Genomic DNA, 224,779 nt, shown 5'->3' on the forward strand with positions numbered 1-224,779 from the left:
GTGATCAGGCCCTGGATGATGAACGGGGCGGTGCCGCCAAAGATCGCCACGGCAAAGTTGTAGGAGATCCCCATACCGCCGTATCGGCTGGACGTCGGGAACAACGCCGGCAGTGCCGAGGCCAAGTTTGCCACGTAGAACGTGACGGGGAAGGCGATCAGGGCCAGGCCCAGCAGGGTGGTCCAAACAGGACCAACGCCAATTAGGAGGAAGGCGGGGACGGCGAGCACCACTGTGCTGATCGCCCCGACCCACAGAACGGGGCGGCGGCCCACCCTGTCGGAAAGACGCCCCGTAAGCGGAATGCACAGGGCCATGGCGACCAGAATGGGAATGGTCAGCAGGGTTCCGTGGACGGGGTCATAACCCTTTGAATCCGTCAGGTACGTGGGCATGTAGGAGGTCAGCGCGTAACCTACGGTATTGGCAGCGGCCACCAGCACCATGGCCAGCACCACCTGACGCCAGTAAACCTTGACCAAGCGGACGGGGCCGCTTGACGTGGCTTCGTCGCTGGCGGCGGCGGATTTGGCGTTCTCCTCGTTGGCGTCCAAAGTTGCCTGGAACTGGGGAGACTCCTCGATCTTCATGCGGAAGTACACGGCGATGAGCCCGAGGGGGCCCGCAATCAAGAAGGGCAGGCGCCAGCCCCACTGCTCCATGGCTTCTTGGCCGAGCGTTAGCTGCAGCACCGAGACCAGCGCGGCACCGATGGCGAATCCCATGTAGCTGCCGAGGTCCAAAATGCTGGCAAAGAATCCGCGCCGGTTGTCCGGCGCATACTCGCTGACAAAGGTGGTTGCACCGGCGTACTCACCGCCGGTGGAGAAGCCCTGAACAAGCTTCAGCAGGACCAACAGCACGGCGGCCCAGATGCCGATCTGGGCATATCCGGGCAGCAGCCCAACGGCGAACGTTGAGGCAGCCATGACGATGAGTGTGGCGGCGAGTACTTTCTGCCGCCCAATCTTGTCACCGAGCCAGCCAAACACGACTCCGCCGAGTGGGCGGGCCAGGAAGGTGGCGGCAAATGTACCGAGCAGGAAGAGCGTTTGTACCGAGGGGTCTGAATCCGGCAAAAATACCGGTCCCATGGTGCCGATCAGGTATCCGAAGACACCTACGTCGTACCATTCCATGGTGTTTCCGACGACGGTTCCGCCGAGGGCTTTTTTGAGCATGGGTGCATCAACAACATTTACGTCGTCAACGCCCAGGCGGCGTTTCTTAAGTTTGGGCAGCCGGGGCTTTTTGAGCTTAGGCTGCGATCGATCTGCGGTGTCCTTAACACCTGAATCCGGTTGAGTCATGCTTCGGTCTGTGGGCATTTGTTCATCTCCTTAAGGAGGTCATTTGCTTGCGACTTTCTGCTGCATCGCTACGGGCAGACCTTAAATTCTAGCAGATGGGTCATTGTGGACCCTGGGGAGGGTTTCTGTCAACCATGCAAAAACCCCGTGTTGAAAGCTCTAAACGGGCTTCTACACGGGGTTTCTGAGGGGGCGAAATTAGGCGTCGTGGTTTGTCTCCAAGATGCGAACCAAGGCCTCAAGACCTTCGGTGGCAGAGTCATCCTCGGTGCGCAAAACAACGGCTTCGCCGAACTCGATGCCCAGGCTCATCAGGGCCAGCATGCTGTCCGCGTCGACGGCCTCATCGAGGACTTCGCCAACGCGTGCGATGGTCACTTCCACACCAAGATCGCCTGCGGCCTCGGCGAAGATGGCGGCGGGGCGGGCGTGCAGCCCAACGGTGCTGGCAATGGTGGCGGTGCGTTCAATCATGAAATGCTCCAGATCTTTGTTTGATAGTCAGGGGTTTGGTGGTCGAACTTGGTGAAATCTTGGACTCGCCAACCGTGACCACCGCGGGTTTGTTCGCCCGCAGGGGCAGGAACTACAGGCCGAGTTCGGCCAAGGCAGGCAGCCCGGCGCGCACAAGCTCGCGGGCTTCGGAAGCGGAGGCTGCACCAACCGCGAGGTACGCCAACTGGCGGGACTGCTCCATGGTGACGGTGCGCAGGACCGCTGCAACGGCCGGAAGCGCCCGCGGTGTCATGGACAGCGAGGACACACCCAGACCGGCAAGCACCACGGCGAGAGCCGGGTCAGCGGCCGCCTCACCGCACACACCCACCGGCTTGGGCGGGGAATCCTCAAGGCCCCGCGACACCGAATGCTTGGCTTGTGCAACAGCACCCTCAACGGTGGCCAAAATCAGGGCCAGCACGGCAGGCTGCCAGGGATCGTTGAGCGCAGCAAGCGTGCCAAGCTGTCTGTCGGCAGCCATGGCGTACTGGGTCAGGTCGTTGGTCCCCAAACTGGCGAATTCCACACGGTCCAGCAAATGTCGGGACGTCAGCGCGGCCGAGGGCACCTCCACCATGACACCGGGAGTGTTCAGGCCCGCGGTGGCGCACAGGGCGGCAAAATCGGCGGCTTCGGCTGGCGTGGAAATCATGGGTGCCATGACCCAGACATGGGCTTGCGACTGTGCCGCGGCATCGGCAATGGCAGCTAGCTGGCGGGCCAGCACACCCGGAGTTGAGGTGTCGGTGCGGTAGCCTCGAACGCCCAGTGCCGGGTTTGGTTCGGTGCTGTCGGTCAAAAATGGCAGGGGCTTGTCCGCCCCGGCGTCGAGGGTGCGAACAACAACTTTCTTCCCGCCGAAAGCATCGAAGACGCCCTTGTAGGCGGCCACCTGATCCTCGTGGCTGGGTTCGGTGCTGTGGCCGAGGAAGCAGAATTCGGTGCGCAGTAGTCCAACACCTTCGGCGTTTGCCGCGGCAGCCTCCTGCGCATCCTTGGCTCCGCCGACATTGGCCAACAGGGCCAATCCGGTGCCGTCTGCCAGCTGTCCCTGACCATCAAAGACATCCAGCAGTGAGGCCTTCTCCAGCCACACGGCCACTGCCGCACGCTCGGCGTCACCCGGGTCCGTGCTGACAATTCCGGCTGACCCGTCAACGAACACGTCCGCGCCTTCTTCAAGTGCAGCTACTCCGGCGGCCGCAACCACGGCCGGGAGCCCCAAACTTCGGGCAATGATGGCGGTGTGCGACTGCGGTCCGCCACCCGCCGTGACTAGAGCAACAACCTTTGTCGGGTCAAGCGTCGCCGTGTCTGCGGGAGCAAGGTCGTCGGCAACCAGGATGAAAGGAACGGGGGAGTCCGGGATTTCCGGTGCCGGGACCCCGCGCAAAGCCGCCACGATGCGTGAACGCACATCAAGGACGTCGTGGGAGCGTTCAGCCATGTAACCGCCCAAGCTAATGAGCATGGCCGCCACGGTGTCGCCGGCATCCCAAATGGCCCGTTCTGCGGAGCTGCCCTTGTTGATGAGCTTGATGGCGGCCTTGATGAGCATCGGGTCGGTGGCCATCAAGGCTGTCGCCTCAAGGACTGCCTTGCCATCGCCCGTGGCGCGGGAGGCCCGCTCCGTCAGGGCGGCCTTAACCGTTGCCCCGGCTTCCTTGAGGCTGGCAGCGGCCGTCTCGGCCGACGTCGAACTATCCAATGCTTCACCCGCCGGTGGCGCAGTCAATGCGGCGGGCATGTGCCTGACGGGGCCAATGACACGGCCACGGAAGACGCCGACTCCAACAAAGCTTTGCACGGTTGCTCCTTCGAAAAACATGTCAGGTACTAGTTGGCCGCGGTTACAGGCTGTGCTGCTGCAAGAGTATCAACGGGCTTGCGAACAGCCCAGCGTTTCAGAGCCACAACTGCCAATCCGGCCACGATCGTGCCAACCACGATGGACAGGGCGAACATGCCCAGGTTGCCGATCGCGAAGAACACGAAGAACCCGCCGTGGGGTGCCTGTGAGGTGACATGGAATGCCATGGTCATGGCGCCGGTGACGGCACCGCCAAGCATGGAGGCGGGGATGACGCGCAGGGGATCGGCCGCGGCGAACGGGATGGCACCCTCAGAGATGAAGGAGGCGCCGAGCAGCCAAGCGGCCTTGCCGTTCTCACGCTCTGCAAGTGAGAAGCGCTTCTTGTCCAGCACGGTGGCAAGAGCCATTGCCAGTGGCGGAACCATGCCCGCTGCCATGACCGTGGCCATGATTTCCCACGGTGCCTGGTTGGCGAGGCTGCCTGCGCCCAGACCTGCAACAGCAAATGCGTAAGCAACCTTGTTGACCGGGCCACCCAAATCGAAGCACATCATGAGTCCCAAGATGATGCCCAGGACCACGGCGGAGGCGCCGGACATGCCCGTCAGCCAGTTGTTCAAGGCAACGGTAAGCGCCGCGATAGGTGCACCAAGGAACAGCAACATGGCGCCGGAGGCGATGATTGAACCAAGTAGCGGGATGATGACCACGGGCATGAGGCCCCGCAGCCAGCGAGGGACACTCCACGTGCCGATCCAGTACGCGGCAAGACCGGCCAAAATACCGCCCACCAGACCACCAAGGAAGCCCGCATCCATGAACACGGCAAGGGCGCCGGCCGTGAAGCCGGGTGCAATACCAGGTCGGTCAGCAATACCGAAAGCAATGTAGCCAGCAAGCGCCGGGACCAGGAAGCCCATTGAGAGGCCACCGATCTTGAACGCGACGGCACCCAGATATGCTCCCAGCGGTCCCAAGGCCTGGGCAGGGTAGTCCGTGGGCAGGTTGGCAAGGCTGTTGGAGGTGAGGATCTTGTCCGCAAAGTCGGGAATCTGGAAGCCGCCCAGTAGGAAGCCCAGCGCAATCAAGAGACCTCCACCGGCCACGAACGGGATCATGTAGCTGACACCGGTCAGCAAGACCTTCTTAATCTTGGAGCCCAGGCTTTCGCCAGAGGCGGCGGCCTTCTGCTCGGCAGTCTCTTCTGCGCCGAAGTGAGGCACGCGGCGCGCATTCGGGTTGTCAGAGGCAGCCACGGCCTCCTGGATCATCTTGGCCGGCTCGTCAATGCCGCGCTTGACCGGAGAGCTCACCAGCGGCTTGCCGGCAAAACGCTCCTTGCCACGAACATCCACATCCACGGCAAAGATCACGGCATCGGCAGCGGCAATCACGGCCGGGTCCAGTGGCGTCACAGCCCCTGAGCCCTGCGTCTCGACCTGTAGGTCAACGCCAGCTTCCTGTGCGGCCAGCACCAAGGAGTCCGCTGCCATGTAAGTGTGTGCAATACCTGTCGGGCATGCAGTCACAGCAACAATCCGCTTCTGGCGCGTTGTGGATGCCTGCGAGGCCGGACTGGCTTCACCGGCAATGGGCCCCCCGCCCGCTTCGCGGACGCCCGAAGCCGCTCCCGGGGCCCCATTGCCGGCTTCGCCAGCCGCGGCAGTCGCTGTTGTGACTGCCGGCTTCGGCTTGTCCTTGAGCGCCTCTGCCACGAGGGCGACGATGTCGGCAGGGGTTGCTGCTGCGCGCAGGGCTGCCGTGAAGTCCTTCTTGATGAGGGAACGGGCCAGCTTGGACAGCAACTTCAGGTGTTCGTTGTCGGCACCAGCCGGGGCTGCAATGAAGAAGACGATGTCTGCCGGGCCGTCTTTGGCGCCGAAGTCAACGGCCGGGTTCAAGCGGGCCATGGCCAGGGTGGGCTCAAGAACAGCCTCGGAACGGCAATGCGGAATGGCAATGCCACCGGGGACGCCTGTGGCGGTCTTTTGTTCGCGGGCCAGGGCGTCGGCGAACAGGCCCGCAACTTCGGAGGCCCGCCCGGTCTTAGCCACAAGCTCGGCTAGGTTGCGGATGACGCTGGTGGTGTCCGTGCCGAGATTGGCATCTAGGAGCACCAGATCGGTGTTGATAAGAGTGGTCATGAGAGTTTCTCTTCGGCTTCAGGCCAGTACCGTCACGTTGACGGCCTTGGGGTTGGTTTCTTCAACGGACGGAACCAGGGTTCCGGGGAGGGAAGCTGCGGCCGCCCCATGGGCCACTGCTTGCTGCAAGCAGGCCTGCGCGGAATCGCCGCGTAGAGTGCTCAACAGATATCCGGCCAGTGCGGAATCGCCCGCGCCGACTGTGCTTTTTGCCTCGATTGCCGGGCCATTGCCGTGCCAGCTACCATCCCTGGTGACCAGCACGGCACCCTTGGAGCCAAGCGTTGCAAGAACTGCGCCAACGCCCTGGTGAACCAAGGCGGATGCCGTGGCGGCAGCCAGGGCCGGATGTGATTCGAGGTCCTGGCCGTTGGTGGCGCCTGTCAGCTCGGCAAGTTCTTCACCATTGGGTTTGATCAGATCCGGAGCCGAACTTAGGCACTCGCGCAGAGGTGCACCGGAGGAATCCACGGCAATTTTTGGGGCCTTCGCGCCGTAGGCGCCACGCACGGAATCGATCACGTGGGCGTAAAAATCATTGGGCACGCCGGGCGGCAGGGAACCGGCCAGAACCAGCCAGGAAGCGCCGTCGGACTTCTCAACCGTTAGAGCCAACAACGCGGCAACCTGTTCCGGAGTGAGGGTGGGGCCGGGCTCATTGACCTTGGTGGTGGTGCCGTCGGGCTCGGTGATGGCAACGTTGCTGCGCAGGGCAGCGCCGATGGGCAGGCTCTGGTGCGGGATGTTCTCCACGCAGAGGGCGCGAACCAGGGCGTCATCGGCGTCGCCGGGAAGCAGCGCCAGTGACTGGATGCCGGAGGCAGACAGGGCCCGGACAATGTTTACGCCCTTGCCGCCCGGATGCTGGGAAGACGCCGTTGCGCGCTGAACCTCGCCGCGCTCAAGGACTCCTGCGAGCTCAATGGTGCGGTCAAGGCTCGGATTGGGGGTCAGTGTCAGAATCATGCCACCACCACCTCAACACCCGCGGCGGACAACGCGGCGGCAAGTTCGGTGGATGGTGCGGAGGTGGTGATCAAGGTGTCGATCTCCTCAAGGGTTGCAAAACGGACAAGAGTTTCGGTGCCGAGCTTTGATGCATCAGCGAGAACAACAACCTGACGAGCGGCGCGGACCATGGCGGTCTTTGTTGCCGCCTCAACGGGATCCGGTGTGCTCAAACCGAAATCGGGGTGGATGCCGTTGGCGCCAATGAAGGCGATGTCGGGGCGAAGGGCGCCGAGCTGCTCCGTGGCGCGGGCGCCAACAACGGCGCTGGTCAGGCCGCGGACGCGGCCGCCAACAATGTCCAACAGCAAATGTTTGTTTGTGCTTAGCGACGCCGCGGTGGGCAGTGAATTGGTGATGACGAGCAGTTCATCGCCAGAGTTTGCCGGGGTCCAACCTGCTAGGAGTTCGGCCAGTGCTGCCGTGGTGGTTCCGGAGTCGAGCAGTATCGAGGCCGTAGGGGCGTTGGGAACCAAGGCAATTGCGGCGGCGGCAATGCGCTGCTTCTCATCCAAGCGTTGGCTTTGGCGTTCGCTCAGGCTCAGCTCCGAACGGGTGAGCCGGTCTGTGCCAACTGCACCGCCGTGAACCCGGCGCAGCTGGTTGGAGTCCTCGAGGGCTGCCAGATCGCGGCGGACGGTTTCCTGGGTGACGGAGAAGAGTTCGGCCAAGTCATTGACGCTGACGCGCCCCTGGGCGTTGACGAGTTCTGCAATTCGTCGGTACCGTTCCTCGGCAAACATAGCGGTCCTTCCGCAGCGACTCTGATGCGTGACGGGTGTCACAAGATGTTGATTTGAATGACTCTATCTGTGTTTATCTTTGTTTGTCAACGCAATTCCCACATAAACACAGATTTGGCTTGCGTGGCGCTTCGTGACAGCTGCGGGAATCGCCCATTAAAACAAACAACCCACACTCACTCACCACACATCACAGGTGTTCCGTGACGTGTGGTGAGTGAGTGTGGGCGGATTGCCTGCAGCCTGCGGCCGTTAGTTTGCCTGGAAGATCTGAACCACCGAGGGGCGGGGCGCCCGCACCTTGCCGGGGGCCGGCGTCGAACCTTGGGCCACGTAGTCAGGGAAGAAGGAGCTGTGCGCGCCGTAGCTGCCGTCTTCACCCGGGTGTTGCACGGCAACAAAGGCCATGGACTCGTCATCGTGGATGAGCGGCCCACAGGTCTCGGCGTCGCGCGGCATGGAGGCGAATTGCTGGACGTTGCCGCGGTTCCGGCCCTCCAAGCCCACCTTGAACAGGCCATCGTTGTAGCCAATCACTGAAGGTGCGCCATCCGTGGAGATCCACAGGTTGCCCTGAGTGTCGAAGGCAAGGTTGTCGGGGCAGGAGATGGGGCTGACCTTGTCGGCCGGGAAACCGCTGAAGTATGTTTGCGTGTTCTTGGCAGGATCGCCACAGAGCAACAGCAGACTCCAATTGAACGTAGTTGCGGTTGAATCCCCGCGGCGTTCGGTGATCTCCACAACGTGGCCATCCCGGTTTTCGGTCCGGGGGTTCGCCTCATCGGCGGCAGCCTGGCCGGGAAGGCCCCGCTTGGTGTTGTTGGTGCAGGCCACATAAACCTTGCCGGTTTGCAGGTTTGGCTGCACATCCTCGCAACGGTCCATCTTGGTGGCCCCAGCCTTGTCGGCGGCCAGGCGGGTGTAAACCAAAACCTCCTGGACGCTCATGCCCGCAATGACACTCTTACCGTTGAGCACCAGGGGAAGCCACTGGCCGGAGCCATCAAACTTTCCATCGGCCGGAACCGTGCCGGAGCCGTCGATCTCCACGGCCGAGTTGCCGGCGAACTGGGCAACGTAAAGGTCGCCCTCGTTCAGCAGCGTCATGTTGTGGGCCCTGTTGTTCTTCTTGTACTTGTTCTTGGAGACGAACTTGTACAGGTAATCAAAACGCTCATCGTCACCTGAGTAGGCCACCACCTTGCCATTGTCGGCGACGATGACGTTGGCGCCCTCATGCTTGAAGCGGCCAAGGCTCGTGTGCTTCTTCGGAGTGGAGTTCGGGTCTTCGGGATCGATCTCCACGATGTAGCCGAAACGGTTGGGTTCGTTGCGGTAGTCCTCGCCACGGGCATCAAAACGAGGATCCTCGAGCTCCCAGCCCATGCCCGTGGCGGCGTTGCCCAGGCCATAGCGGCGGTCCTCGACGCTGGTTCCGTTCGTGCGGAAGAAGCCGTTGAAGTTTTCCTCGCCAGAGAGGATGGTTCCCCACGGTGTTGTGCCACCGGAACAGTTGCCCAGGGTGCCGAACACCTTGGTGCCGGTGGGATCGGCGGCGGTCTTGACGAAGTCGGAGCCGGCCAGGGGCCCGGTCAGCTCAAATTCGGTATCCATGGTGACGCGGCGGTTCAACCCTCCACCGCGGACATAGCTCCATGGCTGGCCCTTCTTCTTGCGCTCCAGTTCCACCACTGTCATTCCGACGGCGTTGCGGAAGATGTTGCGACGCTCGGCTTCCTCGGCGGCAGAGGCGGGGGCGGCAGGGAACATGATCTGCGGGTTCACGTATTCGTGGTTGCAGACCAACAGGCCCTTCTTGCCGTTGGGTTGGCGCAGTATCTCCAGGTAATCGTTGTTGTACCCAAACTGACCGGCCTGAGCGGCAGCATTCTGGTTTGCGAAGTCGAAGTCGGGGGCTTCGTTGAAGATGGGATCGCCCCAGCGGATGATCGGCGACCAATCAAAACCAGCGGGCACATTGAAGCTGTCCACGGACGCATCCACGGGCGCAATGGGCGTGAACCCAAACTTGCCACCCTTGCCGCTATGGCCAACGCCGTTGTTGCCCTGGGAATTTTGACCCTGGCCGTTGCCTTGAACCAGCACCGCGGCGCTCAACGCACCGGCCAAGCCAATGCCAAGAGCCGATCGGCGCGAGAATTCCGTGGAGGCAATGTCGCGAAAGTAGTTGTTGGCGGAGGTGTTACACACGGCCTTGGAGCAAGCGTTGTCACACTTGAGGCTGCAGGTCACGGCGCTGCGCTTCCCTCGCGTGTGGCCGAGCATGGGCAGGAGCTTCTTCAAATCGTTCATGGCAAACCTTCTATCGGTGGGTGCGTTGCGCCCAGAATGTCAGCCCGGAATAACGAAAAGGAGGTGTTTGGTTGAACCGCCGGTTAACGCGATGCCAATCATGTGAGTCGGGCAGGTATTTGGGTGGGTAGTCTTGGCCCATGGATACGGTTGCGTGGTCCCGGCCCGAAGGCGAGCGTGCAGGCACCCCGCTGCTCCTGATGCTTCACGGCTACGGATCAGATGAAGGCCGCATGAAAGCCCTTTTTGCTGACCTGCCGAAGGGATTCACCTGCGCGGCGCCGCGGGCGCCAAAAGACATCTCAGGTGACTACGGTTGGTTCCTGCTGGACTACTTCCTAGCCAACGACTTCGCCGAGGTGGTGGGTGCGGCGTCGGCCGTTCTTAGCTGGCTTGATACTGTCATGGCCCGGTACGCGTTCAGCAGCGTATCCGTCCTGGGTTACTCGCAGGGCATGGCCATGGCCACCACACTCATGCGGTTCCGCCCGCGGGCCTTCAGCGCAGGAGTGGGGCTGTCCGGCTTTGTCCTGCGCAATGAACTTCTTGCCACGATGGAGCCGTTGGAACACCGGATTCCGTTTTACTGGGCCCGTGACAGGGCCGATCTGGTCATCAACCCGGACGCCACCGCCTTCACGGCAGGCTGGCTCGCCACCAACACTGAACTTTCCGCTGCCAATTATGACGGCATGGGCCACAACACCCGTGCCGATGAGCTGGCCGACGTCTCATCATTTTTGACTGCACACATACCCGGCTCCTTCGTTCCCAGTAGTTAGGGTGTGCCAGATGCCGAAGCCATTGGATCGCTGCCGCCGGCACCATCCCCTTTGTTCTGGAACCGTGGCTCTAGAACCAAGTACGACGCCGTTCCTCCCTCTGCGCTCGCAGGCGGGACTGCCACTAGTCCGCCAGGCGGCTTTCGCCTCAGAGTGAACGCCGAGTTCCGTTCAGGAATGACGGCTACCCTTGAGACACAGACTCAGCAGGGAGAATCCATGGCAAGCAAAGACCTTAACCACGTAGGAATGCCGCCCGGTCCCGGCTTTGCGCGATCGGCGGGCAAGGTTAATCCGGCGGTACAGATTGCTGCTGACGCGGCATTCGATAAGCAGGGGCGACCCGCCCCCGCAATCCACAACATGCTGCTCAAGGCTGTTGAGGTTCAGCGGCCCCTGGTGCTGGCGAACTTGCGACGCCTGCGCAAACGCTACCCGCACGCAACCGCCTACGAACTCAGCCAGCGGTTGGAGCGCGACTTCCTTAACGGTGTGGGCTCCGGCGGTGCCGCCATTGGTGCCACTGCAATCATTCCGGGTGTGGGAACTGTGGTGGCGCTGTCCATTTCGGCCGCCGCAACTCTTGTGTTCTTGGAAGCGACGGCACTCTACGCGCAATCCATTGCCGAACTCCACGGGGTCCGGCTGCAGGATCCGCAGAGCGCCCAACTCACCGTCATGGCCATCATTCTCGGTGAAGAAGGTCAGGCCATGTTGACGGGGCTGACAGGCCACGCACTGGGGACCGGAAAAACGCCCATGCAGGCGTGGGGCAAGACCGTGAGCAAGAGCCTTCCGCTGACCACCGTCAAGAGCCTCGTAGGGCCCATGCAAAAAATGTTCCTCAAGAAAATGGCCGCCAAGGGCAGCGTATCCATTGTGGGCAAGGCACTGCCGTTTGGCATTGGTGCGGCCGTTGGTGGAATCGGCAACTACATGATGGGCAAGGCGGTTATCGCCTCGGCAAATCGCGCATTTGGGCCGGCCCCCATGGAAATTCCGGCGCTGCTCCTCGCAGAACTCGAGGCGACCAGCAAACAGCCCAAGCTTCCGAAGGCCCTAAAACCACCGAAGGCCGCGCGCCGCTCGAAGTGACTGCCCGCGATGGCCGGTGCGCCAGCGCGCCGGCCCCGCAGCCTGCCTAGCCGAACACCAGCGTGGCGATCGTGAAGATGGCCAGGCCGGCGAGGGAGCCCACCACGGTGCCGTTGATTCGGATGAACTGCAGGTCCTTACCCACCTGCAGTTCAATTTTCTGCGAAGTTTCCTCTGCATCCCAACGCTCAACAGTCTCGGTGATCAGCGACGTGATCTCGTGCTTGTAGGTGCCCACCAGGTAGGCGGCGGCGTTGGAGATCCATTGGTTGGCTTTCTCCGCCAGTTCGGTGTCTTCCACGAGGCGGGTGCCGAAGTCCTGCACGGCCGCGGCAAATTTGAGGCGAAGCTCGGAATTTGGGTCCTCGGCTGCATCTGTCAGGGCTGATTTGATGGTTTCCCAAGTGCGCCCGGCCAATTCTCGGACCTCGGGATCACCCAAAACCTGGGCCTTGATGGATTCCGCCTTGGCGATCATGGCCGGATCGTGCTGCAGTTCCTGGGCCAAATCCTTGAGATAGCCATCCAGCTGGAGGCGGACCTCGTGGCGGGGATCGTCCTGCACAGCGCGGGCAAACTTATAGATTTCGGTATAGATCTTGTCGCCAACCAGGCCGTCCACAAATTGCGGAACCCAACCAGGGGAGCGGTCGGAAACCAGCCCGGAAATGGTTGAGTGGTTGGTCCGGATCCACGTTGTGGACCTGTCAACCAAAAGATCCACCAAGGCGTGATGGTGACCTTCGGCGAAGATTCGCTCGGCCAGCTTGCCAATGGGCGGGCCCCACGGCGGCTCAAGCACATGTTTACGCACCATCGACTCGATAACGTCCTTGACGTCGTCGTCCTTTAACACCTCAATGGCACCGCGCAGGGCGGCGGCACCCTCGGTTGCCACACGTTGGGCGCTGGCTGGTTTGGAGAGCCAGGCCCCAACTTTTTGGGCAATCCGGGTGGTGGCCAACTTCTGCGAGACAACTTCCTCGGAGAGGAAGTTGGTTTCCACGAAATCGCCCAGAGATGCACCAATCTCATCCTTGCGATTAGGGATGATGGCCGTGTGGGGGATCTTCAAGCCCATGGGGTACTTGAACAGTGCAGTGACGGCAAACCAGTCAGCCAGCGCGCCAACCATGCCGCCTTCGGCCGCCGCACGAACATAAGTCAGCCACGGGTAGTGCTCCTGAAAGGCAAACGCAAAGCAGAACACCACCGCCATGAACACCAGCAGGCCCAGTGCGATGTTTTTCATCCGTTTCAGGGCCGCAGCCTTTTCCGCATCGGGATGTTCAGTGGGAGGCACCGGGGTGCCCTGTGGATCTAACCGAAGTGTCTGCGCCATGAAGTAAGCGTAGCGTGGAGCCATGACCGTTCAGATTTACGCCCACCGAGGATCAAGCGCCGACTTTGCCGAGCACACCCGAGCCGCCTATCTTCAGGCCCTGGGCGACGGCGCCGACGGGGTTGAATGCGATCTCCACCTCACCGCCGACGGTGAACTCGTCTTGCTCCACGACGACGACGTGGGCCGGACCTCCAACGGAACCGGTCCAGTGGCAGAGATGACCTTGGCGGAACTGCGTGAGCTGGACTTCAGTTCCTGGCACGGCGTGGAAATCCCCGCGAGCTACGGCTCCGCGGCGGCCCAATTGCTCACCCTGACGGAGCTGCTGGAAATTCTGTCGGGCGCAGGCAGGGTGCTTGGGCTGGCCATTGAGTTCAAGTACGGGGCTTCCTTTAGTCCGCAGGTGATCGAGAAGACGCTGGAGACACTTCGCAGTCACGGCTGGACACCGGAGGATTCCAAGGCCTCGAATGTGTTGGTTTCCTTCATGAGCTTCCACCCGGCGGCCGTGAAGTATTTGTCCAAACAGCTTCCTCCCGACCACATCTGCCAGCTTCTGGAAGATGTGGGCGTTGAGGACATCAAGGATGAACTGGAGGTAGGCCCCATTGCCGGCCACACTGTCGCATTCCTGATGCGGCGCGCCATGGCTGAGGGGGAGGCGCTGGTGGATGACGGCGTGGCCCACCTGGCAGGGCCGGGCGTGGACTACCTGCGAGCCAACCCGGACAATGCAGCGAACTGGGTGAAGAATGGCAGGGTGCTTCGGGTGTGGACAGTGGACACGCCCGAAGATTTGAATTTGTGTTTGGCAGCAGGGGTTACCCAGGTTACAACCAACAAGCCGCGTGAAATCAGGGCCTTGTTGGCCGGTTCGCAGCCCTCACTGCGGATGGTCGACGCGAGCGGGGCGCAGGCATAACCGAAGGCGCCATGCAGGGGCTTGACGACATGTGATTGCATGGAACCATGGCATCGCGAATTGAAGACTATGCACTGCTTTCGGATCTGCACACGGCCGCCTTGGTGGGCCGGGACGGGAGTATCGATTGGTTGTGTTTCCCCCGCTTTGACTCACCATCGGTGTTCACCGCCCTGTTGGGAACCTCTGACCACGGCCGCTGGTTGATAGCGCCGACTCACGCCGAGGCCGCCGTTGAACGCCGCGCCTACATGGGCCGAACCTTTATTTTGGAGACCGTGTGGGAAACCCCTGATGGCTCCGCAAGGGTCACCGATTTCATGCCGGTCAAGGACCGCCGGGCCTCCGTGGTGCGCCGCATCGAGGGCCTGCAGGGCAGCGTTGAATTTAGTGAACGGATTAGCGTCCGCCCGGGCTATGGCAAAGTTTTGCCATGGGTCCGCCGTATGGATGCAGCCGACGGGACAGAAGCGATTGTTGCCGTAGCCGGGCCCGACGCCTTGGTGCTGCGCGGAGATGAGCTGCCCGTGGCCGTCGAGCATGAACATGCTGGGATCTTCACGGTTCAAGCAGGGCAGCGAGTGCAGCAGGAACTTTCGTGGTATCCGTCGCACCGCCCGGTTCCGGCCGCGATCGACATTGATTTTTCCCTGGAGCAGACGGCTGACTATTGGGAAGACTGGGCGGCGAGGTACAACCAGGACGGCAAGTATGCGGCCATCGTAGAGCGCTCGCTGTTGGTGCTGCGCGCCTTGACGCATGAGGATACAGGCGGGATTGTTGCGGCACCCACCACCTCCCTGCCAGAGGACTTTGGTGGTGCGCGGAACTGGGATTACAGATTCTGCTGGCTGCGCGACGCTGCCCTGACACTTGAAGCCATGCTCACCCACGGATTCGACGACGAGGCCATGAAGTGGCGCGATTGGCTGCTGCGGGCTGTGGCTGGAGATCCTGAGGACCTGCAGATCATGTACGGCCTCTCTGGTGAGCGTGACCTGGCGGAGGGCGAATTGAGCCACTTGCCAGGCTATGAGGGTGCCCTGCCGGTACGGATCGGCAACGGTGCTGTTGGCCAGTACCAGGCCGATGTTGTGGGAGAGGTGCTTGTGGCCTTGGAGAAGCTGCGTTTGGCTGGCGGGAATGAAGACCACTTTTCGTGGCCGCTGCAACAGGCCATGTTGGGTTTTGTGGAGAAACATCTAACCGCCAAGGATCACGGCATCTGGGAAATGCGGGGGGACCTCCTGCACTTCACGCACTCACGCGTCATGATGTGGGCGGCCTTCGACTGTGGTGCCCGGGCCGTGCGAAATCACGGACTGGAGGGGCCCGTGGAACGCTGGGAAAAGCTCCGGGATCAGTTGAAGGAGGAGATCATGGAGCATGGCTTCAACAAGGAGCTGAACACCTTTACCCAGACCTATGGCGGTACAACAACTGACGCATCGCTTCTGGTTCTGCCGCAGGTGGGGTTTGTCCCCTACAGTTCCCCAGAGATGCTGGGCACCGTGGATGCATTGGAAAACGAGCTGGTGGATCGCCATGGCCTGATCCTGCGTTACCAAACGGCCTCCGGCCTGGACGGTCTGGAACCGGGCGAGTACCCATTCCTGGCCTGTTCCTTCTGGCTGGTTGAACAATATGCGCATTCTGGCCGCCACGCGGATGCCGTGGCGCTGATGGACACCTTGGTTGGACTGGCCAATGAGGTGGGGTTGCTGAGCGAGGAATATGACATGGAGCAGGGCAGGATGGCGGGAAACTTCCCCCAGGCCTTCTCGCACCTGGCCCTGGTCCGTGCGGCCGATGCCTTGCATGGCACCGAAAGCCTCAGCCTGTCCACCGAGGCCATCGACACGAACACCATGCCCATAGTGATCCTGCAGGGTTGAGCGGGTTCTTGCCATGTGGACAGACGTGAGCCTGCCTGTGCCGGCGTGAAAGCATGGGGCGATGAAGCTTAAGGATTCGCCCGCAGCCAAGATCGGCGCCTCGATCGCGATCGCCACAGGCCTTTACGGCGTTTCTTTTGGGGCGCTGTCGGTCGCCGCCGGACTTTCGTTCTGGCAGACCATGGTGCTGAGCCTGATGCTTTTCAGCGGAGGATCGCAATTCGCCTTCATCGGCGTTGTTGCTGCCGGCGGCACGGGTGTTGCGGCCATGAGCGCCTCGGCTCTGCTGGGCATACGCAACGGTGTTTACGGCATGCAACTGAACGCCTTGCTGCGCCCCACGGGCTGGCGCCGCTTTGTCGCCGCCCACGTCACGATCGATGAATCGACGGCCACCGCCACCGGCCAAAGCGATGCCGACGAGCAGGAACGCGGATTCTGGGTGGCCGGCGTTGGAATATTCCTGCTGTGGAATATTATGACAGGCGTGGGAGCCCTAATTGGTGACGCCATGGGCGATCCCAAACAGTGGGGCCTTGACGGTGCCGCCGTGGCAGCATTCCTGGGCTTGTTGTGGCCGCGAATCAAGGCGTTCCAGCCCGCCGCGATTGCCGTGGTGTGCGCCGTGGTGACACTTCTGGTGGTCCCGTTCGTTCCGCCCGGCATACCGATCCTTGTGGCGGCGCTGGTTGCCGGGCTGATCGGCTGGTTTCGCGCGGACGCTGCGCCGGACCATGCACCCGGCCACATCACCGATGGCCTGGAACCTGACATTGAACCCTATCCGCACGCAGGCCAGCCGCCGCCGCATAAGCCGTCCACTCACAGGCACGACGCCGGAAATCACCGAGGGAAGCAATCATGAGTATGTGGGTCTGGCTCTTAATAGCGGCGGTGATTGGCTACGCTACCAAGCTGTTGGGGTACCTGGTGCCCGCGAAGGTGCTGGCCAATCCAAGGATGAGCCGCGTTGCCGGAACGCTGACCATTGGTCTTTTGGCATCGCTGACGGTTGTAAATGTTGCAGCGACAGGCACGGCAGTTGTTCTCGACGCGCGGGTTGGTGCCTTGGTGGCGGCAGCCATTGCCCTGTGGTTCAAGGCCCCATTCTTGGTGGTTGTCCTGGCCGGTGCGGCTGCCGCCGCCGGACTACGGCTGCTGGGGTGGCCCTGAACCGTACGGGTACTGGTCAGGGTTTTGCTGGGCATTTGGCTGTGCCGGCGGTTGGTCAAAGGCCTGGGGCTGCCCCGGGTAGGGCTGTTGGCCGTAGGGCTGGGTGAATTGTTGCGGAGCGAATTGCTGGCCGTACTGCTGTTGGGCGTATTGCTGGGCAGATTGCTTCTGTGCCGGTGTCAGATAGGACGGGCCAAGGTAGCGGGCATCGCCGTAGGAAAGTATTGCGGCGAAGACTACCGGCAGGAAGACCAGGCCCACCGTGAAGGCAGCGTCCTTGCCAAAGGACTTGGCAATGTCGTTCAGGATCACGATCTGCATGTAGATGTTGAAGTACGGAATGAACAAGAGCCAGAAATGCGATTCCGGACGGCCCGAGATCTTGACCAGGATCCACATGCTGTAGAACGGCACATAGGCTTTCCATTTTGCGTGGCCCGCCTTGCTGAAGGCGCCCGCCCAGACCAGACCGGAGATCACAAATGCCACGGCAAATATCAATAGATACAAGAAGATCATCAGAGTGATCAGGCCCGCGACAGCGGCCGGTTCCATCGTGGTGTCACTGTAGTAAGAATCGCCGTAAGGGTCCGGGCTGGTGGTAAAAGGGCGCGCGAAGGCAGCCAGGGAAGCAAGCATGCTGCAACTCTATGCGCAATGACGGTGCGGTCCCATGGGCAGGAGTACCCATAATGGAAACAGCTTCAAGGAATGAACAAGGCAAATTGAACAAGGCAATGAGGAGACTTTTATGATTGTGGCATTTTCAGTGGCACCCAGCGGCACCCCCACCGATTCCCCGGCCGGAACGGGCGACGACGCCTCCGTCCACACCGCGGTCGCGGCAGCGGTCAAGGTGGTTCGCGAATCGGGCCTGCCCAATCAGACCAGCTCCATGTTCACCGAGATCGAGGGCGAATGGGATGAAGTCATGGATGTCATCAAGCGAGCCACAGAAGCTGTGGCTCGCTACGGAACAAGGGTTTCCTTGGTCTTGAAGGCCGATATTCGCCCCGGCCACACCGGTGAGCTCAGCGGCAAGGTAGCTCGCTTGGAAGGCGCCCTCAACGCCTTGGGCGAGTAAACGGCGTCGAGCACTCCGGCGGCGCAGCGGCTGCAGAGCGGCAATCTGCGAGGATGTGGCATGAGCTTATTGTTGCGAGCAGCCACTGTTGACGATGCCGAAGCCGTCATGCGCCTGCATCTGCGCTGCCATGAGGAAGCGTATGGCAGGCACTTGCCGCCGGAGTTCTTTGAGATGCGCCGAAACACGCTGGACGGGCGCATTGAAACTCTTCGACAGGGGATAACGGCCGGCCATATTCCAACTGTGGCATATGATGCCGCGGGGCTGGTGGGTGTTGCCGCCAGCGGCGCATCGGAAGATCCCGAGGCCCCAGCACCCGTGGAATTGCGAATGATTTACACGCTGGCCCGGGTTCATGGCAGCGGGGCGGGGCAGCTGCTCCTCGATGCGCTCATCGGTAGGGGTGCGGCCTTCCTTTGGGTCTTGGAAGACAATCCGCGCGCCCAGGCCTTCTATGCAAAGAATGGCTTCGTTGCGGACGGAACTACCGATCGCATGGATGACACATGGCACAACCTGCCAACCGTCCGGATGGTCAGGGCCGCGGCGGGCGGGAGCTCGACTACGCTTGAACGGTGACTATTTCGCCGCGGGCAGCTTTTCATTCATGTGTTGGGGACTTCTGATGGGCCGCCAACGCGCACCCAAAAACGCCGTTCCCGAAGCTGTTGTGACTCTCAACGGTCCTTTGGCCGGAACATTCGTCACCGATACGGGCAAGGCCGAGTTGATTCCCGACGGCGACAACCCCAATGGCTGGTTGCTCATGCTTAACGGTGTGCAAAGCTCACACGTTGATTTGGCGGATCCGCTGCGCCTGGATTTTGAGTACATGCGCTGGATCATGGCATTGGTCCAGGACCGGTGGGCGCCCGGGGAAAAACTGCGCAGTTTGAGCCTTGGCGGTGCGGCCTGCTCCATGCCCCGCTATCTGGTGGCTGCATACCCCAACTCCCGCAATGTGGTGGTGGAGATTGACGGAAAGCTGGCCAACTACGTCCGGGATTGGTTTGATCTGCCGCGGTCCCCACTGCTGAAGATCCGGGTCGGTGAGGCGCGTGAGGTGACAGAGACGCTGACCGAGGCCAGCCGCGACTTGATCATCCGGGACGTCTTCGCCGGGTCCAAAACCCCGCACGCCCTGACCACGGCCGAATTTACGCAGGCGGCCCGCAAGGTTCTTGTTCCAGGCGGCGTATATGTTGTCAACTGCGGAGACACTCCAGCGCTCCTCACTGCTCGCCGTGAAGCCGCAACGATCGCAGCCGCGTTCAAGCACGCCGTCATCATTGCCGATCCGCCCATGCTCAAGGGCCGGCGTTCCGGCAATGTCATCATCGCCGGAAGTGACGCCCCTCTGGGCGACGGTTCGGGCCTGCCGCGCAACCTCTTGGGCGGTGCCATGCCCGCACAACTGTGGGATGACGCCAAGGTCCGCCAGTTCGGTCGCAGCGCCGTGGTGTTGACCGACGCCGAATCGGAGTAGGTTCCGCAGTTTGCCAGCCTGGCGGTCATGTTGGCGCGGCCGCTGGCGCTGATGTTGCCGCCAAGGTCAGAACTCGTGGGGCCGTGCCGGAATAAGGCGGCCGGGATGCGGCTACTTGGCCCCGGCCGCCTCCGGTGCCAGCCTGCCCACAGGGGAAAGCGTGGTTTCGTCGAGAAGGGTGGGCCGGCGTCGTCCATCCCCACGAACCCAGAGCTTGAAGGCAAGGGTCAACAGGACCAGCCAGATCGCGCCCACGTAAAGGGCAACGCGGGTTTCGGGGTAGATGCCCAGGAGCACAATCACGCCCGCCATGAACACCGCGGTCAGGATCGAGGCCAATGGCCAGAGCGGGACGGGGAAATTGGACGGCGCAATGGCTTTGTTGGCGATCTCGCGCTTCATGGCCACGTGGGAGGCCAGAATCATGATCCATACCCACACGGTGGCAAATGTGGCGATCGAGGCGATGACAAGGAAGACATCCTCTGGAATCGTGGCATTCAAGACCACGCCAACCAACAGCACCCCGGTCATGAGAACAACAGTCATCCAGGGCACGCCTGAACGCGAAATCTTGCCAAATACCGCTGGCGCGTGACCCTGCTGGGCCAAGCCGAACAAGACTCGGCCGGAGCCAAAGATATCTGAATTGATGGCTGAAAGTGCCGCGGTAATAACAACAGCGTTCAGGATATGGGCGGCCAGCGGGATGCCGAGGGAATCGAAAATCTGCACGAACGGGCTCGTCTCACCGGTGATCTGATTCCACGGGATCAGTGTCATGAGGACACCTAGCGTCAGTACGTAGAACAGCAGGATGCGAACGGGCACCGTATTGACTGCGGCGGGGATGCTCTTGCCGGGATCCTTGGCCTCACCCGCCGTGACCCCGATGGTTTCAATGCCGCCAAAGGCAAACATGACCACGGCAAACGCGGCCAAGAGCCCTATCCAACCGTTGGGCATGAAGCCGCCGTGGTTTACAAGATTGTTCAGGCCCGGGACGGCTTCACCACCGTCCATATGGAAACCGAAAACGATGATGGCAACGCCGCCGGCGATCATGGCGATGATGGCCCCAACCTTGATGATGGAGAACCAGAACTCCAGCTCACCGAACACCTTTACGCTGAGCAGGTTGATGGCGGCAAGGAAGAAGATGATGGCGAGAACCCAGATCCAGCGTGGAACGTCGTGGAACCAGAAACCCATGTAGATGCTGAAGGCCGTGACGTCGGCGATGGCAACGATCGCCATTTCAAAAACGTAGGTCCAGCCCGTGATGAAACCGGCCAACGGGCCCAGGTAGCGGCTTGCGTACTGGCCAAAGGAGCCCGAAACAGGGTGCCGAACGGCCAGTTCACCCAAGGCACGCATCACCATAAATACCGCGGCGCCGGCAATGATGTAGGCCAGCAGCACTGCAGGTCCGGCCTTTTGAATGGCGCTGGAGGAGCCGTAGAACAGGCCGGTGCCGATCGCTGAGCCGAGTGCCATGAAACGGATGTGGCGGGCGTTCAAGCCGCGGGTCAGGACAGATCCCTTGGGGTTCATGCGTGAGCTTTCTAACAATTTGGGCCAGGTGACCCATGCCACGAGGGGCGAAAATATGGTGGCGGGCGTCACTTTAATGGCCGCAAATGGGCCAAATGAGCGCTTCCGCACCTGAAAATCTGGGATTTCAGACTGCAATATTCTATAGTGTGTGCACAGTGATGGTGTTATTGGACCTATTCTGAGGGGCTATGACAATTCCTGAACGGACTCCCGCCCAGAATGCTCCCGCGCGGCCTGCTGCCACCTTGCCATCCAAGGCCCCATCCAAGGTCCCGGCAGCTGAAAATACTCTGCGCATCTTGAAATTGTTGTCTTCAAAGCGTGGACCACTGGCTGCCTCCACTATTGCCACCACGCTGGAGCTTCCCCGCTCAAGCGTGTATCACCTGCTCGGCGTGATGGAGCAGAGCGGCTTTGTCATGCACTTGCACGAAGAGCAGCGCTACGGCTTGGGAGTTGCGGCCTTCGAGCTCAGCAGCGCCTACTCGCGACAGGAGCCGTTGTCCCGTCTGGGCCGACCCCTGCTGGCTACATTGGTGGACAAGATCGGTGAAAGCGCCCACCTGGCCGTGCTCCATGGACGAGACGTTCTGTACATTGTGGAAGAGCGCGCCAAGAACCGCCCGTCCCTGGTGACCGACGTCGGCGTGCGGCTTCCGAGCCACCTCACCGCCAGTGGCCGGGCAATTCTGGCCGCGCTGCCCAAGTCTCAGGTGCGGGCGCTGTACCCAAATACGGCCGCCTTCAGCTCACGCACCGATGTGCCGGACCCCATTGGCAAGTACTCCACGTTGTCATCGCATCTGGACCAGGTGCGAATCCGCGGCTACTCCACCGAACATGGTGAGGTCACGGACGGTTTTGGTTCGGTGGCGGCCGCAGTGACCGATCACCTGGGGTGGCCCGTTGCTGCCGTGGCCGTGACCTTTCTGGAAGAAAAAGTTCCTGCCGAGAAGTGGCCGGACCTAGCCCAGCGTGTGCAAAAAGCTGCCAAGGAGCTCTCCGTCCGCATTTACGGGCGCCGAGAAGGCTGACTTTGGATCTGGCTTTGCGCCCGGATCGGCATGTCTGAAATCCCGGACAGCCTACGTTAGAAGGGGCAGATTTCCCTGCGGTTAAGCGGGATAGTGGGAAGCAAGACCGCCGCAACAAAAGGATTCCGCCATGACCACCGCCGTTCGCTCCCACGAAGTCACCCTCTCCTTCTCAGGTGTCACGCCCGAGGACGTCATTGCCGTGGCCCGCCACGATGCCAAGGTGGTGATCAGCGCTGAGGCGCTGGCCGGCGTCGAACGCGTCAGGACGCACATCGAGGATCTGGCGCACTCCGACACTCCCGCGTACGGCATTTCCACGGGCTTCGGTGCGCTGGCCAACCGCCACATCCCCACGGACATGCGCACGCAGCTGCAGAAGTCGCTCATTCGCAGCCACGCCGCCGGAATGGGCCCGGCCGTGGAGCGCGAGGTGGTGCGCGCCCTGATGTTCCTGCGCGCCAAGACCCTCGCTTCGGGCCGCACCGGCGTGCGCCCCGTCGTCGTGCAAACCATGGTGGACGTGCTCAATGCCGGCATCACCCCTGTGGTCCGCGAGTTCGGCTCGCTGGGCTGCTCGGGTGACCTCGCGCCGCTCTCGCATTGTGCCCTGGTGCTGATGGGAGAGGGTGAAGCTGCCGGGCCCGACGGCGTCATCCGCCCCGTCCCCGAGTTGTTCGCCGAGGCCGGCATCACTCCGATCGAGCTAGCCGAGAAGGAAGGCCTGGCGCTGGTCAATGGCACGGACGGCATGCTCGGCATGCTCCTGATGGCCATCGCGGACCTTCGCCTCTTGCTCACGACGGCGGACATCACCGCCGCGCTCAGCGTCGAGGGCCTGCTGGGCACCGACCAGGTGTTCGTGCCAGAGCTCCACATGGAGCTGCGCCCGCACCCCGGCCAGGCCGCAAGCGCCAACAATATGCTGCGCGTGCTGGCCAACTCGCCCATCGTGGCCTCACACCGGGTGGGCGACTCCCGCGTTCAGGATGCCTACTCGCTGCGGTGCGCCCCACAGGTTGCCGGCGCCGCCCGCGACACCGTGGACCACGCACTCATGGTGGCCACTCGTGAGCTCGCCGCCTCCATTGACAACCCCGTGGTCTTGCCCGATGGGCGGGTCTCCTCCAACGGCAACTTCCACGGCGCCCCGGTGGCCTACGTCCTGGACTTCCTTGCGATCGTTTCCGCGGATGTTGCCTCGATTGCCGAGCGCCGCACCGACCGCATGCTCGACCCCGCCCGTTCCCACGGCCTGCCCGCTTTCTTGGCCGGCGATCCCGGCGTGGATTCGGGCCTCATGATTGCGCAGTACACCCAGGCCGGCCTGGTTTCAGATTCCAAGCGACTGGCCGTCCCGGCCTCTGTGGACTCCATCCCCAGCTCAGCCATGCAGGAAGACCACGTTTCGATGGGCTGGCATGCCGCCCGCAAGTTGCGCCGATCCGTGGAGAACCTGCGCCGCGTCCTGGCGATCGAGCTGGTTACGGCCACCCGTGCCATCGATATGCGTACGTCCATGTCCGACGGCGTACTGGTCCCCGGGCCTGCCGGCGCGGCCGTCATTGAGGTGCTTCGTAAGACGGTTCAGGGTCCCGGTTCTGACCGATTCCTCTCACCTGAGTTGGAGGAGGCTGACCGACTGGTGGGCTCCGGTGCCATCCGCGCCGCAGCCGAGAAGGCCACCGGCCCGCTGAACTGAGGTCTGCTAGTGCCGAGATCACTCTAGGCGGACCACCTCCGGTGTGCATCCACTGAAAATGCCGCCGTTCCCGCGTTTTGCCGCAAGTAGACCTGCGGCATTTTGCGGGAGCGGCGGCATTTTTGGAAAGCTAGCGCTGTGTGGGCTGTCGGGGGGACTACTCTGCTGCGAGGATGGCTTCCAGCAGCCCGGGGAAGCGAAGGTTGAGCTCATCGCGGCGGAGGCCGTTGAGAATTGATGTGCCTCGATACTGCTGGGATATCACGCCGGCTTCGCGCAGCACCCGAAAGTGGTGCGTCGATGTCGATTTGCTGACGGGTAGTGAGAAGGCGATGCAGGCCTGATCGTCATGGCCATTGGCCAGCTGCGCCACGATGGTGCGGCGGACCGGATCTGCTAAAGCCGACAGGACGGTATCCAGGCTCATCTGTTCGAGGGTGGGGTGCTCGAGGCTACGTGCTGAACCCATGCTGTGTTGCGCTCCTTTGCGAGCCGTTTGCTTGTACGAGAATCATCATACTACGATGAGTCTCGTACTAAGAAAGTGACACACCAATTTTGGGAGATCTCCGCATGACCGAGCTGTTCGAACCTTTGACCCTCCGTGGAACCACCATTCCCAACCGTGTCTGGATGTCTCCCATGTGCACCTACTCGGCTTTCTCCGAAGGTTCGGAGATTGGCGCCCCCAACGATTTCCATCTGGCCCACTATGCCTCTCGCGCGGCCGGTGGCGTTGGACTGGCCGTGGTGGAAGCCACCGGTGTCCTGCCGGAGGGTCGCATCTCTCCCTATGATTTGGGTTTGTGGGACGATTCCCAGATTCCAGCCCACCGCAGGCTGGCCGCCGCCATTGCCGAGTCGGGTGCATTGCCTGGCATCCAGCTGGCTCATGCAGGGCGCAAGGCTTCCATGGAGCGTCCATGGCTCGGTGGAGGTCCAATTGCCGAAGACGAGGGCGGCTGGCCAGTTGCCGGTCCCAGTGCCATTGCCTTCCCGGGCTACGCGGAGCCTGCAGAAATGACTCTGGCGGATATCGCCGCTGTTGTTGCTGCGTGGGCTGAATCGGCCCGTCGTGCGCTGGCCGCGGGGTACGAAGTGGTTGAAGTCCACGGCGCCCACGGCTACTTGCTTCATTCCTTCCTATCGCCGTTAAGTAACAACCGCACGGACAGCTATGGCGGGAGCCTGGAAAACAGGGCTCGCATTGTGCTTGAGGTGCTCGACGCCGTTCGTAGCGTTTGGCCCGAAGACAAGCCTGTGTTCTTGCGCATCTCCACGACCGATTGGGTTGCCGAGAATCCCGAAGACGGCCGGGACGCATGGACCCTGGCGGATTCGATCGTCCTGTCGCGCTGGGCCAGTGACCATGGCGCGGACCTGATCGACGCTTCTTCCGGCGCTTTGGTGCCAGCGAAGATTCCGCACCGCGATGACTACCAAACCCGCAACGCGGCGGAACTGAAGGCAGCCAGCGGAACGTTGGTGGCCGCCGTCGGACGCATTGGCGATCCAGCGGTGGCGCAGGAACTGCTGGCTAGCGGATCAGCCGATGCCGTCTTCATTGGCAGGGCCTTGCTTCGCGACGCCTCCTGGGCCAACAATGCTGCAGCCGCACTGGGTGCGCGCGGCCGGTTTATCCGTCAGTATGACTACGCCGTGTAGCCACTAAAAGACTCCAAAGTGAGTATGAAGTTGCCCCGAAACAGCACCTTTGTGTGCACCGTTTCGGGGCAATTTTTAACTCCTGTTCAACTGTTGCCAGACCACGGCCGGGCGTGCATAATGTTCGAAGATAGCGAATGTTCAAACATCTATTCGAATTGGATCCATCGTGAAACTCGCTCGACTGGCTTTCCGCCATGCTCGGCCATATTGGGTGTGGGTCACCGCAGTTCTGGTGCTGCAATTGATCTCGACCCTTGCCGCCCTCTACTTGCCCAGCCTGAACGCCAAGATCATCGACCAAGGTATCGCCAAGGGTGACACCGATTTCATCTGGTCCACGGGCGTCACCATGGTGGTTGTCTGCTTCGTGCAGGTAGCCTCGGCCATCGGCGGTATCTACTTCGGTGCGCGCACGGCCATGGCCATTGGACGCGATCTGCGCCGCGAGGTGTACTACCGGGTCAACGCCCTCGGCGCCCTGGATGTGAGCCGCTTTGGCACGGCCACGCTGATTACCCGCAACACCAACGATGTCCAGCAAGTGCAGATGTTGATTCTGATGGCCTTGAACTTCATGGTCTCAACGCCCATCATGTGCATTGGCGGGATCGTCATGGCCCTGCGCGAAGACGTGGGGCTGTCCTGGCTGTTGTGGGTTTCGGTGCCGCTGCTGTTCATTGTGGTGGGCTTCCTGGTGGTCAAGTTGCTGCCGTTGTTCCGCGAGATGCAAGAACGGATCGATACCGTCAACGGGGTTCTGCGTGAACAAATTGTTGGCATCCGGGTCATCCGGGCCTTCGTGCGGGAACAATTTGAAACCGAACGTTACCGTGACGCGAACCTGAAACTGACGCGCGTCTCGGTCCGCGTGGGCAATTTGTTCGTGCTCATGTTCCCGGTCATCATGATGATCCTGCACCTGGCCACGGCCGCCGTGCTGTGGTTTGGTGGCCAGCGAGTGAACTCCGGCGAGATGCAGATCGGTTCACTGACGGCCTTCTTGCAGTACCTGCTGCAGATCCTTGTGGCCGTCATGATGGGTGTCTTCATGGTCATGATGATTCCCCGGGCCGCCATTTCCGCCGAACGTCTGGACGATGTCCTCACGGCAGAGCCCAGTCTGGTTGTGCCGAAGGGGACAGCGGCTCCGCAGACTCACGCAGTGGAATTTTCCAGTGTTTCCTTTGGCTATCCCGGAGCCGAGCGGCCGGTCCTGAACAATGTGAGCTTCACGGCCCACCAAGGACAGACGACGGCGATTGTTGGCTCCACCGGTTCGGGCAAGTCCACCCTCCTGAACCTCATACCCCGGCTTTTTGACCCGCAGGGTGGCACGGTGCGCATTGGCGGGGTGGATGTGAGCGAGCTCAGCCGCTCCCAGATGGCGGAACTGGTGGGGCTCGTGCCGCAGAAGCCGTACCTGTTCTCCGGCACCGTAGCCTCAAACCTGAAGTTTGGCCGGCCCGATGCCAACGACGATGAGCTATGGGAAGCCCTCCGCGTGGCCCAGGCCAAGGACTTTGTCCAGGAAAAGCCCAAGGCGCTGGACACCCCAATCGCCCAAGGCGGCACGAATGTGTCAGGCGGACAGCGGCAACGGTTGTGTATTGCCCGGGCGCTGGCGGCCCGACCACGAATCTTCTTGTTTGACGATTCTTTTTCGGCGCTGGATGTCACCACGGATCAGCGGTTGCGTGAATCGCTGCACGCCGCCACCGAGGGTGCAACGGTGATCATTGTGGCCCAAAGGATCTCCACCATCCGGGAGGCTGACCACATTATTGTGCTGGACAACGGCGAGGTGGTGGGTGGGGGAACCCATGACGAATTGCTTGAGAGCAATGAAACCTATCGCGAAATTGTTGAATCCCAGCTGAGCATTGAAGGGGTTGCCTGATGGCGCGCAAGAGCAAGGAACAGGCCCCGGACGTGGCTGTTGACGCCATTGAAACGGATGAGGAGTTGGTGCCGGAGTACCGGCCCTCCGAGGCAGACGGTGACATGTTTGGCGGAACACCAGCCAAAAAGGCCGAACACTTCTGGCCCTCGGTCAAGCGCCTCGTAGGGCTTCTGCGGCCGGAGCGCTTCATGTTCTCCGTGGTGATTGTGCTGGTGGCGGCCTCCGTAGTCCTGACGGTTATCGCCCCGAAGATCCTCGGGGCCGCCATGGACGTGATCTTTAATGGCGTCATTGGCTCGCAGCTGCCAGCGAATGTGCCGCTCGAGGTTCTGGTGGAGACGCAACGGGCGGCCGGGAACGATCAGTTCGCCGACATGCTGGCCAAGGCCAATATTGTCCCGGGCGCGGGCATTGACTTTGTTGAACTCAGCCGGCTCATCATCATTGTGTTGGCTTTGTACATGGTTGCCTCAACGCTCATGTGGCTGCAAGGCTTCCTCCTGAACGCCCTTGTCATGCGCGTGGTGTTCAAGCTGCGTGAAGACATTGAACGCAAGCTCAACCGCCTCCCGCTGGGGTACTTTGACACCCGCCAGCGCGGTGATCTGATGTCCCGGGTGACCAACGACGTCGACAACATCCAGGCCGCACTTCAGCAAGCCTTTTCGCAACTGGTGCAGTCCGCGCTGACGGTCATCGGCATCGGGATCATGATGTTTATTGTGTCCTGGCAGCTGGCCTTGATAGCCCTTATCGCGTTGCCGCTCTCAGCCATCATTGCAGGCGTGATTGGAACGCGCTCACAAAAACTGTTCGCCGCGCAGTGGAAGTACACCGGCTCACTCAATGGTCACATTGAAGAGACTTTCTCCGGGCTGGAACTTGTTCGCGCCTATGGCCGTGACGAGGAAATGCTGGCCGAGTTCGATGACCGCAACGAACACCTTTTCAAGGCCTCCTTCGGCGCTCAGTTTGTTTCCGGCATGATCATGCCGGCCATGCAGTTTGTCTCCTATCTCTCCTACGTGCTGGTCGCCGTCGTCGGTGGTGTGCGTGTTGCTACAGGCCAGATCACCCTGGGCGATGCCACGGCATTCATTCAGTACTCACGCGAGTTCTCCCAGCCCATTGGTGAGATGGCTGGAATTGCCAACATGATCCAGTCCGGTGTGGCCTCGGCCGAGCGGACCTTTGAGATCCTCGACGCCGACGAGCAGGAAGCAGAGGAGGATTCAGCGCTGCTGCCCGAGCAGACGGACGGCCACGTGCGGTTCGAGAACGTGTCCTTCAGCTACGCACCGGAAACCCCGCTCATCCGCGACGTTTCCCTCACCGTTGAACCAGGGCAGACCGTGGCCATTGTGGGGCCCACCGGCGCGGGCAAGACGACGCTCGTCAACCTCATCATGCGCTTCTACGAGATCACCGGCGGACGGATCCTGCTCGACGGCGTGGACACCCGCGAGCTGTCCCGCGAACAGGTGCGCTCGCAGGTGGGCATGGTGCTCCAGGACGCGTGGCTGTTTGAAGGCACCATCCGCGAAAACATCCGCTACGGCCGTTTGGATGCCACTGACGAGGAAATCATTGCCGCTGCCGAGGCCACCATGGTGGACAGGTTTGTTCGCCAGCTCCCCGACGGCTATGACACCGTGATCGACGCCGACGGCGGCACCGTTTCCGCCGGTGAACGCCAGCTGCTCACGATTGCCAGGGCCTTCATCGCCAAGCCATCACTGCTGATTCTCGACGAGGCAACCTCGTCAGTGGATACACGCACCGAGCTGCTGGTCCAGCACGCCATGGCGGCACTGCGCACCGACCGGACCTCCTTCGTGATTGCCCACCGTCTCTCCACAATCCGCGACGCCCACACCATCTTGGTCATGGAAGACGGCGACATCGTCGAGCACGGCAACCACGAGGAACTTCTGGCCCGCCGCGGCGCCTACTACAAGCTCTACATGACCCAGTTCCAGGGCGGTCATGAGCTAGAAGACGAGGTCCCCGCCGAAGCTCACTAGCGGCACCGCCGCCCGCGCGAAAGCCAGCGCTGTCCCGGGCCGCCGCACCGCCCGGTCAGCGCAGGAGCGTGTCGATGAGCCTTGCTGCTACTTTGGCTGTGCGGTTGTCGATGTCGAACTCCGGGTTCAGTTCGGCTACGTCCAGGTGGAAGAGCTTCCCGCTGGCAGCAACCTGCCGGCATACGGCGGCGATCACCGGTAGCGGCACTCCATAGGCGGCGGGCGCGCTGACACCGGGTGCTGCGGCGGCCGGCAGTACGTCAAGATCGATCGTAAGGTACACAATGTCCACGGTTTCCAGGAACGCATCAACAAAGCCCGCGGTGCGCTCCGCGGAGCAGTCCTCATCCAGGAGGTACTTCACGTCGAGCTCGTGGGCGGTGTTGAAGAGTGCCCGCGTGTTGTTGGGTTCGCTGATGCCTACGACGGCGTAATTCAGTTCGCGTCCGGCAGCGGCTTCGGCCTGAGCCATTTGCAGGAACGGTGTACCGGAGCTGGGTGCCGGGGCATCCCTCAGATCAAAGTGGGCATCGAGGTTAAGCACGCCTAGCCGGGCACCATTGGCCACGGCTGCCGTTCCGGCAACACCAAGGTAGCTGGCAAACGCGATTTCGTGCCCGCCGCCCAGGGCAACGGTGAGATAGCCGGCGTCGAGCATCCCTGTGAGGGCAGCGCCTGCGCGGGCCTGGCCGTCCTCCAAGGCGTCCTCCGAAACCACAACGTCCCCCGCGTCCACAATTGACCGGGAACCGTGGAAGGCCAGCGAGCCAAGGGCCGCGCGGATCGCCGCGGGACCGCTGGCGGCGCCTGTGCGTCCGTGATTGCGGAGCACACCAGCGTCGGAGCAAAAGCCCAAGAATGCAGCCGGACCGGGCAACGCCGCATCCAGGGAAAGAGCGGCGGTGGTGGTGACGGCCTGCCACCAGCGGCGGTGGGCGAGGTCTGCGCCGTCGTTCCTGCCCGTCCAAGAGCTGGCGGGAACATCAAGTGGGAGTGTAGAAAAGTCCATGCTTCCAGAGAACAGCAGTCGGGCCGACAATGCCAGTGGAACAACAGAGGGTGGTATCTGGCAGGCCAGATACCACCCTCAAGGAAAGCTGCGCACGGGTTACTTGACCCCGAACAAGTCCTCCACAACACCAATGCCGAAGAACAACAGGAAGGCTCCCGCCACGGCCCACATGAGCGGGTGGATTTCGCGTGCGCGGCCCTGGAACAGGCGGATCAGAACGAAGGCGATGAAGCCGGCGCCCAGGCCGTTGGCGATCGAGTATGTGAATGGCATGAGCGTGAACGTCAGGAAGGCCGGGATGCCGATGCCCCAGTCGGACCAATCGATCTTGCCCACCTGGGAAACCATCATGAAACCAACCACCACAAGCGCAGGGGCCACAGCTTCAAAAGGAACCAGCTTGATCAGGGGAGTGGCGAACATGGCCGCCAGCAAGAGCAGGCCCGTCACAATCGAGGCCAGGCCTGTGCGGGCACCTTCACCGATTCCGGCGCCGGATTCCACGTAGATCTGGTTGGAGGAGGCGGACGCGCCACCACCGGCGATGGCCCCGAATGCGTCCACGAGCAGCACCTTGTCCACGTCGGGGATATTGCCATCCTTGTCGATGGTGCCAGCCTCGGAGGCCAAGCCCACCATGGTGCCCATGGCGTCAAAGAAGATGCTGAGCAGGATCACGAAGGCGAGCAACACTGCAGCAAGTGCGCCGAGCTTGCTGAACGCGCCGAAGATGTTGACCTGACCGATCAGGGACAGGTCAGGCCATGACCACGAGGACATCTGTGGGGAGACCAGGGACCAGCCCTGCGGGTTGCTGGTGGTGCCGTCGAAGGACGGGCCAATGTGCAGCGTCATTTCAAGGATGTTGGCCAGCACAGTGGAAAACAGAATGCCAATCAGGATGGCGCCCTTTACCTTGCGAACAACCAAACCGATGGTCAGCACCAGACCAATCACAAACACCAGCGTGGGCCAGCCCATGAGTTTGCCGTCGAAGCCCAGGCCCACCGGAACTGTGGTTCCGGCTACGTCGGGGATACGGCGGACAAAACCGGCGTTGACCAGGCCGATGAGGGCGATGAACATACCGATGCCCACCACAATGGCCGTCTTGAGCCCTTCGGGGACGGCCTTGAAGACTGCGGTTCTAAAGCCGGTCAGCACCAGGATCAACATGGTGACACCGGAGAGGACAACAAGGCCCATAACGTCGGGCCAGGTCAGGCCCGGGTTTGTTGCCACGGTGACGGCAATGAAGGCGTTGACGCCCAGGCCGGCCGCCATTGCGAAGGGGTGTCTGGCCCATGCACCCATGAGGATGGTCAGGATACCGGCCACGAAGGCCGTGACGGCGGCGACGCGTTCCAGACCCAGAACCTCGCCGGAGGAGTCGGCGCCACCGAGGATCAGCGGGTTCAACACCACGATGTAGCTCATCGCGAAGAACGTGGCGAAACCGCCGCGAATTTCCCGCGAGTAGTTCGATCCACGTTCTGTAACCTTGAAATATTTGTCGATCGCTGACAGGCGCGGTGCCGTCTTCGTTGCCATAAGGAGCCCTCCGGGCGAAGAAAAAAGAAAATAGTTAACCGAGGAAATCCTAGCCGCTCACATGCGGGCCGAAGATAGTGCGTCAGGCTTGGCATGTTCCGTTCAGGAGCGAACCACGGCAGAGCCGGCCCGGGTGCCTAGATGCCGCGTTCTTGAGGAATCTCCCATGTTTCTGGGTTACCGTGAGGTGCACTCACCCTAACTTTCAAAGGATTGCCTGCTGTGAAGACCCCTGCAAAACGCCAGCCCATTGAGACGAACATGACACCGCAAAAGCTGGTGCGGCGCGTTTTTGCGGCACTTCTGGCCATGATGCTGTTATTGCTGGGCTCCTCGACGGCGGCACTGGCGCATGACGCGATCACAGGAACAACGCCCGCAGACGGTTCTACCGTGGAGACCGTCCCGGACAAAATTGAGATCACCATGAGCAACACCCCGGCCGTTATTGGATCGCAAGTTCTGGTTCTGGATTCAGCCGGCACCGACTGGGCAACCGGCAGCGTGGACGTCCTGGACACGGTGGCCACGCAAAATGTGCGCCCGGGTGCGCCGGCCGGCAAGTTCACGGTGAAATGGCGTCTGGTGTCCTCCGATTCGCATCCCGTGGAAGGCGAATTCAGCTTCACCGCAAGCGCCGCAGCAACCTCAACCGCCGGTGCCGCCGTGGGGGCCGGGCCGATAGTTTCAGTTCAAGCGCAGCCGGAGGAAGAACCCGCCGCGGTGCAGGACGAAAGCGCCGTTCCGTGGAGCGTCATCGGACTCATCGCGGTGCTGCTGGGGCTGGTTGTTGCCCTGGTAGTGGTGGCCCGGCGTCGTTTGTCCAAGGACGACTAGTTAGGCCAGTGCCAGCACCGATGCGGATTCGCCGGTTGCAACCCGGGTCGCGATGGACTGGCCGGCACGTTTGGCCTGATGCAGGATTTCCTGGGTGGTGGGAATGGCCAAATCGCCAACACCCACCAGATACAGGCCCAGGGTGTGCATGGCGGTGCGCATGTCGGCGGCGGTGGTGACTCCCGCGCTGTGCAAGACCCGGCGCAGCTGGCTCAACGCACCCCGGGTGAATACAACGCTGTGGGCGCTGAGGACTCCGGTGCCCGTGTGCACGCTCCACTGGGGGCCGGCTTGCGGGTTGGCCGCCACGGTGTCGCTGGCCCGGGTCAGTTCAAGCGCCTGAGTTTCCGGGCGGATATCCAGGTCATGGCGTCTGGCGTAGTTTTCCAGCAACCGCACAACCTCACTGCGCTCACTCAAGGCGTCCAAGCTGATGCCGCCGGTGGTGGGCGGCGTGGAACTTTGCTTCACGGGACAAAAGCTGTCAACCATGATGGCTTTCACGCCCTGTCGGTTGAGCTCCGCAGCGACGGCCAACGCGGAAAAACCGGATCCAATCACAACCGTGGTTGTGGCTTCGTTTTCACCCAGTGTGGCACCAGGCGCGGAAGCAGCGGTGCGGGGTCTGGGGGTTAGGTGCCTGGCAGTTACGGGCGCAGCGGTCATGGCAAATGCCTCCTTGAACGGTAGGAGAACTATGTGGCGGCAATCCCGGGAGCGCGGAAAGCCGTTGGGCGCAGAGCAGGGGAAATTACAGTAGAACCCGGTCCAAATAGGCGTTGCTAAAAACGCGTTTGTGATCGAGAACATCTCGAACCCTACAGAACTTTTCAAGGTCTGGGTAGAGCTCGGAAAAGTCATTCGATTGGAGAAAGTGCCACTTCCCCCAGTGCGGCCGTCCGCCGTGTGAGCGGAAGATTTCCTCGGCCGCCTTGAAGTACTCAAACGGCGCAGTGTTCACGTGCTGATGAATCGCAATGTAGCCGCTTTCCCTGCCGCTGGCGGTGGATAGGGCAATGGTGTCGGCGGCCGCACTACGGACCTCCACCGGGAAGGAGATGCGCAGCTCCCGCCGTTTGATCATGGCATCCAGCTCGGCCAGAATGTCGGCAATACGATCCAACGGCACGGCATATTCCATCTCTCTAAAACGCACGGTCCGGGTTGTTGTAAAAACCTTGTGCGAGGAGTCGCCGAACTCCCGCGTTCCTGTGAGCTTGGAGGCGATCTGGTTGACGCGCGGAATGATCCGAGGAACTTTGGCTGTGACTTGGCACAGGGCGGAAAACAAGGAGTTGGAAACCAGGATGTCATCGACCCAGTGAGCCCGCGTCGACAACGGGCCCACCCCGGAAGAAAGGCCGTCCGGGGCATAGCGGGTATTGGTCTTGGTCAAGGCCACCTCGGTATGCGGGAACCAATAAAACTCAAAGTGGTCCAGGCTCGCATTGCGCTCCGCCAGGTCCGCCAAGACAGCCGCCAAAGGTTCGGCCCGCTCCACGGCGTGCAGCTTGAATGAATCCACGCACTGCAGCGTCACGGAGGTGATGATGCCCAAGGCCCCCAATCCCACGCGGGCCACGGCAAAGACCTCCGGGTGCTGCGACTCTGAGCAGTGCAGGACCTCCCCGGTTCCGGTTACGAGCGTCAAGGCCCTGACCTGGGTGGCAATGCCGCCAAATTTCAGCCCCGTCCCGTGGGTGCCCGTGGAGATGGCTCCGGAAATGGACTGTTGGTCAATGTCGCCAAGATTTTCCATGGCTAGCGAGTACGGTTCCAGCAAGTGGGGGATCTCAAAGAGGCGCGTTCCGCCGCCAAGGGTGACTTGCTTCGTGGCCCGGTCCACGGAGAGCAGCCCGCTAATTCCATCGAGGCGCAACTGGATTCCACGGGTTAAAGCTATGTCGGTAAAACTGTGGCCGGCACCCACCGCCTTCACGGTTGTCCCCGCCTCCGAGGCCTGCTCCACAAGCGTTGACACTTCCGCCACTGTCGCTGGCCGCGCCACCTGGCTTGGCGTGCACCGCTGGTCCCGCGCCCAATTACGCCACTGGCTCATACAAACGCCTTGCCTTCCCCGCGATAGGTGGGTGTTCTGCCAACCCAACGTCCGCCGTCGATCATTTCCAAAGCGTCCACGTGCTCGCAGATCTCGCCCGACTTGGCGTGCCTGAACCACACCCGGCTGCCGATCCTCAGCTGGGCCGCGGCAGCACCCTTGAGTGGTGTCTGAACCTCGCCGGCACCTTCCGTGCTGATCAGGGACAGGCCTTCCGGGTAGACGGGCACGGGAGACCGGTCCGGGCCGTGTGGACCCGAGGCAATCCAACCGCCGCCAAGCACTGTCACCATATCCGGGGCGGGCCGTCTGACAACTGGGACCGCAAATCCGACGGCGTGCGCCGGGCTGAAGCGTGAATAGCCGTCAAAAAGCGTGGGGCCAAACAGGCCGGATCCGGCCGCCAGCTCTGTCACGGAAGGATCGGCAGTAGTGCGCTCCAGGCTTCCGGTGCCGCCGCCGTTGACGAATTCCAGGTCAGTGACATTGCGAACCGCGGCAACCACCTTGCCCCGGCGCTCGGTGATCTCAGTCATGGACGTGCGTTGGAGTTGTTGCAGCACGGCGCCCCTGGCCAGATCAGCTACCTTGTTGCCCGTGTGCGGAGTGTCCTGCAGTCCGGCCACCTGGGCCTCATAGGCCATGATGCCAACAAGTGTGAACAGCTTGCTTGAGCCATGCTTGTATCCACCGATCGCCAAGGCCATGGCGATGGCGTCGGCGCCGTTGCGAAGCGGGGATCGGTGCACGCCGATGTGACCCAGGGTCCGTCCATGCACCGAGGGGCGCCATGACGCGTCCAGATCCAAGCAGAGGCGAATAGCTGCGGCGGGAGCCGTGTTTTCCAATGCAGCCGCAAGCCACTCCAACTGTTCTGTGGAGTCCACCATCAAGGTGATGCGGGCGCAGGCTACGGGATTTGCGGCGAGGGCGCGCACGGCTTGTGGGTCGGCCGTGGGGTACCCCACCACAATGTCCTTAAAGGCGTCCGAGGGGTCGGCCGCCAGCCATAATGCTTCGGGCAGGCTAAAACCAAGAACTCCCGCAAAGCCCGGCTGGGCCAGAACGGCCCGGAGCACGTGTTTGTTACGGATGGATTTGCTGGCCACCCGGATGGGTTTACCGGCGGCGCGCCGCAGAAGCGAGCTGGCATTAAAGGCCAGGGCGTGGACATCCAGAACAGCGAGTGGCGCAGTCAGCTGGGCGCACGCCGTATCAGTCTGGGCCCAGCCGGATCCGGGAGTCGGCTCGCCACTGAGGCCGGCCGCAAGTGCTGTTTCGGGCAGCTTGAGGAGTCCCTCGGGGACAGCGGATTCCTTGGCTTGATTAGTCCACGGCGTCATGAGCAACCTCTCACAGATGATTGTGAGGTCCACTCTGTCATATGGGAACCGCCCAAGGGGGTTGCTGGCGATGGCAACTTTTAGGCCCCTGAGTTACGCCACCCGGGGCAGCTTTGAAGGGGGCAGCTTGACGTGTCCAGCTGAACCCGCAATAGTCACAAGTACAGGCCACGAAGGGGAGGCGCCGTGCGCGTTTGTGCACCCTTCGGGATACAGGTATGAGGAGGCGCAGCATGAGCAACTCAGAGGAATCAACGCAGGGCACCACGCCCGAGCAGGTCCCCACACCGACCGGAATTGTGGTTGGGATTGATGGGTCGGAGCAAAGCAATTGTGCCTTGATCTGGGCCGCCGGAGAGGCTGAAACCCGCAAAGCTCCGCTACATCTGGTCACCGCCTATACAGTGCCCATTTTTGCCGCTTCCGGACTCGACGGCGGTTACGCCACCGTGGACGACGACGTCATTCGCCAGGGCGCGGAGGCTGTTCTTCGCGAAGCGGCAGCCAAGGTTTCCCATCTCGATATTCAGATGGATGCCCGCGTTGAAAACGGCGATGCCGCAGGCGTTCTGCTTGAGCTCAGCGAAACTGCCGAGTTGCTGGTCTTCGGTTCGCGTGGCAGAGGCGGCTTCATTGGCCGCCTGCTGGGCAGTGTCAGTACGGCACTGCCGGCCCACGCCAAGTGCCCCACGGTCACGATCCCGCTGCGCTGTGCGGCACGGCTGGAGGAGGGTACGCCCGAGGCGGCCAGCATTGAAAAAGTCATAGCTGTTGGTGTGGACGGTTCGGATCAGGCGCGGTATGCCGTGCTGGTTGCCGCCGAGCAAGCCGAACGCTCGGGCGGCAGCCTGCGCATCATCTGCGCCGTGCAGCCCTACACCGGAACCTTGGCTTGGATGCCGGCCCCCGTTGACCGCGAAGCGTTGTTCGCTGAAATTCAAACCCAGCTGGACGCCGGTGAAAAGTGGTTGCGAAGCCACTTCCCGAAACTGGCCATCGAGGTCCAACTCATTGAAGGCTCAGCAGTGGATGCCCTCGTGAAAGCCTCCGAAACGGCCGAACTGGTGGTCATGGGAACGCGCGGACGCGGCGGATTTGCCGGAATGATGCTTGGTTCCACCACCGACGGCGTCCGGCACCATGCCAAGGGGCCGATCATGGTTGTTCGAGACCGCGAAGATCCGCGACAGGGCGACCGCTCAGCGTTTGGTCCGCTGCTCCAGGCATAATCTGACACGGCTGCGCTAAATCAGCGCAGCCGTAGCGGGTTAGTACCGGGCGGCGTAGGGGTAAAGGCTCATGGTGGGCATGTTCACCAAGTTCGTGACGGCAATGGGGTATCCGTAATACAGAGCCTGCACCACCTGGTTGTTGCCGATGTAGATGGCAATATGACCAAATTGGCCGGATCCGTTGTCGTCGAAGACCAGTAGATCGCCGTAGCGCATCTGGGACAGCGGAACGCGTGTTGGTGCGGCCCAGAATTGGTCGGTGCCTTGGCGCGGCACGGAGATGCCGGCCGCGGCAAATGCCTGTTGGACCAATCCTGAGCAGTCAAAGGCTGTGGGTCCGTTGCCACCCCACTGGTATGGCCCGCCAATTTTTGACATGGCGTAATTGACCATGACCTGCGTATAGGAGCCCGACGGCGGCTGCACAGGGGCGGGAGTCGGCGGGGTTGGCTTCGGTGCCGGAGCAGGAGCGGGCGCGGGGGCTGGTGCGGGAGCTGGAGCCGGGGCGGGTGCTGGAGCCGGTGTGACGGGCTTCGGTGTAGACGGCTTGGGAGCTGGTGCGGCGGGCGTTACAGGCTTAGGGGCAGCCTGTGCCGCGGCCGGAGGCTGGGTGGGCGTCGGAGCATCGGCAGAGGCCGCGATCCGTTGCTTCAGCGCTTCTTCCTGTGCTTTCCTTGCCAACTCGTCTACGCGGGCGCCTTCGAGGGCAACGGTCGTATTGTGCAAGGTCGCCAACCGCTGCAACAACGTGCTGCGCTGGGCTTCGTTCTCGGCAACGACGGCCGCTTGCGCGTCCGCTGCCGCCTGCGCCTGGGTATGGGAGGTTTCTGCTGCCGCGATGGCCTCATCGGCAGCCTTGCTGGCTTCATTGGCCTGCGCCTGCAAAGCGGCGGAGGTTGCTGCGGTTGCTTCGGCGGTGTCAAAGGTGTGAGCTCGGCTGGCACTCAAGGCCATCAGGGTAGATGCCTGATACATGGCGTCATCGGCATCGGAACTGGCCAAAATTCCCTGGACACTCAGGTCCAGCCCGCCGTTCTTGTACAGACTGCCAGCCAGCTGACCCAATTGCGCCTTGGCAGTCTTATTCGCACCGGCAGCGGCTTCAGCCTTGGCCTTCGCGGTTGCTGCCGCAGCCTTTCGTTGTTCCAAAATGACCAGGGCATTGGTGTAGGCGCTGTTGGCACCCATGGCCGCGACGGTTGAGGCCGCCAGCTTGTCATTGGCAGAACCGATGATGGCGTCCAGCGCAGCGGATGCGGCCGCGGTGGCACCCTCGGATTCCTTGGCCTTGGCAATCTCATCCTCGCTGGGTATAGCGGGACTCAGCGGTCGCAGCGAAAACTGTTGTGCCGCCGTCGAACTTAAGGCAGCCGCGCTGAGTACACCTAGTCCGGGGGAGAAGGAGGGAGCCGGGGCCGCAGTGGCCGGGGCGAGGAATGCGGTTGATACCACCGCGGCACAAGCCAGTGCGGTAGTTCCGCGAACCAAAAAGCGCATAGTCATCCCTTTTGCCTTGTTACAGATGGAGGGTAAGTGGTGCGTTGCGTCCGGCCGGATCGGCGGTGTCGCGGTGCGCGGATACTTACACAGCTAGTTGTGACCCTACGGCGCACGAATGCCTTTGGCAACACCAGTAACATCAGCAACTTGAATAACACTGGTGTCATTTATCCCCAGCCGAGTTCGTGCAATCTTTCCTCGCTAATGCCAAAGTGATGGGCGATCTCGTGGACCACCGTTACGGTGATCTCATTGAGGACGTCCTCGCGGCTGGTGCAGATCTCCAGAATGGGTTCCCGGTAGATGGTAATTCGGTCCGGAAGCGATCCAGATTCCCACCAGGAGTCCCGTTCCGTCAGCGGCGTGCCTTCGTAAAGTCCCAACAGAACCGTGTCGGGGTCTTCGCCGGGACCCGGTTCGTAGTTTTCGGCTGTGAAGATCGCCACATTCGCCATCTTGGAGCTGATGTTTTTTGGGATCGAATCGATGGCTTCCTGCACTGCGGCGTCGAATTCCTGCTTGTTCATGGTGAACGGAGCGAAGGAGGGGATGCCTGCCAGTGGATTTTCATTCATGTACTCAGACTAATGTTGGCGGGCAAAAACCTTGAATTTCCGCCGTTTTCTTAGTGCCGGGACCGTGGGTGACAACTGGAGGGGAGTCTCGTTTTGCGTTCTGGTCAAAATGCCCCTATAGTTTTTGGAGTCCACTTCGGACCGAAGCGCTGGAAACAACGCCGAGGTAAGAAGGATGACTAGGCCCCCATCGTCTAGCGGCCTAGGACACCGCCCTTTCACGGCGGCGGCACGGGTTCGAATCCCGTTGGGGGTACTTGCGAGTGAGTGGTAAATCAGCCGGAAAAAAGCTGGTACGCTATTACTCGTGAAAATCACGCAAACGTGTGAGAGAAACAAAAGCAGTAAATCAGTATGGCCCTGTAGCGCAGTTGGTTAGCGCGCCGCCCTGTCACGGCGGAGGTCGCGGGTTCGAGTCCCGTCAGGGTCGCTTTGGTTGTTTTGACTAGTTCAAGATGATCTGGTGACGAGGATTTTCAGATCACCAAGGCTCTGTAGCTCAGTTGGTAGAGCGTTCGACTGAAAATCGAAAGGTCACCGGATCGACGCCGGTCGGAGCCACCAGCAAGACCCCGAGAAATCGGGGTCTTTCTTGTTTAACTGCTCTTATCTTGTTTTCTGTGTTGAAAGCCACAATTGGCAAAAACAATTCTCTAATGGATAAAAATCCAACCGGCGTTGCCCCTCAACTTTTGGGTGCATAGGCTTACCGTAAGAGAAACAGAAAGGGCCCGATCATGGACTCGCACAACCAGGAATCATCCTCGCCGGCCACTGCCAGCCCGGCAGAAACCCAAGGACGCACAGTCATTGCAGAGACTGCCGTGGCGAAGGTGGTGGGAGTTGCTGTTCGCAGCGTGGCCGGCGTCCATGCACTGGGCTCCGGGGCTTCTCGATCCCTGGGCGCCATCCGTGAAGTAGTCGGTGCAACCGATCTAACTCAGGGCGTTCGAGTTGAAGTTGGCGAGTCCCAGGTTGCCGTGGACATCATCCTGCTGGCCGAGTACGGTTACCCGTTGCAGACGCTGGCGAATACCGTCCGGCGTGCCGTCTACAAGGCGGTTGAGGAGCTTGTGGGACGCCATGTGATCGAGGTAAACATTGAAATCACCGACGTTTTCATTCCCACGCCCGACGCCGAGAAGCCGGTTCCGCGCCCCCGTCTCACCGAGCGCCTGGGTGCGGCAGTTAAGACACAACCATCCACAGATATGAACAATTCAACGGAAGCCGGGGAATAGCCGTGAATCTCAGCGTGGTTTGCGCAGCATTTGGTGCGTTTTTGGCATTTATGGCTTTTTCCTTTGGTTTCTGGGGATTTGTGGTCTCAGTGGTGTTCATTGCCGTGGGCGTTTTTGTGGGCCGCGCCGCTGGCGGGAAGCTGGATTGGCGTGGCGTCCTAGACGCCTTGACCGGACGGCGCTCGTCGTCGTGAGTGAGGATCTAACTCGTTCCACCGAGTTTGCCGGACATAATCGCATCAGCACGCAGGCACTGACTTCGCTCGCCAAAGTTGCCGCGGCCGATGTTCTGGCCGTGGCTCCCGCGCAGGTCCGGGTTACCTGGCACGACGACGCCGGCGACCTTGCGCTATCCATTTCCTCCGCTATGGGTGCGCCTTCACTGACGGAAGTTCGCCGCAATCCGGGACGGACGGCCCAAAGTGGCGGCAGTATTCTGGCTCGGGCCACGGCTGCCAAGGCTCGTATTCTTGACCAGCTGGAGTACCTCAGCGGCTCTCAGGTGAGTCGCGTGGATGTCCGCATCTCCGGTCTCATCACGCGTTCTGACGGGCGGGTGCTATGAGCGGCGCTGCGGAAGCTAAGAAATCCAACAACGATCGCGGGGATTACCTGCGGCGCATCTTGAGCCGTGAGACGCATTCGGCCAGATCGGGTGCGGCCGTTGTGGCAGCGATCTTGGTTGCCGCCGGGGCTGTTTACGCCCTACTGGAGATGACCCTGGGTGCTCTTGGCCAACCGGCCTGGCTATTGCACCCCATGGAGGCTGCCGAACGGATTGCCGGCTTGCCAGGAGCCACGCCCACTCCATTGCTGGGTACTGCGGGAGCCTTGGTTGCCTTGATCGGCCTAATCTTTCTGTGTAATGGGCTGTTGCCTGGCCGGCGTGCCCGGCACGTGATTGTGCATCCGCGCGTGGCCATCGTCGTTGACAACGAAGTTATCGCTTCGGCTCTGGCCAAGTCGGCCCGCATGGCCGCAGGGGTCACCCGAGAGCAGGTCATGGTGGTGGTTTCGGCTCGCACCGTGCAGGTCAACGTTCGCCCCACCTCCGGTATCCGGCTCTCTGAAGACAGGATCAGGGCCGCCGTGGAAGCCGAGCTCAACGCCATGGCGCTGGAACCTGCTCCTGTAGTCATCGTCAACCTGGCCGAGAGCGGGGTGATCGGAGTATGAACGGCACACCTCGAGGCCTCAACCGTTTTCTCCTGACGCTGATCGGCCTGATCTTGGTCGCCGTCGGCGGCGGAGCCGTGCTCCTGGCCACGATCCCAGCAGTGGCCACCTGGTGGCAGCGATGGGCCGGCGCGCAGGTGGCGTGGCTGGGCGACTACGCGGACCGCTCGCGGCTTCTGTTGACCTCGCACAGTTGGATCTGGCTCGCCGGCGCCGCATTCTTCTTGGTAGTGGTGATCGTCATGATTTCCTGGATTGCGAATCAGGGAAAAGGGCGGGCCAGTACCTTGCACGACTACGCGGGCAACGCGGACGACGACGGAGCCGCCGGTGCTGTCAGGCTCAGCTGCTCCGTGGCTGAACAGGCACTCAAAAGCGCTTTGCTGGAACGGACCGACATATTCGGAGTCTCCGTGACGAGTTATGACTTCCGTCGACAGACGGCTCTGAAGGTGCGTGTTTTGCCGCGGCCGGGCGTTGCCCCGCATGAGATCGCGGCCGAGATTACCGATTTGGTGTCTGCCTTGGATGAATTATTGGGGCTTGAGGTTCCTGTGCTCTTGAGCATTGGTTCCGGCGCTAGGTCACGCTTCACCAAAGCCGAACGAGTCCGCTAGTCTCGATTCATCACCACCCTTGGGTGCTATGTGCTTGGGGGCCCGCAATGGAACACTATGGAGGGCATCATGACTGAGAACAACGCTGAAAACACGGGAACCGAAGCCGTGGACAACGCCAAGGATTTCGCCGCGGACGCTGCTGAGAAGGCCAAGGATTTTGCTGGCGACGCCACGGAAAACATCAAGGAATTTGCTGGCGACGCCACAGAAAACATTAAGGAATTTGCTGGCGACGCCGGGGAGAACGTCAAGGATTTCGCCGAGGACGCGGTCGAAAACGTTAAAGAATTTGCCGGCGACGCCGCAGAAAACATCAAGGAATTCGCTGGCGAAGCTGCCGAGAAGGCCAAGGGCCTAGGCGCCAAGATCGCGGGTATTTTCAAGCACGACAAGTAATATTCGCCGCTTTGGGTTCCAGTGGGGGCCGGGTTCCCTTGGGAACCCGGCCCCCACTGGTATGGACGCTAGCTAGCGATCCAAACGGCAGAGTTCGGCGCCAGTTTCCCTTGTGAAACTGAATCCAACGTGCTGGCCAGGACAACCTCGGCTGCTGGCGGCAGATCCAGCGGCACACTGCCAGCGTTCACCAGAACGGTGATTGGGCCGTTGCTGAAAGCGACGACGCCGGCGCCAGGGTCATGCTGCGGAGCCCACGCGTGTGTCCCCACGCCCAATGCATGCGCAGCGCGCACCTCAAGGGCAGAACGGTACAGCTCCACAGTTGATCCGGCCACCCCAGCTTCGGTGTCGGCGGCATAGTGGGCGAATGATGGCGGTTGGGGTAGCCAGGGTGCAGCATGCCCGCCCTCTTTTGGTGTGCCGGAACTGAAGCCGTAGCCGGGCTCGGAAGCCTTCCACGGCAATGGGACACGGCAGCCATCACGGCCCCGTTCCACCCCGTTGGTGCGGAAGAAGGACGGATCCTGGCGGAACGCCGCCTCCAAGGTGGTGTGTTCTGGCAGTCCCAGCTCCTCACCCTGGTAGACATATGCCGAGCCTGGCAGGGCAAACATCAACAACGTTGCCGCGCGGGCCCGAGCCAACCCTAGAGCCTCGTCCGGCTGTTCGTCCTCGGCACTGATTCCCTTGGGGAATGCGGTTGGATCGAGCAGGCCAAAGCGGGAAGTGTGCCGGACAGTGTCGTGATTGGACAGCACCCACGTGGCCGGTGCGCCGACGGCCGCGTTCGCGAGCAAGGAATTATCCACCGCTGCTGCCATGCGTTGGGCATCCCAACCAGCCAACAGGAAATCAAAGTTGAAGGCCTGCTGCATCTCATCTGGCCGAACGTACAGAGCCAACCGCTCAGGCTGCTCAACCCAAGCCTCGGCAACCAGCATGCGGTCGCCGTCGTACTCCTTGAGGACACGATTCCATGCCCGATAAATCTCATGGACACCGTCTTGGTCGAAAAATGGGGAAGGCGGGTCCATGGCGGGTTTCTGTTGGTGTGCCGGAGATTGAGATGCGAGGGTGTTGGTCTCATCGCCGGAGACCATCGCTGTTTGCCCTTCCCAGTCTGGAAGCCCGGCGGCCTTGACCATCCCATGCGCGACATCAACACGGAAGCCGTCCACACCTCGGTCCAGCCAGAACCGCAAAACGGACTCCATTTCGGCATGGACTTCGGGGTTTTCCCAGTTCAAGTCCGGCTGTTTCGTATCAAATAGGTGCAGATACCACTGGCCTGGAACCCCATTCTCAGTTACCCGGGTCCAGGCCCCACCGCCAAAGATGGAGCGCCAATTGTTGGGCGGCTCAACCCCGTCAATTCCCCGACCGTCACGAAACATGTAGCGATCGCGGGCAGGTGATCCGGAAGGCGAGGCCAGCGCCTCTTGGAACCATGCATGTTCATCCGAGGTGTGGTTGGGGACCAGATCCACGATCACGCGCAGACCAAGGGAATGGGCCTTGGATAACATTTCGTCAAAATCCTGCAGGTCGCCGAACAGCGGGTCAACTCGGCGGTAATCCGCCACGTCATATCCGGCGTCAGCCTGCGGTGAAAGGTAGAACGGAGACAACCAAATGGCGTTGATACCTAACGCGGCCAGGTACTCCAATTTCCCGGATATACCTGAAAGATCACCCATGCCATCGCCGTTTGCGTCAGCAAAGGAACGTGGATAAATCTGATAGATCACGGCGCTGGCCCACCAAGGCTTGGTCGGCGTTGGCTGAAATGTTGACATGTTGATCCTCCTGAAACAAACCGGTAACGAAAAGGTGTAAGCGCTTGCACTCTAGCACTGGATCTGATTAGTGTGAGATGCACCACTCAATGCGATGCCTTGAACCATGCGTCGCATCTGAAGATTTTCACTTTAGGAGAATGAGCATGGGAACTAAGATTTCAAAGATGTACATGCCAATGGCGGCTGTTGCAGTGCTGACCCTGGCTCTTTCCGCCTGTAGCGGCGGAACTGGTGGCGGATCGTCAGGCGGCGGTGGCGCCGCTTCAGAAAACCTGGACGCCCGCGGCCCCATCACGTACGTTCAGGGCAAGGACAACTCCGAGGTGATCCGGCCCCTGGTGGATAAATGGAATGCAGCTCACCCCGACGAGAAGGTTGAGTTCAAGGAACAGTCCGACAAAGCTGACCAGCAGCACGACGACCTGGTTCAGCGCTTCCAGGCCAAGAACGGCGACTACGACGTTGCCAGTGTTGACGTGGTGTGGACGGCCGAATTTGCCGCCAAGGGCTGGCTGCAGCCGCTGAAGGACAAGATGGCCGTTGACACCACCGGCTTCCTGCCGGCAACGGTGGCGGCGGCAACCTACAAGGACACCTTGTACGCCGCGCCGCAAACTTCCGACGGCGGCATCCTGTACTACCGCAAGGATCTGGTCCCCACCCCGCCCAAGACCTGGGAGGAAATGATGGGCATGTGCTCCATCGCCAAGGAAAAGGGCATCGACTGCTACGCCGGGCAGATGGCCCAGTATGAGGGCTTGACAGTGAACGTGGCCGAGGCCATCAACACCGCTGGTGGCACCATCGTTGACAAGGATGGCAAGGCCACGGTTGACACTGCGGAGGCAAAAGCTGGTCTGAGCAACCTGGTTGACGCGTACAAGGACGGCAACATTCCCAAGCAGGCAGTGACGTACCAAGAGGAACAGGGCAGGTCCTCCTTCCAGGACGGAAAACTGATGTTCCTGCGCAACTGGCCATACGTGTACAACCTGGCCAAGACCGACGGCGCCTCACAGGTCAAGGACACCTTTGGCATCGCACCCTTGCCCGGCAAGGACGGTCCAGGTGCCTCCAGTTTGGGAGGACACAGCCTGGCCGTCAGTGTTGATTCCAAGCACAAGGCTACGGCCAAGGACTTTGTGGCGTTCATGACCAGCGAAGAAACGCAAAAGTTCTACGCAACCCAGGGATCCCTGGCACCTGTCACGGAAAGCCTCTACACCGACGCGGACCTCGTCGCAAAGCTGCCGTACCTGCCGGTGCTGCTGACCTCCATCCAGAATGCTGTGCCGCGGCCCGTCACGCCGTTTTACCCTGCAGTGACCCTGGCCATCCAGCAGAACAGTTTCGCTGCCATCAACGGGAGCAAGAGTGTTGACCAGGCCATGACGGACATGCAGGCGGCCATCGCGGCTGCCGGGGCAAAGTAACAGTCAAGAAAACTCTGCGGCGTTCCCGGTGGTGGGCAACCACGCCTGGGAACGCCGCAGAGCTTCTTCTTCGCATCACCGCTTGCGTGATGCCACACAGAGTCGTGGTGAAAGGAAAGCAGCATGTCTACACATCTTGAACCGGGGGCACTCCCCAGTCGAAAGACAGCCCACAAGGGTGGTGAGAACAAAGAAGTCGGCGCGGACCGCAAGGAAAAGACCCAGGGGCGCGCAGCAGCGCTGCTGGTTGCCCCCACCCTGATTGTGTTGGCCATTGTCATCCTGTACCCGGTGCTCAACGCCATCTACATGTCCTTCCAGCAGGACGAGGGCCTGGACCCGGTGACCGGCAGCTTTGTGGCCGGCGGCTTTGCCGGCTTCGCAAACTACATCCATTGGCTGTTGCAGCAGTGTGAGACTCCCTCGGGAGCCGCCAGCTGTCCGCCGGGAACGTTGGGCGCCCAATTCTGGAGCGCTACCGGCGTCACCTTCTTCTTCACAGTGGTCACGGTATTCTTTGAAACCGTTCTGGGTTTCTGGATGGCAATCATCATGGCACGCACCTTCCGCGGCCGCAGCGTACTGCGTGCAGCGGTGCTGGTCCCATGGGCCATCCCCACCGCCGTCACGGCCAAACTGTGGTTCTTCATTTTTGCCTTTGACGGCATTGTTAACACGTTGTTCCAAACTGACATTCTATGGACCGGCAGCCAAGGCCCCGCCCAGGCGGCCATTATCATTGCCGACATTTGGAAGACCACGCCGTTCATGGCGCTGCTGATCCTGGCAGGGCTTCAAATGATCCCCGCCGAGGTGTACGAGGCAGCCAGGGTTGACGGTGCCTCCGCGTGGCAGCGCTTCCGGCTCATCACCTTGCCGCTGGTCAAGCCGGCGCTCATGGTGGCCATCTTGTTCCGTGTTCTTGATGCCTTGCGCATGTACGACCTGCCAGCGATCATGACTGGTGGCGCCAACGGCACAACCACCTTGTCCATTCTCGTTGTCAACCAGATTCGCGTGGGCTTTAATTCCGCAGCGGCACTGTCCACCATCACATTCCTGATCATCTTCATCGTGGCGTTCATCTTTGTGCGGTTCCTCGGGGCCAACGCTGTAGAGTCCGCCAGTGGCGGGGCTAAGGGGAAGAACAAATGAGCACCTCAACTTCAACAGTGAAGTCCCACACTGCAGCCGCCAAGTCAGTGGCTCGACGCCGGGAAAGCTGGTCCAGCACCCGTACCTACGTCAGTGCCGCCATCATTGTCATCTGGTGCTTGCTGCCGTTTTACTGGATGATTGTCACCGCCTTCCGCGACGTTGGCTACACCTTTGATTCCACCCCGTTCTTTACTCACGTCACTTGGGACAATTTCAAGACGGCATTCTCATCGCAGCTGGGCAACCACTTGGACCGGGCACTGCTGAACTCCCTGTTCATCTCCGGAGTGACAACTGTTGTGGCCCTGCTGTTTGGGGTCTTCGCCGCCTATGCGCTGGCGCGGCTGAAGTTCCGCGGCAAGTTCATGGTGCTGGGTGTGGTTCTCGGAGCCTCCATGTTCCCGGGCGTTGCCATCGTCACCCCGCTGTTCCAGCTGTTTGGAAACATTGGCTGGATTGGCACCTACCAGGCAATGATTATTCCGAACATCTCGTTCGTGCTGCCGTTGACCGTGTACACGTTGACCTCCTTCTTCCGTGAAATGCCTTGGGAGCTGGAGGAGGCCGCCCGGATCGACGGGTGCACCCAGGGGCAGGCTTTCCGGAAGATCATCATGCCGCTGGCGGCACCGGCCGTGTTCACCACAGCTATTCTGGCCTTCATCGCCTCATGGAACGAGTACTTGATTGCCAGCATTCTCTCCAACGACGCCACGCAAACGGTCACCGTTGCCATCGCCCGCTTTGCGGGTTCCGAGCCCCACCAGGAACCCTATACGGCAGTCATGGCGGCCGGAACCGTCGTCACCATTCCGCTGGTGATCCTCGTGCTGATTTTCCAGCGCAAGATTGTTGCCGGGCTCACGGCAGGGGCGGTGAAGTAGGCCATGGGGCGCATTGCCGGGAAGCAATCAGAGGAGCCGAATGCCCTGCACATCCCGACGAGCAGGCAAAAGAGCGGTGAGGATTTTGACATCATCATCGGGTTTCTCGGGTTCTGGGCGGTAGTGCTCTTCGGAGTGACGCTTTGGCTTGAGCTCACGGGAGAGCCCGCGCTGATTTGGGCGCTAGGATTACTGCTGGTTTGTTTGGGGCTCTGGGGCATGATCCGGCTTCGCAGGAAACTGCCGGCCAGACGGGATCGGCGGTCTCAATAGCCCAAGGAGGGCAGCAGGCGGAGTGGTCTATCCGACGATGATTGGGGATGAGCGAAGGGACGCAAGGCATGAGAGTCAGCATCGACGATGTTGCGGCAAGGGCGCAAGTCTCCACTGCGACGGTCTCGCGTGCCTTGAGGGGCCTGCCCAAGGTCAACCCCGCCACGCGGGAACGCGTGCTGGCAGTGGCTCAGGAATTGGGCTATGTGCCGTCTCCCTCGGCCACTAGATTGGCCACGGGGCGCACTAAAACCGTCGGGGTCCTCGTTCCGTTCATTGACCGGTGGTACTTTGCGCATGCGCTGGAAGGAATCGACCAAGAGCTGCGCGAGCACGGCTACAACCTTTTGCTGTTCAGCCTTGGGGGCTACCAGCACGGCCAACAGCGCCGGTTTACCGAACAAATGGTGCGTAAACAGATCGATGCGCTCGTCGTTCTGTGTCTGGGGCTTACCGCCACGGAACTTGAGGAACTGCAGCGAACGCAGGTTCCCATGATTTCAGTTGGCGGCCCGGTCGAGGGATGCCGGGGTGTTCACGTTGATGACTCGGCGGCCGCCTCGGCAGCGACCCAACACCTTATTGACTTGGGCCATCGCAGGATCGGGCACCTGCGCGGCGGGATCAATGACGAAAAGAACTTCGTGGTTCCGGCACTGCGCTCCGAGGCATTCGATGCCACGATGCGCAGTGCCGGGCTTGAGATTCGTCCCGAGTGGAACATCGCCGGCGACTTCACGGTGGGGGAGGGCCAAGCGGCGGCTGCCCGTCTTTTCGACTTGCCGGGGGAGCGCCCCACGGCAGTTTTCTGTGGCTCCGATGAAATGGCGCTCGGGCTCATGTTTGAGGCTCGACGCCGCGGAATTCGCGTTCCCGAAGACCTGTCAGTGATCGGCATCGACGACCACGATTTCTCGGCGCCTGCGGGACTGTCCACCATCGCGCAAGAACCCGTGGAGCACGGGCGGCGGGCCGCCCGCATGCTCCTGGCCGTCCTTGACGGAGAAAGCGGTGCCATCCAGGAGCAGCTTATGCCGTTTAGCCTGGTCCAACGCGAATCAACAGCGCAGCTGCGGGGCTGAGCTGGTTTCAGCTGGCGCGGGCCAGCTGCCTGATCGGCATCCACCGGTTGGCGAGCCTGCGGTATGCGGCCGCGGCGCCGGTGAAATCTCCTTCGGCCAGGCATTGCAACCCCATGTGGACATCGGCGGGCGAGTCATCTGGATGCACCCTGTTGGCCACCGGGCCATAGTCCAGCTCAACTACGCCGACATCGTTGAACCCGGACAGCCAGTGGAGCAGGTCTGTCAGTTCGGTGAACAAATCAAGATCCGGAGCCATGGTGGCCAGCATGCGAAGCGTGCGCTCGGCCCGGCCCAGGGCGGTTGTCAAGGGAACCTGGATTCGCACCGTGAGGATTCGACCACTGGCTTCGACCACTTCCATTCGGTCATTGGCGTACACCAGGACGAACCAACTGAACGGGATGCCCCACGTGGACGATCGTGTTTGCAACGGCATTTCCAGATGATGGCTCGTTGACGCGCGCGCCACATCGAGTGTCCATTCCTCCTGGGAGAGAATCAGGCTGGCCAGCTGTTCCATGTGGCCGGTAATCAGCTCTGCCGCACTGGCGAAGGACCGGGCCACCACCTGATTGGGGGCGTATAGCTTAGGTTCGTCCGCTCCCATACTGAGCACCCGAACACGGTCCCCATCCGCCGTCGGAAGTGGATTGGGGTGTTTCCTGCTGACCCGCCCCAACGAATCGGCAAGTTCGCCGGCGTCGACACTGATGGCATTCTGCTCCGGCTCCAGCCGGCTCTGAAGGTAGGCGAACTCGGCCGGGTCGTAGGCTTCACGCGGCAAGTAAACGCGCAGGGAAGAGACAAAAGGAAGTTGCACTCCACCCAGGTACAGCCCGCCGGTCATGGGTCAGCCCAGTTCCACAATGACGGGCGCATGATCGGAGGCGCCCTTGCCCTTGCGTTCCTCACGGTCGATCTCGGCGGAGGTCACGCGTGCTGCCAAGGCTGGGGAAGCCAGAACGAAGTCAATGCGCATTCCTTCCTTCTTGGGGAAGCGCAGCTGTGTGTAGTCCCAATAGGTGTAGACGCCAGGTCCCGGGTGCAAGGGGCGCACGACGTCGGAAAAACCCGCCGCCTCAAACGCCGAGAACGCGGCGCGCTCGGGTTCGCTGACGTGAGTCAGGCCCTGGGTGCGGAAGAAGTCAATGTCCCAGACGTCGTCGTCCTGGGGTGCGATGTTCCAGTCGCCGGTCAGGGCGATCTGGGCGTTGGGGTCCTCCGCGAGCCAACCCGCGGCCTGGTTCTTGAGTTCGTCCAGCCATTGAAGTTTGTAGGGCATGTGCTCGTCATCAAGAGCGCGGCCGTTGGGAACATAGAGGCTCCAGATGCGCACGCCGTTGCAGGTTGCGGCGATGGCGCGGGCCTCCTGGACGGGATCCTTGCCGCCCTTGCCAAACGCGGGCTGGCCGGAGAAGGTGCGTTCCACGTCTTCCAAGCCAACACGCGAGGCGATGGCAACGCCATTCCACTGGCTGAAGCCGAAGTGGGCCACCTCGTAACCGTTGTTCTCAAAGAGCTCCCAAGGGAAGTTCTCGTCCTTGCACTTAGTTTCTTGGATGGCCAGCACGTCGGCATCCGTTCGGCGCAGCCATTCCTCCACGCGGTCGGCACGGGCGCGGAGGGAGTTCACATTCCAGGTAGCAATCTTCACCTTTCTAAGCTATCAACTAAACCCCTGAGGTGGGCAGGCGGAAACACCCCGCGAATGGACCAACTGTGGGAAGAGACACCACATTGAGGCCCCCAGAGTGTCCACTAAACCACCCTGAGTTACAAAATGGTAACGCTTGCTCAGCCGCCAGTACTCGAAGGGATGTGTGGACTTTGTGGCTTATGGAGGGCAAAAAAGAATGAAATTACGCTGGTAGTGAAAATGGCTTTGTTAGCGTGGAGGTGAACCAGTAGACCGACAAGCCTGCGGGCAACTGCCACGAAGACGGTGCGCGGGATGACGAATCATCCTTGCCGCCACACGAGGCAGCCAGACGAAGGCCGTCGAACTGGCGGCAGGGATAGCTTCCCGTTCCTCACCATTTGTGAGGCCGTCTTTCCTTGCTGCCCCGGCCGGGGCGTGCGGGGAAGCGAAGAGTTTGACGCGTACCAACGCCTGCAGCACGAGAACACCAATCGCGACCGTTCACGAACCCCAAGGCCACGAGCCATGGGGTTCGAACGCCCGCGTAGATGGGTACTACGTGTACGAATCAACAGAAGAAGCGCTTCAGAACGTTGCGCAAGACGACGAGATCAAGAACGTCGAAAATGGCGTGGCACTGAGCGTCAAAAACGTTTACAAGGTATTTGGCAAGCGCCCGGCCGAGGTCGTCAAGCGACTCAAGGGTGGCAAAAAGCGGGGTGACTTGACCGCACTAGGAACGGCTGCCGTCATCGACGCCTCTTTCGAGGTTAAGAAGGGCGAGATTTTTGTGGTCATGGGCCTTTCCGGTTCCGGAAAGTCCACCCTGATCCGCACGCTGAACGGACTGTGGGCCCCGACCCAAGGCTCCGTGGTGGTTGGTGGAACAGACATTTCCGCCATCAGTGACAAGGAACTGCGCCGCGTCCGCCAGGAGAAAATCTCCATGGTTTTCCAGCACTTTGCCCTGCTTCCGCACCGCACAGTGCTGGAAAACGCCGCCTACGCGCTGGAAATCCAGGGCGTCGCCAAGGCCGAACGCACTGACCGGGCAGAAAAAATGCTGACCCTTGTGGGGTTGGGTGGCTGGGGCGAAAAGTACCCCTCCGAGCTCTCCGGCGGCATGCAGCAGCGTGTGGGCCTGGCCCGCGCCCTGTGCGCAGAGACTGACATCCTGCTCATGGACGAGGCGTTCTCCGCCCTTGACCCGCTGATCCGGCGCGAAATGCAGGAACAGCTGGTGGTGTTGCAGGCCGAGCTTGGCAAGACCATTGTTTTCATCACCCACGACCTCAACGAGGCCATGTTCCTGGGTGACCGGATCGCCGTCATGCGTGACGGCGAGATCGTGCAGATTGGCACGCCGGATGAAATCCTGACCAACCCGGCCAACGACTATGTGGCCCAGTTTGTGCAGGATGTGGACAGGACACGTGTGCTGACTGCCGGCGGTGTCATGGAACCTCCATTGGCTGTTGTCACCATTTCCGGAGGTCCGCGCAACGCCCTGCGCACCATGCGCGACCTGCAGGTTTCGGCCGCCTTTGTGGTGGACCGGCGCCGCAGGTATCAGGGGATTGTTCGTGACCGCGATGTCATGGCCCAGGTGGAAAAGCGTGCCACCGATCTGGCCGCCGTTGTCCGCAACGGCATTGAACCCGTCAGCCCCGACACCGCGTTGAACGATTTGTTTGGCCGCGCCGTGGAGAGTCCCATTCCGCTGCCCGTGGTGGACGACGACGGTCGCCTGGTGGGTGCCCTGCCCCGCGTGACGCTGCTGGCGGCGTTGGGCAATGTTCCCCCTACAACGTCCGAATTCCCCGTGGTTGAGGTGGCTGTTGCGCCCCTTCCGGAACAAATGGTGACGGCTGCCTTGGCGCAGTATGAAGGAGTGGCAAAATGACCCCCGATTTTAGGATTCCCCTGGGCGACTGGGTTGAAGTTGGCCTTGACTGGCTGACAACGTCACTGGACGGCTTCTTCAAGTTTGTCCGGACAGTGTTTGTTGGCGCCTATGACGGGCTTGACTGGGTCTTGAATGCCCCTCCCTTCTGGGCGATCATCCTGATCTTCGCTGCCATCGCATGGTGGGCGAGCGGCTGGAAACTCGGCGTCGGCACGCTACTGAGCTTTGCCGTCGTCGCTGGCGTGGACCAGTGGGAAAACACCATGCACTCCATGGCGCTGGTGGTCATCGCGACCGTGGTGGCCGTGGCCATCAGTGTTCCCTTGGGCATTTGGGCGGCCAGTTCCCTGCGGGTTTCGGCGATCATCCGGCCCATCATGGACTTCATGCAGACCATGCCCGCCATGGTGTACCTGATTCCAGCGCTGGTCATGTTCCGGGTAGGTGTGGTGCCGGGCATCATCGCCACCATCATTTTCGCCATGGCACCCGGCGTCCGCTTCACCGAACTGGGCATCCGCGGCGTGGACAAGGAAGTGGTTGAAGCCGGGCATGCTTTCGGTTCAAGTCCTGGCCGGATCCTGCGCCAAATCCAGCTGCCGCTGGCCCGGCCCACCATCATGGCCGGCGTCAACCAGGTCATCATGCTTGCCCTGTCCATGGTGGTTATCGCCGGCATGGTAGGCGCCCCGGGACTCGGTTCGGACATTGTGGCGGCCCTGAGCCGCATCGATGCCGGGCTGGGCTTCGAAGCCGGGATCGCCGTCGTTATTCTGGCCATCTTCCTTGACCGGGTCACGGCCAGCTTCGGCAAGAGCAAGACGCGCTCCAGCGCCAAGTCCGCCTAGCTGCGGCCACAAAAAGTATTACAAACCAATCGCGGCTGCTCAATTCTGCGCTGCCATGGAAAGGAATGCACAATGAACAAGAAATTTATGGGGTTCGCCGCCATCGCGGCAACACTGGCCCTGGGCATGAGCGCTTGTGGAACAGGCGCCGCGGACGCCACCTTGGAGAACGGTGACAAGAAGGACGTCTCCATTGCTGTGTTCAACGGCTGGGACGAAGGCATCGCCGCCTCGGAGCTGTGGAAGGTCATTCTGGATAAGAAGGGCTACGATGTCACCTTGCAAAGCGCCGATGTCGCGCCCGTGTTCTCCGGTCTCTCCACCGGTGATTACGATCTGACACTGGACACCTGGTTGCCTGTCACCCACAAAACCCTGCTCGAGAAGTACGGCAAGGACATTTCCGAGCTGGGCCAGTGGAACGACGAGGCATCCCTCACCATTGCGGTGAACAAGGACGCCCCCATCGACTCCCTCGATGAACTTGCCGCCAACGCAGACAAATTTGGCAACAAGCTCATCGGCATTGAGCCAGGAGCGGGTCTGACCGAAGTCACAACCGATGAGGTCATCCCCGGCTACGGCCTGGACAAGATGGAATACATCACCTCGTCCACCCCGGCCATGCTGTCCGAACTGAAGACGGCCACCAGCAAGGGCGAGAACATTGCCGTGACCCTGTGGCGTCCGCACTGGGCCTACGACGCCTTCGACATCAAGGACTTGAAGGACCCCAAGGGTACCTTGGGCGAGGCCGAAGGCCTCTACGGCTACTCACGCCTGGACTTTGATGCGGACTACCCGGCCCTCAACGGCTGGTTGGAGAACTTCAAGATGGATTCGGAGACGTTGTACTCCTTGGAGAACGCCATGTTCAATGGTGTCGACACCAAGGACTACACGCCCATCATTGAGAAGTGGATCAGCGAAAACCAGGAATACGTTGACTCATTGACCGCATAGCGGTTGCTACTTCCACCAGGAATCTAGGAGAGAAACCGGCACGGTGCGCTTGTGCCGGCTCCGCAGGTACCTGTTCTCAATTAAATCGGCGGCTGCCTCAGGGATGATTTTCCCTTCGAGGTAGTCGTCGATTTCGTTGTATGTAATGCCGAGCTCGTCTTCGTCAGTGCGGCCCGGCACTCCGTCCAAGAGGTCCGCAGTAGGGACCTTCTTCCATATCTGCTCGGGGGCGCCAAGTACTTGCAGCAAGGCGCGGTTTTGGCGCTTGTTCAGTGTGAACAGTGGCAGGATGTCTGCGCCGCCGTCGCCAAATTTTGTAAAGAAACCGGTAACGGACTCTGCTGCGTGGTCCGTGCCGATGACCAACAAGTTGTCATGGCCAGCCAGCGCATATTGGGCGATCATGCGGGAGCGGGCCTTGATGTTGCCCTTGTTGAAGTCGGAAACGTCGGTGGTTGCGGTCTTGGCAAATTCAGCCTCAAAGCCGTCAACGGCAGGGGCGATGTTGAATGTGCGTTCGGTTTTGGCATTGATGAATTTCAAGGCCGCTTGGGCGTCGTCTTCATCGTGTTGGACGCCGTAGGGGAGGCGCACTGCGATGAAGTTCGCTTCGAGGCCTTCTTCCGCGAGTTCCTCAACGGCCAGTTGCGCCAGACGGCCGGCGAGTGAGGAATCCAGGCCGCCGCTGATGCCCAGCACGAAGCCCTTGGTGCCGGTGGCTTTGAGGTAGTCCTTCAAAAACGCCACGCGCCGGGCGATTTCCGCCGTCGGGTCGATCGTGGGTTGGACGCCAAGTTCTGCAATGATCTGTGCCTGTAGTTCGCGCATGTGACTAGCGTATCTTGTGTGTATTTCGGTGGTGTTGCGTGCGCCCAATTACAATGAAAACCATGACCTCAACACTTGCTGCTGACCGCGCCCGCCTACTCGAACTCGTCAAGGAGCTGGCCGTTGTTCACGGCAAGGTGATCCTGTCTTCCGGCAAGGAAGCCGATTACTACATCGATCTGCGCCGCATTACGCTCCACCACGAGGCTTCCCGCCTTGCCGGTCGCGTCATGCTGGCAATGCTGGACGACGCCGGAATTGAGTTTGAAACCGCTGGTGGACTGACCATGGGTGCCGACCCCGTCGGCACCGCACTCATGCACGCTGCTGGCGATGCCGGCCGCGCCATCGACGCTTTCGTAGTCCGCAAGGCGCAGAAGTCCTACGGCATGGGCCGCCAGGTAGAGGGCCCCAGCGTTGAAGGCCGCAACGTCGTAGTTCTGGAAGACACCTCCACTACGGGCGGCTCGGCACTAACCGCCGTCGAAGGTGTGCGCAAAGCAGGCGGCAACATCGTAGCCGTCGCTGTGATTGTTGACCGTGACACAGGCGCGAAAGAGCGCATCGAAGCCGAAGCTAACGTGCCGTACTTGTTCATCTTTGGCAAGGACGAGCTCGGCCTGGCCTAGCCCCCGCGCCCTCCCGCTACTCCGATTGCGTCCGCGCCTCCGCCGCCTAGCAGTTTGTCTCACAGCAGACTGAACCGCGATCGCACATTTTGCTTGAAAAGATCCACCTCGGACAAGCTTTACTTCCGTTACGGCGCCATGAACTCGGGCATGGCACACCTCCTTTTCGGTGATGATAACCACACATGGTTGATGCTCGTATGGCCATATGGCGGACGCTGGTGCAAGGGTGGAAGTACCGATCCGTAACTTCTGCACTAGCAATAAATAACAACCTTGCTCCGGGCAAGGAGAGGACAGTTTTGTCGAAGCTTTATTTCCGTCACGGCGCCATGAATTCAGGAAAATCAACGGGCCTGTTGCAGGCGGCCTTCAACTATGAGGAACGCGGTCAGCGCGTCCTGCTCGCCAAGCCTGGCGTGGATACCAAGGGCGAAAATTCCATTGTTTCCCGCCTGGGTGTCAGCAGAGAAGTTGACTTCGTGATCCCGCCGGGCACCGACGCACGGGCCCTCTTTGCCACGCAGGTTGCTGGCGATGATCCAGATGCGCTGCTCCAACACGTCGAGCTGGCGCCCGTGGCGTGCCTCTTGGTGGATGAAGCCCAGTTCCTTGACCCCGCACAGGTTGATGACCTTTTCCGGATCGCAGTCCTTGATGGGGTTCCGGTGCTGGCATACGGGCTCCGGACCGATTTCCGCACGCGCGCTTTCCCCGGCGCTGCCCGGCTTCTGGAAATTGCGCATTCGCTCGAAGAACTGAAAACCATCTGCCGCTGCGGTCGCAAAGCCATGTTCAATACCCGCCGAGTGGGCAACGACATCGTGTTCGACGGCGATCAGGTCGCCATTGAAGGTGCCGAGGTTTGGTACGAATCGCTGTGCGGCAATTGCTATCTGGAGGCATCCGGCGGAAAGCTGGGTTCCGGAGCCTAGGACCAGCCGCTACTGGGCTGGTTCGAGGATTCGTTGGAAGAGGATGTGGTCCTGCCACCGGCCGGCAATATTTAGATACTCGGGCGCCAGCCCGTAGCGGATGAAACCGTTCTTCTCGAGTACTTTTTGCGAGCGAACGTTGTCCAGGAGAGTTTCGGCCTGGATCCGGTGCAGACCAAGCTGCTGTCCGGCGTACTCGATTGCTTCCGCTACAGCCGCGCTGGCGAGCCCTGCGCCATTCTCTGTTTCGGACACCCAATAGCCAAGTACGGCCGATTGAAATGCGCCATGAACAATCCCGCTTATGTTCAGCCGCCCGGCAAGATCGCCGTCGGAGTTCAGGATGGCCAGCGGCACCATGGTCCCGCCTTCATAGGCGTCCAGGGCAGCGCGGACCAATTCGCCTTGCTTGGCAACCGTGAAGAATTCATCCCCGCGCACGGGATCCCAAGGACGAAGAAACTCGCGGTTGCTGGCGAACAGCGCCGTCAGCTCCTGAACATCGGAGCATTCCAGCAATCTTGTAACGGCACTCATGACGCATTTCCCGTTCCCGGTGTCAGCCATGACGGCCGCCACCGCGGTTCACCTTATTTAGAGGTGGTTGAGTAGATCGGCCACGGAATTCATCGCCTGATCAGGGCGGAACGGGTAGGCGTCAATGTCCTCCGGCTGGGTGATGCCGGTGAACACCAATACGGTGTGCAATCCGGCCTCCATGCCAGCGATGATGTCTGTGTCCATCCGGTCGCCGATCATCGCGGTTGTTTCCGAGTGTGCCTGGATCCGGTTCATGGCTGATCGGAACATCATCGGGTTGGGCTTGCCCACAATGTAGGGTTCCCGGCCGGTGGCCTTGGTAATCAACGCGGCAATGGCTCCTGTGGCGGGCAGTGGCCCTTCCATGGACGGGCCAGTGGCGTCCGGGTTCGTGGCGATGAACCGGGCGCCGTCACCGATGAGGCGGATGGCCTTCGTGATTGCCTCGAAAGAATAACTACGGGTCTCGCCCAGCACCACGTAATCGGGCTTCTGGTCGGTGAGGATGAAGCCTGCGTTGTGCAGCGCCGTCGTCAATCCAGCCTCGCCAATAACGTAGGCGCGACCGTGCGGCATCTGAGACTTCAGGAACTGGGCGGTGGCTAGGGCCGAGGTCCACAGGTTTTCCTCGGGGATCTCCAGGCCGGAAGCTTTGAGCCGGGCAGCGAGGTCGCGCGGGGTGTAGATGGAGTTGTTGGTCAGCACCAAGAATCGCTTGGACGTGTCCACCCAACGCTGGATCAGGTCTGCAGCGCCGGGGACGGCCTTGTTTTCGTGGACCAGAACGCCGTCCATATCGGTGAGCCAACATTCGATGTCTACGGGCTGGCGTGATTGCGCGTTGCTCATGATTCCTCCTGATAGGACAAAGGTGTTCAACCCCAGTCTGTCAGATGAGCCCGTGGGCACGGGAATGGCGCGGAGATGGAACGGCTAAAGTTAACCGGTGAGCAATCCCAACAACACTTTCCCCGCGCCGGACGCTGGCGCGCCCGCGGAGACGCCCGAATACCCCGAGCTGCACCATGAAGTAGGCGTTGGTCCGTGGGAAGGCGAATTGCCTGCGGGCGAGCATTGGGACCCGGAACTGCTGGCCAACGGGGACCGGCGCAACGTGCTCGATGAATACCGTTACTGGAGCATGGACGCCATCGTGGCCGAGTTGGACACCCGCCGCCACGACTTCCACGTCGCCATTGAAAACTGGCAACATGACATGAACATCGGCACCGTAGTGCGCACGGCCAATGCCTTCCTGGCCAAGGAAGTGCACATCATCGGACGACGGCGTTGGAACAAGCGCGGTGCCATGGTCACCGACCGCTACCAGCACGTCCGCCACCACCCCACAGTCGAGGACTTTGTTACTTGGGCGCGGGGTGAAGGCCTGGCGATCATCGGGATCGACATCTTCCCGGATTCTGAACAACTGGAAACGTACGAGCTGCCGCGCAACTGCGTTTTCGTCTTCGGCCAGGAAGGCCCCGGCCTGAGCGATGAGGTGCATGCCGCGGCACAGACCACGCTGTCCATTGAACAGTTTGGTTCCACCCGATCCATCAATGCAGCCTCTGCAGCCGGCATCGCCATGCACGCGTGGATTCGCCGACACGTCTTCAACCAGAGCGTCAGCTAGTCAGGCGCCCCTCTTTCGCGCATGTCCGGACGTGCGCGGAAAGCGGGAACGTACGCGGCGACCGGCGTCGGGCTTGAAAAAATGTCCACAGACTGAACCCTGGCTTCATCTTGTTCGCCACTTTGGGCGCACTCGCTAAGATGGAGCTAGCCATGCGGGGCTGACTTGTCGTCAGCCCCTTTGTACCGTTCAGCCCAGAGGAGCTTTTCATGCCCATCGCAACACCGGACAAGTATGCCGAAATGATCGACCGCGCCAAGGCTGGCGGATTCGCCTACCCCGCGGTCAACGTGACATCCTCACAGACTCTTAACGCAACCCTTCAGGGCTTTGCCGATGCCGGAACCGACGGCATCATCCAGGTTTCAACCGGTGGCGGCGCTTACTGGTCAGGCGCAAGCGTCAAGGACATGGTTGCCGGTTCTTTGGGTTTCGCAGCATTCGCCCGCGAAGTAGCCAAAAACTACCCCATCAACGTGGCTCTGCACACCGACCACTGCCCCAAGGACAAGCTGGACGGCTTTGTTCTGCCCCTGCTGGAAGCTTCCGAGCGTGAAGTTGCAGCAGGCCGCGACCCGATCTTCAACTCCCACATGTGGGATGGCTCCGCTGAAACCCTCGAAGAGAACCTGCGCATCGGCCGCGAACTGCTGGCCCGCACCTCCGCGGCAAAGATGATCCTCGAAGTTGAAATCGGCGCTGTTGGCGGCGAAGAAGACGGCGTGGAGAACGCCATCAACGACAAGCTGTACTCCACCATCGAAGATGGCCTGGCCACGGTTGAAGCACTGGGCTCCGGCGAGAACGGCCGCTACATCACGGCACTGACCTTCGGCAACGTGCACGGCGTCTACAAGGCCGGCAACGTCAAGCTGCGCCCGGAGATCCTGAAGGAAATCCAGGCAGCCGTTGGTGCCAAGATCGGCAAGGAAAACCCGTTTGACCTGGTCTTCCACGGCGGATCCGGCTCCTCCGACCAGGAAATTGCCGACGCTGTTTCCTTCGGTGTCATCAAGATGAACATCGACACCGACACCCAGTACGCCTACACGCGTCCCGTGGTTGATCACATGTTCTCCAACTACTCCGGCGTCCTGAAGGTTGACGGCGAAGTTGGCAACAAGAAGCTGTACGATCCCCGCGTCTGGGGCGCCTCGGCCGAAAAGGGCCTGGCAGCACGCGTTGTTGAGGCTGCCTCGCAGCTTGGCTCCGCAGGCAAGACGTTCAAGTAAATGTCTGACGATTTCCGTAAGAACCTCCTCGGCCCGGAGCCAACGCTGCTCCCGGCCGAGGTGGATGTTCAGGCACGGTTGGACGCTGGGGATGAGGCAGTGGATTTGGCTGCCGCCAACCCCACGTCCTCGCTCTTGTGGGCGATCCTGGCAGACGAGGCGTATGCCGAAGGCCGGACCATTGAGTCCTACGCCTACGCGCGCACCGGCTACCACCGCGGCCTGGACGCACTGCGTCGCAACGGCTGGCGCGGAACCGGCCCTGTTCCGTTCGAGCATGAGGGCAACCGCGGATTCCTGCGTGCGCTGTACGCGTTGGGCCGTGCTGCAGGTGCTATCGGCGAGTCCGATGAAGCTGCCCGCATTGCCACGTTCCTGAACGACTCCGACCCGTTGGCAACTGCCGCGATCGAAGCCGCTCTGTAGCTTGCTGCAAGAAATGCCGCCGCTCCCGCTTTATGCCACCGATATACCGGTGGCATTTTGCGGGAGCGGCGGCATTTCTGCTTGGGTGGACCTCGACGCGGGGGGAACCCACCCTGCATGATGTGGGTATGGAGAAACTAGTCTCATCGCCGGCCGCCGTTGCAGCGTTCGGCGCCCTTGCTGCGGACACCGCCGATGCGGGCGTCACTGTCGGAAAAATGTTCGGCGCCACCTCATTGATGGTTGGCACCAAGGCCGTTGGCTGCCTGCATGGCGACGGGGTGGCATTCAAGTTGGGCCGTGACAGCACCGGTCACGCGGCCGCGCTTGCGCTCCCTGGCGCGGCACTGTTTGATCCCTCGGGGATGGGCAGGCCGTTCAAGGATTGGGTTCTTGTACCCCTTGCCTCAGCAGACCAATGGGTGGTGTTGGTGGAGGCTGCACTGGCGGCCCGACCTTCCCCTTGACCCGTCACATAATGCCGTTTAGGAAAATCTAAGCGTCATTATGTGACGGGTCGACATGTGGGCTTCGTCCATGTGGTGGTGTTAATGTGCACCGTGCCGGGCATTCCGGTAAACTCAGGACGTAAGACCCCCTTGATCGTTTGCCAGCCCACAGCAATTGCTGGGAAGGCCAATGGTACCCAAGGGGTATTTTCGTGTCCGGACACCGCACGGCGGAACAACCGCCGGCCTCTGCAGCGTCCGGCTCAACTTATGAGCAAGGGGGAGGGTCCCATGCCAGCAATCGTAATCGTCGGCGCCCAGTGGGGTGACGAAGGTAAAGGCAAGGCCACAGATCTTCTAGGTGGTTTGGTCGACTATGTAGTGAAGCCCAACGGTGGAAACAATGCCGGGCACACCGTGGTTGTAGGCGGTGAGAAGTATGAGCTCAAGCTCCTTCCCGCCGGTATTCTGAGCCCCAATGCAACACCCATTATTGGCAATGGCTGCGTTGTGAACCTTGAGGCGTTGTTTGAGGAGATCGAGGGCCTGGAGGCCCGCGGCGCGGACACGTCCAAGCTGCGCATTTCCGCCAACGCCCACCTGGTGGCCCCGTACCACCAGGTGTTGGACAAGGTCACCGAGCGTTTCCTTGGCAAGCGCGCCATCGGCACCACCGGCCGCGGAATCGGCCCGGCGTACATGGACAAGGTGGCCCGGCTGGGCATCCGCGTTCAGGACCTCTTTGACGAGTCCATCCTGCGCCAGAAGGTGGAAGGATCGCTCAAGCAGAAGAACCAGCTGCTCGTGAAGGTGTACAACCGCCGCAACGTTGAGGTTGAGGAGATCGTGGAGTACTTCCTCGGTTTCGCTGAGCGTGTCCGGCCCATGGTCATTGACGCAACCTTTGTGTTGAATGAAGCTTTGGATCGCGGCGAAGTCGTGCTCATGGAAGGCGGTCAGGCTACGTTCCTGGACGTTGACCACGGCACCTACCCGTTCGTGACCTCCTCCAACCCGACAGCCGGTGGCGCCTCGGTTGGTTCAGGCATTGGTCCCACACGGATCAACCGCGCGGTGGGCATCATCAAGGCCTACACCACGCGTGTTGGCGCCGGACCGTTCCCCACGGAGCTGTTCGACGACATGGGCTTGTACCTGCAGAAGACCGGCGGTGAGTTTGGTGTGAACACCGGCCGCCCGCGTCGTTGCGGTTGGTACGACGCCGTTTTGGCCCGCCACGCCTCCCGCGTCAACGGCTTCACGGACTACTTCGTCACCAAGCTTGACGTGCTCACGGGCATCGAACAGATCCCTGTGTGCGTGGCCTATGACGTCGACGGTGTTCGCTTCGATGAGATGCCGATGACTCAGACCGACTTCCACCATGCGAAGCCGATTTTCGAGTACTTCCCCGGCTGGACCGAGGACATCACCGGTGCTCGCACCTTGGATGACCTGCCGGAAAACGCACGCAACTACGTGCTGGCCCTTGAAGGCATGTCCGGAACCCGGCTCTCCGCCATTGGTGTTGGCCCGGCCCGTGACCAGACGATCGTGCGCTACGACCTCATCAACGACTGATAGCCACGCCCTCTTAGGCGAGGACGACGCCGGAACACCAAGTTCCGGCGTCGTCCTCGCCTTTTTCTTTGGGCGTCTTGGGAGCCGGTAGGTGCGCCAGCCGAATCACGGGCTAGGCTGTTTTTACGCATTAGCCCGACGGAAGGACCCATAGCCATGAAAGTCAGTGTTGGACAGTTCAATCCGGGCGGGGACGTTACTGCGAACCTGGCCACGATGCGCAGGCTTTCCGCGGAGGCGGCACAGGAAGGCAGCAAGCTAATCCTGTTCCCGGAAGAGGCAATGTTCTCCGTGGGCCAGGTGGAGGGTGATTTTTCCGCCGCGGTTGACGCCCAGTGGACAACATTTGTGCAGGGACTCTCTCTCGTGGCTGCCGATGCCGGGATCGCCGTGATAGCCGGTGGCTACGAATCCAGCGGAGAACCCCGCCCCTACAACACCTTGGTGGCGGTGGGCGACGACGGTGAAATTTTGGGCACCTACCGCAAATTGCACCTCTACGACGCCTTCTCATATCAAGAATCCACCCGCATCAAGCCCGGCGACAAAGGCGTCACCGTGGTGGACATTGGCGGTTTCAAGGTGGGAATCATGACGTGCTACGACATCCGCTTCCCGGAACTGGCGCGTGCGCTGGCGATCTCGGGTGCGGAGTTGATCTGTGTTTCGGCCGCATGGTTCAAGGGCGAGCACAAGATTGAGCATTGGGAGACCCTGCTCAAGGCCCGTGCCATTGAGAACACGTGCTGGGTGGCAGCCGCGGGTACCTCCAGCAGTCACTGCATTGGCCACTCCGCCATTCTGGACCCCATGGGCATTCCCATCGACTTCCTCAATGAGGAGGCCGAAGGCATCGCCACAGCGGATGTCACGCACCGCCGCGTCGAGGAGGTTCGGGAGTTCCTGCCCGTTCTGAGCAACCGCCGTTTTGACAGCAATACCGTGGTGACCCCGGCCGGCTAGAAAGTCCTCGTTGACGTGGAATCAGCCGGTGGTTAGTGTCAGGATCAGGAGGAAATCATGAATGATGACAAGATCTGGGAAGTGCTGGAGCCGATGTACCCGGTTGCACTCGAGGATGTTCCGCTGGATGGCCGATGGCTCAAACCGCCCTTTGCCAACGACGCTGCAGGACGAGCGATTGTGTGCAACGACGGCGATTTCCAATTCGTTGTGGTCAACCGGAAAACGCTCGCCGTACAGTACGTCTGCGAGGACGAGGAAACGCTGATCGCCTCAAACCTTGAAACGCTGCCTGCCATCGTCGCCGCCTGGGGATCCATTGACAGGGATACCGTGGGACCCGAGGATGACGAGGATTTCTCGGCCGTCAAGAAGTCCTTTCAGGAACAACTCCAGCAATTGGACCCTGCAGCTGCGGCCGCGAACGAGTTTTGGGCCCTCTACACTGAGGAACTAACCAGCGAGGACTATGTCGATCTCGACGATGACGATGAGGAAGAAGAAGAGCCTGAGTCTGATTCCGGCGACAACGACAGGCCCAGCAGCGACTCTTCATTTATCGACGCTTGAGGCGGCGTAACAGCCCGGTGTCGAAGGGTGTTTTGGCGCGCCGTGGGATTAAGCTCGAATCATGGCACACACAAACGATCCGCAGGTCATCCGCCGCTTGCTGACCACTCCCGGGCGGTGGGCCGTTGTTGGACTTTCCGGCAACCCGCTGCGCCCTGCTGTTGGTGTCTCTGCATTCCTCCAGCAGCATCTGGGCCACGAGATCATTCCGGTGAGCCTCAAGGGCGATGACGTCCACGGCGCCAAGGGTTATAAGACCTTGGCGGAGGTCCCGGGCGAGGTTGATGTGGTGGATTGTTTTGTAAACTCCACCAAGGTGGGGGCGGTGGTCGATCAGGCCATTGCCATTGGCGCCAAGGCCGTTTGGCTGCAACTTGGGGTTGTCGATGAAGCGGCCGCGCAGAGGGCGCTTGCGGCTGGGCTCGACGTTGTCATGAATACGTGCCCCAAGATTGAATCCGCAAGACTTGGCCTTTAGGCCGGAATTCTCAATCCCTTCTTCTCACCACCTCGAATTTCACCCGCGCTCTGATCCGTGTTCATGGCGCGCATGCCAGGAAAGTATTCATGCCTCGCCATATCTCCCACTCCCGAAATGAGAGTCGCCGCATAGGGCTCGTGATCCTGGCTCTGGTGGTAGCCCTGGTTGTAGCGGGGATGTGGTGGGTGGTCTCCACGACGGCGGCCGACACCTCCGCGCCAACCCAGACGTCGGCGTCGAGCATTTCAATCGCGGCAGAAACAACTGTGCCGCCAACAACAATGCGGCCAACAACCGCGGTGACCAACTTGGCCACCGGGCGGGTGGACACCCTCGACGGGCTAGTTCCTGACTACGTTCTGCCGCCCATCGTGGACGGATTGGCACCCGTGCTGACGAAGATTCCCACGGAGCAAAAAGTTGTATTTTTGACCATTGACGATGGTGCCCTGAAGCGGGATTCGGACCTGGAGCTGCTGGAGGAGAACGGGATCAAGGCTTCCATTTTCCTGGCGCACAAATTCATCGCCGGTGATTCCCAGTTTTACAAGAAATACACCGCTGCCGGGCACCTGATCGAAAATCATACGATGACCCACAATCTGGGATTCATTCAGCTCAGCTACGAGCAGCAAAAGGCTGAGATTTGCGGCATGGCGGACTTCGCCGAGCAGCAATATGGGCGGCGTCCGGTATTCTTCCGGCCCCCGGGCGGACCGTACACGCAGGTTACTCGGCAAGCCGTGGCCGACTGTGGACTCAAGGCGATTGTCGATTGGGAAGCCAAAGCCAACGCGGGCGGCATGGACTACCAGGTGGGTGCCGGACTGCGACCCGGCGACATTGTCCTGATGCACTTCCGCCCAGAGTTTCCGGATGATCTTGGGGCTTTCTTGAAAGCGCAACAGGCCGCCGGGCTCAAGGTTGTTCTGCTGGAGGATTACCTAGCCACAAACTAGCAGGTAGCGTGGATGCCATGACGCGCATTGTTTACTACACGGCTTCAACACTCAACGGCTACCTCGCGGACCCGCACGATTCCCTGGACTGGCTCTTTGCCGTCAAAGGCGAGGACGGGCCCGACATTGCGGCGTTTATGGACGCCATGGGTGTTTTCGTGGAAGGTTCCTCCACTTATGAGTGGGTGCTCAAGCACGAGAACTTGCTGGCGGAACCGGCCAAATGGCAGCAGTACTATGGCGACAAGCCCACATATGTCTTTACCTCACGGACGCTGCCCGTGCCTGAAGGAGCCGATGTGCGCTTTATTAACGGCCCCGTGGCAGGCGTGCTCGAGGAAATCAAGGCAGCCTCCGGGGATTTGGACGTGTGGGTTGTTGGCGGCGGTGATCTTGCCGGGCAATTCCTTGACCTGAATGCGCTTGATGAACTTGTGGTCACCTTTGCCCCTGCCGCGCTTACCTCTGGTGCGCCCCTGCTGCCTCGAAACATTGGTTCAGATCGCCTGACACTGCGCAGCGCCGAACAGCGCGGCCAGTTTGCCATGCTCAGCTACGACGTTCAAAGCGCCACATGAGCATTACGGCCGCAGCCCTCAGAGCAGCTGCCCTATCGATGCCCGGAACTTATGAGGATTATCCCTTCGGCCCGGAAACAGCCGTGTTCAAGGTCAAAGCACCCAGCAGCGGCGGGTCTGAGCGGCCCGGAAAGGTGTTTGCGTTGGGCAACCTGGAATCATCCCCAATGAGCATCAGCCTCAAGTGCGACCCCGAACTGGCGCCGGCGCTGCGGTCGGCCAACCCCGGCATCACGGGCGGCTATCACTTGAACAAGCGCCATTGGAATACCGTGGACACCGCCCAGGTGGCGTCGGAGATGGTGCTGGAGATGTTGGAAGATTCGTACGACCTTGTGGTGGCCGGGCTGCCCAAGAAACAGCAGGAAGCCTTGGAGTGGAGCGCGTATGTCGCCAAGAGCTAGTCGTGGCCGCCTGGACTATCCGTATCAGGGGTTGACCCGGCAGATTGCGCAGGCGGCTGCAGATGTGGACCACTGGCCCGCAGGGTTCTCGCATGTAGACAAGACGTTGAGCGTTGGCCGCGGGTTGGAGGTCTTCAACGCTTTAGCCGAGGGCATCATGACGTGGGAAATTCAGCGCCGTGCCGGGCTTCATGTGAAGGCGCCGGCGCGGGCAGCGGTGGGTGCGCACATTGTCAGTGGCTTCGGTGTGGGCAACCTCAGGCTCCCGGTTCCCTGCGAAGTAGTGTGGGCGCTGGAGCCTACCCTGATGGATGGTCCAGGCGGACAGGAGGTGACCATGGCTGGCTTTGGCTATGGCACCTTGCCGGGGCATCCGGCCCTGGGTGAGGAGGCCTTTATTGCCATGTTGATGCCCGACGGCGGCGTCGACTTCAGGCTGTTGGCCTTCAGCAGGCCGGCCGGACTGATTTATACGCTCGGTTCACCCGTGACCAAATTGACCCAGGCCGGCGTGACGCGTTCTTACCAGCAGGCCGCACGCACTCTGGCCGGCGGATTCTAGGCGCATTTAAAACGACGACCCGTCAGATAACGCCGCTAATGCAAGAGCTTAGGGGCGTTATCTGACGGGTCGTGGAACAGTGTTCTAGCCGAAGTACTTCGGCAGGGTTCCTTCGTGTGCTTCGCGGAGTTCATCCAGCGGGGCGCTGAACAGGCCCTGCAGGTCCAAGGCGTCACCGGCTGCGTCAACAACACCAATGCGGGCTACCGGGAAACGGCGAGCGGTGCACATGTCGTTGAAGCGAACTTCTTCGCTGCGGGGAACGGACACAATGGCGCGTCCCTGCGTCTCGGAGAACAGCAGCGTGAAGGTGTCCACGCCGTCGCGGGCGGCAACCTCATCCAGGGCCACGCGGGCACCGGTGTTGAAGCGCAGTGCCGACTCCACCAGAGCCGCCGCCAAGCCACCCTCGGAGAGGTCGTGGGCGGAATCGATCATGCCGTCGCGGGAAGCGTTGATCAGGATTTCACCCAATTCGCGCTCGAGCTCCAGATCAACCTTCGGCGGCAGGCCGCCCAGGTGGCCGCGCATGTTGGCCCACTCGGAACCATCCATTTCAGCGGCCGTGGTGCCCAGCAGGTAAATTGCCTGGCCGTCTTCGGCCCAGCCCGACGGCGTCCGGCGCGCGACGTCGTCGAACTTGCCCAGGACTGCCACAACCGGGGTGGGGTGGATGGGCGTGGTGCCCGTCTGGTTGTATAGCGAGACGTTGCCGCCGGTGACCGGGATGCCCAGCACCATGCAGGCGTCGGACAGGCCGCGGATGGACTCGGCCAGCTGCCACATGACATCCGGGTCCTCGGGGGAACCGAAGTTCAGGCAGTCAGAGACGGCCATCGGGATTGCGCCCGAGGTGGCCACGTTGCGGTAGGCCTCGGCCAACGCGAGCTGTGCACCGTGGTACGGGTCAAGGAAGGTGTAGCGGCCGTTGGCGTCGGTGGCCAGGGCAACGCCCAGGCCGGTCTCTTCGTCAACACGGATCACGCCGGCATCATCCGGGAACGCCATGGCGGTGTTGCCACCCACGTAACGGTCGTACTGGTCGGTGATCCAGTTCTTTGAGCACATGTTCGGGGAAGCAACGAGCTCCAGCACGGCTGCCTTCAACTCGTCCGCGGAAGCGGGACGGCCGCCATCCTGAACGGATCCGGTGAAGGTGTCGGCCTGGAGAGCGTCCTGCCACTCGGGGCGGGCAAACGGGCGGTCGTAAACCGGACCGTCGTGCGCAACGGTGCGGGGATCGACGTCGACAATTACTTCGCCCTCCCACTTGATGATCAAGCGGCCGGTGCCGGTAACTTCGCCGAGCCAGGAGTACTCCACAGCCCACTTTTCCATGACTGCTTCAAACGCCGCCATGTTCTCCGGCGTCACAACAGCCATCATGCGTTCCTGCGACTCGGACATCAGGATTTCGCCCGGGGTCAGAGTGGGGTCGCGCAACAGCACGGACGTCAGTTCAACTTCCATGCCGCCGTCGCCGTTGGAGGCCAGCTCGCTGGTGGCGCAGGAAATACCTGCGGCGCCGAGGTCCTGGATGCCTTCAACAAGTGAGCCCTTGAACAGCTCGAGGCAGCACTCGATGAGCACCTTCTCGGCGAAGGGGTCGCCCACCTGAACGGCGGGGCGCTTGGAGGGCTTGGTGTCATCGAAGGACTCCGAGGCCAGCACCGAGGCGCCGCCAATGCCGTCGCCGCCGGTGCGCGCACCGAACAGGACAACCTTGTTGCCCTTGCCCGAGGCGTTGGCCAGGCGGATGTCCTCGTGGCGCATAACACCAACAGCCAAGGCGTTGACCAGCGGGTTGCCCTGGTAGATGGAGTCAAACACCATTTCGCCGCCGATGTTCGGCAGGCCCAGCGAGTTGCCGTAGCCGCCGATGCCGGCAACGGCACCGTGCATGACGCGGGCGGTGTCCGGGTGGTCGATTGCACCGAAGCGCAGCGGATCCATGACGGCCACGGGGCGTGCACCCATGGAGATGATGTCGCGGACAATGCCGCCAATGCCGGTTGCCGCACCCTGGTAGGGCTCAACGAACGACGGCGAGTTGTGGGACTCGATCTTGAACGTTACGGCCCAGCCGTCGCCCAAGTTGGTGACGCCGGCGTTTTCGCCGATGCCAACCAGCATGTCCTTCTTCATTTCCTCCGTGACCTTGTCGCCAAACTGGCGCAGGTGGTTCTTGGAGGACTTGTAGGAGCAGTGCTCGCTCCACATGACGGAGTACATGGCGAGTTCGGCGCCGGTGGGACGTCGTCCCAAAACCTTCACGACGTCGTCGAACTCGTTTTGCTTCAGGCCCAGCTCGGCCCAGGGCAGCTCAACATCGGGGGTCACGGCGGCGTTGGCCACGGTGTCGATGTTGAACTTCTTGGTGGTGTCAGCGGAGATCTCAGACATTTATTTGCCTCCCAGAAGCGTGTTCAAAACTGAGGTGAAGAAACCCAGTCCGTCGGTGCCGGTATGGCCGGGGCCGTAGCCGGTTTCCACTGCGTGCTCGGGGTGCGGCATGAGGCCCACCACGTTGCCGGCGGCGTTGGTGATGCCGGCAATGTCACGGCGTGAACCGTTCGGGTTGCCGCCCACGTAGCGGAATGCCACACGACCCTCAGCCTCAAGGGCGTCGAGCGTCTTCTCGTCGGCGATGTACTGGCCATCCTGGTTCTTCAACGGGATGGTGATGTCTGCACCGGCCGAGTAGGCGTTGGTCCAGGCGGTGGTGTTGTTCTCAACGCGCAAAACCTGATCGCGGCACAGGAACTTCAGGTGGTCATTCTTGATCATGGAGCCGGGCAGCAGGTGCGCCTCGGTCAAGATCTGGAAACCGTTGCAAATACCCAGAACAGGCAGCTTGGCATCGGAGTTCGCGGCGTCCACGATCTTGCCCATCAGCGGGGCAAAGCGGGAGATGGCGCCTGCGCGCAGGTAGTCGCCATAGGAGAATCCACCGGGGATGATGACGGCATCAACGGCGGCAAGTTCGGCGTCGCCGTGCCAAAGTTCGACGGCGGTGGCACCGGACAGGCGGACGGCGCGGATTGCGTCGCGGTCATCAAGCGTGCCGGGGAAGGTGACAACGCCGATGCGGGCTCCCGCCAAGCGGGAATCAACGGGAGTCGTGGTGACTCCGCCAATCAAGGGAGTTTCACTCATGGTTAGTCCGCCACAACTTCAACATTGACAACGTCTTCGATGACGGGGTTGGAGAGCATGGTCTCGGCGGCTTCGCGGGCCTGGGCCAGAATCGCGTCGGTCACCTCGCCGTCAACGGTCAATTCAAAGCGCTTGCCCTGGCGGACAGCGGAGAATGCGGTGAAGCCCAAGCGGGGAAGTGCGCCAACAATGGCTTTTCCCTGCGGGTCCAGAATTTCGGGCTTGAGCATAACGTCGACAACGATCCGAGGCATCGCGGGAACTCCTGGTTGTAAAAGGGGTTGGCCGCGGAGGTGCCGTCTTACGCCGTCTTGTAGGCCAGGTTCTGTCCCACCTGAAAACCTGTACGTAATGGCGCTCCGCGAGCTTGCCTCTCCATTCTACCGAGTGTTAGCGAACTCATGAACTCTAGTGGTTCAGGTCTCTTTCCGGGCCGAACCTGTGCCTGATGCTTGCCAAAGTCACAGTAGCCATGCGTGGTGGTTTTGTGACCCAGCGCACGCTATGGTGGTGGGATGTTCCATGTCTGATGAATCACAGCTCAGCCTGGGGCACTTCATGAAATGGCGACCGCCACGCGGCCAATGCAGGCCGCCGAAAGGACCAAATGAAATCCACCGACTTTCCACGCCGATGGAAGAACGCCCGCGCGGTAACAATCGCAGGCGTACTAACTGCCGGCCTGTTGACCAGCATGATCGCCCCTGCCGTGGCGCAGGGCGAAGCTGTTTCCGCTGGCGCAGTTGGCAGCTACGCCGAACAGGTGTTGGCCAAGAATGGCGACAACGCCATTGACCCCGTACTGGGAGCCAACTACCGCATCCCCGCCCTTGCCCACCTGGGTAACGGCATTGTCCTGGCCTCCTATGATGGTCGCCCCTATGGTGGTGACTCGCCCCAGCCAAACTCCATCCTCCAGCGCCGCAGCACGGACAACGGCAAGACGTGGGGTGCGCCCACCTATGTGGCACGCGGCCAGGTGCCCACGGCCGAGAAGCTCGTCTACGGCTTCAGCGACCCCAGCTATGTGGTCGATGAGGTCACCGGGGATGTCTTCAACTTCTTCGTGTACTCCAAGGACGTCAGCTTCCAGGCTGGTGCCTTCGGCAACAACGACGCGGACCGCAAGATCACCAGCTCCGCCGTCGCCGTTTCACGAGACAAGGGCCTGACTTGGTCAATGGACCCGGCACACATGCCCGTGTTGCCCCCGGTTGACTACGCCGCGGGCTCGGAATTTGCCGGTTTCGACGGCCCGCTGATCACCGATGTAGTCAAGCCCGTGGGTGATTCCGCCAACGTGGGCGGCATCCAGGGCGTCTTTGCAGCTTCCGGTGCGGGCATCCAGCTCAAGTACGGCGAGCACAAGGGCCGCCTGGTCCAGCAGTACACCGGCAAGGTCAAGCAGGCCAGCGGTGCCATTGAGTACCAGGCCTACAGCGTCTTCTCCGACGACCACGGCAAGACCTGGCAGCGCGGTGCGTTCGTTGGCACCGGCATGGATGAAAACAAGACCGTGGAACTCTCCAACGGCGACGTGATGCTCAACTCCCGCGCCAGCAGTGGCGGCAACGGCGGCCGCAAGATCGCCATCTCCAAGGACGGCGGCGCAACGTACGGACCCGTCACTGTGGACACCCGCCTGAGTGACCCCGTCAACAACGCCTCCATTGCACGCATGTACCCGCACGCCGCGCAGGGCTCCGACGAGGCCAAGATGCTGCTGTTCTCCAACGCCAACAGCACCTCCGGACGCCAGAACGGAACCATCCGCTACTCCTGCGACGACGGCGCCACCTGGAGCGCCGGCAAGCAATTCAAGGCGGGCGCCATGAGCTACTCCACAGTGGCCCCATTGGGTGACGGCACCTTCGGCGTCTTCTATGAAGGCGACAACAACACCATGACGTTCGGCAAGTTCAACGCCGAATGGCTCGCCATCGAGTGCGGCGTTGAGCTCACCGCCAAGGCCGTCACGGGCGCCAACGGTGAAACCGTGCAGGCTGAACTGACCCTGGTGAACGGAAGCGACAAGGCCATCACCGGAGCCAAGGCCACTTTCGCCGCGAAGAACGCCTGGACTTTCGGCACTGCCGCATTTGCCGACGTCGCCGCGGGCGCCACGGCCACCGTCACTGTCCCGGTGACCATCCCCGCCAGCGCCAAGGCCGGAAGCTACAGCGTCACGGCCAAGGCCAGCTATGGAACCAGCGAATTCAATGCAGTGGTTCCCGTGACTGTCACCGGCGGCGCTGCACCCACCATCGGCCTCGGCGTCGTGGGCTCGCGCACCGACAACGGCCGCGACCTGGCCGCCACGCCGTACGCGGTTGGCGAAAAGCTCCCGTACCAGTTCGCCGTGACCAGCCTCAGCAATGTCACCTCCAACGTTGCGCCGGTCTCAGGCAATTTCGATCCGTTCCTGCCCCCGGCCGGCGGCAACTGCCGCTGGAACAACCTGGCCATGTGGGCCAACTACACCTGTGGGACGCCCCGTCACGCGGTCACGGCTGATGAACTGGCCAATGGCTTCTTTGTCCCCTTGACCACCTGGTCCGTCACCAGTACCGGCCTTGCAAGCAAGACGTTCACCATCACGGGCAGCGAAGTTGACGTGTTGGCGCGCAACCCCGAATTGTCGGCCACCGCGGCTGCCGTGTGGAACGACACCGACGGCAACGGCCTGGCCGGAGCTGGCGATACCACCACCACCACGGTCACCGCCACCAACTCCGGCAACGTCACCCTGACCGGTGTCGCCGGGCTCGGCACCGACCACGGCACCCTGGCTGTGGGAGCCACGGCCACGTTCACTCAAACCCGTGAACTTTCGACGGCGGAACTTTCCGAAGGTGCCGTGGCGGAGCGTTCCATCGCGCTCGCCGCTGTCAACGGCGCCAAGGATGCGTCCAAGGACGTCCTGGTGCAGGCGGTTGAGCTGCCCGTGCTCCCAGCGATGCCTGGCTTTGAGCCGTCCGTGACCCGTTTGGATCTGAAGGGCCAGCCTCCCGTTGACCTGGGCCTGAGCACGGGCAAGTTCAGCATCGGCGACACCGTCACGGTCAAGAACCTTCCTGCCAATGAATGGGCCTACGTGCACCTGAACCAACACGGCGCCCGCATCGGCTGGTTCCTGGCCGATGCACAGGGCACCGTCACGTTCACCGTCCCTGAGGGCACAAAGAATGGCAAGGACACCCTGGTGGTATCGGATGGGAACGGCGGGCTGTTCTCCTTCGGCACCTTCCACGTCACGCCGAACTAACCGATCCCTCCCAACACCCGCCCCTCAGCCGAGGTGTGAGATGACGCCCGTTCGGGCCCCTGCCGGAACCCGCCGGCAGGGGCCCGAACCACTTTCGATAGGATTGCCCCATGGTTTCAGTTGCTGCCCAATGGTCCGGAATGTTTGCGATTCACGTTAATGAGGACGGTGCGCAGAGCTTCTCCAGACTGGACCCAAACGGGTATTTGCCACCCTTCACCGACAATCTGGCCAATCGGGCCGCCATGGCAGCTGGCATCCGCGCCTCTTGGCGCACCGGCGGTGGGACACTGACCATCGCAGGCCACGGCGCCGACGATTGCGCCCCTTACGATGTCCTGATCAACGGCGAACGCACGCACCGGCTGCCCGCCGTCGGCCTTCACCGCCACGAGGTTGACCTGACGAGGCTGGCACCCGACTCCCTTGTGCAGCTGTGGCTGCCCCACTATGGCGATTTCACCCTGAAGCAAGCAACGCTCGACGGCGCTTCCGTCACCAGTGCGGTGGAAGAGGGCCCGCGGTGGATCACCTACGGCAGTTCCATCACGCACTGCCAACAGGCCGACGGCCCTACCCAGGCGTGGCCCGCGCTCGTGGCCGCGGCCAATGGCTGGCAGCTCACCAGCCTGGGATTGGCGGGTGAGTGCCAACTTGATCCGGTCGTCGCGGACACGATTGCCCAAACTCCGGCCGATCTCATCTCCATGTGTGTTGGCATCAACAGCTACAACGCGTCTGTTTTCTCCGAGCGCAGCTATGGCCCTGCCCTGCAGGGTTTCATCAACACGATTCGCCGGGCCCACCCCGACGTGCCGCTGGTTGTCATCTCCCCAGTGTTGTCGCTGCCTCGCGAACACAAGATCAACGAGGTGGGCTGGACGCTAGCGCACTACCGTCAGGCCACGGCAGATGTGGTTGCTGTGTTCCAGGCCAGGGGAGACGCGAACCTGCACCTCATCGACGGAGCCACCGTGCTGACGGAGCAGGAGGCCTTGGACCGGCTTCCCGACACCCTCCACCCCGATACTGCCGGATACGCCATCATGGCAGAAAGGCTGGCGCCCCAGCTCGCAGCCGCACTCCTCTAATACAGTCCCTGTCGCAGCAATGGCCGGTTTTCCCGGAACCCTTTCGCAAAAAAGTGCGATAGCGTTCCGGAAAAACCGGCCGTATGTGATGCGGCGTCTGAGGGTGCTTGTTGTTACAAGCCCAGTTCCGCCTCGAAGGAACCGGCGGAGAGCCTTGCCGAGACCGTTTGCAGGAACCGACCGGCATCGGCGCCATCCACCAGGCGGTGGTCGTACGTCAGGCACAGGTACATCATGTTCCGGATCGCAATCACGTCCCCGCCGTCGGCGCCCGCAACAACCATGGGCCGCTTCACGATGGCGCCAACACCCAGGATGCCGACCTGCGGCTGGTTGATGATGGGCGTGTCAAAGAGCGCACCCACCGAACCAATGTTGGTGATGGAGAACGTGCCTCCGTTGAGCTCCTCGGCCTTGATGGAGCCGTTGCGCGTGCGGGATGCAACGTCGGCAATCCCTGAGGCCAGGCCGGCAAGGTTCAGTGATCCTGCATCGCGCACCACCGGAACCATGAGCCCCTTCGGGGCGTCCACAGCAAACGCGAGGTGTTCGGCCCCATGGTAGGTGATGGTGCCCGCAGCCTCGTCGAATTCAGCGTTGAGCATGGGATGGACCTTCAGCGCCTCCGCCACTGCCTGGGCAATGAACGGCAGGAACGTCAGCTTCACGCCGTGAATCGCAGCAAACTGGCCCTTGGTCCGTTCCCGCAGCCGCACGATCGCGGTCACGTCCACCTCGTGGACCTGTGTCAGCTGGGTGGAGGTGTTCAGGGATTCCCGCATGCGCGAGGCAATCACAGCCCGGATTCGAGGAGCCTTCACCACGGTCCCGCGGAGCGCGGCCGGTGCCGCGGCAGCAGCCTTGGCGGGCGCCGGAACGGGCACAACGGCCGCCGACGGCGTTGCAACAGTTGAAGCGGCTGCCTTCCTGACATCGTCTCCGCGGACTCGTCCGCCGACGCCGGTTCCTGCCACGGTGGCCAAGTCAACCTTGTGCTGGCGGGCGAGCCTGCGCACCAGGGGAGTGAAGTAGAGGCCGGGCGTCTTGACCTCGACAGGCTCGACCACCGGCGGAGCCGGGGTTTCCGTAGGCGACGTCAGGGAGGCCGAGGCCGCCCGCGGCCGATTGGCCGGAAAGTCCCCAAGAGCTCCCTCTGCTCGCAAGCTCGCAGCGGGGCCCTCGCTCTCGGGGCCCTCGCTCTCGGGGCCCCTGCCGAGGGAATCCCGGTCCGCCGGGGGTGCGACCGTCGCCGCCGGGGTCTCGACAGGCTCGACCACCGGTGTCTCCGCCGCCGATTCTGCCGCGATGGTGGCCAGAACCGAGCCGATCTCAGCGATTTGGTCCTCGGGCACCATGATGCTCGTCAGGATGCCGGCGAACGGGGAGGGGATTTCGGTGTCTACTTTGTCCGTGGACACCTCCACGAGTGGCTCGTCGATGGAGACAAGATCGCCTACGGCCTTCAGCCAGCGGGTGACGGTGCCTTCGGTGACGCTTTCACCCAGGGCTGGAAGCAGTACGGAATCAGGCATTGACCGGCCTGTCCACTGTGATCTCGCCGCGGCGCAGGAGCTTGCCTGTGGGCGTTTGGAAATCGACTTCCTGCCCGCGCAGGAAGGTGCGGCGGACCACGCCGGACAGTGCACGGCCGTCGTAGGGGGTGATCGGGTTCTTGTGCTTGAGCTTGGTGACGTCAACGACGAAGGCGTCGTCGGCGGCAAAGACGGCGAAGTCGGCGTCGTAGCCGGGGGCCAGCTTGCCCTTCTTGTGCAGGCCCACGAGCTCAGCCGGGGCGGTGGACATCCACTGGATGACCTGTTCCAGGGCGATGCCGCGGTGGCGTGCCTCGGACCAGATCAGTGACAGGCCCAGCTGAAGCGAGGAAACCCCGCCCCAGGCGACGGCGAAGTCGCCGTTTTCCAGGTCTTTCAAGTCCAGGGTGCTGGGGGAGTGGTCGGTGACGATGCAGTCGATGGTGCCGTCCTGGAGTCCCTCCCACAACTTCTCGCGGTTGGAGGCTTCGCGGATGGGCGGGCAGCACTTGTAGGCGGTGCCGCCGTCGGGGATTTCCTCGGCCATGAGCGTCAGGTAGTGCGGGCACGTTTCCACTGTCAGGCGGACACCGTCGCGGCGGGCGCTGGCAATCATGGGCAGCGCGTCGGAGGAGCTCAGGTGCAGGATGTGGGCGCGGGCGCCGGTCCAGCGGGCCCGTTCAATGACCTCGGCGATGGCCAGGTTCTCGGCACCGCGGGGGCGTGAGGCCAGGAACTTGTCGTAGTGGTCGCCGGCCGCCGTGGGGGCACGGTCGATGGCGCGGGAATCCTCGGCGTGGACAATCATGATCGAGTCGAAGGACTTCAGCTCGGCCATGTCGGCTTCCATCTCGTCCGCGTCGAGCGGCGGGAATTCATCCACGCCTGAGTGGAGCAGGAAGCACTTGAAGCCGAAGACGCCGTCGTCGTGCAGGGGGCGCAGGTCCGCCTTGTTGCCGGGGATGGCACCGCCCCAGAAGCCGACGTCGACGAAGGCCTGGTCAAGCGCCACGCTGCGCTTCAACTCAAGGGCTGCAACGTTGGTGGTGGCCGGAATGCTGTTCAGGGGCATGTCGATGACGGTGGTGACACCGCCGGCCGCGGCTGCGCGGGTGGCGGAGGCAAAGCCCTCCCAGTCCGTGCGGCCGGGCTCGTTGATGTGCACGTGGCTGTCCACGAGACCCGGGATGAGGGTTTCATCGTCAGCCAACTCAATGACCTGGTGACCCTGGAGGTTGTTGCCAAGCGGCTCAAGGGCAATGACGACGCCGTCACGGACACCCACTTCGCGCGGCACAATTCCGGCGGTGGTGAGCACTCGCTGGCCGCGGAATACGAGGTCAAAAATTCCGCCGTGGGGGGCGTTTTCTTCGGTGCTAGACATGGGAAATCTCCTTTTCTTGGCCGGCGCGGGCCAGCCCCGAGCCAATGGTGGCTCCGATCTGGGCGAGCAGGGTGCCGGCGTTCTTCATGCAAAGGTTGGTGTCGGGTTCAATATCTGTCAAGGCGTGCGTGCTGGCAAAGCCGGCGTCGGCCAGGGTGTTGGCATCCAAAGTGGTGCGGCCGCAAACGGCGACCACGGGAACACCGGAGGCCCGGGCAGCGGCGCCCACGCCCATGGGGGCCTTCCCGAAGAGGCTCTGCTCGTCGAGGCTGCCTTCACCGGTGATGACCAGGCCAGCCCCGTGGAGCCGCTCCGCCAGACCGGTCAGGCCCAACACAACGTCAATGCCTGAGCGCCGCTTGGCGCTCAGTACTGCGAGAGCCGCATAGCCGGTGCCGCCGGCGGCGCCGGCTCCGGGTGCGTCAATGGCGTCCACGGCGGCGGTGCCGAGGGCGTTGGCCATGATCCTAAAATACCGTTCAAGCGCGTTTTCCAGGTGGGCGACGTGTTCCGGGGTTGCACCCTTTTGTGGTCCAAAAATGGCGGCCGCGCCTTCGGGGCCCAGCAGCGGGTTGTCCACGTCGCTGGCCAGGGTGAAGGTGACCCCGCCCAGACGCTTGTCCAGGCCAGTGACATCGATGTTCGTCACCCTGGAGAGGGCACCGCCGCCGGGCGGCAGGTGCTTGCCGGTTGCGTCCTTGAACGTGACGCCCAGGGCTGCGAGCATTCCTGCCCCGCCGTCGGTGGACGCGCTGCCGCCCACGCCCAGCACAATGTCCGTGCAGCCGTGGTCTAGTGCGGCACTGACCAACTGGCCGGTGCCGTACGTAGATGCGGCAAGAGGAGCCAGCCGGCCGTCTGGCAGGACCGCCAGCCCGGAGGCCGACGCCATCTCAATGACGGCGACCTCCCCGCGGACGGCGAACTCGGCTAGCACAGCCTCGCCGGTGGGTCCCTGCACCGTCGCATCAACCCGCGTGAATCCTGCGGCGACGACGGCGTCAATGGTGCCCTCACCGCCGTCGGCCACTGGCATCAGCTCAATGTCCAACTTCGGGTAGGCGGAGCGCAGGCCCTCCGCCAGGTGCCGGGCTACTTCCGGGGCCGAGAGCGACCCTTTGAACTTGTCCGGTGCGAGGATGACCCGCATCTTGCTAGTCCTGGCCCTGCAGCGCCAGGATGGCGGTGGGTGCGTCGGTTGCGTACTCGGCAATGTCCTCGATCTCGGTGACGTTGTCCAGCTCGGTGCCCATGGAGATGTTCGTGACCTTCTCCAGGATGGCCTCAACAACAACCGGAACCCGGAACTCTTCCATGAGCTTCTTGGCTTCGGCGAAGGCAGCGGCCATGTCCTCGGGGCGCTCAACGCGGATGGCCTTGCAGCCCAATCCCTCCGCAACCTTGATGTGGTCAACGCCGTAGCCGTTGGTCTCGGGGAGTTGATGTTCTCGAAGGCCAGGGAAACGTGGGCTTCCATCTTGAAGCCGCGCTGCGACTGGCGGATCAGGCCCAGGTAGGAGTTGTTCACAACCACGTGAATGTACGGCAGGTTGAACTGTGCGCCAACCGCCAATTCCTCGATCATGAACTGGAAGTCGTAGTCGCCGGACAGCGCAACAACGGTCTCGCCGGGCTTGCCGCGGACAACGCCCAGGGCGGCCGGACCGGTCCAGCCCAGCGGGCCGGCCTGGCCGGCGTTGATCCAGCGGCGCGGGCCGAAGACGTGCAGCATCTGCGCGCCGGCGATCTGGGACAGGCCAATGGTGGAAACGTAGGTGGTGTCCTGGCCGAAGGCCGAGTTCATCTCCTCGTAGACGCGCTGGGGCTTCATCGGCACGTTGTCGAAGTGGGTCTTGCGCTGCAGGCTGCCCTTGCGGGTGGCGCAGTCGTCGGCCCACTGGCCGTAGTTCGGCACGGTGCCTGCGGCAACGCGCTCGCGGGCTGCTTCCAGCAGCGCATCCAGGGCTGCTCCGGCGTCGGAGACGATGCCCAGATCCGGTGCGAACACGCGGCCGATCTGGGTGGGCTCGATGTCGATGTGGACGAACTTGCGGCCCTTGCGGTAGGTGTCCAAACCACCTGTGTGGCGGTTGGCCCAGCGGTTTCCGATGCCGATGACGGCGTCGGACTCCAGGAATGTAGCATTGCCGTAGCGGTGCGAGGTCTGCAGGCCAACCATGCCGGCCATCAGGGGGTGGTCATCCGGGATGGAACCCCAGCCCATCAGGGTGGGGATGACGGGGATGGAGAGCAGTTCGGCCAGTTCCACCAGGCGGTCCGAGGCCTCAGCGCTGATGACACCGCCACCGGCAACGATCAACGGGTGCTTGCCAGCCAACAGGATGTCCAGGGCCTTCTCGGCCTGCTTGCGCGTGGCGGCAGGCTTGCTCGGGGTCATCGGCTCGTAGGCGTCGATGTCGAATTCAATCTCGGCCATCTGAACGTCGATGGGCAGGTCCAACAGAACCGGGCCCGGACGGCCGGAGCGCATCAGGTAGAAGGCCTTCTGGAAGGCGCCTGGGATCTGGCCGGGTTCCTTGATGGTCATGGCCATCTTGGTCAACGGTGCGGCAATGGTCTCGATGTCCACGGCCTGGAAATCTTCCTTGTGCAGCTTGGCAACCGGGGCCTGGCCTGTGATGCACAGGATCGGCACGGAGTCCGCCCATGCAGCGTACAAGCCGGTGATCATGTCTGTGCCTGCGGGGCCGGAGGTTCCGGTACAGATGCCGATGTTGCCCTTGGCTGCGCGGGAGTAGCCGTCGGCCATGTGCGAGGCGCCCTCAACGTGGCGGGCCAGGGTGTGGTTGATGCCTCCGTGGTCGCGCATTGCGGCGTAGAAGGGGTTGATGGCTGCGCCGGGGAGGCCGAAAACTTCTGTGGCGCCCTCCTTTTCCAGGATCAGGATGGCGGCGTCAACGCTGCGCATTTTAGTCATTGTGTGCTCCTTGAAAGTCTGTGGTGGGTGGCCCTGATGGGCCGGTGCTGCCTGGGGAATGGGTTACTTGCGCCCGGAGAGTGCCGCGGCCTGCTTGAAGAGGCCGGAGTGGTCAAGGGCGCCGTCGCCCTGGGCCACCATGGCGGAGACGAGCTGTGCCACGGCTGCGCCGAGGGGGACGGTGACGCCGGCCTCGCGTGCTGCTGCGGTGACAATGCCGAGGTCCTTGTTGTGCAGGGCCAGGCGGAATCCGGGGTCGAAGTTGCGATCGAGCATCTTCTGGCCCTTCTGGTCAAGAACCTTGGAGCCGGCCAGGCCGCCGCCGAGGACCTTCAGTGCTGCGACGGTGTCGACGCCGTAGGCCTCAAGGAAGACGATTGCCTCGGAGAGGGCCTGGATGTTCACTGCCACGATCAGCTGGTTGGCTGCCTTGACTGTTTGGCCTGAGCCGGAGGGGCCCACGTGGACGATGGTCTTGCCCACTGCGTTGAGCACTTCGCCGGCGTCGGTGAAATCTTTTGCTTCGCCGCCGACCATGATGGACAAAACGCCGTCAATGGCGCCCTGTTCGCCACCGGAAACCGGGGCGTCGAGAGGGCGGATGCCCGCTGCAACGGCGTCGGCGGAGAGGCGCTTGGCCACATCGGGGCGGATGGAGCTGGCATCGATCCAGAGGGCACCCTTGCGGGCGTTGGCGAAAACGCCGTCGGCGCCGCTGACAACTGCCTCAACGTCGGGGGAGTCCGGAACCATGGTGATGATTGCGTCGGCGTCCTTGACGGCGTCGGCGATGCTCGTGCCGCCCTGGCCGCCTGCGGCAACCAGCTTGTCAATGGCGCCCTGGCTGCGGTTGAAACCGGTCACCGTGTGGCCGGCCTTGACCAGGTTGACTGCCATGGGCAGGCCCATGATTCCGAGACCGATAACTGCAACGTTTGTCATGATGAATCCTTTGCGAGAAGTAAATGTGTTGGGACGGAAGCCGGTTAGGCGGGCTGGCGGATGGCCCAGGTGAAGGCTTCGGCAGCGGGGGCCTTGTATTCGAGACCGATCGCCCCGGTGTAGCCAAGTTCGCGGCTGCGGCTGATCCACTCGCCGAGAGGAAGTTCGCCCGTGCCGGGTGCGCCGCGGCCGGGGTTGTCGGCAATCTGGATGTGCCCGAAGTCCTTGGCGTGCTGTTCAATGACTGCCGCCACGTCGTCGCCGTTGACGGCCAAGTGGTAGAAATCTGCCAGCAGCTTGACGTTCTCCACCCCGGCCGCCTGGGTCTTGGCGATAACGGACAGTGCGTCCGCGGCCGTCTTGAGGGGGTAGGCAGGGGCTCCGGAGACCGGTTCCAGAAGGACAGTTCCTCCGATGGCTGCGATGCCGCGGGCGGCTGCAACCAGGTTCTCCACGGCCAGGGCGTCCTGGGCTGCGGGGTGCTGCCCATCCTGGCGGTTGCCATAGAGGGCGTTGAAGGCCTTGCAGCCCAGGCGCTCGCCGATTCCTGCGACAACGGCGATGTTGTCCTTGAATTCGGCTTCACGTCCAATCCAGGAGACCAGTCCGCGGTCGCCTGCCGGCATGTCGCCTGCGTTGAAGTTCAGGCCCGTCAGTTGTACGCCGGCGTCGGTGATGGAGCGCTCGAAGGCGGTGAGCTCGGCATCGCCGGGAACGGAGCTGGCGAAGGGCCACCAGAATTCGACGGCGTCAAAGCCGGCGGCCTTGGCCGCGGCCGCACGCTCCAACAGGGGCAGCTCCGTCAGGAGGATGGAGCAATTCACTGTGTACGTCATCTCAAGATCCTTCCAGGGGAACGTCTATGTTCCGTGTGCTTCATTCCACATTTTCACTTCATGGAATTTAGTTTCTGCTTTATGAAAAGTTTAGGCAAGGTCCGGTCAGTAGTCAAGGGGGATTGGCGCATGGGAGTGGTGGCCGACACAAAAGGCGCCCCGTCCGGCTTTTCGCAGCCGTGGGACGGGCACAAAAAGCGGCAACGGGCGCCGTGAGTTCAATGGCGCGGCGCTTAGCTGCCGGAGTTGGTGCTGCTGCCCAGCAGGCTTCGGGTGAGGGCAGCGCCGTCGTCCATGAGCTGATTCACGGCGACGGCCAGGTGGGAATCGCTGGGATCTTCCCCCGCCAACGACGCCGCCACCACGGCCCGCCGCATCAGTTCCTTGGCCAGAGAGGCGGTGGTGCCGGCCGTCTGCGCGGCAGCTGCCTCGAGCGCGGACGGTGAAAAGGCGAGCTCGCACGAATAGAGCTGCAATAGTTCCACGCGTTCAGGTTCAGAGGGCAGTGGGATCTCCACCGCCAAATCCACCCGGCCGGGACGCTGGGCCAGTGCCCGCTCCAGCATGTCAACGCGGTTGGTGGTCAGGACAAAAGCAACGTCGGAATCGCTGTCCAGTCCGTCCATGGCGTCGAGGACCTCAAATAGCAGTGGCTGTGGACCGTTCCCAAAGCTCCTGTCCTCGGCGATCAGGTCGCAATCCTCGAGCACCACGATGGCCGGCGCCAGGGCTCGGGCCAGTTTGGCGGCCTCTGCGATGCGGGCCAGGGAGCCCCCGGACAGGAGAACCGCTGTTGTACCTGCGCTTTGGCTGAGCAGGTAGCGGACGGTGTGTGTTTTGCCCGTTCCCGGCGGACCATAGAGCAGCAGTCCCCGTTTGAGGTGCTGGCCGTGTGCCTGCAAAAACTGTGCCTGGCGCCCGATCCCCAAGGTGTGCTCTTCGACCCGGGTGAGGACGCCGTGGGGCAGGATGATGTCCGCACGTGACAGTTCGGGGCGGCGGATGAACGTCACCCCGCCCATGCTGGGTCCGTATTCACTGACCTGGAGTGAAATGACGTGGCCCTTGAACACGCTTTCGTGCTCCATCCGACGGCGTACCTCGGCCAGGAACTTGGCGGTGTCCGCCGGTGTTGCGGCAAGGACCTCAACGGTGGCGAATTGGCGGCCAAAGTTGGGCTTGGCCTCACGCTGGAGAACGGCCATGGCGGCGCCGGCATAGCTGAAAAGCCTTAGGCCCAACGCCACCGTTTGGCGCTGCTTGTCCGGGCCCACCGGTTGGTTTGTAAAGTCCGGCTGAGCGAGCGGGAATGCCGCATGCATGTTGGCGTGCTGCACCATGTCGCTGAGGGACATGTGGTTGCGTTGATCGCCACCGCCGATGCCCACCAGGCGGGCGTTGGGGTCGCGGCTGGCGATGTTGTCCAACAGGATGTCCAAATCCGCCAACCGGTGGGCGGGGATCTCCTCCACCACCACGGAGACTTCCTTGGGCGGGACGCCAAGATGGCGGCTCAGTGTCTGCAGCAGCTCATCGCCGCCCTTGACCGGTTCAATGGTGGCCTGTGCCAAACGGACCAGCGTGCCAAAATCCTTGATGAACGTCCCCATATTTTCATCCATACGCTGACCATAACAGGGCTGTCAACGCCTTCGCGTGGCACTGGACGGGCACAAAAACGCCCGCCAGCGCTTTCCGAAACCCGATGACAAAGCGGGGTGTGGAAAGCGCCGGCGGGCGCCATATCCTTGCCGGCCCCACGCCGCAAGTAGTGGCGAGAGAGTGGGGCCGGAAAAGTTTCTAGGTGAGGCGGATCTGCCGGTTCATGTCCTTGTACAGGAGGTAGCGGAATTCGCCGGGGCCGCCGGCGTAGCAGGCCTGCGGGCAGAAGGCACGCAGCCACATGAAGTCGCCGGCTTCCACCTCAACCCAGTCGTTGTTGAGCAGGTACATGGCCTTGCCCTCCAGGACGTACAGGCCGTGCTCCATGACGTGGGTTTCGGGGAACGGGATGACACCGCCTGGCTGGAACGTGACGATGTTGACCTGCATGTCGTGCGCCAGGTCCGAGGAGTCCGTGAAGCGGGTGGTCTTCCAGGCGCCGTCGGTGTCAGGCATGGCAGTGGGCTCAACCTCGGCATCGCTGGTTACGAAGGACTTGGCCTCGTAGCCCTCGAGGCGCTCGTACGCCTTGCGGATCCACTGGAAGGAGACGATGTCGTCGGAGACGTTTTCCAGTCCCCACGTGGCGCCGGCGGCGAGGTAGGCGTAGCCGCCTTCTTCGAGTGCGTGCAATTCGCCGTCGAGGGTCAGGTTGACCTTTCCCTTGGTCACGAAGACCACGCCTTCAACGCCCGCCTCAAATTCGGCGATGGGAGCGCCGCCGCCCGGGGCGATCTCCACGATCAGCTGGGAGAACGTGGTGGCGAAACCTGAGATGGGTCGGGCCAGGATCCAAGAGCGGGACTTGGAGAAGCCCGGCAGAGTGCTGGTCACGATGTCGGTCATGACGCCCTTGGGGATGACCGTGTAGGCCTCCGTGACGATGGCGCGTTCGGTGGTGAGGTGGGTCTGCGGCGGCAGGCCGCCCTTTGGGTAGAAATACTTCTCGGTCATCTTTGACTCCTTACTTGGAAACGGTTTGTGCCAGCCGCGGGTGCGCCAAGGCGCTCAGCTGGGGAATATCGATGCCGGTCAGCGCGGCAACCTCGTCGGCGCCGACAGCGCCGCAGACCACTCCGCGCAGGACGAAGTTGGCCAGGGCCCGTGCAGTTGCGGGCTCGTCCATGACGGCTCCCGGAGTCTGCTCCACGTAGTTGCGCAGGCGGGCTGCAGATACGGGAAGGCCGTCGCGGTAGAACGCATAGGCTGCGCTGAAGCGGCTGGGCAGCTGGGCGGCGTGCATATCCCAGCCCTGGTAGTAGCCGCGCTCCAAGGAACGGCGGACCAGGCGACCGTGCAGCGCCCAAGCCGATTCAACGCCGTCGCCCATGGGGATGACGTTGGTGGAACCGTCGGAGAGGCGAATGCCCGTGCCGGCCACAGCCAATTGCATGACCTCCTTGGCGAAATCCGCCACGGGGTGTTCCATGGACTGGTATCCGGCTGAGATTTCCAGGGATGCGCTGTAGTCATAGGTGCCGTAATGCAGCCCGCTGATGCGGCCCGGGATTTCATGGGCCAGGCGTGCCACCGGCGAGGTGCCGTCGTGGCTGAGGATGAGCTGCGGAGTTTCCACCTGCACCTCAAAGCGGAGCCGGCCGGCGGGGAGCCCGTGGATCTGCTCGAGGCGACTGACGGCAAAGTCCATCGCCCGCACCTGGTCAACAGTGGCGACCTTGGGCAGGGTCAGGATCAACCCGTCCGGCAGGCCGCCGGTCTCCGCCAGGGTGGAGACAAACAGATCCAGGGTCCGGATGCCGCGGGCGCGGGTGGGCGCCTCGAAGCACTTGAAGCGGATGCCGATGAACGGCGGGGCCGTACCCTGTTCGACGGCGGTGTTCACGGCGCGTGCGGCGGTGATGGCTGCTGCGTCCTCCGCCTCGTCCCCGCGGTTTCCGTAGCCGTCCTCAAAGTCCAGGCGCAGGTCCTCGATGGGCTCGGCTGCCAACTTGGCGGCAACCCGGGGCGCCACGGCGGCCGCCAGTTCGTCATCCTGGCCCAACAGGGAACCCAGGCGTTCCAGGCCGCCATGGTCGTTGGCCAAGGCAAGTGCCTCGTTGCCCCAGTCGGCGGCGAGGGTTGGCGTGAACTTGTCCGCCGGCACGTAGACGGTGTGCACAGGCTGGCGACTGCCGTCGTCGCCCGGGTAGTTGCGTTCCAACAGCGTGTCGGTAGCGCTCAACGAATCATCAATATGTGCCAGATCGGCGGCGGAAAGCGAAAGTTTTGCGGCCATTTCTAGCCCACCAGTTCGTAGGCGGGGATGGTCAAGAAGTCCGTGTAGTCCTCCGACAGGCAGATGTCTGCGATCAGCTCGCTTGCCGGCTTGTAGTACTTGGCAAAGGCCTCCTCGCCAACTTCGCCGCGCAGCTTGGCTGTTTCCTGGTCAAGGATTGTCTCCACGAGTTCCCGTGTGACGATGTTGCCGGTGTCGGCCAGCTTGACCTGGTTGCGGATCTGCTGCCACACCTGGGAGCGGGAGATCTCTGCCGTGGCGGCATCTTCCATGAGGTTGTGGATGGCGACGGCGCCGTTGCCGGAAATCCAGACGGCCGTATAAGCGACGGCGACGTAGAGGTTCAGGTGCAGGCCTGCCTCGGTGGCATCGCCTTCGGCGGAGGCAACGTCCAGCAACTGCTCGGCCGTGACGCTGACCTCGGTGCGCTGCTTGTCGAGCTGGTTGGGGCGCTCGCCGAGAACGGCGTCGAAGACTTCCTGGCAGATCGGGACCAGGTCCGGGTGGGCAACCCAGGAACCGTCAAAACCGTCATTGGCTTCGCGGGTCTTGTCATTGCGGACCTTTTCAAAGGCGGCCGCGGTGACTTCCGGTTCCTTGCGGTTCGGGATGACTGCAGCCATGCCGCCCATGGCGAAGGCGCCGCGGTGGTGACAGGTCTTGACCAGCAGTTCGGTGTAGGCGCGCATGAACGGTGCCGTCATGGCCACCTGGGCGCGGTCCGGCAAGGTGAAGGCGCTGCCTGCGTCACGGAAGTACTTGATGATGCTGAACAGGTAGTCCCAGCGTCCCGCGTTCAGTCCCGAGGCGTGATCGCGCAGCTCGTAGAGGATCTCGTCCATTTCAAAGGCGGCCGGAATGGTTTCGATCAGCACAGTGGCGCGGATGGTTCCCTGCGGGATGGCGAGGTAGTCCTGGGCGAAGACAAAGATGTCATTCCACAGGCGGGCCTCGAGGTGGCTTTCCATCTTCGGAAGGTAGTAGTACGGGCCGTGGCCGTTGGCGAGCAGTGCCTTGGCCGTGTGGAAAAAGTGCAGTCCGAAGTCCACGAGCGCACCCGAGGTGGGTTCGCCGTCGACCACAATGTGGCGTTCCTCCAGGTGCCAGCCACGGGGGCGGGTAACCGCTACGGCCAGGGGAGCGTCAGTGCGGAGGCGGTACTCCTTCCCCTCCGGGGAGGTGTAGCTGAGGGTGCCAAGGGCGGCGTCGCGCAGGTTCAAAACGGCGTCGACAACGTTCCCCCACAGGGGAGTGCTGGCGTCTTCAAGGTCGGCAAGCCACACCTTCGCGCCGGAGTTGAGTGCGTTGATGGCCATCTTGGCTGGTGAGGCAGGCCCCGTCATTTCGACGCGGCGATCGGTCAGGGCTGCCGGAGCCGGGGCAACCTTCCAGTCGCCCTCGCGGACGCTGAAGGTTTCCGGCAGGAAGTCCAGCTTCCCGGTTTCTGCGACCTTGGTTCGCTTCACGCCGCGGGCTTCCAGCAGTTCGGTGCGGACCGGGTTGAAGCGGCGGTTAAGTTCCGCAACGAAGGCAAGCGCCTCGTCGGTGAGGATTTCCGCGGCACGGGGGATGGGGGTGGGATCGGTGACGGTGACGGATTGTGCACTCATGACTGAGTCCTTTCGGTGGTGTTGCTTGCAGCGGCGGAAGCGACTGCGGAAGCGACGTCGCCGGCCACGTGCGGGTCGAAAACGCTGGGGATGATGTAGCTGGCGTTCAGTTCGTCGTCAGAGACCCGGTTGGCAATGGCTTCGGCGGCTGCCACTAGCATATTGGGTGTGATGTCCGACACGCCCGCGTCCAGGAGTCCGCGGAAGAAGCCTGGGAAGGCCAACACGTTGTTGATCTGGTTGGGGAAGTCGCTGCGCCCGGTTGCGACGACGGCGGCGTGGCGGGCTGCGATGACCGGGTCGACCTCGGGGGTGGGGTTCGCCATGGCGAACACAATTGCCTTCTCGGCCATGGCGGCAATCTGCTCTTCACCCAAAACGTTGGGGCCGCTGACGCCGATGAAGACGTCGGCGTCGGTCATGGCCTCGTGCAGGGTTCCGTCGAAGTTGTCCGGGTTGGTGTTTTCGGCGAGCCATGCGCGGTGTTCATCGCTGTGGGTCTCGTTGCGGTGGACCGAGCCGCTGCGTCCGCAGGCCACGATGTTGGTGGCGCCCTGGGCGATGAGCAGCTGGATGATGGCGTTTCCGGCGGCACCGACGCCAGCGACGACGATCTTGACGTCTGAGATCTTCTTCTCGACAACCTTCAGGGCGTTGGCGAGGGCGGCCAGGGTCACGATGGCCGTGCCGTGTTGGTCGTCGTGGAAGACCGGGATGTCCAGTTCATCGCGAAGGCGCTTTTCAATTTCGAAGCAGCGAGGGGCGGCAATGTCTTCCAGGTTGATGCCACCGTAGACGGGGGCCATGGCCTTGGCGATCATGATGATTTCTTCCGTGTCCTGGGTGTCTAGGCAGACGGGCCAGGCGTCGACGTTGGCGAACTGCTTGAACAGTGCCGCCTTGCCTTCCATGACGGGCAGGGCCGCGGCCGGGCCAATGTTGCCCAGGCCCAGGACGGCCGAACCGTCGGTGAGCACGGCGATGGTGTTCCGCTTGACCGTGAGGTTGCGTGCGGCCTCGGGATCTTCGTAGATGGCCATGCAGACGCGGGCGACGCCGGGAGTGTAGGCACGCGACAGGTCGTCACGGTTGCGCAGGGCCACCTTGGGGACCACCTCGAGCTTGCCGCCGAGGTGCATCAGGAAGGTTCGGTCCGAAACGTGCTGGACTGTGACGCCGTCGAGCGCGTCAAGAGCAGCCTTGACACGGTCGGCGTGGTCGTCGTCAGTGGTGTTGGCGGTGATGTCAACGACTATGCGCTCGTGGTGGGACTCCGTGACGTCCAGGGCGGTGACCGAGGCTCCGGCCGCCGCGATGGCGGTTGCCAGTTCGCTGGTAACGGTGAAGCTGGAAGGTGCGCTGACGCGCAGGGTGATTGAGTTGCCGGGACTGGGATTCGCCATTGAATTTCCTTCGCTTGGGCCCTTGGGGCTATCGACATGTACGAGATGTTTTCGTATTATGGATATTATTATCTATCTAGTGGAATTTCAAGCCCACGAGGAAGTTCACTTAATTGGCGTCGTCGTGAGGTAAGTTGAGTATGTGAAATATCCGTGTCACCATGCGGATAAATACTGGCACCGTCAAATACCTAGGAGTCGGACCCATGGCAGCAAAGGCGAGCGGCGGCGTACAGTCCGTGGAACGCGTTTTCGAACTGCTTGAACTCATCACCAATGCAGGTGGAAATGTGACGCTCAGCGAGCTGTCATCCTCGACCGATCTGCCCCTGCCCACGATTCACCGTTTGCTGCGCACGCTTGTTTCGCTGGGATACATCCGCCAGCTCCCGAGTCGACGCTACGCACTGGGGCCGCGCCTGATCCGTCTCGGAGAAGGCGCCACGAAGCAGCTCGGTGCACTGGCGCAGCCGCAGCTGAAGTCGCTCGTGGACCAGTTGGGTGAAACGGCCAACATGGCTGTGCTCGATGACGACATGGTCATCTACATTGCGCAGGTACCGTCCCCGCACTCCATGCGCATGTTCACGGAGGTTGGCCGCCGGGCACACACCCATGACACCGGCGTGGGCAAGGCGCTGCTGGCACAGCTCGACGATGACGCCGTGCGCGGCATCATCGCGCGCCAAGGCATGCCCCGCCCCACCAACAAAAGCATTGGGACCATCGATGAGCTGCTGGCTGACCTGAAGCTCATCCGTGAGCGCGGCTATTCCATTGACGAGGAAGAGCAGGAATTGGGTGTGCGCTGCTTCGCCATGGCAGTGCCCAACTCACCCACACCCACAGCCATCTCCGTCTCCGGCCCCGTGCAACGCGTGGATTTGGCCTTCTCCGAGCGCGCCATTCCGGTGCTGCGTCAGGCTGCCCAGGTGATCTCAGCGGAACTCAACCGCAACTAGTCTTTCCACAGAACGAGGAAAGCCCGGCCGCATTGCGCGGCCGGGCTTTCATCTTTTTGATCGAGCTGGTTAATTCCCAGGCCACAGTGGCGTCATGATTTCCCGGCCGGGCACTCTCATTGAATAGGTGGTGTTGTTCCCGGCCCGGCCGCTTTGGCGGTTTTGGTGTTGTGGACAGCATTGCGCCGCCCAGCTCTGCCGTTATCCTCTGACGACTGCAGAGTTGGACTTCGATTGGTGCAAGAAACGTGAGACCCTTCTGGCCCCCAATCGAAGGAAGGCTGGGCCGATGCTCGATCCCCCGATGCGGCGCCGGCTCAGCCTTCAACCTTCAGCGGGATGCGAGGTGTTCGAGTTCGTCTGGGAGCACCATTGCCAAGTCACCGTCCACGACGCCGGTGATGGGCTGGACCTGACCACCGTTCCACCAGTAGACATGCGGGCTCAGGGGGTGGGGCATGCCGTCGTGTTGGACTCCGGTGACCCGGGTCATGAAGAGCAGGTCAGCAATTCCGGTTTCATCATTGATGACGTGCAGGTTCAGGGCCGTTGCGGCGGGGACTGTCATGAAGACACCAAGGGGTCCGGCTTTGAGCCCGAGGCTGTCAAGGAGTTCGGCGGGGAACGCCAACCAGGTGGCTTGGAACTCAGAATCGGACATGATGCCCAGGAACGAGCCACCTTCCTCATCGGTGGCAGGCTGCGGTGTCCCGGATCCTTCAGCCAGCAGATTGGCCCGGGCAGCATCCCAGGCGCGGTCCTCGCCGGCGCGCTGGACATGGTCGTCCCTGAGGTAGTTGATGGTTTCTTCCCCGTCATAGGCCATCAAGAGGGGGAGTCCACCCACCCATTGGGTGTAGTTGTAGTGGAGCTCGGCCTGCTCCTGGGTGACCATGGTCGGGTCGATGATCTTGGCCCGGGTCCGGGCCAGCAGGTCCTCGGCGGGCATCGCATCGATGATGGATCCGGCGGCTTTGGCGGTCATCCGTGCGAAGTAGTCCTCGAGCATGGGCTTCCACTCCCGCTCCGGGGCGTTGGGAATTGTTCGTGCCACCGTCTCAAGCCCGTACATGCGCCCGTCGGAGGTGACTACGTGGTCATCGGCAACCTCGACTCCGTACCCCATGCTGGTGAGGACATCAACGCTGATCTGACGCATCTTCACACCCTGCTGCAGGGTTAGCTGTGGGAAGGTTGCGTCGAGTTCCTTGGGTTTCCTGCTGAAAAATGCCATGTTGTTCTTTCCTTGCTTTCTCTAGTGAATTGCTGTGGTCAGCGGGTGTATGGGCTGGCGAGTTCCCGGGGGATCCAAGGCTGGGACGGATCCGGCAGCAGGGCTGCGAGCTAGTCCCGGTCTACCGGCTGCTCCGCCAGGACATGGAACAAACGGTCACCATGCATCTCACGGTGTCCGGTCAGGTGCGGGGAAACGATGCTGATCTGGTCCGGGCCGAACCACGTCCAAGACTGCGGATACGGAACAAGCCCTATCCATTCACCTCCGTCAATCGGCCACGTCTCCTTTTCCTGCCCTGGCGACCATTTGTAAGATCGGGTGCCCCATTCGTAGTTGCGCAGCACCTCCACCGAAGCAAAGAAACTCTTCGATTCCAGAGCAAAGGCGACGAAGAACCTTCGAAGCGCCTCCAGCCACCCCGGATTGGACAGGACAGCCCCGTCGAACCTCAAGGACGTCCGTCCGATAGGCCTGTTTTCCTTGGAACCAGACAGGACTCCAAAACCAACAGGATATTGGCAATCGAGATAGAGCGAATGTGTTGGGTCGCTCCGCCACATGTCGGTGAATGCTTGATCGCCGTCTCGCTCCAGCTTGCCTTGCAGAGGCTCGTAGCTGCCGAAGCGTCGGGGCAGGGCCTCGGGCAGGTACTTTCTTGCCGCGGCGATGTAACTGCCAGGCAGATCCTCCGGCATTTTGCCTGTTTCCGTGTAGAAGTTGACTGTCACCAGCTCGGTCGCCCGGGACGCTTCGCGGGGCCGGGTGACGCGGCTGCCCTTGGCCTTGGGCCAGACTTCCCCGCTCTGCTCATCCAGCATCGCACCGGCGGCGGACTTGGCCAGTTTCCGGGCAAACTTCACGGCGTGCGGAATCGAGGTTTCCTCACTGCCCTCCACCAACACCTGATAAACCGCCTTGGCACCGATCACCGATGCCGTCACCTCCTCCGGAACATCCTCGAGCTCCACCTCAAAGGGACCGTCAATCGTGAAACAGTACGCGCGGCGCGCACCCCGCATCACCATCAACGAGTCGGCATCACTGGAGGGCTCGCCGTCGACGTCGAGCCCGGCAGTGCTTCGCACCAGCGCCAGCAACTCGTCAAAGCCCAAAGGGGTCACGGCATAAACGGACAGATCGTATGACATAGGAACACCCTCGCACAGCGGTTGCTACATGCGATGGTGATTCGGCTATGTGGCAGCCAGTTTCGTGGGCGTCCGAAGGGAACAGCAACCACCCGTTAATTAGAAATGATCCGGATTCCGCCTTCGGAGGCCAGTATTCTGGGCTCGGAAAGCGGAATCGGGATCATTTGTGTGGGTGTGGGGCTTAGCCTTCGCCGCCGGCGTTGCCGGTGGTGCCTGCGTTGACGTTGAGGAGATCGTATTTCGCTGCTGCCTGGGCGGCGGCGTTGGGGTCGATCTTGCCTTGCTTGGCGAGCATCTGCAGGGTGCGGACTACCACTGAGTGGGAGTCGATCTTGAAGAAGCGGCGGGCCGCGGAGCGGGTGTCGGAGAAGCCGAAGCCGTCGGCGCCGAGAGTTGCGAAGTCATTGGGCAGGAACTGGCGTACCTGGTCCGGCACTGCCTTCATGTAGTCGGTCACGGCGATGACCGGGCCCTGGGCATCAGCCATTTTTGCGGTGATGTATGGGACGCGGGCTTCTGCTTCGGGGTGCAAGAACGCGTCCTCTTCGGCAGCAAGGCCGTCGCGACGCAGCTCGTTCCAGGAGGTTACGGACCAGACATCGGCTGCTACGCCCCATTCGGTGGCGAGGATCTGCGCAGCTTCCAGGGCCCAGGGCACGGACACGCCGGAGGCCAGCAGTTGAGTGCGGGGCCCGTCGATCTCAGCAACCTTGAGCTTGTAGATGCCCTTGGTGATGCCCTCGACGTCGATGTTCTCCGGCGCCTTGGGCTGGCTGATCGGCTCGTTGTACACGGTGATGTAGTACATGACGTTGGGATCAACTGAATCCTTGCCGTACATGCGCTCAAGACCGGACTTGATGATGACGCCGATTTCGTAGCCGTAGGCGGGGTCGTAGGTGACCACTGCCGGGTTCGTGGAGGCCAGGATCGGTGAGTGCCCGTCAGCGTGCTGCAAACCTTCACCAGTGAGGGTGGTGCGCCCTGCTGTGGCGCCGATGATGAAGCCGCGGGTCATCTGGTCACCGGCGGCCCAGAAGGAATCACCGGTGCGCTGGAAACCAAACATGGAGTAGAACACGTAGACCGGGATCAACGGTTCACCATGGGTGGCGTAGGCGGTGCCGGCGGCGGTGAACGCTGCCACGGAACCGGCCTCGTTGATGCCGGCGTGCACGATCTGCCCAGAAATGGATTCCTTGTACGCCAAGACCAGGTCGCGGTCCACGGAGAGGTAGTTCTGCCCGTTGGGGTTGTAGATCTTCGCGGTCGGGAAGAACGCATCGATGCCGAAGGTGCGGGCCTCATCAGGGATGATCGGCACAATACGCTGGCCAATCCCCTTGTCACGCATCAGATCCTTGAGCAGGCGTACGAAGGCCATGGTGGTGGCTGCCTGCTGCTTGCCGGAGCCGCGGTTGGCAACCTCGTAGGTTTTATCGCCGGGCAGTTCCAGCTCGGTGTGCTTGCTGCGACGCTCAGGGACGGAACCGCCCAGTGCGTTGCGGCGCTCCATCATGTACTGGATTTCCGGCGTATCCATCCCTGGGTGGTAGTACGGGGGACGGTACGGGTCGGCTTCGAGGACCTCATCGCTGATGGGCAGGCGCAGGTGTGTGCGGAAGTCCTTCAAGTCCTGCAAGGTGAGCTTCTTCATCTGGTGCGTGGCGTTGCGCGCCTCGAAGTGGCTGCCCAGGCCGTAGCCCTTGACGGTGTGCGCCAGGATCACTGTGGGCTTGCCCTTGAACTCGGTCGCTGCCTTGTAGGCGGCGTAAACCTTGTGGTAATCGTGGCCGCCGCGCTTGAGGTTCCAGACCTCATCGTCGCTAAGGTGTGCGGCGAGTTCCTTGGTTTGCGGGGTTTGCCCGAAGAAGTGCTCGCGGACGAACCCGCCGGATTCGGCCTTGTACGTCTGGTAGTCACCATCGCGGGTGGTGTTCATGACATCGACCAGGGATCCGTCGCTGTCGCGGTCTAGCAGGTCATCCCACTCACGGCCCCAGAGGACCTTGATGACGTTCCAGCCGGCACCGCGGAAGAACGCTTCGAGTTCCTGAACGATCTTGCCGTTGCCGCGTACCGGACCATCGAGGCGTTGGAGGTTGCAGTTGACAACGAAGGTGAGGTTGTCGAGCTTGTCGTTAGCGGCGAGTTGGAGCAGGCCGCGTGATTCGGGCTCGTCCATTTCACCGTCCCCCAGGAACGCCCAGACCTGCTGGTCGCTGGTGTCCTTGATGCCGCGGTTGTGCAGGTATCGGTTGGACTGGGCCTGGTAGATCGCGTTCATCGGGCCAATGCCCATGGACACGGTGGGGAATTCCCAGAATTCCGGCATCAGGCGCGGGTGCGGGTACGAGGAAAGCGCGTGGCCTTCCTTGGACTTTTCCTGACGGAATCCGTCCATGTCTTCTTCGGAGAGGCGGCCTTCAAGGAAGGCGCGGGCGTACATGCCGGGGGAGGCGTGGCCCTGGAAGAAGACCTGGTCCCCGCCACCGGCGTGGTCCTTGCCGCGGAAGAAGTGGTTGAAACCGACCTCGTACAGGGTTGCGGCACCTGCATAAGTGGAAATGTGTCCACCAACACCAATCTCCGGAGACTGGGCCCGGTGGACCATAATGGCGGCGTTCCAGCGCAACCAGGCACGGTACTTACGCTCGATCTCCTCGTTGCCGGGGAACACGGGTTCCTGATCAACGGGAATCGTGTTTACGTAGTCCGTGGTCGTGACCATCGGCACGCCAACGCTCTGCGCACCAGCCCGCTGAAGCAGGCTACGCATAATGTACTGGGCACGCTCTGTGCCGCGTTCCTGAATCAACGTATCCAAGGACTCAAGCCATTCGGCTGTCTCTTCTGGATCGCGATCAGGCAGCTGGTTTGTCAACCCGCTGAGGATATGGGAATTATCGTCTCGCAAGAACATCTGTCCTCTTTCAGTGGTGCATTCGCTACCTCCCTGATGGTGAGGCTGCGCGTACCCGCTGGCTGCGCGTTCGCCGTCGAACGTGGTGCGGGCGTTGGGTAATCCAGCATGAAACTCGCTGTCGCAATTTTCGCTAGATGGAAACAAAATATTGTATGACGAGATTACGTCCTTGTGCCCAAGGATGCAAAATTCTGCGCTTGTGACAGATTTTCGCCACAGAACCTTTGACACGGTGTGAGCTGGCTCATAGACTAGTTTTCATACTTCAAAAGTTTTATTCCACCATATGAAAATTCTATTTATTGCGGAGCTATCATGGACGCTACTTCCACAAAGAATATCCACACTGTTGAGGCAGGTGAGCACCCTCAAGGGAGAGGGGCTGCCCGGGCCGATCAAAGAAGAGGAATCACCTTGTCTGAACACACCGGCGGGACCACCCTGTCAGAACCTCCCTTTAAGACTCCGGAGGGTCACACCCTCAGTGCCAGCCTGTTCAACCAGGACCTGGCACCCACCAAGATGAAAGGCCGCCGCTGGTCCAGCTACAGCATCTTCACGCTGTGGGCCAATGACGTGCACAGCTTGGGCAACTACGCCTTCGCCATCGGATTGTTTGCTCTCGGCCTGGGCGGCTGGCAGATCCTGCTGGCCTTGGGCATCGGGGCAGTCCTCCTGTTTGGCTTGTTGAACTTCTCCGGGTTTATGGGCTTCAAGACGGGCGTTCCATTCCCTGTCATGAGCCGCATCAGCTTTGGCATCAAGGGTGCGCACATCGCTTCCCTCCTTCGCGGCGGCGTCGCAATCGTCTGGTTCGGCGTGCAGACCTTCCTGGCCTCCGTTGTCCTGAGGGTCATGCTTACAGCGCTCTTCCCCGCTTTGAAGGCGTGGGACACCAACTCCATTCTTGGGCTGTCAACACTTGGCTGGTTGGCTTTCATTGCACTGTGGATTGTCCAGGTCATTATTGTCAGCTTCGGCATGGATATGATCCGCAAGTACGAGGCCTTTGCCGGCCCGATCATTCTGATCACCATGGCAACCATCGCCATCTGGATGTTTATGCAGGCCGGTGGCTCCATTGCCTGGCAGACCGACCGCGGTCTGCAGGGTGCTGAAATGTGGCGCACCATCTTTGCCGGCGGCGCCCTCTGGGTTGCCATCTACGGCACCTTTGTTCTGAACTTCTGCGACTTTACCCGCTCGGCCAAGTCTGCCAAGTCCATTGTGCGCGGCAACTTCTGGGGCATCCCGATCAACATGCTCCTCTTCGGTGCCATTGTTGTTGTCATCTCAGGTGCCCAGTTCAAGATTGACGGAACCATCATTGAAAGCCCCGCGGACATTGTTCAGACCATCCCGAACACCTTCCTGCTGGTTGTTGCCTGCCTCGCCCTGCTGATCCTTACCGTTGCCGTGAATCTGATGGCCAACTTCGTGGCTCCTGTCTACGCACTGACCAACTTGTTCCCCCGCCACCTGAACTTCCGCAAGGCCGCCCTGGTCAGTGCCATCATCGGCCTGGTCATCCTGCCCTGGAACCTCTACAACAATCCTGTCGTCATCGTTTACTTCTTGGGCGGTTTGGGCGCACTATTGGGCCCGCTGTTCGGAGTCATCATGGCCGACTACTGGCTCATCCGCCGAGGCAAGGTCAACGTGCCGCACCTGTACACAACGGCTGAGGGCGCTGAGTACCACTACAAGCGAGGCGTCAACCCCCGCGCTGTGATTGCCCTGATTCCAGCCTCCGTGGTGGCCCTGGCCATTGCCTTCATCCCGGCACTGGGCGAACTTTCCTCCTTCTCCTGGTTCTTTGCCGCCGGACTCGCCGCAGTCACCTACTACTTCGTGGCTGACCGCAAGGCCAGCTACCACGACGTATCCGGTGAGGCCATCGCCGTTGACAGCGTCCACTAACCCCCGCTTCGATTGAAAGGCAAGTCATGCGCATTCTTGTAGTCAATGTGAACACCACAGCATCAATGACCGAATCAATCGCTTCACAAGCCCGCGCAGTGGCGGCACCCGGCACCGAGATTGTGGCCCTCACGCCCCGCTTTGGTGCCGAATCATGCGAAGGCAATTTTGAAAGTTACCTTGCGGCCGTTGCCGTGATGGATGCCGTGCAGTCCTACACCGAACCGTTCGACGCCGTTGTCCAGGCCGGCTACGGCGAGCATGGCCGCGAAGGCCTCCAGGAATTGCTGAATGTTCCCGTCGTGGACATTACCGAGGCGGCAGCCAGCACGGCCATGTTCCTTGGACACAAGTACTCGGTGGTCACCACCCTTGACCGGGCCGTGCCGCTCATCGAGGACCGGCTCAAGCTTGCCGGGCTGACCGACCGCTGCGCATCTGTCCGCGCCAGCGGGATGGCGGTGCTGGAGCTCGAAGAAGAGCCCGAGCGCGCTGTTGAGGCGATTGTCCGTGAGGCCGAACTGGCTGTCTCCGTGGACAAGGCCGAGGTCATTGTTCTTGGCTGCGGCGGCATGGCGGGCCTCAATGACAAGGTCCGGGAGCGCACGGGTGTTCCCGTGGTCGACGGCGTGGCGGCTGCGGTTACCATCGCCGAGTCACTGGTCCGCTTGGGTCTGTCCACCTCCAAGGTGCGCACCTACGCAACGCCCCGGCCCAAGGCATTCACGGGCTGGCCGGTTCCGGCCAATGCGCAGGAATTAATAGCGCAGTAGAACCACACGGGGCGGGGCTGGCGGAACGTTTTCCGCCGGTCCCGCTCTTTTGTGCTTGCCCGGCTAGATTCAAGAAACAATGTAAGCACCTCAATCAAGGAGTGGATGTGAACAAGGAACTTCAAAACACTGCGGCACGGGTCATGGTGGTAACGGGTGCCGGATCCGGCATTGGACGTGCCGTGGCGCAGGCGGCCCTTGCCGCCGGGTACTCCGTGGTGCTGGCGGGCCGGCGCGAAGCTGAACTTCTTGCCGTGGCCACCGGCCACCCGCTTGCCTTGGCGGTGCCGACGGATGTCACCGATGAGGACCAGGTGGCGAGGCTGTTCAGCCAAGCCGTGGAGCACTTTGGCCGGGTGGATGTCCTCTTCAACAATGCAGGAACCTTTGGCCCTGCCAAGTCCGTGGATGAAGTGACGCTGGTTGACTGGAACGCCACGGTGGCCGTCAACCTCACCGGCTCCATGCTGTGCGCCGCCGCCGCCATCCGGGTCATGAAGCAGCAGCAGCCCCAGGGCGGGAGGATCATCAACAACGGCTCCATCTCCGCCCATTCCCCGCGACCCAAGTCGGCCGCATATACCGTCACGAAGCACGCCATCAGCGGCCTGACCAAGTCCATAGAGCTGGACGGGCGGGCCTTCGGGATCAGCTGCGGCCAGATCGACATTGGCAACACCGCCACGTCCATCATGTCCACTCTGGATGTTGCCACCGGCGCCCTGCAGGCCAACGGGGAACTGCTGGTGGAGCCCACCTTCCCGGTGGCCGAGGCCGCACGGACCGTCATGTTCATGGCCGACCTCCCGGCGTCGGCAACCATTGGCCAATTGGTCATCACGGCGGCCGGCATGCCTTTCGTCGGGCGGGGCTGATCCGGCCCGGGCACCTGCCGTAAACGGTCGACGGCGGTGGGTGACCCACCGCCGTCGTGCCTTGCTTAGTGCGGGGAAGAGCCGTTGGCCGCCTGCGGGATTTCGCCCGTGACGGGCACCTCCTTGCCGTCGACGTCAATCAACTTCCCGTCCTCGCACCTGTCGCCGTCCTGCAGGTGCTCCAACAACTCGGCGGTGATGAGGCGGTCCGTGCCAGCGGCAAACACGGACGGATTCTCCGGATTGCCGCGCTTGAGGTGGTTGAAGAGCAGGTTCAGCAGGATTGCCATGATGGCTGCCGAGGAGATCCCGGAGTGGAAGATGGTGCCGACCCAGCCGGGGAACTGATCGTAAAAGGTTGGGGCGGCGATGGGCAGCATGCCAAAGCCAACTGAGGTGGAGACAATAATCAGGTTCATGTTATTGCGGTAGTCCACCTGCGCCAGTGTCCGGATGCCACTGGCCGCCACCGTGCCAAACAGGACAATGCCCGCCCCGCCCAGCACCGACAACGGAACGGCCGCAACTACACGTCCCAGGATGGGCAACAGACCCAAGACCACAAGGATCACTCCGCCCGCCGCGACCACGAATCGGCTCTTGACACCCGTGACAGCCACAAGGCCAACGTTCTGGGCAAAAGCACTCTGCGTGAAGGAGCCGAAGACCGGGGAGACAAGGCTCGATGCCATGTCGGCGCGCAACCCTGCAGCGATGCGCTTGGAGTCCACCTTGGTGTCCACAATCTGCCCCACTGCCAGGATGTCGGCCGTGGTCTCGGTCAGGATCACCAGCACCACGATCATCATGGAAATGATGGCGGCAATGTTGAAGGTGGGCAGGCCCAAGTGGAAGGGCATGGGGAGCGCAAAAATGGCGCCATGGCCCACCGCGGAAAAGTCGGCCTTGCCCATGAAGATCGCCGCAACGGTGCCAACAATCATGGCGAACAGGATCGACAGCCGGGAGATGGTGGAACTGCCCAGCTTGCTCAGGAGCAGCACCACCGCCAGGGTGAAGGCGGCGAGCATGATGTTTGAGACGCTGCCGTAGTCGGCGGCTTTCTTGTTGCCGCCCATGGACCAGTTTGCCGCCACCGGCATGAGCGTCAGGCCGATCGTGGTGATGACACTGCCAGTCACAACGGGCGGAAAGAACCGCACAATCTTGGAAAATAGCGGAGCAATGAGCAGGCCGAATGCGGCAGATACAATCACCGCGCCAAAGACCGCCTGGATTCCGCCACCGCCCACAATGGCAACCATGGTGGCCACACTGGCAAAGGACACACCCTGCACCAGCGGCAGTTGTGAACCGAAGAACGGCAGGCCAATGGTCTGCAAAAGCGTTGCTAGGCCGCCCATGAACAGTGCCGCGGCAATGAGGACACCGATGTCGGTTGGGGACAGGCCGGCGGCCTGCCCGATGATGAGGGGGACGGCGATAATCCCGCCGTACATGGTCAATACGTGTTGGAATCCATAGGCGAAACTAGCGCCAATACTGAGCTTTTCATCCTCGGGCCGGGTGGGAACTGCGGCCGTGGAACGTGAAATTTTGGTCATAGCGGACCTCCTTGTCTGCTTACCCTTGTTAAGCGAGAACCCGCTTTGGGAGTTGTCGCTGCGGGCAGGCGGGGGTTGCAGCCCCCGCCTGCCTCTTTGCCGGGCCGCACGGGCCCGGCCCTTCTAGCAGAAGCCTGCGATGCCGTCCCAGGCGTTGCCGGCGTCCGAGGCGTTTTCACGTAGAACCGTTGCCTCGATCAGTCCGTAGGGACGGTCCGCGGCATAGAAAACCTCGTTCGGGTTGTCCAGGCCAAACGGGGTCAGGTCAACCACGAAGTGGTGCTTGTTGGGCATGGAGAACTTGATCTCGTCGATCTCGGCGTGGGCCAGAAGGACCTTTTTCCCCATGTCGAAGAGGGTCTGCTGCAAGGCGGTGGAGTAATTCTCCGTGAAGCCTTCGAGCAGCAGCGCCTTGACGTCGTCGTAGGATTTGTTGAAGTCAACCTCAGCGACGGCGGCCGGGTTGAACCGCCAGCGCGCGGCCACGTCCGTGGCCAGGATGCGGTCATGCGTGGGTGCAAGCGTGGTGTACTTGTCCACCGGGTACCCTTCGAAGCCGGAGTCCGTGGACTTAAGGACGGTTAGGTCCTGCAGTCCGGAAATCAGCGCGGTGTTGGGGCCGTCCTTGACCACCACGGCGGTGCGCACCTCTTGGCCGTTGCGCACGAATGCGTGGTTGTGCGCCGTACCGTGTGACTCGATCCGATCCCATTTGTATTGTTCGGCGGCCCAGCGTCCGCCGGTCACCCAGCTGAACTCTGAGGTGAAGTGCTCACCTAGGCGCAGCAAGAATGCTTCCGGGGATCCCACGCCGTTGCGGGCGAAGGCGTACACCGTGTTTTTCTGCGTGTCTGTGGCAACGACGTGGGCGTTGTCCCCTTCCAAGTGGGCGGCCTGGAAGTCACCGCGCAGCTGGGAGGTCACATTGAGGTCCTCGATCTCGTGGCGGTCCGTGTCCCGGGTGATCTTGACGAGACGGACCTCTGCCTTGCCGTACTGGTTGGCACCCAGAACGATGCCGGTGTTTTCGTTGTTGGCGTTCATGGCTAGCTTCCTCGGTACGTTGAAAAGGCGAATGGACTCAATAGCAGCGGCACGTGGTAGTGCTCTTGTGCCGCATCGAGGGTGAAGGTCAGCGACACCTCCGGGAAAAAAGCTTCGGTGCCGATGCCGGCGAAGTATGCGCCGGTGTCGAAGCGGAGACGGTACGTCCCGCTGGGCAGCAGCTCCGGCCCGAGGTCCTTGACCCGGCCCTGCGCATCGGTGGTCCCCGATGCAAGGGGCTGCCACTCTGCGCCGCTGAGCTCCTCGAGCCCTACGGCTACGCCTGCTGCAGGCTTGCCCAGTGTTGTGTCCAAGACGTGGGTGGTGATGTGGGAAACGCTCATGGTTTCACGACCTCCTTGAGCCGCAGCAGTGCGATCTCCCGCAGCTGCCCGGCAACGATGAGTTCTTCATTCTCGGGTGGGTTGTGGAGCCGCTCGTGCAGCGCCGACAGGATCTCATCGGGCGAACGCCCCAGGGCCCGAATGAGGAAGACCCGGCCAAACTTTTCCTCGTAGGCGCGGTTTCCGTCCAGTAGTTCGGCGGCAACCGCGGCGTCGGCCGGGTCAATCCCCGACTGTTCAGCAGCGGAGAGCGCCGCCGCCTGACCGCTTCCGGGCAGCCGTTCCCCGATGCGGGGGTGGTGTGCCATGGCGGAGGCGACCTCCCCAGCGGTGAGCGGCGCGGCGGCGTCCCTTGCGGCGGCGAAAATGTCTTCCGCCGCTGCATAGGGACGGCCGTCAATGATCTGGTGGATCCACCGGTCAACGTCGAGGCAGGGTCGCAGTACCTCAACCAGGGCATTTTCTGTGGATTCGTTGAATTCGTTCAACAGCATGGCAAGTTGATCCTTGCTTTTCATCTGCTGGCATCCACGGCGTAGGCTATGCGAACTTCAAATATTTTCGCATCGTGGAACTGTTATTTCAGCGTATGAATAGTGAACCGCATCACATTTGAAATGTCAACTACGGGAGTGGCGACTTCTTTCGAGTTACAAGCCTAGCTCCGTGCGAAGATGGGCTACGTGGCCTTCGGCGCTGACGCGGTACTCTGCTGTTCGCACGGTTCCGTCAGCGTTGACCACTGCGGTGGAGCGGAGTGTGCCCATGACGGTTTTATTGTTGACCAGCTTCTCTCCCCACGCACCCCAGGCCTCCGCGACCCGGTGGTCGGCGTCGGAGAGTAGCGGGAAATTCAGCCCGTGGTCTTCGGCAAAGGTGGTCAGGGCCTCCGGGGCGTCGGTGGATATCCCCACTACATCCACGCCAGCGGCTTGCAGGGCGGCCAGGCTGTCTCGAAAGTCGCAGGCCTCCGTGGTGCAGCCCGGGGTGGCGGCCTTGGGATAGAAGTAGACGATGACCTGCCGGCCTGCGTAGTCGGAAAGTGAAACGGTGCGTCCGGAGGCGTCGGGGAGGGTGAATCCGGGGGCGGCCTGGCCGGAGGTGAGTGCGGTTGACATGGGGCTCCTCTAATTTCGCAATATGAAATCAAACTATTGATGGGTGAAATAAGAGTAGGGCTGTGCTTCGGTCTGGTCAAAGGGTGTCCGAGGACCTTGGGCATGCGTCCGCTACGAGGGGAGGGCGTCGAGAGCGGTTCGCAGCCGTTCACGCAGCACAGCGGATTCGGCACTAAAGCCGCGCTGCGCGGCCACGTAGTCGGCCTTCCCGGCGGCCGTTTCAATGCGGATTGGCGGGTAGCCCCACGCCGCCAGATCGTAGGGGGAGGCCTGCATATCCATGGCACGGATGTTCCATGAAAGTTCAAAACAGTCCATGACCAGCTCGCTGGGCAGTGCAGGTGAGAGCTTGTATGCCCACTTGTAGAGGTCCATGTTCGCATGCAGGCAGCCGGGCTGCTCCATGTCACGCTGGTTCTCCCGCGTGGGTGTCAGCTCGTTGAGTCCCGTTGCCTGCGGAGTGTAAAAACGGTATGCGTCGAAGTGCGTACAGCGGATTCGGTTTTCCTCCACCACCCGGTCAGTGCCGCCGGATCCGAGCCTGAGTTCCAGGTATTCGTGCCGCACCGCATTGGCCTCCTGCTTGTAGACCATGGCCCACTCATGCAGCCCAAAGCAGCCAAACTGCGCCGGTCGCGCCGCTGTGCGGCCCAGGATGATCCGGGCGAAATCCACCGCATCCCTGCGCAGTTCCAGGAACCTCTCCACGTCAAGAATGACGCCGGGAGCTTCCGCGGGCGCCCCGGCCTCCTCGCGCTCCGCGTTGCTGGCCTCCCGGTAGAACTTCCAGCCGAGTCGCTCGGTTGCGGATGCTCCCGTGAGTATGGCGCCGGCTCCCGGGTGCCAGCGCGAGAGCTGGCCCGGCTTCTGCGTGTAATAAGTGAAGAGGAAATCCTCAACGGGGTGCTTCTTCCCGGCCGAACGCCGGGCCAGGTAGGGCTCCGCGTAGCGGTCCACGCGGTCCCGGTGGGCCGCGGCCTTGTCCTGCCAAGCGGCTTCGGACAGAACTGAGGGGGCCGGGGATGGCAGTGCGGGGGTCATTTCCTAATTATCTTCCATGACCAGGGGAGTGGTCGCACCCGAGACTGTGCCTCTCGGTACCCCGGCGGCAGGTGACGGGACGGGCGAAGGTACGTTTCCGGCGTCGTCCGCGTGCGCCGCGGCGCCAATCAGGGCCATCATGGAGCGGTGTAGGGCCATGGCACCTTCGCGGTCAAGGCCAAGCCGGGCCATCATGGTGCCGGGCACCGAGAGAGCCTGCTGGCGCAGGGCGGCACCAGCGGCGGTGAGGTCAATGCAGAGTGCGCGCTCGTCCGTGGCGTCCTTGGTGCGGGTGATGTAACCCAGGGCTTCGAGGCGTTTGAGGAGCGGAGACAGGGTGGCGGATTCCAGGAGGAGGGCGGCTCCGATGTCCTTGACACGCCGCGGCGCCTGCTCCCACAGCGCCAACATGACCAGATATTGCGGGTGCGTCAGCTGCATGGGTTCAAGGACGGGTTTGTACGCGGCGATGACACTGCGGGAAGCCACGCTGAGTCCAAAACACAGCTGCCGTTCAAGCAGGAGATCGTTCTCGGTGGTGCTCACGGACACAGCCTCTCATTTAGTTAGTGCACTAACTAACAGGGTACTATGAATAGTGTTCCCTCGATCAACCGGGTTGGCTCAACCCCTGCGCTGCAAGGAAAATCAATCATGACCAAGACGCCCTTTGTTCACAGAATGATGCGCTTCACGGGTCGTTTGCGTTACGTTTTTGGCCCCGCCGTCAGCAGTCCACTCGATCATGAGATGACGCCGGAAAATAAGGCCTTGCTGGTTCAGCAGGAGGCGGCCACGGAGGAATTCATCACCGTCAAACGGGCCGATGGCAGCACGTATCTGGTGCCGAGGGACCCGAAGGATCAGTCGCTGCGCTAGTAATCTGGCGGAGGCTCCGGCGCCTTTGGGGTGCCCCGGGAGTAAAATTAAGTGACTCAGGGCACTTTGCTTTACTCGAAAGGAAGAGGGGTGTTGATGATGAAGAACGGCGATAAGTTCTTGAACAGATTCATGCACGCTACTGAGAAGGCGCAGAAGGTTTTTGGCCCCGCTGACCGCGGCGACATGAGTATCCCGGTGGCGCATCACCATGATGACCTCGAAGAGAGCGGGCAGGAGCAGCTCTCCCATTACGAACAGCACACGGATTCAGAAGGTCACCATTACGCCGAACGTAAATCCGAGGCGTAGCTCAGGAGCCCTCGGACCAAAAGTGCAAAAAGGTGGGTGCCGGAACAATCCGGCACCCTCCTTTTGCGTCTGAAGGGACCCGCGCCCGTGTGGGCCCACAGCCCCGAGTGACCCGCCGCCCCGGTTTGGGCCCACGCGCCCGAGGGGCCCCAAGCGAAGACGCGCCAGCGGATTCACTTGGGGAGGGCGTGGGGACTAGCGGCCCGTGCCGCCGTAAACGGTTGCCTCATCGTCGCTGTCCAGGTCAAAGGCCTGGTGGACAGCGCGCACGGCAACGTCCAACAGGTCGGCCCGCGTGACAACGGAGATGCGGATTTCGGAGGTGGAGATCAGATCGATGTTCACGCCGGCGTCGGACAAGGCCTGGAAGAAGCGGTAGGAAACGCCCGGGTTGGAGCGCATGCCGGCACCAATGAGTGAGAGCTTGCCGATCTTGTCATCGTAAATCAGGTCCTCAAAGCCAACGTCGGACTGCTTGGCGCGCAGGGCGTTTAGTGCGTCCTCGCCTTCCACCATGGGCAGGGTGAAGGAGATGTCCGTCTTGCCCGTGCCCTTTGTGGAGATGTTTTGCACGATCATGTCGATGTTGCTGTGCGCACCGGCGATGATGCCGAAAATCATGGCAGCCTTGCCGGGGATATCCGGGACTCCAACTACAGTGACTTTGGCTTCTGACCGGTCGTGGGCTACGCCGGAGATGATTGGCTGCTCCAAGGCAACTCCCTCTGAAATCTTGATTTTGTCGTCAGGGCTGGGCAGAACCCAGGTTCCCTCATTGTCGCTAAAGGATGACCGCACATGGATGGGCAGTCCAAAACGCCGTGCATATTCCACGCAGCGAAGGTGCAGGATCTTGGCGCCGGAGGCGGCCATTTCCAACATTTCTTCGCTGGAGATCTTGTTAATCTTCTGAGCGTTGGGAACCACTCGTGGGTCGGCCGTGTAAACGCCGTCAACGTCCGTGTAAATTTCGCAGACATCGGCGTTCAGGGCGGCGGCCAGGGCCACCGCAGTTGTGTCGGAGCCGCCGCGACCCATGGTGGTGATCTCGTGGGTTGTGCGGCTCATGCCCTGGAAACCGGCCACGATGGCAACCTTGCCCTTGTCCAGGGCGGTGCGGACGCGGTGCGGGTCAACATCAATGATGCGGGCCTTGCCGTGGATGCCGTCGGTGATCATGCCGGCCTGGCTGCCTGTAAAGGACTGCGCTACGCCGCCTTGGGCGCTGATACCCATGGCCAACAGGGCCATTGAAATTCGCTCGCCAGCCGTCATGAGCATGTCCAGCTCGCGGGCCGGGGGCTGGGCCGATACCTGAGCGGCCAGATCCAGCAGTTCATCGGTGGTGTCGCCCATGGCGGAAACCACCACGACCACTTCATGGCCTGCTGCCTGGGTGCTGACTACTCTGCGGGCAACCCGCAGAATGCCTTCGGCGTCAGAGACAGAGGAACCGCCGTATTTTTGAACAATCAGACTCATGAATGCACACTCATTGACTTACCTAACGCAACACTAGGAAAAGGAAATTTGCTGCCGCTCACGCCGGTGCCGCGCCGTCGCGCATGGCCAGTGCGGCATCATCAGCGCGGAAGGCAGTTGAGGAAAGTTTAGCGCGGTGCCGCGATAACAAGGAATTGATGCGTCCACATGGTGGTCAATGATGTCCATGTTCGTCACCAAAAAGCAACGAATATCAGACGTTGGGATGATGTTTTTCCTGCACAGGCGGGCCTAGGCTGATGCCATGACCGCATCGGCGGCCCGTAGGGGAGGGAACCATGACTGAGCACCAGCCAGCAGAGCAGGAGAGCGGACCAATCGTGGCGGGAGAGCCCTTCACCGGCCTTGTCGCCAAGGGACTTTCCCGCAGCTTTGGCGAGGTTCACGCCGTCGTACATATGGATCTGTACGCCCCAGCTGGGCAGGTTACGGCGCTGATTGGGCCCAACGGTGCCGGGAAGACCACGCTGTTGCTCATGCTGGCCTCGCTGCTGGCCCCAGATGACGGAACCATCAGCGTGATGGGGATCGATCCTGTGAGTGATCCTGCCGCAGCACGGGCCAAGATCGGGTGGATGCCTGACACTTTGGGCGTCTGGGAGGCCCTGACGGCGCGCGAAATCTTGACCACCATGGCCAAGTTTTATCACCTGCCTGCCGCACAGATTCCCGACCGAGTTCAGGAACTGCTGGAACTGGTCAACTTGACGCCCCTGGCGGATCAGAAGGCACGGGTGCTCTCGCGTGGGCAGCAGCAGCGGCTGAGCTTGGCGCGGGCGCTCATTCACGATCCTCAGGTTTTGTTGCTCGATGAGCCAGCCTCGGGGCTCGATCCGGGATCGCGCGTGGCCTTGCGGAGCATTTTGCGGCGGCTGGCCGGCGAGGGGAAGGCTATCGTGGTTTCCTCGCATGTGTTGGCCGAACTTGATGAAATTGCCGACGGCGCCGTGTTCGTCAATCAAGGTCGCTCCGTGCTGGCCCAGTCCGTTGACGAGGCATCCGGGCAGGGGCGCAAGTACTCAATAGCGGCCCTTGACCCGGTCGCGTTGGCCAACGCCCTCGGGACTCTGGGTTTGGCATTCGCCGAAGGAACCGGCCGCCGGGATTCAGTTTCGGTGACCGTGGGGACTGAGGCTGATGCCGCCAGATTGCTGCGCGATTTGGTGCAGGAGGGTGTGGACGTGTGCGCCTTTGCCCCGGCCACGGGAGCCTTGGAAGAGACCTACATGAGCATGAAGGTGGAGCAGCCATGACCCTGAGCCAGTACTCGTCCGGCACCATTGCCGTGGTGGCCATGGAATTGCGGCAGCGGCTGCGCTCACGTGGTTGGTACATCATGCTGGGAATTTGGTTTGCCCTGATTGCTCTGGTGACCACGTTGACATGGTTTAGCTGGCAGGCGCAGCGCCGCTATCAAAGCGAATATGGCGGCATGGGACCGGACATGGTGGTGCAGGGCCCGGGCCCGCTGATCTTTGAGGCCGTCCTGGCGTTTGTGCTGTTGTTTGGTCTGCTCGTGGCACCCGCACTTTCGGCCAACGCCATCAGCGGGGACCGCTCCGCCGGCACGCTGGCCATCATGCAGGTGACGTTGTTGCGGCCAGGACAACTCCTCTGGGGAAAGTTCCTCGCCTCATGGATTGCCGCACTGGCGTTTTTGATCGTGAGCATTCCGTTTCTGATCTTTGGGATTGCGCAGGGGGGCCTGGGCGCAGGGCACATTCTGGTTGCCCTGCTCATGTTGTCAATAGAGCTCGGCGTTGTGTGCGCCCTGGGCGTGGGGATTTCCGCACTGGCAAACCGGCCGCTGTTCTCCATTGTGGTGACGTACTTGACCGTGGCGGCGTTGACGTTTGGAACGCTCATTGCCTTCGGGTTGGGCATGATGCTCAGTAACGGCACCGTCAAGGCGAACCAAACGTATTACAAGGGCATGGAGATCTATCAAGGTGAGGGGCAAATTGATCAGCCCGAGATCTACCCGTCACCGCCGAGGCCCACAGACATTACTGACGAGAACGACGAGTACGCCTGCTACGGTCCCCTCGTGGAGCAGCCAGCGCCCCGCTCGGAGCGTGTGGCCTGGATGTTGAGCATGAATCCGTTCGTGGTGGTGGCAGATTCCATTCCGTATCCGGAGCGTAACGCCCAGGACCAGATGTATTCCTCGACGGGATTCTTCGAGTCCATCAGCCAGGGTGCACGCTACGCCCAAGCCGGCCCCGAAGGCACCTACCAATGTGCCAACGGCAAGGTGGCGGCGCAGTACCTCGACAAGCAGGCGCCGTTGTGGCCCCTCGGATTGGGGCTGCAGTTGCTGGTGACGGCCGGAATTCTGATCCTGGGTTGGCGTGCCCTGCGCACTCCAGCCCGGAAATTGGCCAAGGGGACGCGGGTGGCCTGATCCGGCCCACCGCGAAAACGGGGTCAACTCGTGAAAACGGCGACAAAATACGCCGTCCTCACGAGTTGACCCCGTTTTGGGTGAAGCCCTGTAGCCAGGCCCCGTTCTCGGCGAGACCAGCCGGAACGGAGAAACCGCTAGGAGACCGGAACTGCCGAAAGGTTGGCGCGGGTCAGCACCGTGCTCTCAGGGATCTGCCGCACGGCGCCCTTGTCGGCGCTCGTGGCCATGGAGGCGTAGGCGCGCAGGGCAGCCGAGACGGGGCGCTCACGGTTGACTGGCTGGTAGCCGATCGTGGACTCGAGGACCTCGCGGCGGGCGTCCAGCTCGGCGTTGTCCACCACGAGCTCCAGGGAGCGGTTCGGGATGTCGATGCGGATGAGGTCCCCATCCTGGACGAGGGCGATGGTGCCGCCGGCTGCAGCCTCGGGGGAGACGTGGCCGATGGAGAGGCCGGAGGTGCCGCCGGAGAAACGGCCGTCGGTGATGAGGGCGCAGACCTTGCCCAGTCCCAGACCCTTCAGGAAGGACGTGGGGTAGAGCATTTCCTGCATACCGGGGCCACCGCGCGGTCCCTCGTATCGGATCACAACCACGTCGCCGGCCTTGACGACCTTCGAGAGAATCTTTTCAACGGCTTCGTCCTGGGATTCGCAGACCACGGCCGGGCCTTCGAAGGTCCAGATGGACTCGTCCACGCCGGCCGTCTTTACAACGGCGCCGTCCACTGCGATGTTGCCCCGCAGCACGCCCAAGCCGCCGTCCTTGGAGAAGGCGTGCTCCACATCGCGCAGGCATCCTTCGGCCGCGTCGGTGTCCAAGGAGGTCCATTCGGCCGACTGTGAGAAGGCGGTGGAGGAGCGCTGGCCACCCGGGGCAGCGGTCCACAGCGCCTGAGCTTCATCGGTGGCCTTGCCTCCGCGGATGTCCCAGTCGTCCAGCCAATCCGTGAGGCCCTCGGAGTGGACTGACTTGACGTTGGTGTGCAGCAGCCCGCCGCGGTTCAGCTCGCCCAAGAGAGCGGGGATGCCGCCGGCGCGGTGCACATCCTCCATGTAGAAAGTCTTGTTGCCTGCAACGTTCGGGGCCACCTTTGCCAGGCACGGAACCTGGCGCGACTTGGCGTCAATGTCCTCGAGATCGTACTTCAGGCCGGCCTCCTGCGCTGCGGCGAGCAGGTGCAGAATCGTGTTGGTGGAGCCGCCCATGGCGATATCCAGGGCCATGGCGTTGTCGAAGGCCTCGAAGCTGGCGATCGAGCGCGGCAGGACCGATTCATCGTCGTCCTCGTAGTAGCGCTTGGCGATCTCGACGGCGGTGGCGCCGGCGCGCTCGTACAGCTCCTTGCGAGCCGTGTGCGTGGCGAGCAGCGAGCCGTTGCCGGGCAGTGACAGGCCGATTGCCTCGGTGAGGCAGTTCATCGAGTTGGCGGTGAACATGCCCGAGCAGGAGCCGCAGGTGGGGCAGGCGTTGTCTTCGATGAGCTCGATGTCTTCGTCGGAGACCGAGGAGTCCACGGCGTCGGAGATGGCGTTGACAAGGTCCAGTGAGCGGATGGAGCCGTCGGTCATGGTCACCCGGCCAGCTTCCATGGGCCCGCCCGAGACAAACACGGTGGGGATGTTCAGGCGCAGGGCGGCCATGAGCATGCCGGGGGTGATCTTGTCGCAGTTGGAGATGCAGACCAGGACGTCGGCACAGTGGGCGTTGACCATGTACTCGACGGAATCGGCGATCAAGTCGCGGGACGGCAGCGAGTAGAGCATGCCGCCGTGGCCCATGGCAATGCCGTCATCCACCGCGATGGTGTTAAATTCGCGGGCAATGGCGCCGGCCTTGTGGATGGCGTCGGAGACAATGCGGCCCACGGGGGCAAGGTGGGTGTGGCCGGGGACGAACTCGGTGAAGGAGTTGGCGACGGCGACGATCGGCTTGCCGATGTCGGACTTGGCGACACCGGAGGCCATCATGAGGGCGCGGGCGCCGGCCATGTTGCGGCCGTGGGTGACTGTGCGTGAACGTAATGGAGGCATAAGGCTAGTTAACCAGCATTCCCGGCGGACCGTGAAGACGGCGTCACTACTAGTAGTGGCAGTGCTAGTTTGGAGCAATGAATGAAGAACGACGGCGTGAGCTGGGCCAGTTTCTCCGAGACCGCCGCGCGGGGCTGGTTCGGGCCGAACAGGGGTTGCCGCCTATTGGCCGAACCCGAACCCGGGGGTTGCGCCGGGAAGAGATCGCGGCCTTCGCCGCCGTCAGCGTCACCTGGTACACCTGGCTGGAACAAGGGCGGGATATCAATGCCTCCCGCCAGGTGCTTGAATCCGTTGGTAGGGTGCTGCGCCTCAGCCCGGCCGAGCAGTCCTATGTTCTGACATTGGGTGGCCACGCCGCGGTGCCGGCGAACGGAAATACCGCGATTGAGTCCGTCCCGGCGCACCTGCAGGCGCTGCTGGACGCAGTGGATTTCCCTGCCTTCGCGGTGGCACCGGACTGGGGGATCGCCGGGTGGAACACCGCCTATGAAAGCCTCTATTCACGCATCGCCGAAGTAGCTCCGTCCGAGCGAAACTTGCTCTGGCTGGTATTCACGGATCCGCAACTGCGCCAGATGCTGCCCGATTGGGACATTACATCCCGGAATTTTGTGGCTGAGTTCCGTGCCGAGGCCGGATCGCGCCTTGGCTCCGCAGCCCACACGGCGTTGGTGCGCAAGCTGCAGGACGAGAGTGTTGAATTTGCCAGCATTTGGGCCGAGCACGTTGTGCTGAACTTTTCCTCACGGCAGCGAATTTTTATCCATCCCAACGTGGGGGAGCTGACTTTTGACCAGCACCGATTGGTGCCTTCCGACGTCCCGGACCTGCACTTTGTCATGTACGTTCCCACGGCGGGGACCCTCACGAACGAGCGGTTGGCTGAACTGAGCCGTCGGGCTTAGGTCAGCGCGTTGCGGCGGCCCTCGAAGGCGCGGCCCAGGGTGACCTCATCGGCGTACTCCAAGTCGCCGCCTACGGGCAGGCCCGAGGCCAGGCGCGTGACTGTGATGCCGAGGGTCTTGAGCATGCGTGAGAGGTAAGTGGCCGTGGCTTCGCCCTCGAGGTTGGGGTCCGTGGCGATGATGATTTCCTGGATCTGCGCGTCGTTGAGCCGGGTGAGCAGTTCGCGGATGCGCAACTGGTCGGGGCCGATGCCTGCGATGGGATTGATGGAGCCACCCAGCACGTGGTACCGGCCGTGGAAGGCGCGCGTGCGCTCAACGGCGAGGACGTCCTTGGATTCCTCGACGACGCAAATGACAGTTGGGTCGCGGCGGGTATCGCGGCAGATGTTGCACAGTTCCGCCTCGGTGACGTTGCCGCAGACGGTGCAGAACTTTACGCGTTCCTTGACCGTGACGATGGCGCGGACCAGGCGTTGCATGTCCTCGGTGTCCGCCTCCAGTATGTGGAAGGCGAGGCGCTGGGCTGACTTGGGCCCGATTCCGGGCAGGCGCCCCAACTCGTCAATGAGCTCCTGAACTGCTCCCTCGTACACAATGCCTCTTGTCTATTGCTGGTTGTTACAACTATTGGTGGTGGAGCGTGGGTCAGTTGGAGTTGTTGAGCGGGCGTTCTTCGATGAGTACTCCGCCAAGAATACGCTCGACGGCGGCCTGACCCACCACACCGGATTCCTCGATCGTGACATCGTCCGGGCTCGGCACGTCCTCAACATATGGTGCGTTGGCCACGGCAGATGGTGCGTGCGCACGGGCTGCCTGAGCCGCCGGACTATTGGCCAGACGCTGATACATGCTCAGCTTCTCGCCAGCCTGGCTGCCAGCGGCTATATCCGACTCCGACGCCGGATCCGGCTGTGCCTGCCCCGTTGCCTGAGCGGGGGCCTGCTCTGCTGCTGTCGGTTGGTCCACTGTCGTTTGGGACAGGGGAACAGAGACCGTGCGAACCGTGGGATACGTGCTGGACGCGCCCAGAGGCGAACCGGCTACCGGCAGGGACGCGTTGAACTTTGGCTCTGGCGGGGTATCCTCTGCTGCTGCCTGGGCGGGTGCCGTGGGTGTTTCGCTTGAACCGGTGTCCTGCGCCCAGTCGGGAGCGTTGGAGATGGCCCCCCAACCGGGGTCGGCAACCTTTTCCCTGCTGGACTGGCCCAGTGAAACGCCCCAGTCCTGAGTGGACGGCTGGCTTGACTGCTGGGCGATCTGTTCGGCCAGCATGGCACTGCGTCGTGGCGCTTCGGATTCAACGGGGGCAACAACAGCTGCTTCCGCAACGGGAGTGTCCCATCCTGTGGTCCACGCCGAAATGGGTGAAACCTTCGGCGGTGAATACGCAGGAACGGGTTCCGCCACCGCTTCAGGGGACTGCTGGTAAGGATCAACCGGAACGTAATCGGCAGGCGGATAAGCTTCGGGTTCATCCCAAGGGTCGCTCGGCTCCGTGGGACCGTCCCAGGGTTCCTGTTCCACGGCCGGAGCCTGCTCAGCTGTGGGCAACTTGGTAGACGCGGGTGCTGGTTCCGCGATGGGGCCCTGATCCCTGACAGCGGGCTGAACAGTCACGGGTGGTTGCGCTACAACCGGTGCCTGGGTCTCGGCTGTGCGAACCGGGGTTACCGTAGGTGCTGCGGTTGGCAGTCCCCACGAATCCCGGGGAGCCGCGTCCGGTGCCTGTACAGGTGTGGGTGCTGGAGCTGGTGCCGAAACGGGCGTCAGTTCCTGCGCAGCACTGCCGCTCCCTTCACGCTGGGGTGAAGGGTTACGAGTTTGAACTTTTGGGTTTGGCTCAGCGCTCGCCCTCGGGGATGGAGCTTCACCGTCAACGGGCAAGATCTGCACCGACAAACCGAGAACCGTGTTGATGGCCTGCTGCAGATTGGCCAGATGCCCGCCATTGCTGAACGTGCTGATGAGTCCCGTTGATGGAAGTCCAACACGGAGTTCTTGGCCGTCGAAGGTCTGTGGAACCACGTTCTGGTTGACGATCACCCATGAAGCCATGCGAATACTCCGCAGGGCTCCAAGGATTTCCGGCCATGCACGGCGAATGACCTCGATGCCGGATGAGCTGCCACCGGAATTTTCAGCTGGTGCGGCCGCCGGCACCTCGGCAGGGGCTGGGGGCTGAACCTGTTGTGCTTGCGCGGCCGGCGCCACGTTGGCTGGCGCCGCCGTGGCAGGGGCCTGCTTGGCCGGTGCAACCTCGACAGGGGCCTGCTCGGCCCGGTACGGCGACTCGAAGACAGGGGTGCCTTCAGGAGTGGGCAGGTCATCCCATGTACGGCTCGGCTGAGGCGCAACCGGCGCTGGCTCAGGATTTGCTGCCTGAGGCTGTTCCTGGGCGGGTGCGTGCCGCGCGGCAACCTCTGCTCCGGCAGCTTCCTTGGCGCGCGCAAGCTGGGCGCGTACCGCGGCCAGGCCGCCGCCGCTCGAGTCCGCGGGAGCCGAGGCTACGGGCGCGGCGGAGGTGGGTGCCGGCGTCGAACCTTGAGCGGGGAAGTCTTGGCTCCGTGCTGCTGGCGCGGCAGGGTAGGAGGCGGCAGGCGCAGCCGGGGCCCCGCCGTAATTCAACCGTCGTTCAAGCTGATCGAGCCGGGTAGCCATGCCGCGGGTCGAGGAATCGGCGCCCGGAAGAAGAAGGCGTGCGCCCAGCAATTCCAGGTGCAGGCGAGGCGAGGAAGCGCCGGTCATTTCATTGAACGCCGCGTTCGTGACATCGGCTGCACGGGAAAGCTCCGCGGCGCCAAGCTGGGCGGCTTGGGTCTGCATGCGAGCGATGAGTTCATCCGGTGTGCCGCGCAGAATTGCGTGGGCGCTTTCCGGCATGGCCTGCACAATGATGAGGTCGCGGAAGCGCTCCAGTAGATCCTCAACGAAGCGACGGGGATCATGCCCGGTCTGGATGACGCGGTCAACCGACTTGAAAACGGTGGCGGAATCGCTGGCTGCCAGTGCTTCAACCACGTCATCCAGAAGGGAAGAGTGGGTGTAACCGAGCAGGTCAACAGCGAGATCGTAGTCCAGTCCAGCCGCTCCGGCGCCGGCCATGAGCTGGTCAAGGACTGACAAGGAATCACGGACTGAACCGCCACCTGCCCGCACCACGAGGGAGAGAACTCCCGGGGCAACCGCTACGTTCTCGGCCTCGCACAAGTGTGCCAAATAAGCCATGAGCGGCTCCGGCGGCACCAGCCTGAACGGGTAGTGATGGGTGCGTGAGCGGATGGTGCCAATGACCTTGTCCGGCTCGGTGGTGGCAAAGATGAACTTGATGTGCTCCGGCGGCTCTTCAACAATTTTCAACAGGGCGTTGAAGCCTGCGGAGGTGACCATGTGGGCCTCATCAATGATGAAGATTTTGTAGCGGTCACGGATGGGGGCAAAGGTGGCGCGTTCGCGAAGGTCGCGGGCATCGTCAACGCCACCGTGGCTGGCGGCGTCAATCTCAATGACATCGAGGGAGCCGGCGCCGCCGCGGGCCAGTTCAACGCAGCTGTCGCACTCGCCGCAGGGATGTGAGGTGGGGCCCTTGGCACAGTTCAGGCAGCGGGCCAGGATTCGGGCGGAAGTGGTCTTTCCGCAACCTCGGGGGCCGGAAAAGAGGTAAGCGTGATTTACACGGTTCTTGTCCAGGGCGGCCATGAGGGGCGCCGTGACATGTTCTTGGCCAATGACGGTGGCAAATGAATCCGGGCGGTACCGGCGATACAGGGCTGTTGGTGCGCTCACAGTTGAAACCCTATCTAATCCGCCTGACAAAATGCCGCGTGGTGCTGCAAATCCGGCATATCTGGGGATAAATAAATGACCCCTCATGCACCCGCCAGAGCCCGCTTACCCTTGCTACCTTCCGGTCCTGGGGGAGTTCACAGGGTGACGCCACATGAGGGGCCGGGAATCAGCTTACCCGACTGTGGCGGCGCGGGCGAATCCGATCGCTGGCGACGGGCATTTCAATATTGATCCCGCGGTGGTACGTTCGCCACAGGGGCTTGGACCAGATTATTAAGCCGACCTAGCGCCATATGTGCCCCGGTGCGGTAGTAGGCGGGCGCAAGGAGTGAATCGACATGCTGACGTACGGATTCTTCGAATGGATCTTCTGGGTTTTGGCCATTGCTTCAGGCGTTCTTGCCATGGCCCGGGGTGAAGTCTTTTCCACTAATTCTTCCCAGCGGGTTCACCGCCACGCAGGTCAGCAAATTTTTCTGTGGATCGCAACTGTCGCCTTCGCGTTGGCAGGCTTCGTCACGGCCGTGCTCGCCATGCGTGGCGGTCACTGACGCTTACTCTGCAAGTCAAGAATTATTGACGACCTGGAAATAGCTATTTCCACGTGACGAACATCAGACGTGATGAAAGTCATGGGAGCGTGGCAAGCTCGTAGGGTTGTTTTTGCCCCGTGGATACGGCGGCAGCACCGTATTTGTGGGGCGTGGACGTGATGCGTCCGCGTCCTATATGTGGCGGCTGCTTAGGAGTCACCAGGTGGAGATATAAGGGCAATCGGGCTTGAACGGGTCCTGTTGCCCTTATTTCCTGCCCAAATTCCTCTGCCGGAACCCCCCGGAGCCTGCCGGTGCCAGGCGGGGAGAGGTGCCTTGGGTCTCGATTCGTGACTTAGGCACTTTGTCAGGTACTCTTGAACCTGCCGTGTTCTGCACGGCAAGCTGGAGGATTCGCCTAGCGGCCTATGGCGCACGCCTGGAACGCGTGTTGGGTTAACGCCCTCGGGGGTTCAAATCCCCCATCCTCCGCCAATTGAAGGTCCGGAATCATTTATGATTCCGGACCTTCTCTCGTTAAGCCCCATGACAAAGAAGGGTTTAGACTCTGGCTGTGAGCACTCAAACTTTGAACACCATTGCCCTGATCCTCAACGATGGATCCGAAACGTCGCTTCCGGAACTGGCCGACAAGGCCGTCCTGCTGGTTAATGTGGCCTCCCAGTGCGGCTTCACCAAGCAGTACGACGCACTCCAGGCGCTCCACGAAAAGTACAGCGGAGAAGGCTTGAGCGTTGTAGGCGTTCCGTGCAACCAGTTCGGTGGCCAGGAGCCGGGCACTGAAGAGGAAATTGTCGAGTTCTGCCGCAAGAACTTTGGCGTGTCCTTCCCGCTTGCAGCCAAGGCAGAGGTCAACGGGAGCGATGCCCACCCGATTTTTGCTGCGCTGACCCAGGACGGCACTGAGCCGGTCAAGTGGAACTTTGAAAAGTTCCTCATCACCTCCAGCGGTGAAGTTCTGGGCCGTTTCGCCTCTGACATCACGCCGGATGCGCCCGAACTCGTGGCAGCAGTTGAAGCCGCGCTTCGCTAGAAAAACATTCTGAGAACCGTTAACTTAGAATGTGGCGCAGCTTCAGAAGCTGCGCCACATTCGAAGTTAACGGTGCGCACAAGTTACTAGAAGCTAGCGGGCAAGACCGTCCAGCCAGAACTGCAGGAAGGCTGCGCCAGCGAAGTCGTTGACAACGTCGTCGCCCAGCTGCAGGTCAGCCGCCGTCTTTACGGGGTACGGCTTCGAGGGAACGCCCTCGGCCGGCCGAACATCAACATGCTTCACCACATGGTCCTGGTGGTGAAGCCAATCGGCCATGGCGTAGTCGGTCCGGGAATCACCCACGGTGCGCCACGCCTGCGGCACAATGCCCTGGGCAGCCAGCAGTTCCACGGCGCGACTGGCACCGAGATCCTTGCCCAGACGCACGGATTCAATATCCGTGGAGATGATCGAGGGGTCAACGCGGTAGTCGATACTGCCCGCTGAACCCGGCGCCCGGTGCTCAAGCCGGGTGGCACCCAGATCGTGCTTGGCGAGCAACGCCAAGGCATCGGCGTCGAACTTTGCTTGTTGCGCAAGGTAAGCATCGCTCTCAACTTCCACATGCTGCTCGACCGAGACCATGGCGCGCTTGGTCTCATCAAAGAACATGAAATCGGCGTAAGAGCGGGTGACGAGGTCGCGGATGTCGTCGCCGTAGGCCTTGGGCATGGCCAGCGCATTGTCGACGTGGATGGGGCCCGGGCCATCGGGTGTGAAACTGAACCAAACCGCGCCCTTCTCGCAAATCGCGTGAACCGTGGAGCCTTGCGGCAAGCCAGCGGCCAACATGGGCGTCATGAGCTGTTCGGCAATGAAGTCATCGGAACGGCCGGTATTGAACACCACCGGAATGCCCTGCCGGACAAGCTCGATCAGGCTCGTGATGATGCCGGGCGAGACGCGGCGGGTCACAGGGCTGGCGAGCGGGCCATCCACATCGAGAAGAAGGGCAAGCGGGGGATGCAAAAGAGTCATGGCCCCATGTTCCCAGCCCCGCCGGTTGAAGTGCTACTTTGTGTAACCTTTTGGCGACACACCCCACGGCTCGGCGGCGTGGCAGTTCCTTTAGCGACCTGTAGTCCCTAGTCTGAAGGAGTGATCTTCAAAGCTGTTGGCGACAAACGCCCTTACCCGGACCATGGCCACGTTACGCCCAAAGACTGGGCCGGCGTTGCGCCGCGGCAGGTCAGGCTTGCCGAACTGGTCACGACCAAGGCGCAGCTGGACCTTGAAGCGTTGCTCGCCGAGGATTCAACGTTCTTTGGTGACTTGTTCCCACACGTTGTCCAGTGGCGGGACACGCTCTACCTTGAGGACGGCTTGCACCGGGCCGTCCGAACCGCACTTCACCAGCGCACCATCTTGCATGCCCGTGTTCTGGTGATAGATGACTAGCCCTCCTGCAGGGCCGCCCTCGGGCACACCTGCAAAGAAGAACGACGGCGCGAACCCCGCCACGGAGGGTGGCGCACCCTCCACCAGCGGAACGGCCGATGCTGTTGCGCTCAGCGCCGGGCAACGGCGCCGGGCCGCCCGTGACGAGCGGCGGCAGGCCAAAGACGCCCTGTATGAACTGCGGAGGGCACGCAAGAAGGCCAAAGACGGTACGTCCTTGCGAGGCCACCACATTGTCAACGCCCAGGGGCTGGCTGAAGCATTCCCGCCTCCCGAAACCCCAGAATTTGAACCTGTCACGGTGCGCCGCAGGATCTTGCACGGCGCAATTTTGGTGTTGTTGTTGGCGATGCTTGTGGCCGCCTTGGTGCTGGCGAACATGGTTCAGCGCGGCGAGATCGAGCTAAAGTTCGGCCAGTGGAAGCCCCTTTCTGCCCCCGTCAGCTGCCCCTCCGAAACACTTGGCTATGCGCCCAATGCAAGCGTGACTGTAAACGTTTTCAACGGCGGAAGCACGGAAGGCAAAGCCGGGGTGGTGGCCGAAGAATTGAAGAAGCGCGGATTCCTGGTTAAGGACGTAGCCAATACGACCAGGGACTATTCCGCGCCCGCAGTGGTCATCTCAGGGGCCAAGGGGCACTCGGCGGCCTACACGCTCCAGAAAAACTTTCCCGACACCGATTATGTCCAGGACGATCGCCAAGATGCCACGGTGGACGTCATCATCACCGCCAATTACGGCGCCTTGGTGGCCGTGCCCAAGGTGGACACGAATCCCGGCGTGCTTTCCTGCCCAGGGCTGAGCCCGGCTCCCAGTACGCCTGCCGTGAGCGCCCCGGCTGTTCCTTAGTCCAGGGTGACGGGGTTGCCCTGTGCGTCAAAGGCTGCACCAACCCCGGCCTGAATGAACCGTACGGCGGCGGCAATGCGGTCTTCGTCGGGGGTGTCCGAATTGCGGCGGGAGGCGCTCGCGGTCAAGGAGCCGTGGATCAGTTGGACCAGCCCTTCGATGTCCGCCATGGGCAGGAATTTTTGATCCATGCCGTCGCGGAGGATATCGATCAGGATTGTATTGAGTTCTCCCACGTGGACGCCCAGCTTGGAGAAGGATTCGCTTGAGAGGACCGATCGCATGGCCGGGCCCGGTGGCAGGTGGCGGCGGGTAAGGTCTTCCAGCTGCGCCCGTACATACAGGGCCAAGCGGTCCACTGGATTCTTCAGGCCCTGCAGGCTGGACTTGAGATCGGCCACAAATTTGCCGGTTTCATCCAGCGCGTAGGCCACCAGAAGTTGTTCCAGATCGGCAAAGTAATTGTAGACGGCGGTTCTGCCCACGCCGGCGGTCCTGGCAACGTCGGTCATGGTCAGACCGGGCAAACCGTGGGTAAACAACAGTTCGCCGAAGGCGTTGAGGATCTTGCGCTGCGTTTGCTCGCGCTGCGCCGCGTTCGTGGGGGCGGCTATTCGAGGCATAGTGACAGTTTAGCGGCATTTCGTCAGCAAAAGTATTCTGCCGCGCACTACCGCTGGATGGCCGCGCGTCGAATCGCAAGAACGCGCAGTACGGCCGCGCTGACATCGCGTTCAAAGGGGAGCTCGGCCATGGTCAGGTGTGAGGCGGCAAGGGCCTTGTCGATGCATTTGGCCACGAGCCGCTCGGGAATGTGCAGGGTGCGGCCAAAACGCAGCCAATCATTGCGGTTGAGCCCTGTTCTTGCACCCGCACTGCCGCCAACCGGCAGGGCCATTCCAGGGTCTCGGGACGGATCGCCGTCGAGAAGTTCCGTCAGGATTCCACCGGGCACCCCGGCCGCAAAGCCTTGTTCAATCTCGGAGGCCAGTGTGCACTGGAGATCATAGGCAGGGGCTACGAGCCATTCGCCGCTGGGCTGTTGCACCACGGAGATGTTCTTGGCGTGGAGATTGCCGTTGCCAGTGAGCCACGCAAAAAGAAACTGCAGGAAAATGTTCCGGGCGGCCAGCGCCTGGGAGGCGCACATTTTCACGGCGGCTGCCGCCACGGCCTCACTTGGCACCGAATATTTGCGCCCGGGCACCAGGCCCATCAGCTGACCGCAATCCTCAACCGCCAGTGATCCACTGGGGGACCGGTCAAAACGTGACACCAGCAGTGCGGCGTGGCCGGCGCCGTCGTACACCAGGCGGGCCTCCGCAACCGGGATGGACAGGGCTTTTGCCTTGTTGAGCAGCAGGAATTCTGTTTCCACCTGGCGTTCGTGGCTGCCGTCGTTGAACTTGAGGATGTAGGCGCGGGTGGGGTCCTTGTCATGGCGGTAGGAGGCTGTGACCTTGTCCTGCAGGCCCGGGAGGGACGATAAATCCACGGGGCCGGGGACGGCGGCAAAATCGGCAAAGCTGATGTCGTCCATGGTCTTGGTAACCGTGAGCAGCGCCGGAATGATTTGCGGCTTCTCCCCGGCTGCCACGATCTGCACATCCCCTATGGGGTTCTCGCCCGCGGCCAACAGGAGCGAGAATTCATCCGAAATGGTGGTCTTCACGGCCCACCGGAGCTTGGCAAGGCGTTCGCCCTCGGGCAGCAAGCCGGCAAAGAAGGCCGGAACATTGCCGTGGCCAAGGGTCACGGGGACATCCAGGGCGGGCAGGGTGGACGCGATGGCGGGGCCGCCGGCATGGAGATAGCCGCTGAGGTAGGAGAACACCACGCCAAGGCCGGGGCTGCGCGTCAAAGTTGCTGCTGCTCGGCCCTTCTTGTAGATCACGGCCTGGGTGACGTTTTTGGCGTACTCCAGATTCTTCATGACCCGTTGACCTGCAACGAAAGGGTCATGCCCAGGGCCGAGGCCACGGCGGCCAGGATGTCCAGCCGGACGGTCTCGCGCCCGTTTTCCAGATCGCTGAGCACCCGGGTCGAGATGTCGGCCAGATCAGCCGTCTCACTTTGGGTCAGGTTCAAGGTCCTGCGCCGGGTTCGCAAGGCGGCACCGAGTTCGGCAACGTCCATGAATTCACGTCCTTTCCCTGCTCCTGCTGGTCTTACGGGTGCTGCATTGCCATCATCCTATGCTCTGCGGTCTCATTTTCTGCATGATCATGCAGAATATTAAGCGGCAGCGCCGTGGAGTGCCGGTGGTCCGTGCGGGTTCAGCGGTTGGCTAGGGTTATTCGGTGACTAATTTTCTGCAAAAGCGTCCTTGGACGGGCCGAATTGGAGCCCTCGTAGGCATCATGGTCATGGCCTTGAGCCTGCGCACGGCCGTCTCGGTTGTTCCACCTCTTTTAGGAGAGCTGACGGGAGAACTGGGATTCACGGCCGGAACCACGGGGTTGCTGGCCATGATGCCGCCCCTGCTCTTTGCCATTTTCGGTCTCCTGACACCCGTCCTGATCCGCAGGTTCGGCCTCGAAAAGGCGTTGATTGCCGCCGTCGTACTTGCCGTGGCGGGTCAGCTGGGGCGGGTTGCAACGCAGGAGGTGTGGCCGTTCCTGGGCCTGACCGCTGTGATTATGGCCGGCTATGGCATTGGCAATGTAGTGCTGCCGCCGCTGGTCAAAAAGTACTTCCCCGACCGCGTGGGCCTCGTGACCGCCGGCTACGTGACGCTGTTGGCGGTGGGCACGGCGATCAGCCCACAGCTGGCGGTCCCGATTGCCGGGGCGGCCAACTGGCGCGTCTCCATTGGCATGTGGGCCTCGGTTAGTTTCCTGGTGCTGCTGCCGTGGGTCACGCAGTTTGTGCGTGACAGGAGGATCCCCCTAGCCCCGCACGACGGCGCCACCTCCTTGGCGCAACCCGCGCACCTGGGTGCCGCGAGTGCAGGCGGCGCAGGATCCGTTCCGCGACTGCGCCCTTGGCGTTCCCCGGTGGCGTGGGGGCTGGCCATCTTTCTTGCGGGGAACTCGGCCCAAACCTATGTGTACTTTACGTGGCTGCCGCCCTACCTGTCCGGGCAGGGGATTGATGCGGCCACGGCCGGAAGTGCACTGGCCTACTTTGCCATTCTCGGGCTGCCGGTGAGTTTGCTGGTGCCTTTGTGGGTGCCGCGGATGAAGAATCCGATCGTGGCCATTGGCCTCTTCGCAGTGTGTTGGGCCACGGGCCACCTGGGCCTGTACCTTTCGCCGTTGGATGGAACGTGGCTCTGGGTGACGTTTGCAGGCTTGGGCCAGGGTACGTTCGCCACGGCGCTGCTCATGGTCAACCTGCGCTCGCGGACAACCCACGGTTCCTCGGTATTGTCAGGATTCAGCCAGGGCTTGGGCTATGCCGGTGCCGGTCTTGTGCCGCTCGTGTTCGGAACCATCCACGACGCCACGGGAACATGGACGGCCTCCTTCGCGATGCTCGGGTTGTGCCTCGCTGTCATGATGACAGGCGCCGTGATGATCAACGCGAAGCGCTACATCGAGGACTCAGCACAGTAACCGGTGTCGTCCTCAAGGTGCAGCCACGCTCCAGACAAACGCTCGCGCAGAAGTGGGGGCCTTTTCGCGAACGCTCGCGCCGATGTGGGGGAGATGCTCGCCCAAGCGGGGTGGGCGGCGTCGTCCTAGAAGCTGGAGGAACTGCCGGAACCGGAGAAACTTCCGCCGCTGGAGCCGTAGCCGGAACTGCTGCCACCTGAACTGGCTTGAGTCCGGGCGGTGTCCACCGCGGACTGGCCACTGGCATACCCGGTGCTGAACGCATACACCGGGTAAAACATGTACCAGTTGGAAACAGAGCCCAAGATGGTCGCGGGGCGGCTGTCGATGTTGTCGCGGCGGCTGCGATCCATGGCTTTTTGCATGGATGTCCGCTCGGAGCCGGTTTTGGCATAGATGGCGATCATGGCCGTCGAATGCTCCTGCAGAAGGTTTGTCAGTTCCACTTGAATATTCCGGAGCTCATCCAGGGCCACATCCGGTGTGATGATGCCGGCCTGGACGTCGGCGGACAGTTGCTGGAGTCCCTGCATGCGCTGGGCCTGAAAAGCGGCCAGGGCTGCGGTGCTGGGCTGGCCCTGTGCTTCGCGCTGGGTCAACAGTTCGGGAAGCCCGGCCAAGTCATCCATCAGGGATCCTGTCTGCCTGTCCCATGCGGCGCCCCAGCCCGAGTACTTGTTGAGCAGCGTGTTGGTGTCCGCGATGACGTCATCGAGGCGGTCCAGTTCTTCGGCCAAGTCGGCATACTGGGCCGTGACCTTCACGTTGCCCGCCTTGGAAAGTTCCTTCTTGCTGAAGGCATGGGCCTGATGGTTCAATCCACTGGCCTCGTTGTAAAGCGTGCTGAAGTTGCGGTATTTTTCCAGCACCAGTGAGCCGTACGTGGAGGATTGGGGGATGGTTTTTGCATTTAGCTCTGTGACGGGCAGTTCGAGGCTGACGCTCGCGAAGCCGGCATCGCCGCGCTTGAGATGTTCGGCGGCCTTGGCGCGGTTCTTGGCTCGCACGCCAGCCCGGATACCCAACCCCAGCAAGGCCAAGCCGCCGGTGATACTTGAGGTGATGATGAACCCTGCCGACAGGTACCAGGGCTGGTTGATCAGCTTGGCACCTTTCTTGACGCCCTCGATGGCGCCGTCGGTCCACTGGGCCTCGCGAAAGAGATCCTTGGTGGCGCCTTGGATGGCCTCCTGCTTTTCCAGCGAGACCTTGCGGTCCTCACCCATATAGGTGCCGACTTGGCGGCCTGCAGGATCAAAGGCAAGGATGAATAAGCCGTCCGCCCATTTCTGGCCGTCGGCGCTGATCCATTCCGGGTGGTTGGCCCGGGCGTAACGAAGCACCTCTTCGTTGAAGTTGTCGCTGGATGAGCCGTTGCGGGTGAAAACAACAACCTTGGTGGGGCTGTGGAAGCTGATCTTCTCCAGTGCGGGGAGCAACTGGGGTTGATACAACACCCCCGCGGTGTCCTCGACAATGATGTCCGTTGGTGGAGCGGCCATGGCTGAGGGCGCGATCCCCAAGATGGCCATGAGCGTCAGTGCAAGAATCCCCAGAATCTTCTTCATGGGTACAGCCCACCATTTTCTTTGGGGTGGGTGCAAGCTTGGATGTCGGACCCTCCTGTCAACTGGACGCCACCAGGTTCGAAGCTGGCCGCAGGCGAACCCTGAAAAAATCAGTCAAACGGCGGCGGGCCAACAATAACGATCCCGCCATTGTTCTTCCCGGACTCCATGATTTGATCGAAATCAACCACCCCGCTGCCCTCGCCGCCCATGGGTACGCTGGCGCCCATGTAGAAACCCTGGGCGTTGCCGGGCGTCTGGAAGCACAGCACGCTGGTGTCCTCGGCCGTGACCTTGAACGCGTGGGGTTGGCCGCGCAGCGCCATGACCAAGCCGCCTGCGCCGACCCGCTGTTCAACGCCGTCGAGGTTCATGAGGATCTCCCCGGAGAGGATGTACAGGGCCTCGTCCGTGTCCGGGTGGATGTGCATGGGCGTCACCTTGCCGGACTCCATTTCATCCCGGTAGATCAGCGAAGCGCCGTCGGTGTCCTCGGTCTTGGCCAGCCAGGTGTGGACACCGCCACCGTAGAACCACCGCTGCTCACCTTCCACTGCCTGGCGGATGAATGACTTGGCCTGCTTCTTCGTGTCCATGGGACTCGCCTCTTTATTGGGCTAATGAGTTTATGGGACTGATGTCTCATAACAAGACTGCGGTATCATAAGCTTCATGTCAACCCCTTATTTGGAACTCGGACGCAGCGGCCAGAAGCGGCGCACACTCAACGCCCTTGTGGAGGCTGCGCGTGTGATGGTCGCCGCCGGAAAGTCGCCAACTGTCGATGAGGCTGCCGCTGCGGCCGGGGTGGCAAGGAGTACGGCCTACCGTTATTTCCCGGGGCAGCGTGAACTGTTGGCTGCAGCCCATCCGGAGACGGCGCTGGAGTCCATGCTGCCTGAAAACCCGGGACAGGATCCTGCAGAGCGGCTCGACGCCGTCGTACGCCGATTCACGGGCATGATCGTTGAAACCGAGGACCAGCAACGGACCATGCTCAGGTTGTCGCTCGATCCGGTGGAATCCCGCGGAGGCCTTCCGCTGCGCCAAGGCCGGGCCATTCCCTGGATCACCGAGGCGCTGGAGCCGCTGCGGGGCAGGCTGTCCGACGCCGAAATTCACCGCTTGGTCTTGGCCGTCCGTAGCGCCACCGGCATCGAAGCCCTCGTCTGGCTGGTGGACATTGGCGGGTTGTCGCGTGAGGAAGCCTCGGCGTCAATGCGCTGGAGCGCCCAAGGCTTGCTTCGTCAGGCGCTGGAAATCGGGCCGCCAAGCTACTGAAGCCACCCCGATGAATGTTGGGGCAGGTGGTTCCCTCTAGGAGGGCTACTTCTTTGTTTCGTCGTTCGGGTGCTCTTCGTGAAGCTTGGCCTCGCGGGCATCGAGCTCCGCCTTGAGCTTGCGGAGCCGTTCAGCTTCAAGTTTCTGGGCCCGGTTGACGGCCAGATTGCGCAGGAACTCCGGATCGTCATCCGGAGCTGCGGAGCGGCTGCCGGAGGACGGGACGTGCCGGGTGGGGGCCTGGCCGGAGCGCTGGACCGATGCGGACACGGAGTACTGTGGCCGGCCAAAGAGGAACCAGAGAATGACGCCAATGACATTCAGCAGCACAATGATGAGCACCCAGGCGGCCTTGGGGAAGGTTCGGACATCCTTTGAATCGCTACGGAGGCAGTCGATGAGTCCGTACACAAAAAGGACAACAACCAAGGTCACTGGAATGATATAACGCATACCTCAGTCTACCGTTGATGAACAAAAACGAACGGGCCAAGCTACGGGGGAGACACTCAGCTTCAGCGGCTAAACTTGGCCCGTGGCTTTCTTCAAATACTCCCTGATCCGTGGCGCGCTTTTCCTGGCGTTTTTCCTCATCGCCTACATGGCGTTGCATGTCCAGCCGTTCACTGCGGCCGTTGTGGCCGCCCTGTGCGCCTTTGTGGTGAGCTTCCTCTTCCTGCGCAAGCAGCGTGACGGGGCCACCGCCGTCGTAGCCGATCGCTTTGCGCCGAACGCCACCACCACGCAGTCGGCCGGTGCCATCGACGATGCCGACGCCGAGGACGCTCTCATCGACGAAAATCCGGACATCTGGATTGATGCGGACCGCAAGTCCGGAACGCCTCAGCTCGGCACGGAGAAGCCCGAATAGCCTTTACAGTGCGGTCAACACCATGGCCGCGGCAAAGAGCACGCTGAATCCGAGGTTCAGCAGCCCCGTTTGCTGTAGAACCGGGATCAGGCTCTTACGCTTTTTCCCTTTGAGCATGAGCCAGCTGGGCATCAGCATGAACGGGATCAGCAGCAGCACCAGCAGAATCCAAGGCTTCGCCGGAGCGATGAACAGCATGAGCACCACGGACAGCACCAGCATCAACACGTAACTCAGGCGCGCATTCTTGTCGCCCAGCCGCACCGCCAGGGTCCGCTTGCCCACCTCGGTGTCCGTGGGAATGTCACGGACGTTGTTGGCCATGAGAAGTGCGACGGCGATGAGTCCCGTTGAGATTGATCCCAAGACTGCCGCCGTGCTCACCGAGCCCGCCTGGGTGAAGGTGGTGCCGAGCGTCGCCACGGGGCCGAAGAACACAAACACAAACACATCGCCAAGGCCCATGTACCCGTAGGGGTTCTTGCCGCCCGTATAACCCCATGCGGCAAGAACGGCGCCGGCTCCGACCAGGATCAACCACCATGCCTGAGACGCCAGGACCAGACCCAGTCCGGCCAGCATGGCCAGGGCAAACATGGCGAACGCGGCCATTTTGACGTGGGACGGTTTCGCAACGCCACTGCCCACCAGGCGCAGCGGGCCAACCCTGACCTCGTCGGTTCCCCGAATACCGTCCGAGTAGTCGTTGGCGTAGTTAACGCCAATCTGCAGCAGCAGGGCAACAAGTGCTGCCAAGACGGCCCGGCCCCAGTGCAGTTCACCCAGGTCGTAGGCTGCGGCAGTACCGATAATCACGGGAGCCACTGCCATGGGCAGGGTCCTCAGACGAGCCCCGGATATCCATTGCCCCACAGTGGCCACAGCGTTACTCCTTATTGTGCAAATGAAAACTGAATGCGGACCCACAAATAGGACCCACAGGGTTAATTGTGCCGCTTCGTGGCGCTATGCGGCTTGGGCGGCATCGGCCAGGGTGGCCAAAATTGCCGACCTGTCGGGCTTTCCGTTGGCCAACAGCGGCAGCTCGGAGACGAACACCACAGTCTTGGGCACAAGATGCGGCTCCAAAATCGAGGTGGCCCCGGCCATCAGCTCCGCCTCGGAACAGCTGGCCACAACCATGGCCGCAACCTGCTGGCCCCATTCGGCGGAAGGCACGGGGACCACGAACGCTTCACGGACGCCCTGCACACGGTGCAGGCCATCCGTCACGGCAGTTGCGGAAACCTTTAGCCCGCCCGTGATGATGACATCGTCCACACGGCCCAGCACCCGCAGCCGTCCCTCAGGGTCCAACTCGCCCAGATCGCCGCTCTCATACCAACGCACCATCTCGCCGTCGTGCTCTTCCTCAAAGAAGGACGCCTGGGTGAGGGCGGCATCGCCCAGATAGCCGGCAGCCACCACGGGCCCACCGAGCCAGACCCGGCCGTCACGGATGGCGAGCTCCACGCCTTCGAGCGGGACGCCGTCGTACACGGCACCGCCGCACGTCTCGCTCATGCCATAGGTGGTCACCACGTTCAGCCCGGCACCGCGCGCAGCCTCGAGCAGCACGGGGTTGATGGGACCGCCGCCGAGCAGAATCGCGTTGAAACGGCGCAGCACCGTGAGCGTCTCCGCCGTCGGATTGTTGAGCAGGCGCGTCAGCTGGGTTGGCACCAACGAGGTGAAACGCATCTTGTCGGTGAGCTCCAGCGCGCCCTCGGTGAACGCCTCGGGGGTGAACCCGCCGCTCAGGTCCATGGCCCACGGGCGGGTTCCGGCGAACAAGCTGCGCACCAAAACCTGCAGGCCCGCCACATAGTTCATCGGCAGAGCCAGCAGCCACTGTCCCTCACCCTGCAACGCCATCGCCGTGCCCACCGACGATGCCGCCAGCGACTCAACGCTGAGCATGGTCCGCTTGGGTGTGCCGGTGCTCCCGGAGGTAAGCACGACGGCGGCAATCTCGGTGTCGCTGTCGGCTGGCAGTCCCAGCTCACTTTGCGGGATGAGGGTGAAGCTGCCGTCGGGGGCAATCTGGACCGCGGGGCCCTCGCCGGAGAGGGCCTCGGAAAGTGCCTTGAGCAGGGGTTCGATGTTCATGTGCGCCTAAGTATTAGAAGTAGTACGGGAAGGAGGACCAGTCGGGGTCGCGCTTTTCCAGGAACGCTTCCTTGCCCTCCACTGCCTCGTCCGTCATGTAGGCCAGGCGGGTGGCCTCGCCGGCGAAGACCTGCTGGCCAGCCAGGCCGTCGTCGGCCAAGTTGAAGGCAAACTTGAGCATGCGGATGGCTTGCGGGGACTGGCGGGCAATGTCGGCGGCGTATTCCAGCGCCGTGTTTTCCAGGTCCGAGTGGGCCACGGCCTCGTTGACGGCACCCATGCGGACCATGTCGTCCGCGGAGTATTCGCGGGCCAGGAAGAAGATTTCGCGGGCGTTCTTCTGGCCGATTTGGCGGGCCAGCAGTGCCGAGCCATAACCGGCGTCGAAGGAGCCCACTGTGGCGTCCGTCTGCTTGAACTTGCCGTGCTCGCGGGAGGCGATGGTCAAGTCAGATACCACGTGGAGCGAGTGCCCGCCGCCGGCTGCCCAGCCGTTGACCACCGCAATGACCACCTTGGGCATGGTGCGCATGAGCCGCTGGACCTCCAGGATGTGGAGGCGTCCGGCGCGGGCGGGGTCGATGGTTTCCTTCGTCTCGCCATCTGCGTACTTGTAGCCGTCGCGGCCACGGATGCGCTGGTCTCCGCCGGAGCAGAAGGAATGGCCGCCGTCCTTGGGGGAGGGGCCGTTGCCTGTCAGCAGCACGGTTGCAACATCCGGGGTCATGCGTGCGTGGTCCATGGCGCGGTACAGCTCATCGACGGTGCCAGGGCGGAACGCATTGCGGACCTCGGGGCGGTTGAAGGCGATCCGGACCGTGGGGAGATCCCGGACGATGTTGCCTGCCGCGTCCCGCTCCACCTGGCGGTGGTATGTCATGTCGGTGAAGTCGAAGCCCTCCACCAGACGCCAACGGGTGGGGTCGAAGATGTCGGATACCTGATCTGGAAAATTCGTAGCGCTGCTCACCCTTGTGATTCTAGCTGGCGCGAGCCTGTGTACCGGGCGCTAGCTAATACAGAACTCGTTGCCTTCGGGATCGGCCATGGTGAACCATGCGTGCGGACCCTGGCTTGCCTCCCAAAGAAAGGTGGCACCGCGGGCTTCCAGCTTTTCGCGTACCGACTCCTTGGTGTCGCCGCCCAAGCGCACGTCCCAGTGAATACGGTTCTTGCCAGTCTTCTTGTCCGTGCTGCTTTGAAACAGAATCCTGGGTTGATCCGGGCTTGCCCCCACTCCCGCTGTGATGGCCTGGCCGTCTTTCCAAACCAAGACGCCCTTGTGGATGAGTGTTTGCTCGTCCGTGGCGAAGCCTTGGTCCACCATGGAGCGGATGAAGTCTTCGTCGCTTGGCTCGGTCTGCCAGCCCATGGTCTCGGCCCACCAATCGGCGAGTTCGTGCGGATTGATGCAGTCAACAACTATTTGCAATGAGTAGGCCATGGGGAAAGTCTGCCGTGGCCTGCGCGGGGCGTCCAGTGCCTAAACGCATACGCACCACTCGAGACGAGTTCGGCGCAGAAACACGTATACGCACGACTCGAGACGAGTCGTGCGTATACGTTCACATAGCGTTTAGGGCTTAGGCCAAAACGCGCAGCTTGGAGTTGCTGCGACCGAACAAAACGTTGTCCAGGGAGAACTTGCCGGGGCCAACAAGGGTCAGGGCAAGGGCTGCGGCACCCAAAAGGAGTACCAGCTCGTAGCCGCCGGCCTCAACGAAGACGCCTGCCGAGGCGTGGACCAAGAAGATGGCGCCCAGCATGTTCAGCGTCAGCAGGGCAGCGAACGGACGGGTGGCGAGGCCAAGGATCAGGGCGATGCCACCAACCAGTTCCAGCGTGGCAATGATGGGCGCAACTACGTCCGCGGCGGGGACACCCATCTGGGCAAAGGCGCCCTGGGTTCCGGTGATGGTGAATTCGTTGTACTTCTGCCAGCCGTGGGCGGCGAAAAGGAAGCCAACTACAACGCGAAGGACGGTGCGGGCAACGGTGTTCAGAGCAAGGTTATTCATTGGAATCTCAACGTTTCGTGGGGGTCATGGAAAGGCCTTCAGGAAGAAGCGCCGAGCATCAATTGATTGAAGCTTCAATCAAAGTCTCTCAGATATCAAGTTGATACGTCAACTATTGAAGGGTGTGTGACGCTTTTGGACGCGCTTACAGGCGCTGCGGGGCCGTCCGCTAGTGTTTTTCCATGACTGCAATTGCGCCCGTGACCTTGCAAGGAAAATACGTAACTCTTGAACCCCTGAGCATGGACCACCACGACGGCTTGGTCGAGGCAGCCTCCGACGGCGAACTGTGGAACCTTTGGTACACCTCGGTGCCGCGCCCGGAGGGTATCCGTGCCGAGATTGAGCGCCGGCTGACCTTGCAGGATACGGGTTCGATGATGCCTTTCACGACGCGGCTCAACGATCCTGAAACTGGCCAGCCCGGCAGGATCATTGGCATGACGACGTACTGCAATATCAGCGCAGATGTGCCGCGCCTGGAGATTGGCTACACCTGGAATGCGGCCAGCGTGCAAGGAACCGGCACCAATCCGGACAGCAAAAAGCTCCTGCTTGAGCATGCGTTTGAGGTCCTGGACTGCGTGGCGGTTGAATTCAACACGCACTGGATGAATATGCAGTCCCGAACTGCCATTGCCAGGCTCGGCGCAAAGCAGGACGGCGTTCTGCGCGCGCACCGCCGCATGCCCGACGGCTCTCTGCGCGACACCGTGGTGTTCTCCATCCTCGCTGCGGAGTGGCCCCAGGTCCGCAATGGCCTGGACCTGCGCATCAACAAGCAACGGTGACTTCTCCGCAGGCTTCTCCGCAGTGGGAAGGCGCCGTCAATGCCCGCCTCCTGGCAGGGGACATCTACCGGATGGGCCGCAGTGAATGGTTGACTGAGCGCGGCTGGGATCAGGTTTACAACGACGGCGTGCGTACCGTCATTGACCTGCGGAACCCCGCGGAGCGCAAGCGCAGGCCAAGCGACCCGGAGGTGGGTGAGCAAGCGTTGGCGCGATTCGCCCTGGTGCATTCACCAACAGAGGACCCGGAGGATCCGCGCTACCACGAACATTTTGTCCCATATATGAACCATCCCCGCCTGTATGCGGACATGGTGGCGATGTTTCCGGGGCGGATTGCGGCCGTATTTAAGCAACTGGCGACGGCCCAGGGCAAGGTGGTGTTTCACTGTTCGGCCGGGCGGGATCGGACCGGGCTCGTGGCAACCCTGATCCTTGCCTTGCTGGGCCAGGCGGAACAGGCTGCCAGGGAGGACGAGCTCGCGGCGCGGGGCATCAACGAGTGGCACTTGGTGGCGCCGGTCAAACATCCGTATGAGCGTCATCTGGACCCCCGCGAGCTGGCAGAGGTGGTCAAGGGCCGCGGAGAGGCTGTGGCGGAATTCGTCGGTGGCCTGGACGTGCGCGGTTTCTTGCTGAGCAACGGTGTTACGGCGGCCGAGATTGCGGCGGTTGTTGCGCGCTGCCGATGACCGCTGATCGAGCTTGTCGAGATCCAGGTTCCGAGGCCTCGTCTAGGCCTGGGCTCTGGCCTCACCAGCTCCAAGCGAGAATACTGATGAGCAATGGTCACCACGGCGCAGGAGGAGGGGTCCATGGCCAAGCTCATCTACACAGCCATCACATCATTGGACGGCTACATCGAGGATCGCAACGGAAATTTTGACTGGGCCATGCCCGACGAGGAGGTCCACGGCTACGTCAACAATCTGGAACGCGGCAACGGAACCTTCCTGCTCGGACGCCGGATGTACCAGACCATGGCCGTGTGGGAGGAAATCCATGTCCAGAGCGGCCATCCCGAGGTGATGCGTGACTACGCCGCCATTTGGCACGGGGGAGACAAAGTGGTCTATTCCGGGACCCTTGACCATGCCACGACGGAAAGAACCCGGATTGAGCGAGTCTTTGACCCGGAGAATGTCCGCAGAATGAAGGCCGACTCCGCTACCGATCTCTCCGTGGGCGGTGCCCAGCTGGCAGGCGTGGCGCTGCGGGCCGGACTGGTCGATGAAATCCACCTGCTCATCTCGCCCGTCCTTGTCGGCGGAGGGAAACCGGCACTGCCCGAGATCGACGCGACCCGGCTGGAACTGCTGGGACAGCGGGGCTTTGGCAACGGCGTGGTGCATCTCCACTATGCCGTGAGAAACAGCTGAAACTGCTGACCAAAATTCCGGTGTCACAAACGCTTTCCTGGCGGGCAAATCTGGAAGCATGGATGGAGCGCGGAAGCGCTTCCGCGCTACATGAATCCAGCCCAGAAAGCAGCCATGACCCAACAATTTTCCGCCGACGCCCACACACTGTGGTTCGATGCGCCCGCGCAGGAATTTACGCAAGCCCTGCCGCTGGGCAACGGCCGCCTGGGAGTCATGTGTTACGGCGGAATTGGGGGCGGGAAGATTCAGCTCAACGACGCAACGGCCTGGTCCGGTTCCCCGGGAAGTGAGGCGGCCAGCGGGCCCGCGTTACTCGATGGCCCCAAGGTGATCGACCGTGCGCGGCAGGCGTTGGCTGCCGGCGATCATGCGACGGCTGAAGCTGAGCTGGCCACGGTGACCAGAGGGCACACGCAAAGTTACCTCCCGTTTGCCGATGTGCTGCTGGGTCTTGACTTTGGCGAGCAGGACAAGCTGGGTGCCGACCCCGAAGATTACCGCCGCAGCCTGGACCTGCAACGGGCGGTGCACGAACACGGCTACACAGTGGCCGGGCGGACCATCACCGAGCGTGCCTACGTTTCCGCGGCCCACCAGGTGCTGGTGCTGGACATCCAGGTGGCGGGCGAGCCGCTGCCGAACGTCACGGTGTCGCTGGCGAGCCAGCTGCGCGTGGAGGCGACGGAGACTCAGCCCGGTTCACTGAACCTGCAGCTGAGACTCCCCACGAGCGTTGCGCCCAACTACGCCAACCCGCCCACCGGTGTCCAATACGACCAACCCGGCCGTGACTCGATGCGCGGCGCCGTAGTGTTGCGCTGAGAACATGACGGCACGGACCTTGGCACTGCCGCTGGTACGGACGACGCCGGGACGTTGGCTGCCGCTGGTGTCTCCCGGATGCGTCTTCTGGTGTCCACGGGCACCAACTTTGGCGGCTTGGGGTTGCCGCTGAACCCGGCCGAGAACGCCGCCGTGCAGGCGGCCACGACCCTTGCCGCGGCGGCCGCGGCACTGAGCCCTGAGGAACTTTTCAGTTCCCATGTTGCCGCTCACGGGGAGCTATACAACCGTGCTGAACTGGATCTTGGCGAGCCTCACGGCGATCAGGCGCAGCCACTGAATCAGCGCCTGCTCCAGAGCCCGGGGGATCCCGCGCTCGCAGCACTGCTCTTCAACTATGGGCGCTACCTGCTGATCAGCAGCTCCCGGCCGGGCACGCTCCCTGGCAACCTGCAAGGCATCTGGAATGAATCCATGCAGCCGCCGTGGAGTTCCAACTACACCATCAACATCAACACCCAAATGAACTATTGGGCGGCTGAAGGTGCAAATCTGGCCGAATGCCATGAGCCGCTCTTCGATCTGCTGGAGGCACTCGCCGTTGCCGGGCGTGCCACCGCCCGCACCGTCTACGGACTCGATGGCTGGGTGGCCCATCACAACACGGACGCCTGGGCCTTCACCTCGCCGGTGGCGGGCGATACCTCGTGGTCATTTTGGCCCATGGGCGGGGCCTGGCTGGCAACCCATCTTTGGGAACATGTGCGCCACGGCGGCGGCAGCGATTTCGCCGCTCAGCGGGCCTGGCCGGTCATCAAGGGTGCCAGCGAATTCGCCCTGGGGTGGCTGATCCCGCAGGCCGACGGCACACTCGGCACAACACCGTCCACGTCACCGGAAAACCACTTCCGCACCGCGGAGGGTGTCATTGCGGCAGCAAGCCACAGTTCGACGGCGGACCTTGCCATCATCGGACGGCTCTTCCGCGCGGCACTCGAGTTGGCGCCAGAGGGGGAACCCCTGGTGGCCCAGATCCGCAATGCCTTGGGGCGCCTGCCGGCGATTCCAGTGGCACACGATGGCACGGTTCAGGAATGGGCCGAACCCTTTGAGCAGACCGAACCAACTCACAGGCACGTCTCCCACCTGTACTTCGCCTACCCAGGGGAGACGGAGCTGAGCCCCGAACTTGGCGCCGCCGTGTCCAAAACTCTCGACGCCCGGGGCGATGATTCCACGGGATGGTCACTGGCGTGGAAGCTCGCCCTGCGTGCCCGGTTGAAGGACACCGACTCCGTTGACCGGCTGCTACCGCTGATGTTCAGGACGGCCGGTGAGCAGCACAGCCCCCATGCTGGCGGGCTGTACCCGAATATGTTTGCCGCCCATCCGCCGTTCCAGATCGACGGCAACTTTGGCTTCGTAGCCGGTGTTCTGGAGTGTCTCGTGCAAAGCCACGCAGGCCGGATTGACCTGCTGCCGGCTGTGCCCACTCTCTGGCCGGTTGGCACTGCCCGGGGACTCGTGGTGCGCCCCGGACTGGAACTGGATCTTCAATGGTCATCGGAGGGCGGGAAGCAGGCTCTGGTTTCTGCCCGTCTCCGGGCCCGCACACCGGAGACGGCAGGAGAGGTGAAGCTCACCTGGGACGGACGCACCGCCGCAGTGCACGTCAATGAAACGGCCTGGACCGAGCTTGGACCGGTGGACTTCGCCTAGAAGGCTTGGGTGAGAGGTGTCGTGGCCTCCACCCAAGCTTCAGGTGGCTAGCGTTCGACGGCGGTGACCTGCCGTCCGCTGTTGCTCACGGTGACGTCAAAAATGGCGCTGCCGCCGCCCTTGACCGGAATGCTGACTACCGAGAGCTGCCCCTCGGTAGGTTCGAACGCTACGAATTCGACCTCCCTGGACCAGTCGTACTCCGGGCGATCGGAGACAGTGCCCAGAGGGAGCACGGCTCCTTGGCGCACATAGGTGGCCGACTGGAACACCGAGAAGTTTTTGGTGTGCCAGCCCGGGCCGCTGAGCTGCTCACCGGTTTCCAGATGGGTCCAGATGCCCTCCGGTAGGTAGAACTGGACCGAGCCGCTGGGATCCATGACCGGGGCAACGAGCAAATCGGAGCCCAACATGTACTGCCTGTCCAAGCCTGCGCAGCCCGGATCCTGCGGGAATTCCAGGAACATGGGGCGCATCATGGGTGTCCCGGCGGTGTAGGCCTCCTCGGCACTTGCCAGAAGATAGGGCATGAGGCGCATTTTTTGTTCCGTGAAGTGCTTCAGGACTGCGCTGGATTCATCATCCACCAGCCACGGCACCCGGTAGGAGTTGGAACCGTGAAGGCGTGAATGCGAGGACAGGAGGCCAAACGCAATCCACCGCTTGAAGATATCCGGATCCGGGGTGCCCTCGAAGCCGCCGATGTCGTGACTCCAGAAGCCGAAGCCGGAAGAGGCCAGGGACAAACCACCGCGCAGCGACTCGGACATGGCCGCGAACGTTGACTCGCAATCGCCACCCCAGTGGACGGGCATTTTCTGCCCGCCAGCGGTAGCCGATCGGGCGAACAGCACGGCCTGGCCCTGCCCCAGTTCCTTGCTCAGCAGGTCAAAGACCACCTCGTTGTAGAGCTGGGAATAGTAGTTGTGCATGCGCTGCGGGTTGGAGCCGTCATGCCAGCGAACAGTGGTGGGGATGCGCTCACCAAAGTCCGTCTTGAAGGAATCAACGCCCTGCCCCAGCAGGGTGCGCAATTTGTCCTGGTACCAGCGGGTGGCCTCCGGATTGGTGAAGTCCACCAAGGCCATGCCAGCCTGCCACATGTCCCACTGCCACACGGAGCCGTCCTCGTTTTTGACCAGGTACCCCAGCTCCATGCCTTCCTTGAACAGGTAAGAACGTTGGGCGATGTAGGGATTGATCCAGACGCAGACCTTCAGCCCGCGATCGTGCAGCCGGGACAACATGCCTTCGGGGTCCGGGAAGGTGGCCGGATCCCAGATGAAGTCCGACCAGTGGAAGGCCCGCATCCAGTGGCAGTCAAAGTGGAACACGGACAACGGCAACCCCGCTGCTCCATGCCGTCTATGAATTCCATGACGGTTTCTTCGTTGTAGTTGGTGGTGAAGGAGGTCGAAAGCCACAGGCCGTAGGACCATGCCGGGATCCGGGAGGGACGCCCCGTCAGCTCTGTGTAGCGGGCCAAAATGTCCTTGGGGGTATCCCCGTGAATGACAAAGTACTGCATCTTTTGGCCCTCAACGCTGAATTGCGTCCGGGAAACAACCTCCGAGCCAACCTCAAAGGAGACGGCCTCCGGGTGGTTGACGAACACGCCATAGCCGCTGTTGGTGATGTAGAACGGCACGTTCTTGTAAGCGAGATCGCTCGACGTGCCGCCGTCTTCATTCCAGATATCAACGCTCTGGCCATTTTTGATGAAGGCACCAAACCGCTCGCCCAGACCGTACACATTGGTGCCAACGCCAAGTGTCAGTTGCTCGTGGACGTACTCTTTGCCGGCTGCGTCATTGATGATGCCAATGCTGCGGGGAACGGAACTTGTCAACACATGCCCGCCAGCCATGAAGTCAACGCCCCAGGCGCCGTCGGTCTTGATGCGGGCGCTCAAGGCACCGGAGGTGTAGACCGCCTCCTTCTCGCCGAGCGAGATGGCAACCTCGGGGCTCGTATCCGCGACGTCAAAGTGCGGGCCCAGATCCAAGGCGCCCTGAAAATGTTCAATGGTCACGGAAATAACGTCGGGCAGGGGCGAGTCAAAGGTGACAGTGATCTGCGGGCAATTCAGGGCATCGCCACGAGAGTTGATGCGCTGCGTTGGTGCGTAAACGGAAAGTTTGTTGCCCTCGGCCACAACATCGGAAATATCGCGGGGGTTCAGGGCCGTGATGCCAGGACGGTGCATCCAGTAGCCGTCGGTGAACTTCATGAATAAACTCGATTCGTCTTTTGTGAAAGTACTTTGACCCCAAACGGGGGAAGCGTGATGGTGGTGGTTCCGTAGCGTCCTGGCAACTCAACTGAGCAGGTGAGCGAACCGTGGTTGAGTAGGAAAAGTGTGCCGCCGCGCTCAACGGCTTCGACATCCTCGGGCAGGCCCTGCGGTACCGGAACATCAATCCCCGCAGCGCCTACGGCGGCCATGACGAGGGACTCCAGGGCCGGGCTGGGCAGATCCGCGCCCACATACCAGGCTTCGCCGGCGCCCCAGGGGTTTGCCGTCGCGGCAGGCTTCCCCGCCAACCGGCCCCAGCCAAAGTAGGCCAGCGTCCGGGTGTTGGAGCCGTGGACCTCCAGATCCTCCGACCACACCCGCGCCTGGGTGTCATTGGCTTCCAGATGCGCGGCGGGGCTGGTGAGGATCACGGGAACAGGCTCGGCCAGCGGAAGCCATTCCTCACCCGTTACCCCAAGGACATCGGCAAGGATTCCCGGGAACCGGCCCGTGGCCAGCTTGGCGTTCTCATCGGCAACGGCGCTGAACGGGCCCACAAGAATGTGGCCGCCTCCGGACACATAGTCCTTCAAGGCTGTGGCTTGCTCCTGGGCCAGTAAGAACAAGTTCGGCAGCAGGACAAGATCAAAGCGCTCCAATGCCGAACCCGGATGCACCACTTCCACGTTCAATCCGTGCCGCAGCAGGGGCCGGTAGTAGCCGAGCATTTGTTCCATGACCTTCAAGGCGGCCGAGGGCCGGGCCGCCGATTCGGCCGCCCACCAGCTGGACCAATCAAAGAGGATTGCGATCCGGGAAGGCACGCTGCTTCCGGCCAGATGGCCCAATTGTCCCATTTCTGCGCCCAGGGCGGCTGCTTCGCGGAATACGCGCGTCTTGGCTCCCGCCAGCGGAACCACGGCCGAGTGAAACCGCTCTGCACCAAACGCTGATTGCCTGAACTGGAAAAAGCACACACCGTCGGCACCGCGAGCAACGGCAGAAAGCGCGTCAATCCGCAACGCACCGGGTTCCTTGGCCACATTGTGCGGACGCCAATTCACGGCGGAAGTGGCGGACTCCATCAATAGCCAGGGGCGTCCGTCGCCCAGTCCGCGGCACAAATCATGCGTGAGGGCACCAAGTTGCCACGACGCCCTGTCGCCGGGATCGGTGTACCAGTCGTTGGCCACGAAATCCGTTTCGGCGGCCAGGTCAAAGTAGTCCATGCCGTGGAAGAAACCCATTATGTTGGTGGTGATGGGGTGCTTGGAATCATGGCGCCTGATGATGTCCCGTTCGGCCCGATACAGGGACACCAACTGGTCGGAGGTGAATCGCTTGAAGTCCAACTCCTGGCCGGGATTCCCAATGTAGGGAGCTTTTCGAGGTGGCAGAATTTCTTCCCACGTGGAGTACTGCTGTGACCAAAAAGTGGTTCCCCACGCCCGGTTGACCTCGTCAAGGGAGGTGTGGCGGTCCATGAGCCAACGCCTAAACGCGCACGCTGATTCGTCGTCGTAACTAATCTGGCCCAGCTCGTTGCCCACGTGCCACATCGCCACGGCCGGGTGATGCGCATACCGTTCGGCGATCTTTTCGGTGATCGTGGCGGCAGCCTCCCGGTACTTTGCCGAAGAAGGGTTGAATTGGTTGCGGGAACCGTACCAAAGCGTGTGACCGTCGGCATCGACGGGGAGAGTCTGAGGGTACTTTTTTCCCAGCCAGGGCGGTGGAGAAGCCGTAGGGGTGGCGAGACTAACCTTGATGCCGCCGGCGTGGAGCAGGTCCAGGACCTCATCCAGCCAAGCAAAATTCCACCGGCCCTCGGCAGGTTCCAATTGGGCCCAACTGAAAACGCCAACTGTGACCAGATTGATTCCGGCTTCCTGCATGAGTGCAACGTCGTCCGGCCAGCTCTCGCGGGGCCATTGTTCAGGGTTGTAGTCGGCTCCGAAGAGCAGCCCCTCGCGTGGCATGACCGGGGCCAACCCGAGGTGTTGCTTGTTCATGTAAATCCTTTCAGTGCCTGCCGGGGAATCGAAATATCCGCCGCCGTGTTCGATTGAGATGTAAGGTTTTGATTGAAATGCATTATGGATTCCGAAGCGATGCAGTCGAAGCGCTTCGCTAAAATGCGTAGGCTAGGACCGGATTGTGAAGGAGGGTGGCATGGCCACCATGAACGACGTCGCCCGGGTTGCCGGTGTTTCCACCAGCACCGTCTCCTATGTGCTCAGCGGTAAACGGAGCATCTCGCCAGACACCCGCAGCCAGGTGCTCGCAGCGATTGAGAAGCTTGGTTACAGCCCCCATGCCGGCGCGCGGGCCCTGGCCTCGAACAAATCCAACGTCCTGGGCCTTGTGGTTCCGCTGCCGGATGACGTCAACGTCAGTGTTGTCATGCAGTTTGTTGCCGCCGTGGTCACCACGGCACGGACGTTTGAACAGGACGTTCTGCTGCTGACCCAGGATGAGGCCGGCGGGATCGAACGGGTTCTCTCCCAGTCCATCGTGGACGGGCTGGTCATGATGGACATTGAGGCTAAAGACCCCCGCGTCCCTTTGCTGGCCAAATTTCGCAAGCCGGCCGTGCTGATCGGCGTTCCCGACGATGCCCATGGCATCAGCTGCGTTGACTTTGATTTTTCCGCGGCCTCCAAGATGTCCGTCCGCCACCTGGTGGAGTTGGGACATACGAAAATAGCCTTGATCGGTTCCCCTAAGGCGTCCCTTGACCGCCATGCAACTTATGCGGACAGGGTGTTGAAGGGATTTGAAGAGGCCAGCCGCGAGAGCGGCGTCGAATTCGCCAGCAGGGCGTGCGAATCCACACCGGAAGCGCTGCTTGACACCTTGAAGGAACTGCTCAATGGGCCCAGCGCCGCCACGGGACTCATTGTTCACAATGAGTCCCTCATGCCGATCCTGAGAGACACGCTCGCGGGTCTGGGGCTGCAGGTGCCGCAGGACGTCTCGGTGGTGGCGATTGCCCCCACCGACGTTGCCATGGCCAGCACCGCGCCGTGGACAGCCGTCAGCATTCCAGCCCAGGACATTGGCCGGGCCGCCGTCGAGATGGTGATGGAGCGGATGGATTCCGAGAAACCCGCCGAAATCCGTCTGATTGTTCCCTCCCTGGTGCCGCGAACCTCCACGGCGCGCCTGGCCTAAAGTCCTCATTAACCCTTCACTGCACCGATCATGACGCCCTTGGTGAAGTGCTTCTGCACAAAGGGATAGACAAACAAGATGGGAACCATGGCCACAACAATGACGGCCATTTGAAGTGCCAGAGAGGCCGCGACGCCCTGCCCCACAGCGATCTGCCCGGGTACGGAGACGCCCTGCAGGACATAGGAGCGAAGCACAACCTGCAACGGGTTCTTTGAGCTGTCGTTGATGTACAGAACGGCGTTGAAGAAGGCGTTCCAGTACCCCACCCCGTAAAACAGTGCGATGACGGCTGACACTGCCTTGGACATGGGCAGCACGATCTGGCCCAGTATGCGCCATTCGCTGGCCCCGTCAATCCGGGCGCTGTCAAGAATTCCCTTGTCGATCCCCATGAAGAAGCCGCGCAAGATGATGATGTTGAAGACGGAGATGCAGCTCGGCAGGATCAACGCCGCATAGCTGTCGATCATGCCCAAACCGGACACCAACAGGTAGGACGGGATCATGCCGGCCGCAAAGAACATCGTGATCAACAGGACAAACAAGAGTGGGGTGTGCGCCAGTGTGCCCGGTCGGGACAGGCCGTAGGCGCACAACACGGAGACAACCATGCTCAAGATGGTTCCGACGGCAGTGATGCCCACGCTGACCATGATGGCCCGGGTCACTACGCCACCGGTGAAGATCTGCCGGTACGCGTCCCAACTGATTTCGCCCGGGATAATGACAAGCCCGCCGGCGTTGGTGATGGTGGACTGGGAAGAAATGCTTGTCAAAACGATCGTGTAAAGAGGCAACAGAACCGCAAGAACAACAATGATCAGGAATGCGGACTTGCCGGTCTTGGCTACAACTGAGGGCTCTTCTTCCCACGCCGCGCGGCTTGGTGCTTCTTTGCGGAGCCCAGGTGCGCGCTTCTGTGATTTCGTAAAAGTCGTCATGACTTGGAGTACACCCCTGCTTCGCCGAATAGGTGGGCAATCTTGTTGGCCCCGAGAATAAGGACAAGGGAGACAACACCCTTGAGGAGTCCTGCCGCGGCGGCATAACTCCAGTCGCCGTTTTGGACGCCTGTGTAGTAGACGAAGGTATCCAGAACCTCCGAGGCGCCAGCACCAACGGCATCACGTTGCAGGATCAACTGCTCAAAGCCGACGGAGAGTGAATCACCCAGGCGCAGGATCAACAGCAAGATGATGACGGGGCGCAGACCCGGCAAGGTGATGTGCCACATGCGGCTCCACCTGTTGGCGCCATCAACCGCGGCAGCTTCGTACTGGGCCGGATCAATGGCGTTCAGTGCTGCCAGAAAAACGATCATGCCCCACCCCGCGTCCTTCCAGATGGACTGGGAAGTGATCAGGAACAAGAAGGTGTCCGGATTGGTCATGATGTCCAGGCCCTGCCAGCCGTTGGCGAGGAGCATCTGGTTGAGCAGGCCCGCCCCGCCCAGAATCTGCTGGAAGACGGCCACAACCAGAACCCAGGAGAAAAAGTGCGGGAGGTAGACAATGGCCTGGATGGTGGCGCGCAGCGAAGGACGCATCACCGAATTGAGCAGGATCGCCAGAACGATCGGGACCGGAAAAAAGAAGAACAGCTGGAATGCCGTGATCACCAGGGTGTTCTTGACGGCCAACCAGAAACTGGGGTCACTGAGAACGCGTGCGAAGTTGTCCAAGCCAACCCAGGGGCTGTTGGCGATTCCTATATACGGGGAGTAATCCTGGAAAGCAACAATGTTGCCCATGATGGGAACGTAAGCAAACACGGCCAGCAGCACTACAGCCGGCAGGGTCATGATGATCATGGATTTGTCGCGGCGGAACCTGGCCTTCAGGCCCAAGCCGGGGCGCGTCGCCTGGCTGGCGCCACCGGAAGCCTGGGCGTCCGTGGCGGCACCGGCGTCTTTCGTCAATAAAGTAGTCATGGGGTGCTGCTCGCTCACGCGCTCAGGAATCCGGTGTAGAACTCCCGGAGTTCATCGCCGCCGTTCTTCTTCCACTTGGCAATTTCCGCATCAAGATCGCTGAGCTTCTTACGGCCGCGTGCAATATCCATGGCCAGGTCCTCGAACGGCTTGCCGAGTGAACCAAACTTGCTCGGTTCCTCAATTTGAAGGCCAAAGAACTCTCCTTCTTTCACGAAGGGTGCCTGGCGGGCTTCCCATTCGCTGGCTGCTTTCACGAAGCCGGGGTACTGAACCTTGGAATTGACCACGGCAGAGTTGACCAGGAACGCGTAGGTGCTGGTTACCTCCGCGCGGCCCTTGTCCGTTGCTTGTGGGATGTTCTGGCTGTCCCTGGTGTAGTGGACGCCCTCAACTCCGTAGTTGATCAGCTGGTATTCCTCCGTTCCAAACGGGGCAGCCATGTAGTTTGCCAGGGCGAGGATCTCCTCGATCTTGGCCTTGTCGCTGTTCTTCTTAACAAAGCTGAAAATGCTGGCGGGGGAGCCGCGGTACAACGTGGGCTCACCGCCGTCGGCCGCAAAGTAGTCCATGGGGGCCATGTCATATTTGGGGTTGGTGGGCAGCATCCGGCCCAAGGATTCGTGCCAACTGCCTACGCCGTCGGTGGCCATGAGGGAGGCTCCGGATTCGAAGCGAGACTTGGCCTGCTGAAGGTTGCCTGCCACGGCGTCGGGGTGAACGGCGCCCGAGGCAAACAGCTTGGCGATCCATTCGAGGGCCGCGCGGTATTCATCCGTTTCCACCTTGTTGACCAGCGCACCGTCAACAAGCTTCCACTTCGGTACAACGCCGAACATGATCTGCGCACCGTTCCAAGCGTCTTCCGAGCCCCAGCGTTTCTTGGCCGGATCCGTCAGTTCCTTGGCGATGGCGAGGTACTCATCGGCGCTTTTTGGCGCCTCGAGGCCCAACTCCGTGAAGATGTCCTTGCGGTAGAAGAGGGCGTCGGTGATCAGGTTTGAGGGGTAGGGCAGCCCGTAGAGGCCGTCGGCAAAGGCGCTGAACTTCCAAGCCGCCGTGGGGATGTTGGCCAAGTTGGGGTACTTCTTGACCAAGTCGCCGGCCAGGTACGGTGAGAGGTCTTCAAAGATGGTGGTCACGGCCTGGCTGAAACGCGGGGGGAGGTTCCAGGACGGGATGACAACCCAGTCCGGGACATCCTTCGGGGAGGCCAGGACGGTCTGGATCTTGTCGCCGTAGCTATTGCCGTCGTTGACCTGGAAATCGATCGTGGCACCCAGCGCCTCGTTGACGGACTGGTAATAGCCGTTGTTCGCCAGTGCCGGCGGTACCGTCCACCAGGCGGGGGTCATGGCCTTGTAGCTGCCACCCTTGCCCGGGACTTCTGTGACTGACTTGACCAAGGTTGCCGGGATGCTGGTGAACCCGGGTGCGGAACCGTCGACGCTGGCGATTTCCGGAGTGACCAGGTCCATGGGGACGTAGCTGGGAACCACCTTGGCCACGGAATCTGCCAGGCCCAATGATGAGGTCACCTGTGCTTTTCCTGCGCCGTTGCCGCAGGCCGTCAAAACGCCTGCCGTGCTCAGGGCTACAGCTGAAATGCCTGCCAGACCCAAAAATGAGCGGCGGTTGATTGTCTTGGGGCCTGCTGCCTTCGGTGTTTTCGCTTCATGTTTCTTCATGATGTTTCACTCCTTTGTGATGGCCTGTGCCATGCATCCTTGGATTGCGGTGCTGCTCTGAAGTGCTGCTCTGAATCGGCGCTTTTGCCGGTTTCCCAGGCGCCCGGAGGGCGGTGAAAGTGAGGTGAACAAATTGTCGATGCGCTTCGATTGATTTGAGCGTATGGCATGTGGTGTCAGTCACGCAAGAATAACTTGTGCTGTACGTCATATGGCTTTGATGCAAGAATGTATCGAAATCCTGCGCGCAAGCGCTTAAACATTTTCCCTTGTCTCCGAAGGACTAAAGATGACACTGCCTGCATCAATGACGACGACAGAGGCCGCACCCGCATTGGAAGCAAGAAGCCCTGGGGAGTTGCTGGTGCAGTTGACCACGGCGGAAAAGATCGCCATGCTGCATCAGCATTCCCCGGGTGTGGAACGCTTGGGGATTGCCCAATTTCACACCGGTACCGAGGGCGCCCACGGGGTTGCCTGGCTGGGAAAGGCCACCGTATTTCCGCAGCCGGTGGGCCTGGCAGCCACATGGGATGAGGATCTGCTGCGCCGCGTTGGTGAAGCCGTGGCGGTGGAGGTGCGGGCCAAGAAAGCCCGGGACAGCTCCGTCAGTCTGAACGTGTGGGCGCCAGTGGTGAACCCGCTCCGCCATCCCTTGTGGGGCCGCAATGAGGAGGGCTTCTCCGAGGATCCCGTTTTGACAGGTAAATTGGCCTCAGCGTTCTGCCGGGGCTTGCGCGGAAATCATCCAGATGTGTGGCGCACCGTGGCCACCCTCAAGCACTTTTTGGGCTACAACAATGAGGTGGATCGCAACGTCTCTTCCAGCCAGCTGCGAGCCCGGGTGCTGCATGAATACGAGCTTCCCGCATACAGCACGCCCATCGTCGAGGGTGGCGTTGGCGCCGTCATGCTCTCCTACAACCTGGTCAACGGCATGCCCGCCCACGTCTCGGATCTGGTGGCGAAGCACCTGCGCCAGTGGCCGGGCGGTGCAGATTTGACGATTGTGACCGATGCAGGTGCGCCCACGAGTTTGTACGCCGCCGAAAAGTATTTCGCGGATGCGCCGGCCGCCTATGCCGCTGCATTGCTGGCTGGCGTGGACAACTTCACGGACGACGGCGCCGATTCCGCCCCGTCCATTTCCCACCTTGAAGAAGCCCTGGAGCGCGGGCTTATTTCCCTGGATGACGTCGATGCGAGCGTTTTGCGGTTGCTGCGCCTGCGCGCCGCGACCGGAGAGTTTCTCGGCGGAGCCAGGCCGTACCCGGCGGACCCCGCGGCGGGTGAAGCTCACCGACTGTTGGCCCGCGAGGCGGCGGCAAAGTCTGTGGTCTTGCTGGCAAATAGTGCTCCCGCCAGCTCGGGCGGGGCCCAGAAATCGGGTCCCCTCCTGCCGCTGCCGGAAGAACCCGGGCAGCTGGCCGTGATCGGCGCGCTGGGAACCCACGTTCTAACCGATTGGTATAGCGGGACCCCTGAATATTCCATCAGTCTGGCGGAAGGTCTCGGCGAGCTCTATCCCGGCGTATCCGCCGTTGAAGGGCACGATGTGGTGGCGCTGCGCAGTATCCGCACAGGGCTGTATGTGGGCACCGCTGGTGAAAATCATTCGCTGGCCGCAAACTCTGCAACGGCCGGCCACGAACAGCTGTTTGAGCTTCAGGATTGGGGCGGCGGAGAAGTCACGCTGCGTTCAAAAACCAACAGCCTGCTGCTGGCTGCTGGCAACGACGGCTATCTCTACCCGAGTGCCACCAGGGTTGGTGGCTGGATAGTGCAGGAAACGTTCCGCCTGCATCGAGACAGTGACGGTGGCGTGAGGCTGCAGCACGTTGGCACCGGAAAGTGGGTGCACGTGGAGGCCCACACCGGCAGTGCCCTGCTGGTGGCAGGCGCCATCGACGTGGCTGATACCTTCACCCTCAGGGTTCAGGAGAATGGCTTGGAAGCCGCGGCGAGAGCCGCCGCGGAGGCCGCGACCGCCGTCGTGGTGGTGGGAAATGATCCGCACCTGGGTGGGCGGGAAACGCTGGATCGGACCACCCTGGAACTCTCTCAACGGGACCAGGAACTGGTGCGGGTTGTCCGCGAGGCCAACCCCAATACGGTGCTGGTGATCATCTCCTCGTACCCCTACGCCTTGGGTGATTTGGCCAATGTGCCAGCGATTCTGTGGTCATCGCATGCTGGCCAAGAGCTGGGACACGGCCTCGCCGCCGTGATGTCAGGGGCGGCTGAGCCGTACGGCCGCCTGCCGCAAACATGGTTCGCCAAGGATTGCGACCTGCCCGGAATTTTGGATTATGACATCATCAGCGCCGGCGCCACCTACCAGTACTCGACCGCTGAGCCCTTGTATCCAATGGGCCACGGGCTTGGCTACGCGCCGGTTGAGTACAGCGCGATGGAAGTTTCTGATGCGGGAGAGCGTGGGATCGAGGTCTCACTCACCGTTCGCAATGCTGGCACGCGGAACACCGAGGAGCTCGTCCAGATCTACGCGGCTGCGCCGGACCACCGTTTCGAGTTCCCGCGCCGCCTTCTTGTCGGCTATGGCAGGGTTCCGGTAGCTGCGGGCGAACAGCGGCGCGTCATCGTGAGTATCGCGCGTGACCGTCTGGCGACCTTCAGTGTCACAGCCTTGCGCATGCTGACCGAGCCCGGAGAGTACTTTTTCCTGGCCGGGCGCTCCGCCGGCGACCTGCGGCTGACGGCGAGCCTGCTCGTGGACGGTGCCGGAAGCCCTGACCGCCAATCCGGAGCAGAGGTTCGCGCGGAGCATTTCGATGCCGCAGAAGGCCTTGAGCTTGTGCCCGAAACACACCTTGCCGGGACGGCGGTTGCGGTGAGCCCCGGGTGTTTGCTGGCGGTGGCCGAGTATCGGAATTGGGCGGCCGCTCCCGCAGGGCGCGGAACTGTGCGTGTTGCAAGGAGCGACGGCGGACGTGTCTCCTTTGAGCGGGCAGGCGCGGCGGGGACCTGGCTGCCGTGGGTGCAGTTGGAGGTTCCGGCGGGGTGCAACGGTGAGATTGGCTTCGAGCTGCCGTCCCGCGGCGAAACGAAGACGGATATACGCCTGGTCGTCTCCGGGAACGTGGTGGTCTCCGCCTTCCTCCTGGGCTAAATCCAAGAATGGCCAGCCGCTTAGACGGCCAACAGTCCCCACACAAAGTAAGCGGAGCACGCAGCGGAGCCGGCAATCACCACGGCGAATCCGCCCAGCCACAACCACGAGGGCACACCCGTTGACCGGGAGAGGATGTACGCATCGGAGTTGGCCAACTGATTGCGGCGGCGCGTGTGGACGGCGGCCACCTTGAAGAAATCGCGAATCGAACCGACACCCAAGGCGATGCCCAAGGCCAACACGACGTAGCCGACGGTCTCGGCAGTGGCGAACATGACTAGACACTGGGCAATGGCCGCGCTCACCAGGGCCACCATGATTCCGGTGAAATTGCGCAGGAAAATCAAGGCAAACAAAAGCACCAGTGCGCCCACGGATGCTGCGGCTCCGGCCCAGCCCGCGGAGACCGACCATACGAGTGCCAGCCCAACCACGGCCGGTGCCGGGTAACCCCAGAACCCGGACCAGGTCGCGCTGAAACCGCGCCGGCCACTGCTGACCAGTTGGCCTGAATGGTCCAGTCCGATCTTCAGGCCGTGAATAAATCTTCCAGTCATGAGTGCGGCGAACGCATGGCCGAGTTCGTGCACAAACGTCACGTAGAGCCCGAACCAGCGCCACGAAGCCCGAGGAATGCTTAAGACGACCGCGGCGGCGATGATGGCGAGCAGAAAGAGTGCCGAAACGCTCGGAACCTCGGCCTGCGTGAAACCGTTGAGAACCGCCGCCCACCATGTAGCCGCAGCGTTTCCGAGTTGTTCAGGGGCATTGGTCATACCTTGCAGGGTAAACGATGAAGCTGGATGGCCGCGTATCCGCTGAGCGTGAAACACGCTGTCCACGGCCATCTAAACAGGGTTGGCTGGTGACATGGCTAACATCTTGATTCTTGGCGGCACCGCCTGGCTTGGCCGGACGCTGGCCCAGGCGGCGACGTCCGCGGGGCACTCCGTGACCTGCCTGGCCCGCGGCGCTTCCGGCGATTTCCCGGTGGCGGCATCCGGCGTCGTGGTTGACCGAGATTCACCGGACGCCTATGCCGCGGTGGCCGGGCGGGAATGGGACCTCGTGGTGGAGTTGACTCGAATTCCCTCGCACGCCCACGGTGCCCTCGCCGCTGTATCGGAGCGGGCCAGGAACTGGGTGTTTGTTTCTTCCTGCTCCGTCTATGCCGGTCATTCCACCCCGGAGGCCGACGAGGACACCCCGCGGCTCGATCCCCTCGGACGTGACGAGAGGTACACGCCGGAGGTGTACGGTGAGGCAAAATCAGCCTGCGAGATCGCCACCCTGGCAGCCCGCGACAGTGCGGCGCTGCTGATTCGGGCCGGTTTGATTGGCGGACCAGGGGATCCCACGGGCCGAACCACCTACTGGCCGCTGCGTGCGGCGGACGTCCGCGGCCCGGTCGTGACCCCGAGCGATGATGGGCCTCACTATCCACAGCACGTGCAGATCATTGACGTCCGGGATTTGGCCTCGTTCATCTTGAACGCCGGATTGGCTGGGCGGACCGGCGCCGTCAACGCCGTGGGAGCCGCGCTGCCCTTGTGTGAAGCACTGAACACGGCGCGGGAGGCCGCCAACACCAACCCGCAGCTGGCGGAGTATCCCCTGTCCCGCATGGCGGACGACGGCGTTTCCCCCTGGAGCGGGCCGCGGTCCCTGCCGCTGGTGTTGCCTCTCGATCCGGACTACGCCGGCTTTGCGCGCCGTTCCGACGCCCGGGCACTGGCCTGGGGTTTGGTGCGCAGGCCGCTGCTGGAGACGTTCCGCGACATTATTGCCGCCGAGGAACCGTGGACCGGGCGCCAGCTGGGTGCCGGATTGAGTGCCGGTGATGAGGCGGAGCTCCTCGCCGCCTCTTGACAACCCCGCCCCGCCTCGTGCGAGACTGGAAAAGTTCGCATCCCCTCCGTGAGGAAATCCATTGAAGATTTGGTTCGCTTTCGCCTAACTAGCGTCGAAGTAGTTCTCGGCGCCTTCAAAAGCCGAGGAGAACCATGCAGAACACCCATCCCATCTTGCTGTCCCAGTTGGCCTTTTCCTGGCCGGACGGCACCCCCGTATTCACCGATCTAACGACGGTATTTGCCGCCGGGCGCACGGGCCTGGTTGGCCCCAATGGCACGGGAAAGACAGCGTTGTTGCGCCTCATTGCCGGTGAGCTGGCGCCAAACAGCGGCACCTTGGTGACGGCATCGAGCGTTGGCTACCTGCCCCAAAAGCTGACCCTGCGCACGGAACAGAGCGTCACCGAACTGCTGGGCGTCGCCGCCAAACGCCGGGCGCTCGCCGAGGTACTGGCGGGCCGTGAGAAAAACATGAGCGAAAACTTGGAGCTCATCGGTGACGACTGGGATCTCGAGGAGCGCGCCGTGGCCCTGTTGGCCGGCTACGGGCTGCCGGCCGAGGGGCCGGAATTTCTTGACCGAACGCTCGGCACGTTGTCCGGCGGCGAGGCCATGATCACCGCGCTGGCCGGGCTGGAGCTTGCCGCAAGGCCCATCACACTGCTCGATGAACCCACCAACAACCTCGACAGGGCTGCCAGGGAGCGGCTCTACCAAGCGGTCGAGCGGTGGCGCGGCACCTTGGTGGTCGCCACGCATGATCGTGCCCTGCTGGAGCGGGTTGACTCCATCGCCGAGTTGCGTCCGGTCCGCAATCGGGCGTGGGTGGGAGAGCGCGTGCAACTGATTCGGCACGGCGGCAACTGGGACAGCTTTACTGCGGAGCTCCATGCGGAACGCGCAACCGCCCAGCGCATGGTGCGAGACGCCGGTGCTCGATTGGCCGCGGAGAAGCGCCAGCGCATCGAGGCCGAAACGAAGATTGCCCGCCGCGCGAAGCAGGGTCGAAAGGCCGCCGAATCCATCCCGAAAATTCTGGCCAATGAGCTGCGCAAGCGGGCCCAGGAATCAGCCGGGAAAATGCGTGGAACCATGGGGGACCGTGAATCCGAGGCCGCGGCCGCATTGACGGATGCCCGCGATGCGATCCCTGGGGAGACCCGCATCCGCATCGACCTGCCGGACACAGCGGTTCCCGCGGGCAGGACCGTGCTCGACGTGCCGGCAACGGCTGTGGAATTGGGGGAGATGCACGACGCCGGAACCCGGCTTGCGCGCGACTCACGCCTCACGCTGCGCGGACCCGAGCGGGTCATGTTGACGGGTCCCAATGGCGTGGGCAAGACGACGCTGCTCAATGCCTTGGCGTCCACTGCCGCCGTCCCGGTGGGGTATTTGAGGCAGCGGATTGATGCGGGTTCGGATTCCTGGGAGGGCCTTGACGACTCGCTGCCTGTCATCGAGAACGTGCGCGCAGCGGCACGCGATGCCCCGCTGTCAACGGTCCGGGAGCAGCTTGCACGGTTCCACTTCCGCGGGGACCTGGTCAACCAGGCTGTGGGGGAGCTCTCGGGTGGGGAGCGCTTCCGTGTTGCGCTGGCCCGGATCCTCTTGGCCAGGCCGGCGCCCCAGTTGCTGCTTTTGGATGAGCCCACCAACAATCTGGACCTGGCTTCGACGGAACAGCTGGTCTCAGCCCTCTCCGATTACAAGGGTGCGCTCATTGTTTCCAGCCATGACGACGCATTCCTTCAGGCCCTGGCCCCGGAGCGGGAGTGGGAACTTCGCAGGAGCGGGGCCCTTGGCCAGTAACGGCTAGGGTGGAGCCTGTGATCGAGCCAACAAGCACCACCCGCCGTTTTGAACTGACCCTACGCAAACCCTGGCTGGGCTGGTTCCCCAAGCCCACCGTCGTGGTGGATGGTGTGGCCCAGCCGGCCCAGTGGGGCACCCGCAACTGGAAGGTTCCCGGCGAAGACGCTGTCACTGTCAGCATCTTCTTGTTCAACCGGGTGTGGAAGTTCGGAGAAGTGAACTTTACTGTCGAGCCGGGAGCATCCGTGCCGTTGGTCTACTCGGCGCCGTGGCTTCCGTTCCTTCCCGGAAGGCTCCGGAACGCCTCATAAGCCACTCACCACGCGGCGGCGAGGAGCTCACCTAGGAGGTCTCCGTCGTCGACCACCAGACCACGGGACGTGAACCAGGTGCACATGTTCTTGCAGTCCCGGGCCAATAGTTCCGCGCCCTGCAGATTGCCTGCCAGATCCACCAGCTGGGGAAGATCGATGATCACCAATCGATCCCCCGCGGCCAGCACGTTATACGGGGAGAGATCGCCATGGGCGAACCCCATCCGGGCGAAGGCGGACATCGCCTCAACCAGTTGCTCCCAGTAACTTTGCAGCACCTCTGGACTCGGATGCGTGGACTGCAACCGTGGTGCCGCCACGCCAGGGTTCAGGGGATCTTCGATGAACTCCATCATGATCTCGGTGCCGCAAATCTGCACCGGGTACGGCACGGGTATGCCGTTCTCATGGGCCATGCGAAGGTAGGTCCATTCGGCGTTGGCCCAGCGGGAGGCTTCCACCTCGCGGCCATAGCCGCTGCCGTTCTTGAGGGCCCGGGCATCACGGGATCTCCGGACGGTGCGTCCCTCCGTGTAGGTGCTTGAGCGGTGGAAGAGGCGTTGATCGGCGGAGCGGTACCGTTTGGCGGCCAACACGACGCTGCGTGATTCGGTGGCGCGTTCAACCAGGAAGACATCAGCTTCCTTGCCGGTTTTCAGTACGCCGAGGTCCGTGTCGATCGCGGCGGCGTCCTCAATGACGAACGCCGGGTATGGGGTTGGTCCGCGCATGAGCTTTTCCAGTTCGGGCCATGTGGACCAGCGCTGGTTGTCGGCCAGGGAATCATCAAGGACATTCCAGTCTGGCGAATTGCGGGAAGATGTTTTGTCGTGCTGTCGGTCAGCAGAATACTTCATGGGTGAATCGACTCCTGGGGAGGGCAAGGCGAATGTTTTGGGCGCGAAGAGCTGCGAAAACAATCATTGGGTCCTCCTCAGGGTCGCTTCGAATAATGCCTTTTCATCTGATCACGGCGAAATGGGCCGTGTCAACGATTATTTGTATTTGGCGGCTTCCGTTTCTGCCGGAACGGCACCCCAGCGGGCCCAGCCGAGCACGGCCAGTGCGATGGTGGCAATCGAGAGGAAGATTTTTACCGAACCGCCAGCCGTGATGACTGAGGAGTAGATATCCAGCAGCGGCGGGATCACCAACAGGAACCAGGCCCACCTCCCGCGCTGGGCAAGTCCAACGAGCCCACCTGGCAGCAGTCCGCCCAGCGTGCCGGTGACTATGATCGTGGCCAAGCTGGGCAGCGGAACTTGGTCCCAGAGGCCATATTCGGCAAAGACTGAAAGCACCGGGAGCGAGGATGCCAGGCCGAACACCAGCGCCACGGCAAGAGGCAGTACCAGCTCGGTGCCCTTGAACGTGCGGAGGGTGACGGCGCGCGTCATCGGGGCCTGCCTTGGGAACCGCTGGAAGAGCAGTAATCCGTAAATTCCGGCGCCGATGCCCAGAATCAGCGGGATCGCCACCCCAAGCAGGAACAACAGCAGGCTCAGCACAGAATCGAGCGCCCGCGGCGAAAACCCCAAAAGTGAGGACAGGCCCCACAGGACGTAGGCCCCGGCCACGAGCCACCAAGCTATTTCATTGCGCCGCCCCAGGAGGAACAAAGCGGCGCACAATGCGAGTGAGCCAAGGAGGGAGAGCGCCATGATCCCGGCATCGAGGCCCCCGCTGATCCGGCCGAACAAGAGATCAAACATTGAATCCATGTCCCAACTCTAGGCGGAAGCCAGCGGCAGGGGCGCCGGTGACTGCGGTAGTGTCCTAGCATGGTTGAAATTCCGTACCCGCTGACCACCAAACGGTTGATTCTGCGCCGTTTCAGTACCGACGATCTCGATGCTTACCACGCCTATCAATCCCTGCCAGAAACAGCGCAGTACTTGTATGGTGAGGCTCGGTCATATGCCCAGTGCATGGCCCGGATTGCGAAGTATGTTCAGGAGCCTTTCGCGGGACCAGGGGATTGGGCCACCTTCGCGATTTGCCTGAAAGGGGAACAGACACTTGTGGGTGAGCTGGCCCTGAAATGGAACGACGGCGGCAAGCTCGAGGACGGCGGCACACCGGAACGAGTGGGGGAGATCGGCTGGACGCTGGCACCTGCGGCGCAAGGCTTCGGCTATGCCACCGAAGCTGCCCAGGCTGTTCTTGACCTGGCCCTGGAACGCCTGGATTTCTATCGGGTTGAGGCTCGCTTGGACGCCCGAAACCGTGCGTCCGCGGCGATTTGCGAGCGGCTCGGTATGCAGCGCGAAGGCGTTCTGCGCAACAACATGTACCTCAAGGGTGAGTGGACGTCCGAGGCTGTGTACGCCGTCGTGCGGGACGGCGAGGACGGGGCCAAGCCGCGAAACAGCGCATAAGATACGCCGTCCTCGCGAGTTGACCCCGCCTTCGGTGAAAACGGGTCAATCAGCGCAACTTGGTTGCACCGAGCGCGTCAGCCAAGAAAGCGTAGTCCCAGGCGCGGGTCTTCCAGCCTTCATAGCGGCCGGAGGCGCCACCGTGGCCGCCGTCCATCTCGATCTTCATGACAATCGGCTCCGAGCCCGTGGACACTGCACGCAATTCCTGCACCCACTTGGCCGGTTCCACGTAAAGCACCCGGGTGTCGTTGAAGCTCGTGACGGCGGCGATCTTCGGGTACGCAACAGCCCGCACGTTCTCGTACGGCGTGTACTCCTTCATGTACTTGTAGACCTCGGGGTCGGTGATGGGGTTGCCCCACTCCTCCCACTCCAGGGCCGACAACGGCAGCTCAGGGTCCAAAATAGTGGTCAGGGCGTCCACAAACGGCACCTGCGCCACCACAGCCGCGTACTTTTCCGGGGCCAGGTTCGCCACGGCGCCCATGAGCAGCCCGCCGGCGGAACCGCCCATGGCGGCAATGCGTGCAGGATCAACCCAACCTGACTGGGCCAACCAATCGGTGGCGGCCACGAAATCGGTGAAGGTGTTCTTTTTGGTCAGTTTCTTGCCGTCCTCGTACCAAGGCCGGCCCATCTCGCCGCCACCGCGTACGTGCGCAATGACAAACACCACGCCGCGGTCCAGCAGTGACAGTCGAGGGACACCAAATCCGGGGTCCATGCTGACCTCGTACGAGCCGTAGCCGTACACGACGCCGGCATTCTTGCCGTCCTGGACGAGGTCTGCCCGGCGCAGTACGGACAACGGAACCTTCGTGCCGTCACTGGCGGTGGCCCATTCCCGGGTGGCGATGTAATCTTCGGAACGGTAACCGCCCAGCACAGGTGTTTCCTTGCGCAGGAGCAGCTCGCCGCCGGCTTCTCCGACCGGCAAGACGTAGTCGTACACGCGCGGCGGTGTGAAATCTGAGGTGTAGACGAGCCGAATCACGGGGGATTCGTACTCGCTGCCGCCCATCGAGGCCGTGTAGAGCTCCTCGTCAAAGACAGGTTCGACGGCGGCCGCCTGCGCAGCGGTTCCCAATCCTTCCAGGGCGGTCACCTGGATGCGCTCGATGGTGTCCTTGCGCAGCGAAACCACCATGTGGGTGGCCGTGACGCTGGCGCCGTTGATGCGCACCGAGGGATCATGCGCCACCACGGTGTCCCAGTGCTGCTCGGCCACCGGCTTACTGAACTCCGCGGCGTCAACCAGGGAAATCATGGAGTTGACGGCGTCGCGGTCATGAGTCAGCAAGATCTTTTCGACGCCATCCACAAGGAACGGTTCGGCGTCGTACAGGATCTCGGCGCTGCGGGGAATCAGCGTTTGAAGGCCCTTCTCCGGGGCGGCAAAGTCCAGCAGACGGGTCTCACTGAACTCGGAGCAGCCGATGCTGACCATGAGGTGGCGGCGATCGGCGGAGAGGTCGAAGCCCGTCCACATGGCGACGTCGTCCTCCTGGTAAATGACCTCATCGGAGGAAACGGGCGTACCCAGGACGTGGGTTTTCACCTGGTAAGGGCGCCAGGAATCGTCGGCCACCATGTAAAAGAGCGTTGTCCCGTCGGGGGAGAAAGTGATGCCGTAAAACACGTTTTTGATGGTGTCTTCAAGAAGCTCGCCCGTGCGCAGGTCCTTGATGTGGACGGTGAAGAGTTCATCCCCTGCGTTGTCCACGGCGTAGGCGTACAAATTGCCGTCACGGGTAACTGCGGCTCCACCGAGGGAGAAGAAGGGCTTGCCCTCGGCTTCAACATTGCCGTCCAGCAGGATTTGCTCACCCGGAACGTCCACCCGAGGCTCCACGAGTGGGGGAGTCCAATCCGCCAACGTGCCCTCGCTGCTGGCGGCGACGCGGCACTGAATTCCATAGGCCTTCCCCTCCACCATGCGGGCGTAGTACCACCAGTCATCCTTGCGACTGGGGACGGATAGGTCCGTTTCCTGCGTTCGGTTCTTGATCTCGTTGAAGATGTCTTGACGCAGCTGTTCCTGGCCGGCCGTCACGGCGTCCGTGTAGGCCTGTTCGGCGTTCAGGTGGGCCACCACCTCCGGGCTTTCCTTCTCGCGCAGCCACTCGTAGTTGTCCACAAAAGTATCCCCATGGTGGGTTCGCTCCACGGGAACTTTCTTGGCGACGGGAGGAGTTGGGGTGGACTGTTCGGCGGCGGACGGTGTGGCTGCGGCATCGGAAATCGTCATGACTCCAACTCTATCGAGGCATCAGCGGTGCGTTTCAGGTCTATGCCCACAGCGGAGAGGCGTCGCGCCGGTTGACCGTGTGCCCCATCACATGGAATATTTATAGAACGAACGGTCGGTAAATTGGCGGGCCGTTCCCGGCGGCGGCACCTGCTGCGTCGGCGATGCGCGTTCGAAGGGTGCAATCATGGCCGCAGGAACACCCCAGGCATTCCTGGTGGGCGGGGTCCGCACGCCGGTGGGACGCTACGGCGGCGCCCTCAGTTCCGTTCGGCCCGACGACCTTGCGGCACTGACCATCAAGGAGCTCATGAGCCAAACAGGCATCGACCCTGCGGACGTTGATGAGGTCATCCTGGGCAACGCAAACGGTGCCGGCGAGGAAAACCGCAACGTGGCCCGCATGGCGTGGCTGCTGGCTGGCTTCCCGGACACGGTCCCCGGCATCACGGTGAACCGCCTGTGCGCTTCCGGGATGAGCGCGATCACCCTGGCCAGCCACATGATCAAGGCCGGAGCCGCAGACATTGTGGTGGCCGGCGGGGTGGAATCCATGTCCCGTGCCCCATGGGTCATGGCCAAGCCGGAACAGGCATTCGCCAAGCCCGGGGACACCTTCGACACCTCGATCGGCTGGCGCTTCACCAATCCCGCCTTCCTCTCCGGTGAACTGTCCCGCGACGGAAAAATGAGTTACTCGATGCCGGAAACCGCCGAAGAGGTGGCCCGCCGTTTCAACGTCAGCCGAGAGGATTGCGACGCCTTTGCCGTCCGCTCCCACGAACGCGCACTCGCCGCCATCGCCGCGGGACGCTTCCGTGACGAGATTGTCCCGGTTACGGTCAACGGCCGCGGCGGCGAGAGCGTTGTTGACACCGACGAGGGCCCGCGCCCCGGAACCACCGCAGAGGTGCTGGCCGGACTGCGCCCCGTGGTCAAGGGCGGCACCGTGGTCACGGCCGGCAACGCCTCCTCCCTCAATGACGGCTCCTCTGCCATCGTCGTCGCCTCGGAACGCGCCCTGGAAAAGTATGGCTTGACCCCGCGCGGCCGCATCCTCGACGGCGCCGCGGCTGCCCTGGCACCGGAGATCATGGGCATGGGTCCGGTCACCGCCAGCCGCAAGATCTTGCAACGGCAAGGGATCGAGGTGGGCCAGCTCGGCGCCGTCGAACTCAACGAAGCATTCGCCTCCCAGTCACTGGCCAGCATGCGCCAACTCGGGCTGGACCCGGGCACCGTCAACAATGACGGCGGTGCCATAGCCCTGGGCCACCCGCTGGGCTCCTCCGGCTCGAGGATTGTCATCACGCTGCTGGGACGGTTGGAGCGCGAGGCGCCTGGCCGTATTGGTCTGGCCGCCATGTGTGTGGGAGTCGGCCAGGGCGCCGCGCTGCTCGTGGAGGGGCTGTGATGTACGACGCCGGCGGCCGCCTCAACCCCGAGGCCTTCGCCACGCTGCTGGTCAACGAGCTGGAGGATCGCGTGAGTGTGCAGCTGAACCGCCCAGAAGTGCGCAATGCGATAGATGCGCAAATGGTGGAGGAGCTGCACGAAGTCTGCGCGTATCTGGAGTCCACGCCCAAGATCCTGCTTCTCACCGGGCTCCCTGATGATGAAGCCACCGGCAGACCGGGCATCTTCGCCTCCGGCGCCGACATTGCCGAGCTGCGCGAACGCCGCCGCGAGGACGCGTTGAAAGGCATCAACTCCGGCTTGTTCGCCCGGATTGCCAAATTGCCCATGCCCGTCATCGCCGCCCTGGACGGGTACGCGCTGGGCGGCGGTGCCGAACTGGCCTATGCCGCCGACTTCCGGATCGGCACCCGTGCCCTGCGCATGGGCCAGCCCGAAACCAGCCTGGGCATCATGGCTGCAGCCGGTGCCACCTGGCGGCTGAAGGAACTGGTGGGGGAGCCCATGGCCATGGAGATCTTGCTGGCCGGGCGCATCCTCACCGGTGAAGGCTGCCTGCACGTTGGGCTGATCACCGAGCTGGTGGAGTCCGCCGAACTCATGGCCACAGCTCACGCGCTCGCCGATAAGATCGCCGAACAGGACCCGCTGGCCGTGCAAACCACCAAACGCGTCTTCCACGCGCCGCGCGCCGCCCACCCCGAGGTGGACAATCAGGCGCAGGCGGAACTGTTTGAATCACCGGCCAAATTTGAGCGCATGCAGGCGTTTTTGGACAGGAGAAAACAATGACCCCCACCCCCGACGCCGCATCACATAATGCTGTCTTTTCCCCAACGCTTCCTCACTTTGTGGGGGTCCTGGGAGGTGGGCGCATGGGGGCTGGGATCGCGCACGCTTTCCTGCTGGCCGGCTGCGACGTCCTGGTGGTGGAGCGCGATCTCGATGCGGCCGAGGCTGCGCGTGTGCGCGTGGAATCCGCGGTAGCCAAGTCCGCGGAGCGGGGGGTGGTCGGAAACCCGGATGCGTTCTTGGCACGGCTGGCCGTCTCCACCGAGTATTCGGACTTTGCCCCGTGTGAATTGGTGGTGGAGGCAGTGCCGGAGATCTGGGATTTGAAGGTGGCGTCCCTGCAGGGTGTGGAGGAACAGCTGGCGGCCAACGCCGTGCTGGCCTCCAACACCTCCTCGCTGTCCATGACGGGGCTGGCCGCAGAACTGGCCCGGCCGGCGAACTTCATCGGCCTGCATTTTTTCAACCCGGTCCCGGCGTCCACGCTGATCGAGGTGGTCATCGCGCAGCAGACCAGGCCGGAACTGGTGGCCGCCGCGCGAGGTTGGGTGGAAGCCTTGGGGAAGACCGCCGTCGTGGTCAATGACGCACCGGGCTTTGCCTCCTCCAGGCTGGGCGTGGCCATTGCGCTGGAGGCCATGCGCATGGTCGAAGAGGGAGTGGCGAGCGCGGAGGACATCGACAACGCCATGGTGCTCGGCTACAAACACCCCACCGGGCCCCTGCGGACCACCGACATTGTGGGTCTGGACGTGCGCCTGGGCATTGCCGAATACCTGGCCGAAACGCTGGGCGAACGTTTTGCCCCGCCACAGATTTTGCGTGACAAGGTGGCCCGCGGCGAATTGGGCCGCAAGACCGGCCAAGGATTTTTCGACTGGGCCTAGCAGCCCGCACCACGACCAACCCCGAAAGGACGGGTCAACGATGACCACTGCACCGTCTATTGAAACTGTTCCGAGTTACATCCAGGATGCGTGGTGGACCCCGGCCGACGGCGTCACAGCCACCGATGCCCGCGATGCCAGTACCGGTGACGTGCTGGCGCGAGTGTCCGCCGAAGGGCTGGACCTGGGGGCCGCCGTCGAGCATGCCCGCACCGTGGGACAGGCTGAGCTGGGCAAGTTGACCATCCACGAACGGGCCCTGAAACTGCGTGAACTGGCCGCCTACCTCAACGGCCGCCGTGAAGAGCTCTACACAATCTCGGCCCGGACGGGCGCCACGAAGGTTGACTCCATGGTGGACATAGACGGCGGCATTGGCGTGCTGTTCACGTTTTCCTCCAAGGGCCGGCGCGAGCTGCCCAACTCGAACGTGATTGTTGACGGCCCCGTGGAGGTCTTGTCGAAGGACGGCTCATTCATCGCCGAGCACATCTACACCCGGATTCCCGGCGTCGCCGCCCAAATCAACGCCTTCAACTTCCCCGTCTGGGGCATGCTGGAAAAGTTCGCCCCGGCATTCATGGCCGGGGTGCCCACCATCGTCAAGCCGGCCACACCCAGCGGATACCTGGCCGAGGCCGCAGTGCGCGCCATCGTCGAATCGGGGATCCTGCCGGAGGGCTCGCTGCAACTCATCTCCGGCTCGGCCCGCACCTTGCTGGATGTGCTGGACTACCGCGACATGGTTTCCTTCACCGGCTCCGCCGCCACCGCCAGAACGCTCAAGAACCACCCGAACGTGGTTTTTGGCGGCGTCCGCTTCACAGCGGAAACCGACTCCCTGAACGCCGCCATCCTTGGCCCCGACGCCGTCCCGGGAACGCCGGAATTTGATGCCTTCATCAAGTCAGTGGTCACAGAGATGACGGTTAAGGCCGGCCAAAAGTGCACCTCGATCCGGCGCACCATTGTCCCCAACGAACTAAAACAGGCCGTCATCGACGCCATCGGTGCGCGCATCGATGAGCGTGTAGTGGTGGGCGACCCCCGCGCGGAAGGTGTCACGATGGGGGCGCTCGCCTCATTGGAACAGCTGGCCGACGTCCGCGCCGCCGTGGAAACCATGATCGCCGCCGGTGGTGAACTGGCGTACGGCACCCTCGATACGCCGACGGTGACCCGTGCCGACGGCTCCGTGGCCGCCGTCGTCGAGGGTGCGTTCATGACACCGGTTCTGCTGAGCTGGGCCAACGCCGAGGCCCCGGAAGTGCACGCGCTGGAGGCTTTTGGCCCCGTGTCCAGTGTGATTGGCTATGAAACGCACGACGGGGATCTCAGCGAGGCGGTCAGGCTCGCCGCGCTGGGGGCCGGTTCCCTGGTGGCGACCGTGTGCACGAACGATCCGGCAACGGCCCGGCAGCTGGTCACCGGGATCGCAGCCCACCACGGCCGCGTACTGGTGCTCAACCGTGAAGATGCCCGCACCTCCACCGGTCATGGTTCGCCCGTGCCGCACCTGGTGCACGGCGGGCCGGGTCGGGCAGGCGGCGGCGAAGAACTCGGTGGCATCCGCTCGGTTAAGCACCATATGCAGCGCACCGCCATTCAAGGCTCGCCCAACATGCTCACGGCCATTACGGGCGTCTGGCATGCAGGCGCGGACCGGGTCGCGGCCGGCTCCGCAGAGTTTGGGGCAGTGGCCGGGGCGGTCCATCCGTTCCGAAAGTCCTTGGCGGAGCTGCGCATCGGGGATGCCTTCGCGTCGGGACTGCGCCAGATGACACTGGAAGACATCACGGCGTTTGCGAACTCCACAGGCGACACCTTCTACGCCCACACCGACGCCGTTGCCGCGAAAAAGAACCCGTTCTTCCCGGGCATCGTGGCGCACGGCTATTTGCTCGTGTCATGGGCCGCCGGACTGTTCGTGGAGCCGGCGCCGGGGCCGGTGTTGGCCAACTATGGGCTGGAATCGCTGCGCTTCATCACGCCCGTGGCCGCAGGCGACTCGATCCGGGTGACGCTGACGGCCAAGAAGATCACCCCGCGCGTCACGGATGAATACGGTGAGGTGTGCTGGGATGCCATCTTGCACAACCAGGACGGCGAAATCGTGGCCACCTACGACGTGCTGACGCTCGTGGAAAAGCAAGACACGCTCTACGCCCGCCTGCCGAACGTACAGTAGTTGCTGATGTTTCGAGGCAACATCAGCAACTACTGTACGTTCGCGAGGCAGGGCAGGTGTGGCCAGGGTCAGCGGCGCAGGCCTTCGAAGGTCAGGGAGATGACGTCGTCGGCCAGTTTCTTTGCCGTGAGGGCACCCCCGGGCTTGTACCATTCCACAATTGAGTTGATGGTGCCGAACAGGAGCCTGGTGATGGTGCCCGGGTCGATGTCGCTGCGCACCGAACCGTCCATTTGAGCGTCTGAGACCAAACCTGCAATGGTCTTGTCGAAGGTGCGGCGCCGGGACAGGGCCTGCCGTTCCATCTCGGTGTTGCCCCGCAACCGCAGGAGCAAGGTGACGAACGGCAGGCGTTGCACCAGCACGGCCATGGTGCCACGCAGAACAAACTCAAGGCGTGCCTGGGCAGCTCCGGAGGTTGCGCCGTCGAGGGTCAGAACTTCTTCCAAACCACCCAGGGCTTCCTCGAGGGCCAGCCGCAGCAGCTCCTCCTTGGAGGGCACATGGTGGTAGATGGCGGATTTGGAAATGCCCAAATTCTCCGCCAGGATCCCCATCGACGTGGCCTCGTAGCCGTGCCTGTTGAAGACGTCGACGGCGATGCGCAACACCGACTGTTGGTCGTATCCTGGGCGCCCGCGTTTGGTGGCGGGAGGCTGGGAAGCTGTAGCGGCGGGGTGGGTGGAGGGCATGGTTCCTAGTTTCTCACGGTCCCCAGCCGCTCCCGACGCTCGCAAGCTCGCATCGGGTTCCTCGCGGCCGGAGGCCCTGGGTTAGGGGCGGTTGTCGAAGATTCGTTTGAGCTTCCCGTTGGATCGCTCCAAGGTGCCTGGAGCGACCATGTCAATGGTGCAGGAGGAACCCACATGGATCTTGATTTGGGACTTCAGTGTTTCGGCTGCGGCGGTTCGTTCGGCCGCTGTGGTGTTCTCCCGCGGCTCGATGTGAATGGTCATCTCATCCATGCGAGCCGTGCGGGTCAGCTCCAGTTGGAAGTGCGGGCTCAGGGCCGGGATGCGCAGCGCGATCTCCTCGATCTGGGACGGGAACAAGTTCACCCCGCGCAAAATAATCATGTCGTCGCTGCGGCCGGTGATTCGGGCCATCCGCCGCATGGAAGGGCGTGCGGTTCCCGGCAGCAGCCGGGAGAGGTCCTTGGTGCGGTAGCGGATGATCGGCAGCGCCTCCTTGGTCAGCGAGGTGAACACCAGCTCGCCTTCCTCGCCGTCGGACAGCACCGTGGAGTGATCGAAGGGGTCAATGATTTCCGGCCGGAAATGATCCTCCCAGATGTGGTTGCCGTCCTTGGTTTCCACGGATTCACCGGCCACCCCGGGCCCCATGACCTCGGACAAGCCGTAGATGTCGCAGGCCTGGATATCCAGGCCCTGCTCCAGTTCGTGGCGCATTTCCTCGGTCCACGGTTCGGCCCCACAGACGGCAAATTTCAAGGAGGTGCTGCGCGGGTCGATGCCGCGGTGCTGCATGGCGTCCATGATGGTCAACAGGTACGTGGGCGTGCACATGATGGCATCCGGCTCAAAGTCGGTGATCAGCTGGATCTGCTTTTCCGTCTGCCCGCCGGACATGGGGATGACGGTGGTGCCCAGCGCCTCGGCTCCATAGTGGGCGCCGAGCCCACCGGTGAACAGCCCGTACCCGTAGGCGTTGTGGACCTTCATGCCGGGGCGGACTCCCGATGCGCGCATGCAACGGGCCACGAGGGACGCCCAGACCTTGATGTCGTTGGCCGTGTAGCCCACCACGGTGGGACGGCCCGTGGTGCCGGAGCTGGCGTGGATGCGAACCACCTCGCTTTGCGGCACGGCGAACATGCCGAAGGGGTACTCCTGGCGCAGGTCTTCCTTGGTGGTGTACGGAAACTTGGCCAGGTCGGCCAGTTCCTTCAAATCGGAAGGATGGATGCCGGCTTCATCAAATTTGCGCTTGTACAGGGGCACGCGGCTGTAGGCATAGGCAAGCGTGTGTTGCAGGCGGCTCAGCTGCAGTGCCTCGAGCTCGTCGCGGCCCATCAGCTCCGCGGCATCCAACTTTGACGGGTCAATTACGGCGGAGTCAGTCATCGGCGAGGGACCTTTCTGGCTGGGTGTGGCGGTTGGGGATAGTCCGGCTGCGGCCGCGAAATTCGGCGATCACCGTGGTGCCACCCGGGTCCCCAGAGACTATTTGGACGTCGTACAGTCCGCTGCGGCCTTGCTCGTGGCGGCGCGTGGCGACGGCGGTGATGCGCTGGCCCGCCCGGCTGGGCGCCAGAAAGTTCACGTCGACGCCGGCCGCAACAGTCACAGTGTCGCCGTCGCTGTCGGTGGGGTTGCAGGCCAGTGCAAAGGCCGAGTCGGCGAGGGCGAAAATCATGCCGCCGTGGGTGATGCCGAACCCGTTCATCATTTCCGGGCGCAGGGTCATGGCGATGGTGGCCTGTCCGTCGGCGACGTGCAGGACCTCAATTCCGAGCCACTGCGATGCATGGTCATTGGAGAGCAGCGGATGGTCGGTTCCCGGCATGTTTGAACCCATGTGGTGCTCCTCACTTTTCTTACCGAATGTTCATTAGGTAATACCCTTCCGTGGTGTTCTGTCAATCCAGGCCTGCGGGGCAGGGGGTCGATTGACGAGTCGGCGGTCACGTTATATTCTGAACGAACGGTCGGTAATTAATGTCGGCAAAAACCCGTGCACATCAAGGAGAAGTCATGGCACAGAACCTGCAGTCCGGGGGGACATCCGCACAGAGCCAGGCCGCACAGGACGCTGCCGGGCAAGACAACTTTGATGCAATTATCGCCAAGGACTCCCGGATCGAACCACGTGACTGGATGCCGGACGCCTACCGTCGCTCGCTGGTGCGTCAAATCTCCCAGCACGCCCATTCGGAGATCATTGGCATGCAGCCCGAGGCCAATTGGATCACCCGGGCGCCTAGCCTTAAGCGCAAGTCGATCCTCATGGCCAAGGTCCAGGACGAGGCTGGTCATGGTTTGTACCTGTACTCGGCCGCCGAAACCCTTGGCACCTCGCGGGACGAGATGATGGATGCGCTGGTGGCCGGCAAGGCCCGCTATTCGTCGATCTTTAACTACCCCGCCGTTACCTGGGCGGATATGGGTGCCATTGGCTGGATGGTGGACGGAGCCGCCATCTGCAATCAAGTTCCGCTGTGCCGGGCCTCCTTCGGTCCCTACGGCCGGGCCATGGTCCGGGTTTGCAAGGAGGAATCGTTCCACCAGCGCCAGGGATTCGAGATCCTTTTGGAACTGGCCAACGGCACCCCGGAACAGCGCGCCATGGCCCAGGATGCGGTGAATCGCTGGTACGCCCCGTCGTTGATGATGTTTGGGCCGCCGGACGACGATTCCCCCAATTCCAAGCAGTCCATGGCGTGGAACATCAAACGCTTCAGCAACGACGAGCTTCGCAACCGCTTTGTGGGAATGCTCGTTGAGCAGGTCAAGGTGCTTGGCCTGACCCTGCCCGATGACCAGATCGCCTTCAACGAGAAGACCAACAAGTGGGATCACGGCCCGTTGGATTGGGAAGAGTTCAAGGAAGTCTTGGCCGGCCGCGGCCCCTGCAACGCCCAGCGTCTGGAGCGCCGCCGCTCGGCCCATGAAGAAGGCGCCTGGGTTCGTGAGGCCGCCGCGGCCTATGCCGACAAGCAGGCCGCCAAGCACGCACAGAAAGCAGCAGCCTAACCATGAACGCGCAAGAATTCGCTGAAAGTTCGACGGCGGCCCCCGCCGAAGCTGCCCACCGCTGGCCCCTGTGGGAGGTGTTCGTGCGGTCCAACCGCGGCCTCAGCCACGTCCATGCCGGATCCCTGCATGCGCCCGATGCATCCATGGCCCTGCGCAACGCCCGTGACCTGTACACCCGCCGCAACGAGGGCGTGTCCATCTGGGTTGTCCCGGCCGAAGCCATCGCCGCCTCCGACCCCGATTCCAAGGGCTCCTTCTTTGAATCGCCACAGGGCAAGGACTACCGGCACGCGACCTATTACACCAAGAGCGAAGGGGTGAAACACCTGTGACGCAGCCCCTGGGCGACGCATCCGCCTCCGCTACCCGCATCACGCCCGGCAACGCCCTGCGCCCGGAGGACATTGCGCTCGCCGCACGCCAGGGAGCCGAGAAGCCCAGTGAAGACGTCGCGGAATATGCGCTGCGCCTGGGCGATGATGCCTTGGTCCTGGCGCAGCGCCTGGGCCACTGGATTTCCCGCGCCCCCGAGTTGGAGGAAGATGTGGCGTTGGGCAACATCGCCCTGGACCAGCTTGGCCACGCCCGCTCCTTCCTGATATACGCGGGAAGCGCGTGGGGCAAGAGCGAGGACGATCTTGCCTACTTCCGCCGCGAACCGGAATTCCGTTCGGCCCACCTGTTCGAGCAGCCCAACGGCGACTTTGCCGCCACGATCGCCCGCCAATTCATCGCGGCCAACTACCAGTTCCCGCTCTACCGGGAGCTGACCCAATCAAGCGATCCGATGCTGGCCGCGATCGCCGCCAAGGCCGTCAAGGAAGTGGACTACCACCTGGACCACAGCACGCAATGGGTGCTGCGCCTGGCTGGCGGCACCGGCGAATCCCGCCGCCGCATGGTGGCCGGGCTGAACTTGATGTGGCCATTCTTGGGGGAGCTGTTCGAGGATGATGCGCTGACGGAGCGGCTCGGCAGTGCCGGAGTGGTCCCCTCCAGCCTGCGCGCGGAATTTGACCGGGTCACCGGAGACGTCCTGGCCGAAGCGGAACTGGATGTCCCGGCGCTGCCCATGGCCACCGGAGGCGGCCGGCGCGGGCGCCACTCCGAGCACCTGGGCTACCTGCTGGCCGAAATGCAGGTGCTGGCGCGCGAATACCCCGGGGCAAGCTGGTGACCGCCGTGGACATGAAGGAACGGACGGTGCAGCAGGCGGCCTGGGACATTGCCACCCGCGTCTGCGACCCCGAGATCCCTGTACTGACCATTGCCGATCTGGGCATCCTGCGCGCCGTTGAAGTGCACGACGCCGACACCGGCTCGCCACATATTCGGGTCACCATCACGCCCACCTACTCCGGCTGCCCCGCCATGGATGCCATCCGCGATGATCTGCTCAGCGTGTTTGCCGCCGAAGGCTACACATACGTCGACGTCGCCATGGTGTTGGCGCCGGCCTGGACCACCGACTGGATGACCGATGCCGGCAAGGCCAAGCTGGAGGAATATGGGATCGCCGCCCCCAGCGGCCATTCAGGTGCCGGCGGCCACAGCGGCCGTGTCCGGCTGGCGCTGGCAGTGAAGTGCCCGCAATGCCAGTCGCTGAAAACGAAGGAAATCACCCGTTTCGGCTCCACGTCCTGCAAAGCGTTGTACGTTTGCCAGGACTGCAAGGAACCCTTTGACTACTTCAAGGTGATCTAATGACCGTTCCCGCTGATGCCGCCGCCCGGCGCCGAGCCGCCTTCCACTCCCTGACCGTGTCGCAGGTCCGCAGGCTCACCGACGACGCCATCGAGGTCACCTTCGCCGTTCCGCCCGAGCTGGCCGGCTACTACGACTACCTCCCCGGCCAATATGTGGCGCTGCGCTTGCAGATGCCCGACGACGACGGCGTGAGCCGCGAGGTGCGCCGCAGCTACTCCATCTGCGCCCCGCCGGCCGCCTTCGCCGACGGAAGCTCGGAAATCCGGGTGGCCATCAAGCGCGATCTCGGCGGGCAGTTCTCCACCTGGGCCAACGCCGAGCTGGCGGCTGGCACCACGATGGATGTCATGAGCCCCATGGGCGCCTTCATCTCCAAGCACGGCGGTGTCTCCAACGTGCTCACCGGCCTGAATCACCCCGAAGACCTGGTTCGCGAGGCAGGCACGTTCGTGGCGATCGCCGCCGGCTCCGGCATCACGCCTGTCATCGCCCTGGCACGCACACTGCTGGCCGCCAACGCTGAGACCCGCTTTGACCTCATCTACGCGAACAAGGCCTCCATGGACGTCATGTTCCTGGAAGAGTTGGCCGACCTCAAGGACAAGTACCCGGCCAGGCTGGCCCTGCACCACGTCCTCTCCCGGGAACAGCGCATCGCCCCGCTCATGAGCGGCCGGCTCGACGCCGACAAGCTCGAGGCACTGCTCGGCACCGCCATCCACAGCGACGACGTGGACGAATGGTTCCTGTGCGGGCCCTTTGAACTCGTCCAACTGTGCCGTGACACGCTTGCCGCCCGTGGTGTGCCCCGGGCCCGGATCCGGTTCGAACTGTTCACCACCGGAACGCCCAGCCGCCCGGAAGGACAGGCCGGACGCCGCGTCATCGTGGACGGATCCGAGGAAAACTACAAGATCACCTTCACCCTCGACGGGCTCAAGGCCGACATCCTCAGCCCCACCCACGCCCGCGAATCCATCCTCAACGCGGCCCTGCGCGTGCGCCCCGACGTCCCCTTCGCCTGCGCCGGCGGCGTCTGCGGCACCTGCCGGGCCAAGCTCGTCTCGGGCCACGTGGAGATGGAGGAGAACTACGCACTGGAGCCGGACGAGGTGGCCAATGGCTACGTCCTCACCTGCCAGTCCCGTCCCACGACGCCCGAGGTCACCGTTGACTACGACGGCTAGCCGGTTGTTCCAGGCGGCGGAGCCGGCATTTTTTGTAGGCGACGTAAAGGAGACGCCAAAGGCCGCCCGCGGCCGGTGCGTCGGATAGTCGCCGGAAAAATGTCGGTCCACCGCCTGCACCAATTTCGGACATTGAGGAGTCACCATGATGGAGCTTTCCATTGCTGACGGCGTGGCAGAGATTGTGCTCAATGCCCCGCACAAGCTGAACGCGCTCAACGAGGATGGTCTGCGCGAACTCAGCGCCGCCTATGACGAGGCCGGTGCTGCTGCCGCGGCTGGCAGCGTTCGGGCCTTGTTTCTCCGCGGGGAGGGGCGGGCGTTTTGCGCGGGCCGGGACATCGCCGGCGTTGACGGGGCCAACGACGACGCCCGCGGCTACCTTGATGGGCTGCTGACCCCGCTCCTGCAGAAAATGGCCGCCTTCCCGGCACCGACCTTTGCCGCCGCCCAAGGTGCCTGCCTCGGCGTGGGGTTGGGCCTGCTCATAGCCACCGACGTGGTGTACGTAGCGGAGAATGCCAAGTTTGGCTCGCCATTCGGCAATCTGGGCGCCACCCTGGACTCCGGCGGGCACTGGCTGTTCACCGAAATGCTCGGCGCACACCGGACCCTCGACCTCGTCTACTCCTCGGAGCTCATGAGCGGGGCTGACGCGGTGGCCGCAGGGTTGTTCAGCCGGGCCCTGCCCGCGGAGGGACTCCTGGACTTCACCCGCGCCGCGGCCGCCAAGGCCGCGACCGGCCCCACCCAGGCGTTCCTCGCCAGCAAAACCCTCGTGGCAGCGATCCGCCGGGACCGGCTGGGACTGTGGGACGCCGTCGCCCTTGAAAATGAGGCGCAGGTGGCGCTGTCTGCAACGGCCGACTACGCGGAGGGCTTTGCTGCGTTCACGGCCAAGCGGAAGCCCGGATTCACCGGAAAGTAGCGGCTACTTCCGGCCCGTGAAGTGTTCCATGGACTTGTAGACGCCAAACACGCGCCCGGCCACCACGTCCCAGACGGGCAGCGGCAGGACTCCGCGCAGCGTCTTGCTCAGCTGCACGGTCCACGGCATCAGCAGCATCGGCGTGCCCTCCTTCATGGCCCGCCACACGCGCTCCGTGACGGCCTCCGGCTCCAGGAGCGGGGTCAGCAGCGGTCCGCGGGCGCCCTCGAACATGCCGGTCTTGATGTACGACGGGCAGAACGTTGTGACCATGACGTGGCGGTGGCCGGCCTGCTGCAGCTCCAGGCGAAGGGAGTCGCTCCAGCCCACCACGGCCCACTTGGAGGAGGAGTAAATGCTCATGCGCGGGTTGGACAGCAGCCCTGCCGCCGAAGCCACGTTCACGATCCGGCTGGTGCGGCCGCCGCTGATCATGGCGGGCAGGAACTCGCGCGTTATGTGCATCAGCGCCAGGGTATTGATGGCCATGGTGGCGGCAATGTCGGTGCGCTGGTCGTGCTCCCAAAAGTACTTGCCGCGCACAATGCCGGCGTTGTTGATCAGGATGTCCGGGGTGCCCACCTCGCTGCGCACCCACTGAGCCGCCTCCTCGATGGCCTCGAGGCTGCTGACGTCCACCACTTGGCTGTGGATTTCGGAGCCGCGGCCGCGCAGTTCGGCGGCGGCCTCCTCAAGCGCCTGGGCATTCACGTCCCAGAGCACCACGTGCGCTGCATGGTCGCGCACCGCCAGTTGGGCGTACATTTTTCCCATTCCCATGGCGGCCCCCGTGATCAGGACGGTGGCGTTGGAAAGGGATTCGATGGTGCCGGTCATGGCTGTTCCTTAGGTTGGGCCGGGATGGGGATGAGCTTGCCCGGGTTCATGATGCCCGCGGGGTCCAGAGTCGCTTTGATGCCGGCCAGGACCTTGACTCCCAGCTCCCCGATTTCGGGACCCAGATACCGTGCGTGGTCCGTGCCCACCGCATGGTGGTGGGTGATGGTGGCGCCAGCGGCAACAATGGCCCGCGAGGCGGCCTCCTTGACCCTGGCATTCTGTGCCAGGCCGTCGGCCTCCAGTCCCGAAAGGAACGTGAAGTAGAGGGAGGCGCCGTCGGAGTAGACGTGCGAGACGTGGGTCTGGACGTAGGCGGTCGCGCCGTGTTCACCCAGCGAATCGAGGATTGCCTGACGGACGCTACTGTAGGTGTCCTCCAGCCGGCTCCACGTGGCGGCCGTTTCCAGCGTCTCCACGTACACACCGCGGGTCAGCAGCTCGTCGCGCAGGTACGGTCCGCTGAACCGCCCATGCTCCCACGATTTTCCCGGCAGCGGACCCAGCGGGATGCCGCCGGCCCGGCGCAGGATCCGCGCGCTGCGGCGCCTGCGGGCCCGGATGGCCCGGCGCTCGCCCTCCCACACAAACAGGGCCAGCGCCGATGTTCCCTGTCCACGCAGGCCAAGGTAGCGCTGGAGGGCGCCGGTTTTCCAGCCGCCCAGCTTGAAGGTCGACGCCGTTTCATCCGTGTCGCTCAAGCGGCACACATGCGGCATGTCGCCCCGTGCGCCGTCGTGCCTGAGTTTGCGCATGGCCTCCGCTCCAGCCTCGAATGACGGGAAAGACCACGCCCCGTAGGCCTTGTCCGCGGGGGCGGGTGAAACCTTCACGGTGGCGCTGGTGATGACGCCCAGGGTGCCTTCGCTGCCTACCATCACGTCCAACAACTTGGGGCCGGCGGCCGTGCCCGGCGCAAGGGACCCGGCGTCGAATGGGCCCGCAGGCGTCTCGAGGTGGACTTGCTTGACGAGATCGTCGGAGCGGCCGTAGCCGGTGGACGCCTGGCCTGCGGAGCGGGTGGCCATATAGCCGCCCAGCGTTGCCTCCTGGTGGCTCTGCGGAAAATGGCCCAGAGTCAGGCCATGCGGGGCCAGGGCAGCCTCGATTGCCGGGCCGCGGATGCCGGCCTCGAAGGTGGCGGTGCGGGACAGCGGGTCCAGGCGCAGCAGCCGGTCCATGCGCCGCATGTCCAGGGTGATGACGCCGTCAAAACGTCCACGCAGCGGCTCCACCCCGCCCACCACCGAGGTACCGCCACCAAAGGCCACCACCGCCAACCTGCGGCGCACGCACAGGGCCAGGAGCTTGCCCACCTCGGCACTGGTGCCTGGGAACACCACGGCGTCGGGCGCATTGAGTGCGTCCCCGCTGCGGCGGCGCAGGAGGTCAGGGGTGCTCTTGCCGCCGGCGTGCAGGATGCGTTCTGCGGCCTCGGTGGAGACGTGCTCCGGACCGGTGATTGCGCCCAGTTCCGCCAGCAGCTCCGGGCTGAGTGTCGAGGGGCCAACACGAACGTCCGCAAGGTCAACGGGGGAATGGTCCCGCGCCACACTTGCCAGTCCCAGCGTGCGTTGCAGGAATGCGAGAGCGCCGGGGCCCAGGGGCTTGGCCCGGGTCGGGTCTCCCCAGCCGTACCAGATGGACCGGGGAATTTCTTCTGTGAGGTGGGTCACCATGAGATACAGTGTGACACATGACGTCACAACGTACCAGCACATTGGCGGACCAACAGCTGCTTGCAGCCATTCGGGACCAGGTGGTGCTGCACGGCGTGCGCCGCACCACGGCCAACGGCATTGCCGAGCGGGCCGGGATTTCCCGCATGACGTTCTATCGCCGCATGGGGTCGGTGGAGAACGCCGTGCTGGCGGCCCTGACCCAGGAATTCCGCTCCTACGCAGCCAGCGTGCACAACGGGATCCCGGCTGGCACGGGCCGCCAGCGGCTGGTCCACTTTGCCGTCGAGAGCGTGCGCGTGTTCGCCACCTCGGAGCTGCTGGCGTCCATCGCCGAACGGGACCCGGAATTCCTCATCCCCTATGTGACGGACAGGTTCGGGGCGAGCCAAAAGCTCATCCTCGACGAGTTGCACGGCATGCTCGATGACGGGATCGCCGACGGCAGCATCGAGGCAGGAAACGGAACTCCTACCGCGGTGTTGCTGGCCGCCCAGGGCGTTGCGCTCTCCTCACGGGTCCTGCTGAAAATGGGCACCTTCGATGACACGCTGGCGGAATTGGGGAGGATGCTGGAACGCTACCTCACCCCGTCGAACCTCAAGGCTGTGGTGGAAGCATGACCCCGGATGTCGTGTCCAACCGCAGCTGGATCAATGACCACACCCGCCGCCGCTCCCTCGAGCATGTTGCCGGGCACACCGTGGACGTGGCAGTGGTTGGCGGCGGCATCACGGGGGCCGGCGTGGCGCTCGACGCGGCGAGCCGGGGACTGAGCGTGGCGCTGTTGGAGAGCCACGACCTGGCGTCCGGCACCAGCGGCTACAGCTCCAAGCTGGTCCACGGCGGGCTGCGCTACCTGGCCAAGATGGACTTTGGCGTGGCCTGGGAATCGGCCGTGGAGCGACGCTGGCTCATGGACAGGATTGCCCCGCACCTGGTCCACCCCCTCGGTTTTGTCATCCCCGACGCCCGCAGTGCACCGGCCTGGGAAGGCCTCACGGCCGGGGCCGGCGTGGTCATCTATGACGTGTTGCGCAGGTTGTCCGGGCTGCGCAGCAGGGTCCTGCCGCGCCCCCAGCTGCTCTCCAGTCAGACTGTGGCGGCACTCGCCCCGGCGCTCGACCCGGCGGGTCTGCGCCGCGGCTATCTGTACTGGGACGGCCAGGTGGTGGACGACGCCCGGCTGGTCTTGGGCGTGGCCCGCACAGCCGCCAGCCACGGCGCACACATATTGCGCGACGTGGAAGCCACAGCCCTGACTGCGGAATCCGTGGCAGCCGTTGACCGAAGGACGGGGGAGTCGGTGGGCATCAGGGCCCGGACGGTGGTCAACGCCACGGGAGTGTGGGCCGCCGACTTTGAGCCGCAGTTGCGCGTGACCCCCAGCCGCGGCACCCACCTGGTGGTGCGGGCCGAACGGTTGGGCAACCCCCACGCCGCGCACACCGTCGCGGTCCCTGGCCGCTTTGGCAGGTACGTTTTTGTGCTGCCCCAGCCCGGCGGCGTCGTCTACATCGGGCTGACCGACGAGGAAGACCACAATGCCGACGGCCACAGCCCCCTCGTCCCGGAGCACGATATCGACTTCCTCCTGGATATTGTCAATACAACTCTGACCGTGCCCCTGGCACGCGACGACGTGGTGGGCTCCTTTGCCGGACTGCGTCCCCTGGTCGAGGCCGCGCACGCCGACGGCCCCGATGGAACCGCCGACATTTCCCGCAGGCACCTCATCCGGGACGTACCGGGTGCGCCCATCACGGTGGTCGGCGGAAAGATGACCACCTACCGCCGCATGGCCCAGGACGCGGTGGACGCCGCAGTATCCCGGCTGGGCGTAGATGCCCCGTGCCGCACCAAGAAGCTGCCGCTCGTGGGGGCCGCGAGTGCGGCAACACTTGGCGGGATTGCGGCGCCGGATCGGCTCGTGGCCAGGTACGGCACCGAGGCAGCCGACGTGCACGATCTCGGCCGCCAGGACCCGTCCCTCGCCGAACCACTGTTTGAGGGCACAGACATCACGGGCGCGGAGCTGTTGTTCGCGGTGCTCGCGGAGGGGGCGTTCACCGTGGAGGACCTGCTGGAACGCCGCACACGCCTGGCCTTTGTGCCCGCCGACGCGCAGCAAGCCCGCGGCCCCGCCCGCAGCATCCTGGCTCTCGCCGCATCGTGGGCGCCGGGCAAGGAAGCGCAGAAGTGACGGCAAACAGTGGTGCCGGAGCGTGGGTGCGTGGCAGGGCCCTGCTCCTGGTCAACCCGACGTCGGGCCGCGGCCGCGCGCTGCGGCTGCTGCCACGGACGGCCGCGGCGCTGCGTGCTGCCGGTTGCTCCCTGGAGGTGTCCACCACCGAAAGCCTTGCCGACGCCACGGAGCAGGCACGCCTTGCTCCGGCCGGAACTCTCGTGGCGGTTCTGGGCGGTGACGGCTTCTTGGGCGCCGCCGCCGCAGGGGCACGGGAGTCGGGCGCCGTCGTTCTTCCCCTGGCCGGCGGGCGAGGCAACGACACAGTGCGCCGTCTCGGTCTGGCCCTCAACCCGGTCAAGGCCGTGCAGGGCCTGGACCGCCTGACCGTGCGCGAGCTCGATCTTGGTCTCGCCAACGGACGTCCCTATCTGGGCGTCGCCAATGCGGGCTTTGATGGTCTGGCTAACGAATACGGCAACGACGCGCGCCTGAATCTGGGGCCGTTTGTGTACCTGTACGGCGGGATCAGGGCATTCCTGGACTGGAAGAACGTGACCTTCACTGTGTCAGTGGATGGCAAGGAGACCAGCTTCCCCGGCTGGCTTGTGGCCGTCGGAAATGTTGGCCAATACGGGGGAGGCCTGCGCATTTGTCCGCAAGCCAAGGCCGACGACGGCCGGCTTGACGTTGTCTCGCTGGGACGGGCCACGATTCTTGGCGTGGCAGCCACCTATCTGCGCTCCTACCGAGGCAGCCATCTGGGGCAGCGCAACGTCATTTTCACCCGGGGCAGCGCCGTGAGCATCAGTGCCAGCAAACCGCTGAATCTCTACGCCGACGGCGAGAAGGTAGCGACGTTGCCCGCGCTGATGGAAGTTCTGCCCCGGGCAGTGAAGTTCCTGGTCCCGGCCAATTCACTGGCAATGGACTAGTCGGAAGTTTCCCCATCGGAGGTGCTGGCAGTCGGGGCTGGACGGCGTCGGCCGGCAAAGGGCCAGACGATCGTTAGAGCCCCCAGAACCACCAGAATGAAAGCTTCGCCGGGGAACGCAAAGACGCGCAAGACAATCGCAGCGGCAAGGTAGGGCAGTGCCGCCCACTTCAGCGGGTTGTGTTTGAGGCGGCTGCCCCAGGCAAAGAGCATGAGCGCAAAGAACAAGCTCAGCTCAAAGCGTGCCGACCACTCAACGAAGAAGAAGATGGCGCCAACAATGACCAGGACTCCGGCAGCCGAGATGGTTTGCCGGCGAGCCTCCGTACCCTTCGTGAAGGACAGTGGAGCCCACAGCAGCGCCGCGCAGATGGCCGGGAGCAAAGGAGTGAGGAAGAATACGGGTGCACTGATGGTGGCGGGGTCGCCTGCGCCGAGGAACAGCATCAGGGCCGAAAGTAGTGCACCCAGGCCGGCGGTCATGAAGACCAGCCCGTTTACGGCCGGTGCTTCCTGAACTGCGATGGCGGTTTCGGCGGCTTCGGCCCGGAGTGTGTGGTGATTCTTCATTCCTCAATCCTCGCAGCTTTGTGCGCGGCCGGAATTCAGTTAAGTGTGCGGGTGCCTTCCGGCAGGGACCCATTGTTCATGAGGGCCGTGGCGGCGTCGGCCAACGCCGTCAGGGCCACTCGCTGCGTCCACGGACCGTAGGAGATTCGGGCAACACCCAACTCCTGGAGCTTGGCCGGCGAAAGCGATCCGGGGACATTGATGACGCTCACCTTTCCGTGTCCTATGCCGGCCACGAGTGCCTTGACGGTGGGTTCGTCAAGTTTGCCGGGAACGAAGATGCAGGCCGCGCCGACCTCCAGGTAGGCGCGGCCACGTTCGATGGCGGCGTCGAGGACTTCGCGGGGGTCATGGTCCGCACCGCGCAGGAACGCATCGGTGCGGGCGTTCAGGACAAAGTCGATTCCTTCTGCAGCTCCCGCGTCCGCGGCCGCTTTCATCTGCGCCACGGAGTGTGCGAGCGGCTGCATCTGGTCCTCGATGTTGGCCCCCACAACGCCAACGCCAATAGCCTTCCGGACCGTTTCACCCGGATTGCCGTAGCCGCGGTCCAGATCAGCAGTGACGGGGAGATCGGTTGCAGCAGCGATGCGGCCCACGGCCTCAAGCATGGTGGCCAGCGGGATGTGCTCTCCGTCTTCGTAACCAAAGGACGCGGCAATGGAGTGGCCGGCCGTGGCCAGGGCCTGGGTGCCGGGGATGTCCGCGATCACCTTCGCCGTGATGGCATCCCAGACATTGACCAACTGCAAAATTTCTGGGGCTTGATGGAGGCGGAGCAGCTTGGTGGCCTTGGACGCAGTCTTTTCCTGTATGGGATTCATGGTTTCAGCGTAGCCCCGGGCAGGCCACAAGTCACCGGGTATCCAGATCCTCAAAGATGAGGAACGTTTGGGTATCCAGCACGCCGGGCATGGACTGCAACGTATCGAAGATAACTCGCCGAAGTCCCTGGTTGTCCTCGGCACGCACCAGCAAGATCACATCAAAATCGCCGCCGACCAAGGCAATGTGTGCCACCTCGGGGATGGCCCGCAGCTCCTCCCGCAGCTCCCGCCACACATGCTGGCTGACCTTCAGGGTTACGTAGGCGCTCGATTTCAGCCCGGCCTTAACCGGATCCACCAACGCAGTGAACTTGGTCAGCACCCCCGTTGAGGTGAGCCGCGAAATCCTGGCATAGGCGTGGGCGCGGGAAATATGGACGTTCTCGGCCACCACGCTGACGGACATTCGGCCATCGCGAGTGAGCTCCGCAAGGATGCGCCGGTCAACATCATCCATCTGGACGGTGGTATTCGATTCCATGGTTCTCCTTATCTTTTGTCTTTGAGAATATGCGCAGAGTGCGAAAAGTTCCAGAGTTTCCCGCATTTAAGGCGACAATCCTCTGGCAATCGCATACTGAAGCTAGCGGAACATCTTTGGCTTTTTCAGTGGAAGGAACGAGCGTTCAATGACGAACCATCCGGAATTCATGCAGTACCCCGGAAACGCCGTCTTGGCGGCCGGTCACCAGGGCCAGTACCTGCTGCCCTCCAGCACCCCGGTCCAGCTGATTGCCCCGGACGGAACGGCGAATACAGGCACGGCCAGCGCGGGCAAGTACAAGGAAAACTACGAGCTGCCGGACGTGTCAACCCTGCTCGAGGGCTATGGTCAATTGATGCTGGGCCGGCGCATCAACGAACAGGCCGGAGCATTGGTGCGGCAGGGGCGGATGGCGGTGTATCCGTCGTCGTTCGGGCAGGAAGCCTGCCAAGTCGCGGCCTACACGAGCCTGCGGCGCAGCGACTGGCTCTTCGCCACATACCGGGACACCGTGGCCATTCTGGGACGCGGCGTGGCACCCATGGAAGTCTTCGAATCGCTGCGCGGGGATTGGCACAGCGGCTTTGATCCCCACCAGTACAACACCGGGCTGCCCGCCACCCCGCTCTCCACCCAGCTGCTGCATGCCGTGGGGGTGGCGCATGCTGCCAAACTCCGCGGCGAGGACACAGTGGTGCTGGCCATGTGCGGCGACGGTGCCACGAGTGAAGGCGACTTCCATGAAGCCCTGAACTTTGCTGCCGTGTTCCATGTGCCAGTGGTCTTCTTGATTCAAAACAACCAGTACGCCATCTCCGTGCCGCTCATCCATCAGTCCGTGGCGCCGTCACTGGCCCACAAGGCCATTGGCTATGGCATGCCAGGAGAGCGTGTTGACGGGAACGATCTCGCCGCACTGCTGGCGGTGCTGGGCAGTGCTGTGGCGCGGGCGCGCAACGGTGGCGGCCCCGCCCTGGTGGAGGCACACACCTACCGGATGGAGGCCCACACCAACGCCGATGATTCCACCCGGTACCGGAGCTCCGAGGAGGTGGCTCAGTGGGTGCCCAAGGATCCCTTGGTCCGGCTCAAAAAATACCTGCACGACGCCGGACACCTCAGTGCCGCCGAGACCGATGGTTTCGCCGTTGCTGCGGAGCAAGTGGCCAAGGCGTTGCGGGACGGCTTGAATACATCCACATCACCGGATCCGTTGGACATGTTCCGATTCGTATACAGCGAACCCACGCCGCAATTGCAGGCGCAAAGCCGGATGTTGGCCGCTGAGCTGGCCGCAGCCCACCCAGGAACCCAAGGAGCCCAGCCATGACTGCCACACCCGTCATGAACCTGGTGGAGCTTACCGGGGTGCAGAACCTGACCTTCGCCAAAGCCCTGACACTGGCCATGGCCGACGCCATGGACGCCGATTCGGCCGTGGTTGTTTTTGGTGAGGACGTGGGCAGGCTGGGCGGTGTGTTCCGTGTGACGGACGGACTTTCGGCCCGCTTCGGGGAAGAACGCTGCTTTGACACGCCGCTGGCTGAATCCGGCATCGTGGGTATGGCCACCGGGATGGCCATCAACGGCATGCGCCCCGTGGTGGAGATGCAGTTTGACGCCTTCGCCTACCCGGCCTTCGAGCAGATCGCCAGTCATGTGGCCAAGATGGGCAACCGAACCCGCGGGCGCGTCCGGCTGCCGCTGGTTATCCGCATCCCTTATGCCGGCGGCATTGGCGGGGTGGAGCACCACTGCGATTCCTCGGAAAGCTACTACGCCCACACTCCGGGCCTGAGCGTCCTCACGCCGTCGAACGTCCAGGACGCCTACATCATGCTGCGCGATGCCATCAATTCCCCGGACCCCGTGGTGTTCATGGAGCCGAAAAAGTTGTACTTCTCCAAGGACACGGTTGACCTGGATGCCTTGCGCGCCCGGTATTCTCCGGCTGCCGAACGCGGCGGGGCCAGCGCGGTTCCCTCCAGCATTGGGCAGGCCGCAGTGATCCGCGAGGGTACCGACGCCACGCTCATAGCCTACGGACCATCTGTGGCACCCGCGCTCGCGGCCGCCGAAACCGCCGCCGCTGAGGGAAGATCCCTGCAGGTGATTGACGTGCGCTCCCTCGTCCCGTTCGACGACGAGACCATAAGTGCCGCCGTGCGCTCCACGGGCCGGGTCGTGGTGATCGCCGAGGCCCCCGGCTTTGCCTCGATGGCTTCTGAGATTGCCGCCCGAATCCAGGAACGCTGCTTCCATTCGCTCGCGGCGCCGGTCCTTCGGGTAACCGGCTTCGATGTCCCCTACCCCGCACCGAAACTTGAAAAACACTATCTGCCCGGCGTAGACCGGATCCTGGACGCCGTGGACCGGCTCCAATGGGAGGAATCATGAGCGTGCAAACCACCGGACAGATCTTCTTGCTCCCGGATTTGGGTGAAGGGCTGGTCGAAGCCGAACTGGTCACCTGGCTCGTCGCCGTGGGGGATGAGGTCCGTATTGACCAGCCCATCGCCGAAGTTGAAACGGCTAAATCCGTGGTGGAGGTGCCCTCGCCTTTCGAAGGAACCGTGGTCACACTGCACGGTGCCGAGGGCGAGACGCTAGAGGTGGGAAAGCCGTTGATCACGATCGCTTCTGCCGGCGGTGACCCCGCCGAAGCCACTTCCACAGGCGGCGCCCCAGGATCGGGCAATGTACTCATTGGTTACGGGACCACCGAGGTTGGAGGTCCCGGCCGCAGCCGTCCTGCTGTCCAGGCGGCACCGAGGATGCCGCTCGTCGTTTCGCCACTCGTGCGGAAACTGGCCCAGGACCATGGAATTGCTCTCGCCAGCATCCACGGTTCGGGCAGTGAAGGCCTGATCCTGCGCTCAGACGTTGAGGCGGCCATGCTTGAACCAGTAACGCACACCATGCCAAGCCAGCAACCGCAGCGGGCGGGGGAGATGTCCGGCGTCGTCGATCAACGAACGGGGCTGGCCGAGGTTGGGAGAACGCCGCTTACAGGTGTCAAGAAGGCGGCGGCCGCGGCGATGGTGCGGAGCCGTCGCGAGATCCCGGAGGCCACCGTGTGGGTGGATGTGGATGCAACGGCGTTGTTGGAGCTGCGGCAGGGACTGAAGGCTCAGGGTTCGGCACCGGGAATGTTGGCGTTCGTGACTCGGTTTGTGGTGGCGGGGCTGGGCAATTTCCCACAACTGAATATGGCGCTGGTGTCGGGCGGGGGCCAGGATGAACTCGTGGAATTTGATGGGATCAACGTTGGCTTCGCCACGCAGACCGAGCGTGGATTGGTGGTGCCCGTGCTTCGAAATGCCCAAGGGCGCAGCGCCAGGGAGCTTGACGGGGCCATTCGTGAACTGACCGACCGGGCGCTTGGTGGGAAGGCTGCCCCGGCCGAGCTGGGCGGTGGAACCTTCACGATTAACAACTATGGGGTTCTGGGCGTGGACGGATCCGCCGCCATCATCAACTACCCCGAGGCTGCCATGTTGGGGCTGGGACGGATTGTGGACAAGCCGTGGGTTGTGGACGGAGAATTGTGCGTGCGCAAAATGACGGAGCTGACGCTGGCCTTTGACCATCGTGTGTGCGACGGCGCCGTTGCTGCCGGATTCCTGCGCTTCGTGGCCGATGCCATCGAAAACCCTGCCAGTATCCTCGCTGATCTCTAATGCCCCAGACATGGCAGGAGCTCGGTGGCGGCTGTTTTGTGCTGCCTGGCAATGAGGCCCGGGTGCTGGTCAACACTGGCTTGGTAGTTGGTGCCCAGCGGGCGCTCGTGATCGACACCGGTTGCGGACCCCGCCACGCCGCGGAGATTCTGGCAGCCGTGCGCACGGTAACCACCTTGCCTCTGGTGGGGGTCAATACCCACGCCCACTGGGATCATTTCTTTGGCAATGCCACGTTCAAGGAAGCCGGACTTACCGAGCTGTGGGCACACAAAGCGGCCGCGCAAACAATGGCGGACACGGGGGAGTCTCAGCGGCGCTTTGTCGCGGGCGCGGAACCGGACATGGCTGCGGCAACCGGTCCCGGGACGGAGATTGTGCTGCCCGCCCATCACGTTGGCGCCGAAACGGTAGTGCTGGATCTAGGAGGCGTGGAGGTGGAGCTGTTCACGTTGGGTCCCGGGCACAGCAGCGGAGACCTCATGGTGGGCGCTCCGGGCGTGCTATTTGCCGGAGATGTGCTCGAAGTTGGTGCGGCCCCGGACTACGAGGACGCTTTCCCTTCGGAATGGGCTGCCGTGCTGCGCCGGTTGGCGGGCATGGGTGAGAAGTACCCCGTCATGGTGCCCGGGCACGGCCGTCCGGTGGATGCCGGCTTTGCCGCGCACATGGCCGAGGTCGTCGCCGCAGCGCCGTAAGTGGGGACGGGTCTAGAGTTGTGCCAGTGAGCAAAGCAGCCGACCCTCAAGACTTCAACCTTTGGTCCATCGCCATTCCGGCGTTTGGGCCGTCACTGTTGTTTGGCATTGGTGAGGGCGCCATTTTGCCCGTCATCCCGCTCAGTGCCAGGGATATGGGTTCCTCCTTGGCGGGTGCCGCACTAGTGGTCTCCCTCATCGGCATAGGATCGCTGGTCAGCAACATCCCGGCATCCATCATTACGGCGAAATTTGGTGAGCGCCTCGGCATGCTTGGGGCCTCCGCGCTGAGCCTGGTTGCCATGCTCATCTGCGTGTTTTGCCACAACCTCTGGGCCTTTGGTGCCGGAGTGTTTTTGATAGGCGTGGCCTCGGCCGTGTTCCATCTGGCTCGCCAGAGTTATCTCACCGAGGCGGTGCCGCCGCTCATGCGCGCACGGGCCATGTCCACCCTGGGCGGTGTGGGGCGAATCGGACTTTTCGCGGGCCCGTTCATTGGAGCCCTCCTTATTCATCTGGTCGGACTACCTGGCGCATACTGGGTTGCGGCAGTGGCTGTCACGGCCGCCGGGGTTGTCGCCTGGTGGCTGCCGGATCTGGTCAATGCCGACGGTGCGGCACCGGCAGGACCGAAAGTCACTGTCGTCTCGTTGCTGGCCACCCACCGAAAAGTGTTTCTAACGGTTGGCATCGGCGTGCTGCTGGTCAGCTCCGTGCGGTCTTCGCGTCAAGTGGTGGTACCGCTCTGGGCAGACAATCTGGGACTCAACCCAGCCGTGACATCACTGATCTACGGGCTGTCCGGGGCCATCGACATGCTGGTGTTTTACCCGGCCGGCAAGGTCATGGACAAGAAGGGACGGATTGCCGTGGCCGTTCCCTCCATGGTGCTCATGGGCGTTTCGCTGCTCCTCATGCCACTAACCACAGGTGCCTTTTCGTTGCTGCTGGTGGCTTTGCTGATCGGTTTTGGAAACGGCATTGGTTCCGGACTCATCATGACCCTGGGGGCGGACTACTCTCCGCGCAATGGCAGGGCCCAATTCCTGGGTATCTGGAGATTCATGGCGGACGCCGGCGGATCAAGCGGTCCGGCCATCTTGGCTGGACTCACGGCCGCCGTGACGCTCCCGTTCGGCATCGCAGCAACGGGACTGTTGGGTCTGGGTGCGGCAGCAATGTTGGGCTACTCGATTCCCCGCAACAGACCCGTATCGCGCTAGCTCGCTAGCGAAAGCTCCGGCGTCGTACGGGCAGGGTCACCAGCAGTGTGCTGGCAAAGGTCAAGCCATAGCCAACAGCGATGATCAGGCACACGCCCACAAGGAAGAAACTGGTGGTGCTGGTGTCTTCGGCGCCCATGACGGAACTGTAAATCAGTGCGCCTGACGCCAAGGCGAGCACGGCCAGCAGGGCTGCCAGTGCGGTCCACCAGCGCCTCGAGGCCCAGTGCTCTCCCGAGCCGAGCCACACATTCCACCGCGAACCACTGCGCATAACCACATGCGCGGCCAGTGCTGTCCAGAAGGCCACCACAAAGAAGGCAGCAACAACATCGGCGGGTCGGTGCCATTGGTTGATGAGCGTCGACATGCCGGCCACGATGGCGTAGCTGCCGCCAACAAAGGCGGCGGCGGGGCGCCATCGTGGCGAGACCACGAGGAACACGGCGGCCGCGGCACTGGCGGCGAGCGTACTGTGTCCCGAGGGCAGCGAGTTCAGCGCGAGCGTATTGACGCCAAGCTCTGGACGGTCCGGCAGCAGTGCCTTAATGAGCTGGGTGGAGAGATTCGCGGCGGCCATGGCGGCGATGGCAATACCGGCGGCCTTCCATCGTCGCCGGGCCAGGGTGACAAAGAGGACCACCAGCGTGGCGAGAACCACGGAGGTGGCAGGCAAATAATCCAGCACCTGGGCCGTTTGCGTGCCGATCCGCTGGCGGGCCACGACCGCCTCCACCAGGGCAGATTCGTCAATGAACTGGCCAGTGGCCGTTTCTACAAAAAACCGGTAGCTCAACACCAAACCGGCCAAACTTATGAGCGCCGCAACCAGGAATGGCCACGCGGAAATGCGTTCAACAACACGGCCGGACGGGCCTGAGCGGTGAGATGCGGCATGGGTATTCATCACTTCTAGGTTCCCACAGTTTCATGGGAGATTGCTGACCACCGGGCTACAGTGAAGACATGTTTTCACTCCCTACGCTCGATGCGATCCTGTCCTCCGCCCACGTGGTCTCCTTGCCCATGCGGGTGAAGTTCAGGGGTGTGGTGACCCGTGAGGTCATGGTTTTTGAAGGCCCGGCAGGCTGGGGTGAGTTTGGTCCGTTCCTGGAGTACGACGACGAAGAGTCCTCCCGCTGGTTGGCCGCGGCTTTGGAGGCTGGCTGGCTTGGGTACCCGGCGCCGGTGCGTGACTGGGTTCCCGTGAATGCGACAGTTCCTGCGGTTTCCGCCGCCGAGGTGCCCTCCGTGTTGGGGGCTTTTGACGCCGTCCACACCGTGAAGATCAAGGTTGCCGAGGCAGGCCAGTCCATGTCGGATGACGCCGCCCGGGTGGGTGCCGTGCGGCATTTGCTGCCCGAGGCCAAGATCCGGGTGGACGCGAATGGGGGTTGGGGCGTTGATCAGGCAGTTTCGGCACTGCGCATGTTGAGTGTCTTTGGGTTGGAGTATGCAGAGCAGCCTGTCGCCACAATTGCCGAGATGGCGGCCGTGCGCACGGCGCTTTCCGGTTCTGTCCTGATCGCTGCCGACGAAAGCGTTCGCAAGGCCACGGATCCTCTCGCCGTGGCCCGAGCCGGGGCCGCCGATCTCCTGGTGGTCAAGGCCGCCCCCTTGGGTGGAGTCCGGCGTGCGCTGGAGATCGTGGCGGAGGCCGGACTGCCAGCAGTGGTCAGTTCCGCACTGGACTCCTCGGTGGGTATTGGCACCGGCTTGGCACTGGCGGCCGCGCTGCCGGAGCTGCCCTTCGCCTGCGGTTTGGGCACAGTGTCCTTGATGGCAGCGGATGTGGCCACGCCGTCGCTTGTCGCCGTGGATGGTGGCATGGAAGTTCGGAACGTTGTGGCCGATCCGGAGTTGCTTGCACGGTTCGCCGCACCGGCCGAGCGTCGGGATTGGTGGCTGGACCGGCTCCGCCGCACTTACGCCCTGCTCCAAAGCCCGGTGCCTGGCCTAAAGGGCGGGTGGATAGAGTAGGGAGCGTGACTTTACTTAGCTCCATGGATGCCGCCCGTTATGTTGTCGATGCTCTGGAACGCGCAGGGATTGCTCATGTGGTGGTGGCCCCGGGATCCCGCAGCGCCCCGCTCGTTTACGCCCTCGCCGAAGCAGAAGCCGATGGCAGGCTGAGCAATTACGTGCGCGTTGACGAACGGGTGGCCGGTTTCACGGCGCTGGGTCTGGCCTTGGCGTCAGGTGTTCCAGCCGCCATTGTGACCACTTCCGGCACGGCCGTGGGTAATCTCCTTCCTGCCGTCATGGAGGCCAACCACGGCGGAACCCCCTTGCTTGTCCTATCCGCCGACCGCCCCGAAGAGCTTCGAGGCACCGGAGCCAACCAAACAACGCAGCAGCTGGATCTCTTTGGTGAGCATGTCCGTTTTGCCACTGACGTCCCGGCCGGGGTGGATCCCACGAGCGCCATTGCCACTGCACTGAGCGCAGCTCGCGGGCATATCGAGGGGATCCCTGCCGGGCCCGTGCAGGTCAACCTGGCGTTCCGCGACCCCCTGACCCCTGCCCTGGATGGTTCGGAATGGGAACGCCTCCTGCCTGAGATTGAGGTTCCTTCCGCTCCTGAAACACTTGAATCCGACGACGGAACCTCCGACGCCAGCGATGTTGCCTCGGGTGTGACGTCCGTTCCGGGCAGCGGTGTTCCAGCCGCCCTGCCGTCCAGCAGTCACAGGACGGTGGTGGTGGCCGGTCACGGAGCCGGGGTGGAAGCTGAATACTTTGCGCGAATGCTCGGATTGCCCCTCTTGGCCGAGCCTTCTTCCAATGCGCGCTTTGGGCCCAATGCCATTGGCCCTTACCGCTTGCTGTTGGAGAAGTTCGGCCCCGACAGCGCCATGCCCATTGAACGGGTGGTGCTCTTTGGGCGACCAACACTCTCGCGCCAGATAAGCGGGCTGCTCGCCAATCCGAACCTTGAACGGGCGCTTTTTCTGCCCAACCCCGTGCCGTGGTTTGAGGCCGGGCGCCGCACAGAATTGATCTTGACTCAGTGGGATCAGCTGGTGGGCTTCGCAGGACACGGGCCCGCAGGCTGGCTGAGTGCGTGGCATCAGGTGGCTGCCATGGCTGAGGCGGCGCTGGAAAGTGTCTTGGCTGGTGCCGCGACCACTGGCGGTGAACTGAGCGGACCGGAGGTGGCCCGTCATGTCTGGTCCCGGGCACAAAAGGAACCCGGCAGCAACCTCATGCTTGGTTCCTCCAATCCCATCCGCGACGTTGATCTGGCAGGAAAGCCAACGCCCGGGAACAATGTCACGACCTTCGCCAATCGTGGCCTGGCCGGCATTGACGGAACCCTTGCCACGGCAACCGGCATTGCCCTCGCCACGAGGGAGGCAACTCGGGTGCTGCTTGGTGATGTGACCTTCCTGCATGATTCCGGGGCACTGAACATTGGGCCCACCGAACAAGTGCCCAACGTTCAGGTGATTGTCCTTAACGATGCCGGCGGTGGCATCTTCTCGGTCTTGGAGCACGGAACGCTGGGGAAGGCGCCCAACTATGCTTCCGCCGTCGAACGCTTCTTTGGCACGCCGCACACGGTGAAGCTCGCGGCCCTCGCCACTGCCTACGGTTGGGACCACACCCTGGTTAGAACGGCGGCCGAACTTGTCACTGCACTCGCCGGACCCGTTGAGGGGCGGCAGATCATCGAGGTGGCGGCCAGCCGTGACGGGCTGCGGGACTTGCATGCCAACATCAAGGCGGCCCTAGCCGCCGACTAGCCGCGACTTGATGCATGTGGTGCTCGTATCCTTGGTACAGCAGGTGCACAGCCGGTGCATAGGAGCCTCTGATGGAGTGAATAACATGACAAACTCACCGCATCCCGATCACGACCGAGGCCTCGAATTTGACCTGGGCACCATGTTCACTCGCCGGCGCACGCTCGGGTTGATGCTTGGCGCAGGGGCAGTTGCCGGATTGGCGGCCTGCACGCCGGCCGGCAACGGCGCCCCTGCCTCAGCTGCCGCAACCTCGACCGCCGCCCCGACAACGGCCACGGCCGGCACACCGGAGGCTACGGCCCAGGTCACTCGCGCCCTTGCAGAATGCACCGCCGCCACGGCCGACACCCCGGAGGAGACCGGCGGACCCTACCCCGCCGATGGTTCCAACGGGCCCGATGTCCTCACGGCCTCAGGCGTGGTTCGTCAAGACATCACGGCCAGTTTTGGCTCGTCAACCACCAAGGCTGAGGGCGTTCCGCTGACAGTCACGTTGACGCTTTTGGACAATGCCCAGGGCTGCAAACCGCTGGCCGGGGCCGCTGTTTACGCGTGGCACGCCACGAAGGACGGCAAATATTCGCTGTACGACCAGGGGCTGGAGAACGAGAACTTCCTGCGTGGGGTTCAGGAGGCCGATGCCAACGGCCAGCTCACCTTCACCACGATCTTCCCGGGAGCCTACAACGGCCGTTGGCCGCATATCCACTTTGAGGTATTTGAGAGCATGTCCAATGCCACCTCAGCCGGTCAGATCCTGCGCACATCCCAAATTGCCATGACGGAGGCTTCCTGCAAGGAGGTGTACGCGTCAACAGGGTATGAATCCAGCCAGCAGAATTTCCCCAACACCCCTCTGGCTGCCGACATGGTTTTTGGTGACGACGGCGGCGTTCACCAATTGGCGTCAACGTCCGGGGCGGTGGAAACCGGGTACACCGCGGCCTTGAACGTCATCATCTGACACCGCGACAAGGGGCAGATTGGTGCTGGGGTCGCGATTCCCGGAGCGGGGATGGATTTTGAGGGTCGCCCAGCGACCGAGAAAATCTTACTGCCCGCGAGGGAATCGCAACCCCGGCACCGCCAAAGCACTACAGGACCCGGCTGAGGAATTCCTTGGTGCGGTGATGCTGGGGGTTGGAGATGATGTCGCGCGGTTTACCGCTCTCCACCACCACGCCGCCGTCCATGAAGGTCAGGGTGTCGCCAACCTCGCGGGCGAAACCGATTTCGTGAGTCACCACGATCATGGTCATGCCTGACTTGGCCAGATTCTTCATCACTTCCAGGACGTCGCCCACCAGCTCCGGGTCAAGGGCTGAGGTGGGCTCATCGAAGAGCATCAACTCCGGCTCCATGGCCAAGGCGCGGGCAATGGCAACACGCTGCTGCTGCCCGCCGGAAAGCTGCGAGGGGTAGAAATCGGCGCGGTCTGAAAGGCCCACCATTTCCAGTAGCTCGCGCGCCTTCAACTTGGCGGCGGCCTTCGACTGGCGCTTCACCTGAGTGGGCGCCTCGATCACGTTTTGCAGGGCCGTCTTGTGCGGGAACAAGTTGAAGCGCTGGAACACCATGCCGATCTCGCGGCGCTGTGCCGCGATCGCCTTCGTGTTCAGATCATGCAGCTTGCCGTTGACTTCCTTGAAGCCAATGAGGTCATCGTGGACGTAGATCCGTCCGGCGCTGATGGTCTCCAGAAGGTTGATGCAGCGCAAGAGCGTTGATTTGCCGGAACCGGACGGGCCGATGATTACCGAGACCTCGCCCGGTTTTACCGTCATGTCGATGCCCTTGAGCACGTGGTGCTCACCAAAGAACTTGTGCACACCCTGGATTTCCACGAGCGGCTTGGGAGCAGCGTGGGCAGGGCTGGTTGTTGAGGTGGTTTCAGTCATTACTTGCCACCTTCCGTGGTCTCATCGGCGCCGTCAATCGGCTTGGCATGAGCCGCCGCAACGGCGGCCGTTGCCTTGACGGGAGCCTTCATGACGTTGTCAACACCCTTGCCGAAGTGCTTTTCAATGTAGTACTGGCCAACCATCAAGACCGAGGTGATCACCAGGTACCAGAACGCCGCAACCATCAACAACGGAATGGGCAGGAAGGTCCGGCTCGCCAAGGCATTGGTGACGAACGTCAGGTCCAAGGTGAACGGTACGGCCAAAACCAGCGATGTGGTCTTGAGCATGCCGATGGTCTCGTTGCCGGTGGGAGGAATGATCACACGCATGGCCTGGGGCAGGATGATCCGCCACATGACCTTTGAACGGCGCATTCCGAGGGCCTCGGCAGCTTCCATCTGACCGTTGTCCACAGACTTCAGGCCGGCACGGAAAATCTCGGCCAGGTACGCGGATTCGTTGAGACCAAGGCCCACGATGGCGGCCACAGTGGCGTTGATAACCGTGGCGGTATCCCAGGAAAAGAGCTCGGGGCCAAAAGGAACCCCCACGATGATCTTGGGATAAAGAGCACCAATGGATCCCCAGAACAACAGCTGTGTGTACACGGGCGTGCCGCGGAAGAACCAGACCCAGACCCAGGAAACATACCTGAACAACGGGTTGTCCGATTGCCGCATGAACGCCAACAGGATGGCCAGCACAATGGCAATGACCATGGAGGTCACCGTCAGGATGAGTGTCCAGCCAACGCCTTGAATAACAAGGACGTCAAGGACGTAGGCCCTGAAAGTTCCCCAGTAGAACTTCTCGTTGGTGGTCATCGATTGGATGGCAAGGATGAGCGCCAGCAAGATGAATGCGGCACCGACCCACCGCCACGGGTGACGGACGGGGACCGCGTCGATCAGGTCCACATCCGCACTTCCGCCAGTGGCAGCCCTTCGTGAGCTTAGGCGGCTCAAGGGTTAGCCAGCCGTCGGGTTCAGGACGGCTGCCTTCAATGCGCCGTCCTGGTTGTTCCAGGTGGTGAGAATCTTGTTGTAGCTGCCATCTTCGATGAGCTTGTTCATGACCTTTTCAATGACGGCGGCAAATTCGGTGTCGGACTTGGCGATCGCGATGCCCTGCTCGGCAGAGTCATAGGTTTCGCCCAAGGTTTCCAGCTGGCCGTTGGTCTTGGCCAAGGCGTTGTTGATGATGGGGGTATCGGCGCTCATGGCGTCAATCGTGCCGCCCACCAGGCGGGTGGTAACTTCCGTCTGGTTCTTCAAGGAAACTATCTCGATAGCCGCCTTGCCGTCGGCAACACACTTGGCTGAGCGGTCCTTTACATCGGGATCTTCTTCAACCGTGCCGGTCTGAACGCCGATCTTTTTACCGCAGAGATCGTCCATGCTGATGCCCTTGGGGTTACCCTTCTGTACGGCCCACAGGACGCCAGCGTTGAAGTAGCTCACAAAGTTCACGGCCTCGGAGCGTTCCGGGTTGATCGTGAAGGAGGAGATGCCCAGATCGTAAACGGTACCGATCTTGGGAATGATGGAGGAGAAGTCGGCTGTGTGGACAACAGCCTTCTTGCCCAGCGTTGCCGCGATGGCCTTGGCGATGTCCACGTCGTAGCCGATCGGAGTCTGGCCATCCTTGTCCAGGAATTCAGCGGGCTCGTATGACGTGTCCGAACCGACCTCGAGAGTCGCCTTGTCCTTGAGTGCCGCGGGCAACAGCGCGATCAGCGCATCGTCTTTGGCAACCGTGCTCGGGTCAAAAGCGGCAGCCTGCGAGGGGCCTCCCGTGCTGTCGGTGCCGCCATCCTGGGATGCAGTGGTGCAGCCGGTCAGGGCCAAGGCTGCGGCGGCCGCAACTGCGGCCAAGCGAATGGTCAGCTTGGATGAGATTTGCATGGTTATCCCTTTGTTTCTTGGAGCACTTGATTCCTGGGGGCACTGTCTAATGAAAACTAGTGTATATCGCTGTGATTTGCATCACGGTAAACTACATTTGACTATTGAACAACTTACCAGCCTGTCTGGCAAGACCCTCTACTCGGCCTCTGTCCGGGATTCCGGACAGCCAAGGGGGTGCTGGGGCCCGCTAAGGATGGTGCGGAAGGTTCAAGGCCTGAAGCATGGGCCGGAATTTGGCCCACGTTTCCGCCAGCTCGGCGGCAGGGTCCGAGGCTTCCACGATGCCTGCCCCGGCATAGAGGCGAACATTGTGTTCATCCTCGAGCATGGCTCCGCGCAAGGCAATGCCCCACTCGCCGTTGCCGGCACCATCGAGCCAACCTACTGGTCCGGCGTAGGGGCCGCGGTCCATCTTTTCCAGTTCAAGGATCAGTTCCCCGGCGTCCTCGCGGGGCGTCCCGCACACGGCCGCCGTGGGATGGAGCGCCTCAACAAGGGCCAAAGACGTAGGGAGGTGGCCGTTGGAGCTGGCAAGTTCGGCGGTGACATCGGAGGCCAAATGCCACACATTGGGGAGCTCCAAGATGAACGGCTCCGTGGGGAAAGAGAGGTCCGTTGCGAAGGGAGCCAGCTGCCGGGTCAGGGACCGAACGGCAAAGTCATGTTCCTGGCGCTGCTTGGCCGAGCCGCCCAAAACGGCAGTAGCAAATCCGGTGGATCCGGCGGGTTCATCCTCGCGGTCCAGAGTCCCGGCCAGGACCCTGGCCTGTGCCGTGGAGCCGTCCACCTTGATGAGGATTTCCGGCGTTGCCCCGACCAGGCCGCGCACGGCATAGGTCCAGCACTCATCGTATAGACGGACCAATCGTTGCAGAATTGAAACTCTCTGCACGGGTTCCGGGAAGGTGGCCACCACATCCCTGGCCAAAACCACCTTTTCCAGCCCGCCGCGCACAATCGCTTCCACCCCGGCCGCAACGGTTTTCTTCCACTGTTCCTCTGTCAGTGCGCCTGACCGCACGGTGCCCGCGGAGGGGGTGTCCGGCGTCGAATTTTCAGCAGCAGCCGAAGCAGCGGCTGTCCGCAACAGGGCCAAGGCGGAATCCACCGTGGGGACCGTACCGTCGAGGGTCAACTGGGTGAGCCAAGCCGTGCCGCTGGAAAAACCCACCACCACGGAGGGGAGTATCAGCAGGGAATCGAAGGCGCTGGTCTTGGAGAACGCGAAAGAGCCAAAGGCCATGGCGCCGGTGCCGGGCATCCGCACGGAATCCTCAATCGCGGCGTGGGCCAGCAGATCCTTCCACCACGCTTCCGCGTCGGCGAAGCGAGACGGGCCGGAACTTGTAAATGAAGCAATTTCACCGAAGCCCAGCAGGCCTTCGCCGCGGCGCAGCCAGCACAAGGGATCCGTGGCGGAATTCTTGTGCAGCAAGCTGGCCGGTCCGGTGATGCCGAGTTCACCCAGCGTGGCTAGGTCCAATGCCGTGGTCAGTGTGCGCAGCGGATGGGTGCCCAAGGAAGCAGTCATGATGGTTCAAGATTACTCGCCCGGGGCGGATTCGCGTTCAGGGACGCAAGAAGCGTGCTGTGGCGCGGTCCAGGCCGGTGTGATGGCCCACAACTACGCCACCTCAATGCGCGAACCAGGGCAAAGTTTGAGACACTAAAGGGGTGAACCGTGCATCCTTGGATAAGCGTCCGGAAGAAATGGCAGCCATGTTTGACGACGTGGCCCCGAACTACGACATCGTCAATGACATCTTGTCCATGGGCCAGACCCGCCGGTGGCGCCGCGTTGTGGTTGACGCGGTTGGTGCCGTCCCCGGCCAGCGTGTCCTGGATCTGGCCGCAGGAACCGGAACCTCCAGCGAACCGTACGCCGATGCCGGCGTCCACGTGGTTGCCTGCGATTTTTCCGTTGGCATGCTCAAGGTGGGCAAACGTCGCCGCCCGGACATCGATTTTGTTGCCGGAGATGCCACCAACCTGCCGTTCGCGGATGATTCCTTCGATGCCTCCACCATCTCCTTCGGGCTGCGCAACGTGGTTGACCCGAAGAAGGCACTGCGCGAGATGCTGCGCGTGACCAAGCCCGGTGGCACCTTGGTGGTGGCCGAATTCTCACACCCAACTTTCTCCCCGTTCCGGACCGTTTACACCGAGTACCTCATGCGCGCCCTGCCGCCGATCGCCAAGAAGGTGGCCTCCAACCCGGACGCCTACGTCTACCTGGCCGAGTCCATCCGGGCATGGCCCAACCAGGACAATTTGTCCGCCTGGCTCACCGAGGCCGGGTGGGAATCGGTGAAATACCGGAATCTCAGCGGCGGCATCGTGGCCGTACACCGCGCTACCAAGCCCCACACAGCATGAAGGTATTGATAGTAGGCGCCGGCCCCGCCGGATCCACCGCGGCCTACCATCTGGCATCTGCGGGCCTCGAGGTCACAGTGCTGGAAAAGACCCGTTTCCCGCGTGAAAAGGTCTGTGGTGACGGCCTGACCCCGCGCGCCGTACGGGAAATGCAGCTCATGGGCCTGCCGCACGATCCAGCAGAAGGTTGGCGCCGCAACAAGGGCCTGCGCCTGATTGCCGGCGGCCGCCAGATCGAGGTCCCTTGGCCCGAACTAAGCAACTTCCCCAATTACGGGCTCATCCGCACCCGGCTTGGCTTTGACGAATCACTGGCCGCCCATGCCCGCGGCGCCGGCGCCGTGATCCTGGAAGGACACTCGGTTTCCACCGTCTTGACGGACGACGCCGGAACCGTGGTGGGTGCCAGGGCGTCGCTTTTGGATGACGCAGGGAGGAAGACGGGCGAAAGCGCGGACTTCTTCGCCGATATTGTCCTCGCCGCCGATGGCAACTCCACCCGCACCGCCGTCTCGCACGGCTTTGCCAAGCGTGATGACCGGCCCATGGGCGTTGCTTACCGCACCTACTTCACCTCGCCACGCCACGACGAAGAGTGGATGGAGGGTTGGCTGGAGCTGTCCTCGCCGGATGGCAAGGTGCTCCCCGGTTACGGGTGGGTGTTCGGCGTCGGCGACGGCACGGCCAATGTTGGGCTGGGAATCCTGAACTCGTCCAAGGAATTTGGCAAGCTGGACTACCGTCAGGTTTTGCGTGACTGGACCGCCGGCATGCCGGCCGAATGGGGGTTCACCCCTGAGAACCAGGTGGGCCCCATCCGTGGAGCTGCGCTTCCCATGGGCTTCAACAGGACCCCGCATTACTCCGACGGTCTGATGTTGCTGGGCGATTCCGGTGGCATGGTGAGCCCCTTCAACGGTGAGGGTATTTCCTACGCCATGGAATCTGGCCGGTATGCGGCTGATTCCATTGTCCGAGCGGCAGGAACCAACTCCTCCTTGGCCGCCAACCATGCGCTCTCCGGCTACTCCGACTTCATCCGCGATCAATGGGGCAGCCACTTCACCTTGGGCCGCGCCTTTGCATCCCTCATTGGCAACCCCGGCATTATGAAACTGGCCTTGCGCACGGGTATGCCGATGCCGATTCTGATGCGCTTTGTGGTCCGCCTGATGGCCAATCTCACGGACACAAGTGAACGTGGTTTTGAGGATAGAGTGATTCATCTACTGGAAAAGTTGGTTCCGGCCACCAGTAACCAGGAGAGCAACCGAACGTCCAAGCAAGAATCCCTACCAATAGTTAGTGTTAAGCAGTGACTACTTCCGCGAACCATAGCTGGACCCATGCAGGTCAAGGGCGCCCTGAACAGCACGATCCGAACCCCAGCACCATGGCTATTGCCACGGGGCTGCAACTGCCGGCAGGATTTTCGGCCGTCGCAGAGGACGCTGATCTGGGACCCTCCATTTCGCTGGGAATGGCGAAGGTGGAAAAGGTGCTGCGAGAGGCCATTGCACACTCCGATCCTCTAGCGGACGCAACGAGCCGCCACTTGGTGGAAGCCGGGGGCAAGCGCATCCGCCCGCTGTTGGCCCTTCTTGCCGCCCACCTCGGGGACCCGGAACGGAAGGAAGTGGTGCAGGCCGCCGTCGTCGTTGAACTGACGCACCTGGCCACGCTCTACCACGACGACGTCATGGATTCGGCCCCGTTCCGCCGCGGAGCGCCCACAGCCCATGAGGTCTGGGGCAACACGGTCGCCATCCTGACTGGCGACCTCATTTTTGCCCGCGCCTCGATCCTGGTCTCGCAACTCGGTGGCCGGGCACTGGAAATTCAGGCCCGCACTTTTGAGCGCCTGTGCCTGGGCCAGCTGCATGAGACGGTTGGTCCGCGCGAGGACGAAGACCCCATCGATCACTACCTGTCAGTTATTGCAGATAAGACGGCCTCGCTGGTGGCCGCCTCGGGTCAGCTTGGCGCCATTTTCGCCGGCGTGCCGGAGGAACTGCAAAACGTCATGCTGGAATACGGTGAAAAGGTTGGCGTTGCCTTCCAGTTGGCCGACGATGTCATCGACGTGACCGGGCTGAAGAAGGTTTCCGGCAAGTCGCCCGGTACGGATCTGCGTGAAGGCATCCCCACCCTTCCGGTGCTGTTGCTGCGCAAGGCAGCAGCCAAGGGCGATGCCGACGCCGACAAGGTGTTGACACTTGTCGACGGCGATCTGTCCAGCGATGAAGCCCTGGCCGAGGCCGTTGACGCTCTTCGTGGACACCCGGTTACCGCCGAGTCCTGGGCCGTGGCCCGGGAATGGTCGGACTCCGCCATTTCCGCACTCGAACCCATGCCGGAGGGCATCGTCAAGAGCGCATTGATGAGCTTTGCCGAAGCCGTGGTTTCTCGCGACGTTTAGCCTCTGATGACCCCAAGCTGGGGGAGATTGAAGGGGCTCGTCCGCTCCTCGCTGTCATTCCAGTGCGTGGGGGCATTGCGACGCCGGGCCTCGGCTTCAGCGGCAGTGGCCAGTCCGGCGTCGTCCACTGTGAGCAGCATGCCGCTGTGCTGGAGGTTGAAGAAGCGGATGGCAATCCGCCGCCCATTCACATTCCACACGCACGCCTGAACGATCGGATCGTGCCACGGGTTGACGCCTTCGCCATAAATGGTGGCGAAGTGCTGCCGAAAATCCTCATACCCCTGCCGGGTGGAGGGGTTGTCGGTGTCCATGGACGTGTAGAGCTGCAGGCTGACGCCCATGAATCGGCCGTTGAAGGAGTTCCACGATGAGGAGATCTGACCGGGCTGCTTGGTTGACAGGGCGTAGTGGGCCAAAGGCGACGCCGGCACGGGATCGTCCCAGCTGGCGCCCGAGGTGAACCCCAAGCGCTGGAACAAGGATTTCCTCTCCGCTTCGGAGCGAGGCCAGATGCCCTCGATGAGTTTTTCCACCAGCCCGACAATCGCTACCGGGTCCGGAACTAGCGCGCTTCTTTGCTCCTGTGCATCCATAACGCAACGCTACCTCCAGAGGAAGAATATTCCCATAGCTGGAGGTAGCCAGTTAGCCAGTCGCTAGTCGTCTTCGCTCAGGACCTCGGTGAATACCCATTCGAGCATGTCAAACACAAACTCACTGAAGGTGCCCTCTTCATTGACCCACTCGCCCGTGGCGTTGTTGCGGCGCCACACAATGGGGTCCGGAACATCAGCCTGATCGGCAAGCATGCCCCAGGTGTAGCTCTCTTCCTCGTCCTCGAGGAAGAGCAGGTAGCCGTCCTGGATTTCGAATTCTTCCGGATCCCAGAAGTAGTAGTACGCCTCCATGATGTCTTCACAGTTGCCCAGTGCATGCAGGAATTCGCGCAACGCCAGCGGGACAGTGATCTTCAATTCCGCAAAGACCGCTTCCAGGTCAGCCCATTCGATCCCGTCGGCTTCCTGCCACGGTTCCTCCAGGTACTGGGGCACCAGGCCGCGGAATTTCTCTACGAACATGTCAGACATTCAAATCTCCGAAAATTGGAATTTACGCACTCAGAGTTCAATTCTAGCCGCGGCGGGCACGGCGCGGTGTCCAGCTGCGGGCTGCAAGGGGCGCATGCCAGCCATAGTGCAGACTCAGCATGCGAAGGGTGAAAACCACCACGGCTGCGGCGGTTCCGGTCGTTAGGTTCAGCCAGCCCAGATGCCACAGCCCGGTGGCCAGGCCAGCCCCGATGAAGGCCGGGATGGCGTACAGATCCTTGGGATCAAAAATGCTCGGGACCTCGTTGGCCGTGATGTCGCGCAGAATCCCGCCGCCCACAGCGGTGGTGACGCCCAACAGGATCCCGGCCACCGGGTTCATCCCCGTCTCCAGGGCCTTGAGCGTGCCGGTGACACAGAACAAGGCCAGCCCGCCGGCGTCGAACATGAACAGGAGCCGGCCGCTGCGCTGGACATTCTTGACGGTGAAATAGACCAACAGGGAGGCAACAAGGGGCGGCGCCAGGTAGATGGGGTGGCTGAACGCGGCGGGGGGTCCCTGATTGAGAATCACATCCCGCACCACCCCGCCGCCAAGTCCGGCCATGGACCCCAACAGCACCGATCCAACTAGGTCGAAACCCTTCCGGGCTGCGAGCAGACTGCCGGAGACGGCGAAGAAAAAGACGCCCAAAAGGTCCAGCAACAACGGCAGTTCAACGGTCATAGGCTCAATCTTTGCATCGGTGGATCCCAAGTTTCGCCCTGTTGATGACCGCATGTGACTACGCTGGGCACTATGAACGCCTCCACGCCGCTGATTCACGTGCACGACTTCCACATGCACTTTGGTCAAAAGAAGGTTATTGAGGGACTCTCCTTTGACGTTGAACGCGGCGAGACGTTTGGTTTTCTGGGCAGCAATGGAAGTGGAAAGACCACGACGATCCGGGCTTTGCTGGGCATCTACCGTCCCACGGCGGGAACCTTGGAGATCAACGGGAAGGTTTTCAGCGACGATTTTGGCTCCCGGCTGGGCTACCTGCCCGAGGAGCGCGGGCTGTACAAGAAAGAATCCGTGCGTGATGTCATGGCGTACTTTGGCCGGCTCAAGGGACTGTCTCGCGTCGATGCGCTGCATTTTTCGAACGACTATCTGCAACGGGTTGATCTGGCAGACAAGGCGAACGTGCGGGTGGACAAGCTCTCCGGGGGAGAGCAGCAAAAAATCCAGCTGGGCGTGACCATCATGAATGAACCCGAGCTGTTGATCCTGGATGAACCAACCAAGGGCTTCGACCCCGTGAACCGGCGCCTGCTCATGGACATCATCGAAGAACGCAAGGAGGCGGGGGCCACGGTCATGATGGTCACGCACCAGATGGAGGAGGTGGAGCGGCTGTGTGACCGCATTATTCTTCTCAAGGACGGTACAGCCCATGCCTATGGCACCATCGCGGAAGTCCAACAACAATTTGGTGGCCGGACCATCAGGGTCAAATACTCCGGCAGCATCCCCGAATCAACGCACTATGCCATCACCCGGTTGGAGAACAACTATGCCGAGCTGAATGTGGACGAATCCGTTGATGAGGCGCAGGTCTTGAAGGATCTGGTTCTGGCCGGAGTGGTGGTTCGCGGATTCGAGGCAGCCAGACGGAGCCTTGATGACATCTTCATCGAGGTATACGGCGAAGGTGCCGGCGGGCCCTCCCACGCCGCGACTGAAAAGGTGGCCTGAGATGGCCCGGCACAACCTCGGCACTGTGGTGCAATTTGAATTCACTCGAACGGTGAAGAAGCGCCGCTTCTGGATAGCGACCCTGGCCATCCCCGTCCTGTTGGGGATTGTCTTTGCGCTGATTTTTGCCAGCAGCACCTCAACACAATCGCGCGCAGATGCCCTCAAGGACCAGAGCCTCGAGTTCACGTATTCGGACGCCTCAACACTGATTGATCCTGCCCTGGCCAAGGCCATGGGTGGAACGGAAGAAAAGGATCCTGCCACCGCCGCGGGCCGGGTCCAAGCCGGCACCCTCAATGCTTACTTTGCTTTTCCCGCCAGCTTGGTGGCTGAACCGGTTCTGGTGTTCGGCACGGATCAAGGCATCTTTAAGAACGGCAGTTATGACGCCGTTGCCAGGCAACTAGTTGTTCTCTCGGCACAGAAGCAGGTGGGAACACCTGAGCTGGCGGCCGCTGTCCAAGGTAACTTCAGCACGGATTTGCAGACGTTCAAGAACGGCGAGCGTTCCGGTGGACTGGCCACGGTGGTACCTCCGCTGCTGTTCCTGGTTCTGTTTTATGTTGTGATCATTTTGCTGGCCAACCAGATGCTGGCCTCAACCTTGGAGGAGAAGGAAAACCGGGTCACCGAGATGATCCTGACAACGCTGAATCCCACAACGTTGGTGGTGGGAAAAGTGATTTCCCTGTTCCTTGTTGGCGCCGTTCAGTCAGTGGTTTTTGCCGCCCCCATGGTGCTGGGCTACGTGTTCTTTCGCGAACAACTGGATATGCCGGACTTTGACGTCTCCGAACTGCAATTCCAATTTCTCCCCATGCTGGTGGGAGCCCTGCTTTTCATCGGCGGCTTCATCTTGTTCACGGGAGTGTTGGTGGGGATCGGCGCGGTCATGCCTACGGCCAGGGACGCCAGCGCCGTATTTGCGCCTGTCATGATCATGATGTTCATTCCGTTTTATGTTGTGACGTTGGTGGTCAGTGACCCCGGATCCATGATTGTTCAAATCTTCACATTCTTCCCGTTCACGGCTCCCGTCACCGCCATGCTGCGTAACGCCTTCGGATCGCTCAATGGAGTATCGGCGGCCATTGTAATTGCCGAACTGTTCATTTTTGGGGTTCTGGCCCTTCGCCTTGCCGTGCACCTGTTCCGCTACGGATCGATCGAATACTCCCGCAAGCTTTCCCTGCGCACCGCGTTCTCACGGAAGGCCTGAGGCAGGTGCAGGCGGTCCAGCGCCGCGTGTTGTGGGTTGCCATCCTGGCCTCATTCGTGGCGTTCCTGGACGGCGCCATCGTCAACGTTGCCCTGCCTGCCATGACGCGGGAGCTCGGTGGCGGCATCACCACACAGCAGTGGGTGGTTGACGCATACCTGCTGGCGTTGGGTTCATTGATCCTCATCGCCGGCTCACTGTCAGACACCTTCGGCCGCGTGAGGATTCTGCGCGCCGGCCTGTTCATCTTCGGTGCCGCGTCGCTGGCCTGCGCGCTGGCCCCCACCGCGTTGCTGCTCATCGTCTCCCGCGGCGTGCAGGGTGCCGGCGCTGCGCTGCTGGTGCCCAGCTCGCTGGCCCTCATCACCTCCACCTTCAGCGGTGCCGCGCAGGGCAAGGCCATTGGCTCGTGGACGGCCTGGACGGGAACGGCATTCCTGGCCGGACCCCTCGTAGGCGGGCTGTTGGTGGACCTGGCCACCTGGCGGTGGATCTTCGCCATCAACGTCCTGCCCATCGCCGCAACGCTGTTCTTCCTGAAGGGCCTGACGCTGCCGGTCTCCGTTCCCGCCCCTCCGGTTCCGGCCCTGACGCACGACGGCGGGACCCCCTCCGCGGCCCCGCCTCCTTCCGTCACTGCCGCGCGCCGCACCCAACGCATCGACATGATCGGGGCGGTGCTGGCCGCCGTCGGACTTGCCGGGACCGTCTTTGCCTTGATCGAACAAGAACGGCTGGGCTGGGGGAGCGTGGCAGTGTGGCTGCCGTTTGCCGCGGGCGTGGTTGCGCTTGGGGCGTTCCTGTGGTGGGAACACCGGACCCCGGCACCCATGATGCCGCTGGGGCTTTTCAGGATCCGCAATTTTGGCATGGGCAACGTGGCCACCACGTTCATTTATGCGGCCCTGTCACTCGGCCAGCTCATGGTGGTGCTGTTCCTGCAGGAGATCGCCGGGTTCACGGCGGCGCAGGCGGGGCTCGCCTCCCTGCCAGTGGCCGTGATCTCCCTGGTGTTGGCCGGGCCGTTCGGCACCATGGCCGGCAAGCACGGGCCGCGGCTGTTCATGGCGGCCGGGCCCGTGGTGGCCGCCGGCGGGTACGCGCTCATGGCCACGGCCGCCGAACCGTTCAACTTTTGGTTGCAGATCCTCCCCGGGCAGCTCGTGTTTGCTGTGGGGCTCTCCATCACCGTGGCCCCGTTGACGGCCGCCATTCTGGGGGCCGTGCCGAAGGAGCAGTCCGGGATAGGTTCGGCCATCAACAACGCCGTCGCCCGTGTGGCCGGACTGATTGCCGTGGCCCTGGCCGGGGTCATGCTGGGCGGGGTGCTGGACCATGAATCGTTCCGGCGCATCATGGTGATCACCGCGGTGCTGTTCCTCGCCGGTGGGCTGGCCTCGGCCCTGGGCATCTCCAACGCCGCCGCACGCAGGGTGCGGGACGCCGCCTCCTGACACAACATGCACTCCCGCAGCCCGCTGCACGGTGCCCGTAACGTAGATTGGCAGCAGAAAAACTCGTGAAAGGACGGCCCATGGAGCACCAGACGGTCATGATTGCTTGCGCACACGGCACCGACAACGCGCAGGGGCAGGCGTGCATCAACCAGCTCCGGGCGGACATAGGGCGGCTGCGCCCGGGCCTTGAGGTATTGGAAGCTTATGTCGATGTGCAGGAGCCGGCTCTCCCGGACGTTGTTGCCCACTTGGCTTCCGGGGTCCGCGCAGTGGTTGTCCCGCTGTTGCTGACGGTGGGCTATCACGTGCAGGTGGACATAGCGCAAGCAGTCGCCAGCCGCCCAAACACCTTGGCCGCGGCACCACTAGGGCCAGATCCACGCTTGGCCAAGCTGCTCGATGAGCGGCTGGGGGAGTTGCCTGCCGATTGGGGCATTGTTCTCGCCGCGGCAGGCTCTTCACGGCCCGAAGCCGCCGAACAAATTGAAGTTTTGGCGGCCGATCTGGCGGTGCGTCGTCCGCAACGCATCCTTGCGGCATATGGGGCAAGCGCCCGGCCCTCTGTCCCGGAAGCCGTGGAACAGTTGCGCGCTGCAGGTGCTCCGGGGGTGGCAGTGTCCTCCTACCTGCTGGCCCCGGGCTTTTTCCACGACCAGCTCGCGCTGGCCGGTGCAGATCAGGTGGCCGCGCCGCTGCTGCCCTCCGCACTGTTGGCGGAGTTGGCACTGGAACATTTCGATCGCGCCATATCAGCGGCAAGTGCGGCAGCCTGAGCTAGGCGGAGGCGCACAACCGAAAGCACAACCAGGCCCTAAATGGGGCGTATGACGAAATGTTGCCCAAGGTGAAGCCGCGTTTCATTTGTTGTTTGTCCGTCCCGGGACGCAACCTACGCTCGTCATATGACACAGACAGCTCTAGCCGGAGCGAACGCCTCTGGCAATGAAACTGACTCCGCGACAGTTTCCGCCGATGCACCCGCCAAGCGACCCGTAAGGGCACGCCCTGCGGCCAAGCCTCACGGCCAGTGGAAAGTGGATGGCACCACGCCGCTGAATCCCAATGAGACGTGGAAGCAGGAAGACGGCGGGCTGAGTGTCCGTGAGCGGATCGAGACCATCTACGCCGATGGCGGCTTCGACAGCATCGAGAAGACAGATCTGCACGGCCGTTTCCGCTGGTGGGGGCTGTACACCCAGCGCAAGCAGGGAATCGACGGCGGCAAGACCGCCACCCTGGAACCCCATGAGCTTGAAGACAAGTACTTCATGCTCCGTGTCCGCATCGACGGCGGGTCCCTGACCACCGAGCAACTGCGCGTGATCGGGCAGATTTCAACTGACTTTGGCCGCGACACCGCGGACCTGACTGACCGCCAGAACGTCCAGCTGCACTGGGTGCGCGTTGAGGACGTCCCGGAGATCTGGAACCGCCTCGAGGCGGCCGGGCTGTCCACCACCGAGGCCTGCGGCGACGTGCCGCGCGTCATTCTGGGTTCCCCCGTGGCCGGCATTGCCAAGGACGAGATCATTGATCCCACCCCCTTGATCAAGGAGGTCAGTGCCCGGTTCATTGGCGATCCGGAGCTGGCCAACCTGCCCCGCAAGTTCAAGACAGCCATCACCGGCCACCCGTCCCAGGACGTGGTGCACGAGATCAACGACTTCGCCCTGGTGGGTGTCATTCACCCCGAGCTGGGTGTCGGCTACGACCTCTGGGTGGGTGGCGGCTTGTCCACGAACCCGCGACTGGCCGAGCGTCTGGGTGTCTTTGTTTCACCCGAGGTTGCCGCCGAGGTGTGGCTGGGCGTCACCAGCATCTTCCGCGACTACGGCTACCGCCGCATGCGCACCAAGGCCCGCCTGAAGTTCCTGCTGGCCGACTGGGGCCCCGCCAAGTTCCGCCAGATCCTGGAGGACGAGTACCTGGGCCACAAGCTGCCCGACGGCGACGCCGCGCCCAAGCCCACGTCCCCCGGTGACCACATTGGCGTCCACGAGCAGAAGGACGGCAAGTTCTTCATTGGCGTCACCCCCACCGTGGGACGGGTTTCGGGCACCATCCTGACTGCCGTGGCCGACGCCTTGGAAGCCCATGGCTCGTTCCGCCTGCGCACCACCCCGCACCAGAAACTCGTCATCTTGGACGTGCCCAAGGAACAGGTGGAGCCGCTCATCACTGTGCTGGACGGCCTGGGCCTGTCCGCCCGCCCGTCACTGTTCCGGCGCTCCACCATCGCCTGCACCGGCATCGAGTACTGCAAGCTGGCCATCGTGAACACCAAGGACACCGCGGCCACGGCTATCAGTGAACTTGAAACACGTTTGGCTGATCTTGTCGACACGAAGGTGCTGACCCAGCCGATCGCGTTGAACATCAACGGCTGCCCCAACTCCTGCGCCCGCATCCAGACCGCTGACATCGGCCTGAAGGGCATGATGCTTCCCACGGACGACGGCGGCACCGCCCCCGGCTTCCAGGTCCACCTGGGTGGCGGGCTGGCCACCGACAACCGGGTTGAGGCAGGCCTGGGCCGCACCATCCGCGGCTTGAAGGTCACCGCCGCCGAGCTGCCCGACTATGTGGAACGTGTGGTGCGCCAGTACGTTGGCGCCCGCACCGACGGCGAAACGTTCGCCGAGTTCGCCCACCGCGCCGATGAGGAGCTGCTGAAATGACAACTACAACGCTCCGCTCACATGACGAGCTCAAGGCCATCGCCGAGGCCGGCGCTGCCGAGCTGGCGTGGGACGCGTCCGCACAGGAGGTCATCGCCTGGGTGTCGCGCAACTTCGCAACCGGTGCCGCCGCCGTTGCCTGTTCCATGGCCGACGCCGTGCTGCCGGCGCTGGTTGCCGATCAGCTCCCCGGCGTGGACGTGCTGTTTCTGGACACGGGCTACCATTTCCCGGAAACCTACGCCACACGGAATGAGGTGGCCGAGAACCTGCGCGTGAACATTGTGGATGTGTTGCCGCTGAACACCGTGGCAGAACAAGATTCGTTGTTGGGTAAGAACCTTTTTGCGAGCGATCCAGCCCAGTGCTGTGCACTGCGCAAGGTTGAACCGCTGGGCCGTTCACTTTCCGGGTACGAGCTGTGGTTCACCGGAGTTCGCCGCGACGAGGCCCCCACCCGCACCGACACCCCGCTGGTGGTGTGGGATGAAAAGAACGGCCTGGTCAAGGTAAATCCCGTGGCCACCTGGACGTACGAGGAGCTGATCAGCTACTCGGATGACAATCTTTTGCCCGTGAACCCCCTGCTCAGCCAGGGCTACCCGTCGATTGGCTGCGCACCCTGCACCAACAAAGTGGCCCCCGGCGCCGACCCCAGGAGCGGCCGCTGGGCCGGAACCTCCAAGACAGAATGCGGACTACACGTATGAGCACCCAAACTATTGAAACCCCTGTCGGGTCGGCCGAACTGAACTCGCTGGACCTGCTCGAATCCGAGGCCATCCACATCATCCGTGAAGTCGTGGCAGAGTTCGAGCGCCCCGCGCTGCTGTTCTCCGGCGGCAAGGACTCCGTGGTCATGCTGCACCTGGCCACCAAGGCGTTCTGGCCCGGCAAGGTCCCGTTCCCCGTGCTGCACGTTGACACGGGCCACAACTTCCCCGAGGTCATTGACTTCCGCGACCGCACTGTGGAGCGCCTGGGCCTGCGCCTTGAGGTGGGTTCCGTGCAGGACTTCATCGATTCCGGCGAGCTGGCCGAGCGTGCCGATGGCACCCGCAACCCGCTGCAGACGGTCCCCTTGCTGGATGCCATTGCCAAGAACAAGTTCGACGCCGTCTTCGGCGGCGGCCGCCGTGACGAGGACAAGGCCCGCGCCAAGGAGCGCATCCTGTCCCTGCGCGACGAGTTTGGCCAGTGGGACCCGCGCAACCAGCGCCCCGAACTGTGGAACCTGTACAACGGCCGCCACACAGTGGGCCAGCACGTGCGGGCATTCCCCATCAGCAACTGGACCGAGCTGGACATCTGGCGCTACATCGCCCGCGAAAACATTGAACTGCCGGGCCTGTACTACGCCCACGACCGCGAGGTCTACGAGCGCGACGGGATGTGGCGTGCCGTGGGCCCTGTGTCCGAGCCGCGCCCGGATGAGGAAGTTGTCATCAAACAGGTCCGCTACCGCACCGTGGGCGACATGTCCTGCACGGGCGCCGTGGCCTCCGACGCAACAACTGTCCACGACGTAGTACGTGAAGTTGCCGCCTCCACCCTGACAGAACGTGGCGCCACCCGGGCCGATGACCGCATCTCCGAGGCAGCCATGGAAGACCGCAAGAAAGACGGCTACTTCTAATGAGCACAGTTACCGAGACCCCGCTGGCGCACGCCACGCTGTTCCGTTTCGCCACCGCCGGCTCCGTCGACGACGGCAAGTCCACCCTGGTGGGCCGCCTGCTCCACGATTCCAAGGCAATCCTGGCCGACACGCTCGACGCCGTCGCCCGCACCTCAGCGGACCGCGGCTTCGGCGGAGAGAACGGCAGCACGCAGAAGATCGACCTGGCGCTGCTGACCGACGGCCTGCGCGCCGAGCGTGAGCAGGGCATCACGATCGATGTGGCCTACCGCTACTTCGCCACGGACCGCCGCAGCTTCATCCTGGCCGACTGCCCCGGACACATCCAGTACACCAAGAACACGGTGACGGGCGCGTCCACCGCGGATGCCGTCGTCGTGCTCATCGACGCACGCAAGGGTGTGCTGGAGCAGACCCGCCGGCACCTGTCGGTGCTGCGCCTGCTGCGCGTGCCCAACGTACTGGTTGCCGTGAACAAGATTGACCTTGTGGACTTCAGTGAGGACGTCTTCCGCGCCATTGAGTCCGACGTCCAGTCAGTTGCCGCGAGCATCGGCCTCGGCGACGTGGTGGTCATCCCGGTGTCCGCGCTGGAAGGTGACAACGTGGTGGAACGCTCCGCCCACACCCCTTGGTACACGGGCGCCAGCCTGCTGGACTTGTTGGAGACGCTGCCCACCACTGACGAGCTGGAGCGCGGCCTGGAGCCGTTCCGCTTCCCCGTCCAGCTGGTGGTCCGCCCGCAGGGTGCGCTTGCACCTGGGCTCACCCTCGCGGACGACGCCGGAGCCTCCTTCCGCGACTACCGCGCCTATGCCGGTCAGGTCGCCTCGGGCGGAGTCTCGGTGGGAGAAGCAATCACTGTTCTGCCCTCGGGCCGCACGGCCACAGTGGTGGGCATTGACTTTGCCGGCCGTTCGCTGGAGCGCGCAGTGGCCCCGCAGTCGGTATCGCTGCGCCTGAGCGAGGAGATCGACATTGCCCGCGGCGACGTCATCGCAGCGACCGGCACCTTCGGTGAGGTCAGCCAGGACCTGTACGCCGAGCTGTGCTGGCTCTCCACCAAGCCGCTGCGCGAGGGCGCCAAGGTGCTCATCAAGCATGGAAGCAAGACCGTGCAGGGCCTCATCCGTGCCGTGACCGGCAAGCTGGACCTGGAAACCTTCGAGCTGCAGGCCGCCTCCGGACTGGACCTGAACGACATCGGAACGGCCCAGATCCGCTTGGCGTCTCCGCTGCCCGTGGAGTCCTACGCCCGCCACCGCCGCACCGGCGCGTTCCTGGTGATTGACCCGCAGGATGGCAACACGCTGGCCGCGGGCCTGGTCAACGATCACCCCGGCGACCATGAGGATGAGCGCTACAGCATCTGATTGCCTCCGGCCGAAAATGCCGCCGTTCCCGCAAATTGCCGCCGTTATAGCGTCGGCAATTTCCGGGAACGGCGGCATTTTTCGTAGTGGTTGCCATTGACACCGCCGCAGAGGTTCGTAAGCATGAAACTATCCATACAAATTCTGGGCCGTTGAGGCCGTATCGAGGGAGAAATCATGCCAACGCAAGTATTCGTCAACCTTCCCACCGGCAACGTGGACCGCTCCAAGGAGTTCTTTACGGGCCTCGGCTGGAAGATCGAGCCCAACTTCACGGATGAAAACGCTGCCTGCGTTGTCATCGACGAAAACATTTACCTCATGATGCTCACGTACGACTTCTTCGCCACGTTCACCGACAAGCCCATCATGGATCCTGCCAATCAGCTCCAGGTGCAGACAGCCCTGAGCCGTGACAGCCGTGAGGATGTCGACGCCCTGCTTGAAAAGGCGCTTGCCGCCGGCGGCAAGGAGCCCCGGCCTGCCCAGGACATGGGGTTCATGTACTCACGCGACTTCGAGGACCCCGACGGCAACTGGTTCAGCATCCTGTGGATGGACCCGAAGGCCGCCGAACAAGGCCCGGAAGCATTCATGGCAGAACAGTAAGGCAGAGCAGCTGCGCCGATAGTCGAGCTGATCGACGTTGGTCGAGCTTGTCGAGACACACGTCTCGACAAGCTCGACAGTCTGGCGCCACACCTGTGCTAGAGTTATTATCAAGTTGATAATAACTCTTCATAAGGGGATGCCATGAATATCATCGACTGGCTCAACGCCACAGCATTCACGCTCATCAACAACCCGGTCACGTGGGTTGAGGTCATTGGGTTCGTTACCGGTGCGGCGTGCGTGTGGGGAGTGGCTCGGCAGAAGATCTGGAACTGGCCCGTTGGCATCCTGAACAACGTTGCCTTCGCCATCTTGTTCTTGGGCGCCGGCCTCTATGGGGAAATACTCCTGCAGGTCATCTTCGCCGTGATCGCCGTCTACGGCTGGATCAAGTGGAGCCGCGGTGCAAGCGGAAGCGTCGGGAGCAACGATCTCCTCATCCGCAGTGCAACGCGAGCCGAGACACTCGCGGGGGTGGCCGCCGTCGTACTGGCAACTGCGGCGATCGCCTACCTGCTGCACGCGGGCACGGATTCGCTGGTGCCCATCCCCGACGCATTCGTGCTGGCGGCATCGCTGGTGGCCACGTACGCACAGGCCAAGAAGATCTTTGAGCACTGGCATGTGTGGATTGCGATTGATCTGGTCTCAATCCCGCTGTATTTCAGCCGCGGCCTGGCCCTGACCGCGATCCTTTACATCGGCTTCCTGGGCTTGTGCATCTACGGCTTGGTGGGTTGGAACCGGATCCGCGCAACGAAGAGCCCAGAACTCGCAACGGCAGGAGTCTAGCCATGAATAAGAACGCGCTTGTCATCGGGAAGTTCTACCCGCCGCACGCCGGCCATCGGCACCTCATCGAGACCGCGGAGGCTGAAGCGGAACACGTTTACGTCTTGGTCCAGGGCAGCCGCTTCGAATCGCTCACAGTGGAGACTCGGGCGGCCTGGTTGAAGGAAGAGTTCGACGGCGCCAATGTCACCATAGTGCCGGTTCGCAACGACTGCCCCGTGGACTACGCCAGTGACGAGATCTGGACGGCCCAGATGGAGAACATGCGGTGGGCGCTGAAGGTTCGTGGCGTGGAGAAGATCGATGCCGTCTACAGCTCGGAAAGCTACGGGGCCCGCCTGGCCGAGGCGTTCGGTGCCATCCATGTAGCCGTAGACCCGCAACGCAGGAACCACCACATCAGCGGCACCGCCTGCCGTGACGACCTTGCCGAAAACTGGCAGCAAATTATCCCGGCGGCCCGGTGCGGAATGGCCGTCCGGGTGATCGTGGTGGGCGCCGAATCAACCGGCACCACTACTCTCAGCAAGGCGCTCAGCGAGCACTACCGCCCACAGTTCCCAGCCTTGGTGGATGTTCCGGAGTATGGACGGCACTACACCTACGAGTTGCTCGAGGCGCTCCAGCGAACCAATCCGGACGCCGCTGTCGAGGATCTGGTGTGGACAGACACCGACTTTGCTGTGATCGCCGCCCGACAAACGGAGATGGAACAAGCGGCAGCCGAATCAGCCCCTCTGGTCATCGCCGATACCGATGCCCTGGCCACGACCCTCTGGGAGCGTTACTACCTGGGGGAGGGCAGCTACGGATCGTTTGGTGCCCTGGACCGGCTGCCACACCGTGACGTGTACCTGTTGACCGATCACACGGGTGTTGACTTCGAAGACGATGGCTGGCGCGAGGGCGAACACCGTCGCCCCGAGATGACCGAATGGTTCAAGGAAGCCCTGACCGAGGAAGGGCACTCCTGGATCCTGGTCACCGGCAGCCGGGAGCGCCGCCTCGCCACAGCTACCGCCGTCATTGACGCGATTTTGGCACAGCAAGCGGCTTTCACCTCGCCCGTTTGGGCAGGTCGCACCGTCCTGGAGCAGGCCGCATGATCCCCGACGGCTCCCACCACTCGCAAGCTCGCGGCGGGCCCCTCGCCGCCGGGGGCCCAGCCGACGGCTCCCACCACTCGCAAGCTCGCGGCGGGCCCCTCGCCGCCGGGGGCCCAGCCGACGGCTCCCACCACTCGCAAGCTCGCGGCGGGCCCCTCGCCGCCGGGGCCCAGCCGACGGCTCCCACCACTCGCAAGCTCGCGGCGGGCCCCTCGCCGCCGGGGGCCCAGCCGACGGCTCCCACCACTCGCAAGCTCGCGGCGGGCCCCTCGCCGCCGGGGGCCCAAATGCCGAAGCCGAGTTCCTTGCCGGTTACGATCCCGCGGAGTTTCCGCCCGTCGCCCTGACCGTGGACCTAGTGGTGTTTGCCGTGGCCAAGGGGGTGCTCCACGTTGCCTTGATCGAACGCGGAGCGCAGCCGTACCTGGGCCAGTGGGCGCTGCCCGGAGGTTTTGTTGGGCCGGATGAAAATGCTCTTGGCGCCGCGTACCGCGAGCTCGAGGAGGAAACCGGGTTGGCACTGGGCGAACACCGTGTTTTTGTGGAGCAGCTGGCCACGTATAGCGAACCTGACAGGGACCCGCGCATGCGGGTTGTCTCCGTGGCGCACTTGGTCCTGTTGGAAGGCGACGGCGACACCCTGCCGGTGTTGGTTGCCGGTACTGACGCTGCCAAGGCTCAGTGGCTGCCCGTTCATGAGTTGCCCGGGGAGCAGCTGGCCTTCGACCATGCGCAGATTGTCGCGGCCGGGTTGGAACGCTTGGCCGGAAAAATGGAATACACCACCATTGCCGCCCGGCTGGTCCACGAGGAATTTACGCTGTCCGCACTCCGCGACGTTTATTCAGCCGTGTGGCAGGTGGAGCTGCCGGCGGGAAACTTCACCCGAAAAATGCGTGCCTCCCTCACCCCCACAGGGCGAAAGATGCAGGCGGTGGGGGCTCCGGCGTCGCTCTTCACCGTGGAGAGCGAATGGATCTCGCCGCCCTGGAGCAGGCCCTCCGGGTAGCCGCTAAATGCGGCTCCTCACACCACCGGCGGAACCGAACGGCACGCGCGATCGTTGGGCTGGACAAGCCCTGCGAAGGTGGGAGAATTTGATCAAGGACCGGGTTCATCACCGGCTCTGACAATGGCGAGGGGGACACCATCACACACTTGGCCGTGGAGGACGCGGGATTTGTAGTGGACACCGATCAATTCCAGGAAGAGGCCCTAAACAACGCGGCTCAGGCAATTCGCAACACCATCCTCAGCCGTCTCCATGACGACGGGCTCAACCATCACGATGTGCAGTTCCGGGTCAAGGCGCCCGAATCTGCCGCGGAGAAAATGGCTCGCCGGGATGAAAACGGGCAGCTCAAGTACCCGGGTGGTCTGGAACGTCTCGACGACCTGATCGGGATGCGGGTCATCCTGTATGTGGAGAGCGACATCGAGGCAGTGGCCATCGCGCTCAGCAGTCAGTTCGCCTGCCTCGACGATGAAGACAAAACCGCCATGATGCGCAAGAACGGCGGCATTGGCTACGCCGGCCGTCACCTGACCCTTCAAGTCCCCGCCGAGAATCCGCCCAGCGGCTGCCGGGACTACATTGGCCGCCGCTTTGAGGTGCAAATCCGCACGGTTCTCCAGCACGCCTGGGCGGAGTTTGAACACGACATCCGGTTCAAGGGTTCAAGCGGTGACAACGCGGAAATCAGCCGTGCGTTCACCATGGCCTCCACACTCATTGAGCTGGCCGACCAGCAGTTCGTCAACATCAGTGACATCCTCAAACGCATCCAATCCGAGGGGACGCCCGAGGCAGCCCCGGTGTCGAGAAAGCTCGACGCCGGTACGCTCCAAGGTGTGCTGACCCGCGCCTTCCCCGACTCCCGCAGCAGCAAGGTCAACCAGTACGACTGGATGGTGAACGTCCTCGCCGCCAACGGCATAGATACGGTCAACGCCGCAGAGGACTGGTTCAACGCCATCGATCCCCGCGAGGTGTCCAAGGTGATGGGATACCGCTTCTCCCCGGGGCAGGTCCGGATCGCCGATGACCTCCTGCTGAAATTCTTTGGGGAGTCCTATGTGGACGCCACCAAGGAAGTTGGCAGTGACACCAACCGGGAAACGAAGCTGCGCTCGCGGCTGCGCAGGATCCGCACAGAACGGGACCACGCCTAGCCCTGTGTTGCCGCCCATTGAGCAACCCGCGCGGTACTTTCCTCCTCGGAAATATCCTCCACGCGGGTCATGATGGACCACCGGACCCCAAACGGATCCCGGATACTGGCAAAACGATCGCCCGAAACAAAATTCGTGGCGGGCTCTCGTACCGTGGCACCAGCCGTGACCGCCCGCTCAAGCACAGCATCGACGTCGGCGCAGTACAGGCCCAGTGAATAACAATCGTCCTCACCGTCAGGGGCGGGAACCAAATGGTAATCGGGGCTCGGCTCGCCAAGTTGCATACGGCCGTTGGCGAACTCGAGCTCGGCATGGGCCACCACGCCGTCGAACTCGGTGACCGAGACGGTCCGGGCCCCAAAAACATCCTGGTAAAACGCAATGGCCTCGGCCGCCCGTGGGATGCTCAGGAACGGGGTCAGGCTCGTGAAACCATCGGGCACCCCATGAGTCGTGTTCTGTCCATGGGCGGCGGTCGCTGTTTCTTGTGAATTAGTCATGCAATTGAGGCTACGCAGCCGCACTAAAAGGTGATTGTAGATTCACGACTTCATGGTCCATAGACTGGCGGGGTGCCCAGCTCCTTCAAAGGGATCCTGTATCCCGCCAGCCTGCCAACCTTCCACCGCCTGCCCGCGCCCCCTCACCTCGACCACCTGGTTCAGTGGTTTTGGATTCCGGAATGGGACATTGAACCAGGCCGGAGCTCGCGGCAGCAGCTGATTGCCTTTGCGGCGTGCAACCTTGTGGTCCAACGGGAGCGGCTTGAACTCGCCGGACCAACAACTCGGCTCTCACACCAAGACCTGACGGGCAGGGGATGGGCAGTTGGCGCGCTATTGCGCCCAGCCGCCGTTCCCTTCTTCACCGGGAATCCGGCCACGTTGCGGGATGTAAAAGTTGACCTTGAGTTGCCCGAGCTTCAGGACGCCGTGGTTCATGCCATGGAAGGGCCGGCTGCGGGGATGCCTCCTGAAAGCCGGCGCGAAAACGCTGTCGCCGCATTTTCTGCGTGGCTTGCCACCATCATCACGGACGTTTCCCCGGAGGCTTTGGTCGCCAACTCCATGGTGGAGTTGATCGCCAGCAACGCAAGCGTGGTCCGGATCGAAGACGCGGCAGCCCGGTTGTCCATGTCCACCCGGACCCTGCAACGTCTCTCGCAAAAGTATGTGGGCCTTAGCCCCTCGGTGCTGATCCGTCGCCGGCGCCTCCAAGAAGCGGCCGAGCGTACCCGCACACAACCCGAGGCGGACCTGGCAAGCATTGCCATTGAATTCGGCTACGTGGATCAGGCACATCTCACCAATGATTTTCAGAAAGTCCTGGGGCTGACGCCGGGCAGCTACCGGCGTTCGATGGGCCAAACAGACAAATAAGAGGCTTTTGTGACGCGGCGTGAATTCTCGTGACCCTGCGCGTCAGAGTCGTTGAGCGCCTTCGCGAATTTCCCTACCGTTGAGCCATGCCTGAAAAAACGCCCGAGACGAATGAAGTAAAAACTACCCGCATCGTGGCCGGTCAAAAACCCCGGCGCAAGATCCGCGGCATCGAGATTGCCGCGATCGCGGCCATCATCGCCCTCATAGGTGCCGGCGCGGCCGTGGCCTCCGTGGCTGCCCGCAATGACAAGCCGGCAGTAGCCGCTCCCACCCAGGCCGACACCCTGAAATTGGGCTATTTCGCCAATGTTACCCACGCACCAGCCTTGATCGGCGTCAACAACGGCATCATCGCCAAGAACCTGGGCTCCACAAAACTGGAAACCCAAGTGTTCAATGCGGGGCCTTCGGCCATTGAGGCGCTCAACGCCGGAGCCATCGATGCAGCCTACCTTGGCCCTAACCCGGCCATTAATTCATTCGTCAAGAGTGCAGGGGAGTCCATCCGGATCATCGCGGGCGCAACCAGCGGTGGCGCACAATTGGTGGTCAAGCCTGAGATCACCACGGCCGCTGCGCTCAAGGGCAAGGTCCTGGCCACCCCGCAATTGGGTGGTACCCAGGATGTGGCCTTGCGGTCATGGTTGGCAGGCGCCGGATTTGCCACGACACCCAGCGGCGGCGGTGACGTGACTATTAACCCCACAGACAATGCCAGCACCCTGAAACTCTTCCAAGAGGGAAAGATCGACGGCGCCTGGCTGCCGGAGCCCTGGGCTTCGCGGCTGGTACTGGAGGCCGGGGCAAAAGTCTTGGTCAACGAGGCGGATTTGTGGGACAAGGGCGAGTTCGCCACCACCATTTTGATTGTCAGCAAGAAGTACCTCGAGGAGCATCCGCACACGGTTGAATCGCTGTTGGCGGGCAATGCCGAGTCCATTGACTGGCTCAATGCCCATCCCAAGGACGCCGCAACGGCCATCAACACAGCCCTCAAGGCTCAGGCTGGCAAAGCCTTGGCGCCGGAGGTGATCGCCCGATCCCTGACCGAATTGAAATTCTCCGCCGATCCGCTCGCCTCAACCTTCCCCAAGCTGTTGGAAGATGGCGTCACGGCCGGAGTGGGTACGCAAGCCAATCTGACAGGGATCTTTGAACTTGGCCCGCTGAACAAGATCTTGGCCAAGAATGGCCAGGCTGAAGTTTCTGCCGGTGGACTGGATTGATCCGCGATTGTGACGCTGCGTGAACTTGCGTGACCTGTTGCGTCAGCTTCATTGATCAGGCGCAACCGGATTCCTTACCGTTTAGATATGGAAAAAAGCGGAGGCCAGCAGCGCTGGCGTGGTCTGGAAATTCTGGTCCTCGCAGTCCTCCTCGCCTTGATCGGTGCGGGAGCTGTGGCGGCCGGGTCACATAACAGTGCCGAACAGGCCACCACGGCAACAGGATTGAGGACATCATGACGCAGCTGCTCACCGCAGACGCGGCAACTGCCACGGCTCAGGGAGCCGAGAGCGCCAGCCGGCCGCCCGTCGTCGTCCTTGAAAACCTCGGCAAGAGCTTTGGATCCGGCGCTCCGGTGCTGGACGATGTCAACGCCACGGTCCAGCAGGGCGAATTTGTGGCCCTGCTGGGAGCCTCGGGCTGTGGCAAGTCCACCCTGCTCAACATCATTTCCGGCCTGGACGTTCCCACTTTGGGTGCCCTGGAGGTCCCCGCCGATGGTGCCGCATTCATGTTTCAGGATTCATCGCTCTTTCCGTGGCTTACTGCCCGCAGGAATGTTGAACTCGCGCTCAAGCTGAGAGGTGTGGGTCGGGCAGAACGCAGGGTACGTGCCACCGAACTGCTTGACCTGGTGAACCTGGGACATGCCGTTGACAAGCGCCCGCACGAGCTCTCCGGCGGTATGCGCCAGCGGGTTGCACTTGCCCGGGCCTTGGCGCAGGACCGGCCGCTGTTGCTCATGGATGAGCCGTTCGCCGCGCTCGATGCCATCACCCGGGACCTGCTCCACAATGAGTTGGAACGTGTCTGGAAAGAGACCGGCCGGACCATTATTTTTGTCACCCACAACGTGCGCGAAGCCGTACGGCTGGGCCAGCGGGTGTTGCTGCTGTCCTCGAAGCCCGGACGTGTAGTTGCCCAATGGCAGGTTTCCGATGAACACCGGACCAATGCTGCTGCTGCCGGGGAACTGACCTCCGACATCACCACCCGATTGCGCGAGGAGATCCGCCGTCATGCCTGAGACAGTTACCTCCCCCATGATCAAGAGCGGCACCGACGAGGAAATGCGCTCCCTCGAGGCCGGGTTGGACTCGCTCCAGTCCGACGCCGTGCAGCGCCGACGGATCGATTGGTCCCGCGTGCTTCTGCCGCTGGCCGCCTTCATTGTCCTGCTGCTCGCGTGGCAGTTCTACGTTTCGCTGGGGCTGCGCCGCCGCGACCTGGTGCCCGGACCGCTGGACGTTCTGGGATCGCTTGGTGCACTGTGGCAGGACGGTACGGCGCAGGAAGCCGTCTGGACGTCGCTGCAACGCGGCATCATCGGCTTCGCGGTCAGCATTGTGGTTGGCACGCCGATCGGCCTGCTCCTTTCCCAAGTCCGGATCTTGCGCCGCGCATTTGGCCCCCTGATTTCGGGCCTGCAGGTACTGCCTTCCGTGGCTTGGGTGCCGGCGGCCATTATCTGGTTCGGTCTGACCGACGCCACGGTGTACTTCGTCATGTTCATGGGCGCCATCCCCTCCATCATCAACGGCCTCATCGCCGGCGTGGATCAGATTCCGCCCCAGTACCGCCGTGTTGGCCAGATTCTGGGTGCATCGCGCTGGGAAATGGCCGTCAACGTGGTTCTTCCCGCCGCGCTTCCGGGTTATGTGGGCGGGCTCAAACAGGGCTGGGCGTTCTCGTGGCGCTCCCTCATGGCCGCGGAAATTATCGCGATGGGCGGCTCCTTGGGGTTCGGGCTGGGTTCGCTGCTCGAGCAGGGCCGCCAGCTCTCCGATATGGGGATCGTCATGTCGGCGATTCTGGTCATCCTGTTTGTGGGCATCGCCGTAGAGCTCCTGGTCTTCGCACCCGTGGAAAAGCGGTTGTTGCGCGGCCGTGGATTGTTGGCCGGCAGCACTCGCTAGCCTCCCCGTGCCCTGCTCCAGGCCGGGCGTCCGGCCTCAGCCAATCGGAATGTGTCCCCGCGTGACGCCACGTGAAGTGGTGTAACGAATCCCTTGTTTCTCTTTGTTGCGCTTCCCTAAGGTTTTTTCATGGCAATTGTGGATCTTTACCCAACCTCCCTGCGGCTCCTTGGCCGCCCCGTCCTCGTTGTGGGCGGCGGCACGGTTGCGGCCCGGCGGGCCAAGGCATTGCTCGACGCCGGAGCCCAGGTCACCCTTGTGGCCCCGGTTCTCAGCGCCCCCGCCAGGGAGCTCGCCGACGCCGGCCTTCTCACGTGGGCTGCCCGCGGTTACATAAGCGCCGACATGGACGGCGTTTGGTACGCCGTGGCGGCCAGCAATAACTTTGACGTGGACGCCTTGGTAGCCTCCGATGCAGAATCCAGCCGCATCTGGTGCGTGAACCATTCCCACGCCCAGGAATCGGCGGCCTGGACACCGGCTGTTGCCACAGTGGAGGACGTCAAGGTGGCTGTTAACGCCGGCGGAGATCCCCTGCGTGCCGTGGCCATTCGCAACGCCATCGCGGCTGCTCTGGAAAGCGGAGACCTGCCGTTGCGCCGGTACCGAAAAGCAGCAATCTCGCCAACGCCTGACCACCGAGGCTCCGTTGCCCTCGTAGGTGGTGGTCCCGGCGCCGAAGACCTCATCACGGTACGCGGACGCAGGCTTCTGGCCGAGGCTGATGTGGTGGTGGCCGACAGGCTTGGCCCCCGCGGCCTGCTGCAAACTCTCGGCGACGACGTGAAGATCATCGAAGTCGGCAAGACCCCAGGTCATCACCCCGTTCCGCAAACGGAAATCAATGCCATTCTGGTCCGCGAAGCCCAGGCCGGAAAGCGCGTGGTCAGGCTCAAGGGCGGCGATCCGTACGTGCTGGGCCGCGGCGGCGAAGAAGCGATCGCCTGCCGTGAAAACGGTGTGGACGTGGAAGTTGTTCCGGGTGTCACCAGCGCCGTCAGTGTTCCTGCTGCCGCAGGCATCCCCGTCACACACCGCGGACTGGCCAAGGCGTTCACCATGATCAGTGGCCACGAGGAACTTGAAAACGTCCCCCACGGCAGCGATCACACGGTGATTCTGCTCATGGGCGTTGGCACACTTAACCGGTCCATGCCCATCCTCGAAGCCGCCGGCCGGGACAAGGACTGCCCCGTGGCCATCATTGAAAACGGCTACGCCAAGGACCAGCGCGTCACCATTGGCACCCTGGGCACCATCGTGGCCCTCGCCCAGGCGGGCCAGGTACGCAACCCGGCGGTCGTCGTCGTCGGTGACGTGGTGCGTGTCAGCCCCTTGGCGCCGCTGGAACTGGCCACCGCCAACTATGGCACGCGGGAAACTTTCAGTTCTCTCTCTTAGACTTATCCATAAGCCCTTTGTACATACAGAAATGAGCACAGCCGTGTCATCAAACTCTTCAGTAGCGCCCGGAACGCAGGACCGTCCCCTGCGCATCGCCGTCGTTGGCTCCGGCCCGGCCGGCGTTTACGCGGCGGACATGATCACCAAGAGCGCCGAAGTGCGTGATGGTCTAGTTGTCAGCATTGACCTTTTTGACCGCTACCCGGCCCCGTACGGCCTGATCCGTTACGGCGTTGCGCCCGATCACCCCCGTATCAAGGGCATTGTGAACGCGCTCTACAAGGTGCTCGACCGGGGCGACATCCGCTTCTTCGGCAACGTCGAGTACGGAACGGACCTCTCCCTTGAGGACCTGCAGAAGCACTACGACGCCGTCATTTTCGCAACCGGTGCCATCAAGGATGCGGACCTGAACATCCCGGGCGTGGAGCTTGATGGTTCCTATGGCGGTGCCGACTTTGTCTCCTGGTACGACGGGCACCCTGACGTATCCCGCGAATGGCCGCTGAATGCGAAGGAAATCGCCGTTATCGGTAACGGCAACGTGGCCCTGGACGTGGCCCGCGTGCTGTCCAAGCACGCCGATGACCTGCTGGTCACGGAGATCCCAGAGAACGTGTACGCCGGTTTGAAGGAATCGCCCGTCACGGACGTGCACATCTTTGGCCGCCGCGGCCCTGCCCAGGTGAAGTTCACCCCCATGGAGCTGCGCGAGCTCAGCCATTCCAAGGACGTTGACATTGTTCTCTACGAGGAGGACTTCGATTTCGATGAGGCCTCCGACGTTGCCGTGAAGAGCAACAACCAGGTCAAGACCATGGTCAACACTCTCACCAACTGGCTGGTTGAGCAGGAGGACGACGCCGCCGACCCCACCACGGGTGCCTCCCGCCGCCTCCACCTGCACTTCCTCCACAACCCGGTGGAGATCACGGGCCAGGACGGCAAGGTTACGGGCATCAAGTTCGAGCGCACCGAACTGGACGGAACAGGAAATGCACGCGGAACCGGCGAGTTCATCGACTACCCGGTCCAGGCCGTTTACCGCTCCATCGGATACTTTGGTTCGGCCTTGCCGGATGTGGAATTTGACCACAAGCGTGGCGTTGTCACGAACGAGGCCGGCCGCGTAATCGGTACCGACGGCACCCACGTACCGGGAGTCTATGCAACGGGTTGGATCAAGCGCGGCCCAGTTGGCTTGATTGGTCACACCAAGGGCGATGCCTTGGAAACCATCACCCACCTCTTGGCTGACCGTGAGGAACTTCCCCTGGCAGCTGTGGCGACGCCGGAAGCAGTGACCGAACTGCTCGATTCCCGCGGCGTGGAATTCACCACGTGGGAAGGCTGGCTGGAACTTGATGCGCATGAAAAGGCATTGGGTGCCGCCGCGTCAGAGACCGGCCCGGTTCAGCGCGAACGCGTCAAGGTAGTGCCCCGCGAAGACATGGTCAGCGTGTCCCGCGGCGCCTCGGTAGTGGGATAGTCACGGCAGTTCTTCGGTGGCTAATCCCAGGGTTCTAATCCTTGGGGTTGGCCGCCACTGGGCCGAAGGCGGCGTCCGGATCGTGGGCCACAACCCCTGCAAGCACGTCTCCATGACCTTCTTGCAGGGGTTGGTGGAGGCTTTGGCTACGGCTAGATGGAAGTTCCGATCGCAAACCACCCAGATGCCATGATCGCCACGGTCCCACGAATCACGGTGCGGTGAGGTGCGAGGAGCCAGTGGTTATGAGGAGTTTCCTTTGTGGATCAAGAACTCTTCCGGCCGGTTGCCGTGAGCAACCAGGCTAATACCACTTGCACGGCGGCCACGGCCACAAGAAGAATAAGCGGCAGCGTCCATCCACCGGAGAGGCTGTGGGCCAGGCCCATTCCAAACGGGCCCATTGTCCCAACCAAGTAGCCCACGGACTGGGCGAGCGTTGACATGGCGGTGGCTTCCGCCGTGGTGTTTCCGGAGCGGCTGATGACAACCAGAACCAGCGAAAAAACGCCAAAGCCGAGCCCCAGCAATAGCGCAGGTGCCACGGCCGCCTGCGCGGGCAACACCAAAAGCGCGACTGCGCCGAGCAGGTACGAGCCGCTGGCCACCATGAAGGCGCGGCGTAGTCCGCCGGGGCGCCCGGCGAGGGCCAGCAATGCAACATTGCCCCCTACGGTCACAACTTGCGCCAGTCCCAAGAACAGTCCCGCGGTCGTGGGGTCGAGGCCGCCGGCGATTAAGATGGTGGGCAGCCAGCTGATGATGGAGTAGGCAGCGATGGCTTGGATCGTGAAGAACGCTGTTATGAGCAGGCCCTGACGCGTCTTGAGAAGCACCCACGGCGAGCTACGCATTCCACGGCCAATCACTTGGCGGCGGTGGGCGGCGAGGGCCACCGGGATGAATGCGATCAGAGTAACGACGGACAGGAGGGACCATGCAGCCAGGCCGAGCGACGGCGAATCCAGCTGCAGGGCCAGCGGTACGCTAACGGCCGCAGAGATCGTGGCGCCGAGTGACATCGTGATCGTGTAAACGCCCGTCATGGTGGTGGTTTTGCTGGCGTAGTGCTCGCGGATGAATGACGGCATGGCCACGTTGCAAACGGCCAGTCCGGACATGCTCACTACGGTACCCAGCACCAGCATGCCCACACTCGGGACCGCCCGCAGCGCCAGGCCAACGGTCAGAGTCGCGAGGGCCAGTGCGATTGCCTTCTCCACGCCTACGCGACGGACCAGCCACGACGTGCCGGCACCCGCTACCGCAAAACACAGTGTGGGAATCGAGGGCAGAAGGGCCGCAGTGAACGTGCCATAGCCGAGCACCAGCTGGAGGTCGTGGAAGAGCGCCGAGGCGCTGGAGATTCCTGCGCGCAGATTCAGGCCCACCAAGGCAACCGCAAGGATTCCGACGACGGCGACGAGCCGCTTGCGGGGGTGCGGTGCTTGAATTGAGTGGTCGGCTTGGGAGGCTTTTGAGGTGTGGAGAGCAGAAGACATTACTTCAATGGTAGGACGTTAGACGTCTGACCAAGCAATGTGCGCGACAGCAGGAATTAGGTCCTAGCTATGGATGTTCCTGACCGGCGGTCGTAGAGTGGTCCGTAGATACTTGTGCTGGTCTCGAACAAAAGGTCTGGGGTGTTGGGGTGCGTGGGGACGCGAAGTCTTTGCTCCTGAACGATTCCTTGATGTTTGCCGCCCGAATGGTTCTCGGAAGTATCTTGTTTGCGGCCGCGATCGTGGTGCTAGGTTCAACATCTGCCTTTGCGGCTTCGCACTCACCCTCCGCCACGCAACCCTCATCCGAACAGGATTCCTCAAGCGGGTTGCTGTCCGGCAACCTCAGCCCCATTGGGAACGTGGTGGACAAAACCATCGCTCAGGTGCCGGTCGTCCATGACATCCGTGGGATTACAGCGGTTGATACCGTTCTGCCCCCGGTGGCCACTGTCACGGACAACCTCGAAAAAACCGTTCAGGCCGCGCCAGTTGCGGGACCTGTGATTGCTCAACCGGTCGTCAGCGCTATTGACGCCGTGGCAGCTCCTGTCCTGGGCGCTGTGGATCAAGTGACTCAGCCGGTTTTGGCGGTTGTGGCCCCCGTGATTGATCCGGTGTCCGCAGCTGTAATCCCTATTGTGGACTCAGTAGTCGGGGGCGTTTTCGGAGGGATTGGCGCCGGGGTGGACGAGGTCGTGCCGTTTCTGCCGGAAATCCCAGGAACTAACCCCATCGTCCCCCAAATACCCGTGAGCCCCGGCGAGCTACCCGGATCCATTGATGTAGTAACTAGTGACTCAAGCACACAGCAAGCTGGGTCTAACCCAACAGCGTCTGTGACGGGTGCACTTGCCGGCTTGGCGACTTCGTCCATCCAAAATTCGGTGCCAAGTTCCTTCAAGACGCCCATGGAAGTTCTGGCCGGAGTCGGCCTGGGCCATGGAGAGTCCTTCTTGGGCGCTACGCCATCGCCTCCCGTCCTTGATTCCTCTGCAGTCGCCGGCGCAGCGTGTGGCTCAAATTCGAGACTTTCGGCAGTGGGCCCATGCGGCGCCGATCTGGCTACTGCCGCAGGTCCAGGCCCGTCGGGGGCTGGGTCCGGCGGTGCCGGAGGGGCTTCAGGAACGGCCGCCAATGAAAACTTCTCAGGGTCACCAGTGTTTGCAGCTGGGTTCTCGGCGATGATCAATGCCGATTGGCCGCTTCCTGCCTCCATGCCCTCCCACCCCGGATCATCACCTGACTAGATGACCGTCTGTCTGTCTTGAAGCCTGAGCAGACAACACGGTATTTCCCTGGCTTGCATTCGCAACCAAGGTCAAAAAATCTTTGTCAGGAGTTGGACATTATGCATGTTGTTATTCGTCGATCGCTCTGTGCAGCGGTCTTTGCCGGAGGCCTTCTCGCCCTCGGTGCAGGTGCGGCCAGTGCCACAGATCAGTCCAGCGCAGGCAGTAGCGATTCCCTCGCTGGTGCGCAAAGCGTTGTTGCAGGGATTGCCAGTAGCTCCTCCGCCCAGAACGAAGGTGGTCTCCTCGGGGGCCTCCTCCGCGGCGCCGCTGATGGAGCCCTGGGCAACGTTCCGGTGGCTGTCCCTGTGACGGTTCCGGTGAATGCTTCCGGCAATGCGGTGGGTGTTTTGGGTAACGCTGTTTCCACGGATTCGGCTGCTTCGAACGGCTCTGCTGCTCCTGGTGTGGATCAGGGTTCCTCGTCAGGTTCCGGTGATGGTGGTGGCTTGTTGGGCAACGTTCCGGTGGCTGTCCCTGTGACGGTTCCGGTGAATGCTTCCGGCAATGCGGTGGGTGTTTTGGGTAACGCTGTTTCCACGGATTCGGCTGCTTCGAACGGCTCTGCTGCTCCTGGTGTGGATCAGGGTTCCGGTGATGGCGGGGCTGGCTTGTTGGGCAACGTTCCGGTGGCTGTCCCTGTGACGGTTCCGGTGGACGCTTCCGGCAACGCGGTGGGTGTTTTGGGTAACGCTGTTTCCACGGATTCGGCTGCTTCGAACGGCTCTGCTGCTCCTGGTGTGGATCAGGGTTCCGGTGATGGCGGGGCTGGCTTGTTGGGCAACGTTCCGGTGGCTGTCCCTGTGACGGTTCCGGTGAATGCTTCCGGCAATGCGGTGGGTGTTTTGGGTAACGCTGTTTCCACGGATTCGGCTGCTTCGAACGGCTCTGCTGCTCCTGGTGTGGATCAGGGTTCCTCGTCAGGTTCCGGTGATGGTGGTGGCTTGTTGGGCAACGTTCCGGTGGCTGTCCCTGTGACGGTTCCGGTGAATGCTTCCGGCAATGCGGTGGGTGTTTTGGGTAACGCTGTTTCCACGGATTCGGCTGCTTCGAACGGCTCTGCTGCTCCTGGTGTGGATCAGGGTTCCTCGTCAGGTTCCGGTGATGGTGGTGGCTTGTTGGGCAACGTTCCGGTGGCTGTCCCTGTGACGGTTCCGGTGAATGCTTCCGGCAATGCGGTGGGTGTTTTAGGCAACGCCGTTTCCGCGGGCTCTGAGGCAACAGACATCGTTACGCCGGAACCACCGGTGATCCCCGTGACTCCAGTTACGCCAGTAACTCCTGTAACGCCGGTAACCCCGATTGTCCCCGTAACTCCAGTGACGCCTGTAACCCCGGTAGCCCCAGTGGCGCCTGTGACCCCCGTAGTTCCCGGGACGACGTTGAGCCCATCAACGTCCGGCCATTCCCCTGACAGTGTGCAGGCGCTGGGTTCGAGCGTTCAAGCATTGGGCGCTGGCGCACCAGCCCAGTTGGCGTACACCGGCAGCGGTTGGTGGCCCGTCTACTGGTCAGCCCAGGCACTCCTTGCGGGGCTCGCACTGATCCTGCTCCTGCGCAGGTTTAACGGCGGGGTATAGACGAGGGGCAGGGCGACGCCGTCGGCCTGCATCAGGAATTCCGTATGCTGTGGCAACACGGCTGCGGAATTCCTGGTTAGGCCTGCGGTGAAAGCCGCCGTACCGCAAGGGCCAGCCATAGCTGGACCCGGTCAGGCGTCAGGGCGGGGTCATACCCCGTGAGCTCAGCGATCTGTGTGAGCCTGTAACGGACCGTGTTTCGGTGCAGAGCCAAGGCCTCCGCCACGGCAGCCACAGATCCATTGAGCCGCAGAAACGTTTCCAAGGTATCGACCAGTTCGGCCCCATGGGCGTCGTCGAAATCGGTGAGCGGGCCCAAGGCTTCCGCCGCCATATCGGCCATGGGAACATCACCACTGGCCAAGAGAAGGGATGTCAGGCTCAACCGTTCAGGGACATTGACCTCCAGTCCACGAGTCGTGGCTTCTCGAGCCTCAAAATAGCTCCACCGCAGGCCATTGGCCTGGGGATATGCGCCACCGATACCCACAGGGGCCGTAATTCCCACATTGTGCATTTGGTGGCTAAGATCCCTGCCGAGGACGGCGGGGTCACCTGCATGAGTGGGGACTACTAGGAGCAATTCCTGCCTGCCCTCGGAGCTGATCGTGGCCGCAATTGCGTTCTCAAATCCGGTTGGCAGGGTAATCGTTGACAGGGTCGAGAACTTTCCTTCTTCCACACTGACGAGAAGGACAAAGTTCTTTGCCGCCGGCGAGATGCCCAAATTGTCCAGGCGTGCTGCTGAATCTGCCGCATTGAGCGTGCCCCGAACAATATCGGCGATGGCCTGACCGGCGATCTGGCGCGCACTTTGCCGCCGTTGTACCAAGTTATTCAACTCAATACTGATGAGTCCACGGGCGTAATCAACAATTCCGTCATCATGGAAAGGTTTGTGAAGCCACAGTGTGCTGGCGTCACGCTTGCCGGTGGAAAGTGCGACGGCGTGCCAAGCGCCGTCGTCCGGGGTGAGGTCCGGAGACGTGGCGGCAACCTCGCTGCCGTACTGGGTGATGACCAAATTGGCAGCCACCATGGAAGAGAGCTTTTGAAGCAGCGCAGGCAAACCCCCGCCGGTCAACAGTGTTCGGGCCAGCACCTGGTGCTCGCGCAGCAGACGTTCCAGTTTGGTGTAGTGGTCCGAGGAACGGGCGTCGGCGACGAGCTTTCCGATCGCAATGAACGGGGTGATGTAGGGGACCTCGACCACTGGAACGGACCACCGGTTGGCTTCGGCAATGAGGGCCGAGGGCACGGAGTCATGTTCAAATCCAATGCCAAAACCAATGCCGACGGCGCCTGCCCTCTTGATCTGGCGGACAAAAGACCGCTGTGCATCGGCGGTGCCTTGGCGCGCTCCCGTGGTGAGAACCAACTCGCCCCCGCTCAGGAACGACTGAGGGTTTTCCAGCTCGGTCACCGCCACCCAATCGATAGCGGCTGACAACGGGGTCCGGGTGGAACCCAGATTCTTCAATTGCAAGGTGGGAACAGCCAAGAGGTCT

211 protein-coding genes, 4 tRNA genes, 1 other RNA gene and 1 pseudogene (2 of these 217 cut by a window edge) are annotated in these 224,779 nt (G+C 62.5%); 122 read left to right on the plus strand and 95 right to left on the minus strand.

Annotated elements, in window-relative coordinates; all coding sequences use genetic code 11:
* From BLV41_RS16500 to BLV41_RS16530, 7 genes are all read right to left on the minus strand, one after another.
* Positions 1–1,328: the 5' portion of an MFS transporter gene (locus tag BLV41_RS16500; RefSeq protein ID WP_074712543.1), read on the minus strand. Its footprint begins 277 nt before the window's first position; the window shows 1,328 of its 1,605 coding nt (coding positions 1–1,328); its start codon is at positions 1,326–1,328; its stop codon lies off the left edge, out of view.
* A gap of 180 nt (positions 1,329–1,508) precedes the next feature.
* Positions 1,509–1,784, minus strand: a complete 276-nt coding sequence (locus tag BLV41_RS16505; protein ID WP_074712545.1) for an HPr family phosphocarrier protein — start codon at positions 1,782–1,784, stop codon at positions 1,509–1,511.
* A gap of 112 nt (positions 1,785–1,896) precedes the next feature.
* Positions 1,897–3,615, minus strand: a complete 1,719-nt coding sequence (locus tag BLV41_RS16510; protein ID WP_074712546.1) for a putative PEP-binding protein — start codon at positions 3,613–3,615, stop codon at positions 1,897–1,899.
* A 29-nt stretch (positions 3,616–3,644) separates the two neighbouring features.
* Entirely contained in the window at positions 3,645–5,765 is a 2,121-nt protein-coding gene (locus BLV41_RS16515) for a PTS fructose transporter subunit IIABC (RefSeq protein ID WP_074712548.1), read from the minus strand.
* A gap of 18 nt (positions 5,766–5,783) precedes the next feature.
* Positions 5,784–6,731 (minus strand): 1-phosphofructokinase family hexose kinase, encoded by a 948-nt coding sequence (locus tag BLV41_RS16520; protein WP_074712550.1) that lies wholly within the window; start codon positions 6,729–6,731, stop codon positions 5,784–5,786.
* Positions 6,728–7,516 (minus strand): DeoR/GlpR family DNA-binding transcription regulator, encoded by a 789-nt coding sequence (locus BLV41_RS16525; RefSeq protein ID WP_074712552.1) that lies wholly within the window; start codon positions 7,514–7,516, stop codon positions 6,728–6,730. Before BLV41_RS16525 ends, BLV41_RS16520 begins: the two co-directional genes overlap by 4 nt.
* A gap of 252 nt (positions 7,517–7,768) precedes the next feature.
* Positions 7,769–9,829, minus strand: coding sequence for a PhoX family protein (locus BLV41_RS16530; protein ID WP_074712554.1), 2,061 nt, complete (start codon positions 9,827–9,829; stop codon positions 7,769–7,771).
* A 140-nt stretch (positions 9,830–9,969) separates the two neighbouring features.
* On the opposite strand from BLV41_RS16530, the gene BLV41_RS16535 reads away from it, so the two are divergent.
* On the plus strand, positions 9,970–10,611 hold the full coding sequence (locus tag BLV41_RS16535; RefSeq protein ID WP_074712555.1) for an alpha/beta hydrolase: 642 nt from the start codon (positions 9,970–9,972) through the stop codon (positions 10,609–10,611).
* A 219-nt stretch (positions 10,612–10,830) separates the two neighbouring features.
* A complete protein-coding gene (locus tag BLV41_RS16540) occupies positions 10,831–11,706 on the plus strand; it encodes a hypothetical protein (protein ID WP_074712557.1) in 876 nt (291 codons plus the stop codon).
* A gap of 46 nt (positions 11,707–11,752) precedes the next feature.
* On the opposite strand, the gene BLV41_RS16545 is transcribed toward BLV41_RS16540, so the two are convergent.
* Positions 11,753–13,048 (minus strand): DUF445 domain-containing protein, encoded by a 1,296-nt coding sequence (locus BLV41_RS16545; RefSeq protein ID WP_074713395.1) that lies wholly within the window; start codon positions 13,046–13,048, stop codon positions 11,753–11,755.
* Between the two features lie 22 nt (positions 13,049–13,070).
* Between BLV41_RS16545 and BLV41_RS16550 the strand changes: the two genes are divergently transcribed.
* The 4 genes from BLV41_RS16550 (at position 13,071) to BLV41_RS16565 (ending at position 17,041) form a co-directional block, all read left to right on the plus strand.
* Positions 13,071–13,973: a glycerophosphodiester phosphodiesterase gene (locus BLV41_RS16550; protein ID WP_074712559.1), complete on the plus strand. Its 903-nt coding sequence runs from the start codon at positions 13,071–13,073 to the stop codon at positions 13,971–13,973.
* A 47-nt stretch (positions 13,974–14,020) separates the two neighbouring features.
* Entirely contained in the window at positions 14,021–15,868 is a 1,848-nt protein-coding gene (locus BLV41_RS16555) for a glycoside hydrolase family 15 protein (RefSeq protein WP_074712561.1), read from the plus strand.
* Between the two features lie 61 nt (positions 15,869–15,929).
* Positions 15,930–16,733, plus strand: coding sequence for an AzlC family ABC transporter permease (locus tag BLV41_RS16560; RefSeq protein WP_083360841.1), 804 nt, complete (start codon positions 15,930–15,932; stop codon positions 16,731–16,733).
* Positions 16,730–17,041: an AzlD domain-containing protein gene (locus BLV41_RS16565; protein WP_074712563.1), complete on the plus strand. Its 312-nt coding sequence runs from the start codon at positions 16,730–16,732 to the stop codon at positions 17,039–17,041. Before BLV41_RS16560 ends, BLV41_RS16565 begins: the two co-directional genes overlap by 4 nt.
* Here BLV41_RS16565 and BLV41_RS16570 read toward each other — a convergent pair.
* Complete coding sequence (locus tag BLV41_RS16570; RefSeq protein ID WP_074712565.1) at positions 17,018–17,680, minus strand: DUF5684 domain-containing protein; 663 nt, start codon at positions 17,678–17,680, stop codon at positions 17,018–17,020. The two genes, BLV41_RS16565 and BLV41_RS16570, sit on opposite strands and share 24 nt — an antisense overlap.
* 112 nt (positions 17,681–17,792) lie before the next feature.
* Between BLV41_RS16570 and BLV41_RS16575 the strand changes: the two genes are divergently transcribed.
* Genes BLV41_RS16575 through BLV41_RS16585 form a run of 3 tightly spaced genes read left to right on the plus strand, consistent with a single transcriptional unit; the run spans position 17,793 to position 19,614 of the window.
* Positions 17,793–18,125 (plus strand): thiamine-binding protein, encoded by a 333-nt coding sequence (locus tag BLV41_RS16575; protein ID WP_074712566.1) that lies wholly within the window; start codon positions 17,793–17,795, stop codon positions 18,123–18,125.
* A 60-nt stretch (positions 18,126–18,185) separates the two neighbouring features.
* Positions 18,186–18,707, plus strand: coding sequence for a GNAT family N-acetyltransferase (locus tag BLV41_RS16580; RefSeq protein ID WP_074712567.1), 522 nt, complete (start codon positions 18,186–18,188; stop codon positions 18,705–18,707).
* A 46-nt stretch (positions 18,708–18,753) separates the two neighbouring features.
* The gene (locus BLV41_RS16585) at positions 18,754–19,614 is read left to right on the plus strand and encodes a spermidine synthase (RefSeq protein WP_074712569.1); all 861 of its coding nucleotides are present in this window, start codon (positions 18,754–18,756) and stop codon (positions 19,612–19,614) included.
* Positions 19,615–19,725: 111 nt separating this feature from the next.
* Here the strand turns inward: BLV41_RS16585 and BLV41_RS16590 are convergent, their stop codons facing one another.
* On the minus strand, positions 19,726–21,168 hold the full coding sequence (locus BLV41_RS16590; protein WP_074713396.1) for an amino acid permease: 1,443 nt from the start codon (positions 21,166–21,168) through the stop codon (positions 19,726–19,728).
* A gap of 191 nt (positions 21,169–21,359) precedes the next feature.
* Here BLV41_RS16590 and BLV41_RS16595 point away from each other — a divergent pair, with 191 nt between their 5' ends.
* Both BLV41_RS16595 and hutH read left to right on the plus strand, forming a co-directional pair.
* Positions 21,360–22,205: an IclR family transcriptional regulator gene (locus BLV41_RS16595; protein WP_074712570.1), complete on the plus strand. Its 846-nt coding sequence runs from the start codon at positions 21,360–21,362 to the stop codon at positions 22,203–22,205.
* A gap of 130 nt (positions 22,206–22,335) precedes the next feature.
* Positions 22,336–23,907: a histidine ammonia-lyase gene (gene hutH / locus BLV41_RS16600; protein ID WP_074712572.1), complete on the plus strand. Its 1,572-nt coding sequence runs from the start codon at positions 22,336–22,338 to the stop codon at positions 23,905–23,907.
* A gap of 157 nt (positions 23,908–24,064) precedes the next feature.
* On the opposite strand, the gene BLV41_RS16605 is transcribed toward hutH, so the two are convergent.
* Positions 24,065–24,376, minus strand: coding sequence for an ArsR/SmtB family transcription factor (locus BLV41_RS16605; RefSeq protein WP_074712574.1), 312 nt, complete (start codon positions 24,374–24,376; stop codon positions 24,065–24,067).
* A gap of 104 nt (positions 24,377–24,480) precedes the next feature.
* Between BLV41_RS16605 and BLV41_RS16610 the strand changes: the two genes are divergently transcribed.
* The 3 genes from BLV41_RS16610 to BLV41_RS16620 all read left to right on the plus strand — a co-directional run bounded on the left by BLV41_RS16610 (position 24,481) and on the right by BLV41_RS16620 (position 29,499).
* A complete protein-coding gene (locus tag BLV41_RS16610) occupies positions 24,481–25,572 on the plus strand; it encodes an NADH:flavin oxidoreductase/NADH oxidase (RefSeq protein WP_074712576.1) in 1,092 nt (363 codons plus the stop codon).
* A gap of 169 nt (positions 25,573–25,741) precedes the next feature.
* Positions 25,742–27,472: an ABC transporter ATP-binding protein gene (locus BLV41_RS16615; RefSeq protein ID WP_074712578.1), complete on the plus strand. Its 1,731-nt coding sequence runs from the start codon at positions 25,742–25,744 to the stop codon at positions 27,470–27,472.
* The gene (locus BLV41_RS16620) at positions 27,472–29,499 is read left to right on the plus strand and encodes an ABC transporter ATP-binding protein (RefSeq protein WP_074712580.1); all 2,028 of its coding nucleotides are present in this window, start codon (positions 27,472–27,474) and stop codon (positions 29,497–29,499) included. The genes BLV41_RS16615 and BLV41_RS16620 overlap by 1 nt, the downstream gene beginning before the upstream one ends.
* A gap of 55 nt (positions 29,500–29,554) precedes the next feature.
* Here BLV41_RS16620 and hutG read toward each other — a convergent pair whose 3' ends face one another.
* Together hutG and BLV41_RS16630 are read right to left on the minus strand one after the other, a co-directional pair.
* Positions 29,555–30,508, minus strand: a complete 954-nt coding sequence (gene hutG, locus BLV41_RS16625) for a formimidoylglutamase (protein ID WP_074712581.1) — start codon at positions 30,506–30,508, stop codon at positions 29,555–29,557.
* A gap of 99 nt (positions 30,509–30,607) precedes the next feature.
* Positions 30,608–32,062: an NCS2 family permease gene (locus BLV41_RS16630; protein WP_044579868.1), complete on the minus strand. Its 1,455-nt coding sequence runs from the start codon at positions 32,060–32,062 to the stop codon at positions 30,608–30,610.
* Between the two features lie 222 nt (positions 32,063–32,284).
* Between BLV41_RS16630 and BLV41_RS16635 the strand changes: the two genes are divergently transcribed.
* Positions 32,285–32,899 carry a copper resistance CopC family protein gene (locus tag BLV41_RS16635; protein WP_244516952.1) on the plus strand — a complete coding sequence of 205 codons (615 nt, stop codon included), beginning with the start codon at positions 32,285–32,287 and terminating at the stop codon, positions 32,897–32,899.
* Here the strand turns inward: BLV41_RS16635 and BLV41_RS16640 are convergent, their stop codons facing one another.
* The 3 genes from BLV41_RS16640 to BLV41_RS16650 all read right to left on the minus strand — a co-directional run bounded on the left by BLV41_RS16640 (position 32,900) and on the right by BLV41_RS16650 (position 36,301).
* On the minus strand, positions 32,900–33,565 hold the full coding sequence (locus BLV41_RS16640) for an NAD(P)/FAD-dependent oxidoreductase (RefSeq protein WP_139244359.1): 666 nt from the start codon (positions 33,563–33,565) through the stop codon (positions 32,900–32,902).
* A gap of 85 nt (positions 33,566–33,650) precedes the next feature.
* Positions 33,651–34,958, minus strand: a complete 1,308-nt coding sequence (locus BLV41_RS16645) for a D-arabinono-1,4-lactone oxidase (RefSeq protein ID WP_074712582.1) — start codon at positions 34,956–34,958, stop codon at positions 33,651–33,653.
* The gene (locus BLV41_RS16650; protein WP_083360986.1) at positions 34,955–36,301 is read right to left on the minus strand and encodes a type III PLP-dependent enzyme domain-containing protein; all 1,347 of its coding nucleotides are present in this window, start codon (positions 36,299–36,301) and stop codon (positions 34,955–34,957) included. Before BLV41_RS16650 ends, BLV41_RS16645 begins: the two co-directional genes overlap by 4 nt.
* A 233-nt stretch (positions 36,302–36,534) precedes the next feature.
* On the opposite strand from BLV41_RS16650, the gene BLV41_RS16655 reads away from it, so the two are divergent.
* Positions 36,535–37,530, plus strand: a complete 996-nt coding sequence (locus tag BLV41_RS16655; protein WP_074712584.1) for a universal stress protein — start codon at positions 36,535–36,537, stop codon at positions 37,528–37,530.
* A 39-nt stretch (positions 37,531–37,569) separates the two neighbouring features.
* Here the strand turns inward: BLV41_RS16655 and BLV41_RS16660 are convergent, their stop codons facing one another.
* Together BLV41_RS16660 and BLV41_RS16665 are read right to left on the minus strand one after the other, a co-directional pair.
* Entirely contained in the window at positions 37,570–39,036 is a 1,467-nt protein-coding gene (locus BLV41_RS16660) for a C40 family peptidase (RefSeq protein ID WP_244516953.1), read from the minus strand.
* A 164-nt stretch (positions 39,037–39,200) separates the two neighbouring features.
* Positions 39,201–39,608, minus strand: coding sequence for a metallopeptidase family protein (locus BLV41_RS16665; protein ID WP_074712586.1), 408 nt, complete (start codon positions 39,606–39,608; stop codon positions 39,201–39,203).
* A gap of 183 nt (positions 39,609–39,791) precedes the next feature.
* On the opposite strand from BLV41_RS16665, the gene BLV41_RS16670 reads away from it, so the two are divergent.
* From BLV41_RS16670 to BLV41_RS16710, 9 genes are all read left to right on the plus strand, one after another.
* Positions 39,792–39,864 (plus strand) — tRNA-Glu (locus BLV41_RS16670).
* Positions 39,865–39,964: 100 nt separating this feature from the next.
* Positions 39,965–40,038: transfer RNA gene (locus tag BLV41_RS16675), tRNA-Asp, on the plus strand.
* A 58-nt stretch (positions 40,039–40,096) separates the two neighbouring features.
* Positions 40,097–40,172: transfer RNA gene (locus tag BLV41_RS16680), tRNA-Phe, on the plus strand.
* Between the two features lie 173 nt (positions 40,173–40,345).
* Positions 40,346–40,849 carry an Asp23/Gls24 family envelope stress response protein gene (locus tag BLV41_RS16685; RefSeq protein WP_074712588.1) on the plus strand — a complete coding sequence of 168 codons (504 nt, stop codon included), beginning with the start codon at positions 40,346–40,348 and terminating at the stop codon, positions 40,847–40,849.
* 2 nt (positions 40,850–40,851) lie between these two features.
* On the plus strand, positions 40,852–41,043 hold the full coding sequence (locus BLV41_RS16690; RefSeq protein WP_074712590.1) for a DUF2273 domain-containing protein: 192 nt from the start codon (positions 40,852–40,854) through the stop codon (positions 41,041–41,043).
* Positions 41,040–41,414, plus strand: a complete 375-nt coding sequence (locus BLV41_RS16695; protein WP_074712591.1) for a hypothetical protein — start codon at positions 41,040–41,042, stop codon at positions 41,412–41,414. Before BLV41_RS16690 ends, BLV41_RS16695 begins: the two co-directional genes overlap by 4 nt.
* Positions 41,411–42,025, plus strand: a complete 615-nt coding sequence (locus tag BLV41_RS16700) for an Asp23/Gls24 family envelope stress response protein (RefSeq protein ID WP_074712592.1) — start codon at positions 41,411–41,413, stop codon at positions 42,023–42,025. Before BLV41_RS16695 ends, BLV41_RS16700 begins: the two co-directional genes overlap by 4 nt.
* The gene (locus tag BLV41_RS16705) at positions 42,022–42,642 is read left to right on the plus strand and encodes an Asp23/Gls24 family envelope stress response protein (protein ID WP_074712594.1); all 621 of its coding nucleotides are present in this window, start codon (positions 42,022–42,024) and stop codon (positions 42,640–42,642) included. The genes BLV41_RS16700 and BLV41_RS16705 overlap by 4 nt, the downstream gene beginning before the upstream one ends.
* A gap of 69 nt (positions 42,643–42,711) precedes the next feature.
* Positions 42,712–43,041 (plus strand): hypothetical protein, encoded by a 330-nt coding sequence (locus BLV41_RS16710; RefSeq protein WP_139244361.1) that lies wholly within the window; start codon positions 42,712–42,714, stop codon positions 43,039–43,041.
* A gap of 68 nt (positions 43,042–43,109) precedes the next feature.
* Here BLV41_RS16710 and BLV41_RS16715 read toward each other — a convergent pair whose 3' ends face one another.
* Positions 43,110–44,840 carry a glycoside hydrolase family 13 protein gene (locus tag BLV41_RS16715; RefSeq protein WP_074712598.1) on the minus strand — a complete coding sequence of 577 codons (1,731 nt, stop codon included), beginning with the start codon at positions 44,838–44,840 and terminating at the stop codon, positions 43,110–43,112.
* A 146-nt stretch (positions 44,841–44,986) separates the two neighbouring features.
* On the opposite strand from BLV41_RS16715, the gene BLV41_RS16720 reads away from it, so the two are divergent.
* From BLV41_RS16720 to BLV41_RS16740, 4 genes are all read left to right on the plus strand, one after another.
* Complete coding sequence (locus tag BLV41_RS16720) at positions 44,987–46,276, plus strand: ABC transporter substrate-binding protein (protein WP_074712600.1); 1,290 nt, start codon at positions 44,987–44,989, stop codon at positions 46,274–46,276.
* A 123-nt stretch (positions 46,277–46,399) separates the two neighbouring features.
* Positions 46,400–47,431: a carbohydrate ABC transporter permease gene (locus tag BLV41_RS16725; RefSeq protein ID WP_074712602.1), complete on the plus strand. Its 1,032-nt coding sequence runs from the start codon at positions 46,400–46,402 to the stop codon at positions 47,429–47,431.
* Positions 47,428–48,318: a carbohydrate ABC transporter permease gene (locus BLV41_RS16730; RefSeq protein WP_044579893.1), complete on the plus strand. Its 891-nt coding sequence runs from the start codon at positions 47,428–47,430 to the stop codon at positions 48,316–48,318. The genes BLV41_RS16725 and BLV41_RS16730 overlap by 4 nt, the downstream gene beginning before the upstream one ends.
* Positions 48,319–48,659: 341 nt before the next feature.
* A complete protein-coding gene (locus BLV41_RS16740; protein WP_244516954.1) occupies positions 48,660–49,673 on the plus strand; it encodes a LacI family DNA-binding transcriptional regulator in 1,014 nt (337 codons plus the stop codon).
* Positions 49,674–49,680: 7 nt separating this feature from the next.
* Here BLV41_RS16740 and BLV41_RS16745 read toward each other — a convergent pair whose 3' ends face one another.
* Positions 49,681–50,523 carry a DUF8083 family protein gene (locus BLV41_RS16745; RefSeq protein WP_074712605.1) on the minus strand — a complete coding sequence of 281 codons (843 nt, stop codon included), beginning with the start codon at positions 50,521–50,523 and terminating at the stop codon, positions 49,681–49,683.
* Between the two features lie 3 nt (positions 50,524–50,526).
* Positions 50,527–51,330: an exodeoxyribonuclease III gene (locus BLV41_RS16750; protein ID WP_074712607.1), complete on the minus strand. Its 804-nt coding sequence runs from the start codon at positions 51,328–51,330 to the stop codon at positions 50,527–50,529.
* Positions 51,331–51,952: 622 nt separating this feature from the next.
* On the opposite strand from BLV41_RS16750, the gene BLV41_RS16755 reads away from it, so the two are divergent.
* From BLV41_RS16755 to BLV41_RS16765, 3 genes are all read left to right on the plus strand, one after another.
* Positions 51,953–53,218, plus strand: coding sequence for a quaternary amine ABC transporter ATP-binding protein (locus tag BLV41_RS16755; RefSeq protein WP_083360989.1), 1,266 nt, complete (start codon positions 51,953–51,955; stop codon positions 53,216–53,218).
* On the plus strand, positions 53,215–54,069 hold the full coding sequence (locus BLV41_RS16760; RefSeq protein ID WP_074712608.1) for an ABC transporter permease: 855 nt from the start codon (positions 53,215–53,217) through the stop codon (positions 54,067–54,069). The genes BLV41_RS16755 and BLV41_RS16760 overlap by 4 nt, the downstream gene beginning before the upstream one ends.
* A 72-nt stretch (positions 54,070–54,141) precedes the next feature.
* Entirely contained in the window at positions 54,142–55,032 is an 891-nt protein-coding gene (locus BLV41_RS16765) for a glycine betaine ABC transporter substrate-binding protein (protein ID WP_074712610.1), read from the plus strand.
* A 6-nt stretch (positions 55,033–55,038) separates the two neighbouring features.
* On the opposite strand, the gene nadE is transcribed toward BLV41_RS16765, so the two are convergent.
* On the minus strand, positions 55,039–55,860 hold the full coding sequence (gene nadE, locus BLV41_RS16770) for an ammonia-dependent NAD(+) synthetase (RefSeq protein WP_074712611.1): 822 nt from the start codon (positions 55,858–55,860) through the stop codon (positions 55,039–55,041).
* Between the two features lie 62 nt (positions 55,861–55,922).
* Between nadE and pyrE the strand changes: the two genes are divergently transcribed.
* Positions 55,923–56,489, plus strand: a complete 567-nt coding sequence (pyrE, locus tag BLV41_RS16775; RefSeq protein ID WP_044579275.1) for an orotate phosphoribosyltransferase — start codon at positions 55,923–55,925, stop codon at positions 56,487–56,489.
* Between the two features lie 302 nt (positions 56,490–56,791).
* Positions 56,792–57,424: a thymidine kinase gene (locus BLV41_RS16780; RefSeq protein WP_074712613.1), complete on the plus strand. Its 633-nt coding sequence runs from the start codon at positions 56,792–56,794 to the stop codon at positions 57,422–57,424.
* Between the two features lie 9 nt (positions 57,425–57,433).
* On the opposite strand, the gene BLV41_RS16785 is transcribed toward BLV41_RS16780, so the two are convergent.
* Both BLV41_RS16785 and BLV41_RS16790 read right to left on the minus strand, forming a co-directional pair.
* Positions 57,434–57,961, minus strand: a complete 528-nt coding sequence (locus BLV41_RS16785; RefSeq protein WP_083360990.1) for a GNAT family N-acetyltransferase — start codon at positions 57,959–57,961, stop codon at positions 57,434–57,436.
* Positions 57,962–58,018: 57 nt separating this feature from the next.
* Positions 58,019–58,813: an HAD-IIA family hydrolase gene (locus tag BLV41_RS16790; protein WP_044579262.1), complete on the minus strand. Its 795-nt coding sequence runs from the start codon at positions 58,811–58,813 to the stop codon at positions 58,019–58,021.
* 97 nt (positions 58,814–58,910) lie between these two features.
* Here BLV41_RS16790 and BLV41_RS16795 point away from each other — a divergent pair, with 97 nt between their 5' ends.
* The 12 genes from BLV41_RS16795 to BLV41_RS16850 all read left to right on the plus strand — a co-directional run bounded on the left by BLV41_RS16795 (position 58,911) and on the right by BLV41_RS16850 (position 67,805).
* Positions 58,911–59,600, plus strand: coding sequence for a TrmH family RNA methyltransferase (locus tag BLV41_RS16795; protein WP_074712615.1), 690 nt, complete (start codon positions 58,911–58,913; stop codon positions 59,598–59,600).
* 209 nt (positions 59,601–59,809) lie between these two features.
* Positions 59,810–60,832 (plus strand): class II fructose-bisphosphate aldolase, encoded by a 1,023-nt coding sequence (gene fbaA / locus BLV41_RS16800; RefSeq protein WP_044579260.1) that lies wholly within the window; start codon positions 59,810–59,812, stop codon positions 60,830–60,832.
* Entirely contained in the window at positions 60,833–61,258 is a 426-nt protein-coding gene (locus BLV41_RS16805) for a DUF3151 domain-containing protein (protein ID WP_074712617.1), read from the plus strand. It begins immediately after the preceding gene.
* A gap of 128 nt (positions 61,259–61,386) precedes the next feature.
* Positions 61,387–61,725, plus strand: coding sequence for a hypothetical protein (locus tag BLV41_RS16810; RefSeq protein WP_074712618.1), 339 nt, complete (start codon positions 61,387–61,389; stop codon positions 61,723–61,725).
* Between the two features lie 273 nt (positions 61,726–61,998).
* The gene (locus BLV41_RS16815) at positions 61,999–63,288 is read left to right on the plus strand and encodes an adenylosuccinate synthase (RefSeq protein WP_044579253.1); all 1,290 of its coding nucleotides are present in this window, start codon (positions 61,999–62,001) and stop codon (positions 63,286–63,288) included.
* Between the two features lie 156 nt (positions 63,289–63,444).
* On the plus strand, positions 63,445–64,251 hold the full coding sequence (locus tag BLV41_RS16820; RefSeq protein ID WP_044579250.1) for a carbon-nitrogen hydrolase family protein: 807 nt from the start codon (positions 63,445–63,447) through the stop codon (positions 64,249–64,251).
* Positions 64,252–64,308: 57 nt separating this feature from the next.
* Positions 64,309–64,821, plus strand: a complete 513-nt coding sequence (locus BLV41_RS16825) for an SUKH-4 family immunity protein (protein ID WP_044579248.1) — start codon at positions 64,309–64,311, stop codon at positions 64,819–64,821.
* Positions 64,822–64,882: 61 nt separating this feature from the next.
* The gene (locus BLV41_RS16830) at positions 64,883–65,299 is read left to right on the plus strand and encodes a CoA-binding protein (protein WP_074712619.1); all 417 of its coding nucleotides are present in this window, start codon (positions 64,883–64,885) and stop codon (positions 65,297–65,299) included.
* Between the two features lie 89 nt (positions 65,300–65,388).
* The gene (locus BLV41_RS16835) at positions 65,389–66,261 is read left to right on the plus strand and encodes a polysaccharide deacetylase family protein (RefSeq protein WP_074712621.1); all 873 of its coding nucleotides are present in this window, start codon (positions 65,389–65,391) and stop codon (positions 66,259–66,261) included.
* 17 nt (positions 66,262–66,278) lie between these two features.
* Positions 66,279–66,839: a dihydrofolate reductase family protein gene (locus tag BLV41_RS16840; protein ID WP_074713403.1), complete on the plus strand. Its 561-nt coding sequence runs from the start codon at positions 66,279–66,281 to the stop codon at positions 66,837–66,839.
* Positions 66,836–67,243 (plus strand): MmcQ/YjbR family DNA-binding protein, encoded by a 408-nt coding sequence (locus tag BLV41_RS16845; protein WP_044579243.1) that lies wholly within the window; start codon positions 66,836–66,838, stop codon positions 67,241–67,243. Before BLV41_RS16840 ends, BLV41_RS16845 begins: the two co-directional genes overlap by 4 nt.
* On the plus strand, positions 67,227–67,805 hold the full coding sequence (locus BLV41_RS16850; protein WP_074712623.1) for a DUF1990 domain-containing protein: 579 nt from the start codon (positions 67,227–67,229) through the stop codon (positions 67,803–67,805). Before BLV41_RS16845 ends, BLV41_RS16850 begins: the two co-directional genes overlap by 17 nt.
* 84 nt (positions 67,806–67,889) lie before the next feature.
* On the opposite strand, the gene purL is transcribed toward BLV41_RS16850, so the two are convergent.
* The 3 genes from purL to purS are packed head-to-tail and all read right to left on the minus strand — an operon-like array spanning position 67,890 to position 71,215.
* Positions 67,890–70,199 carry a phosphoribosylformylglycinamidine synthase subunit PurL gene (gene purL, locus BLV41_RS16855; RefSeq protein WP_074713404.1) on the minus strand — a complete coding sequence of 770 codons (2,310 nt, stop codon included), beginning with the start codon at positions 70,197–70,199 and terminating at the stop codon, positions 67,890–67,892.
* A gap of 9 nt (positions 70,200–70,208) precedes the next feature.
* A complete protein-coding gene (gene purQ / locus BLV41_RS16860; protein WP_074712625.1) occupies positions 70,209–70,961 on the minus strand; it encodes a phosphoribosylformylglycinamidine synthase subunit PurQ in 753 nt (250 codons plus the stop codon).
* Between the two features lie 2 nt (positions 70,962–70,963).
* Complete coding sequence (gene purS, locus BLV41_RS16865) at positions 70,964–71,215, minus strand: phosphoribosylformylglycinamidine synthase subunit PurS (protein ID WP_044579236.1); 252 nt, start codon at positions 71,213–71,215, stop codon at positions 70,964–70,966.
* 353 nt (positions 71,216–71,568) lie between these two features.
* On the opposite strand from purS, the gene BLV41_RS16870 reads away from it, so the two are divergent.
* Together BLV41_RS16870 and BLV41_RS16875 are read left to right on the plus strand one after the other, a co-directional pair.
* Positions 71,569–74,226: an exo-alpha-sialidase gene (locus tag BLV41_RS16870; protein WP_074712627.1), complete on the plus strand. Its 2,658-nt coding sequence runs from the start codon at positions 71,569–71,571 to the stop codon at positions 74,224–74,226.
* Positions 74,227–74,336: 110 nt separating this feature from the next.
* Positions 74,337–75,317 (plus strand): GDSL-type esterase/lipase family protein, encoded by a 981-nt coding sequence (locus tag BLV41_RS16875; RefSeq protein ID WP_074712628.1) that lies wholly within the window; start codon positions 74,337–74,339, stop codon positions 75,315–75,317.
* A 113-nt stretch (positions 75,318–75,430) separates the two neighbouring features.
* Here BLV41_RS16875 and sucB read toward each other — a convergent pair whose 3' ends face one another.
* The 11 genes and pseudogenes from sucB to BLV41_RS16930 all read right to left on the minus strand — a co-directional run bounded on the left by sucB (position 75,431) and on the right by BLV41_RS16930 (position 89,860).
* Entirely contained in the window at positions 75,431–76,912 is a 1,482-nt protein-coding gene (sucB, locus tag BLV41_RS16880; RefSeq protein ID WP_083360991.1) for a 2-oxoglutarate dehydrogenase, E2 component, dihydrolipoamide succinyltransferase, read from the minus strand.
* A complete protein-coding gene (gene allB / locus BLV41_RS16885) occupies positions 76,842–78,233 on the minus strand; it encodes an allantoinase AllB (RefSeq protein ID WP_074712632.1) in 1,392 nt (463 codons plus the stop codon). The genes sucB and allB overlap by 71 nt, the downstream gene beginning before the upstream one ends.
* Entirely contained in the window at positions 78,226–79,383 is a 1,158-nt protein-coding gene (locus tag BLV41_RS16890) for a glycerate kinase (protein WP_074712634.1), read from the minus strand. The genes allB and BLV41_RS16890 overlap by 8 nt, the downstream gene beginning before the upstream one ends.
* A gap of 4 nt (positions 79,384–79,387) precedes the next feature.
* Positions 79,388–81,171, minus strand: a pseudogene (gcl, locus tag BLV41_RS16895) (glyoxylate carboligase).
* A 63-nt stretch (positions 81,172–81,234) separates the two neighbouring features.
* Positions 81,235–82,113, minus strand: a complete 879-nt coding sequence (locus BLV41_RS16900) for a 2-hydroxy-3-oxopropionate reductase (RefSeq protein ID WP_074712636.1) — start codon at positions 82,111–82,113, stop codon at positions 81,235–81,237.
* Between the two features lie 44 nt (positions 82,114–82,157).
* Complete coding sequence (locus BLV41_RS16905) at positions 82,158–82,949, minus strand: hydroxypyruvate isomerase family protein (RefSeq protein WP_074712638.1); 792 nt, start codon at positions 82,947–82,949, stop codon at positions 82,158–82,160.
* 233 nt (positions 82,950–83,182) lie between these two features.
* Positions 83,183–84,571, minus strand: a complete 1,389-nt coding sequence (locus BLV41_RS16910) for an AAA family ATPase (protein ID WP_074712640.1) — start codon at positions 84,569–84,571, stop codon at positions 83,183–83,185.
* A gap of 178 nt (positions 84,572–84,749) precedes the next feature.
* A complete protein-coding gene (locus BLV41_RS16915; protein WP_044579206.1) occupies positions 84,750–85,565 on the minus strand; it encodes a bifunctional allantoicase/(S)-ureidoglycine aminohydrolase in 816 nt (271 codons plus the stop codon).
* A gap of 10 nt (positions 85,566–85,575) precedes the next feature.
* Positions 85,576–86,847 (minus strand): DUF6986 family protein, encoded by a 1,272-nt coding sequence (locus BLV41_RS16920; protein WP_074712642.1) that lies wholly within the window; start codon positions 86,845–86,847, stop codon positions 85,576–85,578.
* Positions 86,848–86,849: 2 nt separating this feature from the next.
* Positions 86,850–88,457, minus strand: a complete 1,608-nt coding sequence (gene aceB, locus BLV41_RS16925; protein ID WP_074712644.1) for a malate synthase A — start codon at positions 88,455–88,457, stop codon at positions 86,850–86,852.
* Positions 88,454–89,860, minus strand: coding sequence for an NAD-dependent malic enzyme (locus BLV41_RS16930; RefSeq protein ID WP_074712645.1), 1,407 nt, complete (start codon positions 89,858–89,860; stop codon positions 88,454–88,456). Before BLV41_RS16930 ends, aceB begins: the two co-directional genes overlap by 4 nt.
* 206 nt (positions 89,861–90,066) lie before the next feature.
* On the opposite strand from BLV41_RS16930, the gene BLV41_RS16935 reads away from it, so the two are divergent.
* Complete coding sequence (locus BLV41_RS16935; RefSeq protein WP_074712647.1) at positions 90,067–90,822, plus strand: IclR family transcriptional regulator; 756 nt, start codon at positions 90,067–90,069, stop codon at positions 90,820–90,822.
* 331 nt (positions 90,823–91,153) lie between these two features.
* Here the strand turns inward: BLV41_RS16935 and BLV41_RS16940 are convergent, their stop codons facing one another.
* The 3 genes from BLV41_RS16940 to aceE all read right to left on the minus strand — a co-directional run bounded on the left by BLV41_RS16940 (position 91,154) and on the right by aceE (position 96,133).
* Complete coding sequence (locus BLV41_RS16940) at positions 91,154–92,056, minus strand: hypothetical protein (RefSeq protein ID WP_074712648.1); 903 nt, start codon at positions 92,054–92,056, stop codon at positions 91,154–91,156.
* A 110-nt stretch (positions 92,057–92,166) separates the two neighbouring features.
* Entirely contained in the window at positions 92,167–93,207 is a 1,041-nt protein-coding gene (locus tag BLV41_RS16945; RefSeq protein WP_074712650.1) for a hypothetical protein, read from the minus strand.
* A gap of 184 nt (positions 93,208–93,391) precedes the next feature.
* The gene (gene aceE / locus BLV41_RS16950) at positions 93,392–96,133 is read right to left on the minus strand and encodes a pyruvate dehydrogenase (acetyl-transferring), homodimeric type (protein ID WP_074712652.1); all 2,742 of its coding nucleotides are present in this window, start codon (positions 96,131–96,133) and stop codon (positions 93,392–93,394) included.
* A 444-nt stretch (positions 96,134–96,577) separates the two neighbouring features.
* On the opposite strand from aceE, the gene BLV41_RS16955 reads away from it, so the two are divergent.
* From BLV41_RS16955 to BLV41_RS16965, 3 genes are all read left to right on the plus strand, one after another.
* On the plus strand, positions 96,578–98,056 hold the full coding sequence (locus BLV41_RS16955; RefSeq protein ID WP_244517036.1) for an NCS1 family nucleobase:cation symporter-1: 1,479 nt from the start codon (positions 96,578–96,580) through the stop codon (positions 98,054–98,056).
* 26 nt (positions 98,057–98,082) lie between these two features.
* Entirely contained in the window at positions 98,083–98,829 is a 747-nt protein-coding gene (locus BLV41_RS16960) for an aspartate/glutamate racemase family protein (RefSeq protein WP_044574921.1), read from the plus strand.
* A 143-nt stretch (positions 98,830–98,972) separates the two neighbouring features.
* On the plus strand, positions 98,973–99,704 hold the full coding sequence (locus BLV41_RS16965; RefSeq protein ID WP_044575059.1) for an SDR family oxidoreductase: 732 nt from the start codon (positions 98,973–98,975) through the stop codon (positions 99,702–99,704).
* 65 nt (positions 99,705–99,769) lie between these two features.
* Here the strand turns inward: BLV41_RS16965 and BLV41_RS16970 are convergent, their stop codons facing one another.
* The 7 genes from BLV41_RS16970 to BLV41_RS17000 all read right to left on the minus strand — a co-directional run bounded on the left by BLV41_RS16970 (position 99,770) and on the right by BLV41_RS17000 (position 105,362).
* The gene (locus tag BLV41_RS16970; protein ID WP_074712656.1) at positions 99,770–101,269 is read right to left on the minus strand and encodes a nucleobase:cation symporter-2 family protein; all 1,500 of its coding nucleotides are present in this window, start codon (positions 101,267–101,269) and stop codon (positions 99,770–99,772) included.
* 123 nt (positions 101,270–101,392) lie between these two features.
* A complete protein-coding gene (gene pucL / locus BLV41_RS16975; RefSeq protein ID WP_074712658.1) occupies positions 101,393–102,313 on the minus strand; it encodes a factor-independent urate hydroxylase in 921 nt (306 codons plus the stop codon).
* A gap of 2 nt (positions 102,314–102,315) precedes the next feature.
* Positions 102,316–102,657: a hydroxyisourate hydrolase gene (uraH, locus tag BLV41_RS16980; RefSeq protein WP_074712660.1), complete on the minus strand. Its 342-nt coding sequence runs from the start codon at positions 102,655–102,657 to the stop codon at positions 102,316–102,318.
* Positions 102,654–103,175, minus strand: a complete 522-nt coding sequence (gene uraD, locus BLV41_RS16985) for a 2-oxo-4-hydroxy-4-carboxy-5-ureidoimidazoline decarboxylase (RefSeq protein ID WP_342028206.1) — start codon at positions 103,173–103,175, stop codon at positions 102,654–102,656. The genes uraH and uraD overlap by 4 nt, the downstream gene beginning before the upstream one ends.
* A 132-nt stretch (positions 103,176–103,307) precedes the next feature.
* The gene (bcp, locus tag BLV41_RS16990) at positions 103,308–103,775 is read right to left on the minus strand and encodes a thioredoxin-dependent thiol peroxidase (protein WP_074712662.1); all 468 of its coding nucleotides are present in this window, start codon (positions 103,773–103,775) and stop codon (positions 103,308–103,310) included.
* A 111-nt stretch (positions 103,776–103,886) separates the two neighbouring features.
* Positions 103,887–104,816 (minus strand): 3-methyladenine DNA glycosylase, encoded by a 930-nt coding sequence (locus tag BLV41_RS16995; RefSeq protein ID WP_139244363.1) that lies wholly within the window; start codon positions 104,814–104,816, stop codon positions 103,887–103,889.
* A 3-nt stretch (positions 104,817–104,819) separates the two neighbouring features.
* Positions 104,820–105,362, minus strand: a complete 543-nt coding sequence (locus tag BLV41_RS17000) for a MarR family winged helix-turn-helix transcriptional regulator (RefSeq protein WP_342028207.1) — start codon at positions 105,360–105,362, stop codon at positions 104,820–104,822.
* 108 nt (positions 105,363–105,470) lie between these two features.
* On the opposite strand from BLV41_RS17000, the gene BLV41_RS17005 reads away from it, so the two are divergent.
* Complete coding sequence (locus BLV41_RS17005) at positions 105,471–105,695, plus strand: hypothetical protein (RefSeq protein WP_044574942.1); 225 nt, start codon at positions 105,471–105,473, stop codon at positions 105,693–105,695.
* A gap of 96 nt (positions 105,696–105,791) precedes the next feature.
* On the plus strand, positions 105,792–106,007 hold the full coding sequence (locus BLV41_RS17010; protein WP_239437589.1) for a hypothetical protein: 216 nt from the start codon (positions 105,792–105,794) through the stop codon (positions 106,005–106,007).
* Between the two features lie 195 nt (positions 106,008–106,202).
* Here the strand turns inward: BLV41_RS17010 and BLV41_RS17015 are convergent, their stop codons facing one another.
* Both BLV41_RS17015 and BLV41_RS22150 read right to left on the minus strand, forming a co-directional pair.
* The gene (locus tag BLV41_RS17015) at positions 106,203–107,489 is read right to left on the minus strand and encodes an aspartate kinase (RefSeq protein WP_044574946.1); all 1,287 of its coding nucleotides are present in this window, start codon (positions 107,487–107,489) and stop codon (positions 106,203–106,205) included.
* A gap of 33 nt (positions 107,490–107,522) precedes the next feature.
* The gene (locus BLV41_RS22150) at positions 107,523–107,678 is read right to left on the minus strand and encodes a hypothetical protein (RefSeq protein WP_170835490.1); all 156 of its coding nucleotides are present in this window, start codon (positions 107,676–107,678) and stop codon (positions 107,523–107,525) included.
* Between the two features lie 110 nt (positions 107,679–107,788).
* On the opposite strand from BLV41_RS22150, the gene BLV41_RS17020 reads away from it, so the two are divergent.
* Together BLV41_RS17020 and BLV41_RS17025 are read left to right on the plus strand one after the other, a co-directional pair.
* Complete coding sequence (locus BLV41_RS17020; protein ID WP_074712665.1) at positions 107,789–108,763, plus strand: ABC transporter ATP-binding protein; 975 nt, start codon at positions 107,789–107,791, stop codon at positions 108,761–108,763.
* The gene (locus BLV41_RS17025) at positions 108,760–109,914 is read left to right on the plus strand and encodes an ABC transporter permease (RefSeq protein ID WP_074712666.1); all 1,155 of its coding nucleotides are present in this window, start codon (positions 108,760–108,762) and stop codon (positions 109,912–109,914) included. Before BLV41_RS17020 ends, BLV41_RS17025 begins: the two co-directional genes overlap by 4 nt.
* Positions 109,915–110,051: 137 nt before the next feature.
* On the opposite strand, the gene ilvD is transcribed toward BLV41_RS17025, so the two are convergent.
* Positions 110,052–111,947, minus strand: a complete 1,896-nt coding sequence (gene ilvD, locus BLV41_RS17030; protein ID WP_074712668.1) for a dihydroxy-acid dehydratase — start codon at positions 111,945–111,947, stop codon at positions 110,052–110,054.
* 77 nt (positions 111,948–112,024) lie between these two features.
* Here ilvD and BLV41_RS17035 point away from each other — a divergent pair, with 77 nt between their 5' ends.
* Positions 112,025–112,855: a helix-turn-helix transcriptional regulator gene (locus BLV41_RS17035; RefSeq protein ID WP_074712670.1), complete on the plus strand. Its 831-nt coding sequence runs from the start codon at positions 112,025–112,027 to the stop codon at positions 112,853–112,855.
* Here the strand turns inward: BLV41_RS17035 and recR are convergent.
* The 3 genes from recR to ffs all read right to left on the minus strand — a co-directional run bounded on the left by recR (position 112,852) and on the right by ffs (position 116,811).
* Positions 112,852–113,451 (minus strand): recombination mediator RecR, encoded by a 600-nt coding sequence (recR, locus tag BLV41_RS17040; RefSeq protein WP_074712671.1) that lies wholly within the window; start codon positions 113,449–113,451, stop codon positions 112,852–112,854. The two genes, BLV41_RS17035 and recR, sit on opposite strands and share 4 nt — an antisense overlap.
* A 52-nt stretch (positions 113,452–113,503) precedes the next feature.
* Complete coding sequence (locus tag BLV41_RS17045) at positions 113,504–116,644, minus strand: DNA polymerase III subunit gamma and tau (RefSeq protein WP_074712673.1); 3,141 nt, start codon at positions 116,642–116,644, stop codon at positions 113,504–113,506.
* 71 nt (positions 116,645–116,715) lie between these two features.
* Positions 116,716–116,811, minus strand: an RNA gene (gene ffs, locus BLV41_RS17050) — signal recognition particle sRNA small type.
* A 174-nt stretch (positions 116,812–116,985) separates the two neighbouring features.
* On the opposite strand from ffs, the gene BLV41_RS17055 reads away from it, so the two are divergent.
* The 3 genes from BLV41_RS17055 (at position 116,986) to BLV41_RS17065 (ending at position 118,234) form a co-directional block, all read left to right on the plus strand.
* Positions 116,986–117,198 (plus strand): hypothetical protein, encoded by a 213-nt coding sequence (locus BLV41_RS17055; protein ID WP_044574962.1) that lies wholly within the window; start codon positions 116,986–116,988, stop codon positions 117,196–117,198.
* A gap of 389 nt (positions 117,199–117,587) precedes the next feature.
* A tRNA-Ser gene (locus tag BLV41_RS17060) sits at positions 117,588–117,675 on the plus strand.
* Between the two features lie 79 nt (positions 117,676–117,754).
* On the plus strand, positions 117,755–118,234 hold the full coding sequence (locus BLV41_RS17065) for a glutathione peroxidase (RefSeq protein WP_074712675.1): 480 nt from the start codon (positions 117,755–117,757) through the stop codon (positions 118,232–118,234).
* A gap of 93 nt (positions 118,235–118,327) precedes the next feature.
* On the opposite strand, the gene BLV41_RS17070 is transcribed toward BLV41_RS17065, so the two are convergent.
* Complete coding sequence (locus BLV41_RS17070) at positions 118,328–119,215, minus strand: Cof-type HAD-IIB family hydrolase (RefSeq protein WP_074712677.1); 888 nt, start codon at positions 119,213–119,215, stop codon at positions 118,328–118,330.
* Between the two features lie 120 nt (positions 119,216–119,335).
* Here BLV41_RS17070 and BLV41_RS17075 point away from each other — a divergent pair, with 120 nt between their 5' ends.
* Together BLV41_RS17075 and BLV41_RS21460 are read left to right on the plus strand one after the other, a co-directional pair.
* Positions 119,336–119,635 carry a type II toxin-antitoxin system VapB family antitoxin gene (locus BLV41_RS17075; RefSeq protein ID WP_044574969.1) on the plus strand — a complete coding sequence of 100 codons (300 nt, stop codon included), beginning with the start codon at positions 119,336–119,338 and terminating at the stop codon, positions 119,633–119,635.
* Complete coding sequence (locus tag BLV41_RS21460; protein WP_083360845.1) at positions 119,628–120,485, plus strand: LytR C-terminal domain-containing protein; 858 nt, start codon at positions 119,628–119,630, stop codon at positions 120,483–120,485. Before BLV41_RS17075 ends, BLV41_RS21460 begins: the two co-directional genes overlap by 8 nt.
* On the opposite strand, the gene BLV41_RS17085 is transcribed toward BLV41_RS21460, so the two are convergent.
* Genes BLV41_RS17085 through BLV41_RS17095 form a run of 3 tightly spaced genes read right to left on the minus strand, consistent with a single transcriptional unit; the run spans position 120,482 to position 122,621 of the window.
* Positions 120,482–121,108 carry a TetR/AcrR family transcriptional regulator gene (locus BLV41_RS17085; protein ID WP_074712679.1) on the minus strand — a complete coding sequence of 209 codons (627 nt, stop codon included), beginning with the start codon at positions 121,106–121,108 and terminating at the stop codon, positions 120,482–120,484. The genes BLV41_RS21460 and BLV41_RS17085 overlap by 4 nt on opposite strands.
* 47 nt (positions 121,109–121,155) lie before the next feature.
* Positions 121,156–122,418 (minus strand): type II toxin-antitoxin system HipA family toxin, encoded by a 1,263-nt coding sequence (locus BLV41_RS17090; protein WP_074712681.1) that lies wholly within the window; start codon positions 122,416–122,418, stop codon positions 121,156–121,158.
* On the minus strand, positions 122,415–122,621 hold the full coding sequence (locus BLV41_RS17095; RefSeq protein ID WP_044574976.1) for a helix-turn-helix domain-containing protein: 207 nt from the start codon (positions 122,619–122,621) through the stop codon (positions 122,415–122,417). Before BLV41_RS17095 ends, BLV41_RS17090 begins: the two co-directional genes overlap by 4 nt.
* A 164-nt stretch (positions 122,622–122,785) precedes the next feature.
* On the opposite strand from BLV41_RS17095, the gene BLV41_RS17100 reads away from it, so the two are divergent.
* Positions 122,786–124,042, plus strand: coding sequence for an MFS transporter (locus BLV41_RS17100; protein WP_244516955.1), 1,257 nt, complete (start codon positions 122,786–122,788; stop codon positions 124,040–124,042).
* 125 nt (positions 124,043–124,167) lie between these two features.
* Here the strand turns inward: BLV41_RS17100 and BLV41_RS17105 are convergent, their stop codons facing one another.
* Together BLV41_RS17105 and BLV41_RS17110 are read right to left on the minus strand one after the other, a co-directional pair.
* The gene (locus BLV41_RS17105) at positions 124,168–125,610 is read right to left on the minus strand and encodes a DUF5129 domain-containing protein (protein WP_074712687.1); all 1,443 of its coding nucleotides are present in this window, start codon (positions 125,608–125,610) and stop codon (positions 124,168–124,170) included.
* A 110-nt stretch (positions 125,611–125,720) separates the two neighbouring features.
* Positions 125,721–126,206, minus strand: coding sequence for a cupin domain-containing protein (locus tag BLV41_RS17110; protein ID WP_044574986.1), 486 nt, complete (start codon positions 126,204–126,206; stop codon positions 125,721–125,723).
* A 76-nt stretch (positions 126,207–126,282) separates the two neighbouring features.
* Here BLV41_RS17110 and BLV41_RS17115 point away from each other — a divergent pair, with 76 nt between their 5' ends.
* Entirely contained in the window at positions 126,283–126,891 is a 609-nt protein-coding gene (locus BLV41_RS17115) for a TetR/AcrR family transcriptional regulator (RefSeq protein WP_074712688.1), read from the plus strand.
* A gap of 45 nt (positions 126,892–126,936) precedes the next feature.
* On the opposite strand, the gene BLV41_RS17120 is transcribed toward BLV41_RS17115, so the two are convergent.
* Positions 126,937–127,344, minus strand: a complete 408-nt coding sequence (locus BLV41_RS17120; protein WP_044574990.1) for a PLD nuclease N-terminal domain-containing protein — start codon at positions 127,342–127,344, stop codon at positions 126,937–126,939.
* Between the two features lie 82 nt (positions 127,345–127,426).
* Between BLV41_RS17120 and BLV41_RS17125 the strand changes: the two genes are divergently transcribed.
* Entirely contained in the window at positions 127,427–127,762 is a 336-nt protein-coding gene (locus tag BLV41_RS17125; protein WP_074712690.1) for a DUF4229 domain-containing protein, read from the plus strand.
* A 3-nt stretch (positions 127,763–127,765) separates the two neighbouring features.
* Here BLV41_RS17125 and BLV41_RS17130 read toward each other — a convergent pair whose 3' ends face one another.
* From BLV41_RS17130 to BLV41_RS17150, 5 genes are all read right to left on the minus strand, one after another.
* On the minus strand, positions 127,766–128,644 hold the full coding sequence (locus tag BLV41_RS17130; protein WP_074712692.1) for a 1,4-dihydroxy-2-naphthoate polyprenyltransferase: 879 nt from the start codon (positions 128,642–128,644) through the stop codon (positions 127,766–127,768).
* 84 nt (positions 128,645–128,728) lie between these two features.
* Positions 128,729–129,871 (minus strand): AMP-binding protein, encoded by a 1,143-nt coding sequence (locus BLV41_RS17135; protein ID WP_074712694.1) that lies wholly within the window; start codon positions 129,869–129,871, stop codon positions 128,729–128,731.
* A gap of 13 nt (positions 129,872–129,884) precedes the next feature.
* Complete coding sequence (locus tag BLV41_RS17140) at positions 129,885–130,841, minus strand: 1,4-dihydroxy-2-naphthoyl-CoA synthase (protein ID WP_044575008.1); 957 nt, start codon at positions 130,839–130,841, stop codon at positions 129,885–129,887.
* Between the two features lie 39 nt (positions 130,842–130,880).
* On the minus strand, positions 130,881–131,315 hold the full coding sequence (locus BLV41_RS17145) for a VOC family protein (protein ID WP_074712696.1): 435 nt from the start codon (positions 131,313–131,315) through the stop codon (positions 130,881–130,883).
* Positions 131,316–131,454: 139 nt separating this feature from the next.
* Entirely contained in the window at positions 131,455–131,889 is a 435-nt protein-coding gene (locus BLV41_RS17150) for a DoxX family protein (protein ID WP_044575015.1), read from the minus strand.
* 182 nt (positions 131,890–132,071) lie between these two features.
* Here BLV41_RS17150 and BLV41_RS17155 point away from each other — a divergent pair, with 182 nt between their 5' ends.
* The 5 genes from BLV41_RS17155 to BLV41_RS17175 all read left to right on the plus strand — a co-directional run bounded on the left by BLV41_RS17155 (position 132,072) and on the right by BLV41_RS17175 (position 136,564).
* Positions 132,072–132,680, plus strand: a complete 609-nt coding sequence (locus tag BLV41_RS17155) for a GNAT family N-acetyltransferase (protein ID WP_074712697.1) — start codon at positions 132,072–132,074, stop codon at positions 132,678–132,680.
* Positions 132,677–133,372: a tyrosine-protein phosphatase gene (locus BLV41_RS17160; RefSeq protein ID WP_074712698.1), complete on the plus strand. Its 696-nt coding sequence runs from the start codon at positions 132,677–132,679 to the stop codon at positions 133,370–133,372. Before BLV41_RS17155 ends, BLV41_RS17160 begins: the two co-directional genes overlap by 4 nt.
* 123 nt (positions 133,373–133,495) lie before the next feature.
* Positions 133,496–134,059 carry a dihydrofolate reductase family protein gene (locus BLV41_RS17165; protein ID WP_074713408.1) on the plus strand — a complete coding sequence of 188 codons (564 nt, stop codon included), beginning with the start codon at positions 133,496–133,498 and terminating at the stop codon, positions 134,057–134,059.
* Positions 134,060–134,173: 114 nt separating this feature from the next.
* A complete protein-coding gene (locus tag BLV41_RS17170; RefSeq protein ID WP_170835491.1) occupies positions 134,174–134,884 on the plus strand; it encodes a glycoside hydrolase family 95 protein in 711 nt (236 codons plus the stop codon).
* 78 nt (positions 134,885–134,962) lie between these two features.
* A complete protein-coding gene (locus tag BLV41_RS17175; RefSeq protein WP_074712700.1) occupies positions 134,963–136,564 on the plus strand; it encodes a glycosyl hydrolase family 95 catalytic domain-containing protein in 1,602 nt (533 codons plus the stop codon).
* A 47-nt stretch (positions 136,565–136,611) separates the two neighbouring features.
* Here the strand turns inward: BLV41_RS17175 and yicI are convergent, their stop codons facing one another.
* The 3 genes from yicI to BLV41_RS17185 are packed head-to-tail and all read right to left on the minus strand — an operon-like array spanning position 136,612 to position 140,812.
* Positions 136,612–137,874, minus strand: coding sequence for an alpha-xylosidase (gene yicI, locus BLV41_RS23075; RefSeq protein ID WP_425284279.1), 1,263 nt, complete (start codon positions 137,872–137,874; stop codon positions 136,612–136,614).
* Positions 137,781–138,794 carry a hypothetical protein gene (locus BLV41_RS23080; protein ID WP_425284280.1) on the minus strand — a complete coding sequence of 338 codons (1,014 nt, stop codon included), beginning with the start codon at positions 138,792–138,794 and terminating at the stop codon, positions 137,781–137,783. The genes yicI and BLV41_RS23080 overlap by 94 nt, the downstream gene beginning before the upstream one ends.
* Positions 138,791–140,812, minus strand: coding sequence for a beta-galactosidase (locus tag BLV41_RS17185; protein WP_074712701.1), 2,022 nt, complete (start codon positions 140,810–140,812; stop codon positions 138,791–138,793). The genes BLV41_RS23080 and BLV41_RS17185 overlap by 4 nt, the downstream gene beginning before the upstream one ends.
* Before the next feature lie 160 nt (positions 140,813–140,972).
* On the opposite strand from BLV41_RS17185, the gene BLV41_RS17190 reads away from it, so the two are divergent.
* Positions 140,973–141,974 carry a LacI family DNA-binding transcriptional regulator gene (locus BLV41_RS17190; RefSeq protein ID WP_074712702.1) on the plus strand — a complete coding sequence of 334 codons (1,002 nt, stop codon included), beginning with the start codon at positions 140,973–140,975 and terminating at the stop codon, positions 141,972–141,974.
* Positions 141,975–141,982: 8 nt separating this feature from the next.
* On the opposite strand, the gene BLV41_RS17195 is transcribed toward BLV41_RS17190, so the two are convergent.
* From BLV41_RS17195 to BLV41_RS17205, 3 genes are read right to left on the minus strand one after another with little or no spacing between them, the layout of a single operon-like run.
* On the minus strand, positions 141,983–142,918 hold the full coding sequence (locus BLV41_RS17195) for a carbohydrate ABC transporter permease (RefSeq protein ID WP_083360846.1): 936 nt from the start codon (positions 142,916–142,918) through the stop codon (positions 141,983–141,985).
* A complete protein-coding gene (locus BLV41_RS17200) occupies positions 142,915–143,907 on the minus strand; it encodes an ABC transporter permease (RefSeq protein WP_074713410.1) in 993 nt (330 codons plus the stop codon). Before BLV41_RS17200 ends, BLV41_RS17195 begins: the two co-directional genes overlap by 4 nt.
* A gap of 14 nt (positions 143,908–143,921) precedes the next feature.
* Complete coding sequence (locus tag BLV41_RS17205) at positions 143,922–145,595, minus strand: extracellular solute-binding protein (protein WP_074712703.1); 1,674 nt, start codon at positions 145,593–145,595, stop codon at positions 143,922–143,924.
* A 289-nt stretch (positions 145,596–145,884) separates the two neighbouring features.
* Between BLV41_RS17205 and BLV41_RS17210 the strand changes: the two genes are divergently transcribed.
* Positions 145,885–148,725: a beta-glucosidase family protein gene (locus BLV41_RS17210; protein WP_083360847.1), complete on the plus strand. Its 2,841-nt coding sequence runs from the start codon at positions 145,885–145,887 to the stop codon at positions 148,723–148,725.
* Positions 148,726–148,745: 20 nt separating this feature from the next.
* Here BLV41_RS17210 and BLV41_RS17215 read toward each other — a convergent pair whose 3' ends face one another.
* A complete protein-coding gene (locus BLV41_RS17215; RefSeq protein WP_074712704.1) occupies positions 148,746–149,504 on the minus strand; it encodes a M50 family metallopeptidase in 759 nt (252 codons plus the stop codon).
* A gap of 94 nt (positions 149,505–149,598) precedes the next feature.
* Between BLV41_RS17215 and BLV41_RS17220 the strand changes: the two genes are divergently transcribed.
* From BLV41_RS17220 to BLV41_RS17230, 3 genes are all read left to right on the plus strand, one after another.
* Positions 149,599–150,597, plus strand: a complete 999-nt coding sequence (locus BLV41_RS17220; protein ID WP_074712705.1) for an NAD-dependent epimerase/dehydratase family protein — start codon at positions 149,599–149,601, stop codon at positions 150,595–150,597.
* Between the two features lie 134 nt (positions 150,598–150,731).
* On the plus strand, positions 150,732–152,393 hold the full coding sequence (locus BLV41_RS17225) for an ABC-F family ATP-binding cassette domain-containing protein (protein WP_074712706.1): 1,662 nt from the start codon (positions 150,732–150,734) through the stop codon (positions 152,391–152,393).
* A gap of 17 nt (positions 152,394–152,410) precedes the next feature.
* A complete protein-coding gene (locus BLV41_RS17230) occupies positions 152,411–152,707 on the plus strand; it encodes a hypothetical protein (protein WP_074713412.1) in 297 nt (98 codons plus the stop codon).
* A gap of 5 nt (positions 152,708–152,712) precedes the next feature.
* Here BLV41_RS17230 and BLV41_RS17235 read toward each other — a convergent pair whose 3' ends face one another.
* Both BLV41_RS17235 and BLV41_RS17240 read right to left on the minus strand, forming a co-directional pair.
* Positions 152,713–153,567, minus strand: coding sequence for a serine protein kinase RIO (locus tag BLV41_RS17235; RefSeq protein ID WP_074712708.1), 855 nt, complete (start codon positions 153,565–153,567; stop codon positions 152,713–152,715).
* A gap of 138 nt (positions 153,568–153,705) precedes the next feature.
* Positions 153,706–154,431 carry a hypothetical protein gene (locus BLV41_RS17240; RefSeq protein WP_139244365.1) on the minus strand — a complete coding sequence of 242 codons (726 nt, stop codon included), beginning with the start codon at positions 154,429–154,431 and terminating at the stop codon, positions 153,706–153,708.
* A 60-nt stretch (positions 154,432–154,491) separates the two neighbouring features.
* Between BLV41_RS17240 and BLV41_RS17245 the strand changes: the two genes are divergently transcribed.
* The gene (locus BLV41_RS17245) at positions 154,492–155,088 is read left to right on the plus strand and encodes a GNAT family N-acetyltransferase (protein WP_074712710.1); all 597 of its coding nucleotides are present in this window, start codon (positions 154,492–154,494) and stop codon (positions 155,086–155,088) included.
* A 49-nt stretch (positions 155,089–155,137) separates the two neighbouring features.
* On the opposite strand, the gene BLV41_RS17250 is transcribed toward BLV41_RS17245, so the two are convergent.
* Positions 155,138–157,339, minus strand: a complete 2,202-nt coding sequence (locus BLV41_RS17250; RefSeq protein ID WP_170835492.1) for a S9 family peptidase — start codon at positions 157,337–157,339, stop codon at positions 155,138–155,140.
* A 187-nt stretch (positions 157,340–157,526) separates the two neighbouring features.
* On the opposite strand from BLV41_RS17250, the gene BLV41_RS17255 reads away from it, so the two are divergent.
* From BLV41_RS17255 to paaZ, 4 genes are read left to right on the plus strand one after another with little or no spacing between them, the layout of a single operon-like run.
* Entirely contained in the window at positions 157,527–158,753 is a 1,227-nt protein-coding gene (locus BLV41_RS17255) for a thiolase family protein (protein ID WP_074712711.1), read from the plus strand.
* Positions 158,753–159,547, plus strand: a complete 795-nt coding sequence (locus BLV41_RS17260) for an enoyl-CoA hydratase/isomerase family protein (RefSeq protein ID WP_074712712.1) — start codon at positions 158,753–158,755, stop codon at positions 159,545–159,547. The genes BLV41_RS17255 and BLV41_RS17260 overlap by 1 nt, the downstream gene beginning before the upstream one ends.
* Positions 159,544–160,434 (plus strand): 3-hydroxyacyl-CoA dehydrogenase family protein, encoded by an 891-nt coding sequence (locus BLV41_RS17265; RefSeq protein WP_074712713.1) that lies wholly within the window; start codon positions 159,544–159,546, stop codon positions 160,432–160,434. Before BLV41_RS17260 ends, BLV41_RS17265 begins: the two co-directional genes overlap by 4 nt.
* A 40-nt stretch (positions 160,435–160,474) precedes the next feature.
* Positions 160,475–162,622 (plus strand): phenylacetic acid degradation bifunctional protein PaaZ, encoded by a 2,148-nt coding sequence (paaZ, locus tag BLV41_RS17270; RefSeq protein WP_074712714.1) that lies wholly within the window; start codon positions 160,475–160,477, stop codon positions 162,620–162,622.
* A 68-nt stretch (positions 162,623–162,690) separates the two neighbouring features.
* Here paaZ and BLV41_RS17275 read toward each other — a convergent pair whose 3' ends face one another.
* From BLV41_RS17275 to paaI, 3 genes are all read right to left on the minus strand, one after another.
* Positions 162,691–163,314, minus strand: a complete 624-nt coding sequence (locus BLV41_RS17275) for a TetR/AcrR family transcriptional regulator (protein ID WP_074712715.1) — start codon at positions 163,312–163,314, stop codon at positions 162,691–162,693.
* A gap of 81 nt (positions 163,315–163,395) precedes the next feature.
* The gene (paaK, locus tag BLV41_RS17280) at positions 163,396–164,706 is read right to left on the minus strand and encodes a phenylacetate--CoA ligase PaaK (RefSeq protein ID WP_074712716.1); all 1,311 of its coding nucleotides are present in this window, start codon (positions 164,704–164,706) and stop codon (positions 163,396–163,398) included.
* Positions 164,699–165,160: a hydroxyphenylacetyl-CoA thioesterase PaaI gene (gene paaI / locus BLV41_RS17285; protein ID WP_074712717.1), complete on the minus strand. Its 462-nt coding sequence runs from the start codon at positions 165,158–165,160 to the stop codon at positions 164,699–164,701. Before paaI ends, paaK begins: the two co-directional genes overlap by 8 nt.
* Before the next feature lie 176 nt (positions 165,161–165,336).
* On the opposite strand from paaI, the gene paaA reads away from it, so the two are divergent.
* The 6 genes from paaA to BLV41_RS17315 all read left to right on the plus strand — a co-directional run bounded on the left by paaA (position 165,337) and on the right by BLV41_RS17315 (position 170,160).
* On the plus strand, positions 165,337–166,335 hold the full coding sequence (gene paaA, locus BLV41_RS17290) for a 1,2-phenylacetyl-CoA epoxidase subunit PaaA (protein ID WP_083360849.1): 999 nt from the start codon (positions 165,337–165,339) through the stop codon (positions 166,333–166,335).
* A 2-nt stretch (positions 166,336–166,337) separates the two neighbouring features.
* The gene (paaB, locus tag BLV41_RS17295; RefSeq protein ID WP_044575987.1) at positions 166,338–166,670 is read left to right on the plus strand and encodes a 1,2-phenylacetyl-CoA epoxidase subunit PaaB; all 333 of its coding nucleotides are present in this window, start codon (positions 166,338–166,340) and stop codon (positions 166,668–166,670) included.
* Positions 166,667–167,515, plus strand: a complete 849-nt coding sequence (gene paaC, locus BLV41_RS17300) for a 1,2-phenylacetyl-CoA epoxidase subunit PaaC (protein WP_074712719.1) — start codon at positions 166,667–166,669, stop codon at positions 167,513–167,515. The genes paaB and paaC overlap by 4 nt, the downstream gene beginning before the upstream one ends.
* 11 nt (positions 167,516–167,526) lie before the next feature.
* Positions 167,527–168,042 (plus strand): 1,2-phenylacetyl-CoA epoxidase subunit PaaD, encoded by a 516-nt coding sequence (gene paaD / locus BLV41_RS17305; RefSeq protein ID WP_074713414.1) that lies wholly within the window; start codon positions 167,527–167,529, stop codon positions 168,040–168,042.
* Positions 168,042–169,232, plus strand: coding sequence for a 1,2-phenylacetyl-CoA epoxidase subunit PaaE (paaE, locus tag BLV41_RS17310; protein ID WP_074712720.1), 1,191 nt, complete (start codon positions 168,042–168,044; stop codon positions 169,230–169,232). The genes paaD and paaE overlap by 1 nt, the downstream gene beginning before the upstream one ends.
* Before the next feature lie 145 nt (positions 169,233–169,377).
* Entirely contained in the window at positions 169,378–170,160 is a 783-nt protein-coding gene (locus BLV41_RS17315) for an enoyl-CoA hydratase/isomerase family protein (protein ID WP_074712721.1), read from the plus strand.
* Between the two features lie 3 nt (positions 170,161–170,163).
* On the opposite strand, the gene BLV41_RS17320 is transcribed toward BLV41_RS17315, so the two are convergent.
* Both BLV41_RS17320 and BLV41_RS17325 read right to left on the minus strand, forming a co-directional pair.
* The gene (locus tag BLV41_RS17320; RefSeq protein ID WP_074712722.1) at positions 170,164–170,997 is read right to left on the minus strand and encodes an SDR family oxidoreductase; all 834 of its coding nucleotides are present in this window, start codon (positions 170,995–170,997) and stop codon (positions 170,164–170,166) included.
* Positions 170,994–172,676 (minus strand): FAD-binding oxidoreductase, encoded by a 1,683-nt coding sequence (locus tag BLV41_RS17325; protein WP_074712723.1) that lies wholly within the window; start codon positions 172,674–172,676, stop codon positions 170,994–170,996. Before BLV41_RS17325 ends, BLV41_RS17320 begins: the two co-directional genes overlap by 4 nt.
* A 17-nt stretch (positions 172,677–172,693) precedes the next feature.
* On the opposite strand from BLV41_RS17325, the gene BLV41_RS17330 reads away from it, so the two are divergent.
* The 3 genes from BLV41_RS17330 to BLV41_RS17340 are packed head-to-tail and all read left to right on the plus strand — an operon-like array spanning position 172,694 to position 175,796.
* A complete protein-coding gene (locus tag BLV41_RS17330; protein WP_083360850.1) occupies positions 172,694–173,299 on the plus strand; it encodes a TetR/AcrR family transcriptional regulator in 606 nt (201 codons plus the stop codon).
* Complete coding sequence (locus tag BLV41_RS17335) at positions 173,296–174,879, plus strand: glycerol-3-phosphate dehydrogenase/oxidase (protein ID WP_074712724.1); 1,584 nt, start codon at positions 173,296–173,298, stop codon at positions 174,877–174,879. The genes BLV41_RS17330 and BLV41_RS17335 overlap by 4 nt, the downstream gene beginning before the upstream one ends.
* Positions 174,876–175,796 (plus strand): diacylglycerol/lipid kinase family protein, encoded by a 921-nt coding sequence (locus tag BLV41_RS17340; protein ID WP_074712725.1) that lies wholly within the window; start codon positions 174,876–174,878, stop codon positions 175,794–175,796. Before BLV41_RS17335 ends, BLV41_RS17340 begins: the two co-directional genes overlap by 4 nt.
* Here BLV41_RS17340 and BLV41_RS17345 read toward each other — a convergent pair.
* The 3 genes from BLV41_RS17345 to BLV41_RS17355 are packed head-to-tail and all read right to left on the minus strand — an operon-like array spanning position 175,793 to position 177,673.
* Entirely contained in the window at positions 175,793–176,365 is a 573-nt protein-coding gene (locus BLV41_RS17345; protein WP_074712726.1) for a hypothetical protein, read from the minus strand. The two genes, BLV41_RS17340 and BLV41_RS17345, sit on opposite strands and share 4 nt — an antisense overlap.
* A 35-nt stretch (positions 176,366–176,400) precedes the next feature.
* Positions 176,401–177,189 carry an isocitrate lyase/PEP mutase family protein gene (locus tag BLV41_RS17350; RefSeq protein ID WP_074713416.1) on the minus strand — a complete coding sequence of 263 codons (789 nt, stop codon included), beginning with the start codon at positions 177,187–177,189 and terminating at the stop codon, positions 176,401–176,403.
* Between the two features lie 31 nt (positions 177,190–177,220).
* Positions 177,221–177,673 (minus strand): Lrp/AsnC family transcriptional regulator, encoded by a 453-nt coding sequence (locus tag BLV41_RS17355; protein WP_044576005.1) that lies wholly within the window; start codon positions 177,671–177,673, stop codon positions 177,221–177,223.
* A gap of 169 nt (positions 177,674–177,842) precedes the next feature.
* Between BLV41_RS17355 and BLV41_RS17360 the strand changes: the two genes are divergently transcribed.
* From BLV41_RS17360 to BLV41_RS17380, 5 genes are read left to right on the plus strand one after another with little or no spacing between them, the layout of a single operon-like run.
* Positions 177,843–179,006, plus strand: coding sequence for a thiamine pyrophosphate-dependent enzyme (locus BLV41_RS17360; protein ID WP_074713417.1), 1,164 nt, complete (start codon positions 177,843–177,845; stop codon positions 179,004–179,006).
* Positions 179,003–180,073: an alpha-ketoacid dehydrogenase subunit beta gene (locus BLV41_RS17365; protein WP_074712727.1), complete on the plus strand. Its 1,071-nt coding sequence runs from the start codon at positions 179,003–179,005 to the stop codon at positions 180,071–180,073. The genes BLV41_RS17360 and BLV41_RS17365 overlap by 4 nt, the downstream gene beginning before the upstream one ends.
* A complete protein-coding gene (locus BLV41_RS17370; RefSeq protein WP_244516956.1) occupies positions 180,070–181,356 on the plus strand; it encodes a dihydrolipoamide acetyltransferase family protein in 1,287 nt (428 codons plus the stop codon). Before BLV41_RS17365 ends, BLV41_RS17370 begins: the two co-directional genes overlap by 4 nt.
* Positions 181,356–182,054, plus strand: coding sequence for an MBL fold metallo-hydrolase (locus BLV41_RS17375; protein WP_074712729.1), 699 nt, complete (start codon positions 181,356–181,358; stop codon positions 182,052–182,054). Before BLV41_RS17370 ends, BLV41_RS17375 begins: the two co-directional genes overlap by 1 nt.
* Before the next feature lie 26 nt (positions 182,055–182,080).
* A complete protein-coding gene (locus BLV41_RS17380) occupies positions 182,081–183,277 on the plus strand; it encodes an MFS transporter (RefSeq protein WP_074712730.1) in 1,197 nt (398 codons plus the stop codon).
* Between the two features lie 4 nt (positions 183,278–183,281).
* Here BLV41_RS17380 and BLV41_RS17385 read toward each other — a convergent pair whose 3' ends face one another.
* On the minus strand, positions 183,282–184,184 hold the full coding sequence (locus BLV41_RS17385; RefSeq protein ID WP_074712731.1) for a phosphatase PAP2 family protein: 903 nt from the start codon (positions 184,182–184,184) through the stop codon (positions 183,282–183,284).
* A gap of 59 nt (positions 184,185–184,243) precedes the next feature.
* On the opposite strand from BLV41_RS17385, the gene BLV41_RS17390 reads away from it, so the two are divergent.
* The 3 genes from BLV41_RS17390 (at position 184,244) to BLV41_RS17400 (ending at position 187,990) form a co-directional block, all read left to right on the plus strand.
* The gene (locus tag BLV41_RS17390; protein ID WP_074712732.1) at positions 184,244–185,257 is read left to right on the plus strand and encodes an o-succinylbenzoate synthase; all 1,014 of its coding nucleotides are present in this window, start codon (positions 184,244–184,246) and stop codon (positions 185,255–185,257) included.
* Positions 185,258–185,280: 23 nt separating this feature from the next.
* Positions 185,281–187,023, plus strand: coding sequence for a 2-succinyl-5-enolpyruvyl-6-hydroxy-3-cyclohexene-1-carboxylic-acid synthase (menD, locus tag BLV41_RS17395; RefSeq protein WP_074712733.1), 1,743 nt, complete (start codon positions 185,281–185,283; stop codon positions 187,021–187,023).
* An 85-nt stretch (positions 187,024–187,108) separates the two neighbouring features.
* Positions 187,109–187,990: an intradiol ring-cleavage dioxygenase gene (locus BLV41_RS17400; RefSeq protein WP_074712734.1), complete on the plus strand. Its 882-nt coding sequence runs from the start codon at positions 187,109–187,111 to the stop codon at positions 187,988–187,990.
* 130 nt (positions 187,991–188,120) lie between these two features.
* On the opposite strand, the gene BLV41_RS17405 is transcribed toward BLV41_RS17400, so the two are convergent.
* From BLV41_RS17405 to BLV41_RS17420, 4 genes are all read right to left on the minus strand, one after another.
* Entirely contained in the window at positions 188,121–188,924 is an 804-nt protein-coding gene (locus tag BLV41_RS17405; protein WP_044576021.1) for an amino acid ABC transporter ATP-binding protein, read from the minus strand.
* Positions 188,924–189,895, minus strand: coding sequence for an amino acid ABC transporter permease (locus BLV41_RS17410; RefSeq protein WP_244516957.1), 972 nt, complete (start codon positions 189,893–189,895; stop codon positions 188,924–188,926). Before BLV41_RS17410 ends, BLV41_RS17405 begins: the two co-directional genes overlap by 1 nt.
* A 3-nt stretch (positions 189,896–189,898) precedes the next feature.
* A complete protein-coding gene (locus BLV41_RS17415) occupies positions 189,899–190,834 on the minus strand; it encodes an ABC transporter substrate-binding protein (RefSeq protein ID WP_044576026.1) in 936 nt (311 codons plus the stop codon).
* Positions 190,835–191,024: 190 nt separating this feature from the next.
* A complete protein-coding gene (locus tag BLV41_RS17420; protein WP_074712736.1) occupies positions 191,025–192,368 on the minus strand; it encodes an isochorismate synthase in 1,344 nt (447 codons plus the stop codon).
* Between the two features lie 143 nt (positions 192,369–192,511).
* Here BLV41_RS17420 and BLV41_RS17425 point away from each other — a divergent pair, with 143 nt between their 5' ends.
* The 3 genes from BLV41_RS17425 to BLV41_RS17435 are packed head-to-tail and all read left to right on the plus strand — an operon-like array spanning position 192,512 to position 195,632.
* Positions 192,512–193,213, plus strand: a complete 702-nt coding sequence (locus tag BLV41_RS17425) for a demethylmenaquinone methyltransferase (RefSeq protein WP_074712737.1) — start codon at positions 192,512–192,514, stop codon at positions 193,211–193,213.
* Positions 193,210–194,532 (plus strand): geranylgeranyl reductase family protein, encoded by a 1,323-nt coding sequence (locus BLV41_RS17430; RefSeq protein WP_074712738.1) that lies wholly within the window; start codon positions 193,210–193,212, stop codon positions 194,530–194,532. Before BLV41_RS17425 ends, BLV41_RS17430 begins: the two co-directional genes overlap by 4 nt.
* Positions 194,529–195,632, plus strand: a complete 1,104-nt coding sequence (locus tag BLV41_RS17435) for a polyprenyl synthetase family protein (protein ID WP_074712739.1) — start codon at positions 194,529–194,531, stop codon at positions 195,630–195,632. Before BLV41_RS17430 ends, BLV41_RS17435 begins: the two co-directional genes overlap by 4 nt.
* On the opposite strand, the gene BLV41_RS17440 is transcribed toward BLV41_RS17435, so the two are convergent.
* The 3 genes from BLV41_RS17440 to BLV41_RS17450 form a co-directional block, all read right to left on the minus strand.
* Positions 195,629–196,228: a hypothetical protein gene (locus BLV41_RS17440; protein ID WP_074712740.1), complete on the minus strand. Its 600-nt coding sequence runs from the start codon at positions 196,226–196,228 to the stop codon at positions 195,629–195,631. The genes BLV41_RS17435 and BLV41_RS17440 overlap by 4 nt on opposite strands.
* A 63-nt stretch (positions 196,229–196,291) precedes the next feature.
* Complete coding sequence (locus BLV41_RS17445; RefSeq protein WP_074712741.1) at positions 196,292–196,723, minus strand: hypothetical protein; 432 nt, start codon at positions 196,721–196,723, stop codon at positions 196,292–196,294.
* 43 nt (positions 196,724–196,766) lie between these two features.
* A complete protein-coding gene (locus tag BLV41_RS17450; RefSeq protein WP_044576042.1) occupies positions 196,767–197,411 on the minus strand; it encodes a trimeric intracellular cation channel family protein in 645 nt (214 codons plus the stop codon).
* A 72-nt stretch (positions 197,412–197,483) separates the two neighbouring features.
* On the opposite strand from BLV41_RS17450, the gene BLV41_RS17455 reads away from it, so the two are divergent.
* From BLV41_RS17455 to BLV41_RS17515, 13 genes are all read left to right on the plus strand, one after another.
* A complete protein-coding gene (locus tag BLV41_RS17455) occupies positions 197,484–198,425 on the plus strand; it encodes an ABC transporter ATP-binding protein (protein WP_074712742.1) in 942 nt (313 codons plus the stop codon).
* A gap of 1 nt (position 198,426) precedes the next feature.
* The gene (locus tag BLV41_RS17460; protein WP_074712743.1) at positions 198,427–199,647 is read left to right on the plus strand and encodes an ABC transporter permease; all 1,221 of its coding nucleotides are present in this window, start codon (positions 198,427–198,429) and stop codon (positions 199,645–199,647) included.
* A 5-nt stretch (positions 199,648–199,652) separates the two neighbouring features.
* On the plus strand, positions 199,653–201,101 hold the full coding sequence (locus BLV41_RS17465) for an MFS transporter (protein WP_074712744.1): 1,449 nt from the start codon (positions 199,653–199,655) through the stop codon (positions 201,099–201,101).
* Positions 201,102–201,181: 80 nt separating this feature from the next.
* A complete protein-coding gene (locus tag BLV41_RS17470) occupies positions 201,182–201,877 on the plus strand; it encodes a sirohydrochlorin chelatase (protein ID WP_044576050.1) in 696 nt (231 codons plus the stop codon).
* 129 nt (positions 201,878–202,006) lie between these two features.
* Positions 202,007–203,782 (plus strand): nitrite/sulfite reductase, encoded by a 1,776-nt coding sequence (locus tag BLV41_RS17475; RefSeq protein ID WP_074712745.1) that lies wholly within the window; start codon positions 202,007–202,009, stop codon positions 203,780–203,782.
* On the plus strand, positions 203,779–204,492 hold the full coding sequence (locus BLV41_RS17480; RefSeq protein WP_074712746.1) for a phosphoadenylyl-sulfate reductase: 714 nt from the start codon (positions 203,779–203,781) through the stop codon (positions 204,490–204,492). The genes BLV41_RS17475 and BLV41_RS17480 overlap by 4 nt, the downstream gene beginning before the upstream one ends.
* Positions 204,489–205,418, plus strand: coding sequence for a sulfate adenylyltransferase subunit CysD (gene cysD / locus BLV41_RS17485; protein ID WP_074712747.1), 930 nt, complete (start codon positions 204,489–204,491; stop codon positions 205,416–205,418). Before BLV41_RS17480 ends, cysD begins: the two co-directional genes overlap by 4 nt.
* On the plus strand, positions 205,418–206,794 hold the full coding sequence (locus BLV41_RS17490; protein ID WP_074712748.1) for a sulfate adenylyltransferase subunit 1: 1,377 nt from the start codon (positions 205,418–205,420) through the stop codon (positions 206,792–206,794). Before cysD ends, BLV41_RS17490 begins: the two co-directional genes overlap by 1 nt.
* Before the next feature lie 177 nt (positions 206,795–206,971).
* Positions 206,972–207,403, plus strand: a complete 432-nt coding sequence (locus tag BLV41_RS17495; RefSeq protein WP_074712749.1) for a VOC family protein — start codon at positions 206,972–206,974, stop codon at positions 207,401–207,403.
* Between the two features lie 144 nt (positions 207,404–207,547).
* Entirely contained in the window at positions 207,548–208,198 is a 651-nt protein-coding gene (gene pnuC / locus BLV41_RS17500; protein ID WP_074712750.1) for a nicotinamide riboside transporter PnuC, read from the plus strand.
* Between the two features lie 2 nt (positions 208,199–208,200).
* Entirely contained in the window at positions 208,201–209,304 is a 1,104-nt protein-coding gene (locus BLV41_RS17505) for an AAA family ATPase (protein ID WP_074712751.1), read from the plus strand.
* A 358-nt stretch (positions 209,305–209,662) separates the two neighbouring features.
* A complete protein-coding gene (locus BLV41_RS17510) occupies positions 209,663–210,313 on the plus strand; it encodes an NUDIX hydrolase (protein ID WP_244516958.1) in 651 nt (216 codons plus the stop codon).
* A 176-nt stretch (positions 210,314–210,489) separates the two neighbouring features.
* The gene (locus tag BLV41_RS17515; RefSeq protein WP_139244369.1) at positions 210,490–211,476 is read left to right on the plus strand and encodes a GTP pyrophosphokinase; all 987 of its coding nucleotides are present in this window, start codon (positions 210,490–210,492) and stop codon (positions 211,474–211,476) included.
* Here BLV41_RS17515 and BLV41_RS17520 read toward each other — a convergent pair.
* Entirely contained in the window at positions 211,473–211,979 is a 507-nt protein-coding gene (locus tag BLV41_RS17520; protein WP_074713419.1) for a VOC family protein, read from the minus strand. The two genes, BLV41_RS17515 and BLV41_RS17520, sit on opposite strands and share 4 nt — an antisense overlap.
* Positions 211,980–212,051: 72 nt before the next feature.
* On the opposite strand from BLV41_RS17520, the gene BLV41_RS17525 reads away from it, so the two are divergent.
* The 7 genes from BLV41_RS17525 to BLV41_RS17550 all read left to right on the plus strand — a co-directional run bounded on the left by BLV41_RS17525 (position 212,052) and on the right by BLV41_RS17550 (position 218,897).
* Positions 212,052–212,858: an AraC family transcriptional regulator gene (locus BLV41_RS17525; RefSeq protein ID WP_074712753.1), complete on the plus strand. Its 807-nt coding sequence runs from the start codon at positions 212,052–212,054 to the stop codon at positions 212,856–212,858.
* An 86-nt stretch (positions 212,859–212,944) separates the two neighbouring features.
* Positions 212,945–214,087: an ABC transporter substrate-binding protein gene (locus BLV41_RS17530; RefSeq protein ID WP_074712754.1), complete on the plus strand. Its 1,143-nt coding sequence runs from the start codon at positions 212,945–212,947 to the stop codon at positions 214,085–214,087.
* Positions 214,088–214,174: 87 nt separating this feature from the next.
* A complete protein-coding gene (locus tag BLV41_RS22155) occupies positions 214,175–214,327 on the plus strand; it encodes a hypothetical protein (protein WP_157884138.1) in 153 nt (50 codons plus the stop codon).
* Positions 214,324–215,115, plus strand: a complete 792-nt coding sequence (locus BLV41_RS17535) for an ABC transporter ATP-binding protein (RefSeq protein WP_083360852.1) — start codon at positions 214,324–214,326, stop codon at positions 215,113–215,115. Before BLV41_RS22155 ends, BLV41_RS17535 begins: the two co-directional genes overlap by 4 nt.
* Positions 215,108–216,004 (plus strand): ABC transporter permease, encoded by an 897-nt coding sequence (locus tag BLV41_RS17540; RefSeq protein WP_044576080.1) that lies wholly within the window; start codon positions 215,108–215,110, stop codon positions 216,002–216,004. The genes BLV41_RS17535 and BLV41_RS17540 overlap by 8 nt, the downstream gene beginning before the upstream one ends.
* Before the next feature lie 129 nt (positions 216,005–216,133).
* A complete protein-coding gene (gene cobA / locus BLV41_RS17545) occupies positions 216,134–217,405 on the plus strand; it encodes a uroporphyrinogen-III C-methyltransferase (RefSeq protein WP_074712755.1) in 1,272 nt (423 codons plus the stop codon).
* A 31-nt stretch (positions 217,406–217,436) separates the two neighbouring features.
* Positions 217,437–218,897 (plus strand): FAD-dependent oxidoreductase, encoded by a 1,461-nt coding sequence (locus BLV41_RS17550; protein ID WP_074712756.1) that lies wholly within the window; start codon positions 217,437–217,439, stop codon positions 218,895–218,897.
* A 266-nt stretch (positions 218,898–219,163) separates the two neighbouring features.
* On the opposite strand, the gene BLV41_RS17555 is transcribed toward BLV41_RS17550, so the two are convergent.
* Positions 219,164–220,399, minus strand: coding sequence for an MFS transporter (locus tag BLV41_RS17555; RefSeq protein WP_139244371.1), 1,236 nt, complete (start codon positions 220,397–220,399; stop codon positions 219,164–219,166).
* Between the two features lie 191 nt (positions 220,400–220,590).
* Here BLV41_RS17555 and BLV41_RS17560 point away from each other — a divergent pair, with 191 nt between their 5' ends.
* Positions 220,591–221,649, plus strand: coding sequence for a hypothetical protein (locus tag BLV41_RS17560; RefSeq protein ID WP_139244373.1), 1,059 nt, complete (start codon positions 220,591–220,593; stop codon positions 221,647–221,649).
* Between the two features lie 101 nt (positions 221,650–221,750).
* Positions 221,751–223,271, plus strand: a complete 1,521-nt coding sequence (locus BLV41_RS22610) for a hypothetical protein (protein ID WP_244516959.1) — start codon at positions 221,751–221,753, stop codon at positions 223,269–223,271.
* Positions 223,272–223,347: 76 nt separating this feature from the next.
* Here BLV41_RS22610 and BLV41_RS17570 read toward each other — a convergent pair whose 3' ends face one another.
* On the minus strand, positions 223,348–224,779 hold the 3' portion of the coding sequence (locus BLV41_RS17570) for a PucR family transcriptional regulator (protein ID WP_074712758.1). The gene runs 17 nt beyond the window's last position; only the last 1,432 of its 1,449 coding nucleotides appear in the window; its start codon lies off the right edge, out of view; it ends in the stop codon at positions 223,348–223,350.

Source organism: Arthrobacter alpinus (assembly GCF_900105965.1).
GTDB lineage: Bacteria > Actinomycetota > Actinomycetes > Actinomycetales > Micrococcaceae > Specibacter > Specibacter alpinus.

Excerpts from the sequence above, each read along its gene's own strand:
- BLV41_RS16805 (WP_074712617.1), top strand. The coding sequence starts at position 60,833 with ATGTCTGACGATTTCCGTAAGAACCTCCTCGGCCCGGAGCCAACGCTG.
- BLV41_RS17330 (WP_083360850.1), top strand. The coding sequence starts at position 172,694 with ATGACGTCACAACGTACCAGCACATTGGCGGACCAACAGCTGCTTGCA.
- paaI (WP_074712717.1), bottom strand. The coding sequence starts at position 165,160 with ATGGGTTCAAACATGCCGGGAACCGACCATCCGCTGCTCTCCAATGAC.
- BLV41_RS17560 (WP_139244373.1), top strand. The coding sequence starts at position 220,591 with ATGTTTGCCGCCCGAATGGTTCTCGGAAGTATCTTGTTTGCGGCCGCG.
- BLV41_RS16525 (WP_074712552.1), bottom strand. The coding sequence starts at position 7,516 with ATGTTTGCCGAGGAACGGTACCGACGAATTGCAGAACTCGTCAACGCC.
- BLV41_RS17220 (WP_074712705.1), top strand. The coding sequence starts at position 149,599 with ATGGCTAACATCTTGATTCTTGGCGGCACCGCCTGGCTTGGCCGGACG.
- BLV41_RS16585 (WP_074712569.1), top strand. The coding sequence starts at position 18,754 with ATGGGCCGCCAACGCGCACCCAAAAACGCCGTTCCCGAAGCTGTTGTG.
- BLV41_RS17255 (WP_074712711.1), top strand. The coding sequence starts at position 157,527 with ATGGCCGCAGGAACACCCCAGGCATTCCTGGTGGGCGGGGTCCGCACG.
- BLV41_RS17460 (WP_074712743.1), top strand. The coding sequence starts at position 198,427 with ATGGCCCGGCACAACCTCGGCACTGTGGTGCAATTTGAATTCACTCGA.
- BLV41_RS16835 (WP_074712621.1), top strand. The coding sequence starts at position 65,389 with ATGCCTCGCCATATCTCCCACTCCCGAAATGAGAGTCGCCGCATAGGG.
- purS (WP_044579236.1), bottom strand. The coding sequence starts at position 71,215 with ATGCCTCGGATCGTTGTCGACGTTATGCTCAAGCCCGAAATTCTGGAC.
- BLV41_RS16945 (WP_074712650.1), bottom strand. The coding sequence starts at position 93,207 with ATGTCATACGATCTGTCCGTTTATGCCGTGACCCCTTTGGGCTTTGAC.
- BLV41_RS17250 (WP_170835492.1), bottom strand. The coding sequence starts at position 157,339 with ATGACGATTTCCGATGCCGCAGCCACACCGTCCGCCGCCGAACAGTCC.
- BLV41_RS16610 (WP_074712576.1), top strand. The coding sequence starts at position 24,481 with ATGACCGAGCTGTTCGAACCTTTGACCCTCCGTGGAACCACCATTCCC.
- BLV41_RS16740 (WP_244516954.1), top strand. The coding sequence starts at position 48,660 with ATGAGAGTCAGCATCGACGATGTTGCGGCAAGGGCGCAAGTCTCCACT.
- BLV41_RS17350 (WP_074713416.1), bottom strand. The coding sequence starts at position 177,189 with ATGAATCCCATACAGGAAAAGACTGCGTCCAAGGCCACCAAGCTGCTC.
- BLV41_RS17150 (WP_044575015.1), bottom strand. The coding sequence starts at position 131,889 with ATGAATAACCTTGCTCTGAACACCGTTGCCCGCACCGTCCTTCGCGTT.
- BLV41_RS16590 (WP_074713396.1), bottom strand. The coding sequence starts at position 21,168 with ATGAACCCCAAGGGATCTGTCCTGACCCGCGGCTTGAACGCCCGCCAC.
- BLV41_RS17445 (WP_074712741.1), bottom strand. The coding sequence starts at position 196,723 with ATGTCTGACATGTTCGTAGAGAAATTCCGCGGCCTGGTGCCCCAGTAC.
- BLV41_RS17440 (WP_074712740.1), bottom strand. The coding sequence starts at position 196,228 with ATGGATGCACAGGAGCAAAGAAGCGCGCTAGTTCCGGACCCGGTAGCG.
- BLV41_RS16935 (WP_074712647.1), top strand. The coding sequence starts at position 90,067 with ATGGCAGCAAAGGCGAGCGGCGGCGTACAGTCCGTGGAACGCGTTTTC.
- BLV41_RS17005 (WP_044574942.1), top strand. The coding sequence starts at position 105,471 with ATGACCAAGACGCCCTTTGTTCACAGAATGATGCGCTTCACGGGTCGT.
- BLV41_RS17400 (WP_074712734.1), top strand. The coding sequence starts at position 187,109 with ATGACAAACTCACCGCATCCCGATCACGACCGAGGCCTCGAATTTGAC.
- BLV41_RS22610 (WP_244516959.1), top strand. The coding sequence starts at position 221,751 with ATGCATGTTGTTATTCGTCGATCGCTCTGTGCAGCGGTCTTTGCCGGA.
- BLV41_RS17190 (WP_074712702.1), top strand. The coding sequence starts at position 140,973 with ATGGCCACCATGAACGACGTCGCCCGGGTTGCCGGTGTTTCCACCAGC.
- BLV41_RS17195 (WP_083360846.1), bottom strand. The coding sequence starts at position 142,918 with ATGACGACTTTTACGAAATCACAGAAGCGCGCACCTGGGCTCCGCAAA.
- BLV41_RS17475 (WP_074712745.1), top strand. The coding sequence starts at position 202,007 with ATGACACAGACAGCTCTAGCCGGAGCGAACGCCTCTGGCAATGAAACT.
- nadE (WP_074712611.1), bottom strand. The coding sequence starts at position 55,860 with ATGCGCGAACTACAGGCACAGATCATTGCAGAACTTGGCGTCCAACCC.
- menD (WP_074712733.1), top strand. The coding sequence starts at position 185,281 with ATGGATGCCGCCCGTTATGTTGTCGATGCTCTGGAACGCGCAGGGATT.
- BLV41_RS16845 (WP_044579243.1), top strand. The coding sequence starts at position 66,836 with ATGAGCATTACGGCCGCAGCCCTCAGAGCAGCTGCCCTATCGATGCCC.
- BLV41_RS23080 (WP_425284280.1), bottom strand. The coding sequence starts at position 138,794 with ATGAAGTTCACCGACGGCTACTGGATGCACCGTCCTGGCATCACGGCC.
- BLV41_RS17115 (WP_074712688.1), top strand. The coding sequence starts at position 126,283 with ATGTCAACCCCTTATTTGGAACTCGGACGCAGCGGCCAGAAGCGGCGC.
- BLV41_RS16700 (WP_074712592.1), top strand. The coding sequence starts at position 41,411 with ATGAGCGGCGCTGCGGAAGCTAAGAAATCCAACAACGATCGCGGGGAT.
- allB (WP_074712632.1), bottom strand. The coding sequence starts at position 78,233 with ATGTCTAGCACCGAAGAAAACGCCCCCCACGGCGGAATTTTTGACCTC.
- paaB (WP_044575987.1), top strand. The coding sequence starts at position 166,338 with ATGAACGCGCAAGAATTCGCTGAAAGTTCGACGGCGGCCCCCGCCGAA.
- BLV41_RS22150 (WP_170835490.1), bottom strand. The coding sequence starts at position 107,678 with ATGGACATCATTGACCACCATGTGGACGCATCAATTCCTTGTTATCGC.
- BLV41_RS17530 (WP_074712754.1), top strand. The coding sequence starts at position 212,945 with ATGCCTGAAAAAACGCCCGAGACGAATGAAGTAAAAACTACCCGCATC.
- BLV41_RS17245 (WP_074712710.1), top strand. The coding sequence starts at position 154,492 with ATGGTTGAAATTCCGTACCCGCTGACCACCAAACGGTTGATTCTGCGC.
- BLV41_RS17020 (WP_074712665.1), top strand. The coding sequence starts at position 107,789 with ATGACTGAGCACCAGCCAGCAGAGCAGGAGAGCGGACCAATCGTGGCG.
- cysD (WP_074712747.1), top strand. The coding sequence starts at position 204,489 with ATGAGCACCCAAACTATTGAAACCCCTGTCGGGTCGGCCGAACTGAAC.
- BLV41_RS16575 (WP_074712566.1), top strand. The coding sequence starts at position 17,793 with ATGATTGTGGCATTTTCAGTGGCACCCAGCGGCACCCCCACCGATTCC.
- BLV41_RS16875 (WP_074712628.1), top strand. The coding sequence starts at position 74,337 with ATGGTTTCAGTTGCTGCCCAATGGTCCGGAATGTTTGCGATTCACGTT.
- BLV41_RS17015 (WP_044574946.1), bottom strand. The coding sequence starts at position 107,489 with ATGAGTCTGATTGTTCAAAAATACGGCGGTTCCTCTGTCTCTGACGCC.
- BLV41_RS16940 (WP_074712648.1), bottom strand. The coding sequence starts at position 92,056 with ATGGCATTTTTCAGCAGGAAACCCAAGGAACTCGACGCAACCTTCCCA.
- BLV41_RS17145 (WP_074712696.1), bottom strand. The coding sequence starts at position 131,315 with ATGGCCTACTCATTGCAAATAGTTGTTGACTGCATCAATCCGCACGAA.
- BLV41_RS17345 (WP_074712726.1), bottom strand. The coding sequence starts at position 176,365 with ATGAAGAATCACCACACACTCCGGGCCGAAGCCGCCGAAACCGCCATC.
- BLV41_RS16710 (WP_139244361.1), top strand. The coding sequence starts at position 42,712 with ATGACTGAGAACAACGCTGAAAACACGGGAACCGAAGCCGTGGACAAC.
- BLV41_RS16515 (WP_074712548.1), bottom strand. The coding sequence starts at position 5,765 with ATGACCACTCTTATCAACACCGATCTGGTGCTCCTAGATGCCAATCTC.
- BLV41_RS17370 (WP_244516956.1), top strand. The coding sequence starts at position 180,070 with ATGAGCGTGCAAACCACCGGACAGATCTTCTTGCTCCCGGATTTGGGT.
- BLV41_RS17555 (WP_139244371.1), bottom strand. The coding sequence starts at position 220,399 with ATGTCTTCTGCTCTCCACACCTCAAAAGCCTCCCAAGCCGACCACTCA.
- BLV41_RS17095 (WP_044574976.1), bottom strand. The coding sequence starts at position 122,621 with ATGGACGTTGCCGAACTCGGTGCCGCCTTGCGAACCCGGCGCAGGACC.
- BLV41_RS17225 (WP_074712706.1), top strand. The coding sequence starts at position 150,732 with ATGCAGAACACCCATCCCATCTTGCTGTCCCAGTTGGCCTTTTCCTGG.
- purQ (WP_074712625.1), bottom strand. The coding sequence starts at position 70,961 with ATGAGTGAAACTCCCTTGATTGGCGGAGTCACCACGACTCCCGTTGAT.
- BLV41_RS16930 (WP_074712645.1), bottom strand. The coding sequence starts at position 89,860 with ATGGCGAATCCCAGTCCCGGCAACTCAATCACCCTGCGCGTCAGCGCA.
- BLV41_RS17480 (WP_074712746.1), top strand. The coding sequence starts at position 203,779 with ATGACAACTACAACGCTCCGCTCACATGACGAGCTCAAGGCCATCGCC.
- BLV41_RS17205 (WP_074712703.1), bottom strand. The coding sequence starts at position 145,595 with ATGAAGAAACATGAAGCGAAAACACCGAAGGCAGCAGGCCCCAAGACA.
- BLV41_RS17375 (WP_074712729.1), top strand. The coding sequence starts at position 181,356 with ATGCCCCAGACATGGCAGGAGCTCGGTGGCGGCTGTTTTGTGCTGCCT.
- BLV41_RS16970 (WP_074712656.1), bottom strand. The coding sequence starts at position 101,269 with ATGACCAAAATTTCACGTTCCACGGCCGCAGTTCCCACCCGGCCCGAG.
- BLV41_RS17260 (WP_074712712.1), top strand. The coding sequence starts at position 158,753 with ATGTACGACGCCGGCGGCCGCCTCAACCCCGAGGCCTTCGCCACGCTG.
- BLV41_RS16890 (WP_074712634.1), bottom strand. The coding sequence starts at position 79,383 with ATGCGGGTCATCCTCGCACCGGACAAGTTCAAAGGGTCGCTCTCGGCC.
- hutH (WP_074712572.1), top strand. The coding sequence starts at position 22,336 with ATGACCACCGCCGTTCGCTCCCACGAAGTCACCCTCTCCTTCTCAGGT.
- BLV41_RS16565 (WP_074712563.1), top strand. The coding sequence starts at position 16,730 with ATGAGTATGTGGGTCTGGCTCTTAATAGCGGCGGTGATTGGCTACGCT.
- BLV41_RS17135 (WP_074712694.1), bottom strand. The coding sequence starts at position 129,871 with ATGAACATCGAACCCCTGCTCAAGGCACTTTCCGAGGCCCTCTCCGGC.
- BLV41_RS17360 (WP_074713417.1), top strand. The coding sequence starts at position 177,843 with ATGCAGTACCCCGGAAACGCCGTCTTGGCGGCCGGTCACCAGGGCCAG.
- BLV41_RS16685 (WP_074712588.1), top strand. The coding sequence starts at position 40,346 with ATGGACTCGCACAACCAGGAATCATCCTCGCCGGCCACTGCCAGCCCG.
- BLV41_RS17520 (WP_074713419.1), bottom strand. The coding sequence starts at position 211,979 with ATGACTAATTCACAAGAAACAGCGACCGCCGCCCATGGACAGAACACG.
- BLV41_RS17550 (WP_074712756.1), top strand. The coding sequence starts at position 217,437 with ATGAGCACAGCCGTGTCATCAAACTCTTCAGTAGCGCCCGGAACGCAG.
- BLV41_RS16630 (WP_044579868.1), bottom strand. The coding sequence starts at position 32,062 with ATGGCAACGAAGACGGCACCGCGCCTGTCAGCGATCGACAAATATTTC.
- BLV41_RS16960 (WP_044574921.1), top strand. The coding sequence starts at position 98,083 with ATGCGCATTCTTGTAGTCAATGTGAACACCACAGCATCAATGACCGAA.
- BLV41_RS16820 (WP_044579250.1), top strand. The coding sequence starts at position 63,445 with ATGAAAGTCAGTGTTGGACAGTTCAATCCGGGCGGGGACGTTACTGCG.
- pnuC (WP_074712750.1), top strand. The coding sequence starts at position 207,548 with ATGAATATCATCGACTGGCTCAACGCCACAGCATTCACGCTCATCAAC.
- BLV41_RS17215 (WP_074712704.1), bottom strand. The coding sequence starts at position 149,504 with ATGACCAATGCCCCTGAACAACTCGGAAACGCTGCGGCTACATGGTGG.
- BLV41_RS17235 (WP_074712708.1), bottom strand. The coding sequence starts at position 153,567 with ATGAAGTATTCTGCTGACCGACAGCACGACAAAACATCTTCCCGCAAT.
- BLV41_RS16665 (WP_074712586.1), bottom strand. The coding sequence starts at position 39,608 with ATGAATGAAAATCCACTGGCAGGCATCCCCTCCTTCGCTCCGTTCACC.
- BLV41_RS16620 (WP_074712580.1), top strand. The coding sequence starts at position 27,472 with ATGGCGCGCAAGAGCAAGGAACAGGCCCCGGACGTGGCTGTTGACGCC.
- BLV41_RS17155 (WP_074712697.1), top strand. The coding sequence starts at position 132,072 with ATGACTGCAATTGCGCCCGTGACCTTGCAAGGAAAATACGTAACTCTT.
- BLV41_RS16905 (WP_074712638.1), bottom strand. The coding sequence starts at position 82,949 with ATGACGTACACAGTGAATTGCTCCATCCTCCTGACGGAGCTGCCCCTG.
- BLV41_RS17355 (WP_044576005.1), bottom strand. The coding sequence starts at position 177,673 with ATGGAATCGAATACCACCGTCCAGATGGATGATGTTGACCGGCGCATC.
- BLV41_RS16660 (WP_244516953.1), bottom strand. The coding sequence starts at position 39,036 with ATGACTATGCGCTTTTTGGTTCGCGGAACTACCGCACTGGCTTGTGCC.
- BLV41_RS17185 (WP_074712701.1), bottom strand. The coding sequence starts at position 140,812 with ATGAACAAGCAACACCTCGGGTTGGCCCCGGTCATGCCACGCGAGGGG.
- BLV41_RS16790 (WP_044579262.1), bottom strand. The coding sequence starts at position 58,813 with ATGAGCAACGCGCAATCACGCCAGCCCGTAGACATCGAATGTTGGCTC.
- BLV41_RS16705 (WP_074712594.1), top strand. The coding sequence starts at position 42,022 with ATGAACGGCACACCTCGAGGCCTCAACCGTTTTCTCCTGACGCTGATC.
- BLV41_RS17200 (WP_074713410.1), bottom strand. The coding sequence starts at position 143,907 with ATGACTACTTTATTGACGAAAGACGCCGGTGCCGCCACGGACGCCCAG.
- BLV41_RS17455 (WP_074712742.1), top strand. The coding sequence starts at position 197,484 with ATGAACGCCTCCACGCCGCTGATTCACGTGCACGACTTCCACATGCAC.
- BLV41_RS16555 (WP_074712561.1), top strand. The coding sequence starts at position 14,021 with ATGGCATCGCGAATTGAAGACTATGCACTGCTTTCGGATCTGCACACG.
- paaZ (WP_074712714.1), top strand. The coding sequence starts at position 160,475 with ATGACCACTGCACCGTCTATTGAAACTGTTCCGAGTTACATCCAGGAT.
- pyrE (WP_044579275.1), top strand. The coding sequence starts at position 55,923 with ATGACCTCAACACTTGCTGCTGACCGCGCCCGCCTACTCGAACTCGTC.
- BLV41_RS16915 (WP_044579206.1), bottom strand. The coding sequence starts at position 85,565 with ATGACCGAGAAGTATTTCTACCCAAAGGGCGGCCTGCCGCCGCAGACC.
- BLV41_RS17320 (WP_074712722.1), bottom strand. The coding sequence starts at position 170,997 with ATGACCGGCACCATCGAATCCCTTTCCAACGCCACCGTCCTGATCACG.
- BLV41_RS17105 (WP_074712687.1), bottom strand. The coding sequence starts at position 125,610 with ATGAAGAAGATTCTGGGGATTCTTGCACTGACGCTCATGGCCATCTTG.
- hutG (WP_074712581.1), bottom strand. The coding sequence starts at position 30,508 with ATGGACTTTTCTACACTCCCACTTGATGTTCCCGCCAGCTCTTGGACG.
- BLV41_RS16580 (WP_074712567.1), top strand. The coding sequence starts at position 18,186 with ATGAGCTTATTGTTGCGAGCAGCCACTGTTGACGATGCCGAAGCCGTC.
- BLV41_RS16640 (WP_139244359.1), bottom strand. The coding sequence starts at position 33,565 with ATGACCGCTGCGCCCGTAACTGCCAGGCACCTAACCCCCAGACCCCGC.
- BLV41_RS16830 (WP_074712619.1), top strand. The coding sequence starts at position 64,883 with ATGGCACACACAAACGATCCGCAGGTCATCCGCCGCTTGCTGACCACT.
- BLV41_RS17240 (WP_139244365.1), bottom strand. The coding sequence starts at position 154,431 with ATGGATTCAATGTTTGATCTCTTGTTCGGCCGGATCAGCGGGGGCCTC.
- yicI (WP_425284279.1), bottom strand. The coding sequence starts at position 137,874 with ATGCGGGCCTTCCACTGGTCGGACTTCATCTGGGATCCGGCCACCTTC.
- BLV41_RS16730 (WP_044579893.1), top strand. The coding sequence starts at position 47,428 with ATGAGCACCTCAACTTCAACAGTGAAGTCCCACACTGCAGCCGCCAAG.
- BLV41_RS17120 (WP_044574990.1), bottom strand. The coding sequence starts at position 127,344 with ATGCGTTATATCATTCCAGTGACCTTGGTTGTTGTCCTTTTTGTGTAC.
- BLV41_RS17085 (WP_074712679.1), bottom strand. The coding sequence starts at position 121,108 with ATGCCTCGAATAGCCGCCCCCACGAACGCGGCGCAGCGCGAGCAAACG.
- aceB (WP_074712644.1), bottom strand. The coding sequence starts at position 88,457 with ATGAGTGCACAATCCGTCACCGTCACCGATCCCACCCCCATCCCCCGT.
- BLV41_RS16645 (WP_074712582.1), bottom strand. The coding sequence starts at position 34,958 with ATGAGCCAGTGGCGTAATTGGGCGCGGGACCAGCGGTGCACGCCAAGC.
- BLV41_RS17210 (WP_083360847.1), top strand. The coding sequence starts at position 145,885 with ATGACACTGCCTGCATCAATGACGACGACAGAGGCCGCACCCGCATTG.
- BLV41_RS16530 (WP_074712554.1), bottom strand. The coding sequence starts at position 9,829 with ATGAACGATTTGAAGAAGCTCCTGCCCATGCTCGGCCACACGCGAGGG.
- BLV41_RS16725 (WP_074712602.1), top strand. The coding sequence starts at position 46,400 with ATGTCTACACATCTTGAACCGGGGGCACTCCCCAGTCGAAAGACAGCC.
- BLV41_RS16810 (WP_074712618.1), top strand. The coding sequence starts at position 61,387 with ATGGAGAAACTAGTCTCATCGCCGGCCGCCGTTGCAGCGTTCGGCGCC.
- uraD (WP_342028206.1), bottom strand. The coding sequence starts at position 103,175 with ATGAAAAGCAAGGATCAACTTGCCATGCTGTTGAACGAATTCAACGAA.
- paaD (WP_074713414.1), top strand. The coding sequence starts at position 167,527 with ATGAAGGAACGGACGGTGCAGCAGGCGGCCTGGGACATTGCCACCCGC.
- BLV41_RS16760 (WP_074712608.1), top strand. The coding sequence starts at position 53,215 with ATGACCCCCGATTTTAGGATTCCCCTGGGCGACTGGGTTGAAGTTGGC.
- BLV41_RS16815 (WP_044579253.1), top strand. The coding sequence starts at position 61,999 with ATGCCAGCAATCGTAATCGTCGGCGCCCAGTGGGGTGACGAAGGTAAA.
- BLV41_RS16720 (WP_074712600.1), top strand. The coding sequence starts at position 44,987 with ATGGGAACTAAGATTTCAAAGATGTACATGCCAATGGCGGCTGTTGCA.
- BLV41_RS17090 (WP_074712681.1), bottom strand. The coding sequence starts at position 122,418 with ATGAAGAATCTGGAGTACGCCAAAAACGTCACCCAGGCCGTGATCTAC.
- BLV41_RS17055 (WP_044574962.1), top strand. The coding sequence starts at position 116,986 with ATGCTGACGTACGGATTCTTCGAATGGATCTTCTGGGTTTTGGCCATT.
- BLV41_RS16745 (WP_074712605.1), bottom strand. The coding sequence starts at position 50,523 with ATGACCGGCGGGCTGTACCTGGGTGGAGTGCAACTTCCTTTTGTCTCT.
- BLV41_RS17010 (WP_239437589.1), top strand. The coding sequence starts at position 105,792 with ATGATGAAGAACGGCGATAAGTTCTTGAACAGATTCATGCACGCTACT.
- BLV41_RS16785 (WP_083360990.1), bottom strand. The coding sequence starts at position 57,961 with ATGAGTGCCGTTACAAGATTGCTGGAATGCTCCGATGTTCAGGAGCTG.
- BLV41_RS17175 (WP_074712700.1), top strand. The coding sequence starts at position 134,963 with ATGCGTCTTCTGGTGTCCACGGGCACCAACTTTGGCGGCTTGGGGTTG.
- BLV41_RS16560 (WP_083360841.1), top strand. The coding sequence starts at position 15,930 with ATGAAGCTTAAGGATTCGCCCGCAGCCAAGATCGGCGCCTCGATCGCG.
- BLV41_RS17025 (WP_074712666.1), top strand. The coding sequence starts at position 108,760 with ATGACCCTGAGCCAGTACTCGTCCGGCACCATTGCCGTGGTGGCCATG.
- pucL (WP_074712658.1), bottom strand. The coding sequence starts at position 102,313 with ATGAACGCCAACAACGAAAACACCGGCATCGTTCTGGGTGCCAACCAG.
- BLV41_RS17365 (WP_074712727.1), top strand. The coding sequence starts at position 179,003 with ATGACTGCCACACCCGTCATGAACCTGGTGGAGCTTACCGGGGTGCAG.
- BLV41_RS17405 (WP_044576021.1), bottom strand. The coding sequence starts at position 188,924 with ATGACTGAAACCACCTCAACAACCAGCCCTGCCCACGCTGCTCCCAAG.
- BLV41_RS17495 (WP_074712749.1), top strand. The coding sequence starts at position 206,972 with ATGCCAACGCAAGTATTCGTCAACCTTCCCACCGGCAACGTGGACCGC.
- BLV41_RS17325 (WP_074712723.1), bottom strand. The coding sequence starts at position 172,676 with ATGGTGACCCACCTCACAGAAGAAATTCCCCGGTCCATCTGGTACGGC.
- BLV41_RS17275 (WP_074712715.1), bottom strand. The coding sequence starts at position 163,314 with ATGCCCTCCACCCACCCCGCCGCTACAGCTTCCCAGCCTCCCGCCACC.
- BLV41_RS16595 (WP_074712570.1), top strand. The coding sequence starts at position 21,360 with ATGACAATTCCTGAACGGACTCCCGCCCAGAATGCTCCCGCGCGGCCT.
- BLV41_RS16850 (WP_074712623.1), top strand. The coding sequence starts at position 67,227 with ATGTCGCCAAGAGCTAGTCGTGGCCGCCTGGACTATCCGTATCAGGGG.
- BLV41_RS16535 (WP_074712555.1), top strand. The coding sequence starts at position 9,970 with ATGGATACGGTTGCGTGGTCCCGGCCCGAAGGCGAGCGTGCAGGCACC.
- BLV41_RS17265 (WP_074712713.1), top strand. The coding sequence starts at position 159,544 with ATGACCCCCACCCCCGACGCCGCATCACATAATGCTGTCTTTTCCCCA.
- BLV41_RS17385 (WP_074712731.1), bottom strand. The coding sequence starts at position 184,184 with ATGAATACCCATGCCGCATCTCACCGCTCAGGCCCGTCCGGCCGTGTT.
- BLV41_RS17420 (WP_074712736.1), bottom strand. The coding sequence starts at position 192,368 with ATGACTGCTTCCTTGGGCACCCATCCGCTGCGCACACTGACCACGGCA.
- BLV41_RS22155 (WP_157884138.1), top strand. The coding sequence starts at position 214,175 with ATGGAAAAAAGCGGAGGCCAGCAGCGCTGGCGTGGTCTGGAAATTCTG.
- BLV41_RS16965 (WP_044575059.1), top strand. The coding sequence starts at position 98,973 with ATGGTGGTAACGGGTGCCGGATCCGGCATTGGACGTGCCGTGGCGCAG.
- paaE (WP_074712720.1), top strand. The coding sequence starts at position 168,042 with ATGACCGTTCCCGCTGATGCCGCCGCCCGGCGCCGAGCCGCCTTCCAC.
- BLV41_RS17335 (WP_074712724.1), top strand. The coding sequence starts at position 173,296 with ATGACCCCGGATGTCGTGTCCAACCGCAGCTGGATCAATGACCACACC.
- cobA (WP_074712755.1), top strand. The coding sequence starts at position 216,134 with ATGGCAATTGTGGATCTTTACCCAACCTCCCTGCGGCTCCTTGGCCGC.
- BLV41_RS16870 (WP_074712627.1), top strand. The coding sequence starts at position 71,569 with ATGAAATCCACCGACTTTCCACGCCGATGGAAGAACGCCCGCGCGGTA.
- BLV41_RS16570 (WP_074712565.1), bottom strand. The coding sequence starts at position 17,680 with ATGCTTGCTTCCCTGGCTGCCTTCGCGCGCCCTTTTACCACCAGCCCG.
- BLV41_RS17415 (WP_044576026.1), bottom strand. The coding sequence starts at position 190,834 with ATGCAAATCTCATCCAAGCTGACCATTCGCTTGGCCGCAGTTGCGGCC.
- BLV41_RS16545 (WP_074713395.1), bottom strand. The coding sequence starts at position 13,048 with ATGGCGCAGACACTTCGGTTAGATCCACAGGGCACCCCGGTGCCTCCC.
- BLV41_RS16605 (WP_074712574.1), bottom strand. The coding sequence starts at position 24,376 with ATGGGTTCAGCACGTAGCCTCGAGCACCCCACCCTCGAACAGATGAGC.
- BLV41_RS17430 (WP_074712738.1), top strand. The coding sequence starts at position 193,210 with ATGAAGGTATTGATAGTAGGCGCCGGCCCCGCCGGATCCACCGCGGCC.
- BLV41_RS16505 (WP_074712545.1), bottom strand. The coding sequence starts at position 1,784 with ATGATTGAACGCACCGCCACCATTGCCAGCACCGTTGGGCTGCACGCC.
- BLV41_RS17070 (WP_074712677.1), bottom strand. The coding sequence starts at position 119,215 with ATGACTCTTTTGCATCCCCCGCTTGCCCTTCTTCTCGATGTGGATGGC.
- BLV41_RS16920 (WP_074712642.1), bottom strand. The coding sequence starts at position 86,847 with ATGGCCGCAAAACTTTCGCTTTCCGCCGCCGATCTGGCACATATTGAT.
- BLV41_RS16995 (WP_139244363.1), bottom strand. The coding sequence starts at position 104,816 with ATGACCCCCGCACTGCCATCCCCGGCCCCCTCAGTTCTGTCCGAAGCC.
- bcp (WP_074712662.1), bottom strand. The coding sequence starts at position 103,775 with ATGTCAACCGCACTCACCTCCGGCCAGGCCGCCCCCGGATTCACCCTC.
- paaK (WP_074712716.1), bottom strand. The coding sequence starts at position 164,706 with ATGACTGACTCCGCCGTAATTGACCCGTCAAAGTTGGATGCCGCGGAG.
- BLV41_RS16900 (WP_074712636.1), bottom strand. The coding sequence starts at position 82,113 with ATGACAAACGTTGCAGTTATCGGTCTCGGAATCATGGGCCTGCCCATG.
- BLV41_RS17035 (WP_074712670.1), top strand. The coding sequence starts at position 112,025 with ATGAATGAAGAACGACGGCGTGAGCTGGGCCAGTTTCTCCGAGACCGC.
- BLV41_RS17540 (WP_044576080.1), top strand. The coding sequence starts at position 215,108 with ATGCCTGAGACAGTTACCTCCCCCATGATCAAGAGCGGCACCGACGAG.
- BLV41_RS16715 (WP_074712598.1), bottom strand. The coding sequence starts at position 44,840 with ATGTCAACATTTCAGCCAACGCCGACCAAGCCTTGGTGGGCCAGCGCC.
- BLV41_RS17505 (WP_074712751.1), top strand. The coding sequence starts at position 208,201 with ATGAATAAGAACGCGCTTGTCATCGGGAAGTTCTACCCGCCGCACGCC.
- BLV41_RS16765 (WP_074712610.1), top strand. The coding sequence starts at position 54,142 with ATGAACAAGAAATTTATGGGGTTCGCCGCCATCGCGGCAACACTGGCC.
- BLV41_RS21460 (WP_083360845.1), top strand. The coding sequence starts at position 119,628 with ATGACTAGCCCTCCTGCAGGGCCGCCCTCGGGCACACCTGCAAAGAAG.
- paaA (WP_083360849.1), top strand. The coding sequence starts at position 165,337 with ATGGCACAGAACCTGCAGTCCGGGGGGACATCCGCACAGAGCCAGGCC.
- BLV41_RS17450 (WP_044576042.1), bottom strand. The coding sequence starts at position 197,411 with ATGACCGTTGAACTGCCGTTGTTGCTGGACCTTTTGGGCGTCTTTTTC.
- BLV41_RS16910 (WP_074712640.1), bottom strand. The coding sequence starts at position 84,571 with ATGGATGAAAATATGGGGACGTTCATCAAGGATTTTGGCACGCTGGTC.
- BLV41_RS17390 (WP_074712732.1), top strand. The coding sequence starts at position 184,244 with ATGTTTTCACTCCCTACGCTCGATGCGATCCTGTCCTCCGCCCACGTG.
- BLV41_RS17470 (WP_044576050.1), top strand. The coding sequence starts at position 201,182 with ATGGAGCACCAGACGGTCATGATTGCTTGCGCACACGGCACCGACAAC.
- BLV41_RS17535 (WP_083360852.1), top strand. The coding sequence starts at position 214,324 with ATGACGCAGCTGCTCACCGCAGACGCGGCAACTGCCACGGCTCAGGGA.
- BLV41_RS17165 (WP_074713408.1), top strand. The coding sequence starts at position 133,496 with ATGGCCAAGCTCATCTACACAGCCATCACATCATTGGACGGCTACATC.
- BLV41_RS17170 (WP_170835491.1), top strand. The coding sequence starts at position 134,174 with ATGACCCAACAATTTTCCGCCGACGCCCACACACTGTGGTTCGATGCG.
- BLV41_RS16550 (WP_074712559.1), top strand. The coding sequence starts at position 13,071 with ATGACCGTTCAGATTTACGCCCACCGAGGATCAAGCGCCGACTTTGCC.
- BLV41_RS16520 (WP_074712550.1), bottom strand. The coding sequence starts at position 6,731 with ATGATTCTGACACTGACCCCCAATCCGAGCCTTGACCGCACCATTGAG.
- aceE (WP_074712652.1), bottom strand. The coding sequence starts at position 96,133 with ATGTTCTTGCGAGACGATAATTCCCATATCCTCAGCGGGTTGACAAAC.
- uraH (WP_074712660.1), bottom strand. The coding sequence starts at position 102,657 with ATGAGCGTTTCCCACATCACCACCCACGTCTTGGACACAACACTGGGC.
- fbaA (WP_044579260.1), top strand. The coding sequence starts at position 59,810 with ATGCCCATCGCAACACCGGACAAGTATGCCGAAATGATCGACCGCGCC.
- BLV41_RS16825 (WP_044579248.1), top strand. The coding sequence starts at position 64,309 with ATGAATGATGACAAGATCTGGGAAGTGCTGGAGCCGATGTACCCGGTT.
- BLV41_RS17110 (WP_044574986.1), bottom strand. The coding sequence starts at position 126,206 with ATGGACACGAAGAAGCAGGCCAAGTCATTCATCCGCCAGGCAGTGGAA.
- ilvD (WP_074712668.1), bottom strand. The coding sequence starts at position 111,947 with ATGCCTCCATTACGTTCACGCACAGTCACCCACGGCCGCAACATGGCC.
- BLV41_RS17315 (WP_074712721.1), top strand. The coding sequence starts at position 169,378 with ATGATGGAGCTTTCCATTGCTGACGGCGTGGCAGAGATTGTGCTCAAT.
- BLV41_RS16540 (WP_074712557.1), top strand. The coding sequence starts at position 10,831 with ATGGCAAGCAAAGACCTTAACCACGTAGGAATGCCGCCCGGTCCCGGC.
- BLV41_RS16840 (WP_074713403.1), top strand. The coding sequence starts at position 66,279 with ATGACGCGCATTGTTTACTACACGGCTTCAACACTCAACGGCTACCTC.
- BLV41_RS17490 (WP_074712748.1), top strand. The coding sequence starts at position 205,418 with ATGAGCACAGTTACCGAGACCCCGCTGGCGCACGCCACGCTGTTCCGT.
- BLV41_RS16655 (WP_074712584.1), top strand. The coding sequence starts at position 36,535 with ATGAGCAACTCAGAGGAATCAACGCAGGGCACCACGCCCGAGCAGGTC.
- BLV41_RS16650 (WP_083360986.1), bottom strand. The coding sequence starts at position 36,301 with ATGACGCCGTGGACTAATCAAGCCAAGGAATCCGCTGTCCCCGAGGGA.